Here is a 230,686-nt window from a genome sequence, read left to right on the forward strand (position 1 = left end):
ATGAGCAAAACTGCGGAATCGGTTTGGAATAATTGTTTGGCTTTTATCGAAGATAACATCACTTCGCAAGCATACAAAACTTGGTTCGAACCCATTAAAGCAGTAAAGCTTACAGATAATGCGCTTAGCATTCAAGTTCCGAGCAAGTTTTTTTATGAATGGCTTGAGGAACACTATGTTAAAATTTTGAAAGTTGCTCTTACAAAAGAACTGGGCGCTACTGCAAAATTGGTTTACATCATCAAGATGGAAAACACTTACGGCAACAAACAGCCCTTTACTGAAAAAATCCCTAGTGCCAACAGAAGCAACCTTCAATCTCAAGAGGTTGATGTACCGTTGAAAAATAAAAGCCCGGAGCTTAAAAATCCTTTTGTTATTCCAGGCATTCGCAATGTAAAAATTGAGTCGCAACTAAACCCAAATTATAATTTTGAAAGTTTTCTTGAAGGTGAATCAAACCGCTTGGCGCGTTCGGCTGGTTTAGCTGTGGCCAACAAACCCGGTGGAACTTCCTTTAACCCCTTGCTTATTTTTGGCGGGGTTGGTTTGGGAAAAACCCACTTGGGCCATGCAATTGGTGTTGATATAAAGGATAAATATCCAGAAAAAACCGTGCTGTATATTTCTGCGGAAAAGTTTACGCAACAATATATTGAATCAGTAAAAAAGAATAATCGCAACGATTTTATTCACTTCTATCAAATTATAGATGTATTGATTGTTGATGACATTCAACTACTTTCCGGAAAGGCTGGAACACAGGATGTTTTCTTCCATATTTTTAACCATTTGCACCAAAACGGAAAACAGGTTATTTTGACCAGTGATAAAGCACCTGTTGATATGATTGACATTGAACAGCGTTTGCTTTCACGTTTCAAATGGGGACTTTCGGCTGAGTTGAACCATCCAGATTACGATACCCGAGTTGCGATCATAAAAAACAAACTGTACCGAGATGGTGTTGAAATGCCTGAGGATATAGTGGAATTTTTGGCAAACAATATCAAAACAAACATTCGTGAATTGGAAGGTGCTATTATTTCGTTGATCGCCCATTCCTCTTTCAATAAAAAAGAGATAACAATTGATCTTGCCCGCAAGATTGTTGACAATTATGTAAAGCATACCAAACGTGAAGTTTCCATTGACTACATCCAAAAAGTGGTGAGTGATTATTTCCAAATGGATGTAGATACCCTTCAGTCAAAAACTCGAAAGCGCCATATTGTGCAAGCGAGACAATTGGCTATGTTTTTTGCGAAAAAATTCACTAAGGCATCGCTTGCTTCCATAGGTTCGCAAATTGGGCAGCGTGACCATGCTACTGTGCTTCACGCTTGCAAAACGGTTGATAATCTTTCAACGACCGATAAGCAATTTCGCAAGTATGTGGAAGACCTTAACAAAAAGTTGACGCTTTAGTCATTTTGGATTCCTTATTTTTATTCGGAATAAAACATTTACTTTTCCAAAAATGCAAACTAAAATCTTAATGGTGTGCCTCGGCAATATTTGTCGTTCTCCTTTGGCAGAAGGTATTTTAAAATCTAAAATTGATTCCTCAAAAGTATTTGTTGATTCTGCAGGGACGGGACACTGGCATGTGGGCGATGAACCTGACCAACGAAGCATTGCCGTTGGAAAAAAATATAATATAGATATTACCCATCAGCGCGGAAGACAATTTAGTACGAAGGATTTTGAGGATTTCGATTTGATTTATGTTATGGACAACAGCAACAAAGAAAATGTATTGGCTCTGGCCCAAAACGATTCACATAGAGAAAAAGTAAAATTGATTCTCGATGAAATCTTTCCTGGGGAAAATGTAGATGTGCCCGACCCCTACTTTGGTGGAAATGCAGGTTTTGAAAATGTTTTTCAAATGCTGGATAAAGCCTGTGATGAAATAGCAAAGCGGCTTTAACAAATATATCCGGCTGATTTTCTTATTTTAGTGCTTTCGCTAAAAAAATCACTATGAAAAAATTACTCCTCTTTTCACTCATTCTCTCTAGTTCTTTTTTTTCATTTGCACAAAATGTGGAAATAGAATTTTTTAAGGGAAATTTTTCAGATCCGCTAAGCCTGCAACACGCAAATGATGACAGGCTTTTTGTTGTAGAACAGGGCGGAAGAATTAAAATAATTCAACCAAATGGTACCGTAAATTCCACGCCCTTTTTAGATATTTCTGGACAAATTTCCAATGGTGGTGAGCAAGGATTACTTGGGCTTGCCTTTCATCCGGATTACGTTAATAACGGTTATTTTTATGTTAATTACACATTAGCAAATGGGAATACCCAGGTTTCACGATTTTCTGTAGATCCAAATAACGCAGATATAGCCAATCCCAATTCTGAAATTCGTATAATTGGATATACTCAGCCTTTTTCAAACCATAATGGGGGGTGCATTGCCTTTGGCCCGGATGGTTATTTATATATTGCCTCTGGAGATGGGGGCAGTGGTGGCGACCCCGGTAATCGCGCACAAAATACACTTTTACTATTGGGAAAATTGCTTCGATTGGATGTTGACAATCCAAGTGGCAATAATAATTATGGAATTCCTCCCGACAACCCATTTGTTGGCAACCCCGATGGATTGGATGAAATTTGGGCTTACGGTTTACGCAACCCATGGCGCTTTTCTTTTGATTTTACTGAAAATAATATTTGGATAGGTGATGTAGGCCAAGGTGAGGTTGAAGAGATAAATCGTGAACCAGCTACTGAAGGTGGAATAAATTACGGTTGGAGGTGCTATGAGGGGTCAATGCCTTATAATACCACAGATTGCCCTCCGGCTAATGAACTTACGTTTCCCATTGCTGAATATTCTTCGGGTTCGGGTTCCGGAAATTGCTCCGTTACCGGAGGACATGTTTATCGAGGTTCAGTTTATACAGATATTGCCGGACTTTACTTTTTTGCTGATTACTGCAGCGGTTTAATAGGGACTGTTGATGCTGCTGGCAATATGGTGGAATATGGAAACTTTTCCGGAAACTGGGTTTCTTTTGGGGAAGATGTAAACAAAGAGTTGTACATTGTGGATATTGGCGGTGATATTTACAAAATCAAGGGTGGTGAAATTGCCAGTATCGAAGATTTCTCCTTAAAAAACGTACTAAGCGTACTGCCAAATCCCGCTTCAAAAGATGTTATTTTCAGCTTAAAGAATGATATGCTTCAAACAATCCAGCTTTTTGATGTAAGAGGCAGCTTGGTCTATTCCGAGGAAAATATTTCCAGCAGTGAAAAAACAATTTCCATTGAAAATTTAAACACCGGAATTTATTTTGCGAAAGTCATTTCCGACAAAGGACAATCTGCCGTAAAAAAACTCATTGTCCAATAAACCCTACATGACCACTAAAAAAGGAAATTTATATTTAATTCCCTGCCCAATGGGAGATGTTCCCCCATTGGCCGTGCTTCCGGTTTCCGTAAAAGAAGTGATCGAAGAGATTGATTATTATATTGTGGAACACGAAAAAAACATGAGACGTTTTATAAAAAGCATCGTTCCCGAAAAGCAGCAATCTGTTTTAAAAATTCAGGAAATAAACAAATTCACGAAATCTGAAGAAATACCCTCCATGCTCAATCCATGTTTGGAAGGGTATCACGTTGGGGTAGTAAGTGATGCGGGTTGTCCCGGAATTGCAGACCCAGGAGCCCACGCAGTTCATTATGCGCATGAGATGGGAATAAAAGTAGTTCCGCTTGTGGGGCCTTCTTCAATATTAATGGCTATGATGGCAAGTGGGTTTAACGGACAGAATTTCGCCTTTAATGGCTATTTGCCCATTGATAAAAATAAAAGGAAATCGGAACTTAAACGTTTGGAAAAGATTTCAAAAGATTTTGGCCAATCGCAATTATTTATTGAAACCCCCTACCGCAATAACCAAATGCTACAGAGTGTGATCGAAAATTTGAATCCTCAAACAAGAGTTTGTGTAGCTTGTGACATTACCTTGCCTTCAGAATATATTAAAACGGCTCCCGTGAATTTATGGAAAAAAAAAAAGGTGGATCTTCATAAAAGACCCACCTTATTCATTATTCAAGGATAAACTTTTAGATTACCCTAGGTTTTTTATTTGGTACTATGTGCGAAGTGTCGTACCCTGAAAATTTACGTAAGTAATACCGAATAGAAGCACCATTGGCATCTTCAAAACGATTTTCACCAGCACTTCTAAGGAACTTCTTTACATTGCCTGCCCCGGCTAAGTGCGCGGCTGCCAAAATCCCTGATTCCGTTATTTTCACCCCCCCAATGGTTTTTCCTGCATAACGTTTTATATCATTGCGCAGCACCCACTTATTTAGAGAGGTATATGCTAAAAATGCGGCTTCTTGCTGGCGCGTATCATACAAAAAGTTATCTGTATTCTTAAAACCAATCATTCTTAGGGTTGCGTGAGAAAATTGATATTTTCCCATGTAACCATAATCGTTGACGATGTTGTAATTTCCTCTTGATTCTTTAAATCCAAGGGCTTCTTTAAATCCTACATAGGATTTTCCCAAAAACAAATAAAATTTTGGGGTCACAGGAGCTACTATTGGAATAAGCTCAGCTTCTGTGGGAACGTTATAATTTAACTCTAATCCTTCCGTGCTAAACATGGAAAAATCGTAGCTATCTTTTGAAATGAAACCTGTCCCTACTATTACGGTAACAACAAGTAATACTGCAATTAGATATATTCTTTTTTTCATTAAGTTTAAAATTCAGGCATATAATTACACCTTCGTTTCAGCGCGCAAAGATACAGCTTTTTTTAAAAATCTGATTTTTAGGCTGTTAAATATATATTAAATAAAAAAGCCAGGCTTGTCAACCTGGCTTTTTTCAATAATTATAATGTCGCCCTGGCATTGTTGTCGGGGAGTATTTCAGATACATCGTAATCTACGAAGCGCTTCATGTACTTTGTGATAGGTACACGGTTTGCATCTTCAAAAACGATTTCTCCATTACTGTCCAGAAATTTTATAACATTTCCGGCGCCTCCCAAATGTGCTGCGGCCAAAAGGCCCGATTCAGTTATCTTTACACCATTGATAGACTGGCCATCGAATTTATCAATATACTCCCGAAGCACCCATTTGTTTTTGGAGATTAAAGCCTCAAAAGCTTTTTCCTGCAACAAAGGGGAGTTTAAAAATCGGGATGTATTGTAAATTCCAACCCAATTAAGGGTAGACCGGCCAAACTGGTATTTGCCTAAATAACCCAATCTGTTCACAGCTCTGTAATTGCCACTGCTTTCGCTAAAGCCGAGGTCATAACAGAAACCAAGGAACGACTTCCCAAGAAAAGGAACACTATCTTGAGAATTCAAATTCACTTCATATTCATAAGGAACATAGGCAACGTCCCCTATGATATCTGTAGCGAATATGGAACTGCTGTAATCTTCTCTTTTTGAAGAGAATGCCGTTGCAACGAATATTGCAACAACCAGCAGCACAGACAATTTCATAAAACGTTTTGTCATGTTTTACTTAGTTTTAAAAGTTATAATTATTGCGCCTCCGCTTTGTGCGGGACGAAATAAAATTTTTAAAAAACAAACACAGCTTACAGCTAACGAGTGTGCTCCGCGCAGTATGAAATTATTGTGCCAAAGAACGTTTGACTATCATTTTTTTTGATTGACAGTCAATGTTTTATGTAATATGAAGATAAAAGAAATTAGACAAATAGGTATTTGCTTAACACTATTTAACCCTGTTTCTTAAGTAGTTTTAACAACTTAAAAAACAACAAAGAATTTTAAGTTTATGAATAAAACTTGAAAAAAGGTTTTGAAAAAACCGTGGACCATATGTAGGAAGAAAATAAAAAAGCCCCTCTAAAAAGAGGAGCTTTAAGTTTTGGGTGGAAGACCGGGTTCGAACCGGCGACCTCTTGAACCACAATCAAGCGCTCTAACCAGCTGAGCTACAACCACCATTTATTGTGCATTAAAGCACAACTTCGCTAAGCGGACGCAAATATAAATCAATTATAACGGTTGCGCAATACTCTTTTTAAAGAAAATTAAATTAAATCGAAAATTGAATCTACAGCAGGATAACGTTCCGTTGTAAAACCTTCACCATAATCAACGCCTATCAACCTGCCTAAATCTTGTGCTCTATAGGTAATACTATCGCGGAAGTTAGTGGAAGAGATAGGTGTTTCCGGCTCAGCTGCTTCCTTTTGGTGAAACTGGCTCTTGTATGCAAAAACAGCTTCCAGCTTTTTCTCCAAATATCCCGTTACATCTACTACAAAATCGGGTTCAATGTTTTTCCACTGGATGTAATGATAAACATATTTTGGCCTCCATGCTTTTTGGTGATTTCCTTCGTAAATACTTTCAATTTTTTGCAACCCGCTTAAAAAACAAGCATCACTGGCCATTTTACTCGCTTTAGCGTGGTCTATGTGCCTATCATCAATAGCATTGCAAAGAACGATTTCTGGTTGGTATTTTCTAATTATTTTAATGATTTCCAACTGTGATGCAGCATTATTTACCAAAAATCCGTCGGAGAATTCAAGATTATGCCGAAACTTTACGCCTAAAATTTCAGCGGCATTTGCAGCTTCTTCATCACGTATTTCAGCAGTTCCGCGCGTTCCAAGTTCGCCGCGTGTAAGGTCTAAAATACCAACTTTCTTTCCGTTGGCAATTTCTTTGGCCAATGTTGCCGAACAGCCCAATTCCACATCATCTGGGTGCGCACCTATGGCAAGTATATCAATTTTCATAATTTTACTTTAAACTTTTTGCATTTTTGAAACTTTTTGAAAAGCCTCTTCCAAGTCGGCAATTATATCTTCCGTTTCCTCAATTCCCACAGAAAAACGCAGCAAACCATCACTTATATTTTGGCGTTTTCGCTCTTCAGCGGAAAGCAAAGCGTGTGAAGTTTTTGCAGGCGAAAGAATAGTAGATTCAACCCCAGCCAAACTCATTGATGGTTTTATTATTTTTAATGCTTTTAAAAAATCGCCTACACTTAATGATTGGTTTATTTCAAAAGAAAGCATTCCTGTGTAACCGTTCATTTGCTTTTTTGCAAGCTCGTGATCGGGATGGCTTTTTAGGCCTGGATAGTAAACGTTTTCAACCAAAGGATGTTTTTCGAGCCATTTCGCCATTTTTTTGGCGTTCTTGTTTTGGGCTTTAACGCGCAGCACCATTGTTTTCATACTGCGTTCTAAAAGCCAAACTGTATAATCACTCAAACTTCCACCAAGGTTTTTGGCAAGGTTCCAAATCTTTTTTATATGCTCATCAGATGCAGCTACCGCTCCTGCACATATATCACTGTGGCCACCCATGTATTTTGTGGCACTGTGAATTATAATATCAATTCCGAAATCAGCAGGGGTTTGGTTTACTGGGGAAGCAAAGGTATTGTCTATCATTGTTACAATGCCTCGTTGTTTTGCTATGCGCGAAATCATTTCCAAATCCGTAATGCGCATCAGCGGATTGGAAGGTGTTTCTACAAAAATTACTTTGGTATTCTTCTGAATTTTTTCAGAAAAATCCGCTTCAGAAAAACCTTCGGCAAAAGAATACTCTATTCCGAATTTATGAAATTCCTCTACTACAAAATTATAGGTGCCACCGTACAAAGTCTGCGGAAGTACAACGTGATCTCCTTTGTGCAAAAAAGCCAGCATTGAAGTGCTCACGGCCGCCATTCCGCTTCCGAAAATTAGCGCGGATTCACATTTTTCAAGCATTGCAATTTTTTTGCAAAGTGCCTCTTGGTTTGGCGTGTTAAAATAACGTGGGTATCGCTTTACATCAACATCTTCATATGCATAGCTGCTAGACATATACAAAGGCGAAATAGCGCCTTTAAACTGTTTGTCTTCCACTTCGCCAACGTGTGTACAGATAGTGTTAATTCCTATATTTTTTGATTTCATTCTATAAAATTTTTCAAGGTGCTTAAAGGTATAAATAACTGGGAAGAAAATCCCAAATTTCAAAAATCAAATCCCAAATAAATCTCAGATTGGAAATTTTAAAGCAATCATTTTCGATATTGTTTTTTTAGGATTTACTTTTTAATTGGAATTTGGGATTTCATTATTGGGATTTACTTTTCCTATCTTTATAAAAAAATTTTGCTCTTAAATTATTACAATGAAATTACTGTTAACTCACATAAAAGAATTGCTTCAAGTCCGTGAAAACTGCCCCACAAAACTCAGCGGAAAAGAAATGAAAGAACTCCCAACAATAAAAAACGCTTGGGTTTTTATAAACCATGGCGTGATTGAAGATTATGGAACTATGGACAAAATGGGGCCGCACCAAGGTTTTAAAACTTTGGATTGTAGTGGGAAAATTGTATTGCCAGCTTGGTGCGACAGCCACTCACACATTGTTTACGCTGGAAATCGGGAACAGGAATTTGTAGACCGCATTAATGGGCTTAGCTATCAAGAAATCGCAGAAAAAGGCGGTGGAATCGTGAACAGCGCCAAAAAATTACAAGAAACTTCGGAAGAAGATTTATATCATCAATCCGCCGCACGCTTGGAAGAAGTGATGCGCCTAGGTACTGGCTCCATAGAAATAAAAAGCGGTTACGGACTTACAACAGACGCGGAATTGAAGATGCTACGCGTTGCCAAAAAACTTTCGGAAGAATATCCCATTACAATCAAAACTACATTTCTGGGAGCGCATGCAATCCCGACGGAATATAAAGGCAATAAAGATGGTTATCTGGATTTGTTGTGCAACGAAATGCTTCCAAAAATTGCCGAAGAAAAACTAGCCGAATATGTGGATATTTTCTGTGAAGAAGGTTATTTTTCGGTTGCAGATATGGAACGGATTCTTTCCGAAGGAAAAAAACACAACCTCATTCCTAAAGTTCATGTAAACCAATTCAACAGTATCGGCGGAATTGCAGCTGCAGTAAAACACAATGCTTTAAGTGTGGATCATCTGGAAGTATTGACCGATGATGATTTGGAAGCATTAAAAAACAGTGAAACAATGCCCGTGGCACTTCCCTCCTGCTCTTACTTTTTGAGTATTCCATACACACCGGGCAGAAAAATAATTGATGCAGGATTGCCGTTAGCACTTGCAACAGATTACAACCCGGGTTCCACGCCAAGTGGAAATATGAATTTTGTGGTTGCAACGGCTTGTATTAAAATGCGTTTAACCCCCGAAGAAGCAATAAATGCCGCAACGGTAAACGGTGCATACGCAATGGGCTTGAGCAAAACCCACGGCAGCATCACAAGGGGTAAAAAGGCCAACTTCATCATTACAAAACCAGTGCCGTCCTATGGCTATTTGCCTTATGCTTTCGGAAGTAATTTGATTGATACGGTAATCATTAATGGTCAAGAAGTAAAATGAGTCTTGTGAAAATTTATTCCGAAAAAGATATTTTTTCTTTTCTTAAAAAAAGAGCTGGAGAAACCAAGTTTGGCGAAAAAGTAAACTTTGTTGAAACGCTCGAAGATTTAAAAAATCATTCAGCCAAATATGTGATTTTAGGAATTCCCGAGGATATTGGCGTTCGTGCAAATTATGGAAATCCTGGAACAGCTAAAGCTTGGGAAGCCTCTTTGGGAAGCCTTTTAAATATTCAACACAATCATTTAATCAATGCTGAAAACGTTATCCTTTTGGGCGAAATTGATTGTGAAACCCAAATGAAACAAGCAGCAACTATTTCTAAAGAAGAAAGCCATTATGCCGAAGCACTAGGCGAATTGGTTACCCAAATTGACCATAAAGTTTCCGAAATCATAAAAGCAATTGTCGAAACTGGTAAGTTTCCAATAATCATTGGCGGCGGCCACAACAATAGTTATGGAAATTTAAAAGGCACCTCCGAGGCACTGAAAAACCCAATTAACTGTATCAATTTTGATGCGCATACAGATTTTCGAGCCTTGGAACATAGGCATAGCGGCAACGGGTTTTCGTATGCCTTTGCGGATGGTTTTTTGGATAAATATTTCATCTTCGGGCTTCATAGAAATTATACTTCGGGAGCAGTTTTTAATTCTATCGAAAAAAATTCAGAAAGGGTAAAATTCAATCTTTTTGAGGATATTTCGGTGAAACAAAAATTGTCTTTTTCAGAAGCAATGAAAGAAGCAGAGAATTTCTGCTGCAATGAAACTTTTGGAATTGAGCTGGATACGGACGCTATAGAATTTATGGGAAGCAGTGCCATTTCACCCAGCGGATTTACGTTGACCGAAGCACGACAATTTGTTGCGCATTTCTCAAAAAATACAAATGCTACATACCTTCATATTTGTGAAGGATTGCCATCTGTTGGCATTTTTCCGAATCAAATTGGTAAAACTATTTCTTATTTGGTGAGCGACGTTTTATCTTAAAAATTTGCAAAATAAGACCACACATACTTCATTATGAGTATCTTCATAAAAAAAATTCCCTATGAAAAAAACTGTCTTTATTTTACTAATTTCAATCTCATTTGTTGCCTGCAAAAACACTTCAGAAAAAACCGAAACCGAAGCAACCATCGATAGACCACTGGAAAAAGTTGATGGCGGAGAAGCCGCTACTGAAAAGGGTTTTACCATTAATCCAATAGAGCATGCCAGTATGGTTCTCAATTGGGACGGAACCATAATCTATGTAGATCCCGTGGGCGGAAAAGAAGCATTTTCTGATTACACAGAGCCAGATATGGTTTTGGTTACGGATATTCACGGCGACCATATGGATATTCCTACTCTTGAGGCTATTACTAGTCTTAAAACTGTAATCTTTGCCCCAAAAGCAGTTTTTGAAAAAATGCCTGAAAACCTTCAAAATAAAACTCAAATATTGAACAATGGCGATGTGACCAACGATTTTGAAATGAAAATTGAGGCCATTCCAATGTACAATCTTCGTTCCGAGGCCTTAAAATTTCACGAAAAAGGCAGAGGAAATGGTTACGTACTTGAAAGAAACGGCAAACGAGTTTATATGTCCGGGGACACCGAAGATATCCCTGAAATGCGCAATCTTAAAAATATTGATATTGCCTTTGTTTGCATGAATTTTCCCTATACAATGACCGTTGAAAAAGCAGCCGAAGCCGTGCTGGCATTCAAACCAAAAACCGTTTATCCCTATCATTATAGAGGTACGGAAGGTCTGAGCGATGTTTCAAAATTCAAATCTTTGGTCGAAGCTGGAAAACAGGACATTAAGGTTACTCAATTGAATTGGTATCCCAAGAAATAATTACGATATTTACTTACTTTGAATTTTAAGATTCTTTTTATAAATCCATTATGCTAAATTTCTATTGATGAAAAACTACAAAAGTTGCCCAAGTTTTATTGCATTGACCTTTCTTTTTTCAATTTTCCTTTTCAGTTGTAAAAATAATTCCAAAGAAAATGTAATTGAAGAAGAAACCGGAAAAATGGAGTATCCAGCGGAGTGGATGTACAACCAACGTGCTTATCCAAATAACTACATTAATAAAGAAGCTTATAAAGAAGCAGTGCTTCAATCCAAAGAGATTTTCGCAAATCGTTCACCAGAACAGGCGGGGGAATGGACATTTGTCGGCCCATTAAATACTGGAGGCCGGGTTACCGATGTCGCCATTTCACCAGATAATGACGACCATCTTTATGTAGCAACTGCCACTGGTGGTATTTTTAGAAGTTACGATGCCGGAGCAAACTGGACACCAATTTTTGATGAAGTAACAAAACCTTCTATCGGCGATATTGCAATAGCACCTTCAAATCCGCAACGAATTTATGCCGGAACCGGCGAAGCCAATGGAAGCGCTACTGACGGTGCCTATTTTGGCGATGGAATCTACCGAAGTGATAATGGCGGTGATACTTGGACCAATGTTGGTTTACCTGAAAGTAATCACATAGGTCGCATTGTAGTTGATCCAACAAATCCAGACCGCGTTTTTGTTGCTGCTACAGGAGAATTATATGGAAAAAATGATGAACGTGGTATTTATAGAACAACCAATGGCGGAACAAATTGGGAAAAAGTATTATTTGTAACAGATTCAACCGCGGCGATTGATGTTGCTATGAATGTTGCCAATACAAACATTATTTACGCAGCAATGTGGGAGCGTACTCGTAAACCTTGGCAACGTGATTATGGCGGAGTAACCTCAGCAATTCATAGATCGATGGATGGGGGAACAACTTGGACCGAGCTTGGCGCGGCCAACGGTCTTCCTGCTCCAAATGCACAGACGGGGCGTATTGGTATTGCTGTTTCGGAATCTGATCCCGCTACGGTTTACGCACGTTATACAACCAATGAAATTACCAATGAATTTGATGGCCTTTATAAATCAACTGACAATGGTAACAATTGGACACTCGTTACTTCTGCAGTAGCATTGAGCGGAATTGACGCTAATTTTGGATGGTATTTCGGAAATGTGCGAGTTAATCCCACTAATTCTTCCGAAGTGTATGTTATAGGTTTTGAACTCGCAAAATCTACCAACAGCGGTTCTTCATGGAGTACCTTGCCTGGAATGCACGTAGATCATCACGCACTGGACTTTTCACGCACAAACAGCAGTTTCATGCTCGCCGGAAACGATGGCGGAGCCTATTTTTCGAATAACGGCGGAAATAGTTGGACTAAGTTTTTAAATCTTTCATTAACCCAGTTTTATAATATTGAAGTAGATTATTCACAGCCAGAGAGGCTTTACGGAGGCACACAGGACAACAATACAATTAGGACACTCACAGGAGGCTTAAGTGATTGGAGTTCGATCATTGGAGGTGACGGTTTTCACGTAAATGTGGATCCAAACGATAATAGTTATGTTTATGGAGAATCCCAATACGGCAACCTTCGTCGCTCAACAAATGGCGGAAGCTCTTTTCAAAATGGCACTAATGGAATAAGTGGCAGTGACCGGACCAATTGGAATACACCAGTAATTCTTTCACCTTTTGATTCCTCAATAATGTATTATGGCTCAAATAAGCTTTATACCTCTACACGTGCGGTTACTTGGACTGCCATTAGCCCAGATTTAACTGATGGATTGCATCCAAGTGGTTCTTTGGCTTTCGGAACACTTACAGCAATTGCTGCATCGTACAATAATCTTGATGTTATTTATACAGGAAGCGATGACGGAAATGTAAACGTAACTTTTGACGGCGGAACAACTTGGACAAATGTAAGTGCTGGTCTTCCCGATCAATATATTACATCCATCGCAATGGTGCCGAGTGATGATTTGATTGCGTATGTTACTGTTTCCGGGTTTAAATATTTGGATTACACGCCGCGTGTATTCAAAACCACTGACGGAGGACAGAATTGGACTGATATTTCTTCCAATCTCCCAAATATTCCGGTGAATGATATTATCGTATATCCTGCAGAAAACATACTTTTTGTGGCAACCGATCTAAACGTTTGGTATTCCAAAGATGATGGCGCCAATTGGACTATTTTGGGAAACAATCTTCCGCTTACGGTGGTTATGGATTTAAAATTTCATGAACCAACCAAAACGCTGTATGCCGGAACCTTCGGAAGGGGAATGCACAGTTATGACGTGAGTGATATTTTAAATGTGGGTGAAAATGAATTGGCTTCAAATTCCATCAAAATTTATCCAAATCCTGCGACTTCAGAATTTACCATTTCACAAAACCTTTCTTCGGAAGGAACGGTTCAGCTTTACGATATTTCTGGGAAAAAGATAAAAAGTTTGTTCAATGGAAATTTTGGGGCAAACAAAAACATAACAGTAAAAACCGATGGCCTTGCAGCGGGAATTTATTTGGTGAAAGTGAATAGTGGAAAGCAATCCGTTACTAAAAAGCTGATTATCAATAAATAATTTTAAAGTTTTAAAACAAAAAGCCCGATTCAAAAACTGAATCGGGCTTTTTTGCTTTTTATATACTTCTATTGTTTCTCGCAAACAACGCCCCAAATGGGCAAAGCATTTTTTGCAGTATTTATCTTCACGTTTTCTTTGTCAATTACCTTAAAATCTGCAGACCCTGAATAGTTGGCTTCAAAAATTGCAGCCAGTGAAAACTTGGGTTTTTTAAAATTTAAGATTTTCCAATTTCCATCAGAAGTATAGGTTCCCTTTTCTGAAATAGTGATTGTTTTTTCGTCAGTGTCAGGCTGCGGAATACTTTTAAAGTCGAATTTGAAAGTATTGTTTTCAAAAAGTTGCAATGAAATTGAAGCTACCCCATTTCCTAAACTTTTATAAGAAACAGCCTCACTTTTTCCCAAAACAACTTCTTTGGAATCCTTTGAAGATTTCACAGCAGTTTTCTTACTTCCGCAGGAAGAAATGGTTATTAACAATGCAATCAGCAATATATTTTTCCACATAACTTAGCGTATCAATTTTTTGTATTTGATTCGTTTCGGCATTAAATCGCCACCCAAACGTTTCTTTTTATTTTCTTCGTATTCGCTGAAACCGCCTTCAAAGTAATATACTTGGCTGTTTCCTTCAAAGGAAAGGATGTGCGTACAGATTCTATCCAAAAACCAACGGTCGTGACTGATAACCACCGCACAACCCGCAAAATTTTCGAGTCCTTCCTCCAAAGCGCGAAGTGTGTTTACGTCCAAATCGTTTGTTGGCTCATCCAATAAAAGCACGTTTCCTTCTTCTTTTAAAGTCATCGCCAAATGAAGCCTGTTTCGTTCCCCACCAGAAAGCATCGAAACTTTTTTGTTTTGTTCGCTTCCGCTGAAATTGAAACGGCTCAAATAAGCTCGTGAATTAACTTGCCGCCCGCCCATCATAATTAATTCCTGACTATCGCTGAAATTTTCCCAAATGGTTTTATCTGGGTTTATATTGGAATGCGCTTGGTCAACATAAGCGATTTTTGCAGTCTCGCCAACTTCAAAAGTGCCTTTGTCCGGAGTTTCCTCGCCCATAATCATTTTGAAAATAGTGGTTTTACCAGCACCGTTAGGACCGATAATTCCAACAATTCCTGCTTGGGGAAGCTTGAAATTCAAATCCTCGTAAAGTAATTTATCGCCAAATGCTTTTGAAACACCCTTCGCTTCAATAACATTTGTTCCCAAACGCGGTCCGTTCGGGATGTATATTTCCAGTTTTTCGTCCAATTGTTTTTGATCTTGGCTCAATAGTTTATCGTAATTCTGCAAACGTGCCTTTTGCTTTGTTTGGCGGCCTTTCGCCCCTTGACGAACCCATTCCAACTCTCGTTCCAGGGTTTTTTGGCGTTTTCCGGCCTGCTTTTGCTCCTGTGCCAATCGCTTCGATTTTTGATCCAACCAAGACGAATAATTTCCTTTCCAAGGAATGCCTTCTCCCCTGTCCAATTCCAAAATCCAACCTGCAACGTTGTCCAAGAAATATCTATCGTGGGTTACGGCAATCACCGTACCTTTGTATTCTGAAAGGTGATGTTCCAGCCAATGTACGCTTTCGGCATCCAAGTGGTTTGTTGGCTCATCGAGCAAAAGCACATCCGGTTCTTTAAGCAGCAATCTGCAAAGCGCAACCCTTCTTCGCTCCCCTCCCGAAAGTACACTGATTGGTTTATCTGGTTCAGGCGTGCGCAGTGCATCCATAGCAATTTCAAGCTTAGTGTCAAGTTCCCAGGCATTTGTAGCATCAATTTTATCTTGAAGTTTTGCCTGTTTTTCCATCAGTTCGTCCATCTTCGCAGGATTTTCATAAACTTCCGGAAGCCCAAACATGTCATTTATTTTGTTGTATTCGTCAAGAATATCAACTACTTCCTGCACGCCTTCCTTTACTACTTCCAAAACGGTTTTGGATTCGTCAAGTTTCGGTTCCTGTTCCAGATAGCCTACGGTATAGCCGGGTGCAAAAACTACATCGCCTTGGTAGTTTTTTTCTTCGCCTGCGATGATTCGAAGCAAGGTAGATTTACCGCTTCCATTTAGACCGAGGATACCAATTTTGGCACCGTAAAAGAAGCTTAAATATATATTTTTAAGGACTGGAGTCTGGGCACTTTGATAGGTTTTGGTCAACCCAGACATTGAGAAAATTACTTTTTTATCGTCGGACATTTCGAGTATTAATTAAGGTTTTTGTAAAAAATTTTATTTTGTAGCATTGGTTTTTATACCCTTCCTTTTAAAGCATTAAAAACCCAAGCAATGGCGAAGAAGCCAATACCTACGGCAGCAAATCCCCATCCAGCAACATCGTCATAGCGAAAAGCACCCATTCCTATCAATACCACCCCGACAACAATCATTATAAAAGTTGCCCAAGCAAGTACAGTATTTTTATTCATTCCCATAATCTATTTATTTGGTTGATTTTTCTTTTTCAGTTTGCAAATTTACGTGTAAAAACAAATATCGGTATTATAAAACAGATTTTCGTTAACAAAATGTCATAGTTTTCGCGTGATTGGGGAAAAAAGAAAGAGCAATCAAAAACTTTAATTTTTAAACTTTGAACTTAAAACTTTCCAGCATTTTGTATTTTAGCGCAAACATACTTTTTCAATGGATTTAAACTTCAACAAAAACGAAGATCACAATAAATTGTTGGTTTCAGAATTAAAAAACAAACTGGCAAAAGTAAAACTCGGCGGCGGCCAAAAACGTATTGACAAACAGCACTCGCAGGGTAAACTCACCGCTCGTGAGCGTATTGCCTATTTACTGGACGAAAAAAAACCGAGTATTGAAATAGGAGCTTTTGCCGGAGATGGTATGTATGAAGACCATGGCGGCGCACCCGGTGGCGGTGTTGTGGTAAAAATTGGATATGTGAAGGGCAAGCAATGTATTGTTGTGGCAAACGATGCTACTGTAAAAGCAGGCGCTTGGTTTCCGATTACTGCAAAAAAAAATCTTCGCGCACAGGAAATTTCCATTGAAAACCGTTTACCTATAATTTATCTTGTGGATAGTGCAGGCGTTTATCTGCCTATGCAGGATGAGATTTTTCCCGATAAAGAGCACTTTGGAAGAATTTTCAGAAACAATGCGGTTATGAGCAGCATGGGCATTACGCAAATTGCGGCCGTGATGGGAAGTTGTGTTGCCGGTGGTGCGTATCTTCCTATTATGAGTGACGAGGCTTTGATTGTTGACAAAACCGGAAGCATCTTTCTTGCGGGAAGTTATTTGGTAAAAGCCGCCATTGGCGAAAGCATCGATAATGAAGAACTTGGCGGTGCAACAACGCATTGTGAAGTAAGCGGCGTAACCGATTACAAAGCAAAAGACGACAAAGATGCCTTGGACAAAATAAAAAACATAGTCTCCAAAATTGGCGATTTTGACAAAGCGGGTTTCAACAGGGAAAAAGCTTTGAAACCAAAAGAAAAGCAAGAAGATATATACGGAATTCTGCCAAAATCGCGCGCTGAGCAATACGATATGCGCGAAATTATAAAACGCCTCGTGGACAATAGTGATTTTGAAGGATACAAAGAAGGCTACGGTCAAACAATCCTTACAGGTTATGCTCGTATTGACGGTTGGGCCGTTGGAATTGTTGCAAACCAAAGAACCTTGGTAAAAACCACAAAAGCCAAAACCAAACCCAGTGAAATGCAATTTGGTGGCGTAATTTATAGTGACAGTGCCGATAAAGCCACGCGTTTTATTGCGAATTGCAACCAAAAGAAAATTCCGTTGGTTTTTCTTCAAGACGTAACCGGATTTATGGTGGGAAGTAAAAGCGAGCACGGCGGAATTATAAAAGATGGCGCAAAGATGGTGAATGCCGTTAGCAATAGCGTTGTTCCAAAATTTACGATTGTGATTGGCAACAGTTACGGTGCTGGAAATTATGCTATGTGCGGAAAAGCTTATGATCCGCGATTGATCGTTGCTTGGCCAAGTGCCGAACTTGCGGTTATGAGCGGAAACAGTGCAGCAAAAGTGTTGCTTCAAATTGAAACCGCTTCACTTAAAAAACAGGGAAAGGAAATTTCCAAAGAGGAAGAAACTGAGCTTTACAACAAAATTAAAGCTAGATACGACAGACAGATTTCTCCATATTACGCAGCATCAAGAATTTGGACAGATGCAGTGATTGATCCTTTGGACACCCGAAAATGGATTTCTATCGGCATTGAAGCGGCCAACCATGCCCCTATTGAAAAACCTTTTAATCTCGGAGTTATTCAGGTTTGAGCAATTTTAAAACCTTAGTCCGTTTCACTTTTCCGGTTTCTGTATAAATCAATTGAGGCGTTGTATAAATTTTTTTGGGTTTTTCATATACTGAAAGCGTTTGGAGAGCCTGGGAAAAATCTTCCAATTGCAATTGCTTTTCACTCTCAATTATCAAAATAACCCGTTCCCCAAGAGCGTCGTCCTTTTCGGAAGCGATAAAAAATGGCTGGTTTATGTGAATTGAAAGTTTTTCTTCCACAATTTCAGGATGTACTTTGGCGCCGCCTGTATTAATAACGTTGTCGATTCTTCCCAAAAATTTAAAAGAAGTTGGTGAAATAAGTTCCACAACATCATTAGTCACAACAATTTCCTTTGAAATTTCTGGGGCGTGAATTTGAAGGCAATTGCTTTCGTTTTGTGAAAAATTCACCTTCGGAAGCGCTGAAAAAATCAGTGATTTATCTTTTCCATTAATAGGCCGAATCGCAATATGACTAATGGTTTCCGTCATTCCATAAGTTGCAAAAACTTGAGTATTTACCGTTTGTAATTGTTGCTCCAATTCTGAAGAAACCGCGCCGCCACCAACAATTAGTTTTTTCACTCTGTGCAAATGAGCCAATGAATGGAAAACCTGGTAAGGCACCATAGCCGTAAAGTCAAAATTTTCATCACTATTTTCTAGAGGTCTTTTTTCGGGGAAAATTGTATATAAATTCCAACCTGCAATCATTGCCCGCACAAGCATCATTTTTCCTGCTATATATTCCGAAGAAAGGCAGAGTAACGCTTTCGTGTTTTCCTTTAAATCAAAATAATTCACAGTAGCTTCGGCACTGTTGTAAACATGGTTTTTTTGAAGTTTTATTTCCTTTGGAATACCCGTGGAACCAGAGGTTTTTACGGTAATAAAATCATTTTCATCCAGCCATTCCAGAATAAATTTTCCAATTGCAACTTCATCATTCTTTCCATTTTCACTTACACGATTTGCGTACAATTTTAAACCTTCCGCCGAAGGAAATACTTTGCCGTTTAATTTGAATTTGGGATGAAGCAATGCTTTCACTTTTCTACAAAAGTTGAATTTGGAGTATTTTCTTCTGACAAAACAATGGGTTCTTCCACTTTCCCAAAAAGCTTTCCACCCCAATCGCGCCATTTATAGCGCCATGCCATAATCAATAGAAAAATAGGGTAGAGAATCAAAACAGGTGCAATTACATCAAAACCGGCGGATGGTTCAGAAATATCCTTTAAAATAGAATTTGTTTTGAATACCGTCCAATCTGCCGTTACCAAAAGAGCTGTTATTAAATTATTCCCTGCGTGGAATCCCAATGCGAGCTCCATGCCTTCGTCCATTAAGGTCATTATTCCCAAAAAGAAACCAGTACCTATGTAATATATCATTATAACATTGCCTAGCTTTTCAACTTCGGGGTTTGCCAAATGGAGTCCTCCAAAAACTACCGAAGTAATAATCAAAGGCAGCCATTTGTTTTTTGCTAAAACACCAATGCCTTGCATTAAATAACCGCGGAACAGGTATTCCTCAAAACTGGTCTGCAACGGGATCATAATTACCGCAATTGCTGCAAGAATTAAAAATGGCACCAAATCAAACTGTAAAACATAACCTTCTGGATTACTATAAAAGTCTAATATAGTAACCACCAAAGTGGTAACCGTTATAAGTCCAAATCCAAAAAGCACACGGCCCCAATCGGTTTTTTTTCTTGAAGTTGTAAGCGTAACAAAAGGCTGTTTATGAAAAAATTTTACTACAAGATACACTGCCAATAAACCCACGGCAAAGCTGAGCAGCATTAAAAAAAGCGTGAGATTTGAACTGAGGGTTGTAAGAATTTCATTTTCGTCTATGGAATATACACTTTCACCATCAGACACTTTCTTAAACATTACGGCAATCAACAATGGAATGGATCCTAACTGACTGGCGACAAAAATAATTATGAAACCTACCAAATAGCGCCACCATTCGTGCAGGGATTTAAAGGCTTGTTGAATATACATATTGAGGCTTTAGATTTAAGATATGAGATATAAATTTTTGACTTTTAAAATTGAAAAATCCAATCGGCGGATGGATTGTAATGCAATGCTCCATCTTTAACTTCCAGTGGACTGTCAATATTATTTGTGTAAAGGCTGCCCGTGCCCAAACCTTGTGGCAATTTACTGTTTTTTGTGAAGGTATATTGTGAAATTGCGTTTAAACCCACATTGCTTTCCAAGGCCGAAGTAATCCACCAGCCAATATTTTGTTTTTCAGCTAGGTTAATCCACGTATCGCTTCCACAAAAACCGCCTATTAATGAGGGTTTTAAAATTATAAATTGTGGTTTTATGGTGTCCAAGAGTTTGTTCTTTTCTTCTTCGGAAAAAATACCGATGAGTTCCTCGTCCAATGCAATAGGTAACGGAGTTTCTTCACAAAGGCGTGCCATTTCCTGCCATTGCCCTTGTTTTATGGGTTGCTCTATGGAGTGCAATTGCAAATCTGAAAGTATTTTTAGCTTTTCCAAAGCCTCTGAGGATGAAAAAGCACCGTTGGCATCCACCCGCAATTCCACTTCGGAAGCGGAAAATTCCTTCCGTATTGATTTTAAAAGCTCCAATTCGGTTTTGAAATCAATGGCGCCAATCTTCATTTTGATACACGTGAAACCTCCTTTCAATTTTTCTGAAATCTGCTGTTTCATAAAAATTTTATCCCCCATCCAAACCAAACCGTTTATGGGGATTGCAGCTTCACCATGCGTAAATTCCGAAGGAAATAATACAAAAGGATTTTTGGAATGCAACGATTTAAAAGCAGTTTCAACCCCAAATTGTATCGACGGAAATTCCTCCAAGGCTTCGTATAAATCTGCTTCACTCACCCCCAATTCTATGTTTTCACATACGCCTGCAAGCTCTTCTTCGTAATCGGGACGGTCGTCAATACTCAAACCGCGAAGCAAACCGCACTCGCCCACGCCAAAACCATCGTCAGTTTTCAGAATAAGAAAATAGGTTTCTTTGGTACTCAATACGCCACGGGAAGTGCCGCTGGGACGTTTGAAGTTTAGGTCGTGCTTTTGAAAAGTGGCTATCAATTTGGATTATTGGATTGTTAGATGGTTGGATTGTTTGATTTTTTGATGATTGGATTATTTTAGGGTGGATTTAAATTTGGAAGTCATTTTGATAATAGCTTCTAATTTTTTAAGTAAAGGATTTAAATCTTCTTGCTTTAGAAATTTTAAATCATTTGCAATTAGCAACTGTGTTTCGATTTCGTAACAGGAGCCGATAGTTATTTCTAAAAATCTGGCAAAATCCTTATTTGATATTCTTGATGCGCCTTCTGCTATATTTGAAGGTATTGATATACTTGCTCGTCTTAATTGACTAGTAAGTCCAAACTTTTCAGCTTCGGGAAATAAGGAAGTAATTTCATAAATATCTTTCCAAAACAATCTACTCAGTTTCCAAATTTCCAAATCCTTAAATCTGTGCATTTCTATACATCCAAAAATCCAACCATCTAATAATCCATAATTTATAATTCTATCGACTCCCCAATTTCCAGCAACATCAAATCCTTATTGGCATCATAAAACTTGCGTTTTGCTTCTTCGTGATCAATTTCAATGTATCCGAAAGTATCGTAATGCACTCCCAAAACTTTGTCGCACTGAACAAAATCACTTGCAATAATTGCATCGTCAATTCCCATTGTGAAATTATCACCTATTGGGAGAATTGCTAAATCCAATTTGGTTTGCATCGGGATCAATTTCATATCCATTGTTAGCGCGGTGTCCCCCGCTATGTAAATGTTTTTGTGTTCGCCCTCAATCACAAACCCGCCGGGTTGGCCGCCGTAACTTCCATCGGGAAAACTACTTGTGTGGTGGGCAATGACATATTTTACTTTCCCAAATTCAAATTTCCAGCTTCCGCCGTGGTTCATTGGGTGTACTTCGATGCCCTTTTTCTCATAATGGTTTGCAATCTCAAAATTGCTAACGATTATTGCTCCCGTATTTTTCGCAATTGCTTCCGCGTCAAGCGTATGATCCTGATGCGCATGGGTTAAAAGAATATAATCTGCTTTTAAAGTGTTGATATCAATTTTGTCTTTTGCAAGGTCATTTCCTGAAATAAATGGGTCCACCAAAATGTGTTTTCCCTTTATTTCAATTCCCAAAGAATTTTGTCCGTAGAATGTAATCTTCATAATTTATTTTTTTATCACATAAATATACTAAACAAGATTGCAAACAAAAAAGTGCTGAGCGCGACCTTCTTCAGTTCGCCATCGAGTAGCATTGGCGATTTATTTTTAAAAACGGTTTTTATGTTTAAAAGGAAAGGAATAAAAGCGATTAAGTACACAAATTGAGAGGGCTCCGAATAATTGATTATAGTGTAGAGTATTGCGCAAAACATTCCGAAAAGCAATAAAAAAGCATGATATTTTTTTGCTTTACGTATTCCCAATTTCACAACTAATGTGTTTTTCCCAGCTGCAGTATCGCTTTCAATATCGCGCATGTTGTTCAAATTAAGGACCGCTGTACTAAAACACCCTATCGCAATGGCTGGCAACAAAAGTTCCCAATATAGCTTATGGGTGAATAAATAATAACTTCCCAAAACACTTAACAATCCAAAAAACAGAAATACAAAAACATCGCCCAAGCCTGAATAGCCGTAGGCTTTTTTACCAACGGTATATTTAACCGCCGCGATGATGGAAACTATTGTTAAGTTGAAAAATATAAATGAAATGATGAAGTTTTCATTGCCAAAAGCCATAAAAATTAAAAAGGTGGCGAGAAAAAACGTTAGAACGCCCGTAATAATCATCCCAATTTTCATCTGTTTGGGTGAAATAATACCCGAAGCTACCATGCGCTTTTCGCCCTGTCTTTTAGCATCTGTGCCGCGCACGCCATCGCCGTAATCATTGGCGAAATTTGATAAAACTTGGAAACCAATTGTAACCAATATTGCAAGCCAGAATAAACCAGATTGCCAAACCGGCGGACATCCAAAACAACAGGACAAAGTTGATTCAAGAAGCGAATGTTGGTTTCCGAATGAAGCCCCCACAATAATTCCCGAAACCGAAAGCGGCAACGTTCGCAATCTTGCCGCAGCAACCCAAGCTTTAATTTTTGTCATTCTCTTTTTTTGGAAGCACAAAAATACATTTTAAAAGTAAAAACCGCTTCTTTAAAAGAAGCGGTTTTCAAGCTTAACAATTCAACATTAAAAAAACTAAACAATTATTTAACAATCAATTTTTGTGAAATTCCTTTCGTATTTTTAACAATATAGGTCCCTGGGGCAAAAGTTGATATATTCAAGGAAACTGTTTCCTTTTGGCTGCTAACGGAACGACCCAGCATATCAAAAACTTCATAGGAATCTGGCTTACTGAAGAAAACGATATCTTTCGCAGGATTTGGGTAAATCTTAAAGGTTGTAGCGGTCAATTCATTTTCAGGAACAGACAAAACATTATCTAATGAATAGATGCTCAAAGTAGCACTAACTTCATTTGAAAGAATAACAAGTGCTTTTCCGGTAGGACTATCTGCTGCATCCACATACACGACACCTTCCGGACCTAAATCACCACTTTCGGGTTCACCGGGCACGGTTCCACGGCTATTTACATACTGAAGATATATTGGGTTCACTGGATCGGTAATGTTATAAACCATCATTCCTCCAATACGCTCTAAAAGTACAAAAGCATAAAATTGATCGCCTATTTGCTTCACAAGTACACCTTCAGGCTCCGGTCCTTTATTATCACTTCTGTTTTTGAAATTATTGTTATCATTGCTGGCATTAAAGATTCCACCCAAGTTTGGATCGGCTGCGGTAATTATTTCAAAATCATTTCCGCTATCGTAAACCAAATTGCCTGTGGCAGCTTCAAAAATACTGAAGGAACGCCCGCCAAACACGTGAATTTCCTCATACAGCCCATCGTTGTTCTCGTCACCCGAAGCAGCAGTAACATTGATATCACCAAGGTTTGTCTCCAAACTTAGAATGTCAATGTTCGAAAATATGTTTGGATCCAAAATATAATCTGAATCTCCTAACTTTTTCTCTTCTTCATAACCTGAATAATCTCTGGCATCTCCTTCATTTGCAGTAACAATATAATCTACACCGTTCACTGAATAGAATGAAACTGCATCTGGCATATACAATCCTTTGATAGGCCAAGAGGCATTGAAGATAAAATCAGTTTCATCTGAAGTATCCAATGAATTTTGTGGTAGGCTGTGGTCCTTTTTTCCAAAGGAAATAATATCTGTGATTTCCAAAGCGGAAAGATCTATGATTGCATAAGCATTATTCTCTTGAAGCGTTACATATGCCATCTGAGAATCATCGGAAACAGTTATGTACTCAGGCTCCAAATCTTGCGATACGGAAGCTCCTGGTCCAAAAATTCGAACGCCAGCTGCTTTAAGTGCTACTTCTTGCGAATCAAATGCATTGAAATTAAGCGTTGTTACATCAGCTTGTGTTATTGCACCCAAACCAGCAGTTACATCTATCACAGAAACCGAACCCTCGGGGTCAACAGTGTAATCGTTGCTTGGTTGTCCCTCATTGGCAACCAAAAGTTTTGTTCCATCAGGTGAAAATGTAAGCATATCTGGTAAAGAACCTACCTCCAAAACCGTTGGGTTGTTTCCATCGGTATCTGCCAAAACCACAAAACCATTATCTAAAGGATCATTTGCTGATATAGCTGCAGCTACAATTCCATTGCTAACAGCAACACTTTGTACGGAACTTCCAAATGCAGTAATATCAACTGTAGCCAAAGAAGTAATGTTTTCTGGATCTGAAAAATCCAATGCTTCGATAGCGCCTACTGTAGTTACAAACAAACGCTGTGTTGCGGAGTCATACGCGGTGATTTCGGCAGTTCCGCCAGCATCAACCAAGTAACTCGTAAGGTAATTTACGTCTAGTTCGCTTGCATTACCAGTAGGTACTAATGTATCATCATCCAGAATATATACTGAAAATAGATTTGTATTTCCAACTATAACACTCGAAGGGTTTGTTAGCGAAAGCACGAAGAACAAATCACTTCCATCCTCTGTATTATTTATTATAGGAATAGTAACAGATTGTGAAGCCGTACTACCTGCTGCAAAATTTAAAGTTTCCGAAGCAGCAAAAGAAAAATCAGTGCCTTCTACCGCCGTACCGCCAGCAATTAAACTTACCTCTACAGATCCATTTACTGTTGGAGCCTGCGAAACCTCTACAGTAATGGTTATAGAATTACCATCTTCAGATACTGATGCATAAGGAGTATCAAACTGTACGCTTGTTACAGTTACTGGCAATCCATTACCGGGAGAACCAATGTTGGGCACGTCCATATTGTCCCCGCCCATATCAATTGTTTCAACGGCTCCATTGGCATTTCCTACTACACTAAAAGTGGCTAAATCTACATCGTATGATTGTCCATCGTTTGACGACGTATCTGGATAAGTAGCTGAATCTACTGGTGAAGTAGTGTTGGGATCACCTTGCCAAATTGTAACGGCATCGCCACCGGCACCAAGCCCAGCACCATCCGTAAATCCAACTTGCACGTCGGTTAAATCAATTACTTGGCCCCAAACATTTGTAAATGTTGTAACATCGTTTGCGTCTCCAATCAAAACAATTGCAAAGCCACCAGGCTGAATTTCAGAAATACCTTGGATAATATCAGCAGTTGTTGGATCCGCAGATTCATCATCATAATATAAATCGCTATCTACGCCGGAAACCCAAGCTCCTGTCCCCACGTTTTCAATTTCGAACCAATCTGCAGTTAAATCTGTTCCAGCTTGACCTGAGAATATTTCAGTTATAATTAAATCTGAAGTCGAAGTTACCGCTGGCTGAAAACTGCCCAAGGCAACGATGGTGCTTAGAGCAGGGCCACTGTTACAGGTTCCTTGACCATCCAAAACTTGGAGTGCACCAAATGTCCAATTTACAGGATCAAAATTTCCTCCATTTGCGTTGGAAAAATCATTCCTTAAATAGTAAGAATCTTCGTGTTCCCAAGCGGTGCCCGTACCGTCAACACCATCTTCACCAAAACGGTCAATCACCATACTATTATTATCAATAATTTGGAAGGCATCATCACCATTTGAATTGATATTTGAATTTTCTAGAATATTAGTAGAAATTCCAAACTCACCGGTAAAAATTGCTTCATTATTGGTGATGTAAATAAAAGCGTCTGAAATAGTGGCAAAGGAAGAAAGGTCAATATTTGTAGTAAAACCATTTCCATTGGATTGTCTTTGAACGGCCCACCCGGTAAAATCTATAGTACCATCAACGTAAATTTCGAGAACACGGCCATTTGCGCTGGGGCAAGGTGAGTCTACATACCCCGTTATCAATGCCTGTTGAGCAAATACAAACGTGCTGAATACCAATGCGATAAATAATGTAATTTGTTTCATTTAAATAGTGTTTAAAATTTTTGCTAAAGTAGCTTTTGGGTTCAGCAATCATTTTAAATCAACTTTAACAAAAGAAGAAGAATTACTAAAATTTAGGATAAATTTTGAGCGTAACTTTAAGTCAATGTAAATTGAAGGTTATTAAATTTTTTGATAAAAAAATAGCTATTTTTAGATGGTAAAAACTAACATACATTTTTATGAATAATACAACCAGTTATAATTTAGGCTTGCTACTACTGCGCGTAGGCTTTGGCGCACTAATGCTAACCCATGGAATTCCAAAGCTTTTAAAAATGCTTTCGGGTGATTTTTCCTTTGGAGACCCCATTGGTATTGGTGAAACAGCAACCTTGATTTTGGCTGTACTGTGTGAAGTTCTTTTTCCTTTACTTGTAATTATTGGTTTCAAAACTAGATTGTCCGTGATTCCTGTTATTATTACAATGGCGGTTGCTGCTTTTATTGTTCACGCCGCTGATCCTTTTGGAACAAAGGAGATGGCGATACTATATTTAATCGGATTTACTGCTATTGCACTTCTGGGAGCTGGAAAATATTCAATTGATAGGAAATAGGCGGTGTAATTTTAATTAAAAATCTTCACCAACAATTCCTTCAACAAATCACCCTGCGAAAGATTTGCAGCACCCACACCTTTACTTTTCATATCCACCTCACGGATTGCGGCTATGATGGCACTTACCTTTTTCATAGGGTAATTTCGTGCAGCAGTTTGATAATCTTTTATAAAGTACGGGTTTACACCCAAAGCCTTTGCCGCATCGCCTTTATTGGTAAGCGCATGGTATTTCAACAATTTTGAAAAAAAGCTGTACAGTAATGCCACCGTCATAACCAACGGATTGTTTTTTGGGTTTTGTGAAAAATATTGAATGATTGCAAAAGCCTTTTTTATATCTTTTTCTCCAATGGCATTCTGAAGCTCAAAGTTGTTGAAATCCTTGCTAATCCCGATGTTTTCCTCAATAATTTGAGGTGTAATCTGCTCTCCGGGTTTTAAGATGAGTTGCAGTTTTTCAAGCTCGTTATTTACTTTGCTCAAATCATTTCCAAGAAATTCAACCAGCATCTGTGCGGCCTTTGGTGTAATAGTGTATCCTTTTGCGGCTAAAACACGTTTTATCCAATCGGGAACCTGATTTTCATAGAGCTTTTTGCTCTCAAAAACAACGCCTGTTTTTGCAATTTCCTTTGCCAGTTTTTTGCGTTTGTCCAATGTTTTATACTTGTAGCAAAGCACTAAAACGGTTGTGGGCTGCGGATCTTTGGCATAGGGCACCAAGTTTTCTATAGTTCGCGAAAGATCCTGTGCCTCTTTTACAATTACCACCTGTTTTTCAGCCATCATCGGGTAGCGTTTGGCATTGCTGATAATATCGTCCACAGTAACATCCCGTCCGTAAAGGACCATTTGATTAAACCCTTTTTCCTCTTCGCTTAAAACGTTTTCCTCAATATATTTTGAAATACCATCAATATAATAGGGCTCCTCACCCATCAAAAAATAGATAGGCTTTGTGTTTCCGTTTTTAATATCAGCGATGATGGATTTTACTTTGTCGAGCGGCATTGGGCAATTAACGATTAATAATTGAAGATTTTAGATTGAAGGCACTTAATTTTGAATAATAAATTTTCAATATTTGTAAATGCAAAAACTGAACTTTCCCGAATATTCCTTTCGCTTCAAAAGTAGCGAAAATAAAACGTTGGTTTTTGATGAAATCAGAAAAAAATTCGTGGTGCTTACCCCGGAGGAATGGGTTCGGTTGCACGCTGTCCAATTTCTTCTAAAAGAAAAAAACTATCCCAAAAGTCTTATAAACGTTGAAAAACAATTGAAACTCAACAATACCGTAAAACGATACGACATTGTGGTTTTCAACAATGACGGAAGCATTTTTTTGATTGTGGAATGCAAAGCGCCATCAATAGTCATCAGCCAGCAAACATTTGATCAAATTGCCCGCTATAACTTAGCGCTGAAAGCTGAATATTTAGTGGTTACCAATGGTTTGGAACATTATTTCTGCCAAATGGACTTTGAAAATGAACGCTATATTTTTTTAAAGGAAATTCCCAATTATAAATAACTCCTCAAAAAACACTTCAAAAATCTATCTTTACACCCGTGAAAGTAGCCGTAGTAATCTTAAATTGGAACGGAAAGGATTTGTTGGAAAAATTTCTGCCTTCGGTGGTGAGGTTTTCTTCCGGAGCAACTGTATATGTTGCAGACAATGCTTCTACGGATAATTCTGTGTCATTTGTTTCAGAATTTTTTCCAACGGTAAAAATCATTCAAAACAAAATGAATGGTGGGTATGCAAAAGGGTATAATGATGCTTTAAAAAACCTTTCGGAAGATATTTTCGTTTTGTTGAATAGTGATGTAGAATTGACCGAAAATTGGTTACCACCCATAATTTCTGAGTTTGAAAAAGACGCTTCCGTGGTGGCGGCCCAACCAAAAATTCTGGATTACAAAAACAAAGATTATTTTGAATATGCCGGTGCGGCGGGCGGTTTTATTGACAAATACGGCTACCCTTACTGCCGCGGGCGTATCTTCAACACTTTGGAAAAAGATATGGGTCAGTATAACGATGTTTCAGAGATTTTCTGGGCTTCGGGTGCTTGCCTTTTCGTGAAATCCGAAGCTTTTTGGAAAGCAGGTGGACTTGATGAAGATTACTTTGCGCACCAAGAAGAAATTGATCTTTGCTGGCGGTTACAGGCAAAGGGCGGAAAAATACTTTACGTGGGCGCTTCGGAAGTTTATCATGTGGGCGGGGCAACGCTGGCAACATTAAATCCCAAAAAGACATTCTATAATTTTCGTAATTCCCTTTTAAACCTTCTCAAAAATGCAGCAGGCACAAAAGCTATTACTGCATTATTTGTACGAATGCTTCTGGACGGTTTGGCCGCTTTTCAATTTTTATTTCAAGGAAAACCAAAACATTTCTTCGCAATATTAAAAGCACATTATAGCTTTTATAGTATGGTGTCAAAGTTTATACAAAAAAGAAAAGCCTTTTCTTCAACTTTAAAATACTACACGATTAAATCTATTGTCTTTCAATACTTTATAAATAATAAAAAAGTTTTTACCCAACTATAGTTTATTTTACTTAAAGTATTGTTAATCGTTTCTTGAAGCATCACTATTTTGATAATTTTGGTTTATAATTTGATACAAGCAACAATACAATATTAAATACTTAAACAACTTAAAAATTATGAAGAAACTATTGATTCTAGCAGTATGTTCAAGTTTAGCTATTACTTCTTGCGTTTCCAAGAAAAAATATGCAGAACTTGAAGCAAAACAACAAAACACACAGGATTTGCTGAATACGGCAACTGTTAAACTTAACGACTGCCTTACCGAAAGAGCGGCGGCCACAGCACGTGCTAAACAACTGGAGGAACGCTTGGCAGATATGAAAAAGACCAACGAAGACCTTATCCAAAGTTCAAAAGAACTTACTATGTTGACCTCTAAAGGTGCTACCAACCTGGAAAAATCTTTGGAAAGTCTAAAAGAAAAAGACTTGAAAATTACACGTTTGCAGGATGCACTTAACAAAAAAGATAGTGTAACGCTTGCACTTGTTACTAGTCTTAAAAGAGAAGTGGGTATAAATGATCCAGACATTGAAATAAATGTTGAAAAAGGTGTGGTTTACATTTCACTTTCAGATAAGGTTTTATTTAAGTCAGGAAGCTACCAGATTTCTTCAAGAGCTAATGAAATTTTAGGAAAAGTTGCCAAAGTAATCAATGGCAAACCTGACTTTGAGGCAATGGTTGAAGGACACACAGATAACGTACCATATAAAAGCGGGGTGTTGTTAGACAACTGGGACTTGAGTGTAAAGCGTGCTACAGCTATAGTAAGAGCCTTGCAGGATTTAGGCATTGCACCAGAAAGATTGGTTGCTGCAGGTCGCGGGGAGTACGATCCATTAGTACCAAATACCACTGCTGAAAACAGAGCTACCAACAGACGTACACGTATTTTAGTACTTCCAAAAATCGATCAATTTTATGATATGATCGAAAAGGAAATGAAAAACCTTGAAGCTGGCGGAAAATAATTTTCAAAAGCTGTAAAGAATCTAAAACCCGGCCCTATATGGCCGGGTTTTTTTATTTGTGCATCAAAACAATCTTTTGAAAGGTTTTTGTATCTTAGATAGTAAATAAAATCTTTTAAATAATTAATTAGAAATGGATGAATTCAAAACCAATTGGACGCGCGAAGAACTTAAGGCCTATATTTTACTTTACTGTGCGTATGCCAATTTTATAGAAACAAAAGCTGAGAAAGAATTCATAAAAACAAAAGTGGGTGAAGAAAAATACCGACAGGTCCATAAAGAGTTTGACCATGATAATGATTACCAACGTATTCAAAAAATACAGCACACCATAACCCGCTACGATTATTCTAAAAGTGAAATAGACCGTCTTTTTGAAAATATAAAAAAAATGTTTTTGGCGGATGGTTCTATGGATATCCTGGAGGAAAATATTTATCGGGGGCTGCAACATTTATTGAAATAATTTTTTAATTCAGTAATTAGCAGCAAAACTGAGCTAAATATCATTAAAAATGCTACAAATCCTTTGCTGACATAGAAGCAGAGCGTATGTTTGAATGGTATCATAACGAGGTTACCTTTAAAGATCTGCGTTTGGAGTTTTAAAAGGAGAAGAAGCCAAAAACATGTGGCGCATGCTCTCCCAAACTCAATAGGGAAAAGATTTTAAAGTGACAACCTCAAACATAGAATATATTCCTGAAGAGGGAAAAGTCCGTTGATGGGCTGGACGGATTTTTTCAGAAAAAAACTCAATCACCAAATAGGAATTTTGTTTTCAGAATTTCAGAAAAAACAATCCACTAAAAATTAAATTTCCAAACTTCCTTTCCCTTCCCTAACTACCACTGGTTCTGGCCCCGTAAGATCAATTACCGTAGAAGCAATATTGCCACCATACCCTCCATCAATAACCAAATCTACCAAATTGTCCCATTTCTCTAGAATAAGTTCAGGGTCGGTAGTGTACTCAATTACCTCATCCTCATCCTTAATAGAGGTTGAAATTATAGGGTTGCCCAATTGTTGCACAATGGCACGAGTTATGGAATTATCAGGCACCCGGATACCCACTTCCTTTTTCTTTTTAAAAACCGTGGGAAGATTATTATTCCCCGGAAGAATAAAGGTGTAGGGTCCGGGAAGATTTCTTTTCAATATTTTAAAAGTAGGCGTGTCTATTTGCTTTACATAATCGCTGAGATTACTCAGATTCTCACATACGAAAGAGAAATTAGCTTTTTCCAGCTTCACTCCCCGAAGTTGTGCTACTCTTTCCATTGCACGGTTGTTATTTATATCGCAGCCCAGCGCATATACCGTATCGCTAGGATAAATTATTACTCCACCATCGCGAAGAATTTTCACAACCCGTTTAATCTCTTTCGGGTTTGGGTTATCCTCATAAATCTTGATAAATTCAGCCATTTTTAAATTTTATTTTTTTACTTCACTTTCAAGTTTTAAAACTTTATCTCCATCTGTTTGCTCAATGTAGAGTGCTTTGTTTCCTTTTTCGCCTTTTCGTGTAATTTTATTTCCCTTTATGGTTTTGGTAATTTCTTCGGAAAAAGTTTCGATTACTTTTCCTTCGGCCTCACCGTTGCCCCATTTCCACCTTACTTTTGAACCTTTTCGAATCATTTTTTTATTTAAAGTTACTTACAATTTTTTAAATGGAAGATTTCTTTAAAATTCTTAACATAAATATACATTTGACACGTTATTGAAAAAACAAAAATTTTATATGAAAAAGCTCTTAGTTCTAATTCTCCTTTTCGGAATACATATCAATTTCATTTCCTGTTCCAAAGATAGCGACACTACTACTACAGATTCTTTAGCTGAGAAAACCATACTAAATGTTTCCTACGGAAATAATCCACAACAAAAATATGACCTTTATCTGCCCGCAAATCGATCTTCCACTAAAACCAAAATTATCATGCTGGTTCATGGCGGCGGCTGGACCGGTGGCGATAAGGCCGATATGGACTTCTTTATTTCCTATATAAAACAGAGGCATCCAGACCACGCAATAGTAAACGTAAACTATGTACTTGCTGATTTGGAGACGCCGGCATTTCCCAACCAATTTTTGGATGTTGATGCGATAATCAATAAATTGACTTCCGAAAAAAACGAACTCCAAATCCTACCAGAATTTGCCATGATCGGTGCTAGTGCGGGTGCGCACATTTCATTAATGTACGATTATGTTTATGATACGGACGACCAAGTAAAAATAGTTGGCGATATTGTTGGTCCCACAGATTTTACAGATCCATTTTATAGTGAAAATCCAAATTTCTCCTTGTTGATGACTGCTTTGGTGGACGAGGGTGCTTATCCTCAGGGAACAAATTATGCAGAAATTTTGAGTCCAGCAATGCGTGTTTCTAATGCCAGCAGTCCCACCCTGCTTTTCTATGGAAATGCAGATCCCTTGGTCCCACTTACCAATGGAAACACTTTAAATGTAGCGCTAAACAATTCGCTGATAGACCACAATTTCACGGTCTATGAAGGTGGCCATGGCGATTGGGGCCAAAACGATATTGAAAATATGAAAGAGCAAATAAGTATCGCTATTGATACTTATTTGGAAATTATGAATTGAGGTTTTTAATCCAGAACTTTCAGTTTAGCAAAGCGAAGCAACAGTTTTTTTAATCCACCGTTTTCAAAATCAATCTCTGCCTTTGTATCGGCACCCACTCCTTCTATTTTAAGGATTTTTCCTTTTCCGAAGCGAACATGCTCAACCATCGTTCCCACGTTGAGATGGGCGTCTGCTGCACTAAAATTTTTATCGGTATCGCTGGCCACGGGCTTCAATCTCCGCAATTTTCGAAGCTGAGCTTCTGTGGGTCCCGTTGGGGCTTTACCAGAAACAGGCTTTCGCAATCGCAGCTTGCTGTGGTCAACCTCATCAAAAATATCGGCATCCAAAAGAGGTTTGTAGCGATTTTCGGTAATAGGGGTTAGATATTCCAAAAAGCTTTCATCAATTTCCTCGATAAAACGACTCGGCTCGGCATCAATCAATTTTCCCCAACGGTAGCGCGATTGGGTATAAGTCAAATATGCCTGTTTCTCGGCTCGGGTTAGGGCCACGTAAAAAAGTCTTCGCTCTTCTTCTAACTCACTGCGGGAATTCATATTCATCCCGCTGGGGAAAAGATCTTCTTCCATACCCACAATGTATACGTAGGGAAATTCCAAACCTTTCGCCAAATGTACCGTCATCAGTGCGACACGGTCGTTATCACCTTTGTCATTATCCAAATCGGTGGCGAGCGCAACATCTTCCATAAATTCCGAAAGCGAACCTGTGGCATCGGCAATTTCCTTTTGTTCTTCCACAAAATCGCGCATCCCGTTCAGTAATTCCTCAATGTTTTCGATACGTGCAATACCTTCGGGGGTGCCGTCTTTCTTTAATTCCTGCAACAAACCTGTTTTTTTGGCAACATGTTCCGTTATTGTGAAAGCATCATAACCTTGGTTCAAAACCTGAAAGCTTTCAATCATCGTAACAAAATCCTGCAATTTGCTTTTGGTGCCAGCATTTATCTTTAAATCAATTTTATCGATGTTTTTCATTACCTCAAAAATCGAACGGTTGTAATGGTTTGCGGCAACTATTAAACGTTCCGTAGTGGTATCACCAATGCCGCGTGATGGATAATTTATGACACGTTTCAGCGCCTCTTCATCTTTCGGATTTAATACCAACCGCAAATAAGCTAGTACATCTTTTATTTCTTTTCGCTGATAAAAACTAAGCCCTCCGTAAATTCTGTACGGAATGTCCTTTTTCCTAAGCGCATCCTCAATAGCACGGCTCTGTGCGTTTGTTCGGTATAAAACTGCAAAATCACCATCATTCAATTGATGGTTCATTTTATTTTCAAAAATGGAGCTGGCCACAAAGCGTCCTTCGTCCCCATCGGTCATGGTCCGGTTTACGAGAATTTTATTGCCTTCGTCATTTGCCGTCCAAACCACTTTTTCGAGTCGTGTTTTGTTCTTTTCAATAATATTGTTTGCGGCATTTACGATATTTTTGGTAGAACGGTAATTTTGTTCCAAACGGAAAACCTTCACATTGTCATAGTCCTTTTGGAAATTCAAAATATTGTTGATGTTCGCACCGCGGAATGCGTAGATACTCTGTGCATCATCACCTACTACACATATATTTTGAAACCTGTCAGAAAGTGCACGAACAATCAAATACTGACTGTGGTTGGTATCCTGGTACTCATCTACCAAAATATAGCGGAAACGGTTTTGATACTTTGCCAAAACATCTGGAAAACGCGTTAGCAGTTCGTTGGTTTTCAGTAAAAGATCATCAAAATCCATTGCGCCAGCTTTGAAGCATTTGTCAACGTAAGCTTTATAAATATCGCCGAGGCGCGGCATTTTCGCCATCGCGTCGGCTTCCATCAATTCCGGATTGTTGAAATATGCTTTTACGGTAATTAAACTGTTTTTATAGGAAGATATGCGCGAATAAACCTGCTTGTATTTATACACATCTTTATCTAGGTTCATTTCCTTTATCACTGCGCGAATTACACTGTGTGAGTCTTGGGTGTCATAAATGGTGAAGTTGGAAGGGTAGCCCAATTTATCGGCTTCAAAACGAAGGATTTTTGCAAAAATACTGTGGAAGGTGCCCATCCAAAGATTTTTTGCTTCGCTAGCGCCAACAATTTTTGAGATACGCCCTTTCATTTCCCTTGCGGCCTTATTGGTAAACGTAAGCGCCAAAATATTGAACGGATCCACGCCCTGACTCATCAAATATGCAATGCGAAAAGTTAGCACGCGCGTCTTGCCCGAACCAGCCCCGGCAATCACGATCATTGCGCCGTCTTTTTGCAGCACTGGCGCAAGCTGGGCCTCGTTGAGTTGTTTTAAATACTGTTCCAAAACTTCATTTTCTTCAAGCTGTGAAAATAACTATTATCAAACTTTTATAAGAAGTGTTTTTGGGGAAATTATAAACAAAAAATTGCTTTGGAAAGTAATTTTTAAAATCAAAGTAATTTCAAAACTATTTAAATTTAAATATCTTTATAAAAAAACTTCTATGGATACCTTTATATCTTTTGTAAGTCAAATTCCTTGGTGGGCTTGGGTTCTTCTTTTTCTTTTAATCATTGCCATTCGGGATGTTTTCTTCAATAAACATCATACTATCAGCCATAACTTTCCTATAATAGGCCACATTCGCTATATGCTTGAGGGTATTGGGCCTGAGCTTAGGCAGTACATAGTAGCGAACAACCGCGAAGAACTTCCTTTCAATAGAATTGAACGCGGTTGGATTTACGCTTCCGCGAAAAACGAAAATAATTATGAAGGCTTCGGGACAGACCGTGATATTTATGAACCGAATTATATTTTTATAAACAATTCCCTACTTCCATTTAAAGTGGAAAAAGATAACCCCAACTATAAAAACCCCTATTTTTTACCATGTGCGAAGGTTATGGGGAGTTTTCATAAACGTCGCCGCCCCTATCGTCCGGCTTCGGTAATCAACGTTTCGGCTATGAGTTTTGGATCGCTTTCAGCGCGAGCGGTAGAGTCTTTGAATAAAGGCTGCGCCCTCGCTTATTGTTATCACAACACGGGCGAAGGAGGACTGTCACCCTATCATAAAACCGGAGCTGATGTGGTTTTTCATTTCGGAACGGGTTACTTTGGCGTACGCGATGAAAACGGAAATTTTTCCATGGAAAAAATTGTGAAGCTCGTTAATGAAAACCCGCAAGTAAGGGCCATTGAGGTAAAACTTTCTCAAGGCGCAAAACCTGGAAAGGGAGGTGTTTTGCCAGGTTCAAAAATTACAAAGGAAATTGCTGAGATTAGACATGTACCCTTAGGGAAAGATGTGCTATCGCCCCCCACCCATTCAGCTTTTAGCGGTGTAAAGGGGTTGGTAGAATTTGTGGAAGACATTGCAGAGGCCACAGGGTTGCCCGTTGGGATTAAATCTGCCGTGGGCCGTTTGGGAGAGTGGGAACAACTTGCCAAAATAATGAAAGAAACCGGCAAAGGGCCGGATTTTATAACAATTGATGGCGGTGAAGGGGGCACCGGCGCATCGCCTCCTAGTTTTGCAGATCATGTTTCCTTACCGTGGCTTTTCGGGTTTGCTGAAGTTTACAAAATTTTTAAAAAACTAGATCTTTGCGATCAAATTGTTTTTATAGGAAGTGGGAAATTAGGTTTTCCAGCTAGAGCCGCAATGGCCTTTTCCATGGGAGCCGATTTAATAAACGTGGCGCGAGAAGCAATGATGAGCATTGGCTGTATTCAAGCCCAACAGTGCCATACCAATAAATGCCCCAGTGGAGTGGCTACACAAAACAAATGGCTACAGAACGGAATAAATATTGAAGATAAGTCAGTTCGCGCACATTTTTATTTCAAGAATTTCAGAAAAGAACTTTTAGAAATGACCCACGCCTGTGGATATGAACATCCGTGCCAATTCACAATGGATGATGTTGACCTGACTGTTGGTGATAAAAATCTCATTAAAACTTTGGCGCAATCCTTTATGTACCACAAATGCGAGGTACCGTTTGAAAGTATGAAGGCAATATCAAGTTGTAATCACCTAGGTGGCAATTACCATGAAAAACAAGCGAAAAAAGAAGTGAAGGCGATGAAAAGAGAAAATAAGGTGCGCTACTGATAATTTAGCATAATAAAAAAGTAACTATTGCCAAAATTCTAAAAACACATTAAGTTTGCCAATATTTTAATCTCAGATGGAAGAAACAACCCAAATTATTAGTTATGCAGCCTATCTATTGCCCGCAATTGTTGTGGGAATAGTCGCTTATTTTTTCTTTAAAGGCCACACGGCCAATGAAGAGGGCCGCCGAAGGTACTTAGTCCAAAAGGAAGCGCAAAAACAGGTTTTGCCCCTTCGTTTACAGGCTTATGAGCGCATTACGCTTTTTTTGGAGCGCATAGACCCCAATAAACTTTTGGTTCGTGTAAAACCCTTTTCAGATTCCAAAGACGATTATGAAACCTTGTTAGTGAAAAATATTGAACAGGAATATGATCATAACTTAACACAGCAAATTTACGTAACCCCTGAATGTTGGAACCTCGTAAATGCCGCTAAAAATGCTACTATACATGCAATACGCCAAGGAGCAATGCACGAAAAGGATGGAAATGTAGACAAAATGCGGGAAGTATTATTACAGAATTTTATGGAAGAGGTTACTCCATCACAAAAGGCTATGGCATACGTAAAAAAAGAGGTTGGCGAGCTTTTTTAAGGTGTGAAAAGATTGTGATGTATAGCAAAGAGTACAAGCCCGATTCTGCTTTTAATTTTTAGCTTTTTGTGAACAGAATCTCTATAGCCTTCCACGGTTTTATAGCTGCAGGACATGGCTTCAGCAATTTCTTTGTAGCTGAGATCGGTACAAGCAAGTTTTATGAATTCAATTTCCTTTTCTTTTAAATCTGTGTCTATTTCATTTTCCAAAGATTCAATAAGAATTTGTGAAACAGTATTTGTGTAATAGTACCCCTTTTGCATTACTTCACTTAAGGCTTTTTCAAGAATATCTTTTTTTGTATCCTTCATTAAATACCCGCTAGCTCCGGCCCTTAGCATTTTCAGGATGGTATATTCATCTTCCTCTATGGAAAGGGCCAGTACTTTTACTTTCGGATATTTTTTCTTGAGAATCTCAGTTGTTTCAATTCCGTTTAAAATAGGCATCTTTATATCCATAAGAACCAAATCTGGAATGTTTTTTGGAGTAGCAAGTTTATCAAGCAGTTCCTTGCCGTTTTTGCATAAAAAAAGCACATTAAAATTTTTAAATTCTTGAACCAATCCACCTATGGCTTGGGAGAGCAAGAAATGATCGTCTACTACTACTACGGAATAACTCATTTTGCAACAGGTATTTCTTATATGTAAATTGATTCAAAATTCACACAAAATTATATTTAAGGTGCAGTGCTGTGCCTTGGTCTTTTACAGAATTGATTTTCAATGTTGAATTGATCAATTGGGCACGCGTTTTCATGTTTTTAAGTCCAATTCCCATAAAATCATCAGTTTTATCAAAACCCACTCCATTATCTTCTGCAGAAATAATCAAATATTTATCAGCATAATTCAGAACTACCTTTAATGTCGAAGCTCTGGAATGCTTTATCGTATTTGAAAAAAATTCCTGCAATATTCTAAAAAGAATAATCTGTGTATTACTCTCAATGGGCCTTACAGTTCCTTGAACCTTTAATTCAGCAGCAATAAATTTAAGCCTGTTGAATCGCTCTATTTCCAGGCTTACAGCTTCTTGTAGGCTAAGGCTTTTTAGTGCTTCCGGGTTTATCAATTTTGAAAGCGCCCGCAATTCATCAATGCCATTGCCTATTGTTTCAGAAACTTCATTTAGCATTTCGGGTCTTTCTTGTGCCATTTGGGCTTGTATTTTGGCCAAGGTCATCAACTGCCCAATATTATCGTGCAGTTCCCAACTAATATTTCGCAAAGTTTCCTCGCGAATCTCTATTTGTGATTCTGCCAATTCGCGGTCGAATGCTTTTTTTGCTTTTTCCTGCTCCTGCAACAAACGGTTTTTTCTACGCGAAAAAACACTGAAGAGTACGATAACAATAATTACTAAAGTTATCGGAATGGCTATTGCCGCAATTATTATGATTTCTTTTTCATCCATAGAAATCCTGTCAAAAAAAACAAATACATAATGATTATGAGCGAAAACTGTATTACAAGTAAAATCTCAAAGAAACTATCGGGTTTATAAAACCAAGTTCTAATGATTTTTATGGGAATATAGCCAATATAAAACAAAAATAGGCCCACACTTACCCAAAACAGTAAATCGTTTTTTATAACAAGCACTCGGGATGACTGTAAAATATTTACGTAATAGAGAATAATGCAAAAAACCAAAATTCCTGCACCGGCCATATAGGAAATAATAAAACCTCTATTTATAAAATCTGTTAAAATCCAATCTCCTGCATAAAACAACCAATATACTGCTATACCCAATTTAATAAGTGTTTTAAATTTTCTCTCATCAATTATCTTTAAAAAAATATAATAGAAAAACGAAAAATAAAAGAAGTAATATATATTATAAATTATGGCGTTTGGAGGGCCAAATATATACTTTATATACATTCCCAAAGCTTCTGCCAAAAGGGTAAACAGTAATATAATAGGCAATACCCTTAAAGCAGAATCTTTATAAAGCGGAAATTTAACAATTGAAATAATAAACACGATGGCATAAAGTGCCATGTGGGCATATTGCATACTTTCTAAAAATGAATTCAAAGTTCAAGAATGTTTTAATTATCATCTCCAAAATCATTTGCGCCTGCTGGAGGAGGAGTGATATTGCCTTCGTTAAAAATAATACTAGTTGTTCCACCTCCTTGGAGGGTTGGGGCGGCGGAAATAAAAAATCCAGCCTCATTCACATTACCCTGGGGTTCATCACGCATTTTATTTTCGTCTTTCCCTCGTAAACCATTCCTATTTATAGGCAGGGCAGTATAAACACCGTCAATATCTTCAAGGTAAAAGCCAACATTTTTTCCTTCATAAGCCATAGTGGGCACTACAAAAAAACTATTTCTTTTTGGAAATTTAACGACATCCCCATTGGGAAATTTATCACTAGCGGGATAGTTTGAAAGATAGAACCGCAATGTTTGTATTTCCACATTAGCTTCTTTAGCCTCATGTTCAATATAAGCGATGTACTGTTTTATAGTTTTTAAGTCATATTCAGCATAACGGGTAGGAGTAAATTTTGAACCATCTGCTGCAATACTATCTTCGTATTTTTGAAGTATCGGCACGCGTCTTTGTGAATAGGCATCGTACATTTCTTGGGCGCGATCTACAGAAATGATGTGATCTTTCGGTGGACCTTCATACGGGGATTCGTTGTGGGTAGATATATCTTGACAGCTAAAAAGCATTAAATTGATACAAATTAATAAAAGTACAGTTTGAATGGTTTGTGTTTTCATATTGAATTGGTTTTAGAGTTGTAGTATACAAATAATCACAATAAGATGAACTTAAAAATGTCCTCCTCTTAAAAGCAAAGTGAAGATAAAGTAAAAGAGTTGATTATTAACAATCTACACGTGCCTTACATCAAAAATACAGGGAAAACCTGAATATTTGGGGGAAATCCCTCTTAGTAAAGTAGGAAAATCAATCGTCTTTTGTGCGAATTTCGTTTAATGCATTATTTTTCTGGTCAGCATATCGAAAGCCGAGTTCCCACCACTTTGTCATCATTTTCTTATCAAATATCAAAGAATTTGTAGTCAAAACCGTTGGGGTATAATAAAGATTGATAATAACATCTTTATTGGTGGCGACAAATTTTCCTATACGGATGTTCTGTTTCTCAATACGGTCCGCCATATAATTATGCATATTGATAAGCAACGAAAAAACATTTTTTGATGGAAGCCGGTTGTAATAGGTAATCTCGGTCTCCAAGACAATTATATCAATATGGGTTGCGCCACGGTTAATCGCCTCTTCAATGGGAACCATGCTTCCAAAACCGCCATCGGCATACTCACAGCCGTCCTTTTTTACAAGACTCATAAAAGGGGTAAAATTTGAAGAAATCCAGATCCAGTCCAAAAAATCCTGATACTCAAAATCATTCACACTTTTATATTCCACTTGGTTCAGTGAAAGGTTTGAAACTGTTACAACCACTTCCTTTTTCGAAGCTTTCAGGTTATTGAATTCGATTTCGGTAAAAGTATTTTCAATTAGCTTTCGTAAATTTAAGCTTTCGCCAAAGGTTTTCTTTCCTTTCAAAAAATTTCGCAGTACCGTAAAATGGTCGATGGCAATCTGCTTGCCGCCAAACTTATCTTCCTTTATCACAAAGGGGCAACTATTAAAAATACTTTTTTGGTTAACCGAAGTATAAACTTCCTTAATTTTTTCCACCTTGTCCAGCGCCAAATGGGAAATGAGCAAACTGCCAGTTGAGGTACCTACAAAAAGATCGTAATTGTGGTGCAGTTTCTCCATTAAATACTGTGCCACGCCGCCCGCAAAAGCACCTTTGCTACCTCCCCCAGATATTACCAACGCCCTCATTCCTTTATGGTTGAATTTAAATAATTGGCCGCCTTTTCTGAAACCTGCCGACCCAAAACCCGCAACTGTTCATGATACTTTTCATTTTGAAGCAAACTATTCATTAATGCCTTTGATGATTTTGCAAAACGCCAAGTTGGGTGAACCGTTGCTTCCACAAGATTTTTAAGTGTTTCCAAATCCCAAAGCTGAAGTTCGTTTACATACTCAAAAGCCTTTTCGCGAATTTCAAAACTGTAATCTGTGGAAGTATAATTCTTCAATTCCTTTAAATAATTCTCTTTTTCAGACATTTCATAGTTATCCGTAAGTAATGCCAAAGCGAGCCACAACTGCCGAATATTTTTATTCTGAAAACCCTCAATTCCTTTTGTTTTGTTGAGATATTCGGTTCTTTTCTCTGGAAATTGCATCCACAATTGATACAGCGCGGTTTCTATTGTAACATAGGAAGCATCGTTTAGCAGATTCTCATATTCCGATTGAAGTTCTTTTGGAATGGTTTGCAACGAAAGCGCAACAGCTTGACGAACATACAAATTGTTACTTTCAAAAGCTATCTTGTAAAGCGGAAGTGTTTCAGAAAGCGGCTCCTCCGCCAATTGATAAACCGCTTCCTGGCCAATAAAATCATTCGGAAAGGTGAGCGCAGCTTTTAGCTGGATTTTTTTATCTGCCAAAGGCGTTGCGCGAAGCGCAGCATTTTCAAAATATTTTTTGATAAATGAAGATTTCAGTAATGATTGATAAGCTTCTTCTGCTTTAAAAGCGGCCTGTTGTAACCAATCCTTCTCAAAATCTGAAATATCAGTTTGTGAGACAGCTTTCACTTCATTCAAAAAATCATCGGTAGAAACATTTTTGAATTTATATTTTTCAAGATAGTTTTTGATTGCTGTTTTAAAAGCCTCGTCCCCTATCCTTTCCCGCAAAATATGAAGCGCCCACGCTCCTTTTTGGTAAAAAGTTAGCGAACTTGCTTTGGGATTTAAAAGCGATTCGCCCTTGCCCTCATCGCTCATTGCCTTTAGCTGCTCGGCGGATTGGTACAATTGCCAGTAATAATAGTCTTCCCCAAATATATCTCTCTCGGCCAAAAGTGCGTAATAGGTCGCAAAACCTTCCTGCAGCCAATGGTCTTCATTTGCGGTTTCGGTAACCATATCGCCAAACCATTGGTGGGCAAGCTCGTGAGCGTTTACGTTTACGTAATTTCTATCGTTAAACCCTATGGAATCCACCACAAAGGCTTCGGAAAAGAAGGTGGCGGTGGTGTTTTCCATTCCGGCATACAGAAAATCGCGCAAGGGCACCTGTTTGTAATTTTGCCAAGGATAAGCAACGCCGATCTCCCTTTCCAAAAAATCGAAAATCTGTTTGCTGTAGCGATAGGTTGGTTCTACTTTTAGTGAATCTTGAGGTTTGTAATACAATTCAATAGGGATTCCGGAATTTGAAACGAGCTCTTTTTTATTGAAATCACCAATTGCGAAGGCTACCAAATAGCTGGACATGGGGTTTTTCATATCGAAATGTCGTGCCTCAGGAATCTCACCTAAATCCATTAATTTACCATTTGCAATTATAGCATTATCAGCTTGAGCAAATAGAACTAAATCAAACTCAATTTTATCATTAACATCATCAATACTTGGCAACCAATGTGAAGTATATTTTCCCTGTCCTTGTGTCCAAATCTCATCACCAAAAAAGTAAAGGGTTTGCTTTGGTTTCATCTCATAATAAAAATCTGCTACGTAAGTTTTCTCTTTTTCAAATTTACCAACAAACCAAATCTTCTTTTCATCAGCAGATATTTTGAATACTTTACTCTTAATTTCGTCGATTTTAATATTTACTGCATCCATAAAAATGGAATCGGTTTCTTTCAGCACTTCAAATGTGGCCACAAATCGACCTGCTATTTTTTTTTCCACAACATCGGGCCTAATTAAAGCCTCAATCCTCAAAAAATCCACAACATCGGTCTGCTGTGCAAAAGCTGTTACACTTGAAAAGAAAAGCGCAAAAAGAAATTTATTCATTTTAAGAAGAGTAATATTTTTGAGTTAGCAAATTACAAATTTTAAAGCAATGAGATTCCCGCCTTCGCGGGAATTAGTATTTTCGTTTTATGAATGCCAATTTCCTGCAAACTCCTATCGACTATCTTAAAGGCGTCGGCCCCAACCGGGCTGATTTGCTTAAAAAGGAGCTTGGCATCCACACCTTTCAGGATTTGCTGAATCTTTTTCCCAATCGTTATCTCGATAGAACGCAGTATTACAAAATAGCGCAATTACAGCAAACAAATGCCGAAGTTCAGATTATTGGAAAAATCACACATATAAAAACGGTTGAACAAAAACGTGGAAAACGTTTGGTCGCTACTTTTATTGATGAAACCGGCAGTATTGAACTTGTTTGGTTTCGTGGGCAAAAGTGGATTCGGGAGAATTTAAAGTTGAACGTTCCCTACGTAATCTTCGGAAAAACGAATTATTTCAACAATAGTTTCTCCATGCCGCACCCCGAAATGGAATTGCTGGAGGCACATGAAAAAAGTATCCGTTCTGCCATGCAACCTGTCTATCCTTCCACCGAAAAATTGGGGAACAGCGGCATCACAAATCGAGTGATAAATGGGCTAATGCAACAGCTTTTTTTGGAGAGCAAAAATGCCTTCGCCGAGACCCTCTCAAAACCCCTTTTGGAACAGTTGAAATTAGCCTCAAAAAAGGAGGCACTTTTTAACATACATTTTCCGAAAAGTCAAGCGCATTTGGCACGTGCCCAGTACCGATTAAAATTTGAGGAATTGTTCTATATCCAACTGCAATTAATTCGGAAAAACCTCATCCATAAATCGAAAATTAAGGGTTACACTTTTGATAAAATTGGGCACAATTTCAACACGTTTTTTTCGGAACATTTGCCCTTTGAATTGACCGAAGCGCAGAAGCGGGTGATCAAAGAAATCCGCAACGATTTAGGAAGCAATGCACAAATGAACCGACTTTTACAGGGCGATGTGGGTTCTGGGAAGACCATAGTAGCGCTAATGTCAATGTTAATAGCTATTGACAATGGTTTTCAAGCTTGTTTAATGGCCCCAACTGAAATTTTGTCAGTCCAGCATTATAACGGTTTAATTGAAATGTGCAATAATCTGAATACCAGTATTGAATTGCTTACTGGTTCAACTAAAACTTCAAAAAGGAAGGAAATTCATGAAAAACTCGAAAACGGCGCATTAAACATCCTAATTGGCACCCATGCACTGCTCGAAGATAAGGTAAAATTCAAAAATCTGGGGCTTGCAATTGTGGACGAACAACATCGTTTTGGAGTGGAACAACGCAGCAAATTATGGCACAAAAACGAATATCCGCCACACGTACTTGTTATGACCGCCACCCCCATCCCCCGCACCCTCGCCATGAGCATTTATGGCGACCTCGATATTAGCGTAATTGATGAACTTCCACCGGGCAGAAAAGACATCAAAACCGTGCACCGTTTTGATGCGAATAGACTGAAGGTTTTTAGGTTTATAAGAGACGAAATTTCCAAGGGCCGACAGGTGTATATTGTTTACCCATTGATACAGGAAAGTGAAACGATGGACTATAAAGATTTGATGGATGGATATGAAAGTATTGTGCGCGAATTTCCACAACCAAAATATCAGGTTTCTATTCTTCACGGACAGATGAAACCAGCCGATAAGGATTATGAGATGAACCGTTTTGTAAAAGGCGAAACACAAATTATGGTTGCCACAACCGTTATTGAGGTTGGCGTAAATGTGCCAAACGCCAGCGTGATGATTATTGAAAGTGCCGAACGCTTCGGCTTATCACAGCTGCACCAATTACGTGGCCGTGTGGGACGTGGTGCGGAACAGAGTTATTGTATTTTAATGACCAGCCATAAACTTTCAGCAGATGCCAAAACCCGTTTGGAAACCATGGTGCGCACAAGCGATGGCTTTGAAATTGCCGAAGTGGATTTAAAACTACGTGGCCCTGGTGATATGATGGGTACACAACAGAGCGGTGTGCTAAACCTTCGCATTGCAGACATAGTAAAGGATAGCGAGATATTGAAGATTGCCCGAAGTTATGCTGCCCAAACCCTCAAGGGAGACCCTAATCTTACTTCCGAAGAAAATATTCCTATAAAAAACACCTATGCCCAACTCGTGAAGTATCGGAATATCTGGAATTATATTTCGTGAAAAATTATAAAATTCTCATAAAAAAATGGTTTTTAGCGGTGTTTATTTTACCATTTATAACCACTCCTATATTTTTGTTTCAAGCTGAATATTAAGATTTGCTATAATGAAGAACTATCTTTTTTTATTGATGTTACTATTGCCTTTTTCTTCTATTGCTCAGGACAGTAATTTTGGAAACTGGATTATTTATTTCGGAAACAAGAAAATAGATAATAAATGGAATTGGCACCATGAAGTTCAATACCGAAACTACAATGCTATAGGAGACTTGGAACAGTTGTTATTGAGAACGGGCTTTGGCTATAACCTTACCGAAAACAATAACAATCTATTGTTGGGGTATGGATATATTTTGAGCGAAAATTATATAGCAAACACAGACGAGAAAAATTCAATAAACGAACACAGAATTTACCAACAGTTTATTACCCGCCAAAAGATAGCCCGTGTGGGAGTACAGCACCGATATAGGTTTGAGCAGCGCTTTGTGGAAGATGATTTTAAACTTCGCTTTCGCTATTTTTTGGGACTGAATGTACCATTGAATAATGCCGAATTGATTGAAAAAACCATTTACCTATCTGCCTACAATGAAATTTTTCTTAACACTAAAAATACAGTTTTTGACAGAAACAGACTATACTCTGGCTTGGGCTATAAGCTGAATAACTCATTAAAGTTTGAAATTGGTTATATGAACCAGTTTTTAGCAGGCGGAAATAACAGAGATCAGCTTAACCTAATCACCTCTTTTAATTTTTAAATACTATATCAAAAAGAAATTACAAGCAAACCCTCTTCTAGATTTAAAAACCTTAGAAAACGTTTTTTTTTAATTAACAATTAACACACGTCCACTAAGGCCTTATTGCACTTGCCCATTAAAATACTTTTCAATACTTTTAGGTTTATGACAGAAGCCGCATTAGAAGAAGAGAAAAAGGAGCTCGCAAAGCAGTATAAGCAGTTGCTGAAGATCAGTTATCGCACCCTCACAAAAGACGATAAAAAACTGATTCGCAGCGCGTTTGATCTTGCTGTTGATGCTCACAAAGAGCAACGTCGCAAAAGTGGCGAAGCCTATATTTTTCACCCTATTGCAGTCGCAAAAATTGTAGCCTCAGAGATTGGCCTCGATGCCACAAGCATAGCCGCAGCGCTTTTGCACGATGTTGTGGAAGATACCGAATATAAATTGGATGATATTGAGCGCCTGTTCGGTACCGCCGTAGCCCGGATTGTGGACGGTCTCACTAAGATCGCACACATCTCCATGTCTGAAGACGTTTCCATGCAGGCCGAAAACTTCCGAAAGATGCTATTAACGCTTAATGAGGATATTCGAGTAATCATCATAAAAATTGCTGACAGACTGCACAATATGCAAACCATGGACAGCATGCCCCCAGACAAGCAGCGGAAAATCGCTTCGGAAACTCTTTACATATACGCCCCACTTGCCCACCGGATCGGACTTTATAATATAAAAACCGAACTGGAGGATCTGGGCTTGAAATTCACTGAGCCTGACGTTTACGCTGATATTTTAAGCCGAATAAAGGAAAGCAAGGAAGAACAGGATGCTTATATTGAAGCCTTCAACAAGGTGATAAAAAATTCACTGGATTCCGAGAACCTGGAATACGAAATAAAGGGGCGGCCAAAATCCATTTTCTCCATACGAAGGAAAATGCTTGCACAAAACGTGAGCTTTGATGAAGTTTATGACAAATTTGCCGTGCGAATTATTTACAAAAGCACGCCCGAAAACGAAAAATTCTTCGCCTGGAAGATTTATTCTATTGTTACAGATCATTTCCGCCCCAACCCAATACGGTTGCGCGACTGGATCTCCTCACCAAAATCAACAGGTTACGAAGCACTTCACATTACCGTAATGGGCCCTAAAGGCCGTTGGGTAGAAGTACAAATTCGCAGCGAACGCATGAACGAAATTGCTGAAAAAGGGTTTGCTGCGCACTACAAATACAAAAACAAGGAAAAGGACGACGGCGGACTTGAAAACTGGTTGAACAAACTGCAAGACACGCTGGAAAATTCGGAAATAAGCGCCGTAGATTTTGTAGAAGAATTCAAGCTGAATCTATACGCCAAGGAAATTTTCGTCTTTACGCCAAAAGGAGACCTGTATTCATTACCTAAAGGCGCAACGGCATTGGATTTCGCGTTTCATATTCACACGGAAATTGGGATGCACACCCGCGGTACAAAGGTTAACGGAAAATTGGTTCCATTGAGCCACGAACTAAAAAGTGGCGACCAGGTAGAGGTTATTACTTCAGAAAATGCGAAGCCTACCGCCAACTGGCTAAATTACGCAACAACGGGCCGCGCACGTTCCAAGATAAAATCTTCATTAAAAGATGAAAAGAAACAACTTGCCGAAGAAGGAAAGGTTGTTCTGGCAAGAAAATTAAAGTCTTTAAAAATAAACCTGGACGATACTACGATCAATCAGCTTGTGGTTTTCTTTAAAGTGAAAACGAGTCTGGATTTGTACTACCGCGTGGGCGCAGGAATTATTGACAACCAAAAACTGAAGGATTTTGCCGCGTCGCGAAGCAATGCATTTATTAGCTTCTTCAAAAATAGAATCCGAAAGCCAGACAAGCCCGAGGACGTAAACAAGGAAGAGATTACAGAAAAGTTTGACCAACTTGTATTCGGCAAAAACGAAGACAAATTGGATTATAAAATGGCAAACTGCTGCAACCCCATCCCAGGCGATGATGTCTTTGGTTTTGTAACCGTAAACGAAGGTATAAAGGTCCATAAAACCAACTGTCCAAACGCCCTGCAGCTTCAGAGCAATTATAGTTACCGCATTATGCCCGCCAAATGGATTGATAGTACGCAACGCGAATTTAAAGCCGTGCTGAACATTTCGGGAATTGACACAATAGGTTTAGTAAACGAAGTGACAAAAGTGATCTCAAACAACCTTCACATAGATATGAAAAGCGTCCATTTCGATAGTAACGACGGGGTTTTTACGGGCAAGATTGTAGTTGTGGTAAAAAACAAGTCTATTCTTAATAATCTTGTGGAAAACATCAAAAAAATAAACGGAATTGATAAAGTTACTAGAGCATAAATTTTAAGTAACTTTGCAACCTTAATTATGAGTTCAAAAACAGATATAAACAATCAAGCTATTGTAAAGAACGTTTTCACAGGTTTTCTTGAAGAAAAAGGACACCGTAAAACGCCGGAACGCTATGCCATTCTCCAGGAAATTTATGATCACGACGACCATTTTGATATAGAGTCGCTATACATAAATATGAAGAATAAAAATTACCGCGTAAGCCGTGCCACGCTTTATAATACCATTGAATTGCTTTTGGAGTGCGGTTTGGTACGCAAACACCAGTTTGGCCAGAATCAGGCGCATTACGAAAAATCATACTTTGATCGCAACCACGACCACGTTATTCTTTCAAACGGAGAGGTGATAGAGTTTTGCGACCCAAGAATACACAGTATCAAAAAAACCATCGAAGAGGTTTTTAATATAGAAATAACCAACCATTCACTTTATTTCTACGGAAATAAAAAAACACCCGCCACAAACGATGACGGGAACAATCAATAAAAATTATGGCAGTAGACTTACTACTTGGATTGCAATGGGGCGACGAAGGCAAAGGAAAAATTGTCGATGTCCTAACAAAAAACTATGATATAATCGCACGTTTTCAAGGCGGGCCAAACGCGGGCCATACCTTGGAATTTGACGGCCACAAGCATGTGCTTCATACTATTCCCAGTGGAATTTTTCATGACGGAACCATTAATTTAGTGGGTAACGGGGTTGTTATTGATCCCGTAATTTTCAAAAGAGAATTAGACAACCTTGTAAAATTCAACCTAGATCTTAAAAAAAGCTTATTAATTTCACGTAAGGCGCATCTTATCTTACCAACACACCGCTTGCTTGATGCTGCTTCCGAAGCTTCTAAGGGTAAAGCAAAAATTGGTTCAACCCTTAAGGGCATTGGCCCAACTTATATGGATAAAACAGGTCGCAATGGTATTCGCGTCGGCGATTTGGAATTGGACAACTGGCAGGAAAAATACCGCGCTTTGGCAGATAAGCACGAAGCAATGATTGATTTTTACAATGTGGATGTACAGTACGATTTGGCAGACCTTGAAGCGGAATTTTTTAAAGCGGTTGAAGTATTAAAATCCCTTTCTTTTATTGATAGTGAGGAATACTTACACCAAGCCCAGCAAGACGGAAAAACCATTCTTGCCGAAGGCGCGCAGGGTTCTTTGCTGGATATAGATTTTGGAACATATCCGTTTGTAACCTCATCAAACACTACGGCTGCGGGAGCATGTACCGGTTTGGGCGTGGCTCCCGGAAAAATCAAGGAAGTTTTCGGAATATTTAAAGCCTACACCACCAGAGTGGGCAGCGGCCCCTTCCCTACCGAGCTTTTTGACGAAGCTGGCGAGACCATGGGTCGTGTGGGTAATGAATTTGGTGCAACCACAGGCCGTCCGCGCCGTTGCGGCTGGCTGGACTTGGTAGCACTTCGCTATGCAGTTCAAGTGAATGGAGTTACCCAATTGATTATGATGAAAGGCGACGTTTTAAGTGGTTTTGAAACACTTAAAGTGTGTACCGCCTATAATTATAAAGGAAAAACAATCCATCATTTTCCTTATAATATTGAAGCCGAAAATGTAACGCCCGTTTATACAGAAATGAAAGGCTGGCAGGCAGATTTAACCAAAATGACTGAAGCTTCACAAATGCCTCAAGCCTTGAATGATTATATCGATTTCTTGGAAAAGGAACTGGAAGTTCCTATTAAAATTGTTTCCGTAGGACCAGACAGAAAACAAACCATCCATCGGTAATCAAATTTTTTGTTGATATTTTCGTTGCTAATGAAAAATAATTCTTTTTTGAAAATATCATCCTCTATATTTTTCATGTTGCTTTTTTTCTTCGGAATAAATCTTTCCGCGCAAGAAAAGCAAAAGGTTGACATACAATCCGGTTACCTTGAATTACGACCCGAATTTCCTGATGCCGCCATTTACACCAAAGACGAAACCGGACAAGTTTACATTGTTCACGAAGGCGTGGAAATGTGGTGTGACCAAGCTTTTGTTTATCTAAAAAATAATTTCGTCAAAGCCTATGGCGATGTACGGATTACGCAAGGCGACACCGTCTCGATGAACAGCAAATACGCTGAATATAACGGCAACACCCAATTTGCATTTGCAAGCGGCGATGTAGTTTTAACAGAGCCAAAAACCACCCTTAAAACAGACACTCTTTATTTCGACAGGATAAAACAACAGGCCTATTACAGGACTGACGGCACAGTGCAGGACACTTCCAGCGTCTTAACAAGCCGTACTGGAAGGTATTTCGCCGAAAGCAAAAAGTATCAATTTCTTCAAAATGTAAAAATTGTAAACCCAAAATATACCGTTAATAGCAACCAACTCGATTTTTTTTCAGAGACGGGAGATGCATACCTCTACGGCCCTTCCACGATTGTAAGTGAAACCAGTACGGTATACTGTGAACGTGGTTATTACGATACCCGCGGCGATACTGGATATTTCGTAAAAAATTCAAAAGTAGATTACGAAAACCGCACGCTTTACGGCGATAGTATCTATTTTGACCGAAATAAAAGTTTTGCCTCTGCCACCAACAATATTCGCGTTTTGGACACCATCAATAAAAGTGTTATCCGCGGACATTATGCAGAAGTTTTCCGCGAAAAGGATTCGGTTTTTATTACGAAAAGAGCTGTGGCAATCACTGTTCGCGATGGCGATTCTATTTATGTGCACGCAGACACCTTGCGGGTAACCGGAAAACCTGAGAATAGAATTGTAAAAGGATTTTATCGCGCCCGGCTTTTTAAACCCGGAAAAGTTGGCGACGATCCTACCAGTGGAAAATGTGACAGTATCTACGTCAACGAAAAAAGGGGAATTACAAAATTATTGCGAAACCCTGTTTTGTGGAGCGGCGAGAACCAAATGATTGGCGATACCATTCACATTCTTTCAGACACGATTACAGACAAACTGGATACGCTTAAAGTATTCAATCATGCATTCCTTGTTCAAAAAGACAGCATGGGCTTCAACCAAGTCAAGGGCGAACGGCTTATCGGACTTTTTACAAATAATGAATTGGACACGGTAAACATCAATAAAAATGCACAGGTAATTTATTATTCACGAGATGATAATGAGAAGTTGGTAGGCATAAACAATACGGTTTCAAGTTCCATTCAAATGTACTTGGAAGAACAGCAGATTACCGGAATCCGGTTTATTAAAAAGGCTGATGGAAAAGTATATCCTCCCTCAATGTTGCCTGAAAACGCTAGAATTCTCCCAGGGTTTCAATGGCGGGGCGATGAACGGTTATATTCAGTGGAAGATCTATTCAAAGGAAAACCGGCACCGGTGCTTCCTAAAATAACCGGAATTCCACTACCCAAGAATGAAGGAGAATTTTTTGAGGATATTCCCGAAGACGAAATTGAACTTCCCGAAGAGTCCAAACTTTCCCCGAAAGATTTACAAAACCGGCCAGACGATCCCAAACCCGAAACTTTGGAAAGCGAGGCGAAACGGGACTCAATTCAGCAGAAAATGAACGATTCCATTCAACAGGGAAACTAATGATAGAAGATTTTTTTAAATACCAAGCGCAAACAACTTCGCATCCGTTAGCGTTGGAAATATCGCATGCTAAAGGAAGTTATATTTATGACACTTCTGGTAAAAAACACTTGGATTTTGTGGCGGGAGTTTCTGCATGCACCCTTGGACATTGCCATCCGCGCGTGGTTTCCGCAATAAAAGATCAGGTTGAGAAATATTTGCACGTAATGGTTTATGGCGAATATATTCAAGAATCTGCTGTGGAACTTGCAAAATTGCTTTCAGAAAATCTTCCCAAAAGCTTAAACACAACTTATTTAGTAAACAGCGGCACCGAAGCCATTGAAGGCGCCTTAAAACTGGCCCGACGCGCAACGGGAAGAACGCAAATTCTGTATGCAAATAACGCATACCACGGCAACACCATGGGCTCTATGAGTGTGATGGGCTATGAAGAGCGCAAAAACGCTTTCAAACCGCTAGTGCCGGATTGCTTTCCCGTGAATTTTAATAGCGAAGCAGATCTTCAAAAGATAACTTCGGAAACTGCGGCTATAATTTTGGAAACGATTCAAGGTGGTGCGGGCTTCATTCACCCTGAGAATGATTATCTTAAAAAAGTCCGCCAACGTTGTGATGAATCTGGAACGCTATTAATTTTAGACGAAATACAACCAGGATTTGGAAGAACTGGGAAGCTCTTTGCATTTGAACATTTCGGCATCGTGCCAGATATTTTGGTGATGGGAAAAGGAATGGGCGGCGGAATGCCAATTGGCGCGTTTACCGCTTCCCACGAAGTTATGGCGCTGCTTCAGGACAACCCAAAGCTTGGACATATTACCACTTTTGGCGGAAATCCCGTGATTGCAGCTGCCGCTTTAGCAACCCTTCAGGAATTGACAGAAACTGATATTATTGAGCAAACATTTCAGAAGGAAAAACTTTTCAGAAAATTACTAGAACATCCACTAATAAAGGAAGTACGCGGTCGGGGACTGATGCTTGCGGCAATGGTGGAAACCCCAGAAATTGCTACCGAAGTAATCCTAGCCTGCAAAGAATTGGGACTGGTACTTTTTTGGCTGCTTTTTGAAGGTCGTGCCATCCGCATTACGCCGCCACTGACAATCAGCAATGACGAAATTGCAGAAGGATGCAAATTGATTCAAATCGCATTAAATCGAGTCAAATCAAGTCAAAATTAATCAATTTGCACCAACCCCTTTATTTATAGGGTTTTATGTATTATCTTTCTGTTGATAAGTTCGTTAACAATAAACACGGCATAACTATTGAACTTGTCATTACATTATTATCTTTAAAATAGAAGAAACCGTTAAACCGTGCGTATGCAATTAAGTTCAAACGAGCATAACAACTTCTCGCTAGAAAAATTTGAATCTATGCTGAAAACCAACAGCGTTCTATTTTTCGACTCAGAGGAATTTGAAGAAATAGTGCACCACTACCTTGAAAACGGAAAGATTGCACTCGCTAAGAAAGCGACCAAGTTGGGACTGGAACAACATCCTTCCTCTACAAACCTGAAGCTTTTCCAAATAGAAATGTACATTTTTGAAAACCAACTGGACATCGCCGATGAACTTTTGGACGAGTTGTACCAATTGGAACAAAGCAATGAGGAAATTTATATTCAAAAAGCAAATATTTTCTCTCGTCGCGATATGCACAAAGAGGCAATTTCACTTTTGGAAAAGGCATTAGAAATAACCGCCGATGAGGCCGATGTGCTTTCATTGCTTGGAATGGAGTATTTATTTCTTGAAGATTATGAAAATGCCAAACATTACTTTATGAGATGTTTGGAAGAGGACGAAGAAGATTATTCCGCACTTTACAATATTATATACTGCTTTGAATATTTGGAAGAATACGAAGCAGCAATTGATTATTTAAACGATTTTCTGAACAAAAACCCCTATTGCGAAGTTGCTTGGCACCAAGTGGGCAAACAGTATTATGAACTTAAAGATTACAAAAAGGCACTGGCTGCCTTTGACTTCGCAATAATAAGCGATGACCGCTTTATTGGCGCATATCTTGAAAAAGGAAAGGTACTGGAAAAACTAAAAAAATACGAGGAAGCAATCGAAAGCTACTCCATAACCTTAGGGTTGGACGATCCAACTTCTTATGCATTATTGCGAATAGGAAAATGTTACGAAAAGCTTGGCAACGCCGAAATGGCAATCCATTTTTACTCAAAGTGTGTGGAAGAGGATTCTTTACTTGACAAAGGCTGGATAGCTATCACAGATTTCTACACAAAAAGCAAGCAATTTCAGAAAGCCCTTTATTATATAGAAAAAGCTATCAATATTGACAGCGAAAATGTGCTCTATTGGAAGCGCTACGCAAAAATAAATAATAAGCTAAACCATTTTGAGGAAGCAGAGATAGGTTTTCGGAAAGCTTTGGAATTGGGCAATTACGAAATTGAATCTTGGCTGACTCGCGGTGACATTCTAATAAATCTTGGTGAATTTGAGGCTGCAATAAACAACTTCAACCAAGCCTTGGAATTTTATCCTGAGCATGCTGAGATAGAGTACCGTCTTTCGGGCTTATATTTCACACAAAGCGAAAATGACAAAGGCACATTTCACCTTAAAAACGCACTAAAATCTGAACCTGATTATTTGATGATAATTGAAGAACTTTTTCCTCAAGTTTATCAAATGGATACCGTGGTGGAAATAATCAAGCAACACAAAAATCCTTCGCTTTAATTTCTGTATTTTTGGGGTTTTAGCAACATAGACCTATGCCTCAAAGAAATTTTCTTCAGTATTTGACAGTAACCGCAAAAGGACTCGCCATGGGCGCTGCCGATGTAGTGCCAGGAGTTTCTGGCGGAACAATTGCCTTTATTTCCGGCATCTATGAAGAGCTGATAGAAACCATTCACAATTTGGATCTCGGCTTTTTCAAAATTTGGAAAAAGGAAGGTTTTTTAAAGGCTTGGAAGCACTACAACCTTGGATTTCTTTTAGCGCTGTTTTCAGGGGTTTTAATAAGTATTATTTCGTTGGCAAAATTGATTACTTGGCTATTGGAGGTTTATCCAGTGATGGTCTGGTCGTTTTTCTTCGGATTGGTAATTGCCAGTATTGTGTATGTAGGCAAACAAATTACCCATTGGAGATTGGCTGTCATTTTTGCGATGATTGTAGCTTCATTGGGGTCTTATTTAATAACCATTGCAGACCCTGTGGGCTCTCCAGACAGTAGCTGGTTTCTATTTTTCGCTGGCTTTATAGCAATTATTGCAATGATACTTCCTGGTATTTCAGGCGCATTTATTCTTTTGCTTCTTGGAGCATATACAACGGTAATAGGCATTGTAACACAATTGGGTGAGGGCATCACAACTTTAAACAGCTCCCTAGTTCTGGGCGCCTTAGGTAAACTTTTAATTTTTGCCATTGGTGCTGTTATTGGTTTAAAAGTTTTTTCCAGAGCGTTAAACTGGATGTTCAAACATCACAAAAATTTAATACTTGCTGTGCTTACAGGTTTTATGGTTGGCGCTCTAAATAAGATTTGGCCCTGGAAAGACGTTTTGCAATACAGAATGAATCATGCCGGGGAACAAGTTCCTTTTATTGAAAGAAGCATACTTCCGCAAAATTATGACGGCAACCCACAGATTTTATACGCTATTCTCTTTGCAATAATTGGTTTTTTAACGATTTTCCTTTTGGAAAGAATTGCTGGGAGAAAATTAGTCAGCAGTTAGTAGTCAAAATAACTTAAAAACCAATAACTCAATATAAGCCAACTCCGTGTACGAAAACCGTTCCTTCTCAGATAAAACTTGGCTGGTCTTAAAAGGACTTGGGATGGGTGCCGCCAATAAGGTACCTGGAGTATCCGGGGGTGTGGTAGCTTTTGTGGCAGGTTTTTATGAAGAATTCATTTATTCGCTTCAAAAAGTAAACAGAAAAGCGTTCAAACTTTTAATTAATGGGCGTTTTAAGAGTTTTTACACATACACAAACGGGCAGTTTTTAAGCCTGTTGATACTTGGCATGGTCATTAGTTATTTCAGTGTTTCCAAGCTTTTGGATTATTTGATTGAACATTATGAACTATTCGTGTGGAGTGCTTTTTTCGGAATGATTATCGGTTCCATCTATTTTATTGCAAAGGATTTTGGCGATTGGAACCGCAAATATGTTGGCTATTTGCTCTGCGGGGTCGCTGCCGGAATTGCCATTAGTTTTTTAGAACCCGCAAAAGAAAACAGCAACCTGCTTTTTGTATTTTTCTGCGGCATCATAAGCGTTTCGGGGATGACCTTACCCGGACTTTCAGGATCCTTTATACTCATGCTTTTGGGAAATTATGTTCTGCTTTTAGTAGATTCAGTTAATTCACTATTTGATACGTTTGCTGATGTTTTTCAGGGAGATTTCAGCTGGATTTATGATACAGAACGTATAGAACTTTTAAAGGTTCTGGCTGTTTTTTCGTTAGGCTCATTGGTAGGCTTGGTCTCACTATCGCACCTTTTGGCATACGTTTTAAAAAGATTCAAAAAAGCTACCTATGCCGTAATAATTGGTTTTATTGCTGGTTCGCTCGGGGTGGTATGGCCTTGGAAAGAAAAAAAATATGAATTGGATGCCCTGGGCCAAATTCAATTTGATGCCAACGGCAGAGAAATCATACGAGGTTACAATCGATTTTTTCCTTCCGAAATGAGCTCTGAAACTATACTTGCAATTGTATTTATATTAATAGGAATCGGTATTGTACTTAGCTTAGACTGGTATGATAACCATAAAAAGAAACAACGTGTCTAAATTTGGATTGATAGGAAAAAACATTGATTATTCCTTCTCGAAAAAATTCTTTTCTGAAAAATTTAAAAGAGAGAATCTGCCGTTTACCTATGAAAATTTCGATATACCATCCATCGAAAAATTTCCTGAGATAATTTCCAATACACCAAATTTAAAAGGGTTAAACGTTACTATTCCCTATAAGGAAAAAGTCATTCCGTTTCTAGATAGCTTGGCTTCTGATGCCGAAAAAATTGGTGCTGTAAATACAATTAAATTCTCTGAAAATGGAAAACTCACTGGCTACAACACCGACCATTTTGGGTTTCAGAAAGCACTTGAACCATTTTTGCCACTTCAAAAAAAAACGGCTTTAATTTTGGGCACAGGGGGTGCATCAAAAGCAGTAGCGTTTGCCCTTCAGCATTTAGGATTCGATTTTAAATTTGTCAGCCGAAACAAAGGAAACAGGATTTTGGAGTATTCCGCTTTAAGCAAGACAGTGATTGAAAACAACCTGTTAATAATCAACTGCACGCCTTTGGGCACGTTTCCAAATATTGCTGATTGTCCGCCCCTTCCCTATCAGTTTCTTACTGAAAATCATTTGCTTTTCGATTTAATCTACAATCCCGTAGAGACAGAATTTCTGAAACGCGGAAAATTGCAAGGTGCCAAAACCACTAATGGACTGATTATGCTGGAGCTACAGGCTGTGAAAGCCTGGACAATCTGGAATTCATAAATTTCATATAAAAAATTTCAAAAAAACGCTGGGTGCTTTGCCAATTGCACAGTTGTTAGTATCTTGACCGTCCAAGAAAAATGAACTTTAACATTGAAACAAATGTCTGACGAAAAATTGCCTCAGGAAGAAAACGAAAAAGAAATTCCGGCTACCGAAGCTACGGAAGGAACAAATGCTGCATCTATAAACCCTGAAGAATCGGCCCAAGAGAATACAGCTGCGCCTGAAACTGGAGAAGTTCAACAGGAGAAAAGCACTTCTGAAGAAAATTCAGAGAGCAAGGGTGCTGCTGATAAAAAAGCTGTGGAAGAAAACATTGTGGAGGAAGCCATGGTCGCCGAAAAAGAAGCAGTTAAACAAAAAGAAACGATTGAGGCCACTTCAAACGAGAAGATTGAAGCTTCCGATGACGATGAAAATGGAGAAGATGAAGAAGAAATAGCTTCCTCTGAAGATGAGGAAGATGAAGAAGACCACGAAGAAAAAGCCCAAAAGGATTACAGCACCCTTTCAGAAAAAGAATTGGTCGCTGAACTTGACAAGCTTTTAAAAACTAAGAAAATACAGGAATTAAAACACGATGTTGAGGAAATTCGGTCTGAGTTCAACAGTAAATTTAATGAAGAACTGGAACATAAAAAGGAAGAGTTTCTTGCCGAAGGCGGAAATATAATCGACTTCCACTACACTACCCCGCTAAAAAAAGAATTCAACTCCCTCTATTTTGATTACAAAGAAAAACGCAACAATCACTATAAAAATCTAAAAAAAGACCTACAATCAAATCTAGATAAGCGCTGGGAATTGATAGAAGAGCTTAAAGGTCTTTTGGGGGCAGAGGAAAATATAAATACTACCTATAAACACTTTAAGGAAATTCAGGAAAAATGGCACGTTGCAGGAGCTATTCCGCGCGATAAATACAATACCGTTTGGAATACCTACCACCACCACGTTGAGAATTTCTATGATTTTCTGCATTTGAACCGTGAGTTCCGTGATCTGGATTTTAAGCACAATCTTGACGCCAAATTAAAACTTATTACCCGTGCCGAAGAATTGGGGCAGGAAGAAGACATCAATAAAGCCTTCAGGGAATTACAGATGCTTCACAAAATGTGGAAAGAAGATGTGGGGCCCGTGGCGAAAGAATATCGTGATGAAGTGTGGGATAAATTCAGTGAGGCCACAAAAGTAATCCACGATAAGCGCCAAGCACAATTGGCAGAAATGGAAAAAGATTTTGAGGCCAATCTTGAAAAGAAGAAAGAAATAATTGAAGCTATAAAGAAAGCCACCGAAGAGGCCAAACCAACCCACCAAGGTTGGCAAAATGCAATTAAGAAAGTACAAGAGCTTAGAGATGCTTTTTTCAACACTGGAAGAGTACCACGGAACAACAACAAAGAAACCTGGAAGGCTTTCAAAGATGCTACGGGTAACTTTAACCATGAGAAAAACAGTTTCTATAAAAATCAAAAAAAGGAACAATACCACAATTTGGAAAAGAAGCGTGACCTTATCAAAATTGCTGAAGAGAATAAAGACAGCGAAGATTTTGATGCCACAACGCCATTAATGAAAAAAATCCAAAACGATTGGAAAAACATTGGACACGTGCCGAGAAAGGACAGCGACAAAATCTGGAAAAAGTTCAAAAAAGCTTGTAACCATTATTTTGACCGGCTCCACGCACAGAAAAACGAAGCAAATAAAGAAGAAATGGTACATTTTGAAGCCAAGCAACAAATGCTTGAAAAACTTTCTTCTTTTGAATTGAGCGGCGACCACAAGGTAGATGTGAAAAAGATAAAGGAATATATTACCGCTTGGAAGGAAATAGGTCGTGTGCCTTATAACAAGCGTAATATTGAGCAGAAATTCAATAAAATTTTAGACGGTCTTTTTGGCAAGTTAGACTTAAGCAAAAAAGAAACCGAACTTATCAAATTTGACAATAAACTGAATACGCTTGTAAACCGCGAAGATGAGAGGAAGCTGCAGAATGAGCATTTCTTTATTTCAAAAAAGATTGATGAAACCAAAGATGAAATTCGCCAACTGGAAAACAATTTAGGTTTTTTCCACCATGTGGATGAAAATAATCCTTTGGTAAAGGAAGTGCACAAAAACATTGCGCGCCACAAAGAGCAACTTGAAGTTTGGAAAGCAAAACTTTTGAAAATCAAGGAAGTTCGCGAAGACTAAAGTGATATTTTTGTCCCTTTGAGCGCAGTCTAAACCTAATATTTGACTTTTAGTTTTTGACTGCGCTCAAAGTAAAATATATCGGAATGCTAACTACTGTAACTTGGCTTCTTCCCAAAAAACATCCATCTCAGCCAAAGTCATATCTTTCAGGGATTTGTTCATTTCCTTGGCTTTGCCTTCTAAATATTGAAAGCGTTTTATAAACTTTTTATTGGTACGTTCCAGTGCATTTTCTGGGTTCACCTTTAAGAATCTTGCGTAGTTTATCATAGAGAACAACACATCACCAAACTCCGATTCTATTTTTTCTTGATTGTTTTCATTTACTTCGTGTTGTAGCTCGCCAAGTTCTTCCTGCAGTTTTTCAAAAACCTGTTGCGGCTCTTCCCAGTCAAAACCTACTCCAGCCACCTTATCCTGTATCCTGCTAGCTTTAACTAAAGCTGGCAATGATTTGGGAACGCCTTCCAAAACGCTATTTTTACCTTCTTTTAGCTTTAGGTTTTCCCAGTTGCGCTTTACTTCTTCTTCGTCGGCAACATTCACATCGCCATAGATATGGGGATGGCGGGAAATTAATTTATCACAAATATCATTGCACACATCTGCAATGTCAAAACTATCGGTCTCACTGCCAATTTTTGCATAAAAAACAATGTGCAACAACACATCGCCCAGTTCCTTTTTCACTTCCTGTAAATCATTGTCCAAAATGGCATCACCCAATTCATAAGTTTCCTCAATGGTCAGATGCCGCAGTGTTTCCATTGTTTGCTTTTTATCCCACGGGCACTGTTGGCGCAGCTCGTCCATTATAGACAGCAATCTATCGAAAGCTTTTAGTTGTTCTTTTCGGGAGTTCATTTTTGATATTGATTTCAGGTTTCAGGTTAAAAGTAGAAAAATTAACCACGAATTCAGGATTATATTCATTTTGTATTTCAAAAAAATAAAAAATCCCAAAACCCGTGAAGGATTGAGGGATTTGTTTACTAATCTATAACTATACAACTTAAAATTCCGGACTATGTTTTACGAGAAGCAGCGCTCTTGGTGGCCCCGCCTTTCTTGGCAGAAGAAGCTTTCGGTGTTGTTGATTTTTGTGCAACAGCTTTCTTATCGGATAGTTTCTTTGCTTCTTTAGGTTTATCGTTTGAATCCTTTTCAGTTTTTTGGGTCTCTTCTTTGGCTTCTGAAAAATCGTTAATACCGTTTTTGATTAGCATATTGTACCATTGCACTATTTTCTTGATATCACTTGCATATACGCGGTCTTCATCATAATCTGGCATGACGCCGAAGAAAAACTCTTCCAACTCCTCTTTTGAAGCTTTATGGTTTATGGTTTCCTTTCCGCCTTCTTTTTCAGAAATCTTTTTGAAAACTTCACGCAGTGGAACTTCTTCTGTTAAAGTATAAACGGCAATTTCCGAAAGCAAACTCACATTGTGGCGACCGCTTACGTTTATTGTTTTTCCGTCCAGAAGCGATTCTGCTAGAAAGCCCGTACGGGTTTGGGTTTTTAATTTATAAAGTCCAGGTTTACCTGAAATGGAAAGCACTTTTTCTAAGCTCATAAAATACTTTTAAAATGTTTTATTGAATGCAAATATCTTTGGTTTGGTTTATATAAACAAGCGTGTTAACGTTTCTTTTTTGCATTGGGGAATTTCATCCGGTAATCAACGCCTACTTTACCTTTTGAAATGTTTGCCAATTTACTTTTTATCAATCGTTTTTTTAAGGGGGAAAGCTTGTCGGTAAAGAGAATCCCTTCAATATGATCGTATTCATGTTGAATGATTCGCGCTACAATTCCGCTGAAAGATTCTTTGTGTTTTTTGAAATTTTCATCCTCATACTCCATCACGATATTTGGCTTGCGGAAAACATCCTCGCGCACATCAGGAATACTCAAACAACCTTCGTTAAAAGCCCATTCATCACCAGATTCCTCAAGAATTCGCGCATTGATGAAAACTTTCTTAAAGGTGGAAACAAATTTTTGTTCTTCTTCACTTAAATCTTCATCGTCCTCAAAGGGGGTTGCATCCACAATAAAAAGACGTAGGGGTAGATTTACCTGTGGCGCAGCTAGACCAATGCCACGGGCTTCGTACATGGTTTCAAACATGTTTTCGAGAACTTCCTCCAGATTTGGATAATCTTTCGTTATTTCTGTGGTTTCTTTTCTCAATACGGGATCTCCGTAAGCTACAATCGGTAGTATCATTAAATTATCTATTATATAAAAATTCCTGTAAAATTATTGTCGCGCTAATTTCATCAACAAGCGCTTTGTTTTGACGCTGTTTTTTCTTTAAGCCGCTGTCAATCATGGTTTGAAAAGCCATTTTGCTTGTGTACCGTTCATCTATGCGCTTCACAGATAAGTCGGGAAATACTTCTGAAAATTTCTTTAAAAACAACTGAATCTGTTCTTCAATAGTGGAAGGGGTTCCATCTTTCTGCTTCGGCTCGCCTACCAAAACCAGTTCCACCTTTTCGGTGTGAATGTATTTTTTCAGAAAATCCATCAAATCAGAAGTAGCAACTGTTGTTAAACCTGAGGCAATCAACTGCAACTCGTCCGTAATGGCGATGCCCGTTCGCTTGCTGCCGTAATCCAATGCTAAAATTCTTCCCATAACGACTGCAAAAATAAGAGTTTCGGAAATAGTATGCTATAAATGGGCATTTAATTGAATGTGAGGTTTTATATTTGTAAAAAGAATTTACTCACATGACCGAACTACAACAAACCATAGAAAAAGCTTGGGAAGACCGTTCCTTACTCACTGAAACCGAAACCATTGTCTCCATTCGCGAAGTTGTCAATCTTTGTGATGAAGGCAAATTACGCTGTGCTGAGCCAACAGCAGATGGTTGGAAAGTAAATGAGTGGGTGAAAAAGGCCATTGTACTCTATTTCCCTATCCAAAAAATGCGCACTTTGGAAGCAGGGATTTTTGAATATCACGATAAAATTCCATTAAAATCAGGGTACGAAGCTAAAGGAATTCGCGTAGTACCGCACGCGGTTGCGCGCCACGGAGCTTATATCTCAAAAGGCGTAATCCTCATGCCTAGTTATGTAAATATTGGTGCGTATGTTGATGAAGGCACAATGGTAGATACTTGGGCCACGGTGGGCAGCTGCGCACAAATCGGGAAGGGTGTTCATCTTAGTGGCGGCGTAGGTATTGGCGGTGTTTTGGAACCGCTGCAGGCCGCTCCCGTAATAATTGAGGATGGTGCCTTTATAGGCTCACGCTGTATTGTGGTAGAAGGTGTTCGCGTTGGTAAGGAGGCGGTTTTGGGTGCCAATGTTGTGCTTACGGCTTCCACGAAAATTATTGATGTTACCGGTGAAACGCCAGTGGAGACCAAAGGTTCTGTCCCCGAACGTTCCGTAGTGATTCCCGGAAGTTATACCAAAAAATTTCCTGCTGGGGAATACCAAGTTCCATGCGCATTGATAATTGGAAAACGTAAGCAGAGCACCAACTTAAAAACTTCATTAAATGATGCGTTGCGCGAATACGGAGTGGCGGTTTAAGATTTTCTCCGCCTCTTTCTGATTTTTTTGCTGTTCTTCGCTTTTTGAAATTTCCTACTGTACTTGCTCATTAATGCGTGGGTTTCCACGTAGGTTTTTCCATAAAGTTCTGCATATTGTTGCGCGATAATTTTCACCATTGTTTTTGAAAGCCAAAGTCTTCTAAAATTGTGCATTCTTTTTTCAAAAGTCATATTTTCAAAGCGCATGCGGTTCAGATCAATCAAATAGAAATCATATTTGTCCTTTTGACGCTCTACGATTAATGTATTTCCAGGGGAATGATCTAGAAAATTCACATTGTTTTCGTGAAGTTGGAATGTAAATTCGGTAAACTGCCTAAGTACTTCATTTCTTTTTTTAAACCGCGGGTTGTGGATCAATTCCCTGAAATCAAAATCATAATCTATGTGTTCGCTTACGTAAAAACTCTCTCGCAGACCACCGGAAAAATTTTCAAGATATCCTACCGGAAATGGCGTTTTTATATCTAAAGCAATTAATTTGGAGGCATATTCAAAAGAGCGTTTTGCCTTGCTTTTCCTAAGAAATTGATAAACTACGGATTGAAAACGGTTCGGCGTTTTAAACTTTTTAATGTTCAATGAAATACCGTCAATTTTTATTTTCTTTATTACATTTCGTTCCCCCTTGGTTACGTAATCCTGATTTTTGGAAAAGTTATGCAGGGCGTCACTTAGCTTGGTAGCTATCTGGGCATATTTTGGGTGAATAACAAAATTCTCTTTCATTTTTAAAAAAGATAAAACCAAAAAAGGTATTTTGCGAAGGTAATCTTTATGAAGAAAATACTAGTAATACAGAATAAAAGAATTGGTGACGTGCTGTTAAGCTCTGTTATTGCCAATAATATCAAAAAAGTATTCCCCAACAGCGAAATCACATTTTTTGCATACAATTATACTGTTGGTGTACTTGAAAACAATCCAAACATTGACCGTATAATTGCCGTAGATGAAAAGAAACTGAAGCAACTGCCCCATCTTTTCAAAACCATCTTAGAGATGCGCCGTGAAAAATTTGATATAATTTTTGATCCTTACGCAAAGTTTCAAAGTAGGATGATCTGTCTGGGCAGCAATGCCAAATATAGAATAGGGTTTAAGCGTGAGCATAAAAAACTGAAACTTCCATTCTACACGCACCCCGTTAATTTTAAAAAGAAAGCCACTTTGCCGTGTGGCCGCGGAATTGAAGATAGGATTAATTTGATACAGTCCGTTTTTCAACTTGAAAATGCAGATTATGAACCAAAAATCTTTCTAACCGAAAAAGAACAAAGTTCAAATGATGTTGTAGCAATACAGCGCCCTATAATCATGCTCGGCGTACTGGGAAGCACCCCTCAAAAATCCATGCCGTATGAATATATAGCAAAAATCATAGATTTTATTACCGAAAAATATAATGTTACTATTCTTTTCAACTATGCGCCGCAACAAAAAATGGAGGCCATGAAAATTTATGAAATGTGCTCCTGTAAGGAACAAATAAACCTAGATATTTATGCGGCTTCCATCCGCGGTTTCGCAGTGCTAATGAACCAATGCAACCTTTTGGTAAGCAATGAGGGAGGAAGCGTCCATATTGCAAAAGCCCTTGAAAAGCCCACATTTACCATCTATTCCCCGTATATTGACAAAGATGCTTGGAACAGTTTCGAGGATGGAAAATTTCATCAATCCATTCACCTTTTGGAAGAAAGTCCAAACCTATTCAGCAGTTTTACACCCGAAGAAAGAAAAAGGATTGAGGCAAATCCAGATTCGCTCTATTTAAAGTTAACTCCAGAAATGATTCTCCCAAAACTAAAGCCCTTTTTAGCACATCACTTAATGGGTTTTGAAAAAACAACTATTTAGAAAAGCTTTGTGAGGCCTCTACCAAATTTGGGGATTTCTCCTTTTTTATTCCATACTCGGTCCAAACTCTTTTCTCCTTTTTGGTGATTTTTCTAATGGCTTTATTTTTTACAAACATTTCTTTTTTCACATAACCGCGCTCGTGGTCCAAATGTAGCGTTACGGTACTGTATCTAATTTGAAGTGGTTTTATTCCGTAATTCATAAGGCGTTCACCCATTTCGCGGTCTTCACCACCATACTGCATCCGCTCGTCAAATCCATTTACCGCCAAAATGTCTTTTTTCCAACCCGAAGCGTTGTTTCCATCCCAGGTGGCACTTGTGGGCGTGAATGTATTTAGAATATCTTCTTTTAAGCCGTAGGAGGTAAGTTTATTTAACTTAAAGGTTTTTTTAAGGCCGTGTTTCAAAAGCCATTTTGCGTTAAAACAGCGTTGGGCAGCAATATCCTCGCGGGTAATCTGCTTTGAAATCTTCATCGAAAGCTTAAAATATCCTGCAGAAAGAAAACAGCCTGGACGGCTGAGGCCAAGATGGGTAGCGACCAGATCGTTCCTTGGAATGCAGTCGCCATCGGTAAAAATCAAATACGTTCCCCTTGAAGCTTGAATTGCCTTATTTAGAATTTTGGTCTTTTGAAATCCGTGGTCTTCCTGCCAAACGTGTGTTATTTTTAACGGTGAATTTTCCCTAAAGGAATCTATCAAAAATTTGGTTTCCGCTGTAGAACCATCATCTGCTATAATTATTTCGAAATTTTTTTCCAGTTGCTCCTCAAAACCCCAAAGTGATTTTTGAAGCCATTCTGGCTGATTATAGGTACTCACAATTACAGAAACATACGGTGCTGAACCAATATTCTTTATAATACCATAGGGTGTCCATTTCTTTTTTTGGTCGCGGGTTTGCTTACGTATTGTAAGGTTTTTACTAATGGATTCCTGGTTTTTATACCCGCGTGGATGGTCTAAATGAAGTACTACTGCATTATAACGTATCTGTTTGCTCTTTATGCCCAGATTTATCAATCGCTCCCCCAGCTCCCTGTCCTGTCCGCCGTATTGCATCCGCTCATCAAAACCATTTATGGCGAGTATATCCTTCTTCCAGCCAGATGCATTATGCCCGTTCCAACTTGCGTTTGTGGGAGTAAATGAATTGAGCAGAAATGCTTTTAATGGCCCCGAATAGAGTTTATTATTTTTAAAAGACGCCTGCAAGCCGTGCTCTTTAAGCCACGAAACATCAAAACATTTTTCTGAATATATATCTTCTTTGGTAATTTGTTCTGAAATATCCATCGGCAGCATAAAATACCCGCCCGAAAGGAAATAGCCTTCTTCACGGTATTTAACGTGCTGTTCCACAAAATCCTTCCGCGGAATACAGTCGCCATCGCTCATAATAATATAATCTGTACTGCACTGAAGAATGGCTTTATTGAGAATTTGCGATTTTTGGAAACCTTTGTCCTCGTGCCAAACGTGAACAATGGGGTAAAACACTTCGGCTTCCAGTTTTTTGAGTAACTGTCTTGTTTTATCATCAGAGCCATCATCGGCAATTACAACTTCAAACTGCCTATAGGTTTGGTTGTTATAACCATACAACACTTTTTCGAGCCATTCGCGGCTATTGTAGGTGCTAATAATAATGGAAGTATCCAATTGTTTCATCTACGCAAAGATAAAGTTATTTACTAATTTTGTGGGAATGGCACGTCTTTCTGTTATCGTACCCACTTTTAATGAAGAAGCATATCTTGAAGATGCGCTTTTTTCAGTTGCCTTTGCCGATGAAATTATCGTGATTGATTCCTACAGTACCGATAAAACCACGGAAATAGCAAAAAAATATGCCACAAAATTACTGCAACGAAAATTCGATAATTTTTCAAACCAGAAAAATTTCGCGCTTAAAGAAGCCACCGGCGATTGGGTTTTGTTTTTGGATGCAGATGAACGGGTAACCCATTCTTTGGAAGCAGAAATAAAAGAAACCCTCCAAAACCCAAAACATGGTGGCTATAAAATAAATTTCCCCCATTATTACATGAACCGTTTTCTGTATCACCACAGCGATAATGTGCTTCGGCTGGTGAAACGTGAAGACGCGGAATATGTGGGAGCCGTGCACGAAAGGCTTATTTGTAAGGGAAGTATTGGGAAGCTGAAAAACAAGATGCTTCATTTTACTTACAAAGGTTTTGAAAATTATATTTCAAAAAAAGAATCATACGCATGGTTTCAAGCCCAGCAACAGTTTGAAAAGGGAAAAAAAACTACTTGGTTCCACCTGTTTTTTAAACCCACCTATCGTTTTTTTCGTTCCTTTATTCTTAAGGGCGGTTTTCGCGACGGTGTTCCAGGGCTAACCGTTGCCGCTGTAAATGCCTATGGCGTTTTTGAACGTTATGTAAAATTACGTTTGCTGAACAAAGGCTTTGAAGAAAATAAATAAACGTAGTTCTTAAAATCATTACTTTTACACAAACCTTTGTCCGCTGTTGGAAAACCCTGCTAAAATCACCGCCCTTGCCATTACGCTCAACGAAGCCCACAACATTGAAGCTTATATTAAAAGCCTTTGGTTTGCGGATGAAATTATAATCGTAGACTCTTTCAGCAATGACAGCACCGTACCATTAGCATCCTCACACGAAAAAGTTACGGTTTACCAACGCGCTTTCGATAATTTTTCGGCACAGAAAAATTTTGCCATTACAAAAGCCACAAACGATTGGGTCACTTTTTTTGATTTGGATGAAGAAGTAACCCCAGCACTCGCACAAGAAATTTTGGAAAAATTCAAAAACCCTTCCGCGATAGCCTATTTTGTAAAGCGCGACTTCTATTTTATGGGAAAGCGCATTAAATACAGTGGTTTACAGAATGATTATATAATTCGTTTTTTCAATAAAAACCAGTGCCGGTATAACGCAAATTTGGTGCACGAAACCTTGGAAGCCGACGGCAAGACCGAAAACTTAAAAAACAGTCTGCCACACCACACCTACAAAACATTTGATGATTATACTGCAAAAATGCACCAGTACAGCGCCCTGCAGGCAAAAATGCTTTATAAAAAAGGAAAGAAACCTAATTATTATCATTTTCTGTTCAGGCCTTTTTACCGGTTTTGGAACCAGTTTATATTCCGGTTGGGAATTTTGGACGGAAAGGAAGGTTTTATTTTGGCCTACGTTAGTGCGTTTTCCGTTTTTAAAAGATATATAAACCTGTGGCTTTTGTACCGAAAAATTGATTAGTAAATGGATAGGAAGCATAAAATAGCATTTATCTTTTTGGATGAAATACACCACATCTATCATTTTGTGAGCATAGCCGTGGAACTTTCAAAACAAAACGAGGTTCAAATTCTTACCTATCCAGGAAAGCACGACCTGCTCCATAAAGCACTGGAAAAACTAAACGGAACTAATGTAATTGTAGAAAAATTGCAGACCTCCCTTTTTCGGGCTTTCACAGATAAACTGAAAAATAGAAAGCTGCCCCGAAAGGGTTTTTGGATAAAAAAACATCAAAATTATATTCTCACTAATTTTGATGCAGTTGTTTTTTCAGATTATTATCACCATTACCTTTTAAGGGCGCGGGGAGAGAATTCAAGACCCAAATTTATAAAATTATTTCATGGCCCTCCGGGAAGAGGCTATAGCTATAATAAAGAATTATTGGATTTTGATTTTCAAATTTTATACAGCCAATTTCATAGTGAACAATTAAAAGAAAAAAAAGTATTAGTAAAAAATTGGACAATTTCTGGGTACCCAAAATTGGATGTGATAAAATTTAAAGATGTCAAACCCCTCTTTTCAAATGAAAGAACAACGGTTCTTTACAACCCCCATTTTGAACCCGCGCTATCATCTTGGCATTCCATGGGACTGGAAATTCTTGAGTTTTTCTTCAATTCAAAAAAGTACAACCTCATCTTTGCCCCACACATAAACCTGTTCAATAAATTGGGGGGTGATGATGCTTCGCGAATTCCAGAAAAATTTTTCAATGCAGAAAACATCCATATAGACCTGGGCAGCGAAAAAAGTGTGGATATGACTTATGTAAATGAGGCAGATATGTATCTTGGCGATGTTTCCAGCCAGGTTTTTGAATTTATCATCAATCCTAGGCCTTGTGTCTTTCTAAATTCGCACAAAATAAAGTTTAAGAAAGATATAAATTACAGGTTTTGGCACTGTGGCAAGGTTGTAAATAATGCGGAAAAATTGCCCAAAGCGTTAAAAAAGGCTCCAAAACGTTTTGATAAAAAACACAGAAAAATTCAGGAAATCATGAATTTAGAGAATTTTTATTTTGAAAAGGGCTCCACGGCATCGCAGCGCGCAGCTGTAGCCATCACTGAATATCTGGACAAAAATCTATAAATATTTTTCGATTCCGTTTTTACACCATTTGCTCTTTTCGGCAATGGCCTTTTCCTGTAAGGAATCATTCATCTTAAAGCGGCTTTGGTCTTTCACTTTATGCCAAATATGATAAACAATGCCCCGATAGCGAAGTCTTTTTCCCAAAACACCATTGTTCATCATCCTAATAATAAGTTCGGAATCTTCCCTCCCCCAGCCTTCAAATTCTTCATTATAACCATTTACTGCAACCACATCTTTCTTCCAAAAGGAAACATTGCATCCCCGCATTTTTTTTGAAATACTATTTTTTGTTCCATAAAGTCTGCTAAAAAGTGGAATCCGCAGATTTCGGGTACGCTTTTTTATCCCCTCAGCAAAAAAGCTGAAAGCAATTTTTTTCTCCCTAAATAAAGTGGGCAAATAATGTTCCTGAATATTTTCCCGGCTGCCGTACAAATAGGCATTTTCCTGTGCCATTGCTTTGTGGTCCTTTACAAAATCACGGTGCATAATGCAGTCGCCGTCAATTTGAATAATATATTCGCCGGTGGCTTTCGCAATGGCCTTGTTCAAAATAATTGCTTTTCTGAAACCTTTGTCTTCGTGCCAAAAATGCTTTATTGCATACGGAGTTTTCTTTCTGAATCCATCAATCAAAGTTTTTGTTTCTTCCGTTGAACCGTCATCCGCAATCAAAATTTCATCGGGCTTTTCACTTTGCACTTGAGCACTTAATAGTACCAATTCCAAAGCCTGTGGCCAATTATAGGTTGAAATCAAGAGCGATGTTTTCATCGGTTATCAGAATTTTCCTCAAATATAACCATTTAATGCAAGTGATATTTAGGCTTCAAAGTTAAACGGAATTCTCTATGGATTTTACGTGTTTTTTGAAGTACTTTGCATTCTAAAATTTGAAAATCCGATGAACCAAGCAGATGAAATAAACAACGCATTGACTGTTTTAAAAAAAGGAGGGATTATCCTCTACCCTACTGATACGGTTTGGGGAATAGGTTGCGATGCCACCAATGCCCAAGCCATTGAAAAAGTATTCAAACTTAAAAACAGAAGCGATAAAAAATCGTTGATCTGTTTGGTAAGCGATTTTAAAATGCTGAACGAATACGTTGAAAACGTACCCGAAGTGGCCTATGATATTTTGAAATACGCCAAAAAGCCCACCACAATAATTTATGACAACCCCATTCGCGTAGCAGAAAATATTATTGCGGAAGATAACTCACTTGCCATACGCGTGCCCAAAGATGAATTCTGTAAAAAACTCATTCAAAAAATGCGGCGCCCGCTTGTTTCCACCTCCGCAAATGTGAGCGGTGAAAAAACCCCACAAAGTTTTAAGGAAATAGACCCAGTAATTTTGGAAGGCGTGGACTATGTTGTAAATTTGCATCACGAAAAAAAATCTGGAAAACCCTCAGCAATTATTAAGCTGAAAAATGATGGTTCCGTGAAGGTAATCAGACAATAAATATTGCCACTAATTCACGAATGTTTATACTTATCATAACTAAAAATAATGGCTCACATTACCTATAAAGAAGAAAGTTATGCTATAGTTGGCTGTTTATTTGATGTTTATAATAATTTGGGAAGCGGGTTTTCTGAAATTGTTTACAAAGATGCTATCGAATATGAATTTAAATAAAAAGATATTCCCTTCGAAAGGGAAAAGCAATATTCCGTAAAATATAAAGACATTACTTTGCCACATAAATTTTATGCTGATTTTGTGGTTATGGACAAAATAATCTTGGAAATAAAATCTATTGAGATGTTAAGCGATAAACATTTGGCACAATGTATTAATTATCTGAAAGTTTCAGGATGTAAATTTGCGCTTTTGGTTAATTTTCATAAAGACTTCTTGGATTACCAAAGAATTGTTCTATAAATAATAATCCACTAAAAATATTAATGCATTCGTGGTAAAAAAATAATATTGGAGTAGTAATCAATACTCTCAAAAAAAATAAATAAAAAATATTCGTGTATACGTGGCTAAAAAAACCTACACATCTGCATTAAATAACCCAGTCTTTAGAACCATTTCCAAAGCTTCCAAAAATTTAAATTTAGAAAGCTACGCAATTGGCGGCTACGTGCGTGATTTTCTTTTAAAGCGTGGCGAAGCAAAAGACATTGATATAGTTGCGGTTGGCAGCGGTATTGAACTGGCACAGGAGGTTTCAAGATTGCTTCCGGGGAAACCAAAAGTTTCGGTTTTTAAAACCTATGGCACCGCAATGTTGAAAAGTGGCGGAATAGAACTTGAATTCGTAGGTGCCCGTAAAGAATCCTATAACGAGGAAAGTAGAAATCCCGCCGTGGAAAACGGAACATTGGAAGACGATCAGAATCGTAGGGATTTTACCATAAATGCTTTGGCGCTAAGCCTTAATGATGAAAACTATGGCGAGTTGCTGGACCCCTTTAATGGGGTTGAAGATCTTCAGAAAAAAATAATACGAACTCCTTTAGATCCCGATGTTACCTATAGTGATGATCCGTTACGAATGCTTCGTGCCATTCGTTTTGCGACCCAATTGGATTTTTCGATTGAGAATGATTCCTTGGAAGCCATTACGAGAAATGCAAAACGCCTAAAAATCATTTCAAAGGAACGGATTGTGGACGAAATCAATAAAATCCTTCTTTCCGAAGTACCTTCCAAAGGTTTTGCCCTTTTGCACAAAACCGGCTTGTTACCCTTTATTTTACCGGAATTGGTTGCATTGCAGGGTATTGATGAAAAGGAAGGCCAAACCCATAAAGACAACTTTTGGCATACGTTAGAAGTTGTTGACAATATTTCAAAAACCACTGACGATCTTTGGTTGCGCTGGGCCGCGTTGCTTCACGATATTGGAAAAGCGCCCACCAAAAAGTTTGATAAAAAGTTGGGCTGGACCTTTCATGCACATGAATTTGTGGGCGCAAAAATGGTTTACAAACTGTTCAAACGACTAAAAATGCCCCTGAACGAAAAGATGAAGTTTGTTCAAAAAATGGTTTTAATGAGCTCCCGCCCCATAGTTTTGGCAAGCGAGGTTACCGATAGTGCCGTGCGACGTTTAATTTTTGACGCCGGTGAGAATGTTGATGATTTAATGACGCTTTGCGAAGCAGACATAACAACAAAAAACCCTAAAAAGTTTAAAAAATACCACGCCAATTTTCAGTTGGTGCGCAATAAAATAGTGGAAGTTGAAGAGCGTGATCACGTTAGAAATTTTCAACCACCCGTTTCTGGCGAGGAAATTATGGTAACTTTTAACCTAAGACCTTCTCGGGAAATAGGAATAATTAAAGATGCCATAAAAGAGGCTATTCTGGAAGGAGAAATTCCAAATGAATACAGTGCGGCACGTGATTTTATGTTGAAAAAAGGACAGGAAATTGGCTTAAAAGCTGTAATAAAGTAGGCAGTCGTAGTGGCAGTTTTCAGTAATAATCTAGCCATTTACGGAAAAAAATAAAAATATAATAGTGGCAAACAAAGACAACAAAAAAGTAATCTACTGGCTCTTAACAGGATGTTTCCTGATTTTTGTAATGGTAGTTGTGGGCGGAATAACACGGCTCACACATTCGGGGCTTTCCATTTCCAGTTATAAACTTATCTCAGGCACTTTGCCGCCCATGAACGAGGCAGAGTGGATTGCGGAATTTGACCATTACAAGCAATTTCCCGAATACCAAAAGTTGAACAATCATTTTACTCTAGCAGATTTTAAGGATATTTATTTCTGGGAATGGCTGCACCGTTTGTTGGGTAGATTATTGGGAGTGGTTTTTATTATCCCGTTTCTTTATTTTCTTCTGAAAAAACAACTTACCAAACCAACTATCGGAAAGGCAATCATTTTAATGTGTTTGGGCGCATTTCAAGGATTTTTGGGTTGGTATATGGTAAAAAGCGGTTTGGTTGATAGGCCGGACGTAAGCCATTATCGGCTTGCAATGCACTTAACAACAGCATTTATTACGTTTGCTTATACTTTTTGGGTGGCGATGGATCTTTGGTATCCCGTGAAGAAGGAAATCAATTCCCAACTTCGAAACATTATCCGCTTTGGGATGGCAATCTTACTTATCCAAATCATTTGGGGCGCATTCGTAGCTGGGCTAGATGCGGGCTGGATACACAACCATTGGCCGTTGATGAACGAGGGTGAGTGGATGCACGAAACAGTTTATATTGAACAAGTTCCCCTTTGGAAAAATTTTGTAGAAGGAAAGAGCGGAGTACAATTTGTGCATCGCTATATGGCTTATGCCGTGGTGGGCATTATTTTTGTTATTTGGTATAAAGCCCGAAAATTGCAATTAACCGTTCCGCAGAGAAATGGAATAAACCTATTGCTCCTTTTGGTTTTGGTGCAGTTCATTTTGGGTGTTTTTACACTTATACTTCAAGTTCCAGTAGTGTTAGGAGTTCTGCATCAAGTAACGGCTTTTTTCCTATTGGCAGCAATGACCTTTGTGCTCCACAGGTTCTCAAAATAAATACACAACCAAAACTGCAAACCGCAACTGAATACTGCCTACTTTTTGATAACTTTGCAGTCCAAAAAAAATAAATAATGATTTACCGTTTCAGAATAATCCTCGATACACACGAAGACGTTTTCCGCGACATCGAAATAGAAGCTTCGGCCACCCTGGAAGACTTCCACAATGCAATTACACAATCCTTTGGCTTTGACGGGCAAGAAATGGCCTCGTTTTATACCAGCAACGATCTTTGGGAAGAAGGTGAGGAGATTTCCCTTTTCGACGTAAGTGACGAGCCGGGCGGCCTTCGGATTATGGGTGAGACCGCCTTGGAAGATGTTGTTGATGAAGAAAAAACACGCCTGCTATATGTTTATGATTTTTTGAATATGTGGACTTTTATGGTGGAACTTGCAGATATTGCAGATGCGGAGGCAGGAACTATCTATCCAAATTTGATGTACTCCCACGGACAAATACCCGAGGAAGCTCCCGAAAAGGAATTTATTGCCGAAGAAATTGAAGAAGAAGATTTCGATGAAGAATTTGACCTAGACCCAGAAGATTACGACAACCTCGATTTTGACGAAAACTGGAATTAGGCTGTAAGCTGTAAGCTGTAAGCTGTAAGCTGTAAGCTGTAAGCTGTAAGCTGTAAGCAAAAATAATTCCCATAACTCATAACTTAAATAAATGATAAACCTTTTCAGTACCCACATCGCATCGCTTTCCATCCACAGAGTGGGTAACAAAAGTAGAAATGAAGCCATCTTTCTCTCTGCGGAACCGTATAAAATGGACGATGAAATTACGCCATTGCTCAAAGAATTTTTTCTGAAACCTTTCCGGGACAAAGAAGAAAACTACTTCCAATTTTCCCACGAGGCAGATTTGGAATTTCACGAATTATACAATAGTGCCAATAAAATTTTTGACAATCCACAAAACATTCATGAAGAAAGCCGAAAGATTGCAACCTACCTTTACAATCAGTCTGAGCATCCACATATAAAAAGTGGCGAAGTTTATGTGGCCTATCTTGAAAATGTGCAATTGGACAATGTAAAAATGGATGCCATCGGTATTTTTAAAAGTGAACTGAAACAGGATTTTCTTCAGTTTGCCGAAGAGGGAAACCAGTTGGAAGCTATGCTGCAACACGGGGTTAGCCTGAACAAATTGGACAAGGGCTGTATCATTTTTAATTCAAAAAAAGAAGAGGGTTACAAAATTCTCGCCGTAGATAGCAACCGTTACGATGCGCGTTATTGGTTGGAAAGCTTCTTAGGAGTAGAGGCCCTTGCAGATGATAATTTCTACACCAAAAAATATTTAAAGTTCTGCCAGGATTTTGCGAAAGATGTAGTTTTACCCGCCGAAGACAAAAAACAGGAAGTGATGTTTATGAGCCGCGCGGTAAACCATTTTGCCAAAAACGACAATTTTGAGGAAACTGCCTTTATGAACGAGGTAATAGACAATCCAGATTTGTTACCGGAATTCCGCCATTACAAAACTGAAAAGGCACCAAAGTACAGCATTGAGGATTTAACAACTTTTCCTATTGCCAATACGGCCGTTACCGCTGCCCGTAAAAAAATAAAAAACATAATAAACCTAGATACAAACATCCAGATTAAACTGGATTTTATTAATCCCGAAAGTGCCGAAAAGTTTGTAGAAAAAGGCTGGGACGAAGAAAAGCAAATGTATTATTATTTAGTATATTTCAACAAAGAACAGAAGAGTTAGTAAAGGGCAATCAAAAGTTTTTATGAAGTTGAAAGGTTTTATTTTGTTGGTTATCGCAACTATTGCCATAACATCCTGTAGTGTAGACAAGTGTGATATTCTCTGTAATTCTGGGCCATTGGGTTTAAATTTTGAACTTTTGGATCAAGCTACAGGTGAAAATCTATTTACCAACGGCACTTTTGATCCCGCTGATATTGAAGTTTTAGATTTAAACGACGCCAATAATAGCGTACCATTTACCTTCATTTCTGAAAATGACATAAACATTATAAGATTAGGGCCTTTTGGTTGGGGCACCAATATCGTAAATTATACATTGAAGGTAGGCGAAGTTGAAATTTTCAACCTCATTCTTGACGCTGAGGAAAAAACGGAGAATTGCTGCTCTTTTGTGCAAATTAATACTTTGGAAATTAATAATGCTGACTTCGAACAAAATACAGAAACAGGCATCTATGAAATTATGGTAAAACTGTAAGTTTAGGTTCAAAAAAACTGCAGGACATATTGGGGTGTTAATACTAATTCCCAACTTCACTGATAAATTTAATTCGGTACAAGCGCAATTCCTCTTCGTCATAATCCCCATCAAATTCGTCTAAAGCCTCTTCTATTTTATCGGTTTTAGCCTCTAAGAAATATTCATGGATTTCTTCCTGTTGGTCTTCATCAAGCACCTCGTCAATCCAATAATCTATATTCAGCTTGGTACCGCTGTAAACGATGGCTTCCATTTCCTTTATAAACTCCGGCATTTCAAGGCCCTTGGCGTTGGCAATATCTGGCAAGGCAAGCTTGCGATCCACGTTTTGAATAATATATAGTTTCAAAGAACTATTGCTTCCGGTAGACTTTACCACGAAATCTTCTGGCCTAATTATATCGTTTTCCTCTACGTAGTTTTGTATTATTTTTATAAATGGTTTGCCGTATTTTTTGGCTTTACCCTCCCCTACACCGTGCACATTTGAGAGTTCCTCCAAGGTAATTGGGTATTTAAGCGCCATATCTTCCAGAGAAGGCTCCTGAAAAATAACAAAAGGTGGCAAGTCTAAATCGTGAGCAACTTTTTTGAGTTCTGCCTTCAGAATTTTGAAAAGATTTTCATCTACAACTTCGCCTCCTTTTTGAACACCAACTATCACATCATCATTTGCATCTTTAAAGGAATGGTCTTCGGTCATCATAAAGGAAGTGGGCGATTTTATAAATTTCTTTCCTTCTTCGGTTAAATGGATCACGCCATAGGTTTCAATATCTTTTTTCAGATATCCAGCAACCAAAAGTTGACGAAGCAGTGCCATCCAATAAGCAGGTTCATGATTTGCTCCAGAACCAAAATATGCCTGGGCATCGGTTCTGTGCGATTTTATAAGCGCATTGACCTTACCAACCAGGACATTTACAATTTCCTTGCTTTTGTATTGTTCATTGGTTTTTGAAACTACTTCAAGAAGTTGTTTGGCATCTTCTTTTGCCTCGTGCTTTTTTTTGGGGTGGCGCATATTGTCGTCCATCATTCCGCCTTCGCCTGTTTCATTGTCAAATTCTTCCCCAAAATAATGTAGGATGAACTTTCTGCGGGAAATGGAAGTTTCCGCAAAAGCGACTACTTCCTGCAAAAGCGCTTGACCTATTTCCTGTTCGGCAACAGGCTTTCCGCTCATAAACTTTTCCAATTTTTCTATGTCTTTATAACTATAGAAAGCAAGGCAATGCCCTTCGCCCCCATCGCGGCCTGCACGTCCGGTTTCTTGGTAATAGCTTTCAATGCTTTTTGGAATATCGTTATGGATAACAAAGCGAACATCCGGTTTGTCTATGCCCATTCCGAAGGCGATTGTGGCAACTACCACATCTACGTCTTCCATCAAAAACATGTCTTGGTGCTTTACCCGTGTTTTACCGTCGAGACCTGCGTGATAGGGTACAGCTTTTATACCATTGACTTGCAATGCCTGAGCCAGTTCTTCCACTCTTTTTCTACTTAAACAGTACACAATACCGCTTTTGCCCTCGTTCTGTTTTACAAAACGAATGATATCTGAATCTACATTTTTGGTTTTTGGGCGTATTTCGTAATATAAGTTTGGACGGTTGAAAGATGCTTTAAAGGTATTTGCATCCTGCATATTGAGGTTTTTCAATATATCTTCCTGTACTTTTGGAGTTGCAGTGGCGGTAAGCCCTATAATAGGTATATCATTTCCTATCCGCTGTATAATACTTTTTAGGTTTCGGTATTCTGGCCGAAAATCATGCCCCCACTCGCTGATGCAATGGGCCTCGTCAATAGCCATAAAAGAAATTTTCTGGGTTTGCAGAAAATCTACATACTCTTCTTTTGTTAAAGATTCGGGGGCAACGTAGAGTAATTTTGTTACTCCACTGGAAATATCGTTTTTCACTCTCTTTACCTCAGTTTTATTGAGGGAAGAATTTAAAACGTGTGCTATCCCTTCTTCCGCAGAAAGAGAACGCAGCGCATCCACTTGGTTTTTCATAAGTGCAATGAGTGGGGAAACTACTATAGCTGTACCATCCTGCATAAGTGCCGGAAGTTGGTAACACAGTGATTTTCCTCCGCCAGTAGGCATGACCACAAAGGTATTATGGCCATTGAGGATGCTTTTGACTACTTCCTCCTGCAAGCCTTTAAATCTTGTAAATCCAAAATATTTTTTCAGGGCTGCGTAAATATCAAATTCTGCCACGCTGCTTAAGTTTTTTATTGTCAATTCAGTTTTAGCCAACAATACATTGTTTTACAGATTAACAATTGTAATTTTGCAACCGTATTATGTTGACTGCATCTTAAAAGAAAGGTTTCTATATTAAGATTTCTGAATTGTGTTAAATTCTATTCTAAATATACTAATTTCTGAAACAGTTACAAACATTCAAAAGCATTAAAATTTTGAACAAGCAAGAGAGAATCATTTCCGTAGCAAAAAACACCATAGAAACTGAAAGTAAAGCCATTGCAAATCTGGCCCATTTGGTAAATGAGGAATTTGCTGGGGCAGTGGATTATATATACAACTCCAAAGGAAGGGTAATCATTACCGGAATCGGCAAAAGTGCCAATATTGCGACCAAAATTGTAGCTACTTTAAACTCTACGGGGACCCCTGCCATTTTTATGCACGCGGCAGATGCCATTCACGGTGACCTTGGAACTATTCAGCAGAACGATACCGTAATATGCATTTCAAAAAGTGGCAATACGCCCGAAATAAAAGTACTTGTTCCTTTAATAAAAGCTATTGATAATAAATTGATTGCCATTACAGGTAACGGCGAATCCTTTCTGGGGCAACAAGCTGATTTTGTGTTGAATGCTTATGTTGAGAAGGAAGCCTGCCCCAACAATCTTGCACCTACTACCAGTACCACCGCACAATTGGTTATAGGAGATGCATTGGCAATGTGCCTTTTGGACCTCCGCGGATTCTCGAGCAAGGATTTCGCAAAATTCCATCCGGGCGGTTCCTTGGGGAAAAAACTTTATTTACGGGTAAGCAATCTTACTTCGCTGAACGAAAAACCGCAAGTGAGCCCTGATACTGATGTGAAAAAAGTAATCGTTGAGATTTCAGAAAAAATGCTGGGCGTAACCGCCGTTGTTGAAAATGATGAAATTATAGGAATTATTACAGATGGAGATTTACGTCGGATGTTGACAAAAACCGATAGCTTTGCAGGACTGACCGCAAAAGACATTATGACCCAAAATCCAAAAAAAATTGCCAACAATGCGATGGCAGTAGAAGCCATGGAAATGATGGACAAATACGGTATTACCCAGATTCTTGCAGAGGAGAAAGGCAAATACAGCGGTGTGGTGCACATTCATAACCTTACCAAAGAGGGAATAATATAATGAAGAAAATAGGTTCCCCAGAAAAAGAAATGTCCTTTTTGGACCATTTGGAAGAATTGCGCTGGCACCTTATACGTTCCACCATTGCAGTGGTTGTTTTGGCATTGGGGGCATTTATATTAAAGGATTTTATATTTGACACCCTTATTTTTGGGCCAAAGCGTCCAGATTTTCCTACCTATAGAATGTTCTGCAACATTTCGCGTTCACTTGGAATGGATACTTTCTGTTTTCAGGAAATGCCATTCCGTATTCAAAGTAGAACTATGGCCGGGCAGTTTTCCGCACATATGTGGACTTCCATTTATGCAGGAATCATTATAGCTTTCCCATATATACTATATGAATTTTGGCGATTTATTAGCCCGGGACTAAAAGAAAAAGAACGCAAGAGCAGCCGTGGTTTTATCGTTATTGCGTCTATACTTTTCTTTTTGGGCGTATTGTTTGGGTATTATCTTATCACTCCCCTATCCATCAACTTTTTGGGCAATTATCAAGTGAGCAAGGAAGTATTTAACGACTTTGATTTGGACAGTTATATTTCGCTGGTGCGTACTTCAGTATTGGCCTGCGGAATTGTTTTTGAATTGCCAATCATTATGTACATCCTTACAAAGATTGGATTGGTTACCCCTGAAATCCTTCGGAAATACCGCAAATTTGCTTTAATTATCGTTTTAATTCTTTCGGCAGTAATCACCCCGCCGGATATTGTAAGCCAAATAATTGTTGCCATCCCGATACTTATTCTTTATGAGGTGAGTATTTATATATCGAGGATTGTGATAAGGAATCAGAAAAGAGAGGAAAGAAGAAGGAAAAAAGAGGGTAATATTTAGGCTTTTGGCTTTTGGCTTTTGGCTTTTGGCTTTTGAAAAAATAAAAATTATGAAAGAAAATATTGTAGAAGAATTCAATGCCTATCGCGCAAAGATGAACGAGAAGATGCTGGAAGATAACAACAAGATTATCAAGCGCATCTTTAATCTGGATACCAACGCCTATATGGAAGGTGTGCTTCCCAAGAAAACAAAGGAACTTTTGGGCTTGGGCAATTCACTGGTGTTGCGTTGTGATGATTGTGTGCGCTACCATTTGGAAGAATGCCACAAACTGGGCTTGACCAAGGAAGAAGTGGTTGAAGGGATGAGCATTTCACTTTTAATTGGCGGAACAATTGTAATTCCCCATTTGCGCAGGGCTTTTGAATATTGGGAAGCTTTGGAGGCGCAACAAGTTTAATTTTATTTAAATACGTGAATTATTGATATATTCGTGATTGAAGAATTGTAAGCTACGAGCTACGAGCTACGAGCTACGAGCTACGAGCTACGAGTGACGAGCTACGAGCGACGAATGATGAATGATGAATTAAATAATTTTATAGTATAGCTGCGTTACAGATTAAATAAATATTCGTGTATTTGTGGCTAAACTAAACCCGCACTCTAGAGAAACTTAGAAACATTTGAGGCAAAAACATATAAAATGAAGCTAAAAGCCGAAAACTTAATGAAATCCTATAAAGGCCGAAAGGTCGTTAAGGGCATCACAGTGGAAGTAAACCAAGGAGAAATCGTGGGTTTGCTCGGACCAAATGGAGCTGGCAAAACCACTTCCTTTTATATGATTGTGGGATTGATAAAACCCAACGGCGGGAATATTTTTTTAGAAGGCACCGAAATAACAAAGTACCCTATGTACAAACGCGCACAGAACGGCATTGGTTATTTGGCACAGGAAGCATCGGTTTTTAGGAAGTTGAGCGTTGAAGACAATATTTTGAGCGTTTTGCAGCTTACCAAGCTTTCAAAGAAAGAACAGCGCGCAAAAATGGAATCGCTTATCGAAGAATTTGGTTTAGGCCATATCCGCAAAAACCGCGGTGATCTTTTAAGTGGAGGAGAAAGACGAAGAACTGAGATTGCGCGCGCATTGGCAACCGACCCACATTTTATTCTTTTGGACGAACCTTTTGCTGGAGTTGACCCTGTTGCGGTGGAAGACATTCAGCGTATCGTAGCCCAACTTAAAAACAAAAATATCGGGATTCTTATTACCGATCACAACGTACAGGAAACACTGGCAATTACGGATAGGACTTATTTAATGTTTGAAGGAAGCATTCTAAAACACGGAGTGCCAGAGGAACTTGCCGCAGATGAAATGGTTAGAAAGGTATATCTTGGACAAAATTTTGAGCTTCGGAAGAAGAAGTTGGAGTTTTAAACAGTCCTTTTTTTAACCACAGAGGACACAATGTTTGCACAGAGTTCGCGGAGGATACTTTTTATTCTTGTCGACTTTTTGGTATCCTTGGTATCTTTTCGATCACAGAGATTACAATGTTTGCATAATGTTTGTACAGAGTTCACGGAGCCTTGATAAATTTACAATTCTCCGTTAATAACTCTTTTAACACCCTGCTTTAACAGATTTACATTAAAATTAATTAGAAGACCCAGTTTAAAACCACCAAGACGCATATAGGTAAGGGTCTGTGCTAAATGGACATCGTTTAACGCCTCTACACTTTTTATCTCAATAACAACCTTATTTTCGACCAATATATCTATTCGATATCCAACCTCCAATTTCACCTCATCAAATATGAGTGACATTGGTTTTTGTTTCTCAACAGCTAAACCCTCTAACTTTAATTTATAAAATAAACATTCCTGATAGGCCGATTCCAATAATCCCGGACCTAGTGCCTTATGGACTTCTAGTGCACATCCAATAATCTTAGTGGCTATTTGGTTTTCATTCATTGTGTTTGCATTTTACTATAATTTTTTAATCACAAAGAGCACAATGGTTTCACAGCGTTCAGAGAGATTTCTTTGTGTGCTTTGTGCCTTCTTGGTGTTCTTTGTGGTTAACCAACGAAAGCAATATATAAAGTAGAATTATAAATGGTATCGCCAAAAACTTCAGCAGTACCAACAGCACTCCACAAATTATCAGAAACACATAACGTACAGCGTTGCTTTTAAAATCCCAGGTCTTGAATTTGAGGGCGAAAAGTGGGATTTCGGCATTTAAAAGAATACAGCTCAGCAAGGTCATTCCTATCAAAAACCAACGGTTTAAAATAATGGTTTCTGCCAGTTCAGAATATTGAAACTGTAAGATTAGGGGCAGGCTTAAAATCAAAAGTGCGTTTGCTGGCGTGGGTAATCCAATAAAGCCTGAAGTTTGCCGTGTATCTACGTTGAATTTTGCCAATCGGTAGGCTGAGGCAATCACGATTAACAAACCAATAAGCGGCAGATAATTTTTAAAACTTACATTCCATCCCTCCAATGAAAATGTTTCAGTCAGCGTCTGCATTTGATGGAAATAAGACAGATTCAACATTTGGTACATTACAACTCCGGGCGCAACACCGCTGGTAATAACATCTGCCAAGGAATCCAACTGGAGGCCAACCTCGCTCTGCGCTTTTAGCAATCGGGCTGCCAGCCCATCAAAAAAGTCGAAGAAAATTCCGAGGAAAACAAAGAAAGAAGCGGTTATCAAATCACCGGAAATTGCAAAAAGAATTGCAACGCATCCGCATAGGATGTTTAGGGAGGTGATAATATTTGGGATTTGTTTTGATATATTCATATTCTTTATAGCGCAATTTGGATTTTATGATTTAGGCAAAACATCCCCTCCCAGCCTCCCCTTCAAAGGGGAGGAGCCTAATAGGGGTTGATTTTTTAATATCTATTAAGATTATGTGTAAAAATAACAAAGTATTTCCGTCCAATGGCATTCAAACACAATATGTGCATAAATTTAAAGTTTAGTATTCTGTAAAATAGTGCCATATTTGTCCTAAAATTTTAAGCTTGAAAGAGAAATTATTCCTCCTTATAGTACTTATTTCAGCTACGCTGGGTGCGCAGACCGTACGCAAATATTCCAATGAATTTATGAATATCGGTGTTGATGCCGCAGCATTCGGGATGAGCAATGCTGTAGTGGCTTCCTCGGGTGATGTAAACTCTGGGTACTGGAATCCCGCAGGTATGGTAAATCTTGAGGATAAACAGATTTCATTGATGCACGCCTCCTATTTTGCAAATATTGCGAATTATGATTATGCGGCCTTTGCAATGCCTTTGGACGACAGAAGCGCCGTAGGGCTATCGGTTATCCGTTTCGGGGTGGACGATATTTTAAACACCACCCAATTGATTGACAGCGAGGGCAACATAGATTACAACCGTATAAGCCTTTTTTCCACCGCAGATTATGGGGTTACTTTTTCCTATGCACGAAGACTTCCCTTGGACGGATTGAATTATGGTGTAAATGCCAAGGTGATCCGCCGTATTATTGGTGACTTTGCCTCTTCGTGGGGTTTTGGGCTAGATGCGGCGGTGCAATTCAGGACAGACAAATGGATGTTTGGAATTATGGCTCGTGACATTACTACCACTTTCAATGCTTGGAGCATAGACGAAGAAAAATTTGCTGAAATTCAGGGTGCCGTTGAGGGACAAAACCAAGACCTGCCCGAAACTACAGAAATAACTATCCCCAAACTTCAATTGGGGATGGCCCGTAAGTTTGTGTACCGCTATGATTTTTCGTTATTGGCCGAAGTAGATCTCAATTTTCGTTTTGCTGAAACTAATGATGTAATTTCTACTTCTTTCGCAAGTATCACACCTTCCTTAGGACTTGAATTCGCATATATTGATATGGTTTATGTGCGTGGTGGGGTTGGAAATTTTCAGAATATAAAACAGCTGGACGGGAGTGATTCCGTGGGCTTTCAACCCAACATCGGTGTTGGATTTAGGTATAAGGGTATTCAAGTGGATTATGCATTAACTGATATTGGCGACCAAAGCGCTGCTTTGTATTCCAATGTTTTTTCGTTGAAATTGGATTGGGAAATTTTTAGGTAGAATATTAGTGAAGAGCCAAGAGCCAAGAGCCAAGAGCCAAGATGAAAATTAAAATTGCGTGAAGAAATATTACATACTTTTTCTACTATCTATAATAAGTGTTTCTGTAAAAGCACAGTTTGTTCCACTTTCTGAAGCTTCAGAAATAAGTATTTTAACCATAGGCCCAGGTGCTGAGCTTTACGACAAGTTTGGGCATAGCGCTTTTAGAATAAACGATCCCGCCACAGGGCAGGATGTGGTTTTTAATTATGGGGTTTACGACTTTGACACACCCAATTTTTACACAAAATTTGCACAAGGCAAACTGCTCTATCAGTTAGGGGTAAGTTATTACGATTCTTTTTATGAAAGTTATGTAGCCCAAAACCGCTGGATAAAGGAACAAACCTTAAACCTTACCCAATCGGAAAAACAGGCGGTTTCAAATTTTCTTTGGAACAATGCTAGGCCCGAGAACAAAAAATATAAATACGATTTCTTTTTTGACAATTGCGCTACCAAGATTCGTGACGTAACCCAAGAGGTATTGGGCAATAAACTGGAATTTAAGGATGATCATATAACAGAAACCTATACGTTTAGGGAACTCATTCAGCAAAATCTCAATGCCAACAGCTGGGGAAGTTTGGGGATAGATATAGCTTTGGGTGCTGTAATTGATAGAGCCGCAAAACCCATTGAATACCAGTTTTTGCCGGATTATGTTTTTAAAGGTGCTGCCAACGCAGTGATACATAGAAATGGGAAAACCGAGCCATTGGTGAAAAACACAAAGGTTCTTTTTGAAAATAAACCGCAGCCTCCTAGAAGCAATTTCTTTTTAAGTCCGATTTTTATATTGGGAGTTTTGGGTTTATTGATTGTACTTGTGACGTATCGAAATTATAAAAATAATAGGCGAAGCCGCTATTTGGATGCCCTTATTTTCTTTTTTACGGGGCTTATTGGTATTTTTCTTTTGTTGCTTTGGTTTGCAACAGACCATACCGCAACTGCAAACAACTACAATCTGTTATGGGCTTTTCCTATTTCGATTTTGGTGTTTTGGGTCATTGGTAAAAAGAAGCCTTCGCCAAAAATTAAACGATATACCCTTTTGTTATTACTTCTTTTAATTCTTTTGGCAATCCATTGGATTACCGGCGTACAGGTATTTGCAATTGGATTATTGCCCTTATTGATTGCCTTGGCAATACGTTATGTTTATTTGATTTACGTTATTGGGAAGGAATGACATCCCTCCCCAGCCCTCTACTTCGACAGCGCTAAGTACATTGCCTTCAAAGGGAGGGAGTTTGATTGCGTTTGCAAGAAACCTTTTTTTAAAGAATCAACCCAGAGGTTACTAGGGAAAAATATCAAATGAAAAAGGTCAAATGTCCAATTAAAAAATATACCTCTCCATCCTTCTAATTCGAAAGGCTCAACACAGCGCCTTCAAAGGGAAGGCTTGATTTGGGTTAGAAAAATTTCTCAAAAAAGATTCAACCACTTCGGCATTAAACGTAAAATTTAGAAAATGACGGGTGAAGATTTACTAGTATACAGTGAATATAATATGTATATGATACGCTTTATACATACTATATATATACTATAAACATACTATAGACATACTATAAAGATACTATAATCATACTATAAAGATACTATAATCATACTATAAATAAATTTTAAATATAATTAGAGATATACGAATGAGTGAAAAGCGAAAAGCGAAAAGCGAATGGAAAGTAAAAAGGAAGTACAAGGGAAGAAATTATATATGTTTATCATAATTATATTTTTATCCACAGATGTACAGAGCTCAAGGAGTAACCCCATGGCCCCCTTAAAGGGGGAAGTAAGCACGAAGTATGAGTATGACCCATTCAAAACCCATAACTTATAACGCATAACTGAAACCTGGAACTTGAAATGAAACCTGCAACTCATAACCATCACTGTCCCCTAAAGAATATGATAGTGCTCAGGGTTTTTATAATGATGGTAACATCCAGAAAAAGACTCCGGTGCTTGATGTAGTATAGGTCGTATTGCAGTTTTTCAAGCGAATCCTCTTCGGTAGAGCCGTATTTGGCATTTACCTGTGCCCAGCCTGTTACGCCGGGTTTCACAAGGTGCCTTACTTCGTAAAAAGGTATTTTTTCTATTAGTCCTTCCACAAACTCGGGACGTTCTGGCCGGGGGCCAATAACGCTCATTTCACCCTTAATAACATTAATGAATTGGGGGATTTCATCAAAACGTGATTTTCTTAAAAACCTACCAAACTTTGTAACCCTTGTATCTTTTACCAAGGCGAACTGCGCGCCATCCTTTTCGGCATTTTTAACCATACTGCGCAATTTGTATATTTTGAAGTGATTGCCGTTCTTCCCCACTCTAGTCTGGCTGTAGAACAAGGGCCCGCGATTTGCAAGTAAATTTCCTATCAATAAAAAAGGAAGCAAAATGATGCCGAAGGTTAGGCCCAAAACCGAAAAAAACAAATCCAAGATTCTATTGAAGAAAAGGTAAAGTTTGTTTTGGTTGCTACGGCTAAAAGGGAAGTAACGATAGAAATCCTTCTCCACGTGCTGTACCGGAATACGATGTGTCAACTCTTCGTAAACCTGGGTATATTCGCGAATGGGGATTCCGTTTTCCAATAACTTTATCAAATGGTTGTTCAATTCCACAGTCATTCCTTCTGAAAGCGGTGTACCCACGACTATCTCAGAAATAGTCATTTCTTGCGTCAATAAAGAAATATCGGCAATAGTGATGGAGTCAATTTCAAGAGCGTTAATGATGGTGCCGTCATTGGGGCCAGTATTAAAATAACCGATAACACGATAATTAGGGTCGGATTTTTGGAGGGAGGCTACTATGGTTTCCACGTCGCTTGCGTGGGCAATCAAAAGTACCCTTTTGTAAAAACGGGGCGCAGAAATAAGGATGATGTAGGCATAACGCCACGCCAACATTGCAATATTTATAGCCAAAAAGAAATAGACTATCTGCAAACGGTTGGAAGGCAACATAGGGGTATAAAATGGTGTAAGCAGGTAAAAAAGAACTGTTACCGAAGAGGTTATAATCACATTTTTTACCACCACATCAAACTTACTCGCTTTCTGAAGATTATAAAGCTCAAAAATTGTTGCGAAAACGCTTAGATAAATTGCCAACACAATGGACCATACCCAATGTTGGGAGTTTATTTTGAAGTAATCAAAATTGAAGACAATACCAACGAAATACAACAATGACAGCACACTAACAATATCCAAAATTCGCAGCAAAATTTTGCGTTCTGAGATGTCGAAATGTATGCTGTTTTTTTTTGACATAAGTAATCGTTTCCAGTTTCGTTATGGACTTCTTTTAACCACAAAGGACACAATGTTTTCACAAAGGACACAAAGACCTACTCCGTGAACTTGGTGTCTGCGCTGTTTTATTTGCGGTTATCGCCAACACTCCAAATTTACTGAAATTTCATTCCCCTAAAAGATTTATCCATTTATGTTTTACTTTCCCCCAATCAAGGTTTTCCATTTTTGCTCGGGCATTTTTTGTGATATTTTGAACTCTTAAAGGGTCGGTACATAATTCTTCAATGGCTTGCACAAAAGATTCCGGGGAGTTTGCAGGTACCAAGATACCATCAGTACCATTTTCAATCAAACAAGGCATACCGCCTACATTTGTTGAGATTACCGGCAACCCGAGTGCCATGGCTTCCATAACACTTACTGGCATATTGTCGAAATTGGTGGTGCTAATAAAGATGTCAAAATCTTTGGAAAGCGCCATCCATTCCTCTTTTCGCATCATACCTGTGAAATTTATGGGGAGTTTAAGTTCTTCGGCAATCTTTTTACAGCGTTGCATGGAACCGTCTTTGTCAGGCCCCACCATACAGAGGGAAGCATCAATCCCTTTCTTTTTAAGGATTTCAACTATTTCCAAAGCCAATAAGGGGTTGTATATTTCCGAAAAGGAACGCACCCACAGTAGCTTTGGGGTTAGGGATGTTCTAATTTGAAATGGATAATTTTCAATTTTGAGGGTATTTGGTATGTATGTTATATTTTGAAAGCCGGCATTTTGAAATTGGCCCATCATAAACTTTGAGGGGGCTATATTCATCAAAGCCTTACCAAAAAGCGCTTTGCTGAGGCGCTTACTTTTTTTTAAACGGCTGGGAAGGTTGCCGCCGTGCAAGATTGGCATATAGGGCAGTTTAAAAAAGCGGCATAAAGCAGCCACAATAACCGCATAATAAAAATTCTGTGTGCTGTAGGTGTCTATCAAGACTAGGTTGACACGATTTCTATTTTGGACAGTTGCGAACGCCATATCCAACAGTCGAAAGGTTTTATTTTGTTTAGAAGATGCTGTTATAACTGCATATCCCTCTGCTTCCAGTTTAATTGGAAGTTCGTCGATAGCCGTAGGATTCTTGCCGTGGACTGCGAGTTTATTTCCTATGTAAAGCAGGTTTTTTCTTGGGTGCATAATCTATATTCAACAAACATAAGGCATATATAAAGGCTGGGGCGGCGATGCGCATTGATGTGGTGACGATTGTAAGACCCCAGAATAATAAAAATGGATAGAAATAGATGTTCTTTCGGCCTTTCATTTTTGTTAACATAGGAGCGATTAAAAGAATTAATAATGCTAAAATACCCAGTAAACCATGTTCAGATAACATGCGTGATATTTCATTATGGGATGCGGAAATAATTCCCATTTCTTCCCTAAATTGAAACTTGCCCTGTCCAATTCCAATTCCAAAAATCGGATTCTCCTTGAAGGCATCAATCTCTACGGCCAATAAATCGACACGACCGGTCGTAACATCTTCCTTTTCCCTTCCCAATGCATCCTCATTGGCATAACGATTTCCAATAAGGCCCCCTGTTTGTACCAATGTATATGACCAAACCATCAGGGCTACACCTAATAAAGATAATACTTTAACAGTTATTTTTGCTTTGCTTTTTATATTACTGCTTACGTATATAAAAACTATAAAAACTACCGAAATAATCAGTGAGATCAGAACCCCTCCCCTAGAGAATGTAAGCAATGCACGATATGTCATTACAATCATTAAAAACATCATACACCATTGAACAATTATATTTCTATAGGGAATCAATAATCGGGAAAATAAAATAAACATTCCCAATCCTAATACAGTAGCTACTTGGTTTGGTCCATACCCACCTGACAAAGCAGCATTTGAAGCAGTGCCAGTTACAACTTCTTGAATATCGGGAGTATATAATATTATATACACTACTGTACTTATTAAAGGATAAACTATAAAATCTAAAACCTTAAGAAAATTTTTTAATGATATTGTTCTGCCATAACAGAAAATAGCAGCAAAACTTAAACATAAAGGCCCGCTGAGATTGAAAAGTACTGTAGTTCTAAAATTCGCATCGTAAGAAATCGCATCCAATGATACCAAAACACCAGGCAATAATAATAAAATGTAACCTATATAAGAAATTGCGTTTCTTTTAAAACCCAAATACAATATTCCCAATAAAACAAAAAACATAACAGCATACTTTCCCGTTTCATAGAAAACAAAAGCTTTGGTCATACGAAGAAAAACCTCCACTCCAGTAATGTAAGCTGCAGCAAGAAGAACATAAAGAGCTTTATTCTTTTTTAGTATTATAGAATAAATAAAATAAACTAAAATACCAAGCATATAAAACACCATCAATGAACGATCTACATACGCCAATAAACCTATCAAAATATGAAAGATTATTGCATATAGGGGTTTTATGTTTTTAAGGGCTAGCAGTTTAATAATTATATATGTTTACATTTAATTTAGCTATAGATTTCCGAAAAAACCCGATTGTTATAGTTTTGATATGTAAAACGTTTGGCGATCTTATAATTATATTTTGTGATATTTGTGAAATCGTCTTCTGTAACCTCAAAGCTCTTATTTATTGAATTAACAATTCCACTAATGCTTATAGCATTTATTAAAATTCCGTTTTTTTCGTCCTGCACATATTGGTTGATGCATGAGATGTTAGAAACGATAGGAATACACCCAAAATTCATTGCCTCACCCAATACCTTTGGAAATCCCTCACTTTTAGAAGGAAGCACCAAAAAATGGCATTTTTCATAAATACTTACCACCTTTTGCTTTGGCAAGGAACCATAAAATAGTACCTCTATTGATAGCTTTTTTGCCAATAACTCCAATTCCTGTTTTAGATGACCATCCCCCACTATATGCAAACTACCAAAATTTGCAGGAAGGTTCATGTTTTTAAGCGCTTCCAAGAGTAACATACAACCTTTGTTTTCGTTCAATCCGCCTACAAAACAATAATCTATTTTATCCTTTATGTTTTTAGAATCAATAAATGATTTTCCTTTTAATCTGTCCAATGAGTCCAAACAAGGATTTTCAAAACTAAGTATGTTTTTAGGCTGATTAATCCAGGCACCATTAACAGTTACCTTTGAATTTTTTCCTAAGTTTTTTAACCACTTACGCTGGATGTTATAGAAAAAAGGGGCATTGCCCTGCCAGTCGCCCGCATATTTAAACCAAAATTGTTTTTTGGGAAAAAAATATGAGACAATCATGGCAGCAACCGCGGGGTTTGATGGAGCACGAACGTGTATATATTTAGATTTAAAAATTTCGCGAAATATTCTCAAAAAATATACTGGATAATTAAGGATAATAAAGAATTTAGAAACTACTGTTTTGCCTCCGGTATTTTGAAGTCCAATAGTATGGATACGTTCATCTGTTATTTCAAGAAAAGATTTGTTGCCAGCCAATTGTTTTTTATTAAAACCGATCCAAATAATGTTATTAAAAAAATTAAGCTCACCCAACTCCTTTACCACAGGACCGAATGCATACGTATTTCCGTTCTTTTGGAACATACCCGTATCTGATACTACTAAGAGTTTTATATGACTTGGTATATTTTCAGGCATTTCTCAAAATAGGTTTTTTCAGAAAAAAAATTCTGATGTATCATTTTTAGTTGTGTTGCCAAATTTGACTGAAGGGATGGATTATTTAAAATCTCATTTACTTTCATAGTCCATTCTCTTTCATCAAATATATCCATTATAAAACCATATCCATTTTCCTTCAGTACTTTTGCCACCGACCCAGTATTGAACATAATGAGTGGCAACCCTTTGCTCATAAACTCGATTGCTGCCAATGGTCCTGTTTCCGATGCGGCACAGTGAATTGCCAGACTATAATTAGGCAATATTTCAGCTACACTTTTTTCAGAGGTAATAATGTGAATTCTATGGGTTATTCCTAATGATTTTGTCAAAGCCCTAAAGTCATTGTAGTATTTATTATCTACCACTACTCCATATAAATCAATTTGTATATGCTCGGGCAGATTTTTCAAAACAGCTAACAAAAACTCATAATTTTTCTGCTTCCTAAAATTACCAACTGCTACAATCTTACTCTCCGTAGCTATTTTTTTGAAAAACCTATTTTCCCTGACAATATTTTCAAGAAGAAAAATTTTGTTGTTGAGCTTATTTTCTCTTGCCCAATGAACTAATGATGGGCTAACTCCTATGTAGGCATCGCAGTTATTTATACATTTTTTCAAATACGGTGAAATTGAATTATCGTTATCTATTTCGCCATAATGATCATGAAATACAACCTTAAAATTTCTAAAAAATTTTGGGAGAAAGAATGTTATTCCGACATATCGCAATACGTGGCGCGAATGCACGTGGACTATGGTGTAGCGGTTTAATAAAAACAACATTTTCAATAAATAAATAGGATTGTATTTATTTCTTCTATTTAAATATTGCACCTTAATGCCCTTTTGGATAAGTTCTTCATCTAATTTTGCAGGCTGTAAAAGATTCAAAAAACTTACCTCAATCTTATTTTCAAATAATAGAGAGCACAGGTTGACAGCAACCCTTTCAGCACCGCCCACGTCCAATTTATCGATAACTTGCAGTACTTTCATCAATCCAGATTTTTTATTAGGGCCCCTTCCTTTAATTTATCTGTTGCTAAATTCCAGGATTTTATAATTTGGAATACTATTACTGGAGCAATGATTATTGAAAAAATAAAACCCATCACCATGCCCAGTTTGCTTTTTTTAAATTGGTAAGGTATAACCGAAGGTGGTACAAACTTGAGCAAGGCCAAAATTGCCCTTTTTCCTCCATAATATTTACGAAATTGATATAATACACTTGGGACCGGCCGTGCCCCAAACCACTTTTTTGGTCTATACCCATCCCAACTTCCCATTTCACGCAAGCCTCCAGAGCCAACTTTTAAATGCAGCCTCTCGGCATAGGGGTTTGAAATATTTTTATAGCCATTCAAATAACATCTCAGTCCAAATTCGCCATCGCCCATACGTTGTTTTTCATACTGTCTATCAAAAAGTCCGATAGTACGGAAAATTTGTTTTTTCAACAGTACATTTCCCGTATCCAATTGGTCCGAAATTCTAAAGAAAGAATAGTTTTGGGGTACTTGTGCTCCTACGGCAGAAATAGATACCCCTGCGGAAATGTCGGCATTAAAAAAATCGAGACATTTAAGGTGATTTGTAATCCAATCAGGTTCTACCCGACTGTCATCATCAAAAAGTAGAATGTATTCCCCTTTTGATAGTTCAATGGCACGGTTTCTTGCAAGCCAAAGCGCACGCTCAGATTGCTGGACCACTCGAAGGTCCAGATGAAAGCCCTTATAAAATTCTTCCTGAAAAGGATTGGATTGGTCTACAATTATTACTTCAAAATTTTTATAATATTGCTTTTCCAAATCTTCGAGCACATCCTTTAGATACTCATAGCGATTTAATGTGGGTATCATAACGCTTACCATTGGATTTTGGGAAAGCAAGGATGATTGATACTGCGTCCAATCCTGATAGGCTATTGGATTTTTCAAATAATCGCTTCTTTTCACATCACTGCTTTTTTTCCAGGCAGATAGCTCCCTAATCGGATTGTGAAAACTACCAATACGCAATAAAAGTACATACAGCACCCAAACTTTATGAAAGTACTTTCGCAAGAAACGGTACTCATCAATAACTGGCACTTTTTTAAAATTAGTATAGGTCTCAATATCGCCAATATACCCTTTTTGAATTGCCTGCCAGGAAAGATCGTATGTTCGAGCGCTTTTGCTGGAAAATTTAGTTTCTGCTTTTAGCTGAGTGATAACTTCCTGCGGTAATAACTCCACAATTGGAAATATGGAGCTGCCATCCCTGCGATAAAGCTGGAAATAATGAGTAGGCTGCAAATATTTTAGGAATGTGAATAGCATAGTTTATTGCAATACCTGCTTAAAGGCCTGGTAGGTTTTTTCCTTGCCAAAATTAGCAGTATACAATTCTTTAAAATAATTTGACGGTATTTTCTTACCGCATAAATATTCTTCTATTTTTAAAGTGAGTTCATTTTGGTCGGTGGGGTTAAATTCAAAAAAACTGTTCCCTTCTTTATTTTTTATAAACTGTAGAGCACCAAACCTATTTGAAACCAGTACTGGAGCATCAAGGCAAATTGCTTCAATAAAAACAAATCCAAAGGCTTCATGCAAACTTGGCAATACGATCAAGTCCATCTTTTTATAAAAAGTGGGAAGTGTATCTATTTCTAGATTTCCCAAAAATATAATTTCATCCTCCATTTCCTTGGACTGTACATAGGCCTTTAAGCTTTTTTCCCTTTCTCCTGACCCTGCAATGTACAATATAAAGGTACTACCGTATTTCTGCTTAAGGGAAAACAATGAATCTATAAGAAGTTTATGGTTTTTGCCTTTTACCAAACGTCCCGGGCAACCTATTTTAAATTTTGGCGTGTCAATTATTTCTATACTCTGTGTAGGCTTAAATTTTGTTATATTGGTATAGAATGGCACGGTAACTATTTTAGCTTCAGGAACCAAAAAGTTTATCACGAGGTCGTTTTTTAAGAGAGAGGAATTTACGATTACTTTATTGGCAAGTTTTACAACATTTTTTTTTAAAATAAAGTTAAAGAAACCGGGACGGGTATGTGCACTTTCTGTGTGAAACCAAGCTATATTCTTTTTTACACCCAGCAATCGGCCCATTAACAAAGATGGATAAACGTAGTTGAAATTTGAAATTATAAGATCTGGTTTTTCCCCTTTAATGATCTTAAAAAGGTTTTTGTAATTGGCAAAATGTCCTCCTTGTTTTGCGATTACTACTTTAATTGCACCTACATTCTTTTCAGTTCTTATTTTTTTTAGTGAAAAAACGGTAACCTCATTGCCTTCTTCAACCATTCTTTTGGCTAATTCCAAAAAAACATTCGCCAAAAAACTTTTATTGTATGTAAAGCAGAAAAGGATTTTCATGGATTCTTATTGCAAATAAATAGTATTTATAACATTTTAATTACTGGAAAAAATTATTTGTTGCGAATGAAGGAGCTTATAATAGAATTAACCGCTTCTTGTTTTTTTATTAAATAGTCTTTAGAATATCTAAGCTTACAATTATTTATTATTTCATTAACAGTCATTCCTGCTTTATAATCTATATGTTCTCCTTTAGCTTCCATTCCTTGATAGTAATCTTCAAACTTGTGCAAGCCGCCAATTACATTGTCACTAAATTTTAAATGAATATTAGGCACCCTGAATGCATCTGCGAATATTAGTCCATGCAAAGAAGAGGAAGCGATATGTTCACAATTCGTAATATCCTTTGCTACTGCCGCGGGTTTTCTTCTTGGATGAATAAACTTTATGTTTTCATCAAATTGTAACTTCTTAAAAATTGATACATCTCTGGAATGCGGAATTATTCCTAGCTTATATTTTTTTGAACCAGAATTTGAATAAATTTGAGAGGCCAAGATACCCGGATCGGCAAAAACTACATTTTCGGTAACCCCACATTGCTTAGCGCTTAACGGACCACGTATGATTTTAACCTTCCAGTTATTCTCTCTTCGGTTGTATCGGTCCACAATGAAACCTGCTCCTAAAACATAACCTGTAAAATCTCTTAAATAGGTTCCTAATATAGATCCTGTTAAAGCCGCTTCACTTTTCTTATAGGTGGGAACAAAGATTAATTGTGCACCAAACGAACGAATTAGATCCTTATTAAACATATCCCCAAAATTATTTACACGTGCGTAATGGGAATAAACGATTTTTCTATTAGTTATTTTGGCGTATAAAAATTCCCGATTGTTAATGATATTCAGATAAAATGCCACAATTTCTACGTGTGCTCTTTTTAGAAATATAATCAATCCATTCATTTAGCTTTCTTTTGTATGTAATCTAAGAGAATCTTAAAAAAATATTTTAAGCGTAAGTTTTGCTCCCAAAGTTTTCGGTTAGCACGTTGTAAATTTATTAATTCCGTTTGCGATAAGGCGCTGTGAAATTCTTTTATTTTTTGTGCCACCTTATCGCGGTCTTTATATTCTATCCAAACCACATGGTTTTTCCAATCAATGAGGTCGTCAAGCGGTAGGGAACAATCGGTATCTATAAAAACAGGTATCCTTCCCATTGCTAGTGTTTCATAAAAACGGACTGAAAAATTGCCTGCCCCCCTTACACAGACTACATAGTCAGATTCACGTATATTGCTGTAAAATTCAAGGGTTGTATGGTGGGCATCCTTTTCGGCAATAATTCCAGCTCTGTATTTTTTTCGGAATATAAAATTGGCTTCAACAATTTTCGATTTTTTCAATGTATTAAGTACAGAGGCCCTTAGAAATGAAGTTGAAAGCACTTGCTGAACCTCATTTTTTGATTTTCCAATATAGTTTTTAAAATTACGCAAACCAGTGTTGATAATTTCTTTTGCGGCATTTAAAATCGATGGATTTGCCTGCCCACAAAATCCGATTACAGGTTTTGGAAGATATGGTCTTTGAACTATCTCTTCGGTATAAAAATATTTCTTTAATGGATCTTCAATAAAAACCGGCAATGTATATTCATTATCGGTATATTTTGTTTTATAACCACTAAACCTAAGTACAATCAAATTTTTAAAATAGGGAATTTTAATTCCAAAATCACCATCGTTTAAAGCAATTACTTTTTTATTTAAACCGGCACACTTCTTTACCAATGCAATGGCTATGTTTTCTTGCATTGTCTTTACGTAATAATTCCATGCCATTGTGAGTATAACCACATCCGCTTCTTCCAAATGCTCAGTAAACGCAAAATCCTTTTCGGAAACCCCATAGGAAACAATGCGTTGTGAATCCGTAAACCCTTCTGCTTTGATGAAAGGTTTCAGCAAAGGAAAGAGCAGGCCGCGGTGGGCTTTGCTGTAGTGGGATTTTGGGTAGTAGAGTTTCACGTAGGTAAATATACTGTTTATGGAAGTTATAATTTAAATCGGAAGGGGTTCTCGATACATTTTTTATTTTCCGCTTTCGCTCCAAATAAAAAACACTCGAACTAACAACTTTTAAACCACTGAATAGGGCTTATGTCAGGTCGAGTGAATTTGAGGGAGGCGGGAGCCGAACTCAAATTTGTATCGAGACCAGTTTGCAGAGAAAAACAACTTTTGCAGATAAAGGGTTCTCGATACATTTTTTATTTTCCACTATCGTTCCAAATAAAAAACACTCGAACTGACAATTGTTAAACAACTGATTAGGGAGTATGTCAGGTCGAGTGAATTTGTTGAGCCGCAGGGGAAACAAATTAGTATCGAGACCCTTTATTTATTGAATTTCTTTTTAGCTAGGTTTGGCAATTTATTATATTCTTCATTGATCAGAGCCTCTTTTTTAGCCTTTGACCATTTTTTGATTTGCTTTTCCGTCGATATAGCCATGGTTATCTCCGTAAAAGTGCAATAGAATACCAGTTCTACGGGCAGTCTGGAAGAAGTATAACTGTTTAAATGTTTTCGGTGTTGATGGTCTTCCAATCGCTGGGTCAGATTGGAAGTTACCCCAGTGTAATAAGTACCGTCTGAACAGGAAAGAATATATACGTAATAGGTTTTCATAAAATTAAATTAAGAAAAAATTAGACATTTTTTCTCATAAAGGGTTCTCGATACATTTTTTATTTTCCACTATCGTTCCAAATAAAAACACTCGAACTGACAAAAGTAGGTCGAAAGTCAGGTCGAGTGAATTTTAAGGAGGCGAGAGCCGAGTTAAAATTTTATCGAGACCCTTTTGTCTTGGCTAACACCATTTGCAAATGACCGGTTCCGGTTTCGACAAGCTCAACAAAGGCATTTTTTACTTTCCACTACCCTTCCACATGAAAAACACTCAAGCTGACATTTATCTTAATTATAAAAATCCAAGAATTCCTTTTGCTGTTTTTCAATATTGAATTCTTCCCTCACTCTTTTTTGCGCGATTTGGGTAATGGTATTTCTTTCGTCACTTCTTAAGCCCAATACCTTCTTTATTGTCTCGGCCAGTGCTTGGGGATTGTTTTTTGGAACTACCCACCCAGTTTTTTCGTGCAGGACGTTTTCAGATAGACCCTCGGCATTACTTACTATGCAAAGTTTGCCCATGGCCTGGGCCTCTAATACGGCATTGCAAAAACCCTCCTGTATGCTATATTGGATATATATACTTGTACTCTCCAATTCTTTCTTTACTTGATGATGGGGCAGTTTCCCCAAAAACAGAATTTCATTCTTCAAACCCAATTGATAGGCCGCAAAGGCAATACGTTCGTATTCGGGCCCCTCTCCTATAATTTTATAAGTAAACTTCAAGCCTTGTGCTTTTAAAATCGCCAAAACTTCAATAGTCTGTACAAAGCCTTTTTTCCAATGCAAGCGACCGGTAGTCACAAAAACTAACTCCTCAGCATTCACAATCTTGGAATTGGGTTTAAATAAATTGACATCAATGGCAGGGGTAATTTTTTCAATAGGAATACCGTCTGGCAGCCCGTGCTTTTTTGCCAGTACCAGTAGATCATTGGATATGGTATGTATCTTATCAACATATTCCCAAAGTATGGTATAACAGCCGGGATATTTTACCGGATAGACTGCAATATCAAACCCCCGAAAACTTACCGCCATTTTTGCTCCTATTGCTTTTGCAACCGTTTCGCTGCCGAGTGCCATGGTGGCAAACCCAAAATGAAGCCAGTCCAAATTGGCCTTTAGGAGATGGGCGTTTAAGTAAATTTTTTTTAAAAGCTGAAGAAATTCCGTACCCTCTGTCCGTTCTAGGTTTATATAACGGATTATGGCGGGTAGATGTGGTAACAGTAAAACAAATTCCTTTAAAAAATACCATGATTGCAACAGCGGATTGCGGCTTACCTTTGGGCTAAGTATTACGGGACAATGGTTAAAGTCGTCTTTTTTGCTTTGGCAATACAAACGGACGTCCATTCCCTGCTCCCGAAGCCCCTTAATCTTGGAACGAAAAAAGGTTTCAGAATAACTGGGAGTAGTTGACAAAACAAGTCCTATTTGCATCTTAGCTTTTAATATTATCAAAGATTTTTTTAAAGCTCAATTTTAAGTTTTGTATATTCACTTTTAACTTTATATATATCCTCTAATTCTTCCTTAGTGAGGTTATTTCTCCATTTGTCTTTTGAATTAATATTAAATTTCTCAGGATGGAAGATATTGTCAATTTGAAGGAATTTACTTATTTTTTCTAACCACACCTCTGAATCATCAATAAAATCGTCATAATTAACAGCTAGTACGTTATCAGGATATTTAAATTGAACCTCATTAAGCCTATTTATATGGGAAAACCACCTTAGAGCGCATTTTTTTTCTAATGAAAAATTTTTAAATTCTTTCATGTTTTCCTTGGTAATTCCTAAAAATCGGTTGGGTTTGTCTTGTGGTAATTTTTTATACCAGTTTAAAACACCACTGTGGTTTAACATACTATTTACCGTAGGCTCAATATCTCGATATACTCCTATAAATTTGGAGTTAGAAAAATTTTTCAATAAATCTTCAACAAACCAAAGAGATGGATGGGATTTTTCAAGTATATGAAGCTCTTGGTTTTTGCTTATTTTCTTAAGCCGATAAAAAAGTAATTTTTTTAATATGTAATTGACCATTGGCGAATTGTAATCCTGTGTTGTGGCTATTCTGGTAAATAACGGAAAGGTATAGGAATCCTCAATTCTTCCCTCAATCATTGGATGACTGGAAATTGTTCTTCCAATTAAGTGGGTACCTGATCTACCCGTACCCGAGACGAATATGAAGCTTTTGATTTTGCTCATTGCCCTAATTTAAGTTGCTATTAATAAACATTGTCGTCACCACTTTAATAATGTTTTGGAATAACGCAAGATGTTGGAAAGAATAGTTCCTTTGCACATAGAATTTCTTTTTAGGCTATTATCCGTTTATACAACCTTTGGTGCTCGGTAATAAAGATATTATAATTGAAATTTTCAATTACATATTTTCTCAGCTTATTTCCAAGATTTATTCTTTCCTGAGAAGATAAAGATCTAATCTTAAGAATCTCATTAGCCAAATTTGATTCACTGTCCGCTTGAAAAAGTAGGGTCTTAAAATCCTTCAACACAAATTTAATCCCAGAAATATTAGATCCCAACACCGGAATCCCCATACTCATTGCCTCTACCAAGGCCATGGGCATGCCTTCTTTTCTGCCTTCGTTCAAGGTAGGGATCACGTACAAATCTGATCCCGCAATATAGGGACGCACATCTGGCTTTTTTCCCAAAAAGTTTACTTGTTGCTTAATATGCAACTCTTTGCACAAAGATGTCAAGTATGTGCCATAATCATTAGCATTATCACCCAATACCGTCAATTTAATAGTGGGGTCATCAAGCTTTTTGATAGTCTTTATCAAAACCTCAACGCCTTTGACGGGCACCAAATTGGCCACGGTAATTATTTTGAATATTCCATTTTCACAATTCTTTTCCGGAAAGATTGCGGGACTATAAAAGTCGGTATCTATTCCCAGGGGAATAAGTGTTTGGTTTTTCTTCTTCGGAAAATAACTGCGCATCTCATCATTGATTGTAATAATGAAATCTGCGAGGAAACTGCGTATTTTCCAATGCTTATTGCCCCAGCTCATCGCCTTTTTGGTATAGATCCATTTTGCCCCAGCCCACCGCGCCGCAATAGTTTCTGTCCAATCGCTACTCCAGTGCCAGGAATGGACGATGTCATATTTATTCTTCCGAAAAAAGTTTTTGATAGTTTTAATACGTGAAAACAAGGTGCTATATGGACGGTAGTTTGTTGTGGTTTCAATAATATGTATTGGAATGCCAAGGCTTTCAATTTCCTTAAAAAAAGAACCACGGTTACTGGAACAGGCCACTTCCACTTCAAATATTCCTTTATCCAATCCATTTATAAGGTCATAAACAACCTTTCCGCTGCCTGCGGTATCGAAGTTGGGGATTGTGTATAGGATTTTTATTTTAATGTCTTGTTCCAATCATGGAAGTTTTGAAGGTTCATATAAAATTTCTTGTTTTTTAAATGAGAATTAAATTCGAAGTATGGGTTTCCCATAGGTAACTCTAAATTATTGAACCCCGCATATTTTGTTTTAGAAATTACCCCAACCCCCCAATCTGTATCGAAACATATTGAATATAAAAGTTTTTCATGTCGGAATTTATAAAATGCCTTCCACGTTGTACCATTCCAAAAATTTCTAGCTGGGGAGTTCAGAAAATCATAAGATTCTCGCGCATGAAATTGAGAGGGCGGATTGCAATCGTGAAGAATTATAAAACCTGTCTTCGAGATGAAATCTAATGAATTTACGATATCTCTTTCCACTTGATTTGCTAAATGAAGACCATCAATAAAAATAATATCAAATTTTATTTTTTTATCTATCTCTATATTTCCTTTTCTAATTTTTCGAAAAAAATCATCTGAAGTCATTTTATAATCTACGGGGTTTTCTTCGTATTCAATACCTGGGTCTACAGAAATTTTATTTTTGCAGTTTATCCTATTGAAATTTTTTTCGGGATTTCTAACACCTATTTCCAAATAATTTTGTGCAGGTGTCAATGACAGAAGATAATTTATAACAACAGTCCGCCTTGGACCTTTTTCAATTTCAATACGCGTTTCAACACTTGTTTTTTTAAAATAAGGATCGTGATTAATCCTTTTCCCTATAGTGTAAGAATTTTTTATATTAATTATATATTGTTTTAAAGAATTCACTTTTTAAATATATTATATAATTTCCCTTTTACCTTTTGAAAAAATCTTTTATCCCTAAAAAACCATAAACTAAGTAAAAAACCTTTAACGACAAATTGAAACCTGGAAGTATGTCCTAATTCCAATAATAATTGTGTTCTATATGCATATTGATAATCCGCCATAGAAACGATTGCTGGGTGCTCATAAGCAAAACTTCGCAACAACTCCCTTGTAGCCGCAAATTGTTTCTTCTTATTTGAAGTTACTGAGGTACGCTCCGTTCTTCTATCCAAACGCACCAAAACCTCATGCAATCCATGAATTTTTGAAACCAAAGAAAACCGCAAAATATACGTCCAATCTATACTTATACTAGGATAATGTTGGGTAAAATACAAACCGTTATCAATATGTACCCCTTTTTTGAACATAATACAACTATTTACAACCTTAATTTGATTGCGATAGTTTAAAAGGAATAATTCCTTTCCTTCGGGATATTGCTCTCCATGTACCAAAATTCCGGGAAAATGGGACGTCACTTTTTCTCCATTCCAAAATTCAGCAATTCCCGAAACCAAACCAATATCACTTTTTGCATCAAGTAAATCAGCCTGCAATTGCAAACGGTTGGGGTAATAATAATCATCCTGTTCAGCTATTGCAACATATTCCCCAATTGTGTTGGCCACCAATCGATTCATAGTAGGGCCTAAACCACGATTAATCTCGTTTTTTATAATAGTCATTTTTGAAAAGGCACTGTTGAAGTTTTTCAAAATTTCTTCCGATCCATCGTTGGTCCCATCAATGCAAGCTATTAGTTCAAAATCCTGAAATGTCTGTGCGGCCAGACTCTTTAGTGTTGCTTCCAAAGTACGTTCGCCATTATAAATGGGTAGTATTACAGATACTTTCATATACTAATCAATAATTCTTTTCCACACCGCCAAAGTAAGCAACATACTCAAAGGATGTGAATATTTAACTGCATCAACCGCCTTAAAATTATTATAAAAACGTGCAATTAGCGGTTTTGATAAAAAAGGGTGGAGATTTTCTTCAAAAAGCCATTGCTGTAATTTTTCATCATTTTCCATTCCTAAAAATTGTAGTTCCCAATTGCGCTGTATGTACGGTTTGCCCATTTTGCTTCTTAGCACCCGCTTTAACTTATTCGCTATTCTGTATGGTAAATTGTTTGGAGAGGTGTTTTTTTCAAATGTATATAAATTATAGGGCCTATGATCTTGCCATGTAATTTTTGCCAAAGCCGGATTTTGTTGTTTAATATAAGCTATTTGTAGCTTTCTATCTGCCAGATATTCCTCTGGGACAGTACAAATAAACTTACACATCCTATCGTCATAATAGGGTACCGTTATTGGGTGTGCGGCCTCAAAGACGGAAAGATTGACTGAGGTCCAGCGCGGCGCCCAATACAGACTTTTAAAAGCCCGCAGTTTAGCACTTGGGTTTTTAATGTGAATTTTTTTAAGCAATCCAGTAATCCTTTCGCTTAAATAGCTTTCAAAGTCGCCTTCCAAATTCCATTCCTGCCATAAGGCGGTCGCAAGTTCCATCCCTCCTTTTTTTACAATTTTCTTTATAATAATTTCCAAAAGATCTTCTTCATTTGTCCCTTCGGGAGCTCCCCGGTTGAACAAGACATCGCCCCAATGCCCCAAGGAAAACACTCCTTCCATATTTTTGAATTCTTCCAAAACTGCCATTTGACGGGGATGGGTAAAATCGGAATAACATTGGTTTATGGAGGCCAGATCTTCCAGTTTTGGCCACAAATATCCTGATTCTATTGTAAATTCCTTAAAGTCAAAGCCACATACCTTCGCAATTTCCCTCCCAATTGCACTTTCTGAATAACCACCCTTAAAGGAATAGCTATACGCTGTAACGGGCTTCTTAAGTTTTGCCAGAGCAACGGCCTGTGTCCGGCTGTCCAAGCCGCCCGATAATGGAAGAATTACCTTGTTTTCCTTTGCTTGTTCACCTACGATTTGTTCAAAAAGCGAGGTAAATTCCTCCAAAGCTGTTTCAAAGCTTATGTCCCGTGGGCTATAATGCCATTGGAACCACGGTTTACTTTCAATTAAAAAACCGTTTTCATCAAGTGTATTTTCGGACGCGGCGGGCAGCACTTTTTTGTTTTTCCAATAGGTATCCGTATCGAGAAAGAAACCTGTGGCAGCAAAGATGCAAATTGCCTGATGATCCAACTCTTGGGGAGCAGCTACCTTTACGAATTGTTGGTGGGGTGGGATTATTGGGGTTTTGATATCCATTTACGAGGTACGAAGTTGGAAGTACGAAGTTGGAAGTACAATATACGAAGTACGAAGTTGTAAGTATAACGTTCGAAGTTGGAAATACAACATGCGAAGTATGAAGCTGGAAGTACAATGTACGAAATTGGAAGTATGAAGTAGGGAGTAAGAATTTTTAAATACAACGTACGAAACACAAAGATGGGAGTTTATTTTAAAAATCATAATGAATGTTTCATTTAGCTTTTTGATTCCTACGAGTTGTTTTTATAGATGCCACTACAATTGATAAAATCTCTGTTCCTTCTTTATGCAAATCTGTGATTTCAGGTTTCAAACTTGGATTTATTTCGGATAAAAGTTCTAAAAAATATAAAGTTTCATCTGCTTCTTCTTCAACAATTTTTAATTTATTTAAAAAATCCGCGGTAGATTTTGCTCTTTGCGATACACGATAATTAGCGCCAACTGAACTTGAGCACCTAATAAGTTGATTAATATATGCATTATATTCTCTCGTCTTTGGAATTTTTTCACAAAACTTCCACACATCAATTGCATATTGGCGTGTCCTTTTAAGTAAAGAATTTTCCATTGCTATTAGAAAAAGTACTTATGATTTTTAAAAATACAAATTAAATAAAAGTTCAATATCCTACCTCGTACTTCAAACTTTTAACTTCGTAATTCATAATACAACTCCTCCATCCCTTTAACCATTTGTTCCTCATTATGCTGTTGTTCCACTTTCTTCCGAGCAGCCAATCGTACTTCTTCAATCTTTAGTAATGGTAGATTTACAAAAGCTTCAATTGCTTCTGCCATAGCCTGTGGTTCGCGGATGGGAACAATCCATCCTTCTTTTTCTGTTGAAATCAAATCCACTACCCCTCCACAATTGGTACTAATAACCGGCAAGCCAATAGCCATAGCCTCCACCACCACATTCGGGATACCCTCTTCCAAACTGGGCATCAAAAGCAGCGAAGTTTCCTGCATTAGGCTGAATACTTCCGATTGCGGCTTTTGTTTTTCCAAGTACACATAATTCTTTAACCCAAGATTGTCCACTAAAAACTGTAGCTCCTCATCGCCTGCACCGCCAATAATGGTATATTGGAATGGAACACCTTTCTCCAGCAAAATTTTACAGCTCTGTAAGGCATAATCATAGCCCTTAATCCAATGCGCCCTACCAATAGAGAGTATTTTTAATGGATTGGAACGATTATAGTTTTTTGAAAATGGAATTTCATCCAAATTGAGTCCTGTGTAAATGATATGATCTATCTTCTTTGGAGCGTTCCAAATTCTATTGCCATTGGCTGCAATGGCTTTGGAAACGGAATGAAAGCCAGCTATTTTGGGATACCATTTATTTAAATATTCAAAATTTGCTTCATCAACAAAAGGACGGACGTTGCTATGAAATCCGCGTTGGCTCAAAACAACCGGTATTTTTTGTTCCATAAGAACTTCTTCAAACCACGGAATTACGGAGGGCCATTGTAAATGAATAATATCAGGATTTATTTTATGTAGTACTAGGTTTAGATTCTCTTGTTGCAATTCTTGTTTTTTCCCTTTCAATAGTTTCTTAAAAGCGGAAATGATATTCTTCAAATTTCCAGAAAGCAACCGCAACTTTAAAGTTGTAATTACAAAATTGAATTTGTTTTGGTTACTTCCCAAGGAGACATAGTGTACCCCAGCAATGGGCGTTGCCAGTTTTTCGTTGAACCCCAAAATAAAAACCTCATGCTTTAAAACCAGTCCCTTTACCAGACGATTGATAAATGGGGTGGTTTTAAAACTACCATCGAAGATTATTATTTTTAAAGATTTAGACATCCCATTTTTCAATTTAGTTTTTTATAAAACCCTTGCACATCCTTTGCTATATTTGACCATTCGAGCTCTAACGCTTTTTTTCGGGAAGTCTTACCTATTGCTTCCAAACGTGACTCAACTTGTAATAATGCTACAGTTTCATCAATAAATTTCCCAACATTTCCACTTTCACATAAAACATTTGAAGTGTCCTTCAAATAGATTTCATTCCCTCCTACCTTACTGGTAATAATGGGAAGACCGCAAGCCATGGCTTCCAATAGGGAATTACAGGCAGTACTATCCAACATAGGTAAGTATAGCAATGATGCCTCTTGGTAAAGCAGGCGCAACTGTTCATCTTTTACACCCGTCAAAATATTTACACAGCTATGGGGAAGTATTTTATCTTTATAAGCCGGATGTATAACTACATTTACTTTTAAATCCTTTACTTTCTCGGCAAGCGTTGGAACCGTTTTATTAAAAGTCTCAAAATCACGCAAATGCTGCCCCACGAATAATAAGGTATTCCTTTTCTTATTATAAATATCCGGGACAAAAAATTGTGTATCTACTCCGTGTGGTATATACGCTATATCATCAATCTGCAACCAATCCTTTAAAAAATCCACTTGATTTATACCTACGGCAATGGCAGCATCCAATTTTTGTAAAGCTGCCGGATTGGGGATGGTTTGCTTTAAGATCTCTGGCGGTTTGTGAAAGGAGGCACAAAACCTTGTGTTGGGAAAGCTTCTTTTAAAAAACCCTAAATGACGTATATCCCTTTCTCCATTTAAAAAGTGGACTACGTTATTTTGTCCTTTGTTTTCTTTAAGTTGTTTGTACAGTTCAATCGCTTTTAAGGTACTTCCCGTAGTATAATTGCCCTTGGCTTGAGTTTGAAATCCCGCAAAAATTTTAGCAAGGCGATATGGAAATTTGGTAGAGCCGTAAATAACCTCAGCGTCCAAATAATCCATCAATCTGCCATAGCCAGAATTACTAGCGTGATGTTGAGAGCGATGATGGATCAAAAATTTATTCAAAATCAGTATTTAAAAGGTTATAGAAAAAAATTGAAGGCGTAATATATTTTTCGTAATACTGACGTGCGTTATTTCCTAAAAAATCTCTTTTCTTATTATCAGCAAGTAACTCTTTACAAATCTCAATAAGTTCTTCCTCATTTGAAAAGTAAACCAAATGCACTTCATTAATTAATGGATAGGGTATTTCATTGGTCAATTTTTCAGCTACAATACATTTTCCTTGAGATAAATATTCTGGTAAGGTCCACCCCGGGGAATCCATCAATCCTTTAGTATAAATGCATATGCCACATTTTTTCATTGCTTTTAAAAAAGAATGTTGATCTCCTGCCACATTTGATATTAATTCTGGATATTCAAGCTCTGACAATTTATTTCTTTGAAGACCGCCATAAAAGTGATTTGGAAAGTTACTCTTCAATACTTTGATAACACTCACCCTTTGTTGGTTTACTTTTTTGGTATCTTGAGTAACTGTATCATCAAATAAACGTTTTTGATAAAAAATATTTTCAGAGACAATAGATTCAAAATTTTTAAAATCCGATATTTTTCGAGTATTCAAAAAACCCTTGAAATTAAGAACTGCCTTTGTTTTATAAAGCTTCCCCCTTTTAAAAAGTAAACTATCAAATTTGAAAATTTCATAGGCCTTAAACTTATAGAATAAGAACTTCAATTTATTTTTATTTCTAAGTTTATTGGGTCTTACCATAAAGGGCAAACCCATTGGTTTTATTTTAGAGATATGTTCAGTAGAAAGAAATTTTATTATAGATTCTTGAAAACACCTCTTATAATAAATATCTGCATTTTTTAGTGCATACGCTCCAAAATGATTGGGGTTGTCATTCAAATCAAAAGCAATATTTTTTTTTGCTCCATTATAAAACTTAATCTGTACCCAATTAATTTTTGTATTAACGTGGTTAGATGATTTTTCAATATCATTCTCAATGGAGACCCTACCTTTATAATTTAAGTTTTTAGAGGCTATTTTGAAGTTTATTTTTTCTAATCTACAATATTCTATAATAGAAGTATAAATATAACTTGAGTGGTTAAGTTCAAGAGGAACAAACCATTTTACTTCCTTAACAGAATTGGTTTTCTTAGTTTTCACTTTTAGATATCATATTTATAGAATTACTTAAAGCATTTTCCGTTTGGGAAAGGCTCCATTTTTGTTCCACTACCAACCTTGCATTTTCGCTTAAGCGAAAAGCAAGTGCTTCCGACTGTACAAAATCCAAGACCTTAGCTGCATACGTATCTTTAGTGGTTAATATACCATTAACTCCATTCTCAACAATCTCATCTGGGCCTCCCGACCCTTTAATGGCTGCCACGGGAGTCCCACAGGCCATTGCCTCTACCATTACCATCCCAAAGGACTCATGAGTACTGGGCAATAATAAAAGATTGGCTTTTTGGTAATAAGGAATTAATTTTACCTGTTCAACACTTCCTATGAACTTTAAGTGTTCTACAATTTGCAATTTAATTGCCAATTGTTTTAATTCAGAAAAATAAGTTTCATCACTTATAGGTCCCACAATAGTCAGATTCACAGGCTTATCTTGCTTCTCTAAAAGATAGTGTAGTGCATTTAGACAAAGCTCTATTTGTTTCAAGCGCGATATGCGGCCTACAAAAAGCAACTCAATAGTACTGGATGGCTTTTCTTTTGGAATAAAAACAGCAGTATCAATCCCCAAGGGCATTACACGAATATTTAGGTCTTTAAAAACACTGTTTTGTAACAATGCTCTCTTTTGGATTTCTGTGTGAACTATTAAATGATGTGCTTTTTGATAGTATTTTTTGGCCGTAAGGTCATCAGAAATGTGAATTCCTCCCAACATAGTCACATATGGTTTTTGTTTCTTTACTAACATGTCTGCTAGCTTAAAGCAATAGGCACTGCCATGGCCAGACATATTGATGATGGTTAAATCAGGGGTGTTAAAAAAAGCGTTCCAATAATGAAAAAAGGAATGCTGCTTGCGCCAAGCGTGGCGTTTTTTGAGAACAGGTTTGGATATAGGCCAAAACCTTTTGGTCATTCCATTTATTTTTTTGGAAAAAGGAAAAACACTCCCTGTAAAGTAATCCATGGTAACTTCGTAGCCTTCTCCCTGCAACTTTAGCAATGCCTTTTCATGAGGCTTACTATGTGAATAAAAAAGATCTTGTTCACTTAAACCTACGGCTTTCGCAGAGAAGGGATGAAGTATGGAGATTTTTTTAGGTTTCATATTAAATGGCTTTTATCACCAAAAAATCTATCTATAAAAGATTTTCGCTTAAACCTTCTAGTCTTAATTGCAGAATAAAGTTCTAAATCATATTTAATCATGTTGTTTAAAAGGTTCTCATCAATTTCAAAATCTGTATTAATTATACTTGACTGATTTCTTATTCGATAATTTATATTTTTCCAACCATATTGTTTTTTCATATAAAGTAATGCTTCATCAAAATGTTCCAATTCAAAAAAAAGAATAGAATTACAATTTTCTTTTGCGCGTTCTAATAATGCTTTATCAGTAGGTCTTCTTTCGTTTAAAAAAAAATCAAATGGCCCTGCCAATTGTCTGGTAAGGATATTATCTAAACCATCCTTTTTAACTTGTTTTAAGTATGCATTGAATTCAAAATTATTTTCACGCAAATCTTCATAAAAATATCTGCCTTTTTTACAATGTTCTTTGTAATCTGAAAACAATCGTTCTCTTGGATGTCTAACAAATGAAATATATTGGATTTCTTCACTGTAGTTTTCATGAAAACCATAACCTACATGCCCACCAATAAATGCAATTTTCTTTAAAACACCAGAGGAAAGTTTTTCAATAATTCGAAGTGTTTGAGGTGCCGAGTTGTACCCCCCGGGCAAACGTATAGCTGTATTATTATACACAAGATTAGTGTTTAAATAATTTACAGGCGATTCATCTATTTTTGGTTTCAATAATTGTACGTGATTATTTTTTACTACATCGTAAAAAGTAGTGCCAGCTGTTTTTGGAATATGTAAAAAGAAAATCATTATTATTTTTTAAGCTCCTGCTTTTTTAATTTTCGTTTATAAGCGTCAATATTTTTATCAATAAGGTGTACAATAAAAAAACAGAAAAGTAATAATACTAAGGAATATGGAATTATTGCCGTCATTTTTAATTTAAAACTTCCTTCAATTAATCCATATCCTATGATCCCCGAATAAAAAATCGCAATCAAGTAATGAGATAAATAAATGGGATAGCTATAATAACCTAAATAAGAATCAATTTTTTTAATCCTTTGATTTATCTTAAAAGTATATAATAGATAGACCAAAACAAAAGCTATAAGCATATTAAAGTAGATAGCAAGTTCTTTTAAAAAAAAACCATATCTATGGCCAAATAAGGCATTTAAAACAAATAAAATATAAACTAAAAGTATAGTAAAAAGCCTTACATTTATTAAAGTTCTTGTTTTAGTTATCCAATAAAGAGAAGCCCCCATAGCAAAAGGCAGACTAGATGCAAAAATTGCACTGTATCTATAAGTCGCTATATTATAAAAATAATATGTGCCAATAAAATATAAAACACTTAGTGTTAACCAAATAAAAGTTCTTTTAAAAGTTTTTGAAATTCCAAAAGAAATTAAACAATAAAAGAATAGTTCATTAGTTAAGGCCCATGAAGGTGGCACTAATCTGGGTTCTATTCTATGTGGTACAACATTTGGATATATCATTGTAATATTGGCAATCCATTCTATTCCTCCCTTTGGCATGAATAAATCGGGATGTCTAATTAGCTGAGGGAAAATAATTATAGCTATAATAGTAACAACTAAAATAATTAAATATGTAGGGTATAATCTTAGAATTCTATTAAGCCAAAAAAAATTAAACCCTTTAAAAGAATAGCCATACGTTTCATGCATTATCAATGTCATCAAAAAACCCGAAAGCAGAAAAAAGAAAGAAACAGAATAATTGCCCAAAGTGGGCACATTAAAAATGTGAAGCAATACTACATTAATGGCCAATAAGGTTCTTAAAATTCCGAACATACATTAAAACCGTTTAATTATTTTTCTTTTTAACTTGCTTAATTTTTTATTAATTTTTTTTTTGTTTAATCTCATATAATACCCATCAAATAAATTCTTTAATCCATTTAATGCAATGGTCATTCTTGAGTGCGCTTTATAATGCATCCCTGAATAGCTTATATAAAACTTATGTGGATTGTCGTGATATTTTATCTCGCTAAACCTCATTGTCCGTTTCCAATTGATAAAATGAAGATACATTACTTCATTAACAGGTTTTCCGTTTTTAAACTCCAACATTTTGCCATCCTTCCAAAGCCATTTGTCAAGATAGTATTCTTGGTGGGAGTCGCGATCGTTTTCTTGGTTGCAGAGAATAGTGTCCCATTTTATCCTTAAGCTAGATTCTGAATCTAATTTATTCCATAAAAAATCGGTAAAAACATCCTCATCCATACGTTGCAGCTTAACCATAGCAAGTTTGTCTTTGAATTCCGGAATAGACTTATAAAGTGAGTTTACTTCACAATTATTTTTGAAAATAGTAAAGTGCCCCGAAGTATTGTTTATTCTACTTGAAATAATATCATATTTTTTTAAGTCATCTTGAGTTATAAAAGCCCGAATATTGCCCCAAACAATATCCATATCACAATAGCCCCAAAAATCACAATCCATTAAATACTCCGAAAATAAATCTCCAAAAGCAGGCCGCAAATCGCATATTTTTCTAGGGGCAAGTGGAATTGTAGTTTTAAAAAATGTATCTATTTTTCTATTAAATTCTTCTTGAGTAGTTTTTATAAAACTTGCATTTTCTGGGTATTCAATAGGTATTTTACAATCGGTTATAAACAACCAATTAATTGTGGGATTCTTGGCAATGGTAACTAAATAGGCATCAATCCAAAATGGCCATTTGCCCAAATATGGAACTATCATTATTATTTTACCCATCATTCTTCGGTTTCATTTTATCAAATCCTCTTTTGGTTATTGTATTGTACGCAATGTAAAGCATAAATACCATTGTAGATTTATGGTAACATTCCTTAAAGAATTTAAAATCACTTAAAATCCAATTAAGCTTATTTGCTTTTATTAAGGTTTTATAGGTTTTTCTTCCCTGCCTTTTTGCTTTTGCTACAATAAGTGGATTTTCAAAATGTCTTTTCTGTAATATCTTTGAAAGATAAATTAATGATTCTGACTGCTTTGGCGATATTGAAATAGAGTCTGGCGAAATACGATAACAAGTTAGCGCAACATCTAAAAAACAATAGGTAAGTTTTTGTTGAAATATCCTTCCAAAAAATTCAAATTCCTCCCCTTTCCATAAATGCTCATCAAACCGCTCCTCATTTATAATTGCTCTTTTAAGCATCACATCATTGGTAATTACCGGTTTTTTCCCAAGGATAAAATCAATATAAAATTCCGCTGAAGTAAAACATTCCGTATTTATAATTTGGGGAGCTTGGAAAATATCACTTTCCGAATGGTCGTCAATAATAACCTCTGCTTCTTTCTTTAAAGCAAACTCCAGTTTTACTTTAAGTTTTTCAGGGTGCATCAAATCATCACTATCAAACCACTGTATATACTCTCCTTTACTATGTTCATATCCATAGTTTCTACACGCACTAGGGCCTTTAGGCCTACTAGTCGGTCTATGGATATATTGAAATCTTGGGTCACGTTGCAAAAAGCTATTTACAAGGCTTGCGGTTCCGTCTGTACTTCCATCATCTACAACAATGCATTCCCATAACCGATAGGTTTGGTTTTCAATGGATTTTAAGGTAGCATCGAGCACATGGGCCCTATTATAGGTTGGGATTATTACAGATATAAGGGAATTGGATTCCATATTAATTAACAGCGGTTATGCCCTCTTTTTCATTTGCTTTTGCTAGAACCCTCCTAAAATAATATCCTTTGCCAAAATTTCTATTAAAAAATTTCATGCAAAGAAAACTGATACCGGGCCAGGCTCCAAACTCCTTAAAAATAGCCTTTGCCAACGCAGATGTGTATGAAAATTCTGATTTTGGGCATTTATAACGTATCTCAACACAGCGCATTAGGAGTCCTTTTCTTATTTGTGAACTTGCTTCCTTTTTTATATCCTCATACGTTAGCCAACAGGAGGTATAGGCACTTACCATCACGGAATCCCTACTAGGTAGGGTAGCACGGATGGAATCCTCATGAACTCTTCTAAGCGTTACGTATTCCTCAATAAAAATTGCATTAATGGATTTTAAAACCAATTTTGAAAAATAATTGAATTCTTGTCCAGATGTTATATCTTCTTTAAAACAAACTGATTTTGCAAGTTCGATTTTAATACAAGCATCTGGGGTAAGCCAACTTTGTTGTTGCATTATAAAACCCTCTGCAGTTATTCCTTTCCTTACACCATCATACATACGCTCTGCCCATGGATCTAAGGAATCAAAAAACTTAGTTTTCGCAATTACATAATCGCAGGTTGAATTAAGTAGGGCATTTATCTTTACAGTCAGGTGGTTTGGAGTCATTAGATCGTCACTGTCAAAAAAAATAATGTAATCACCTTCAGCCTTTTTTAGTCCAAAATTACGAGCCCCATTTCCTCCGGGAAGATGTTCTGCTGGACGGGGATAGTATCTAAAGCGATTATCTCCATAAGAATAATCTTCAATTACATTTTCAATATTATCAGTAGAGCCATCATCAACTATAACACACTCCCAATTTTGATACGTCTGTGCCAAAACCGAATCCAAGGTCTCGCCAATAAGGTGGGCGCGATTGTAGGTTGGGATTATTATGGAAACTAATGGTTGCTCCTTCACGGGGGTCTGTTTGGTCTGCTAATTTAAGGAAAAGATTTGGGTTGTTTGATTTCGGTTCTCAGTTCTCGGTTGTCGGTTCTCGGTTGTGGGTTGTCTGATATGAATTTGAGCTTGCCTGATTAAGGTCGCTCTTTTTCTAATTAATTTGTTTGTTTTAGACAGTATTTTTTCATAGTCAGGGGCTAAAAATATAAAGATGTCAATAATTTATGTGATATAGACTAAAAATTAATCGGTTGACATTTACTATTTCTCAACTTTTTATTGTTAATAACTTTATAAATATTCTGACATTCAATGCATTAACAATATATTGTTAACAACTGAAAAATATATGTTAGATAAAACAATAAATAATCTTCTTAAATTAGCAATGTCCGCAGGAATAGTCCCAAGGACCGCCTGAATAAAAGGGCGCCATTAATTCTATAAAAGCCATGATAAACATCAAGGCCATCCCGAGAGGGAACCCGCAGGACGTGAATGCGCCTGCCAAGTTTTATGCCCATGCCATTGCTACGGGCGAAGTCAGCCTGGAACGGTTGGCGTATTTAGTGTCCAACCAATGTACCGTGCGCGAAAGCGACTGCTATGCAGTCTTGCTTGCCATGATGCACAATGTAGCCGACGAGCTTAGCCAAGGCCGCATTGTGGATATGGGCGTACTGGGCCGCTTTCAAGTGGGCGTACGTTCGGAAGGACTGGATGCGGCTGCAGATGTAAGTACTGCTGCTGTAAGAAGTGCCCACCTTAATTTTAGACCGGGCAAAAGGCTACGCAAAACGCTAGCCACCCTAGAATACAAACTGATAGACGGATAGCACCCGAAGTTTGTTTAATTCAAATTCCCGGATAGTTCTAGCTGTCCGGGTTTTTTTTTGCTTGTATTTCAATAAAAATAAACCGCTCTATGTTACAAAATCGCTTAGCAAGTTGGGAGAACTGATAGGCTATTCATAAAAATCCCTTAGCTATTTTAAAAGTTGACCGCTTGGTTTAGACCCCTCCCTATCAATCCCATATTTTATACTAAATATCTTTTTTCTTGGATTAATAAACTTTCTTGCAGGTGCTGGTGGAATCTAGTTTACGGACAATTTATCAACAAAAGGTTTAAAACCGGGCGGGACAAATAGCCATAAAAAAAGCTCAAAAATTCGCGACGGATAGCACCACTTGCTTCATTTTGAGCTGTTTGAGTAATTCAAATTCCCGAAGAGTTCTAGCTAATCGAAAACGTGTTATAAAATTACAAGGATTCCCTTAAGGAGAAAAATTTTGATGTTAAATTTTTGTCTTGTCTTAAAATTATTACCTTAAACATGCTTCCAGCACGTTTTGGAGTGCTGAAATATGACGTTCCATACTAAAGTTATCCTGAATATTCATTTTTCCAGCAGTACCCAATTCTTTAGCAAAAGAATGATTATCCAACAGCGAAATCATATATGCCGCCATACTATCCACATCATGCTCATTACAAAGTAAACCCGTTTTACGATCTATAATCACATCAGGAATGCCAGCGTGATATGTTGAAATAACTGGCAATCCCGCTGCACTAGCTTCCAAAACTGCCAAAGGAGTGCCTTCCATATCACCATTTTCTGCGGTTATGGAGTGCTGTACAAAACCTAACGACTCCGATAAAAGTTCTCTATACCTTTCAGGGGTAATAACCCCCGGAAATTCCACTTGGGCTTCAATGCCAAGATGTTTAACCAAATTTTTACAGGTATTTAACAATTGTCCATCACCAGCCATAATCAATTTTGCATCAGGGTGATTCTCAATCGATTTCTTAAAGGCGAGTATGGTATAATAAGGCGCTTTTTTATCGGTAAATCTCCCAATACCTACAAACTGTTTTTTAGTAAACATTGGCTTAACTTTAATAAACTCTGGTTGTGGACCGTAAACATTATACACTAATTTTTCCTGTGGACAGCCCAAATCCAAAAGCATCTGTTCCATTTTTTTTGAAACGGCGATTACCTTAGATGCGTATTGAAAAACCTCCGTATAATTATTGTGCTTTTCAGTTACATCCATTCTGCTAGCATCAAAACCATGGAAATGCACCACCATCGGGACACCTGCTTTTTTTATTAAAGGAAGTATGTAATCTGCGTGTGTTCCGTACTCGGCAAGTACTACGTCTATTTTGTTTTTGTTTAGGGAGTTTATAATAACAGTGTCCCTGACAAACGATTGCTGTTTTTTTAACAATCTTCTTGTAAAATTTAAAAACCTTCGTTCCCAAGGCGTGGATAAATGGGAAGTACCCTCCAATTGAATATTTCTTGTTCCGTAATAATAAAAAATCTTCCCTTTTAAATAGTTCTTATGCGCCTGAATAAAGGTTTCGGAATAGGGATTTTTATTGGGTGTGAAGATGGCTATGTTCATGCTTTACCTTTTTGCGATTCCGTAAAGCCCTGTTATCATTTGCCCATCCTTAAAGGCTATCTGATGTAAAGTGTCTTTTCTTATTAAATAACCAATAATCGGTTTTAATATTTTTGAAAGATACTTTCTTTTATTCTTTGGCATGGGGCTTCTCATTACCCATAAGCCAAGCATTTGCGCCATAGCCGCATGCCACCCACCTGTTGCGTTAATTTCTATATTGCCAAAGCCGCTGTTTTTTAAATGTCGTTCTAAGGAAAAAGGAGTATATCTATATTCATCATGAGGCACTTCGTGAAGATTCCATAAAAAAGGAACCGTAAAAAAGAATACGCCACCTGGTTTCAAAACACGGAAAACTTCTTTTAGTACAATTTCGGGTTCTGGGCAATGCTCCAATACCTCTGTGGCCATTGCACATTCAAAGCTCTCATTTTCAAACGGCATCTTTATTCCATTCCAAAAAAAATCTGGCTTTACTTTAGGGTCATAGATCAAAGCATTTTCAATATCCAATCCTACATACTTCGTAACCTCAGAGTTTTCCAGTATGTAGTTTCTGTATGGCATTTTACCACAGCCTACATCCAGAAATTGTCCGTGGAAACTCGGCAAGGTTTTTTTTAAAGAATTTAAAATGGATGTTCTTACATAATAAAGATCCAAATTTTCCGAAGTAAGTGAAATATCGATGAATTTATTGTCCATATTACATTTTGAATATTTGTTTGAGCTTACTTTTTAAAGAAGTTTTCTTTAGTTTCTTTAATTGCCCTTTGTGATAATCACTCACTATTTTAAGCTGTTCATTTTCCCTACCGTCTAAGAAAGCTTTAAAATATTCAAAAAGTTTGATTCTATTGGCATGGTATTCAATGTGTTTTATGCTATTGGTTATTCCGGTTTCATTTCTTCTATAGACGCTCATGTTTTCATCTATACGGTAGAGCGGGCCTTGAGAGGCAATTATTATAAATAATGCCATATCGCCACTTTGAACCTTTTTAAACCATGATGGAATCTTTAAAGCGTTTGTTTTAAACACAAAAGAACTGGTGTGAAATAAGGATGTGACTGATAATGTATCCTTTAATGTAAAATCGTGTTTTGTAAAAGTACGCCAAGGTTTTAACTCTGGATTTGCTTCCATTTCATTTATTACATTTGTATTATGGAAGCATCCGGAATACTCAGAATTAGCCTCCATAAAATCCACTTGCTTTTGGAGTTTTAAGGGGTCTGTCCAGTAGTCGTCGCCCTCGCAGAGAGCTATGTATTTGCCTGTGCAAGCCTTCAGATTTTCAATAAAATTATAACGACCAGTTGGGTTGCCATTAATGTAGATAACATCTTTCCGGCTACGGAGAAACAGCTTTATTTTATCAGGGTATTCCTCTGAATAGGCTTGGCAAATATCGCGGGTGCCATCACTGCTTTCGTCCTCACCCAGGATTATTTCAAAAGGGAAAGTGGTTTGCTGCATCAAGATACTGTCCAAGCATTCTTTGATATATGCTTCGTGATTGTAGGTTTGTATGCAGACTGAGACGGTTGGTTTCAATTCTTTTTATTTTAGAATATCAATTATTTGAAAGCCTTATTAATTCCTCTCTTAAAAATTTTACTTCAGAATCTGAAAGCTTAATATCTTTTCTTTCATCAAATGGCTTTAATAAATCTTGATCAACATTTTTTGATTCAATATTACCGCCCAATTTATTGAACTTATATACCAAAGCATCTAAAAATTTCTTTGGATTTGAGCAAAAGTCAGTGTATTCTATATTTATTATATTCTCCATTGGTATTTGGGATAGTCCTTCAGATACAGCCTTTCTTGTATATATTACTTGACCCACTACTTGTGTAATAGGACTTTCATCTTTAAGCTCCTTATATTCTGAAGGTTTAAAAGAATACCACTTGTTTCTATCTCCAAAAAACTTTTCCCTAGCCATTAACAAGGATTGTGCATTTAAAAGTGGATCTCTGTTTACATTAATGAATATAAACTTCTGATTTAAACTATATAAATACGGTATATGCCAATTTAACAGCATACCTTTCAATGCTAAAGGCTTATTCGTTAATTGCTCAAAAGCCAATAACTGATCAATAAATTTTTTTCCATCCACCTTAGCTAACTGGTTCTGGGAAAGTATTTGAGAGTCATTTTCGAATTTAAAAAAGGTGCGCCAATAATACCAATATTCACTTGGCCCCAAAGCTCCGTAAGTTTTTCCTAATGAAGAAGAAAAATCAAGTTTTGTTTCCTTAAATCCAAGTTGATTTAGCGGATCAAACTCTAAAAGAGCTTGCTGAGTGCGGATGCCCAAATAAGGGTTTTTGTAAAATCTGGCTATTAAGTTTGAAGGGTAGGAAAACAAACCCGATGCTGCCAACCATTGAAGCAAAAGCGTGGAACCAGAACGCGGGCACCCCATAATTAATATAATTGGGCTTTGTGATTCATTAGTGTCTATAGGACATTCTATACCATCAATTAATTCATTGAGGTCCGATAATGCAGTTTCTAAACTCACGTCTTTTTTAAAAAAAGAAGTCCGTTTGGAATTGTCGTACATTTCATCCATACTTATTCTAGAATTAACTGTGCTATAAATTCCATTTCCTTCTTTCCATAGCGTTGGTCTATTGGTAAAGGTAAGATGTTTTTTGCAAAATTATATTCCAGTGAATCTATACTACAATCTTTAAACACATTTGGCCAATATGTGGCTACAAAAACTTCATTATCGATTAATTTTGCTCTCAGATATTCCTTATTAGAAACATAAGGATAGACCATTGGCGATAGATTTAATTCAAAATCCAATTTAAGATTATTGGAAGCTCCTAATTTCTCATGAAGAAACCTGTAATTATCATTTCTTATTTTGGCAGCCTTTTCATAATTTATGGACTGAAGCATGCCACTTGTTAACTTTGACATAGCTTTTAGTCCTTCATTATTCAAGTCTACTTCATGATTTTGAAAATTTTTAAAAGCTTTTTGAGGACCGTATTCAATCCTTTCGGTCAAGTGTTTTAGCCTATCTGACGAAACATCACGTTTTAAAACTTTTGTGTAAATTTTTTCTGTAACCAAATAAGCACCATCTGGAACACCAAAAAATTTTCTTGGTGAATAAAAGCTATTTACATTTTCAATAGGTTTCGAAAAAAAAGCTTGACAATTATCTATTATCAAATTTTTTATCATTTCTGAAATGGCAGCAATGTATTTATCCTTTAAACCAAAGTAATTGGTATACATAAAAAGAGTATCTCCCTTTATTTGCTTCAAATTTAAATCTATTTCCAATCTTTCATTTAAATGATAGCGCTCCACAATAATATCTAAAGTTGCCAACCTATCGAATAACACACTACATGTATAGTGAGGCACATAAATAGTTTTATACTTTGTACTTCTAACAATATATTCTAAACAGCTTCTGCCTAAATTTAGGTTAACAGCATCTATATGATAATGTTTAACCTTGCTAAGTTCAAGTTCAAAAAAGCCACCTATGGGGTTTCGTTTAGATGAGTTCATATCTATTTAACATTATTTGAATTTGCTCTTTTGAATTAAACATCATTACATCTATTATTGATAAGTTGGGGACAAATTCGTTTGAATATTGAGTGTATTCAATCTCGCCGGTTTTAATAAATTCAAGCTTAATTCCTTCTTTATTAAAATCTTCATTCCTATATAATTTCTTACCCCCAATTGCATTAATATATGTATCTGCTTCCAACAATTTTGCAATATATATTAAACGTTCGGTTCTACCCTTATTTTGGCTTGCAGCAAATCGCTCAGAACTAAAAAACAATTGATTTTTAATTTCCAAATACTCACATACCTCCATGACACTTCTTGCTGCAATTTTTCCAATATTGGCGGATATGTGATTTTTAAGAACTCTTTCAATTAGTGGTAATACCTCGTTATAGTAAGGCGCTTTTGAATAGGATTGTTGAAGCGTTTTAAAAAAGTTGTGCCTCCAAGAAATATATATTTTTGGATTTATTTCTATCTCAGTTAATTTTCTAAAGGAGCTGGGTTTCAGCAAAGGAACTGTAAAGAGATATTCTGAATTATTTACTAAAAGTTTATTTCGATGAATCCAACCTCCTTTAATAAAGTTTACATCATCATAAAAAATAAAAACATCAACAGCATTAATCAGCTGAAAATAACCTATGTAAGGAAATACATATGGTTGCATAATTGCCAATTTCATCCTTTTGCATTTTTTATTGTCTTAACTATAAGTTCAATGGAGCTTTGCTTTAAACCAGAATACAAAGGCAGGCAGAGTATTTGGGAAGCGATATTTCTTGATACTTTTAAATTTGTCTTTTTCAAATAGGGTAAGCTTTCCAAACTTGGATAAAAATACCTTCGGGGAACAATATCGTTTTCCAAAAGTGCTTTTTGAACCTTTAGAAGAATTTCTTCATCTTCAAAGATAACTGGGAAATATGAAAAGTTCCATTGTGTTTCTTCCCTTATTTTTAACTGTTGTAGCTCTTTAAATTGTTCTAAATAAACACTCACTACTCTTTCCCTGTCTTTTTTTATTTCATCAATATATGGCAATATAGTCAATCCCATTGCTGCTTGCATTTCACTCATTTTGGCATTAATGCCCAGACCTTGAAAATCTTCTTTTCCCTTATGTCCAAAATTGTGATGATAGAACATTTTTTGATGCAACATTTCATCTTGGGTAAATAGTGCCCCCCCTTCCCCAGTATGGAACAGTTTGGTAGCGTGAAAACTACAAGTACTTACATCGCCATACTCAAAAATGCTTTTGCCTTTATAGGTTACCCCAAAACAATGGGCAGCATCGTAAATTACTTTTAGGTTGTGCTTTTTTGCAATAGCCTCAATTTCTTCAACGGCACATGGGTTTCCAAATACATGTGTTGCCAAAATGCCTGTAGTCTTTGAGGTAATGGCAGTCTCAATTTTGGTTTCGTCTATTGTTAAGTATTCAGGATGTATATCAACAAATACTGGAATACACCCCTCCCAAACAATACTGCTGGTGGTGGCAACGTAACTAAAGGGCGTGGTAATAATTTCATCCGATAAACCCATGGCTTTAATGGCTATTTGTAATGGTAACGTGCCATTAGTTGTGGCAATTATATTGGGTACCTTAAGATATTCTTTTAAACTTTCTTCCAATTCTTTGACCAAAATCCCTCTATTGGTTATCCATCCAATATCCCAAGCCCTTTTTAAAATAGCGTTGTATTCTTCTTGGGGGGGAAGGAATGTTTTTGTGACGTTGATCATTTATTAATTGCTTCAGTTTTGTTTTCCCAGGGCATCACTTCGTATTTGGGTTGAATATTTATAAAATCAGCCAGTTTTTGGATAGCTTCAGGTTGGGATAAATTTACTACTAAAAAATTAGTTTTGTTTTTAAAGTAATGTTTCACCTTTTTATTGTGCTCTTCATACACTGAAATTAGATGTTCCTTTTTGTATATATCACCTTTAACTTCACCATATTTTTCAAAAAAAGACTTCCATACAAACCCTTTATAGCGATAATTGGCATTTTGCAAATCTTCTTTGTTAGGCACTTGCCCATCTTTACCAAATAGCTTTGTATGGAAATTTGTTATAGAGTTGTACCATTGTTCGGGATTATCACGTTCAGAGAGAATAAATTTAGCGTTGGGGAAATGATGGTCTAAAACCACGTAAAGAAAATCATTACTAAAGGGCACATCCTGAAATACTTCAGCACTTTCACAGTATTTTAAAATTGGTTTCCATCTTCGTGCTATATAATCATCCATTAACAATTCGGCAGTAGGTTGGTTCCCTACTTTAAATTCATGGTCTTCAAAAAACTTTTGCAAGGAGGTAGTACCTGTTTTGTTTTGACCGATGCAGAATATTTTGGGTTTGTGTTTTTTAAAAAGCATATCTTTAATTCAAATTATCAAATGAAGCTTCCAATAAAAAAGGAGGCCAGGTTTCCTCTTTATGTATTAACTGAAAGCTTAATATACTATTCATTCTTAATAATGGATCAGTACCTAATTTGTTGTTAACGGATATATTTACATTATAAATTCCTTTTGACAATTGAACCTTATGATGTGTTACATGAAATTCCAAACGCTCACCATTTAAATTCAAATCACATTTATTTGTATTGGCTTCCAACAAGGCTACGGGACGTTGTTCTTTATCAAATATGGAAATCGAAAAATGTGGAACACATTCAAAATGTTTTTTCAACTTAAACTTAAAATACAATTTTAAATCAGCCCCCCAGTCCAATTTATCGATGGTGGCATTTGTTACGGAATCAAGCAATTGTACTTCTTCCAAGCTTATACTCCCATCATCAAACACCACATTACTTTCGTTATTAATAAATCTGGTATAATACAAGTCAATCCCTTTAGCCACATTTCCCCCTTGAAACTTTGCAATTCCATTTTCCATCAAAATAATGGAAGTACAAATACGCGAAACCATCGGCATATTGTGCGATACAAAAACAATGGCAGTTTTAGGCAAAATAGTATCAATCTGTTTAAAACATTTTAATACAAAACCCAAATCCCCTACTGCCAGAACCTCATCAATAATCAACACATCCGGTTGCATCTGTGCCGCCACGGCAAAGCCCAAGCGTACCTTCATCCCGCTGCTATAATTCTGTACGGGCATATCAATAAACTCGCGTATTTCGGCAAAGTCTATAATCTCTTCTATTTTTTCGTTTATCTCTTTTCTGGTAAACCCGAGGATGGCACCGTTGTTATAAATGTTTTCGCGACCACTCAGAATGGGGTTAAAACCCGCGCCCAGCTCTATCAAGGCGCCTACCCTGCCCTTGATGGTTACCTTGCCGGCATCGGGATTTATTAGGCCGTTCAGTATTTTTAAGAGTGTAGATTTCCCGGCGCCGTTATGGCCTATGAGGCCCAAACACTCGCCGCGGCGTAGCTCAAAGCTAATATCCTTCACCGCCCAAAACTCCTTGGGCCGCAGTTCCCTATCGTTGCGGTTGCCGCTTAATCCACTGGCCAAGTCCTTCACCCCATACCACAGGCTGGTCTTAAGGTCTTTGCAGAACTTTTTGGAGAGGTTTTCGACGGTTATTAGTACTTCGTTCATTTTTTTCGTTGTGAGCCGTGAGGCGTGAGGCGTGAGGCGTGAGCTGTGAGCTGTGAGCCGTGAGCTGTCACCCTTCACCCTTTCCTGTTTAAATAATTCCTATATCCTATTAATAATTTCCTGACTTTAACTAATAATTCCTGTAAGGTGCTATTCTTTTTAATAAATTGCAAACGTACTGCAATCATATATTGAGTTTCCAATTCGGCTATAGAACCTACTGCTATCGCTATAAACTGAATAAGTTCTTTATCCCCTTTCCTTCCCGAACCTTCTGCTATATTGGAAGGTATGGAAACTGCAGCACGACGCATTTGACTTGTTAATCCATATCGTTCTTCTTTCGGAAATTTAGCTGTTTCTTGATAAACCAACTCAACTAAATCCATACTAAACTTCCAGACATCTAAATCTTTATGATTCATAACCGTTAATTATTAATCATTTCACTTTACCGAACTATTCACGCTTCACGTCTCACCCTTCACGCTTACGCACTCATCCTTTCAACTAAAATAGGAATCGAAATTCTATAGAACAACAAAGCAATAAAAAACAGGGGGATGCAACAAGCAATTACGATTAAAAAATAGGTGAGATGTGCTGGAGGCATGCCTACTGCCAAATCGCGGGCTGTCAAAATGATGGGGGTAAATGGGTTTAGTTCCATTACGGTTTTCATGATACCGCTTTTGGGAATGGCATATACTACTGGCGTTACATACATTAAAAATTGCAATCCAAAGCCTATCATACGGCCAATGTCTTTATAGAGCATTCCTAAAGGGGTAATAAATAACCCGAGGGTTGTTCCAAAAAGTATTCCGCCTAAAACAGCCACAGGAAACAAGAAAAGGCTCCAGTTAAAGCCTACCCCGAAAAAAAATATGAAAAACAAGAGCAACAGTATTTTTATGGAACTGTTAAACAGCAGTTTGTAGATACCAGAAATAACTAGAGCCTCCTTCGGAAAGTTAATTTTTGATAAAATACCCTTAGCACTATTAGTACTGCCTATAGGCGAATTGATAGCCTCGGTTATAATGGACCACAACAAGGTACCCGAAAAGGCAAATACGGGATAGGGAATACCGGTATCGGTAACCCGTACCGTTCCTGAATTGTTAAGAAATATCCAAACAAAAGCGGTGGCTAATGGCGTTACAAAGGCCCAAATAATGCCTAGATAACTTTGGCGGTATTGTGCCTGTATGTCGCGCTTAGCTAACTGAAACGATAAAAACCGTGACCGGGCAATATCTGCCAAACTCTCTTTGAGCAGTTTACCAAGGCGTAGGTTACTTTCCTTTTGATAGACTTTTGTTTCCAGTTCCATGGGGTTGGGGAGAAGTGGTTTTTTCTTGACGGCTAAGATAGGGAATTTGGTTTAACTGGTGTCGGTTCTCGGTTCTGTGTTGTCGGTTGTCCGTTGTCCGTTGTCGGTTGTGGGTTGTGAAGCGTGAATCGTGAATCGTGAATCGTGAATGGTGAATTGTGGAATCGGTTCATTGGGATTCGGGATTCGTTAATTCGGGATTCGGGGTTCGTTAATTCGGGATTTGTTAATTCGGGATTTGTTGATTCGGGATTCGTTAATTCGGGATTTGTTGATTTGGGATTCGTTGATTTGGGATTTGGGATTTGGAATTTGGAATTTGGAATTTGTTAATATGACCCTGAATTTTCTAAATAAACTGTCAACTTCGCACAATCTGCAGTAAGTGTTTCCACCTCATTCAAGTTGGCGCCTTTGGACAGATTTGAGTGGAACAAATATTAGTGTTCGTAATTTGTTGGCTCAATGTGAATAAGCACATGGCCTAAATTGGGAATTTCTTTGCGCAGATGGTCCTTCAGCCTATGCGATAATTCATGGCCTTCCCGAACCGGAATCTCCCCATCCACAATCGCGTGCAGATCCACATGATATTCCATTCCTGCTTTTCTAATAAAACACTTCTCGGTTCCTTTTATCCCTTTCACCTTCATGGATTCTTCCCGTATCTCTTCCAAGAGATCGTCATAAATATGTTCGTCCATAATCTCTCCCAAGGCCGGTCTGAAGATAAGGTAGCTATTATAAAGAATAAAGCCCGAGGCCAGGAGTGCAGCCCAATCATCGGCCGTTTCATAGCCTTTTCCAAAAATTAAGGCGATTGAAATGCCCAGAAAGGCCATAACGGAAGTAATAGCATCGCTTCTGTGGTGCCAGGCATCTGCCTTTAGGGAGGAGCTGTTGGTAAGTTTGCTCTTGTTCAGTACATATCGATAGGAGCCTTCCTTCCACAAAATGATAAGTCCGAGTACAATAAGGGTCCAAGTTTCCGGAATTTTGTGTGGGGTTCGGATGTTAATAATACTTTCATAGGCGATTACAGTAGCCGAAGTAACCAAAAAAGCTACAACCACAAAGGTAATCAAGGGCTCTATGCGGGAATGACCGTAGGGATGGTTTTCATCTGGGGGGCGCTGGGCATATTTGATACCAAAAAGTACAAACAAAGAGGAAAATACATCGGTGGTAGATTCAATGCCATCTGCTATCAATGCATAGGAATTGCCCAAAAAGCCTGAGACCAATTTAATTGCCGCCAAGAGTACATTGCCCACTATACTGAAATAGGATGCCTTAATTGCCGATTTGACTGTTGCAGACTCCACTGCTATTTATTTAACAAATTCAGCACAATCCGCTGAAGGTTTATAAGTACCCGCACCCTGTTGATAGACTAAACTTGCGCCTAAGTGGCCAGTATAGATTAAGCCTCCCAGAGCCGCGGTAAGTAAAATAAGCACTCCAAATTTTATAAATTTTGAAAAAGTACTTGGGGAAAAAAATTTAACCATAATTAAACCCAAAGCGCCAGAATAAGCAAAGAGGGTGGCATATGCCCACCATGAATGCTCCTGCAGCACTTTTGGATCACATATTTTTCTTACCTCAACCGAATATGCAATTTCCCCTGTATAGATAGCGACCCAACCGGATATAACCCCAATGGTCAATAGTACCATAACGAGTTTTCCGAGAAACAAACGATGGGTGGAACTACATACCCCATAAACCATGGCCGTAAGAGAGGCCAGAAACAAGGTAGCTATGGGTAAGTGTACCGATAGCGCATGCCAAACTTCCTCTCTCCAGATAGAGGGAATTTCCGGAGCCATTAACATCATCGGTAATTAATCCAGTATCTTGACCGAAACGGGAACGTTTTTATTTCCTTCCTTTGTTACCGTAACCTCTACTTTTCCATTTTCTTTTAAGGATTCAAAATTAGTAGTTTGGCCATCGGAAGTCATTAGTTGAGTTGCGTCAGTGAAATAAAGCTCAATAAGTTTATCGTCTGCCGTTCTAACATAGATTTCCTTTTCACCCGGCTCTACTTCTTCTGCTACACCTTGGTAGATTCCTGCTTCAACCACATCAGTGTTCTTGTTTTCTCCGCAGGATGTAAATAAGAAGGTTAATCCAAGGAAAAGGCCTAAAATAAGTTTTTTCATAATGTAATACTTTTGGTTTTTTTCAAAAATAAACATAAGAAGTGGAAGGCGTAGGAGATTTATAGTAAAATTAAGATATTTTGGAGAGGGAGACGGGTGACGGAGATCTGCTAGTTAAGGGTTTTGGAATTTGGGATTTGGGATTTGTTAATTCGGGATTTGGGATTGGGGATTTGTTAATTTGTTAATTCGGGATTCGTTATTCGGGATTTGTTGATTCGGGATTTGTTAATTCGGGATTTGTTGATTCGGGATTCGTTGATTCGGGACCTGCCTGCCAGAGGCACGACAGGCGGATTTGGGATTTGGGATTTGGGATTTGTTAATTTGTTAATTCGGGATTTGTTAATTTGTTAATTCCGGATTTGGGACCTGCCTGCCAGAGGCACGACAGGCGGGTTTGGGGTTTGGGATTTGGAACCTCGTACTTCGTCGTTCGTACTTCGTTGTTCGTACCTCGTCGTTCGTACCTCGTACTTCCACTGTGAGGTCGAGTAAATTTTAATGAAGCGCCAGCCTTATTAAAATTTTTATTGAGACTTATTTGGGGTTGTGATACTGAAGCCGTTCTCGATATACTTCGACAAGCTATCACAGGCTTTTTTATTGCGCTACATTCCACAGAAAAACTTGAAATAACATTGTGATAGATTTCTACTCTACTAGGTAAGTAAATTCAATATTACACGGTAATCCAACGCCAACATACGCTCTACCATCACCTGAATTGCCTCCATTTTCAAAATTAGAAGAAACAAAAAGATCAATTTCAAAACGATATGTAAAGGGTACGCCTGCAACTAAATCTACATAGACAATAAGGGAAGAATCATGTCTAAATTGATCAAAATAAGTTCCCCCAGCTATATCATGATTATGGATGGAGTAGGCATGGGTATAAATTAAATATTGATCGGGACCCAGTGTTATTCTAAAGTATCCTTCTTGTGTTGCCATAGCTGTAGCGAAACCTGGTTCTGGCACAATTTTACCCGCACCAAAATTCACATTCGCCTTTATTCTATACGTACCTGAATATTTAGGAGTAAATGACGAACCGGATCCTAAACCTGCAATGTCAACATAACTCCCGGAATCGGTAATCCTTTGTGCCAAAGTTGTTTGTTGCTTGATTTCTGAATCCTCTCTAATATACTGGGTGGTCCATCTGCTTCCATCCCAAGCATATAATCCAGGATATACATCATTTGTTCCAGTAGTGGTTGTGTTTGTATTATAAACCACGGTACCAGCAACTAAATTGCCACCGCTGGGATTTTGAACGGGTGCGGCAATTTCAGTAGAGGTTAATGCAAAACGTGGGTAGGCAATACCTGCTGTACTATTTTGCATATCTACCAATCCTTTGGGGTTGTTGGTAGGAGTTCCATTACTAATGGAGACTTGTCCTAGGGCAGAAATTGCAATTAAAGAAAAAATTGCAAAAAATATAATTTTGTGTAGGGTAGGTTTTTTCATGATTTGGGTAGGGTTTTAAAGTAGGTAAAAACACTGTTTTATTCTCCTATATAGGTAAATTCTATTTGGCAGTCCACTTCGTTTCCAATATAACCGCGACCCTCATTGCTAATTGGACCCGAAACCTCAGTAACTTTTACATTATCGACCGATGCGGAAAGACCTCTGCTGGAATTAACATACTCAAAACGAAGGGTATAAGTGGTGCCAGCCACCACCGCAAGTGAGCCATAATACGAGGTATTTCCAGAAGTATTTACAAGATTTACTAAATCTGCTCCAACTTGGGCGGTTCCGTCATGCAGATATACTCTAAATCTATCATAATTACTACTTTTCTCCCTAAATCTATAATCAAAACTAATATTTACTGAATTTACCGTTGGTGTAAAACTCATTTTTGCAGTAGCATTTTGTTGACAATTGGTATTATCATTCGCATTAATATTTAGTGTTTTTCCAGTACAGAAACTACATTGGTTCGCTGCTGAAGATGCCACCCAACCTGCTGTTGGACATTCGGGGTCTGGTGTATAAGTTTGAACTACCGTATAGCTTTCAAAATTTTCATTGATTAAATTCACTTTGGTTGGTCCTGTAGAACCGTTACCAATAAAACCCGGGGCATCATAAGCATCAAAACTTAATGAAAAAGGATAGGTAGTACCGGCAGTAAGTGTAACATAATTAGTTTCATAGGACTCTTTCCAAATTCCCTCATAATACTTTCCTGAGTTGATATAATTTGAATAAGCAGAAAAAGCCGTAGTTTCAAAAAAGTATGGAGTACCTCCAAAAAAAAATCTAAATTGTCCCTTTGCCTGGCTTACAAAAATACTGCTATTGGATTCGGTTTTACCGCCCGCAAAATTAGTTTTTACTTCTATTCTATACAGTCCTGAATACTTTGCCGTAAAAGTTTTGGCATCACTAATTCCCAAGCCGGGAATATCTTGATAACCTCCTGAAAAATTTGCCTCTGTTCTGAGCATCGTGGTTTGATTGTGCAATTCAGATTGTCTCTTTTTATAATGTACGACCCACTCTGATCCGTTCCACACATATATACCGGGATAAATATCAGTTATAAGACCATTGTTTGTGGTATTGGTATTATACACTACGGTACCCTCTGCGATAGGGCCACCCTGTGGATTCACTACGGTTGTAGCATCATCTGTTCCCAAAAGGGCCACATTGGGATATACCACCCCTAGGGTAGAACTGTTGAAATCTATAATTCCTTTGGGATCAGTTGTATTAATACCAACTTGGGAATAACCAATACTCTGTAATAACACTATTGTAACAAAATTTATACAATAGAAAAAGGTAGTTTTTTTCATAACTAATATGATTCAGTTGATTTTTAATCGAGAAAAACAAATTCAACGGTACAGGGAATATCTCCACCCAGCCAGCCTCTTCCAGTGCCAGAATCACCATTGCTTACAAATCCATCTGCAACAGTTTGATCAAACCCCAAAGTAAAAGTATACGGGGTACCGGCAACAAGGTCTTTATAAATTACTACAGTAGATTGCTCCCAAATATCGTAATACTGCGTGCCCCCTCCATGACGGCCCGACCAAGTATGTGCGGGAATCAATTTATCTACGCCATCCAAGGTAAACTTGAAATTTCCGGACATTACGGCAACGTCCGTTCCTGAACCCAAATTATCCACATAACCCCCACCCCAATTCACACTTACTTCAATTTTGTAAGTACCTGTGTAGGCAGGAGTAAAAGTTCGGTTTATTAAGCCCGGAATGTCCTGATAAGTTCCAGCAGTAACCGTTCTTAATGCACCGCTACTATTATCCTGTTTAAAAATTTGCGCATTTTTTTTGGGGAATTCATTAATCCAATCTACACCATCCCACATATAAATGCCCGGATAAACACTTTCACTGCCAAAATTTGTAGTTACCGTATTATATACAACGGTACCGATAGCAGGATTTCCTCCTTGCGGATTTAATACAGGAGCAGCCACATCAGTTCTTGTGAGTGCTACTCTTGGTAAAACAAGACCATACTTATTAGTACCAGAATCATTATTTAAATCCAAGACCCCATCAGGTGTTACCGTACCCACCCCTACTTGGGCCATACCTGCTGCTTGCGAAAGAACCAAGACAAGACAAGTTATAAGTATTCTACAGATGTAATTTTTTACCATATTCAGAGGTATTTAAATTTTCACATTTAGTGAGCAATATTAAACATTTTATCGATATAATGCAAATTTTGTCTGTAAAATGCATTTTATTCTGATTAATCAAGTTAATTATTGTTAACTTTTTATGAATTTTACAATAAAATGTAAGATTTTTCCTAAATCTTTCAATTGCGAATCTGTAGTTTGGATATATTAAAAACATCCGATTTGTATAAGCTTGTTTATAAATACATTAAGTCAACTTAGTATTGCTTGAAATTGTAACTCAGCAATTGACTCTAAAGAATTTCGCTAATGCAAGAAGATTTTTTAAAGATTTTTTTTTTGGGGGGGGTATTGCGCAGGAATGCAAGAATGTATTTTTAAAATAGCTATTTCTTCTATCTTCTGAGTTCTGGGTTCTTGACCTTCTTAGCCCTTGGCTTTACAATAATGGGGATTTTGTGGTTGTTAATTTAAGATTAAGAAACTGTAGCTTAGAATGGAACTTTAAAGAAAACAACGAATGCTCTAAGGATATAATGTTGACAGCCCCTTTTTCCTGTTTTATCTCGGTAAGTAAATATATGCATTCACTCAAACTGACATTAGGTTTTATTTTCATGTAGAGAGGGGAGTTTGTTGAATAGTTTAATGGGGATTTGGAGCTGGGGCTCTAATGCGTTCTCGATACATTCACCTCGTGGCTCGGTGAATACTCGAACGGACATTTGAAAAAAATGAGTATTAAAAAATCTGTAAAGGTTTTATAAGGATTTTGATTTAACTAATAAAATATTTTAATTATTCCAAATAATTAAAGAAGGAATAGTTAGAGAAGCGTTAACTTCCTGATGTGTTGTGATATTAAATTTTTCATTTTCACTTTCTTTTTGATTATTCTCATCAATTGAGAGATAACTAACACTTTCTGAGAAAAAGACTTCAGATGCTATCATTAAAGAATGTACTATTATTCTAGAACTATTTCTTGATCTCTGAATATTTTTATTATCAATTGTATTTTTCTGACTTATATCATCAGGATAACCAATATTATACTCATATTTAATAGTCTGTATAGAATTACCAACATGAATAGGCGGATATTGTGAAACATTATTTTCTTGAGCTTGAAGTAACAAACTCATCATTAAGAAAACAAACAAATAAATGATTTTTGATGATTCCATAATTTTAAATTTTATTTATACCTAATGCTACAGCGCCATTGGTTACCAACCCACCATAATTATATATTCTTAATACTATAACATCAGGGCGAGCCTCCACATTTTCAACAGATAAGTTATTTGCAATTGCAGCAGGAACTGGGCCGACTAAATTTGCACTTACAGTAGAAGATGCTGTAACACCTGTCACATTAAAGGTATAGACATTTAGACCATTTGCAATAAATGGCAATGGACCATAAAATGTTTCAATATGATTTACTTCATTTAGGACTACCCATCGGTTATAATTTGTATTATATTGCAAGGTAACCGAGGCATATTGTCCCCTTAAGATTAGATCAGTTGCTCCTGGCACATTAATTCTATTTGCCCCACTTCCACCACTGTTATGACTTAAAGTCATTAATTGGTTGGTATTGTTTATAAGTGTTATTAATTGACCATCAGAATTATTAATTGGAACAATGCTATTAATAGTAAATGCACTAGTAGGACCATTTATTCTATATATTGAATGGGGAGTTGTTCCTAACGAAATATTGGTATTATTGCCATTTGATAGAGTAATAATAGCCCCTTCCCTTAAAGATAGAGCACCCTCAATATCTAAACTTGTTCTAGGATTATTAACTCCAATACCTACATTACCATTACTCAACACACGCATCCGTTCAGCACCATCAGTTGCAATCACTAAATCTTGAGAATTACTTGTCCCTAAATAATTCTGTCCGGCTCCTGTCCCCGGGATAGTCCCAGTATTCCCTGTCCGACCCCAAGCATCCGTACCATTGCCATCACCTACGGGAGTCCAAGAAGAACCATTCCAAAATACAAAACCTGGCCCTGTGGAGGTATTTGTATTATACACCAACATACCCTCCGCACCACTAGTTAAGGGCGAAAGGCTGTTTAAATTAGCTATATCTATACGGGGCAATAACACCCCCTTATTCGTACTGCTAATATCCAGTATAGAACCAGAATCTGGACTCGTAGTTCCAATACCAACCTGTGCAAATGTATTAAATGAAAGCATTAAAAAGAGAGAACAAATACTTAAAGCAAGCCCCTGGGGAGTGTACAAATTTTTCATAAAAAAATGTTTTAGATTAAAACGAAATTGTTATGATAAGGGGCGAAACAATGATATGGAAGTAGTTAAAAAAAAGCAAATTTTTTAAACTATACTTGATGTTGTGGTCTTTTTATTACAAAATACTCAAAATCTTCGTTAAGAAGTTTTTGATTTTCGACAAAAGGCTAAAATATGTAGGAAAATTACTTGCGCTGTAAGTGCATTAATTGTAGGAATTTAAACTTTAACATTTTGAAATTGTTAAAATTGGGGGAAATTCTGCTGAAAGCAGTATTTGGGGTGGGTTTTTTAAGAAGTGAGATGTGAATAGTGAGACGTGAAAAGTGAAGCGTGAAGTGTGAAGTGTAGTTGTGGGTTAAAATGAGAACAGACACTAGACACTAGACACAAGACACAAGACAACAAATCAGAACTGCTCCCAGGTAAGTCTCAAACCATCTTTTACTGAAAACAAAGGGTCGTAGCCCAAAAGTTTTCGTGCTTTATCAATATTTGCCAATGAATCGCGAACATCGCCTTTGCGGGGAGGGCCGTAATTGGCTTTAACTTCTTTGCCAGAAATATTTTTTAAGTTTTCCCATAGCATGTTTAAACTTATTCTTTCGCCAAAAGCCACATTGAAAACCTCATTTATGGCTTCCTCATTTGCAAAAAATGCACGCACATTTGCCTGCACGGCATTCTGGACAAAGGTGAAATCGCGGGTCTGTTCGCCATCGCCATTGATGGTTGGTGCTTTTTCGTCTTTTAAAGCCTGCATAAATAGCGGAATAACAGCTGCATAAGCACCCGTGGGACTTTGGTTGGGGCCGAACACATTGAAGTAGCGCAGCCCGATGGTCTGGGTGCCGTAGGTTTTGAAAAACACATCGGCATACAACTCATTCACCAATTTGGTAACCGCATAAGGTGATAGTGGCTTTCCAATGGTATCTTCCACTTTTGGGAGGTTTTTGCTATCGCCATAAGTAGAACTGGAAGCTGCATACACCATACGCTTTACTGTTTTGCTTTCGTTTTGTGCCACCAGCATATTTAAAAAACCTGTCACGTTTACCTCATTGGAAGTAAGCGGATCGTTGATGGAGCGTGGCACAGAACCCAAGGCGGCTTGGTGGGAAACAAAATCCATGCCCTCCATTGCTTTTTTGCAGGTTTTCAAATTGCGAATATCTCCTTCCAGAAATTCAAAACGGGGGTTATTCTGAAATGGCTCCAGATTCTTCATAAAACCTGTAGCCAGATTATCCAGCACACGAACTTTTTTGGCATTGTTTTCCAATAAATAAGCTACAAGATTTGAGCCTATAAAGCCTGCGCCGCCAGTTATTAGGAAAGCATGTTTTGAGAGGTCTGTGGTAGGGTATTTTGGAGTTTGCAAAGCGTTGATTGTTAATTATGGATTTATCTTTTAACCACAGAGGACACTGAGTTTTTCACAAAGATCACAAATATTTTCGCAGTTTCCCCTTGTGCCTTCTTGTGTTCTTTGTGGTTTACTTTTTATGGAATTCGTAAAATTTTATTTATTAATACAAAAGTCGTCAACAACCGCATAATTAGACAGCAGAAAGCTGAAAACCGAGAACCCAGAACCGAAAACTACAAACATCCATCGACCAAATTTTTTGGGAAAAACGATTTTACGTCAAATACTACCGACGGGGATGCCTTGTGTTTTTCTACATTAAAATCTGAAAACTCCCTATGGCCTACTGCCAATATAATGGCTTCATAATTTGCTTTTAGTTGGGATTCTTCGGTCAGCAATCGCAGTCCAAATTCATTGGATACTTCGCTAGCTTTTGCCCAAGGATCATAAACATCTATATTGAGGTTGTATTTACGCAACTCTTCTATAACATCAATTACCTTACTGTTACGTATATCGGGGCAGTTTTCCTTAAAGGTAATACCCATAACGAGTACATGGCCGCCCTTAACCTTGCATTCCTTTTGGATCATTAATCGAACTACTTCTTGGGCTACGTAATTGCCCATTCCATCGTTCATACGTCTTCCTGCCAAGATTATCTCCGGATTGTATCCCTCTTCCTGTGCTTTCTGTGCCAAATAATATGGATCTACGCCAATGCAATGCCCGCCCACTAGACCGGGAGTAAACTTTAAAAAGTTCCATTTGGTGCCCGCAGCTTCCAAAACATCTTGGGTGTCAATATTCAAAAGGCGAAAGATTTTAGAAAGTTCATTTACAAAAGCAATATTGATGTCGCGCTGTGAATTCTCAATCACTTTTGCCGCTTCCGCTACTTTTATAGAAGGTGCCAAATGGGTTCCGGCCGTTATTATTGAGGCATAAAGTTGGTCTACATATTCAGCAGCTTCGGGCGTAGAACCGGAGGTTACTTTTAAGATCTTGGTAACAGTATGTTGCTTATCGCCTGGGTTGATTCTCTCTGGAGAATATCCTGCATAGAAATCTTTATTGAATTTTAAATTGGAATATTCCTCCAGGATAGGAACACAAATATCCTCAGTAACTCCAGGATATACAGTAGATTCATAAATAACCACATCGTCTTTTTTCAAAAGCTTTCCAACAGTTTCACTAGCTTTTTGAAGCGGTATCAAAACAGGCTGGTTGTACTTATTGGTTGGGGTAGGAACCGTAACAATAAAAACCGTTGCCTGGGCCATTTTAGAAGCATCGTCCGTAACAATAAGACCAATAGTTTCGGATTGCTGCAATGCTTTCTTTAATTCTTCAGAAGAAAGTTCCAGGGTATTGTCGATCCCTTTTTGCAATTGACTGATACGTTCAGAATTGATATCGAAACCTATAACTTTATATTTTTCAGCAAATGCTGCGGCAAGCGGCAGACCTACATAACCAAGGCCTATTATTGCAATTGTGGGGTTTTGTTTCATCTGTGGATGTTTGGTAATATTTTTTGGGGCTTTTTCGATAATCGGCCACTTTAGTCGGCAAAATTAAGGGTTTTCATGGAATTTGGAGCGTTAAAATTTGAATACATACCTCCCCCTCCTTCATTCAAAGGGTGGAGCCAGTTTCGGAAATAACTTATGTTTTGTTATAAGCTTAAAAAGCCTCCTCTTAGAAGAGGGGTTTGGAGGAGATGTTACTTTCTTTTAAAAATCTTCTTCACCCTATCCAATAGCGTAGGGGGCTTTATATGCTCGTGATAGCCATTTCCGTAATTGCCATAACTACCATAACCGTAACCATAACCATAGCCGTAACCGTAGCCATAGCCTTTTCCGGTTTTTTCTAAATAGTCGTTCAGAACGATACTAATATGTTTTACTTCGCCAGTCTTGTATTTTTCGTTGACGAAAGTGAACATATTCTTATGGGTATAATTGAAACGGGCCATATAGAGCGTGGCGTCTACGTGTTTCATAAGTTCCAAAGAATCGGAAACGAGACCCAATGGGGGGGAGTCCAGAATAATATAATCATAGCGCTCCTTGAGCGCACCAATCAAATCATCCAGTTTTTCGCTGATCAATAATTCGGAAGGGTTTGGGGGTATGGGTCCTGAAGGGATAACATCCAAATGTGCTATTTCGGTTTTTTGAATTACGGTGTCAATATCTGCTTCATCTATAAGAAAATTTACTACCCCCATATCATTATTGATATTGAAATCGCCAAAAATCTTAGGCTTCCGAAGGTCGAGCCCTACCAAGACTGTCTTTTTTTCACTTAATGCAAATACCGAGGCAAGGTTTATGGAACAAAACGTTTTTCCTTCCCCACTGACGGAACTGGTTACCAATACAGTCTTAGCACCTTTAATGCCCTGCTTTTTATAAATGAATTGCAAGCTTGAGCGCAGTGCCCTGAAAGCCTCCGCGATTGCCGATTTAGGCTTGGTAAGCACCACCAGGTTACTTTCAATAGGACTTTTACCTATAATCCCCAACAACGGGATGGAGGTTATACGTTCCAGTTCCTTTACGTTGCTTATTTTGGTGTCGAAAAAAACACGCAGAAACACAAATACAAAGGGTATAAAAAGGCCAAGAAGACCTGCCATCATATAATTTAACTGGGTATTGGGGCCAATCTGTCCGCCTCCGGTATCCTTTGCGGAATCAATCACCATTACATCGCTAACATTGGCTGCTTTTACCAGACCAGCCTCACTGCGCTTTGCCAAAAACAGGTTGTAGGTGCCTTGGCTCAGGTTATAGCGGCGCTCAATGTTCAGTAAATCTTGCTGCTCCTTTGGAAGTTTTCGTATTTCGCCTTCATAACGGCCAATATCGCGGTTGATGGAAGTAAGTTCCTGATTTTTTAAACTTTTTGAGGAACGGATATTCTCCAGCAATACAGTTTTCACTGCATCAATCTGCCTATCAATATCGTTAAAAATCGGCGCGCCTTCCTTGAAGGAATATTGAAGCTTGTTGCGCTCTTCAGCAAGGGCAACGATTTTCCCTACCCCTGTTACTACACTAGCTTCTGAAATACCAGCAACAGAGGGAGCGGGCACATCCCTATAGTCGGAACGGTTTATAAGATAATCCTGAAGGGTGTTATAATAATTGAGCTCACGATTAACGGATTCTTTTCGCAAATCCAATTCATTCAATTTTGCATTTATCTCAGAGCCTTCGCTCTCCAAATTAAAGATGGCATTTTTGTTTTTGAATTGGTTTAGTTCGTCTTCCACCGTAGAGAGTTCGGCGGATTTTATGGCAAGGCTGCTATCGATAAACTTGATGGTTTTAGTAGCGAAAAGGTTTTTTCGCTCCAGCATATCTTCGCTTAACACTTCAACTGAAGTATTTAAGTAATCCACCAACTGCGCTTTGTTATTGCCCGTAAGCCGCATTTTTAGTACGGAAGAACCTTTACTTTCTGGACTAACCCGCACCCCGAGATATCTTCTTACGATGCCATCGTAATTTCGAAATACAATGTAGTAGGGAGTTCCCGGTTTTGAAATCATTTCGGGATTGGGCATTAAAACCCCACTGAAAAAGGGAAGCCGTATGGGTTCACCGATTTTGAAATCCTGTGAAAACTCGCCAGCATCCACAAACCTTGAACTTCTTTCTTTGGTACTATAATTTTGAAGATTGATGTTTCCTGCTTCCTCAAAGGCTACACTTAGGTTAAAATTAACCGAATCCTTAAAAACAATCTTGATTTGTTTGTTAAGCATTTGTGCTTTGGAGGTATCTACTTCCACAAAGAAAGGAGTCTGCTTATAAGCGTTCACCTGTTGGTATTTACCATCGCGCAGGTAATCCATATAGTATTGTAAACGCTCCACCACTTTTTCATTATGTGAGCGGGACTGTAAGGTTATAACGGCTGTGTTCACCTTATCTGTAGTACCTCCCCAATTAAAGGTTAGACTGGTATTGGAAGTAAAAAAGGGGTTTTGGTCGTCCTTAATGGAAACCATATTTTCCATTTGGTAAATAGGCAGTTTACGGACGTTTATATAATAAGCTATGGAAAAAGCAATAACTAGCGAAACCAAGAACAGCGGCCAATGGTGTAAAAGCCTAAATAGAAAACCTTTAAAATCAAAGGTGGTATGGGTTTCGTTTATTTCTAATTCCTCGCTCATATTTTTTTATAATCGGGTAAACAACAAAATGGTAGTAACCAAGGCTGTTGTAATGGAAATAATAGTGGTAAATGACTGCAGCCCCGTGGTACCCGTACCCAAGGATTTTTGTGGCAGTGGGTTAATCAAAATTAGGTCGTTCGGTTTTATGTAGTAGTAGGGTGAATTCATTGCGTCAAGTTTAGTAAGGTCTATGTGGTGCACCTTCTGGCCTGCCGGGTATTGGCGAATAATGACCACATCGCTCCTATCGCCCGTAAGTGTAATATCGCCGCTATTTGCAATGGCTTCCATAATGCTTACCTGGTCGCGATAAATAATTTTTGACCCCGGGCTGCCTATTTCACCATTGATGGTATAACGGATTCCCGCCAATTTTACAGTTACAAATACATTTGCCTCAGCCTTAAAATAATCACGAAGAAGAATTTCTTCCAAGCGTTCGCGAACCTCATCCACGGTATAGCCCAAAACATTCATCTCTCCCAGACTGGGAATGCGGATATTACCGTGATCGTCTACCACAAAACCATCGTAATACAGTCTTTCTTCTCCTGTGGCATTGGGATTGGCATCGCTTATCGGGTTAAAGATTCCTACAGTTTCTTGGTCCAATGCCTTTACCCTGATACTCAAAAGATCGTTTATTTGAAGTCTGTAAGGTTCTTGCCTTTTTCGCAATAGTGCCAATGTATCGGTACTACTTGTATTTTCCTGCAAATAGGTAAGCTGCTTGGTGGTTACGCAAGATGTGGCACACAGGGCAACAATCAAAAACAGCAACAGATAGGTAAACTTCATAAAGTGCAGGGTTGTTAATGGACAAATATAAAGTAACGCATTTAATAATGAAACATTTTTTCAGAAAGGAACATTTTCAGAAAGTTGTTGTTAAAATTAAAAAGCTCAGCGTAAAAAAACCATCAATAATTCCCTTTAGCAATTGAACCCTTGAGCCTACTTTTTAAATAAATAACTTACTTTTGAATAGCTCACTATATAAATTACAATTATGAAATATTCCGTATCAATCACCATAGACAAACCCGTGGATGAGGTTATTGCGCTTTTTGACAATGTCGATAATATGAAAAAGTGGATGGAGGGTCTTGAAAGTTTTGAACATATAAGCGGAACGCCCGGCGAAGTAGGCGCAAAATCGCGATTGGAATTTAAGATGGGTAAGCGTGAAATTGAAATGATAGAAACCATAACCGCCAAAAATCTGCCCGAAGAATTTACAGGCACCTATGAGGCCAAAGGAGTTTTCAATATAGTAAAAAACAGTTTTGAACCCTTGCCAGATAATAAAACCAAGTACAGCACCGAACAGGAGTTTCAGTTTAAGGGTTTTATGAAAATAATCGGTCTTTTGATGCCCGGGGCTTTTAAGAAGCAATCGATGAAATATTTGAGGGATTTTAAAACCTTTGCGGAAAGTCAATAACTAATTAGCATGGGCAAAGAAAAGTTGATTAAAAGACTGCGCTGGTATTATCCTTTAGAGAAGCTCCACACTTTTTTTACATTTCCCCTTTTGGCAATCTATTTTCTTACCCAACATCCATTTGTAAAAAGTATTTGGTTTCTCTATGGAATGATGGTGTGTATTTTTATTCTTTACCAAGGTCAAAAGTATTGGCAGCTCAAGTTATGGCGGCTAGTGGGAAAGCCGTTTTCACAAGTAAAAAACTTAAAGTTTTTCAAGAAGGCCAAACGCATTAATTTCCTTTTGATAATGGGGATGCCTGTTATTTTAGTTGTTCAGTTATTAATTGTTAACTGGAGTGTAGCAGATTTTGAGATACTGCTTTGGTCGTTTGCCGCAAACCTTTTTGCCATTTTGGAGCACATCAATTATTACCACACGCAATTGATGATTGACAACACTTCGGATATAGCATTTATTTTTAGGAATAAAAAATTGAAAACCGCCAGTTTGGCGAAGGATTTAAAGGAGAATCGTTTTTAAAAATTGTTATCCAACAAATTCTTCATTACACATTATTCATTAAACATTTACAGTACTTTTGCCGAAAATATAAACCGTGAATTACCTTTCAGTAGAAAATATCTCCAAGTCCTTCGGGATGCGGGTTTTGTTTGAAAATATTTCCTTCGGAATAAACGAAGGGCAAAAAATAGGTTTTGTGGCCAAAAACGGAACCGGAAAAACATCGCTTCTCAATATAATTGCGGGGAACGATAAAGCCGATACCGGCAATGTTGTTTTCAGAAAAGGGCTGAAGATAGCCTATCTACCCCAAGAACCGGATTTGGATCCAAAATTAACGGTAGAACAAACCATTTTTTCTTCAGATAATCCGATTCTCAAAATAATTGAGAATTACGAGCACGCAATCGAAAACCCTGACGATTCCGAAGCATACCAAAAAGCCTTTGACGCAATGGATGCGCATCACGCTTGGGATTTTGAAACGCGTTATAAGCAGATTCTTTTTAAACTGAAATTGGAAGATTTACAGGCAAAAGTTGGCAATTTGAGCGGCGGACAGAAAAAGCGACTCGCACTGGCGAATGCACTGCTTACTACACCGGATTTGCTGATAATGGATGAGCCCACCAACCACTTAGACTTGGAAATGATAGAATGGCTGGAAAATCTATTTGCGAAGGAAAATTTCACGCTGTTTATGGTTACGCACGACCGTTATTTTTTGGAGCGCGTTTGCAATGAAATTGTGGAATTGGACGAAGGCACACTTTACAGTTATAAAGGAAATTACAGTTATTACCTCGAAAAACGTGAAGCTAGAATAGAAAACGAAGCCACCGAAACCGGAAAGGCGAAGCAACTTTTTAAAAAGGAATTGGAATGGATGCGCCGCCAACCCAAAGCGCGAACTACCAAAAGCAAAAGCCGGATTGATGATTTCCACGAAATAAAGGACCGCGCCAGCAAACGCCGCAACGACCACCAAGTGCAACTGGAATTGAACATGGAACGCATGGGCACCAAGGTGGTGGAGCTTCATAAGATATCAAAATCATTTGGGGATAAAGTATTGTTGGACAAGTTTGAATATAACTTCAACCGTGGCGAACGCGTTGGAATTATAGGAAAGAATGGAACTGGGAAATCTACCTTTTTAAATATTCTCACAGGAGCATTAAAACCCGATTCGGGGAAAGTGGTTGTGGGTGAAACGGTACAATTCGGTTATTATACCCAAGCTGGAATCAACATAAAAGAAGGCCAAAAAGTAATTGATGTAATCCGTGAATACGGCGATTATATTCCCCTGAAAAAAGGACGGCAGATTTCGGCATCGCAACTGTTGGAGCGGTTTCTTTTTGATCCCAAAAAACAATACGATTTTGTGGAAAAATTGAGCGGTGGTGAACGCAAGCGACTTTATTTATGTACCGTTCTCATCAAAAACCCAAACTTTTTGATTCTCGATGAGCCTACGAACGATCTTGATATTGTGACGCTGAATGTTTTGGAAAGTTTTCTTTTGGATTTTCCCGGATGCCTTTTGGTAGTGAGCCACGACCGGTATTTTATGGATAAAATTGTAGATCATCTTTTTGTTTTCAGAGGAAATGCCGAGGTGGAGGATTTCCCTGGAAATTATACAGATTTTAGAGTTTACGAAGACAGTAATATACAGGAAAAACGCGAGGCCAGTGAGGCAGCACCAAAGGTAAAAAAAGACTGGAAGCAGGATAATACTCCCGCAAAACTGAGCTATAACGAGCAGAAGGAATACCAAAAACTGGAAAAGGAAATTGCCAATCTGGAAAAGGAGCGCGAAGAACTTCAAAATAAATTTGCCACGGAAAACTGGGACGGCGAAGAAATTGATAAGCAATCCATAAAACTACAGGAGATTATAGATACCATTGAAGCAAAGGAAGAACGCTGGTTTGAGCTTTCAGCGAAAATGGAGTAAAAATGCTATAGGCTATAAGCTATAAGCCGTAAGCAACTATTTATGAAATATGTATTTTAGCCTACAGCATAAAGCCTAAAGCTTATAGCCCTAAAAAATGATCCATCAATCAAAAAGTTACATAAAATTTATTCGGCTTGCCAAAAACAGACACGGCGTGCACTCCCCTTTTGTATATGATTTGGTGACAAATTGTTTTAACGACAAAACGAAATATCCCGAATACGAAACTCTTAAATCGCACCGTAAAGCTCTGCGAAGTGATACTTCCATGGTAGAAATGAAAGATTTTGGCCAAGGCTCAAGGGTGTTTAAAGGCAATGCCCGCAAGGTTTCCGCAGTGGTAAAAAATTCCGGGATGAAAAAGAAACGCCAAAAACTGCTCTTCCGTTTGGCGAAATATTTTAAAAGTGAAACTGTTTTGGAATTGGGTACCTCTCTGGGTTTGGGGACGGTTGCGCTTTCGCTTTCCAATGAGTTTTCTGCAATCCATACGGTGGAAGGCTGCCCAAATACCTTGCAAAAAGCGCAGGAATATTTTGAAAAATTCAACTTGCACAATATTCAAATCCATCAAAAAATATTCAATGAATTTCTTGCTGAAAATACTTCAGAAAAATACGACCTCATTTTTATAGACGGCGACCACAATGGCGAAAGGACATTGGGCTATTTCTATTCCCTATTAAAAAACGTACATAACAATTCCGTAATTATTTTCGACGATATTTACTGGAGCAAGGATATGACGGCGGCATGGCAGCAAATAATTGCTAATGATAAAGTAACGGTGAGCATAGATACTTTTCAATGGGGATTGGTTTTCTTTAGAAAAGAGCAGGCAAAGCAGCATTTTATTATTCGGGTTGGTTGATGGTTGATAAAATAGAGTTTTCTCTCTATTCTCTATTCTCTTCTCTATTTTCTTTTCTCTTTTACCTTTCCGCAAATTCCTTTCCCACATAACTTTAAACTTTTAACTTTGAACTTTTAACTAACACTGTAACAACCCACCTACCTTTGCGTCCTATAAAACAAATTGAAATACGCCCATGAGCTTAGTAATTAAAATTCGAAATATCACGCGCGACTTCCCACTGGGGAATGAAGTGGTTAAAGTTTTAAAGGGAATAGATCTGGACATTGAGCGCGGCGAATACGTAGCGCTGATGGGCCCTTCCGGTTCGGGAAAATCTACTTTGATGAACCTCTTGGGATGTTTGGACACGCCAACTTCGGGCAGCTACGAACTCAACGGAAAGGACGTCAGCAATATGACGGATGACGAATTGGCTGAAATTCGCAATAAGGAAATTGGCTTCGTTTTTCAAACTTTCAATCTCTTGCCCCGTACCACCGCACTTGAAAATGTGGCGCTACCGATGGTTTATGCAGGTGCTTCAAAAAGCGAACGCACTGAACGCGCCAAAGAAGTTTTAACAAATGTGGGGCTAGCTGACCGAATGGACCATAAACCAAACCAACTTTCCGGTGGGCAGCGCCAGCGGGTAGCAGTAGGAAGAGCTTTGGTGAATAAGCCTTCCATTATTTTGGCAGATGAGCCTACGGGAAATTTGGACTCAAAGACCTCGGAAGAAATAATGAATCTTTTTAACGAAATCCACAAAGCTGGCAATACAGTAATTCTAGTTACCCACGAAGAGGATATTGCTGAAAACGCCCATAGAATTATTCGCTTGCGGGATGGAATTGTGGAAAGTGATACTAAGAAGGAAGTAGTGAGTAGTGAGTAGTGAGTAGTGAGTAGTGAGTAGTGAGTAAAAATATTATAACCCATTTCGCATTTCCTCTTTCCTGTTTTATCTTTGGAATATGAATCTTGACCTTTCAAACCCCATCGTTTTAATTATTGGTGGAATTCTGCTACTTGCAATTCTCTATTTTTGGAACAAACGCAATGCTTCAAACCAAAAGGCGCGTCGTAATAGAAATTTCCGCAGTAGTTATTACGAGCGGAAAAAGGAACGGGAAAAAGAAAGTTAGCAGCTAGCAGTTACAGATGGCAGTTATTACCTTGTATTATTCTTAGGGTAATTTGTAACTTTGGAAGTTCACAAACTACAAAAATAAAATGAAAATATATACCAAAACCGGCGATACAGGCACCACTGCCCTTTTCGGCGGTACACGTGTTCCCAAGCACAACATCCGTATTGAGAGTTACGGTACGGTTGATGAACTTAACTCATACCTCGGTCTGATCAGGACACAGGAAATTGACCCACGTAGCAAAGAAATATTGACCCAAATTCAAGATAGACTTTTCACCTTGGGCGCCATTTTGGCCACAGACCCTGAAAAGGCAACTTTAAAAAGTGGAAAGGAACGCCTAAACATTCCGAAAATTGAGGAAGAAGACATCACGCTTTTAGAAAATGAAATGGACCGTATGAACGATGCCCTACCACCAATGACACATTTTATATTGCCTGGCGGAAATACTACCGTGTCATATTGTCACATAGCCCGTACTGTCTGCCGCCGTGCAGAGCGGCGTACCACACTTTTGAATGAAAATGAGCCTATTGATGAACGGGTGCTGATCTATTTAAACCGACTATCTGACTACCTATTTGTGCTGGCACGAAAGTTGTCTAAAGACACAAACGCAGAAGAGACGCAATGGATTCCGAAGAAGTTGTGAGTTGTCGGTTGTCGGTTGTCGGTTGTCGGTTGTCGGTTGTCGGTTGTCGGTTGTCGGTTGTGAAAAATGAGAAAATGTATTGATTTTCAATATTTTCGTTAAAAAACCGAGCTATAAGTAAATATGTAATTCACTTACAATCAATCATTTAAAAACGTTCTTTAAAATATAGCAGAAATAATTTGGATTTTTCTTGACTTTTTAATCTAAAAAATTACTTTTGCAGAAATTATAAAACCTAAAGTGCTATGTACTGGACATTAGAATTGGCATCCTATTTAAGCGATGCGCCCTGGCCCGCAACCAAAGACGAATTGATTGATTACGCGATCAGGACCGGTGCTCCACTGGAAGTAGTGGAAAACCTTCAGGCTATTGAAGACGAGGGAGACTCCTATGACTCTATTGAAGAGATATGGGCAGACTACCCAACCGACGATGATTATCTTTGGAACGAGGATGAATATTAATCCCAAAGGTTTGGGAAACAATTAAAATAATATAAAAAGTCTCTTTTACGAGGCTTTTTTTTATTTAAAAAGTCGCCACTAAGACACTATTAAAATATAATCAATCGTGAATTTGTGGCTAAAAAACAAAATTGACAAAAGAGTGCTGCGCTGCAACACTTCAAAATAAATACACATCATGGGAATATTAGATAACGTACTAAAAGTTTTTGTAGGCGATAAATCAAAAAAAGACATCAGCCAAATACAGCCACTTGTAAATGAAATAAAAAAACACGAAGCAGCCATAGAAAAACTCTCCCACGATGAGCTAAGGGCGAAGTCAGATTTTTTCAGAAAAGAAATAAAAGCAGCACAAAAAGATGTTCAGGACCAAATTGACAGCCTTGAAAAACAATCTGAGGAAGAGCAGGACATCAACAAAAAAGAAGAATACTACAACCAGATAGACAAACTAAAGGACGATCGCTACGAAATTGAAAAAGCGACCCTTACCAAAATACTTCCCGAAGCTTTTGCCGTGATGAAAGAAACCGCAAAACGCTTTAAAGACAACGAAACCATTACCGTTACGGCGAGTCCTTTTGACCGGGAAATTTCTGCAGACAAAGACTATGTAACCCTTGAAGATGACAAAGCCATTTGGAAAAACTCTTGGGATGCCGCCGGAAAACCCATTACTTGGGATATGGTGCACTACGATGTTCAGTTAATTGGTGGTGTGGCACTTCACGAAGGGAAAGTAGCCGAAATGCAAACGGGTGAAGGTAAAACCTTGGTTGCTACGCTACCCATGTATCTCAACGCCCTTGCCGGTAACGGGGTTCACCTTGTTACGGTGAATGACTACCTTGCAAGACGTGATAGCGCGTGGATGGCTCCGTTATTTGAATTCCACGGAATGACAGTAGATTGTATTGACAACCACCGCCCCAATTCCGCAGCACGAAGAAAGGCTTATCTCTCTGATATAACTTATGGAACCAATAATGAATTTGGTTTTGATTACCTGCGCGATAATATGGCGCATGCCCCAAACGATCTTGTACAGCGTCCGCACCACTATGCTATTGTGGATGAGGTGGATTCGGTATTGATTGACGATGCACGTACGCCGCTTATTATTTCAGGGCCCGTGCCAGAAGGCGACCGTCATGAATTCAACGAGTTGAAGCCAAAAATCAGCAATATTGTTGACGTTCAGAAAAAATACTTGACCGGCGTTTTGGCCGAAGCCAAAAGGCTTATAAAGGAAGGTGATGAAAAAGAAGGCGGGTTCCAGTTATTGCGAGTATACCGCGGTTTGCCAAAGAACAAAGCATTGATTAAATACCTTTCCGAAGAAGGCGTAAAACAAATTCTACAGAAAACCGAAAACCACTATATGAGCGACAACAACCGCGAAATGCCAAAGGTTGATGCTGAGCTCTATTTTGTAATTGACGAAAAAAACAACCAGATAGAACTTACCGACAAAGGTGTAGATTTCCTTTCTGGGGAAGGTGATCCCGATTTCTTCGTAATGCCAGAAATAGGTACCGAAATAGCCAAGATAGAAAACATGGGACTGCCAAAAGAAGAAGAAGTTGCCAAAAAAGAAGAGCTTTTCCGTGATTTTTCGGTAAAAAGTGAACGTATTCACACGATGAACCAACTCTTGAAAGCCTATACGCTTTTTGAAAAGGACGACCAATATGTGGTGATGGACAACAAGGTTTTGATCGTGGATGAGCAAACGGGCCGTATTATGGACGGTCGCCGTTACAGCGACGGACTTCACCAAGCTATTGAGGCTAAGGAGGATGTGAAGATTGAGGCCATGACCCAAACCTTCGCGACCATTACGCTTCAGAATTACTTTAGAATGTACCGCAAGCTTTCAGGGATGACAGGTACTGCAGTTACAGAGGCTGGCGAACTTTGGGAAATCTACAAACTTGATGTGGTAGAAATTCCTACCAACCGCCCCATTGCCCGTCAAGACCGTGAGGATAAAATTTACAAAACCAAACGTGAAAAATACAACGCCGTAGCGGAGGAAGTTACAGCGCTTTCCCAAGCAGGCAGACCCGTTTTGATTGGTACAACATCAGTAGAGATTTCAGAATTGTTGAGCCGTATGTTGAGTATTCGCAATATTCCCCACAACGTTTTAAACGCAAAACTCCACAAACGCGAGGCAGACATTGTAGCCGAAGCGGGAAAAAGTGGTATCGTAACTATAGCCACCAACATGGCCGGTCGTGGTACAGATATTAAACTGAGCAAGGAAGTAAAAGAAGCTGGCGGACTTGCGATTGTAGGTACCGAAAGGCACGATAGCCGTCGCGTGGACAGACAGTTGCGCGGACGTAGTGGCCGTCAGGGAGATCCGGGAAGCTCGCAGTTCTATGTTTCCCTGGAAGACAACTTGATGCGTCTTTTCGGAAGTGAGCGAATTGCTAAAATGATGGACCGTATGGGCTTGAAGGAAGGCGAGGTTATTCAGCACAGTATGATTTCAAAATCCATTGAACGCGCACAGAAAAAAGTTGAGGAAAACAACTTCGGAATCCGTAAACGTTTGCTTGAATATGATGACGTGATGAACGCCCAACGTGAGGTGGTTTACAAACGTAGATACCACGCATTGTTTGGTGACAGGCTTCGTGTGGACATTGCAAACATGATTTACGACACTGCCGAAGTAATTGCAGAAAGCAATAAATTGGCACAGGACTATAAGAATTTTGAATTTGAATTGATTCGTTTCTTCTCCATGAGCTCCCCTATTTCCGAAAAGGAATTTGAGAAAATGGATGCCCGAGAAATTGCCGGTAAAATTTACAAAGCCGCCTACGTTCATTATCAGGATAAAATGGCCCGCAATGCCGAAATGGCCTTCCCGGTAATTAAAAATGTTTACGAGACACAAAAAGATAAATACAAACGTATTCTTGTGCCGTTTACAGATGGCGTAAAAACCTTAAACGTTGCTACAGATCTTGAAAAAGCCTACGAAACCGAAGGAAAGCAATTGGTGAACGATTTTGAAAAGAATATTACCCTCGCCATTATTGATGATGCATGGAAAACACACCTTCGCAAGATGGACGAATTGAAACAATCCGTACAGCTGGCAGTTCACGAGCAAAAAGATCCTTTGTTGATTTATAAGTTTGAAGCTTTTGAACTTTTTAAGGCGATGATTGAGAAAGTGAACAAGGATGTTATTTCGTTCCTTTTCAAAGGAGAATTGCCACAGGAAAACCAACAGCAAATTCAGGAAGCACGCGAAGTAAAACGCAAGGAAAACCTGAGCGAGCAGAAAGATGAAATTCCGAATATGGATGAGCGTGCCGCCCAATCTCGAGCTGCAGGAAATACCCAACCCCAGCGCCAACAAGTAACTGAAACCATTACTCGTGAGCGTCCTAAAATAAACCGCAACGATAAGGTGACCATTAAGCACGTGATGAGCGGTGAGAATAAAGAGATGAAGTTTAAGCAAGCCATTCCTCTGCTCGATAAGGGAGATTGGGTGCTTGTGGATGATTAATTTTTAGACCTAGGACGAAAAGACTTAGGACATAAGATTATTTGCTTTAAATTTTTTAAATATTTTATATCCCGAAGAATTACTTCGGGATTTTTTATGACTTATATTTTAAAGCTTTAGTTCATTAAACCTTCTTTCTGTTTAAAAATCACTTATTTATAAAGATAAAATTAATAAAATCAGGAAGTTTTTCATAATTTTATATATCAAAATCAACCTTTTAAAACCAAATATTATGAAAAAAGTACTATTCACACTCGCCTGCTTATCGTTGGCATTTATCTCCTGCAACGATAGTGCAAAAGAAAAAATGGAAACCGAAGACACTACTATAGTAGCAGATACCACTGCCACTGAAGAAGCCGAAATGATGGAAGAACCCATGGATTCCATAGCGATGCAAAAAGCTTGGGAAGCATACATGACACCTGGGGAACCCCACAAAAGAATGGCTGCCGATGTAGGCACCTGGAATGACGAACTTACTTTTTGGATGGGCCCCGATGCGCCACCAGAAAAGGCTACCGCCACCGATGAAGTAAAAATGATTATGGGAGGGCGCTACCAAGAAAGCACAACCACTGGTGAAATGATGGGTATGCCCTTTGAAGGTAGATCAACCTTAGCTTATGATAACGCCACCAATGAATATATTTCTACATGGATAGACAATATGGGCACAGGTCTGGCCGTAATGCGAGGAAAATATGATGATGCCAGCAAAACAACAACCCTTACGGGCACAATGGTAGACCCAATGAGTGGAAAAGAAAAGCAGGTGAAACAAGTATATACTTTTGTAGATGAAAATACCCGAAAGATTGAAATGTATGAGGTAGGTGCTGAAGGAAAGGAAAACAAAACTATGGAAATTATTATGAAGCGAGCATAATTATTGCACACTTTAATGTATTACAAATCCCGAGGCATATACTCGGGATTTTTAATGGGAAAATAAAGTATCTTTAAACTCAAAAACGAGATTAAATATGAAAAAGATTTTCATCGAGTTTAAATGGGCAATAATTTTCACCATTACCCTGCTCGCGTGGATGCTGCTGGAGAAAACACTTGGCTGGCATGAAGAGCAGATTGCAGATCATCAATGGCTAACGCTTCTATTTGCTCCTTTTGCCATATTGATGTATTTGTTGGAAATGCGCGAAAAAAGAAGGCGGGTTTACGGCGGAAAAATCACTTGGCTTCAGGGTTTTATTTCAGGAATTATTCTTAGTGTTTTTGTGGCATTGCTTTCGCCTTTGGGGCAATACATTACCCATAATTATATAACCCCCCAATATTTCAACAATGTGATTGAATATTCCGTAACTAATGATCTGATGACCCGTGAAAAAGCTAACGACTATTTCAACATAAATAGCTATATGTGGCAATCTGCCATTGGGGCTTTTGGTTTTGGAGTAATTACAGCAGCTGTGGTTGCAATCTTTGTGAGGAAAAAGTAAATTAGATAGTGAAGATTTGATTTTTTAAAACCATTTAAAATAATTGCTATACCAGTATTTGAAAAAACTTTTGTGGTCAATATGATTCGAAAAATGAATGGCGTTTTTCGATAAAAGTTTCCCAAAATGGAAATATTGATGACCTAAAAATTGTAAAGCAATAAGCAGATTCACTTTTTTTTTCACTTTAGCTGCAAGCCCTTTTCATTTGGAAAGTAATTTCAAATCATACACGGCTATTGAAGTGAAACATTACTGTAAGTTGAATTTATAGTGATGGTTTTGTTAGAACCATTATTTTGGTTAAACCCTTTCACTAAAACCCGATCGGCACTTTTGGATTCTTTTAGTTGAAGTGATTTAGGATACTTCAACGTAGATTTTTTACCCGTAAAGTAAAATGAAAATGCACCGCTAGGTATTTTCACTTTGGCATCAGTATTCTCTAAACGTATATCAAGCGTTTCAAATCCATCAGAGACCTTATCAATTTTTAAGTTCCCAAAAGAACCCGATAGGAATGCCTGATTGGATATGTTACCAATACGTACGTCGCTGGAATTCGCTTGAAGATTTATGTTCTGAACATTATCAATCTTACAATTATCTACATATTTTACATTCAAGCCGCCTTGTTTCCATACATTCACTATAACCGGCGCATAAGATGCATTGATGAGGGTTTGCCCCCCATCAATGCTATTTGCCGTAAATGGCGTGTAATTTAAATTGGCTTTTATATTATTGGCATCTGCCATTTTGAGATCGCCGTGGCGCACATTAACTTCAGTCTTGGTATTTTTTGGAAGGCGAATTATAAGGGTTTTCTTTCCCTTAGCGCTGTTCCCACTATTGTTACGGTTTCCCTGAATAACAATAGCGGTTCCGTGTGGGCTTTTGGTAACGGTTTTGGTGTAATTGCCTCCCTCATCGTCGTACTCCTTTTCAATCTCGTTTGCCCAAGCTTCCATTTTTTTACCGTATTCTTCGCCCCAGGCTTCCATCCGTTTTCCAAAATCTTCGCCCCAAGCTTCCATTCTTTTTCCATAGGCTTCGCCTATGCTGTCTGCTCGTTTTTCATCCCAGGACTCCTCGAAGCGTTTGCCCCATTCCTCCATTCGTTTTTCAAAATCCTTCCCAAAATTTTTGTCCATTTGGGCTTCAAACTTTTTCATATAGCCCTCTTCGTCTTTTTTAAACTCTTCATAATCAAACTGAATGTCACCTATGCTTTCCAATAAATCTGCAGGTAGCGGCGGCACTTTTATATTTTGTATCATAGGCATAACCATATCTTCCATTAGCGGGCCAATAAATTCAAGGTTAGGCATATCGCTCATTGGAAAAGGTTGGTTGCCGGCATTGGATGTTACAGTTATTTTTTTACTGTTTCCGGTCACCTCCAGATCCCAATTTTTCATCAGTTGTTCCTTTTGACTCTCAGAAAGGTTATCCCCTTCAATAAAGGCTTCAACTTCTACCTTGTTTTTGTTCCAGGTTTCAAAAACTACATTTGTAAAAGATGTATTTACAGAAATTTCTACATTGTCAGAGACATTGAAGCTCTCCACATATTTTGTTTGTGAGTAGCCAAAAGTTGTGGCAAATGTTAGTACTACAAGGGTACTACGTTTGAATAGCTTTAAATTCTTCATTGTTTTGATTTTTAAGTTCTTTTAATTTGTTTTTAAGTTTGAACAGCAAATCCAAACGAAGTTTCAAATTGTCAATCAATGCGGTTACGGTCGCTTCGGTAGGGCCCACTTTGCTCAGTTCGGCATTTAACGAGTTATATTCCATATCCAATTCGGCAAGTCGTTTCATGTAGCCATCAACCAAGTCTTTATTGTCATCGGTTATCTTAAGCGAAGCCAATTGTACATTTATCCCCGCCATATAATATTCCTCCACTTTTTTTAAGTCTGGCGAAATATCTGCGAGGGTAAGTTTTGGTGCCTCACTGCTTTCTCTAGTCTCAGTAGCGTTGTCTACAACAGCCTTATTTGAATCGATAATTGTATTGTTTTTTGACAATTGCTGATATCCAAAAAAACTTACCGCCAAAAGCACCACTACCATTGCGGCTATTTTAAGCCAGGGGATGGAAGTATTTTTCTCTTCAGAAATATTCTCTGAAAAAGCTTTGTCCAGTTTGGCCTCAAAGCGAGCCTGATGCCCTTCCCTAAGTTTAGGAGTTTTAGGGTCATCATAATTTTCAAACATTTTTTTAATATCCTGTGCCATAGCGCAAGTGTTTTAGTGTTTCTTTTAATTTTGTTTTTCCACGGTGCAGGTAGGTTCTCGATGCATTTTCAGAAATCTGCAGTATTTCTGAAATTTCCTGATGGTCATATCCTTCAATCAAAAACAATTTTACAGTTGCCTTATAATTTTCCGGTAGTTCTTCAATTGCTGAAATCACTTCAGAAATAGAGTTTTCATCAGAAATTGACCAGTCCGAATCATCCTCCACCATTGTAAAGACCTCTTCGTTCAACGATTGCAATTCCATTTTTTTTGCCTTTATGGTATCAAGACAAGTATTTATTACAATCCGTTTTAGCCAAGCTCCAAAAGTGACGTCTCCCTTAAATTGGCTTAGCTTTTTAAAAGCCTTGATAAATGCTTCCTGCATCGCGTCTTCCGCGGCCGCGGTGTCCTTTAGATACCTATTGGCAATGGCATACATTCCGTCACAATATTTGCCATAAAGCGCCATTTGTGCCTTTCGATTGTTTTGTTTACACTGCTCGATAAGTAATAAATCGGACAAACTTGATGGTTTTTTTGGTTGCTGTTCACTTAAAAGACGACAAATTAATTTAGATGTTGCAGTTTTTAGTTTTTTTCTTATGTTTTTATACACTTCAATTTAAATGTTAGGTTATGAGACCTATTAAATCACTCCAAATCTTTATGTGTACGACCAATTAAATCTTGATAAAAAATTTTGTATATTATCCCCATACGCACCATTATAGAATATAATTTTTACCCTAATTTTCTTCCCTGAGAATTTTTGGCACACATTATGCCTAAGTAATTAAAAATTAGCTTATAAATTACTGTTAACTAATCATAAAAAATTGTTCATTTTTTATAAAACAGTAGTTTTTTGTGGTAAATTTGATAAAACCATCTACCTATGAAAAAGAAATACGCAGATTTTGATAAATTAAACCGTTTACTCGTAGCCTGTTTTGAAGCTGAAAAACTGTATTACAATGCAGCACAGGATGCACAGACTACCGATTTAAAGAGGTTTTTGAATTATATGGCCGTGGAACGCAACCGGATGAGCCACGATATTTCAAACGAACTTCATTCCCGTGACATTGAACCTTTAAAACAAGATTCAGAAAAAGGGAATATTGACCGTACTTGGCAAGAAATTAAAGAAGCCTTGGAGTATTTCGATGCCGAAGCCATTGTAAGGTCCTGTATAAACCGTGACCGTAACAACATTAAAAGATATGATGAACTTTTAGAGCGTCGGGAATTACCGGACAGTATTTTGGAACTTCTAGAAAAACAAAAATATCAATTGGAGTGGTATATTAAGCAAGCCGCCCAACAGCCTAAGAAAAGTCCATTTGTTGAGGAAAAAAAAGAAGAAAAGAAGGAAGAGCCCCAAAAAGAGGAAGAAGGGGGAAAAGTGATAAATCTAAAAGCAATGTAAAATAAAAAGCCCCGAAAATTCGGGGCTTTTTATTTATGTTATCTTGAACTATTCGTCCAATAAAAGGTTTAGGGTTACCGTAATGTTATCTCGTGTAGCACGGGAATAGGGGCATACTTCGTGAGCTTTATTAACCAGATCCTCTCCAGTTTTCACATCAACACCAGGTAGATAACAATCCAATGTTGCACGCAATTGTAAATCTCCATCCTTTGTTTTTCCAATTTCGATATTTGCTGTTACGCTCATATCATCGCCCAATTTAATTTTTTTGTTTTCGGCTATCATTTGCACAGCACTACCAAAACAAGCCGCATAAGCACTGCCAAAAAGTTGTTCAGGATTTGTGCCTTTACCCCCATCGCCGCCAAGTCCTTTAGGTACGGAAAGTTCCATGTCAATTTTGCCATCCTCGGTAGTTACGTGTCCTTTTCTTCCGCCGACAGCTGTAGATGAAGCTTCATATAAGATTTTCATTTTTTTCTGAATTTTAAAATTATTAAATTTCAAGATACTACCTAAAACTCATTTCTAAAAGAACATATTCATAAAATTGTCCTAAATTCACGCTGTGGCAGAGAAGGTAAAAAAAATAAGCGCACTCAAAGAAAAGGAAGGAATTTCGCAACCTGAAACTTTAAACAGGGAAGTTGTGAAACAACTCCAATCTTCCAAAAAGAAAGAGTTATCAATCGATGAATTGGTCTCTGGAATCTTAGATCAAAATCAGGCCACACTTAGTCGAGCCATAACCATTATTGAAAGCACCGCCCAAAAACACCAACAACAAGCAAAATCAATTATAGACAACTGCTTACCCCACGCCAATCGCTCCATCCGTATCGGGATTACGGGTGTTCCCGGCGTGGGCAAAAGTACTTTTATTGAAAGTTTTGGAAAGCTGCTCATTTCTGAAGGGAAAAAAGTAGCTGTTTTAACCGTTGATCCGAGCAGTAGTATAAGCAAGGGGAGCATTCTTGGTGACAAAACCCGAATGGAGAAATTGGTTAAGGAAAAAAATGCTTTCATACGTCCTTCCGCCAGTGGTGACACTTTGGGCGGGGTTGCCCGTAAAACCCGAGAAACCATCATTCTGTGCGAAGCCGCAGGTTTTGATGTAATCTTGATTGAAACCGTGGGCGTAGGCCAAAGCGAAACCGCCGTACATTCCATGACCGATTTCTTTTTATTGCTGAAGCTTGCCGGTGCCGGGGATGAACTGCAAGGCATAAAACGCGGCATTATGGAAATGGCAGACTCCATTGTTATCAACAAAGCAGATGGTGAAAATCTAAAAGCAGCAAAAATCGCCAAAAATGAATTTAACCGCGCACTACACCTCTATCCCGCAAAAGAAAGTGGGTGGGCGCCCAAAACAATTTTATGTAGCGCCCTTAAAAATGAAGGCATTGCTGAAATTTGGGAAGTGGTTTCAGATTATTTTGAAACTGTAAAAAGCAACGGCTATTTTCAGCATAAACGAAAAGAACAGAACAAATTTTGGCTGATGCAAACGATAGAAAGCCGTTTGAAAAGTGAATTTTATGCTAACCCTTTAGTTAAAGTAGAACTGGAAAAGCAGTTGCTCGCCTTAGACAAAAACAAAACTACTCCTTTTGAGGCTGCGGAGAAATTGCTTTCCATGAAAAATTAACCCCCTATTTCAACCGTTTCATAATATCCTCCATCATTTCCACCTGCACCTGCTGAATATTTAAAAGCTCTTGCTGTTGATGGATAATTAAATGGTCAAGTTTTTCGTGGAGCATCCGTATTTCTAGTTCAGATTTCAGGTTTATCATATAATCCTGTTTGGCGCGCTCCCTGTCTTTTTCTTCCTGTCGGTTTTGGCTCATCATAATCACCGGAGCTTGTAATGCCGCCAAACATGAAAGTATTAAATTCAGAAGTATAAAAGGATACGGATCAAAGGGTTTGCTGGTCAAGAAAATGATGTTGATACACATCCATACAAATATGAAAGCGGCAAAAAGGATTATGAATTTCCAACTGCCTCCAAAACTTGCTATTTTATCTGCCAGTTTTTGCCCGTAAGTAAATTTGGCGGAGGCTTCATCCAGAATAATTTTAGAGGAAATTGCTTCTTGGTTTTGGATGGTTTCCAACACATCCTTTTCCAGTTCGCCCAATTCGCCAACCTCGTCCAACAAATATTCTGAAATGTATTTTTGGCGGTATTGATTTAGCTCTGAGATGGATAAGAAACTGTTGTGATTAAAAGAAGGATGCTCTTTTTCTATTAAATCAAAAATAGCTTTGCGAATGGCCTTGGCGTGCATTTTTTCGCTTTCGGGAAATTCCTTCCCGGAAACATTGCTTACAAATGTCTTCATAACTACAAAATTTCTAGTAAAAATAGACTATTATAAAACACATACATTCAAGTTCTTTGGACGAATTGCTAATTTGATTATTGGTTCTTTGGGAACAAAAAATTCGCCGTCCTTTTGGGCCTTTAAGGTTGTATTTTCCAAACTTTTAATTTCCAAAGCCGTAAGTTGTTGAAACCGAACTTCCTTTAACCAATGATGTTTTTTGAAAAGAAATAGCATGGTAAAAAGCCCGAGTTTGAAACGTGAAAGTTTCGGAACAATCACCACATCCAATAATCCGTCCTGCAATGAAGCGCGGGGTGTCAAACTCATTTTATAACCCATTTCGTTGGAATTGGAAATGAAAAGCAAAAAAGGCGAAACCAGTTCTGTGGTTCCATTGTATTTTATTTGTAGCTGAGTTTGATAGCTATATTTTTTAAGTGTTCGCAATGTCGATTTTAAATAACTAAAAAGTTGTCGTGTGGTATTTTCCTCAAAATCTGAGATAACGTGCGCATCAAAACCAACGCCTGTATTGCTAAAAAATGGTTCGCCATTAATAGTTCCAGTATCTATTGTTACCACATTTTGGATTTTGATTACGGAAAGGGCTTTTTTTAGGTTTTTCGGAATTTTTAAATTGGAAGCCAAGCCATTTCCCGACCCCATCGGTAAAATCCCCAACAAAATAGAAGTATTTACCAAGCAGGAAGCTACCTCGTTAATAGTGCCATCGCCACCGCAGGCTACAATTATTTCAGCTCCTTCAGCAATAGACGCTTGTGTGAGCGCTGTGGCGTGCAGCACAAAGGCTGTTTTCTTTATTGAAATGGAATATTCAGTTTCCGGGAAGTAGGTTTTCAACAAAGCTTCAGAAAGTCCGTTATTACCTTTTCCGGCGATGGGGTTTACAATAAAATGGATTTTAGTTTTCAATTTCCAAAGTGCTTAACTTCAACCCATCATTTGTAAATAAATAGTCAGCAGTTTGATAGTTTGAAATAATTTCTTTTAAAAAAGCTTCATTTTCCTTTAATGGCAAAAGCTCGTTGCTTTCACGATCCCATTGATAGAAATTTGAAACTTTTTGGTCGCCCAAAACCATTACTTTATCGTCGCCTTTTAAGAGTCCAAGTTTTCTGTAAGTGCCCACAAAAGCACGCTCTTCCTCAGGTTTCATGTTTAAAATATCTGTACCGTAAAGATTTGTATCATAGTTCCAATTGAGCAATGAAAACAGCGTCGGGAAAATATCAATCTGTGAAGCCATTTTATTAACCTTTTGGGACGAAGTGTTTGGTACATTCAACATTAATCCTGGGATGTGATAGTTTTTTACGTCCAGTTCCTGCCGTCCTGCGCTGGAGGCACAATGGTCAGCCATAATTATGATTACCGTGTTTTTGTACCATTCTTTCGTCTGTGCTTTTTTTAAGAATGCACAAATGGCATAATCGGTATATTCTACGGCACCGCTTCTGCCGCTGCCCGAGGGAATGTCTATTTTTCCTTCCGGGTAGGTATAGGGACGGTGGTTGCTGGTAGTCATTACAAAATCGAAGAACGGTTTCCCAGTATTGTGGGCATCATCGGCAACTTTTATTACTTTGTTATAAATATCTTCATCTGCAATTCCCCAAGCATTTTCAAAAGTTACCTCATCATCTTCAATATTTGTGCGGGTTGTGTTTATACTTGCATCCATCAAAAAACCTCGACCGCGATCTACGATATCAAAACCGTTTCCGCCAAAAAAACTGTTCATATTGTCAAAATAACCATCGCCTCCATAAAAGAAATTCCGCGTGTAGCCTTTCTTTTTAAACACCTCGCCAATAGTAAATAGTTGCTGATTATTTTGTCTTTTTACAATGCTGCGACCAGGGGTGGGCGGAATGGACAAGGTGATGGCTTCCATCCCCCGAACGGTACGGGTTCCCGTGGCAAAAAGGTTGGTGAAAAACAGACTGTGGTTTGAAAGGGAATCCAAGGTTGGTGTAATATTTTCTGTATTTCCGAAGCTTCCGAGAAATTTCGCACTAAGGCTTTCCACACAAATAAAAATTACATTCGGCTTGAGTTCGGGCAGGGAATCTGTATTTGGAACATTTCTGTAAATTAATTCCTTCTCGGGAAAAAGCAGACTGTGGCCACGTTTTCTGAATTTATTTTTTACTTCTGCAAAAGCTTCATTTACAGGGAGGGTTTTGTAAAAATCGGTAAAGGAAAGCTCGTTGTTCTGAAAGGCTGCAAAAAAGGAATAGATGCCGGTTTTTGCAATTTCATTATTGTAACGGTTTTCAAATTGTTCGGCATCCTTATTTTTTACAAAAAGTGCAAAAATTATAACTGTTCCCAAGACAAGCAGTGTGGGGAACAATTTGTCCATAAAAGTACTTTCACTTGTAAATGTTTTTTGGAAAATTCCTTTTCGCTTGGTAATAAAAAGAAGCAAAGCCGTAATAAGCAGAATTCCACTCAACAGTAATGGAATGGGGTAAGATTCGTTGATGTTTTTTACAACTTCGTAAGTGTAAATAAGGTAGTCTACCGCAATAAAGTTGAAACGGTTTTTGAATTCTTCCCAAAAGGTTATTTCTGCAAAAAAGGAAAAGAGAAATATTACCAGCCCCAACGAATATGCAAACCAAGTAACAATTCTATCAAAAACGGACCCATGCCATCGCTGCGGAATAAGCAACAAATACAAGGCATACGGAAGTGCAAAAAATGAAACCGTACCCACATCAAACAATAGGCCTATTAGGAATGTATTTGCTATTTTGAAAAAAGAGGTATCAACTTCTTTAAAAACCCAAAACACAAAAATGAGCCGGATTAATGTTGATAATATTATATACGTTTTTACAAAGTAAAAAAGCAATTTGAACCGGGAGGGAAAAAGTTTGGACACAGAAAATTAATTTAGGCACGAAATTAAAACCTAAACTGACAGGCGCGTGTTTACAGTGCCTTGAAGATGTCCTATATGTTTATAATGGACGTTTTTAGCACCTATTTTAATGATTTTCGGTACTCGGTTGGCGTGATGCCTTTGTGCTTTTTGAAAGTAGCGTAAAAATTGGATTTTGAACTAAACCCAACATCGTTGGCTATTCCAAGCAGTGAATAGTTTGAATATTTTGGGTCGTTCAGTCTTTCCAAAAAAGCATTAATGCGATATCCATTTACAAAGTCCTGAAAATTTGTATCCATATGGATATTCAAAATTTCTGAAATATACTGTTTGGGAATTTCCAGTTTTTCCGCTAAGGAAGTCAGTGAGAGTTTACTGTCCATAAAACCTTTCTCTTCTTCCATAAAGGTGGTAATCTTTTTTGAATAGCCTTCAATTAAATCTTCCTTTAAACCAGAGGTTCGGTATTTTTTTATTTCGGAAAAACGAACAATTTCAGCGGGAGCAACAACGAGTTTCCAAGCCATAAAATAGAAAAGAAAAGCAATGACCAAAAGTGTGGAAGTATTGTTTTCTGGGTCGCTGAAATAAGGTATTTGCAAAATGCCCAACCAGTTTAAAATTTCATTTACCAAGGCAAAAATCATAATAATGGCAAGTGGAATTATAAAATACGCCATCCATTGCTGGCTTTTTGATTTTATGATTGTCCAGACCGCAAATAAGAGATATGTTAAGAAAGAAATCTCCACCAATAATTCTAACAGTTCAATTAAAAAAACATCTTCGGCAGGATAATACTTTTCATAGATTTCAATAATAAAATAAAACAGGTTAGGGGTAAAAAAGGCTACATGCTTTAAATTGAAAGTTTCTCGACTTGAAACAAAATACATTACAAATAATAGGAAAAACGTAATAAACAATGAAGAGTCAAAAAAGAACCAATCTCTGTGTTCTACAAAAAAACCATTCTCATCATCGCCCAGAACGTAAAACAAAATGGAAAGAATACTTCCTATCAACAACCAAAATGTAGGCTGTTGGTATTTTTTTCTATTGGCCATAAGTGCCACAATGAGAAAAAGCCCTTGCAGCAAGGTAATTATTTGAAGTATTTTAAGCATTTACGAATGAAAAGAATGAAGCCCGAAGTTAAAAATTATTTTTAAACCATTCAGTCTGTGCCTCCAAACCCTCTTTTAGCGTAGTCTGTGGGTTGTAGTTCAATAGTTTTCTCGCTTTGTCAATATTCGCCTTGGTTCGCGATTGGTCGCCGGCGCGGGGCGGTTTCATTTCGGTTGTAATTTTTGTTTGAAGAATTTCCTCCACCGTCGCAATGCCCTGTGCTGTGGTACTCTCAGTTTCGGTTCCGAGGTTGAAGATTTCACCGTTACAGATTTCTTCTTTACCAAAAACACTTACAATACCGTCCACAATATCCTGCACATAGGTAAAGCTGCGCAAGTGTTTTTCACTGCCGTCAAAAAGCGGGAAAGGTTTGTTGTTTAAACCGCAATCAATCAATCGAGTATAAAGTTTGTCAGGCCTTTCGCGCGGACCGTAAACGGAAAACAGACGAAAAGATGTTGCTTGCAATTTCTTTTCCCGAGTTTTTGCCAAAACCAATTGTTCTGCGGCAAGTTTTGTAACGCCATACCACGAAGCAGGTTTGGGCGCAACATTTTCCGGAAACGTAGCTTCCAATCCATAAATGGAAGATGTTGCAATATTTATAAAATAAGGTTTTTTAGGCAGGCTTTCAGCAAATGTTATCAAACATTGCGTGCCGAGAATATTATTACTGAAATAATCCTCAAAAGTACAAGCGCTCGAAATACCAGGTTGCGCGGCAAAGTGGAAAATATATTCCAAATCATTCGGAAGCCTTTCAGCTAAATCAGCTGTCCGTAAATCTAAATTAAGAACTTCTATATTTTTTTCGGCAAGTGCTTCAGCATTCAATTTTTTCAGGGCTATATCGTAATAGGGCGAAAAGTTGTCAATGCCAATCACTTCGTGGCCCAATTCCCTTAACCTTTCCGCAGTATGTGAACCGATAAATCCAGCCGCACCCGTAACAAGTAACTTCATAAAATTAATTTCACTTGCAAAATAACATCTTTTTTAACGTTCTGCCGTATTCTTCAAAAAAGAAATACTTTTGCAGAAACCTTTTCAAAAATATAGATGTACGAATTCACCATAATTGTACCTGTTTACAACGAAGAAGAAAACCTGCAACGGGTAGAAAAGGAACTACTAGCCTATACACAGATTGCTACCAAAAAAACTTCCATCCTTTTTGTAAACGATGGCTCCAAGGACAACAGTCAAGCTTTAATTGAAGCTATTTGCAACCGTAACGAAGCTTTCCATTTTATTTCCTTTAAGGAAAACCGTGGCCTCAGCGCTGCGATAAAAGCTGGTTTTGATTATGCTGAAAGCCCCTTAGTTGGTTATATTGACAGCGATCTACAAACGGATCCAAAAGATTTCAATCTACTGTTGGAGCATATAGGTGAATACGATTTGGTAACGGGCGTTCGGGCCGATAGAAAGGATAAATTCGTTAAAAATATGTCGTCCAAAATTGCAAACGGCATCCGTCGCGCCTTTACCCACGATGGGATGGACGATACCGGTTGCCCGTTAAAAGTGATTAAGACGGATTACGCCAAGCGCATCCCAATGTTCAAAGGGCTTCACAGGTTTTTACCAGCTATGATTCTTTTGCAAAATGGAAAAATAATACAGGTTCCCGTAAAGCATTTTCCGCGTATTGCAGGTACGGCAAAGTTTGGACTTTGGAACCGTCTGTTGGGGCCATTGATGGATTGCTTCGCTTACCTTTGGATGAAGAAAAAGTACATCAACTACGAAATTAAGAGCAAGGGATGAGCAGTTGGATTGTGTACAGCATTGGTTTTTTGGCACAAATCCTCTTTAGCGGAAGGCTGATTATACAATGGATTCTTTCTGAAAAAAGCAAGCGCATCATTACTCCTTCCGCATTTTGGAAACTTAGTTTATTCGCTTCATTTCTGCTTTTTGTGTACGGTTATTTGCGCGATGATTTCGCAATTATGTTAGGGCAAGCATTAACGTATTACATCTATATCCGAAATCTGCAATTGCAAGGCGAATGGCAAAAATCGCCAAAATGGCTGCGCGTTTTTCTTTTTGTCTTCCCTATTTTGATAGTAATTTATGCGTATAACAATGGCGAATACGATATAGACAAACTTTTCAGAAATGACGCCATCCCCCTTTGGCTCTTGCTTTTGGGTATTGTTTCCCAAATACTTTTTACGTTGCGGTTTGTGTACCAATGGATCGTTTCCGAAAAAACAAAAACCTCGCAGTTGCCCGTGGGCTTTTGGCGGATGAGCGTTTTGGGCGCCTCTTTAATATTGACCTATGGAATTTTCAGGCAAGACCCGGTTTTGTTGGTAGGGCACGGCGCAGGCTTAATTATTTATGTTAGAAATATTTTCATTTGGAAAAAACAAGTTAGCCATGAAATTTGAAAGGAATTACATACTACTGTTGTTGCTAATCTGTGCGGCTATTTTCTTCGTAAACCTAAACGCGCTGCCAGTAAATATCATGGAAGCCCGAAACTTCATAACGGCACGAGAAATGCTAAACGACGGCAATTGGCTACTCACTACCATCAACGGCGAACCGCGCTACCAAAAACCTCCGCTACCCACGTGGCTCACTGCTTTCTCGGCAGCAATCTTTGGAATAAAAAGCGTTTGGGCGCTGCGGCTTCCGGCAGCAATAATGACGCTTTTTCTTGTACTTTTTTCATATAAACTTGCCAAAAAGCTTACTTCAGAAAAGATATATGCTTTCATCAGTGCGCTGGTGATGGCCACTTCTTTTTATATTGTAGCCTCTGCCCGCGATGGACAGTGGGATATTTACACCCACGGCTTTATGGTGGTTTGTATTTATCTGCTTTATTTATTTTTTACGGAAGAACCCCACAAATATCGCAATGCCATTCTTGCGGGACTTTTCTTTGGTTGTTCGTTTTTAAGTAAAGGCCCTGTTTCGCTCTATGCCCTGCTCCTGCCCTTTTTAATTGCTTTTGGAATTGTTTACAAATACAGAAATTTTAAATCGCGCTGGTTACCGCTTGTTACATTTTTGGCAGTAAGCTTTGTCGTTTCGGCTTGGTGGCATTGGTACACCTTAACCTTTGATCCAGCCGCAGCTGAAATCACCAAAAAAGAAACCACCAATTGGATAAGCTACGAGATTAAACCATTTTACTATTACTGGAGTTTCTTCACCCAAAGTGGGGTTTGGACCATTCCGGCATTTATCGGCTTGCTTTACCCCTATTTAAAAAATCGTGTTTTTAACAAAAAAGCATATCTGTTCACCTTTCTATGGATCATGCTTTCGGTAGTATTGCTTTCCTTAATTCCCGAAAAAAAATCGCGCTATTTGTTGCCAGTTTTAATTCCAATGGCACTGAATACGGGGTTTTATATTGAATATCTCTTCCGAAGGTTTACGGAACTAAAGGATAAGCGAGAAACCATTCCCGTCTATTTCAATTTTGGACTGATTGCCTTTATAGGAATTGTCTTCCCCGTTGGCGGCTATATTTTTCTGAAAGATGGAATTGCGGGAAACTGGCTTTGGTTCGTGCTACTTTCCCTTGCTTTGTTAACCATCGGAATTTTGATGTTCCGAAATCTTTTCCGCAGAAAAATTGCAAGCGTTTTCTATTTAACCATTGCCTTTATAGTTGCGGTAATTTGGTTTGGGCTTCCGCTGAGCAAAGCCATCACGATAAATCCCGACTATAAACCGTTTTCGGAATTGCACGCTTTTGAGGAAAAAGAAAACATAAAGGTTTATGAGTTTTCAGATATGACGCCCGAACTCATTTGGGATTACGGGGAAAAAATGGAAATTTTGAACCAAGACGATACATTTATAACGCCCACCGAAAACCGTTTTGGGGTATTGGTTTCAGAGGAAAGCCTCCAGCATTTTAAGGAAACCTTCCCGAACTTTAGAAGGGAACGCGTGGCTCGTTATGATATGAACCCAAAGGGACCGGACAGCCGAACGCATAAAACAAGGCTATACCGGGATTTGTTCATCGTAACTAAAAAGTGATTTAAGACTATTGGGGTTTTTGGGTATTAAATTTTTTCTGCCCCCACTTTTGTAAAAGATAAAACAACCAACCGGTCAATCCGCCAAAGGCCATTCCGCTAATTACATCCAACGGATAATGAACGCCTAGATAAATTCGGCTATAGCCTGTAATTACTGCCCATAGCAACAGCAGAAAGGGTAAATAGCTATACCATTTTTGAAGACTCAACCCCAAGAATACGGCAGCGGCCATAGAACTTGCAGCATGGGCCGAGAAATAGCCATAGCGGCCACAACCATCGGCTACAAAACGCATTATTGCTTTTAGGTCTTCTACTTGGCAGGGCCTGGGGCGTTTCACACCATATTTAAAAAGGTTGGCTATTTGATCGGTAGCAGTAATCATTAAGGCAACACAAACTATAATAACCAAAGTACCCTTCCACCCATAATTTTTGAAAATCAAATAAAGGAGAATTGCATATATTGGGATTGAGGACCATTTTTCGGTAACAAATCGCCAAAACCCATCCCAAGAGGTATTCCCCAAATTGTTTAAAAAAAGGAAAAGTTCAGTATCGTATTTTAAAAGTTCTTCAATCATTCTTTCTAATTAATAGAATCTGCAAAATCACCTACTCACCTATTCACCTATTCACCTATTCACCTATTCACCTATTCACCTATTCACCTATTCACCTAAAAAAAATCATTCCTCATCATATCGCGCAATCTCCCGATCATAAAAATCATTTGCGCCCTGAATTAAATTTTCGGCTTCGGTTTCCAGTTCCTTTTGGTCCTGGGCGTCAAAATCCTCAAGCCATTCCACCTCATCGTTTTCAAGGTTAATGATAAACCGTGGAAATTCGGTATGTATCACAAATATCGCCGTGGGATAATCGCTGTTGTCGCCTAGTAAATATTTTGGAAAGTCCATAATTGGAATTTGTTTATTGCTAATTGTTAATTGTTAATTGTTCCCGTATCAATTTCTTCGAAAGATAATTAAATCTAATGAATAACATAATGCCACTAGCCGAAAGCCCTGCCAACAGGCCATACCAAATACCCATACTTTCCAGCGAGGTGTGCATGCTTAAATAGTATGAAATTGGGAAGCCAATGATCCAATACGCGATAAAGCAGATTACGGTTGGTATCTTTACATCCTGCATGCCGCGCAAGGCTCCAAGTGCCACAACTTGAAGCGCATCGGTAAATTGAAAGATGGCAGCAATAATCAAGAGTTGTGCGGCAATGGTAACCACCTCCACGTTATCGGCAAAGTCGGCCACACTATTATAATCGAGGAATATTTTCGGCAATTCGCCATTAAATAGAATAAAGAAAACCGCAAAAATCAATGCCAAAATAGAAGTTAGCAATCCAATAGATATCGCAACCCGGCGCAATTCTCTAAAATTTTTAAGTCCTTTTTGATTGCCCACACGTATCATCGCCGCCACGCTAAAACCCATCGCAACCATAAAGGTCATAGAAGCTAGATTCAGCGCAATTTGATTGGCTGCCTGTGGATTCTTCCCAAGAATTCCGGAAAGCCATACTGCGGAAGTAAAAATAGCCACCTCAAAAAACATCTGCATTGCCGAGGGAAAACCAAGGTTCAGCAGTTTTTTCAGCATCTTTTTACTGAGGGTAAAGATTTTGATATTTGTCACAAAATATCGCGACTTCTCCTTTCGGCTCAATAAATACCACAAATAGCCAACCATCACCACACGTGAGACCAAAGTACCGATGGCAGCCCCCACAACGCCCAATTCCGGTGCTCCAAATTTTCCAAAGATGAATATATAATTGAGCACCACATTCGCAAGGTTTGCTGCAATTGTAGCATACATGGGGAAACGCGTCATGGACATACCATCGCTAAACTGCTTAAATCCCTGAAAGATAATCAGCGGAACTAGCGAAGCCGCAACTAAAGTAAGATAAGGCATCGCCAGATCTACCACCTCTGGGGGTTGTTTCATCACGTACATCAGGGGTTTGGCAAACATTACCATTGCAAAGAGCGCAATTCCCAAAACAATACATAAAAACAGGCCGTGCTTAAAGGAAGACTTTCCTTTTTCGCGGTTACCTTCCCCGTCAGCTTCGGCAACCAAAGGGGTGATCGCGGTAGAAAAACCAACGCCCAAACTCATTGCAATAAACATAAAACTGTTCCCAAGCGAAACAGCGGCAAGTTCGGCACTGCCCAACTGCCCCACCATAATATTATCAACCAGCGCCACCACTTGGTGCCCCAACATTCCCAAAATAACGGGCGTCGCCAGTTTGGTGTTGTATTTGAATTCTTTGGTGTAATCGGAAAGGGCCAAGACGTTAAAAATTTTGCGCAAAGATAGTTGTTGCATTTTTTAAAATGCCATTTGAAAAAAAACTGTTACTTTAAATTATTCATAAAAGTAACAATGAAAAGTAACCAACACTTGGCAGACCGCTTTCGGGAAGTACTTCTTAACGGTACTTTTATAGCCAATACAAATTATAAAGACCAACTGGAAAACCTACCGTTGAAAATAGCGCAAACAAAAGTAGGTGATTTAAACACCATTGCCATTTTGGCGCAGCACATACACTATTACATAAAAGGAGTTGCCAATGTCTTTAAGGGCGGGCCCTTGGAGATTAGGGACGCGTACAGTTTTGATTTTCCAGCGTTTGCTTCGGAAGCCGAATGGCAATCCTTTTTAAAAACCTTTTTCAACGATGCCGAGGAATTCGCAACGCTGGTATCCCAAATTCCAGAAAACACCTTAAACGATGTCTTTATCGATAAAAAATACGGAACTTTCCAACGGAATATTGAGGGTATGATAGAACACTGCTATTACCACCTTGGACAGTTAGTTCTTATAAAAAAAATGATCTTAAATACTTAGAACAATAGTGTAGCTTTTGAATGCAAATACCCACAAAATTTATCCTACTAAACCACCGATTTAATAAAAAGTAAATACATAATGAATCACATTGAAAAAATTGAGATTGAGCTTCTTCCATTACGCAACCAACTAAAAAATCACAGACTTTACAATAACCTATCATCCATTGCAGATATCAAAACTTTTATGGAGCAGCATGTATATGCCGTTTGGGATTTTATGTCACTTTTAAAAGCACTCCAACGCGATCTTACAACCGTTACATTGCCTTGGGTGCCCGCGCCCAATGCTAGCTTGGCCCGATTTATAAACGAAATTGTTCACGGGGAGGAAAGTGATGTTAACGAACTTGGCCAAGCACGAAGCCATTACGAAATGTACTTGGAAGCAATGGAACAAGTGGGTGCAGATACCGAAGCGGCAAATCAATTTATTTCAAAAATAAAACAGGGAAATACGGTTGCCGAAACTTTAAAAAATACCAACCTACCCCAGCGCACCAAGGATTTTGTAAACTTTACCTTTAAAACCATACAATCCGGAAAAACCCACGCCATTGCCAGTGCATTTACCTTTGGTAGGGAAGACTTAATTCCAGATATGTTTATAGAAATTCTAAAAAGTGCCGACGCAAAAAACCAGCAATACAACAAACTGAAATATTACCTAGACCGCCACATTGAACTGGACGGCGACGAACACGGTCAGCTCTCCTTACAAATGATAACCGAACTCTGTGGAAATGACGAACAAAAATGGAATGAATCCCTAGCAATCGCCAAACAAGCCTTACAGCACAGAATCGCACTTTGGGACTGCATTGCGAATAGAATTGACAATAGAAATTAGCAAATAGCAAATAAATAATTTTAAAAGACACCTTCAACATTTAAAATTCAAAATTCATCATAGTTTAAAACAATGCCACGGCCCATCCCGAAATCAATAACCGACAAAGATAAAACCAGCCTACGCGATTCGTTTAAGGCGCTAAAAACCATTCCGCGTTTTTTTAGGGAAATTTACCGAAGCAGCCCAAAACTGTTTTTCGTAAATACGTTTAGCAGGCTCATCAACGCCTTCACCCCCGTTGTAATCCTGTGGGTTGGGAAAATGATTATTGATGAAATCATCCTACAAGTTTCCCTCGAAAACCAAGATTTCACACAACTGTGGAACCTCGTCATCATCGAGTTTTGCGTGGCGGTGCTTTCCGACCTTTTGGGACGCTTGATAAATCTTACCGACGGCCTTTTGGGCGATCTGTACTCCAATATGTCTTCGGAAAAAATAATCCGCAAGACCGCAGAGCTCACCATCGCACAATTGGAAGACCCCGAATTTTACGACAAATTGGAACGCGCCCGAACCCAAACCAACAGTCGGGTAGATTTAATGACCAATGCGCTGGGGCAAGCAGAAAGCCTGATTTCTATGGTTTCGTTGATTGCGGGCTTGATTTATTTTGAACCTATATTAATACTGATTCTTATTCTCAGCATTATTCCTTCGTTTATAAACGAGGCCAAATTCAGCAGCACGCGCTATTCGTTGGCGCGCAGTTGGACCGCCGAGCGCCGCGAACTGGATTACCTCCGCTTTATTGGCGCCAACAACCAAACCGCCAAGGAAATAAAACTCTTCGGCCTGACCGATTTTATTGCGGAACGCTTTAAAAAACTTTCGAACGATTATTACCTCATCAACAAAAAGCTGTCGCTCAAGCAGAGCCTCTACGGCTCGCTGTTCAATATCTTGGGCGTGCTCAGCTATTACGGCGCCTATGTGTATATCATTATGCGGGTGCTGGCGGGAGCCATTTCCATTGGCGAGCTCACCTTCCTTTCCGGGTCCTTCAACCGTTTGCGCAACAACCTGCAGGGCTTCTTTTCGCGCTTTACCCGTATTTCGGAAAGTGCGCTCTACCTTCAGGACTACTTTGACTTTATCGACCTAACCGTGGAGCAGACTGCCGAAGCAAAAACCCCGATACCCAAAACAATCAAGGAAGGTTTTCAGGTAAACGACCTGCACTTTGCCTACCCCGGCAGCGAGGGCGAGGTGCTAAAGGGCGTAAACTTTACGCTAAAGGCGGGCGAAAAGATGGCCTTTGTGGGGCAGAACGGTGCGGGCAAGACCACGCTCATCAAACTCTTCCTGCGCTTTTACGAACCCACCCAGGGCGAGATCCTTTTGGACGGCATCAACATAAACCAGTTTGATGTGGATGAATACCGAAAACGTTTTGGCGTGATCTTTCAGGACTTTTTTAAATATGAATTTACCCTGCGCGAAAACATAGCCGTGGGCAATATAGACCAAGTGCAGAACGACGAGATAATAAACTACGCCGCCAGCAAAAGCCTCGCGGAACAAGTGGTGACCGAAATGGCAGATGGGCTGGAACAACGCCTGGGCAGAAGGTTTTACAAAGGCACCGAACTAAGCGGTGGGCAGTGGCAAAAGGTGGCCCTGGCCCGTGCCTATATGAAGGACGCCGATGTGATGGTGCTGGACGAGCCCACCAGCGCACTGGATGCGCAGGCGGAGTACGATGTTTTTGAACGCTTTATAGCCCTTACCAAAGGCAAGACCAGCATTATTATTAGCCACCGCTTTAGCACCGTACGGATGGCAGACCGTATTTTGGTATTGCAGCACGGCCAAGTGGTGGAACTGGGCACCCACGAGGAGTTAATGGCGCACCCAAAATTGTACTCGGAGTTGTTTAAGTTGCAGGCGGCGGGGTATCAATGATTATATTAAAAGAAGTTATTAACAGGAACATGTGTTGAAAATTATCATACATTCCTATAATTACTAAGTTTGATTTTGTTATTTTGTGGCTTAACCATAAATACCTAAATGAAAAAGAATAAACTAGTAGCTCCATTTGTAAAATGGGTTGGTGGCAAACGACAATTAATGCCTGCTATTAAGGAGATTCTACCCAATAATTTTTCTACATATTATGAGCCCTTTATCGGTGGAGGAGCAGTTTTATTTGAAATTCAGCCTAAAAAAGCATTTATTAATGATTCCAATGAAGAATTAGTTAATACCTATAAGGTTATTAAGAATTATCCTGAGGAATTGATTTCAGATTTAAAAACACATATAAATACTTCGGATTATTTTTACAAAATTAGATCACTTGATAGAGAAAGTAATTTTGATAAAATGTCTGATATTAAAAGAGCCTCAAGAGTCATCTACCTTAATAAAACTTGCTACAATGGTTTGTATAGAGTAAATAACTCGGGCGAATTTAATTCCCCGTTTGGAAGATATAAAAATCCCAATATAGTAAATGAAGTTACAATACGTGCAGTAAGTAAATATCTAAGAAACAATGATATCACTATCATAAACGGAGATTTTGAAAATGCTTTAAATAATATTAGAAAAGGAAGTTTTGTTTACTTTGATCCACCTTACGATCCTGTTTCTAAAAGCTCAAATTTCACAGGTTATGTACAAGGTGGATTTAATATTTTTGACCAAGTTCGACTAAGAGATTTATGTGATAAGCTTGATAAAAAAGGTGTTAGTTTTTTAGTTTCAAATTCTGCAACTCAGTTTATTATGGATTTATATTCAAGATATAATATCACTCTAGTAAAAGCAAACAGACCCATAAATTCAGATGCTACTAAAAGGGGGGAAATTGATGAAGTTCTTATCAGAAATTATGAGTGATACTAAGAATGACATAGCTTGGGCTCAATTATTTTCTAAATATAAAATTGTAGAAGAGGTTAGTAAGAAAGGCTTTTATGAAATCTCATCAACGGTAATAAACAAGTTTAGAGAAGCCCGTCTTATGACCAAATTTGATTATCGCTCTCAATTACCAGAAATTTTCTCTAAAAATAATCTTTCCATTCTTCCTATTACACGGGGAAAATATGTTATTTCGGACTTTGAAACATATAACGACTTTGAAAGCTCAAACCCAATACCAAAAAAAATAGATTTTCCGAATTATTTGGAAAGTATAAAATACGATAATATAACTAGCGAATCGACTGCTTTAAACTGTGCTTTCGTTACAGGTATTATTGAAGATTTTATCCAAGACGATCAAATAATGCCAACAGTAAGTGGTAGAATGAGTTCTTCAAATTTTGATTTTAGTATTGAAACACCATCACGAGTATTAAACATTAGTGTCAATAATAGTCAGGTAGAAATTGACGGAGGATATGAAGGAGTTAAATCTTTAAATTTAATCGAAGCAAAAAATTCTATTTCCAAAGATTTCCTAATCCGTCAACTCTACTATCCTTTTAAATTGTGGAGCGGAAAAATAAATAAAGAAATACGCCCTATCTTTTTAACCTATTCAAATGGTATTTTTCATTTTCGGGAATATTTCTTCGAAGATCCTAATCACTATAATTCATTAATTTTAAAACAAGAAAAAAAATATATAATTAGGGATGGTGCTATTAATATAGAACTAATTCAAAGAATTGCTCACGAAATAAAAACCGTTAAAGAACCTGAAATACCATTTCCGCAAGCTGATTCATTTGAAAGAGTAATTAATATTTGTGAATTACTTAATGAAAATGGTACTTTAACTAGAGAATATGTTACCGTAAACTATGATTTTGATGTTCGACAAACTAACTATTATACAGATGCTGGAAGATATCTGGGTCTTATAGATAAATCAAAAGAGAATAATGAGATCGTGTATTACCTCACAGATTTGGGTAAAAGAATTTTTAATCTACCCTTGACTGAAAGACAAGTTGAATTTATCCGGCTTATCTTATCTCACGAGGTTTTTAATAAAGTGATTAATTCTTATTTTGAAAATGCTGAATCTCCCACCAGCCATCAAACCGTTTCTTTAATGAAAACATCTAATTTATATAATGTTAACTCAGAAAGTACATTTTATAGAAGATCTTCTACTATTTTAAGTTGGGTTAATTGGATAATTGATCAGATTGAAGAATAATGGCTTGTAAAAAAAATCATATTGATACTGATCAAATCATAAAAGATTTACCAATTAGCCAAGGGAACTTTGAACGACATAAGTGTGCTTCCTGCGCGTATGAAAAAGGCCTACAAAACGGCGCGAAAAAACTACTGAATTTCGATCTGGAAGACTTTATCACAAATCTAGAAAAGAGCCAAAAGGGCTTTAGGCGTCATAGAAGCGCTATTGAAGCATACACTTTAGGATTTTTTCATGGTCTGAATGGCGATAATAATCATTTAGCAATCAAAGATAAATCTAGAATTGCATCACAGATGAGAGATTTTGGATTATCGATGGTTGCAAAAGGGGTAGTTAATGCAACTTTTTCTGAAATGGGGGAACCTTATTCACACGCTATGGGTTTAGTTCAAGTTGCAAATGGATTTGAAATCTTAATTAAATCGAAAATAGTTGAAGAACATCCTCTTTTAGTGTTTACAAAAATTCCTAAAGAAGCGAATTTAGTAGATGGAAATATTAAAATGGAAGATTTATTAGAACACGGACAAACCATTATGTATTCGGAATTACCAGATAGACTGTGGGCAACAACTGGTTATAAAATTGAATCTTTAGACTTATATAATAAGTTTGGTAGAATAAGAAATCAAATTATTCATTTTGCCATTCCTCAAATTTCATTGGCTAATTTAACTTTAGAATATACATTTAAAATAATTGAAAAAGCTATTAATACTTGGTGGGATGTTACAATTCTTGATTATGCACAAGAATATGATGATGTTATTTTAGAGTATATTTTTGAAAGAATAGAAGATTTAGGTCTTAAAACAATTTATACAGTAGATAATAATTTTCATCTGAAAAAAAAGTAGTTCGCCCCCCCTAGCGCACGCCTGCCGGATGCAGGCAAGTTTGCCACGTGTGCCCGACAACTTCACAACCCCAATACACACCCCACAAAAAAAACAAAGCCACATTTCATATAAAACATGGCTTAGTTTAGGGTGAAACATAGCCATGTTTTGGGTAAAACATAGCTATGTTTTTGTAAAAAGAAGGCTATCTTTCGGCAACCTTCTTAAAACCTGCATTCTTCATGGCATCCAGGATACGCTTGCCCGCACGGTAGCGCACGCTTACTTTCTTGATCATACTGTTGGCCACAAAATCGTCCTGCGTATCGGCAGGGCCGCTGCTAATGGATGGGTATAGGCTACCCAATTTCTCCAAGCGCACTACCTTACTGTCCGACAGCGCTTTTTGGATTACGTTTTCCAGCGCAATGATTACGCCCTTAATATCGGGCTCGCTCAACGCACTGAACTTTTCAATTTCCGACACTAGGTCGTCAATGGTCATTTCGCCATCATTTACCATGCTGGCATACCACTTTCTGGTCCCCCCGCCCGCTACGCCGGGTTCCGCTCTTTGCACTACTTTATACTTAATAGGCATACTTAAAAAATTTAAAGATTAATAAAAAAATTAAATGGTCCTAAAATAAAAGCGTTAGCAAAACGGCAACTTCTACAGGGAAAGGCGCCAAGACGCCATACCGTATGTATGTTCCGCGAACCAACGCGTTCGCTACAAATAAACTGGGGAGAAAAGATTAAACCGTTTGGGTTTCAGTATTTTAAAAATAGGAAGGGAAGGCGAAAAAACAAAATGTTTTTTTGATTTATTGTGAAAATACCCCGCTAGCGCGAACATCCTACTTGTGCCCCCCCTGGCACGCTTTGCAAAAGCGCGCCAGATTAAACGCTTTATAAAAGTGCGCCAGAGTGAGTCTCCCTACTTACCTTCATTAAAGAATAATCCTACCAAATATGCCACACACGTATCAACAATATTCTTTACTTTTAACCCTACTAAAACAACTACAACCAAAACCCTGCGCTAGCTTAATGAAACTGTATAGCCTAACAAAAGTTACCTTCCTTTTTATTGCAATGAGTGCCCTGCTATCCTGCAACAATGACGAAAAAAATAACAACACAGATTCAACCAAAAGCTTACTTGGCGTATGGCAACGCAGCGACTTTAGCGAGGAATATGACTACAAACTGTATTTTAATACGGAAGGCAACGGCTACAGTACCGAATACATAGCCCAGCCGGGCGGCACCGCAATTTCAAACTTCAGGCCCTTTAACTGGAGCAGCAGCGAAACCACCCTTACCCTAGATTATGAGGACGGCGCTACCGATGCCACCCCCTTTACCATAAACGCCGCCGGACAATTGCTGGCTTCGGGTTTAGGCAATGTACCCTTCAATAAGCTATAGTGTTTTCTGCTATACTGGTTTAGCGCTGCTCGTGTGTGCACTCGTCTGTTACAAAACTCTTAAATCATCTTTAAAAAAATCAATTTAATGTAACTTGCCGCCCTATAAAAAAGTGAAAAATATGCAAGACGCCCAAATGCACAATTATATAAAAGACGTATTAAAAAATATGCCTTCAGACTGGCTAAACCTAACTACGCACAGGCTTGATATTTATGATGAAAGCTTGGCAAAAACGCAATTCCTAGATCAGTTTGAAAACTTATACCATGACAATAATGCCGAAACGGCGGCTCTAAAAAAACTGCCCACGGCCTATGATTATATCCGCTTGGGTCACCCGCTTTCCAGTGTTTTGGAATGGGCAATTGCCAAGGCGAACCACCTAAAGCCGGAAAACGTGATCAGTTTTGCTTCCAATACGGTTCCTATTTTGGCAATCCTGCGGAAGAATTTATTGGTGAATAAAAACACCCAAATCCTTTATACCGATACCCTGCCCTCTTTTTTCGATGCTGAAATAATACGAGATGTTTACAATTACGATTTTGAATTGAAACAGATTGATAACGCCTCAAACATCCCTGAATATAACGGTAGTACTGTTCTCATTTCACAAAAAGATGAAATCGGCGCGTTGGATCTCAACCCCAACGTAGATTTTTACATCAACCTGTACGGCTCGCTCGGGAGTATTTTAACGGTTTATGGCGAAAAGAACGAAACCTACGTTTCCGAAATTCAGCACGTACGAAGAAGGGAAACCATTGCCATGACGCCCGCCAATTGTGAAATTGCTCTACAAGCATTAGTAGCAAACACTGCTATTGACCTTCCCACAACCAATGTAGCAGAAGCCAAAAAGAACGTTTTAAAATCTATACAGAAAATCACGGGCTCCCCTACCACTCCACTTGTGGCTTCCAGCGGACTTTCCATTCAGTATGCCATTATGATGGGGCTCATTCACAATGCACAGGAAAACCATAAGGAAAAGGCTATCAAATTTCTTGTACCGCCCAACTGCTATGGCGGCACCAACGACCAAGCAAGACGTGTGGCCGCGTGCCTTAACAATGTTGAAATAGTTGATTTGCCGGTAGATGGTGATAACGATATGGTACAAAGCATTGATACCGTTTTAAATAAAGTAGCTGCCGAAGATGCCGTTGCTTACATCATTGCCGAAATTCCTACAAACCCACGAGTTGAAGTCCCAGATTTGCAGCAATTAAAGGCTGTGTTAAGCAAAGAGCGCAAAACCGAAAATGGCGAAACCGCAATCGACCCCGTATTTATTCTCGATCAAACCTTTTGCCCAAACTATCAGTTTTTGGGTGAAGGGGAAATACTATCCACGGTTCGGGCTATTTCTTATGCGAGTGGCTCCAAATTTCCGAGTGGCGGAAAATGTACCGCAGGCTACGTAGTGGGAAACACCAAGACCCGTGACCTAATGGAAAAAATAGCGTTGCACCTTACCCTTTGTGATAACGAGGCTACCGCACTTCAGTATGAAATATTGGCCGAACAACTGCCGTCTATGAACCAACGTATTATTGATGCTTATAAAAATACCCGTGAATTTGTAAACTTTATAAAAGAAACCCTGCCGGATGCAAAAATCAATTTTGTTTCAGATGAACTGGCAGCGCAAGGCTTTACCCCATCGGTATTTTCACTGGACCTTCCCACAAAAGGAAACACCGATGCTGAAAGAGAAGCCTATAAAAGAGCTCTGAACTTGAAGCTCATCAATTTAATGATTACGGAAATTCCGACAGAGAGTAAGTTTTGTGTGAGCTATGGGCAGTTAAAGGGGTGTTATTGGACTATTCCGGCAACCTCCACGCAGGGCACCACCAAGGAAGGCGACAAGGATTATATTGTACGTGCCTCCCTGTCGGGCGATATGGATCTGGAACGTCATAAAAAAGTGTTTTTAAAATTTGTTGATAATATTTGAGTAAATTAGGGTTTGAAAATGGCATATAAAAGTTTGCCAAAAAATAGCCTTAAATGAAAAACGAAAGAGTCTATAAAATGTCTTTTGCGGGTGTGTACCCACATTACATCACCAAAGCTGAAATAAAAGGCCGCACCAAAGAAGAGGTAGATATCATCATCCGTTGGTTAACGGGTTATACACAAGACCAACTTCAGCAAGTTTTGGACAACAAAACCAATTTTGAGGATTTCTTTGCCCAGGCCCCAGCGCTAAATCCCAACGTTTCCAAAATTACGGGCGTAATCTGCGGCTATCGCGTAGAAGAAATTGAGGAGCCGCTAATGCAAAAAATTCGTTATCTAGATAAGCTTATAGACGAGCTGGCAAAAGGCAAATCGATGGAAAAGATTTTAAGGGAATAGCTTTGCAATTAGCAATTAGCAATTAGCAATTAGCAATTAGCAATTAGCAATTAGCAAATTTCTAAAAATACAACTATCCAACAATCCAAACATCTATTTCCGTTTTCTAAAAATATAACTCATCCACACCGGGTCGTTATCTTCAGAAACTACAGACTGCCTGTCCAAAAACTCCCAGTCGCGGGAATTCATATAATTCAGTAAAGTAGAAGTTTCCTCAATATCCTCTATCTCATCAATAGAAATATTTTGACCTATGAGTGAAGTCTGCTCTTCCACTTTTATACGCTTCACCTTTCCGCGATTGTTTGCTTTTTGGACAACAATTATTTCAAGAAAGTCATATTTCGTTATTTCCTGCGAATACCCTTCTAGTGTAAAAAGTACAAATAAGGCAAGTAGGAACAGTGTTTTAAATAGTTTCATTGTTTTCAAATTTTAAGGGAATGTACAATTATATTTTCGCGCAACAAAAAAGCTACAACGAACACATTCAAAAAACTTCACTAAAATTCCTTTAACTTTGAACTTAAACTATTCAAATTTCAATCTATGCAATCAAAAGCCAGCACGCCCGACCAATATATAGCCGAACTTCCCGAAGACCGAAAGGAAGTAATGCAAAAGCTACGCGATACCGTAAATAAAAACCTTCCCAAAGGTTTTGAGGAAACCATGCAGTATGGCATGTTAGGCTATGTAGTGCCGCATAGCATTTATCCCGATGGCTATCATTGCAATCCGAAAGATGCGCTTCCATTTATGGCTTTGGCATCCCAGAAAAACCACATTGGCTTTTACCATATGGGAATTTATAGCGATCCAGCGTTGATGAAATGGTTTACGGAAGAATACCCCAAACACGCCACGGGTAAACTGGATATGGGCAAAAGTTGTATCCGCTTTAAAAACCCTAAAAAAATCCCTTTTGATTTGTTGGGAGAACTTACCACAAAAGTTTCGGTTGATGAATGGATTGCGAAATATGAAAGCATACTAAAGCGATAACTATTAAAACGACTGATCTTTTACAACTCTTTATTAATACACCTGAACTAAAAATACGTTCAGAGCACTATCCATTTAATCATTTTGAATTTATAGCGGAAGAGGTAAATGGAAACAATTTTGAGTTCCCAAAAAATACGGTACTCGGAATGCAGGCCGAAGCCTGTTTTGAGGCGTATTTAAAGCAATCATTAAACTTTGAATTGCTTGCAGCAAACCTTCAAATTCAAGGTGCAAAGGAAACCTTGGGTGAGTTGGATTATATAGTTAGAAATCTTCAAGCTGAAAAAGTGCTTCACATTGAATTGGCGTGTAAGTTTTATTTGTTCGATGAAAACGCAGGTGAGGTAGCGGAGCAAAAATGGATTGGCCCCAACCGAAAGGATAGTCTCTACGAAAAATTGGAGAAATTAAAACACAAACAGTTTCCGTTGCTACAAACTAGCGAAACCTCCAAAGTACTGGCATCCTTGGGAATTCCAAAACCTACCTCACAGGAATTGTGCTTAAAAGCATTTTTATTTCTTCCGAAGAAATTAGGCGCTGAAGCATTCCCAAAGCATATAAAAGATTGTATCGTGGGCCATTACCTTAAACTAGAAGAATTAGTTGAAGATGTAGCTGCGCACTATGCAATTCCTTCCAAAAAAGAGTGGCTGCTGCCCATAGATTCGATTACTAACTGGTACCATTTTTCAGAAGTAAAAGCATTGGTTGAGGAACAATTAAAAGTGAACAAATCGCCTTTGATCTATAAAAAAACGCCCCATAAAATGGAGCGCTTTTTTGTGGTTTGGTGGTAATTAATTGGTTCCGTATTTATCAAAAAGATAAACTAAACTCGCCATAGTTGCAGCTCCCAATTCCAGCTCACGCTTGTTAACCGCATCAAAAGTATCGTTAGCAGCGTGGTGGTAATCAAAATATCGTTGGCTGTCGGGGCGTAAACCTGCAAGCACATCAATATTTCCTTTCAAAGGACCAATATCTGCCCCTGCGTGTCCCTTTTCAAAGTAGTGAATTAAATACGGTTTAAAGAGCGGTTCCCAAGTTTGTACTTTTTTGAAATTAGCTACATTGCTGTCAAATGAAAATCCACGAGGGGTAAAGCCGCCAGCATCACTTTCCAAAGCAAAACGGTGGGTTTCGTTTTTTCTTTTGGCTTCTTCAGCATATTTATTTCCCCCGCGCAAACCGTTTTCCTCATTCATAAAAAGCACGACGCGAATGGTATGGTTTGGTTTGTAACCAACTTTTTTGAAAAGGCGCAGCACTTCCATACTTTGCACACAACCTGCGCCGTCATCGTGGGCGCCATCGGCAAGATCCCAACTGTCCAAATGGCCACCCACTACCATATATTCATTTGGTTTTGTACTGCCCGTAATTTCACCAATTACGTTATAAGATTGCACGTCGTCAAAGGTTTTGCAATTCTGCTTAAAGTAAAACAAAAGATTGGGCTGCAGTTTCAGCAAACTGCTTAAATATTCCGCGCCATTGGTACTAATTGCCGCAGCAGGAATGCGTTGGTTTACGGGCGTCTCGCCATAACTCATGGCCCCCGTATGAGGATAATCGTCCATTCGCAAGTTCATAGAACGTACAATTACCCCAAGCGCACCATATTTTCCCGCTTCGGCAGCCCCGGCATAGCGCTGATCCACACAGCCTCCATAGGCTTCAAAAGTTTGGATTAAATCTGGCTGCATGGGTCTGTTGTAAAAAACAATTTTACCTTCAATTTTTTCTTTTCCCAAAGCTGCCAGCTCGTCTAGGCCTTTTACCTCTATTACTTGGGCTTTTATTCCCAAGTTCGGGGTAGCCACCGATCCGCCCAGTGCACAAATATTGGTTACGGTTTTTTCGCCTGTGGGCGATTCTATATAGGCATACTCTTTAAAACCACGCGTCCACTTTGGAACCATCACAGGCTGTAGCCATACTTTGTCCAGTCCCAGAGCGTTTAATTCTGCCTCAGTATATTTTACAGCACTTTCTGCCTCAAATGATCCGGAAAGTCTGCCACCTATTTCATTGGAAAGATAATCCAGCCAATCATAGGCTTTTCCGTCGGTCAAAGCGGTGGTGTAAAGCTGTTTCAGCATAATCGAATCCTGTACGGCGTTCTGAGAAATGCTCATGAAAGAAGTTAATATCGTAAAAATGAGTGTGGGGAGGAGAGAAATTTTCATTTATAAATTTTTAAAAAAGAAATAAGGTGGAGAGTAAACAAATTAAGGGGCTAAATTAATCATTTTTAAGTCGGTCACGGTATTCGGAAATCTTGGCTTTTATATCGTCGTCCAGTTCCGGTTCCTTAATGTCTTTATATTTTTTAAGTTCTTGCAGCATAATTTCTGCCACAATTACCCGGGAAGTCTCTTTATCGTCCGAAGGAATAATGTACCAGGGGGCGTGTGGTTTTGAGGTACGGTTGATAGCTTCCTCATAGCATTTTCTATAGTCTTCCCACAATTCCCTTTCGTCCAAATCGCCCGGAGAGAACTTCCAGTTTTTTTCTGGTTTGTCCAATCTGCGTAATTGGCGGTTCTTTTGTTCATCTTTTGAAAGGTTCAAAAAGAATTTAAAAATAATAGTCCCGTTTTGGTGAATGGTTTTTTCAAAATCGTTTATCTGCTGGAAACGTTTGTCCCAAAAAGCATCATCTATATCTTCCAAACTATTCACGTTTGGTAAATTTTCACCTAAAATATATTCGGGATGTACCCTTGTGACCAAAACATTTTCATAATGGGTTCTGTTAAAAACACCAAACTTTCCACGTTCGGGAAGTGCTATGTAATGGCGCCAAAGATAATCGTGTCTTTTTTCGAGCACGGTAGGTGTTTTAAAACTGTGCACCACTACCCCACGTGCGTTAAAATCCTTAAAGACTTCACGAATCAAACTGTCCTTCCCGGCCGTGTCCATTCCTTGCAAGCAGACCAGCACTGCATACTTTCCGTGGGCATACAATGTATCTTGAAGTTTCCCCAGTTTTTTTCGGGTATCTTCAAGATGATCTTCCAATTCCTTTTCGGAAGCGTCCAAATCCCAATCGTTCTTAGTACCATCCAGTTTTATTGGCTTGGTTACTTTAAAGTCTTCGATTTTTACTTCTTTCATTTTTATAGATTATTTACTTGCAAAGAGTTTTACATCTTCCTCGCTAATCTCCTTTCCGCCAAGAATTATAAGGCGTTCCACAACATTACGAAGTTCGCGGATATTTCCGGTCCAGTCGTATTCCTGCAATAACTTGATGGCTTTTGAAGAAAATTTCTTTTTAGCGGTACCGTGTTCCGTTGAAATCTTTTCAGAAAAATAATCTACCAACAGCGGTATATCATCTCTTCTATCGTTCAACGACGGAACTTTTATTAAAATAACAGCTAAACGATGGTAGAGGTCCTCGCGGAAGTTGCCCTCCTCTATCTCTTTTTTAAGGTTTTTATTGGTTGCGGTAATCACTCGCACATCTACTTTTATATCCCTGTCGCTGCCCACACGTTGCACTTTGTTTTCCTGCAGGGCCCGCAATACTTTTGCTTGCGCGGAAAGGCTCATGTCGCCCACTTCGTCAAGAAAAATGGTGCCTCCATTTGCAGCTTCAAATTTTCCTGCGCGGTCCTTATTTGCTGAAGTAAAGGCTCCTTTTACGTGACCGAAAAGTTCGCTCTCAATCAACTCACTGGGAATGGCAGCGCAGTTTACTTCAATCATCGGGCCACTGCTTCGTTCACTTTTTTGGTGAAGCCAGTGTGCCACTAATTCTTTACCTGTTCCATTTGGTCCCGTTATCAAAACGCGGGCTTCGGTGGGTGCTACTTTCTCTATCATTTCCTTAATCTGAACAATGGCAGACGATTCGCCAACCATTTCATAATTTTTGGACACCTTCTTTTTAAGGCGTGAATTTTCAACCACCAATTCCTTTCTATCTAAAGCAATGCGCACGGTATTGAGCAAACGGTTTAAATCCGGCGGTTTTGAAATATAATCGAAAGCGCCCATCTTCATGGTATTTACAGCGGTTTCAAGATCTCCGTGCCCGGAAATCATGACCATTGGTATTTCGGGTTTTATTTTTTTTACGGCCTCCAAAACCTCAACACCGTCCATTTTTGGCATTTTTATATCGCAAAGTACCAAATCAAAATCTTCCTTTTTGATGGTTTCCATTCCCGCAAGGCCATCTTCGGCCTCAAAAACCTCGTAACCTTGGTTTTCTTCGGAAAGGATTTTTACCAAAACCCTTCTTATTGCTGCTTCGTCTTCTATTATAAGTATTCTCGCCATTAATATTTAAATTTAAATCCTGCCCTAAAATAAGGCGAATTTTCGGTATTGATTTTATAGATTTTATTTCCATCGCCATCTTCCAACCTAAAGTCGTTATAAACGGAATGCGCGGCATAGCCGTAAAAAAGTAGATGATCCGTAAAAAAGTGCTCATAGCCCAAACCAACAAGACCTATTGTCATCTGGATACTTTCGGCTAACTTATTATCAGCGTTTTGATTGGAAATGGGTAAAAAATTCTGCTGTATATTGGAATAAACGTTATCTAAAGTTAGGAATGCTTGGAGCGCATCTTTATGGTTATCATTCAGATAGTGTCGTATATTTGTTTTTGGCACACCCAATGTGTAGGTCCAGTTGGGGTGGAATTCTTTGTAATAATTTAAAATGGGCAATGGGTACCACCTACCGGGTGTAGTTGAATAGGTAAGACCTGCAATAAAACGATAAGGTTTTTTGCCTTCTTCAGGATTTTTCTTTTTATCCTTTATGGCGTAAGCTCCCACTTCATAAATAAAGTCATCGCTTACCAAACTGCCTTCAAAGTCACTTTGTATTTTAACGCCTCCCTTGACCCCAAAGCGCCAATCATCGTTTTGTTTCCAAACATAACCTAGATAGGCATCCATTTGTTGGGTGGAGGTCACTAAATTATTATTAAAAGCAAATACATCTTCCGTATCTTCAATATTAACATCTACATACCTATATTCCAGACCCACAACAAATATTTTTTTTCTTTCTTTATCCAAAGGAATTGGTACTTGCACCAAAGCGCGATAGCGATTGATGGAGTTGTCTGATTTTGAAAAAGGTAATGCTAAATATTCTACTCTGGCCAAATCTGTAGTTTGAGCCGTCATTGCACAAGCAAATAGCAATAGCAATGAGGTTACAACATTGTTTCTTTTCATAATTTTTCTTTTTTTTTAGAGTTACCGAATTCATAGCACTATCCGGCGTAAAACTTATTAATATTTGAGCCACTTAAAAATTTCTTTGTAAGTGGGCTTTTTTCCATACATTAAGATACCAACCCGATAGATTTTGGCGGCAAACCAAACCATTGCAATAAAAGTTCCAAATAGAATGACTACCGAAATAATTTGTTGCCAAAGCGGAACGCCAAATGGAATTCGCATCAACATAACCACCGGAGAAGTAAAGGGGATGTATGAAAACACTTGTGAAACCGTGCCGTGGGGATTATCGATTACCGTAAAAAAACCTACGTACACAGCCAAAATCAATGGCATCAAAATAGGCATCATGAATTGTTGGGTGTCGGTTTCACTATCAACAGCAGCACCCACAGAGGCGTATAATGAAGCATAAAGTAAATATCCGCCAATAAAAAATAGGATAAACATTACTATAAGGTTGGCTATGGGCAGATTGTTAATTTCAATCATAATATCCTGTAAAATTTCCTGCGTGCCCCCATTCACACTATTTTGCAAAACTTGTTGCGAAGGCGTAGCTGCCGCCGGGTCAATTCCAAATATAGAAGTCACCACAGTCATTAGCACCAAAATCAAAACTACCCAAACCACAAATTGCGTGATTCCGGCAAGGGTAGTACCGAAGATTTTTCCCAGCAGCAATAAGCGCGGCTTTACAGAGGAGATTATTACTTCAATTACACGGCTGGTTTTTTCCTCTATTACACTTCGCATTATCATATTTCCATAAATAATGATGAACATAAACAGCAAATAACCCGCGGCGCCACCAAAGATTAATTTCAAACCTGAGCCAAGTTTAGAGGTTTCTTTTCCTTTAAAAGTTTCTTGGTTGGCACTTATGTTTATGTGAAGGTTTTTGATTGTTTCAGACTCGATGCCAGCTTCTTTCAGTTTTAGGGTATTTACTTTGTTTTCTAACAATTCATTGATATCGCCCATTAATGAAAGTGAGGGCGAATCTTCGGAATAGAAGGTTATTTTTTTTGAAAGGTCTTCAAGTTTTTCTATTTTCGGAATATACAGCAGTCCATAAATTTCTTGGGTCTCAGCTTCTTTCTTTGCTTCCTGAATACTGGTTCCTTTTAGTAATTTATACTGTAAATGCGGTGTACTATTGAAGTCATCAATAAATAACCCACTTTCGTCCAAGACCGAAATTTTACGGACCGTGTCGCTATTTAGATTAGACAAATATGCTACCAACGCAAAGATACCCACAAATATTAACGGGCTTAAGAACGTCATAATAATGAACGATTTGTTGCGTACTTTGGTAAGGTATTCCCTTTTTATAATAAGTGGAAGATGGTTCATTGTTGCTTAGCTTTTTTGAATCGTTTCAATAAATATCTCACTTGCCGAAGGCACTACTTCTACAAAATGGGTCAATTGGCCGAGAGAGGTTAAATAATTCACAAAATCATTTGGCGATACCGAATCCGGAACTTTTACTTTGTACTGCAATTCATCGTTAATACTTTTGAAGTTTGCGGGAAAAATTTCAAATTTATCCTTTAACAATGCTGAAGTTGAAGCATGATCTTGCGTTACTAAACCAATTTCAAAGGTGTTGTTTTTATACTGGCGTTTTATATCAATTAATTTACCATCAAGTATTTTGTTTGATTTGTGGATTAATGCAATATGGTCACACATTTCCTCCACCGATTCCATTCTATGGGTTGAAAATATAACGGTAGCCCCATCATCGCGTAGTTTTAAAATTTCATCTTTGATAAGATTAGCATTTATAGGGTCGAAACCGCTGAAAGGCTCATCAAAAATCAATAGTTTGGGTTTATGAAGTACGGTAACCACAAACTGTATTTTTTGAGCCATCCCTTTAGAAAGCTCCTGTATTTTTTTGTCCCACCAATCACCAATTTGCAACCTATCAAACCAATATTTCAATCTTTCCTTTGCTTCCTGTTTTGAAAGACCTTTCAGCTGTGCCAGGTAAAGTGCCTGTTCCCCAACTTTCATTGTTTTATAGAGCCCACGCTCCTCGGGAAGATATCCAATGTATTTTATGTGGTTTGGCTGAAGCGGTTCCCCATCCAAAATTACCGATCCCGTGTCTGGCATCGTAATTTGATTAATAATCCTTATTAAAGTTGTCTTACCAGCTCCATTGGGACCCAATAAGCCAAATATGCTTCCTTTTTCTACCTCGATGGACACTTTATTAAGCGCTTTGTAATCTCCATAGGTTTTGGAAACATTGTTGACCACTAAAAGTTTTTCCATAAAATTTATTTGAAGAATGTAAATATATTGATTTGGCTGCGAAGCTTAGTAATTATTAAGAGTATTTTAAGTGATAGGCTCCAAAAATGGAGTAAGGGAAGGTTGCTAAAACAAAACCCACCCAAAAATAAATTCTTGGGTGGGAAAAAAAATTGCTATGAAAAAGAAAAATTATCACTTCAAAGACGAAGCGACCCTTCAAATATATACAAAAAAATTTATTTAACGTTTATTTAAGAGAACATATCTTTTACTTTCTCAAAAAAGGACTTGTCCTCTTTTTCCGGTTTGGGCTGAAAGTGTTCGTCATTGCTCATTTTCTCGAAAAATTCTCTTTGCTCTTTTGAAAGCGACTTTGGGGTCCACACATTTACATGTACCAGCAAATCTCCCGTACCATAGCCATTAATACTTGGAATTCCTTTATTGCGAAGCCTCAATATTTTTCCGCTCTGCGCACCATTATCAATCTTTATGCGAACCTTTCCGGTGACGGTCTCAATCTCCTTCGAGGTTCCCAAGGCTGCTTCAGAAAAGCTTATGTATAAATCATAGTGTAGGTTATCACCTTCGCGCTGCAATGTATCGTGTGGTTTTTCTTCAATGGCAACCAAAAGATCTCCGGCAATTCCGTTGCCCGGAGCATCATTACCCTTTCCAGATACTTTTAGCTGCATTCCATCTACAACCCCTGCAGGAATTTTAATGGAAACTGTTTCTTCGGTTACCAACATTCCCTCCGCATCTGCATTTGCGGGTTTTGAATCCACGATCTGGCCCAGACCTCCACATGTGCTACATGTAGCTGAAGTTTGCATGCGGCCCAAAATAGTGTTTTGGATTCGAGTTACCTGCCCTTGGCCATTACAGGTAGCACAGGTTTTATAAGTTGTACCTTTTGCAAGTTTTTTGCGTTTTACTTTTATCTTTTTTTCAACCCCATTGGCAATTTCTTCCAAAGTAAGCTGTACACGTATGCGCAAGTTACTTCCCTTAACGGTTCTGCGGCCACCGCCACCAAAGCCTCCGCCAAATGCCCCTCCGAAAATATCGCCAAACTGGCTGAAAATATCTTCCATATTCATGCCGCCGCCGCCAAAACCACCGCCGCCTTCAAAGGCACGATGGCCAAACTGGTCGTAACGCGAACGTTTGTTGGGGTCGCTGAGCACTTCATAAGCTTCGGCAGATTTTTTAAACATAGCCTCTGCTTCGTGGTCGCCCGGATTTTTATCGGGATGGTATTGTAGTGCTTTTTTTCGGTATGCTTTTTTAATTTCAGCAGCCGTAGCACCTTTTGAAATTCCTAAAACTTCGTAATAATCTTCCTTCATATTTATAATCCGAAATAACGGATAGCTTTTTTTATTGTCCTATAACCACTTTTGGAAAGCGGATTATCTTATCGCCCAAGGTATATCCTTTTTCCACTACATCTATAATTTTGCCTTTCAGTTTATCCTCGGGTGCGGGAACTTGGGTAATCGCTTCGTGTGCATCTGCATCAAATGCATCGCCCGGCTTTACATCCATTAAATGGAGGCCTTTAGACTTAAGGGTTTCGCGCAGTTTATTATTTATAAGCTCGACGCCCTTATAGAGGTTGTCGTCATCGCTTTTTTCTATTTCTTTCAAGGCGCGTTCAAAATCGTCCAAAACCGGTAATAAAGAACCAATTACATCGGCCCCTGCGGTTTTAAACATATCAACCCGTTCGCGGGCAGTACGTTTTTTAAAGTTTTCAAACTCAGCAAAAAGGCGCAAATAGCGATCTTTTTCACGCTGAAATTCTTCTTGTAATTCTGAAAGCGCATCGGTTACTTTTTCCTCTGCAATTTCCTGTTCATTTAATTCTTGATCGTCAAAACCCACTTCATCATCGTGGTGGGTTTCTTTCAATTTATCGTTTTTGCCCATAGTAGCGTTTCTTTCAATTTTTTCTGAAGGGAGCAAAAGTACTGCCATTTGTTTTAAAATGTCAAAATGTCACGGTAATTTAATTTAATATTACTTTAAGAAAATTTATTTTGTTTAACCATATTTTTGCAAATCAAAACAAAAACCAAGAAATATGAAATCTACATTTTTAAAAATTACATTAATGGCTTTTATTACAGTGGGATCTATCTCATGTAAAAACAATGAAAAAGAAGCCGAAATGCCAACTGAAGAAGCGGCCGAAGCTACAGAAATGGCTACTGAGTATACTGTTGATACTGCTGCTTCAACAATTATGTGGGAAGGTTCAAAACCCACTGGAAAGCACCATGGATCTATAAAGCTTTCTTCAGGAACAGTTCACCTAAACAACGGAAACGCAGAAGCGGGAGAGTTTGTGATTGACATGAACAGCATTAGCGTTGAGGACTTAGAAGGTGAGGAAAAAGCCAATCTAGAGGCTCACTTAAAAGGGACCGTTGAGGGCAAGGAAGGAGATTTCTTTAATGTAAAGGAATATCCAACTGCAAAATTTGAAATGACTGGCATTGAAAACAATATTGTAAAAGGAAATTTGACCATTAAAGACAAAACAAATGCCATTGAATTTCCTGCAACCGTAACTATGGACGGTGACAAAATGATGCTGAAAAGTGAAACTTTTGTTATAGACCGAACCAAGTGGGATGTTAACTACGGTTCAAAATCTATTTTTCCAAATTTGGGAGATAAATTTATTAGTGATGATATAAATATCACTGTTTCTTTGGTAGCTAACAAGGCCTAATAAAATAAACACTAACAAAAAAGAGAGGCTAAGTTGCCTCTCTTTTTTTTTATAATAAATCCTGCAGTGCATTATCAAGATTGTAATATTTAAAAGGGTAACCCAACTGCTCTATTTTTTTTGAACTTACAAGTTGCCCTTCCAAAACCAAAACAGACATTTCGCCCAAAAATAGCTTAATCGCAAAAGCGGGAATATTTGGAAGCCATAAGGGATTTTCAAGTTTTGATGCAATCATTTTAGTCATTTTTTTATTTTGCACTGGGTTTGGCGCTACGGCATTGTACTTTCCTTCCAACTGGTTTTTTAAGAGAAATAAATAAATTCCGGCAATATCTTCAAGGTGAATCCAAGAAAGCCATTGTTCACCATTTCCCAAGGGAGCCCCTACACCAAATTTAACGGGTTTGACCAATTGGGGAAATGCACCATCATCCTTTGCCAAAACAACACCAGTACGTACTTTGCTTACTTCCATACCCATGTTTTTGAACTGTGCTGCCGCGGCTTCCCAGGCAAGCACCACTTCACCCAAAAAGGTATCATCTACTTCTTCATCTTCTTCGGAATACAATTTTGTTTCAGAATTAGGATAGATACTAATGCCACTTGCAGATATAAAATGTACAATGGTGTGATCTATATTTTGAAGGGTGTCCCTCAATAAATTAATGGGTGCAATTCTACTATCCAAAATTACCTTTTTGTACTTTTTGGTCCATCGCTTAGAGATGGTAGCTCCAGCCAGATTTATGACCGCCGTGACTCCGTCAAAAGCACTTACGTCAATCTTGCCTTTTTTTGGGTTCCAATAAAAGCCTTTGTAGTTTTCGGAGTTTTCAATTTTTTCTTTGCTGGTAGTGAGGTAATTAACTGAAATTCCTTCCCTATGACATTGCCTTACCAGTTCAGTACCAATAAGTCCCGTAGCTCCTGTTATTAATACTTTTTTAATCATATTTTTAAATTTATAGATTCAAAAAGAAATAGCAAAGCGCCTTAACGGAAGATTGGGAATTTTTCAATTTGGATTTCAGGGTTTTGTCCCTCTTAACATCTCTTTTTTTCCGGGAGGACCTGCAAGGCGCTCTACCTTAAAGCCAACAGACTGCATTGCGCGGCGGGCATTTCCATTAGCTGCATAAGTAACCAAAACTCCATTGGACTTTAAGGCGAGAAACATTTTTTTAAAAATAGCTTCCGTCCAGAGTTCGGGTTGGACACGGATGCCGAAAGCATCAAAATAAATGAGGTTGAAACAATTTTCTGAGTGGATTTCTGAAAAGAGCTTCTGTTGTTTTGTGAGTTGAAATGTTTCTGAAATAGTGCTTTTTACTTCCCAAGGGGTTTGGTGCAGCTGCAGAAATTTTTCTTCGCCAGCTTTTAAGAGCGCGGCATAGTTCAAATTTCTAATTTCGTCAATCTTTAATGGATATGCTTCAATACCGGTATAGTTTACCGAAAATGCATTTTGTTCCGTTTCCAGAAAAGTAAGAAAAGCATTTAAGCCTGTTCCGAAACCAATTTCAAGTATCGAGGCTGAATCGGTTTCATTTTCTGAAATCCAATAATAAAGCCCATGCTTAATAAAAACGTGAAGAGCTTCGGCTATTGCACCATGCTTAGAGTGATATTGTTCATCCCACTCTGGGATATGCAGGGTGTAAGAGCCGTCGCCCGTTTTAAATAAAGTTCTTTTCAAAAATTAGTGGTTTTCCGTCTGCGGAATAAGTACACCATGTGCCTCAAAAGCAAGGGTGCGTTTAGGCTCGGTGATAGCTGCAATTTCTTCGGGCGTGGCGCCACCGTCCTCGGCATAATGGCGTTGGTCTTCTACGCTCATCTCTTCGACATATGCCTTTCCTTCTGCTATTATTTCCTTTCCGGCAATATCCTTCGGCATAAAAAAACCGTAGTCCTTAAAACGTACCATTGCTTCATTTTCACCCATATCCACTTTCATCCAGCACCCTTTCTTTTGGCAAACTTCCTTTACATTTGTGGTAAATTTGACATTGATCGTATCACCCGTTTTAAGGTCATTATATTTTTCAATAATTTCAGCCTTTGGCAAAACGTTATCGGCAGTTATTTCATCGCCAAAACTTTGGTAATTAACGGCTATTTCTTGCGATTCGGCAACAGTTTCAGCTTCTTTGTTTTCGTTTTTACAGCTGGCAGCAAAAATAATTAGGGCTAATAGGAAGAGCGTTTTTTTCATTTTAAAATTGTTAATAAATTATTGATTGGTAAGACATTGCAATTTTAATGATTTTTTGAATTTTATATGGCCTAAATTTTACCTATTTTTACAAAATAAATAATTCTTTTTCATGAATTCTTCCACCACTCAAAAAATTAACATACAAAAAGTTTCAACTTCCAGGATAGGAGATGTAGATTTTGACAACCTCAATTTTGGAAGCACTTTTAGCGACCATATGTTTGAATGTGATTATAAGGATGGTGAATGGCAGAATCCTACTATCAAACCTTATGGACCTTTAACTATTTCACCTGCGGCAAAGGTGTTTCATTACGGCCAGGCTGTCTTTGAGGGAATGAAAGCTTTTAAGGATGAAGAGGGTAAAGTATGGCTTTTTAGACCTGAAGAAAATTTTAACAGAATAAACAAATCATCCATAAGAATGGCTATACCAGAGTTTCCAAAAGATATTTTCTTTGAGGCCTTGACAACTTTGGTAAAAATGGACAAGGAATGGGTTAAGCCCGGCCTTGGAAACTCATTGTACATCCGCCCTTTTGTAATGGCAACCCAAGCAGGGGTTTCGGCCTCCCCATCTACAGAATATAAATTTATGATCTTGATGTCACCCGCCCAAGCATATTATACAGGGGATGTTAAGGTTGTAATTGCTGAACATTACAGTCGTTCTGCAAATGGTGGCGTAGGTGCTGCAAAAGCAGCCGGAAATTATGGCGCGCAATTTTTTCCAACAAATTTGGCACGAGAGAAAGGCTTTCAGCAAGTAATCTGGACAGATGCCAGCGACCATAAATATTTAGAAGAAGCGGGAACAATGAATGTCTTTTTTCGTGTGAACGACACCTTACTTACCGCACCAATTAGCGATCGAATTTTGGACGGCGTGACGCGAAAAAGTGTAATAGCCCTTGCAAAAAGAGACAATATTAAAGTTGAAGAAAGACCGGTTTTAGTTTCAGAAATTGTAGAAGCTGCAAAGAATGGAAGCCTTAAGGAAATTTTTGGAGCCGGAACCGCAGCAGTTATAAGCCCTGTAAGCGCCTTTAGCTATAAAGAAACTGTTTATGAACTTGAAAAGCAGGAGCATGGTTTTGCAACACAATTCAAAAAAGAATTAATGGACATACAGTACAACCGAAGTGAAGACCCATTTAATTGGAGATATGAGGTAGTTTAATGGCTGTTTGTAAAAAATTTTTAAAGAATCCAAAACCTTACGTTTTGGATTTTTTTTACTTATCGAGTATGGCTTGGATATTTGGTTTAAAATAATTTGGCCCTTTTAAAACTTTGCCGTCCTCACGATATATTGGTTTACCATCATTTCCAAGCTTGCTCATATTGCTTCGCTGTATTTCATTAAATACCTCTTCAATTTTGTGTTGCATACCGTGTTCGATAATAGTTCCACACAAAATATATAGCATATCGCCCAGCGCATCGGCAACCTCAACCAAATCATTATTATTGGCAGCTTCAAGATATTCCTCATTTTCCTCGCGCATAAGTTCGTATCGCAAAAGATTTTTTTTGATTCCAAGGTTTGCGGTTGGGGCTTCTTTCATTCCCAATCCAAAAGCATTATGAAATTCGGAAACTGCGGCAATTTTATTCTTCATATAATGGTTTTATGGTTGTAAATTTGTATTGTAAAATTACACAATTATGTTTACTACCAGCCAATTGGTTTTTGCTGTTTTATTTTTAGTAGTTTTTGTAATTATAATGGTTTATAGTTACCGTGGTGATAAAAAACTTCACAAAAAACAGTACAAGGGCAGTCTTTGGATTTTAGTCGGGTTCATTGCATTTATCGTTTTTCTTTTGTTGGTAAAAACGTATTTAAAAAATTAAATTTACTTTAGAACTGCTTTTTTTAAACTTTTTAGACTTATTTAATTCTTCCGCCCAAAACATTTGTTGAAAAGCCCTTATGAAAAATACCCTAAAGTAGGTATTTTTTAAAATCCTTCCCTAGCCTAATTTTGTCTCAATCTGTTTTAAGATTTTCTAACTAATCAATATTGAAATTACTTGAATTAGCAATTCATTTTTAAAATAAACCTTTAAGTGTCAGTAAGGAGAGAGTTGGAATATTTTTTTTGAGGAGAAAAAATATTACAAAATCAATACAATGCACTATTGGTTTTTTTTTTATTTTCGTCAGTTGATTTTAAAAAAGTAACCTAAAACCAAATTTAAATATGACCAAATTAAAATTACTTTTTCCGTTTCTATTAACTTTTTCATTATTTTTTATAAGCTGTGAAAAAGAAGAGGATTCCGATCCGGAGCCAGAATCTATTGAGATTAACGAAACCTCTATTATACCTTCTTCTTCTTTTGGAAGACCGAACAATTATTTAGGGTGTATTGAAATTTCCAGCAGAATTACAAATATTCGGGTTTGGGACCATGGAACCGTTGATGGCGATATCGTTTCAATTATTGCCAACGGCAACACCATTATTGATGAACAAACGCTTGATGGCCCTTCCAATCCAATTAGTGTTGATTACGATTTTGGATACAACGGGTTTAACTACATCACGCTTTATGCACACAATTTAGGAAGTATATCGCCCAATACCTGTACAATTTCAATAAATGGTGTTGAATTTGTACTTGAAGCAAACCTGGATGCAAATGGTTCTATCGATGTAATTGTTGGCGGATATGGGGTAGATTGTAGCGACGCCGGTGGCGGCACTGGCGGTGGCGGCGGTGGCGGAACCGGAGGCGGCGGAAGCGGCAAAGGCGATGTCAAGTTTTGGACCAACCAAGACTATGGCTGTGGTCCCATAACAGTAAACCTCAACGGTGTTGGTACGAGTAGTATTACTGGTTATTATTATGCAGGCACACCAGATTGTATTGTTGACGGCTACGGAGGAAATTTTAATGACTTACCGGAAGGCACCTATAGCTACACGGCAAGTTGCCAAGGATATTCGTGGGATGGCAATATAACAATCACTGAAGATTCCTGTTTACGTTTTCAGCTAACGCTTTAAGTGTTTTTTTGAATTGCTCAAAAACAAAAAAGCTCTTCGCAATCGCGAAGAGCTTTTTTATTACATTAAAATATCCAATTAATTTACTGGTGGCAAATTGCTGTAATTCTTAGAATAGAAGAACATTTGATCGGCAAAAGTTTCTGGCTGTTCTATAGTGAAACTTTCTATTTCACCACTATCGTTCATTTTCGGAACAAGCACAGGATTTACAAAACCGCTATATGGTGCAGAAGTAAACTGTTTGTTGCGCTCCAAAATTTCCTTGTGAAGGGTTTGATCTACTTTAACACCGTAGGTTTCAACTAAATTTTCTACCGCAGCGTAATCACCTTCGCTTTTAATTCGCTGTGTTTCACGAAGCAATTCACCGAATAAGTCGTGAAGTTTATCATAGTCATTAATGTTGTAATAAGTTTTTCCGTCGCGGGTAATTTTTTCAATTACGTTATCGGCTTTTCCTTTTTCATAAACCCAGGCAGATACCCACTGACGGTTACGCATGTGTGCTTCTTCCACATCATCGCCTAAATTTAAACGAATCAACTGCGTCATCAAACCGTTGCGAATGTATCCGTCATAAGCAGCCATTCCTACTTTTTTCCAATCATCAACCAAACCGAGCTCTTGTAACTTTGGGTTGTACAAATAATAAAGACCCACCAAATCTGCACGGCCTTCTTCTAAAGTAGAAGCATAGTTTTTTAATGTTTCCTTGGTTTCGCCAACGCCAGGATTTAATTGCCCTGAAGCGTGGCCTATTACCTCGTGAAGTGCTGTATGAAGTTTATCGGCTTGCTGCCCGTATTTTTCTTCCAGTTCAAGTTCTTCTTCGTCATTAACAAACTCTTTCAATCTGCCTGTGCTTCCTGCATTGTTGTAGGCTTCAATAATATTTCCGAGGGAAACGGACTTACTGCCCACTTCGGCACGGATCCAGTTTGCGTTTGGAAGGTTTACCCCAATTGGTGTACTCGGGGAAGCATCACCGGCTTCACCCGCAACGTTCACTACTTTATAGGTTACGCCTACCACATTTTTCTTTTTGTGCTCGTCCATCAATGGGGAATTATCTTCAAACCACTGTGCGTTTTCAGAAAGTACTGCCATTTTTTCAGACATATCAAAATCCTTTATTTGAACGATGGTTTCATAGGAACCTCTATACCCTAACGGATCGTTATAAACTTCAATAAAACTGTTTATGTAGTCTATGTTTCCTTCGGTGGCGGCGGTCCACGCTACATTGTAGTCATCCCATGTTTGAAGGTCTCCCGTTTTGTAATATTCAATTAAAAGACCAATGGCATCGCCCTGGGCTTTGTTTTCGGCAACTCCCTGTGCTTTTTCAAGCCAGCCAATAATTTTGTCTATCGCTGGGCCGTAAAGTCCGCCAGATTTGTACACCAATTCCTTAAGCTCTCCATTTTCCTTCACCAATTTTGAATTTAATCCAAATGAAAGCGGCTTTTCGGGATTGGGAGATTTCTTTTTTGCATAAAAACTTTCAACATCTTTATTGGTCACGTTTGGACCATAAAAGTTAACCGCACTTTGGGCTACGTTATCTACACCCTTTGCCTGGTTTACTTTTTTGGAATCTTTATCGTTAAAGATTACTTCAAAAGCTTCGCCTTCCAAAGTAGTATTGGTATCTGTTAAAAGTTGCTTTAAATATTCCGAAGAAAATTCAGGCTTCAGTTTATCGTTGGAATAATGGTGGTGTATACCATTACTGAACCAAACTCTTTTCAAGTAAGTTTCAAAATTTTTCCAGTCTTCGGTGTTTTTATCGCCTTTATAGTTTTCATACACATTTTCCAACGCTTTTCTAATGGTAAGGTTGTGGCGGTAGTTTTGGTCCCACATAATATCGCGTCCTTCCAAACCTGCTTGGGTAAGATAATACACAAGTTTTTGTTCTTTTAGGGTAAGTTTGTCCCACCCGGGAATTTGGTAACGCAATACTTTTACATCGCCAAAAGTTTCCACATTATAATCAAACGCCGTGGATTCTGTTTTTTCCACTTGGGCTACATCCTTTTCCGTTTTATTGTCATTACAGGAAAAAAATAGCAACCCACTCATTGCCAGTGCAATAAAAAAGGTTTTCTTCATTTTAAAATATTTTAGATTTCCGCAAATGTACTAAAATAATGTTGGTGATAGATAGATGTCAAAATTTGAAAAACCGAAACATTTCAATTTTAAAGGCATCAATGAAATTTCACTATCTTAGCAACACCAATCAACACCCCCGACCAAATGAAAATTTTAAAGTACTTATTTTTTCTCCTTCTCATCATTATTATTGGCAGTGCTATTTATTTTGGAACCAAAGATGGAACTTATGATATTCAGGATACAATGGTAATTAACGCACCGCCAGAGGTGGTTTTCAATAAAGTGAACGATTACAAAAGTTGGGAAGAATGGGGACCTTGGAAAAAAGAGGATTCCACAATTACATTTACATATGCCGAAAAGACTGTTGGTGAAGGTGCATCTTATTCTTGGGATGGCGAAATGAGTGGCTCCATGACCACTACGAAAGTAATTCCGAATAAAGAAATAGAGCAGGATTTGACACTAAATACTCCCGGCGGCGAAAGAAACCCGAAGGTTTATTGGACGTTTGAGGAAGTGGAAGGCGGAACCAAGGTTACCTGGGGAATGAAGGGAGAGCACACATTAATTGACAAAGCCTATTATTCATTGAGCGGAATGGACTTTGATGCCGAAATGCACAAAATGAACGAAGCAGGACTTGAAGGAATTGCTGAAGAAGTAGCTGAGGACATGAAACAATATTCCATAAATGTTGATGGCGTTACCCAGTACGGCGGCGGGTATTATATGTACACAACATCAGTTTCTAAAATGAGCGAGCTTGGTGAAAAAATGGCACCTATGATGGGAGAAGTAATGAATTTCATCACCAAGAACAACTTGAACATGGCCGGAATGCCTTTCACAATTTATAATGAAGTAGACAACGCAAACGGCACGGTAATATTTTCAACTGGTATACCAGTGAAAGAACAGGTTATAACTCCAGAAGGCAGCCCCGTAGTTTGTGGTTTTATGAATCCAGTTAAAGCAGTAAAAATTTCATTAAAAGGAAATTACACACATCTACCGGAAGCCTACACAAAAGGAAGACAGTATATTGATAAAAACGGACACCAGATAGACCCAGACAGAAAAATGTTTGAAGTTTACGTTACCGACCCTGAAGAAACGCCTAATCCCGCAGATTGGCTTACCGAAATTTACATTCCTATAATTACTGAAGCCGAACCCGTTCAAGATGGTATTTAAATGAAGCACTTGGCATTGGTTTTTATAGGTGGCGGATTGGGGAGCACACTTCGGTATGCGTTTTCAAAATGGCTGAATAGTTATGAAACAGGAATACCCTATGGAACTTTTGCAGCAAATATTTTAGGAAGTTTATTAATTGGAATTATTCTCGGCCTTGCATTAAAAAATGAAACCCTTTCCCAAAGCACAGTTTTATTTTTGGCCACGGGTTTTTGTGGCGGATTTACCACTTTTTCCACATTTGCTTATGAAAACCACGTTTTTTTAAAAAACGGTGATTTTATGTCTTTCGCCCTATATACCCTTGCCAGCTTGGTGATTGGTTTTGCAATGGTTTTCTTCGGAATGTGGTTGGTGAAGTATTTTTAGTGCTTGCCAAAGTCCTTTACCCCAGCTTCAATTCTGATTAATAAATCGTTCTCTTTTGGCGGAATGGGGCACGAAAAACGCGCACTGTAAGCACAGTAAGGATTGTACGCTTTATTGAAATCTATAATTATGGTATCGCCCTCGGGAATGCGCTGGTCCAGAAATCTCCCGCCTCCGTAAGAGCCATCGCCACTGGTTAAGTCGGTAAATGGGAGAAAAAGATAATCTTCATAGCCCGGTTCACTATAGGGCTGGGTACTTTTGAAGAGGTTCAACACAAAATCCTTTCCATCTATTGAAAAATGCGCTTCACCGTATTTTACATACTCAGGTGTTCGGGCAGTAGTTGTGGGCATCAAGAAAGGTTTTTCATCTGGAGTACGGACAAATTTTGCTTCAACAATAAACTTTGGATCAATTGGATAAAACTCCAATCCCTTAAAATTTTTAAAATCCTTCGGTTCCAAAATTGTGGTTTCGGGATTGCTGAATTCTTTGTTCAGTTCAATCTGCGCAGCCTTGCTTTCAGAAATAATGGCCTCTTCCTGCGCAGAAATGATTGTGCAGAACAGTAAAAAAATCACTTTAAGTAAATTCTTCATAATTTGTTTTCAGTAAAAGTAGAAAAGAATTTCAAACTTCATATTAATTTTTATTTTTGGCAAAAAAACACTTTATGATTAAAACTCTCCTCACTTCACTATTACTCTGTATCAGTTCGCAATTTCTAGTGGCACAGCATATTGATATTGACAAAAAGGCACTTTCATTTTTAGCTTCACAAGAAAAGGTGAATGTGGTTTTTACCTTCGACAGCTTAACTTTTGACGGAAAAAACATTCCCGAAGCAAAATTTCTTCAAATGCGATACGTGGAGGTTTCGGAATGGAAAGACAAAGAGGCCGCAAAAGAATGGCTGGAGCTATATGATGAACACAAAAACCAAAAGTGGCAAGAATTATTTTTAGCCACGCTTAACGAAAAAACAGCAGAGTATAAAAACGCTCCAGTATTCAATAAAAATGATAGTAGCGCAAAATACACTATGAAGGTAAACAGTGATTGGATGTATTTTGGATATAATGTAATTATTGGAAAGGAACCTTCCAAAGTATCGATGACCTTTGATTTTTATGAAACCAAAAATCCTTCTATTGTTTTGTTCAGCACAGAAATCAGCCGGGCAATGGGAGTAAATAATGAAAGCTATAACCTACGGGATTGGCCCAGTTTTAGAAGAATGGGCAAAGCTTACATAAGAGCGGGCTATAAACTCGGACAGGCATTTAAACGTGTTTTAAATTAACTTTTTGCTTGCCGAAAAATAATTTTTACTACATTTGAAAATCAATTTCACTAAAAAATGAAAAGTAACACATACACCTGCCGCAGAAACCAGGTCATTTCAAACCAGAAGTGCCGGCGATGTATGTATTGACTATATAACAATAAGTTTATACAATATAAAAACGTCCCGGCCAAAACCGGGACGTTTTACATTTATACCACCAACCAAAGATGAAAAAGATTTACACAAACTACCTGGCAAACTTTCGGGGTTTATCCCGAGAAATCTGGCTATTGTCTTTGGTTACCTTCGTCAATAGAGCTGGAGCCATGGTAATTCCCTTTTTATCATTGTACCTAATAAACGTGGAAGGTTTTGATTTGCCACAAGTGGGGTGGATAATGTCTTGTTTTGGTCTAGGTTCATTGGTGGGTACATATATTGGCGGGAGATTAACAGATTCGATAGGTTTTTATAAAGTGATTCTTTCAAGCCTTTTTTTGGGCGGAGTTGGTTTTATATTGCTTCAATATATCAATACATTTTACGGATTCTGCATAGGTATATTTTTATTGACTTTGATGGCAGATGCGGGTCGCCCTGCCATTTTTGTAGCTGCTGATGCATACAGCAAACCGGGAAATATTACCCGAAGTATTGCTTTAATTCGTTTGGCAATAAACTTAGGCTTTTCCATAGGCCCATTGATTGGCGGTTTAATAATCGCGCACATAAATTATACTTCACTTTTTTGGATTGATGGTTTAACCTGTATGCTCGCTTCCCTTGGTGTATTTCTTCTTTTGAAACCTAAAAAACTAATAAATACCACTGAGGAAAAAACTGTAGTTTTAAAAGAAGGGCTGCCCCCTTATTTGAACAAGCTTTTCCTTATTTTTTTCGTAATAATGGTAGCTAACAGTCTGGCATTTGTTCAATATTTTTCAGTGATGCCTGTTTATTATGAAAAGGTGCATTTCCTTTCCGAAGATGTTATTGGGTGGTTATTATTTATAAATGGCGCCACAATTGTAATTTTTGAAATGCCGCTGATTGCTTGGCTTGACCGAAAGAAAATTTCTAAAACCATGGCTACTTTCTGGGGAATTTTCTTTCTGGGGTTGAGTTTCTTGGTATTAAACCTGAGCACGTGGAGCGGTGTGCTAGTAATAGCTATGTTATTAATGACTTTGGGAGAAATGATTGGGTTTCCATTTTCAAACGCACTGGCATTGGAAATGTCACCAAAAGGGAGAAAGGGCAGTTATATGGCGCTATACAGTATGAGTTTTAGCGTTGCGCATTTAATTGGCCACAATGGTGGGATGAATTTGGTGAATAGTTTCGGCTATTTTAAAACTTGGACAATTTTTTCAATATTCCTGCTTTTTATAGCAGCGCTGACAATCTGGCTATACTTTTTACTTAAAAAATCACAAACAGGAAATATATAACCCAAATTTATAATTGAGGATTTTTTTTGGGGCGTCTTTGCTTACGCGAAACAATGACCGCATCCAAACACGAAATCATCAAGCCAATTCCCGCAAAGAGGCATATTAATCTAACAAAAAAATCACCGGGATATTCTAGGCCAGTAAAGCCCAGTAATGCCGTAATAATGGTTACGATTAAAAATTGGAAAGTATAATTTTTCATAACATTGTTTTTTGGAAAGTACTTGTAGCTAAAGTACATTGAAAGATGAGTTGTTTTTCTTAAAATGAAACCAATTATAACATTTTTAACACAACAGTATTTATTTTAAGGGTTTTATGTCATTGTTTTTAACCACATGGGAAAGAACAATTTGTGTTTTAGTTTCACCGTAAACTATCAATTGATCGATAAAACTTTCCAAATGTTTTTGATTTTTAAGTATTACCTCCATTACAATGTTTTCGTTTCCAGTAATTCGGTAGCAGTTTAAAACTTCTTCATACGTTTTTACCACTTCCAGAAAGGGTTTTAGTTTTCCCATAAATGCCCGCAGTGTAATAATTGCTTTAAATTGATACCCCGCCATAAATGGAGAAATATCTGTGTAATAGCCATTTATTATGCCTGTATCCTCCATTTTCTTTATCCTTTCAGAAACTGCCGGTGAACTTATGCCCACTTGTCTACCAATTTCAGTGTTGGGTTGGCGGGCATTTTTTTGAAGACAATTCAATATTTTCCAATTCAAAGAATCTATACTCATTTTAAAGTTTATTTATTAAATAAATTAATATTTAAAGCAAATATACGTTTTTACTTTAATATCAATTGCACAATAAATGATGTAGTGATTAAATTTGATTCGCTTTAAAAAAGAAATAATAAAATGTTGCCCCATCAATTCGGAAACGACTCAAAATCGGCTATTTATAACAAAGCGCTTGATATATTCTCCTTGGCGAGAAATATTTCAGCCTATATAGGCCATGATCTGGCGCACCTTCAAAAAAATGGCGCTGAAGACCCGAATATTTATTTTACAGGTGATATTGTGCAGCAATCAATTTCATTGGGGCCACAAATCCTGAAAGCAGAAAGTCAATCTTTTTCTGAAGAAAAGCATAAATACGCGGCTTCAGTAATGCGTCTTTCCAATCTTCTTTATAAAAATTGCGAACGTTTGGAAAGAGTGAACAGTAATGGAAAAGATTTTCTGCCATTACTCCGCAAAGAGCTCAAAAGATTTAGAAAACTCCAACATACCTGGAGGCTAACCCTTTAGGAAACTGAATTTGTTACATATTTCGTCTGTATTGCCCTCCTACCTCAAATAAAGCTTCCGTAATTTGCCCCAAGGAACAAACCTTTGTGGCTTCCATTAATTGTTCAAACATATTTTCATTATGTACTGCCGCAGCTTTTATTTTTTCAATAATATCTGTAGCGCTCTCGCCATACATTTCGTGAAGGTTTTTTAGGGTTTCAATCTGTACTTGTTTCTCTTCCTCTGTTGCGCGAATGACTTCTGCCGGCAGTACTGTTGGCGAGCCTTTGCTGCTTAAAAAGGTATTCACTCCAATTATTGGAAAATCTCCATTATGTTTTAGGGTTTCGTAATACAAACTCTCCTCTTGAATTTTACTCCGCTGATACATGGTTTCCATTGCGCCCAATACGCCACCACGTTCCGTAATACTGTCAAATTCTTTTAAAACAGCTTCTTCAACCAAATCTGTTAACTCTTCAATAATAAAAGAACCTTGTATTGGATTCTCGTTTTTAGCCAAGCCAAGTTCCTTATTTATGATAAGCTGAATCGCCATAGCTCGGCGAACGCTCTCTTCAGTAGGAGTAGTTATAGCTTCATCATACGCATTGGTGTGCAATGAGTTACAGTTATCATAAATAGCGTACAAAGCCTGTAATGTAGTACGAATATCGTTGAAATCAATTTCCTGGGCGTGTAATGAGCGACCCGAAGTCTGTATGTGGTATTTCAACATTTGAGCACGTGGGTTGGCTCCATATTTTTCTTTTAAGGCCTTTGCCCAAATTTTTCTAGCAACCCGGCCAATAACAGCATATTCCGCATCAATTCCGTTGCTAAAGAAAAACGAAAGATTAGGTCCAAACTCATTGATATCCATGCCGCGGCTCAAATAATATTCCACGTAAGTGAACCCATTTGCAAGCGTAAAAGCTAATTGGGTGATAGGGTTTGCGCCTGCTTCGGCAATGTGGTAGCCACTAATGGAAACTGAATAGAAATTTCGAACTTTTTTCTCAATAAAATATTCCTGCACATCGCCCATCAAGCGCAGTGCGAATTCAGTAGAAAAAATACAAGTGTTCTGCGCTTGGTCTTCTTTTAAAATATCTGCCTGAACCGTTCCGCGTACCTGCTGTAAAGTCTCGTATTTAATTTTGTTATAAACTTCAGTGTCCAAAACTTGATCACCAGTTACGCCCAAAAGCATAAGGCCCAACCCATTATTACCTTCGGGAAACTGGCCGTGATATTTGGGGCGGTCAATATTTTTCTTCTTATAGATAGTTTCAATTTTCTTTTCAACTTCTTCTTGTAAACCATTTTCCACAATGTATTTTTCACAGTTTTGATCAATGGCAGCATTCATGAAAAAACCTAGCAACATTGGTGCGGGCCCGTTAATCGTCATACTTACCGAGGTCATTGGGTGGCTTAAATCAAAACCGGAATAGAGCTTTTTAGCATCATCCAAACAGCAAATGGAAACACCTGCATTGCCTATCTTACCATAAATATCGGGCCGTAGGTCAGGGTCGTTTCCATATAATGTTACACTGTCAAACGCAGTGGAAAGTCTTTTGGCAGGCAAGCCCATACTTACATAGTGAAAACGCCTGTTGGTACGCTCCGGTCCACCTTCGCCCGCAAACATTCTGGCAGGGTCCTCCCCAGTTCTTTTAAAGGGATACAGCCCGGAAGTGTACGGAAATTCTCCAGGAACATTCTCTTGAAGCGTCCATTTCAAAATATCGCCCCAAGCTTGATATTTCGGCAAGGCTACTTTTGGAATCTGGGTATGTGAAAGGGATTCGGTATGGGTTTTTATATTTATTTCTTTATCACGAACTTTAAAACTATAAATTGGATTTTTGTATTTGTTTACTTTTTCGTTCCAACGGGTTATAATTTCCCAGTTGTACGGATCTAGATTTAATTTTTCACGGTCAAATTCAGCAAGTAGCAATTTTACCAAGTCTCTATTTTTTTCTGAATTCAAAATAGATTTGGATATAATACCAGCTTTGTCCAATCCTGGTGTTTCTCCACAAATTGTTTCAATGGTTTTAAAAATCCCATAGAGCTTTTGGGCAACTTCAGACTGTTCCACAGCTTTTTTATCATAAGCTCTGTTGTTTTCTGAAATTTCGGAAAGATAGCGTGTGCGTGAGGGCGGGATAACAAATACCTTTTCCTCCATTTCTTCGGAAACGTGGAAATCGCTTTTAAGATCGGATTCGGTTTTTTCTGCAATCTCCTGCATAACCGCCTTGTAAAGTTTGTTCATTCCCGGATCATTGAACTGTGAAGCAATTGTTCCATAAACGGGTAGTTCATCCTGCGGAGTTTCCCACAGTTGATGATTGCGAACGTATTGTTTTTTTACATCACGTAGGGCGTCAAGAGAGCCGCGTTTGTCAAATTTATTGATAGCAACTAAATCTGCAAAATCGAGCATATCAATTTTTTCAAGTTGCGTGGCTGCACCAAATTCAGGGGTCATAACATAGAGGGAAACATTGCTATGTTCCAGTATTTCGGTATCGCTTTGACCAATTCCGGAAGTTTCAAGAATAATAAGGTCATATTCAGCAGCTTTCAGGACTTCGATTGCTTCAGTCACATATTTTGAAAGTGCAAGGTTGCTTTGTCGGGTAGCCAAACTACGCATGTAAACCCGAGGCGAATTGATGGCATTCATTCGTATTCGATCTCCCAACAGTGCTCCGCCGGTTTTTCTTTTAGAAGGATCTACTGAAATAATCCCAATAGTCTTATTAGGAAAGTCAATTAAAAACCTTCGCACCAATTCATCAACAAGGGAAGATTTTCCCGCGCCCCCAGTCCCAGTAATACCCAGAACAGGGGTCTTGGCTTTTTTATTGTTAATATGGATTTTATCAAGTGTTTCTTTTGCTACATCTGGAAAGTTTTCAGCTGAAGAAATGATTCTTGCAATAGCGCCGATTTCCTTTTCGGGCAATTTGTTTATTTCCCCATTTAATTTATCGCCTATGGGAAAATCGGATTGTTGAACTAAATCGTTAATCATTCCTTGAAGTCCCATTTCACGACCATCGTCTGGTGCATAAATTCGAGTTATACCATAATCCATCAATTCTTTTATCTCGGAAGGAAGAATAACGCCGCCGCCGCCGCCAAAAATCTTTATATGTCCGGCACCCTTTTCTTGTAAAAGATCATACATATATTTAAAGTACTCGTTATGACCGCCTTGGTATGAAGTAAGCGCAATTGCATTAGCATCTTCCTGTATGGCAGTATTTACAACCTCTTTGACGCTTCTATCATGGCCCAGGTGAATTACCTCTACCCCTGTAGATTGTATTATACGACGCATAATATTGATAGCGGCATCGTGCCCATCGAACAGTGATGCAGCAGTAACAATTCGCACTTTATATTTTGGTTTATAGGGACTTACCTGTTTCATGATTTTTTATTTAGTAAAATAAGAGTTGCAAATTTAGTTAAAACCTAACGAACATAATACTTAAGACTTACTTGATACGATAAAATTTTACTAAAAAAGTTGCATTATTTCAATTATTTTGTATCTTGCAGCATCAATATTAAACAATTAAAAATTTAACATTATGAAAAAAATTTACTTATTGGCTCTTGCTATAGGAGCTTTTACACTTAGTGCGAATGCACAAATAATTGAAGATGACATCGAGAGCTATAGCTTAGGCCCTCTCTTTGAAGATCATTGGTCTAGCTGGTCTGGAGCTCCAGGTCCTGATAACGCTGTAGTAACTGATGCGTTTGCACAATCTGGAAGTCAATCAGTTTTTATCGGTGGTGATGGTGTTCAAGATGCACTTTTACTATTAGGAAATCAAACAATTGGTACATATGAATTAACATTCTTTATGTACATTCCTACTGACAAGACTGGCTACATTAACTTCCAAGGTGCTACAGAAAATGGTGGTGCAGGAGCAGGTGGAAATGGTGTTTTCAACTCAGGAAACATTACTTTTAACCTTGATGGTATGAATCCAGGTATCGTAGAAGATATAGATGCTGACGGAACAGTTTACAATACCTATTCTTATCCACAAAATTTCTGGTTTGAGGTTAAGTTCTTATTTGACTTAAGCGCTCTTACTTATACACTTTCTATTGATGGTGTAGATGGTGCGCCAGTTGCTTTTGGTGCTGACGCTACTGTAGGAGGAATTGATTTCTTCTCAATTGATGCAAACAACGAATATTATGTAGATGATGTACTTTTCGTGGATGCAGCTGCTGGAGTTGATGACTTTTCTGCTAGCAAATTCTCCGTATATCCTAACCCAGTTCAAGATGTATTGAACATTAAATCAGCTTCTTCAGTTGATAATGTGGTTGTGTATGACATCTTAGGCAAAGTTGTTCTTCAAGAGAATCCAGGAAAAATTTCACCTGCAATCAATATGAGCAATCTTCCATCAGGAGCATATATGGTTCAAGTAACTATTGACAATGCTACTAAAACTGTTAAAGTTATTAAATAAGACAAATTAAAGTCTTTTTTAAAAAAAAGCTCTTCAATATTGAAGGGCTTTTTTATTTTTGAGGAATAACAAAAAATTAAAAACCGATGTGGGCTAAAAAAATATTCCTGTGCTGCGCAATTCTTACCTTCTTTTCCTGCGCAGAATTACAGCAAGTGGTCAATACGCTTCCCAATCAAACAGGGAGTGATATGAACCCTACAATGATTGCAAATGGACTAAGACAAGCATTGGATCTTGGAATAGACAAACAAGTAACCAAGCTTACCAAAAAAGATGGGTTTTATAAAAATCCACTGGTAAAAATATTGTTGCCGCCAGAATTACAAAAAGTAGATCAGGGCTTAAGAGACATAGGACTAGGAAGTTTAGCAGACGAAGGTATAAAAGCTTTAAACAGAGCTGCTGAAGATGCCGTCAAAGAAGCCACTCCCATATTTGTATCTGCTGTAAAAGAAATAACTTTTGTAGATGCAAAAAATATTTTGTTGGGCCCCGATAATGCAGCTACCCATTATTTGGAACAACGCACAAGCACAGCTCTTTACTCTAAGTTTGAGCCAGTGATAAAAAATTCTTTTTCAAGAGTAGGTGCAGATCAAATCTGGACAAGCATAATTACCAAATACAATTCCATTCCATTTGTAACTAAGGCAAATCCAAATCTTACAGATTATGTTACAACTGAAGCGCTACAAGGCGTTTATAAAATGATAAGCGTTGAGGAAAAGGATATTCGAAATAATATTTCAGCAAGAACCACCGCACTTCTTCGCCAAGTATTTGCTTTACAGGATTAACGAAAGACTAATTCTATTTATGATACCATTAACCTCTTATTAATAGTATGTTACCAATACCGAAGTTATCTTTGTACTGTTAAATTATAGAGATATGAATAATTGGTTTAAGAAAAAATCAAGAATTGAAATTCTGAAAGAAAAATATAGGGTTTTAATGAAACGATCTTTTGAATTAGCGCCAAATGATCCTGAGAAAAGTGCCAAAGCACACCAACAAGCCGACAAAATTTTTCAAGAAATTAACTACCTATCCTTGAAACAAGCGGACAAATAATAATTCTTCAGCGAAGCGTTTTAAAATAATCAAAAGCGTACATTAAACGAGAGCCATACCAGCTAAAAAACTCCCCATCCACTAATTTTACTTCCGTTTCAAATTCCGCTGCAAGAGCTATAACATCTCCCTTATTAAAAGGATAAGGTTCTGTAGAAAGTAAAATCAAATCAGCCTTCAAAAAATCTTCTGGCTTCACCTTTGGATACCGGCTTGAAACTTCAGTGCAAATATTTTCAAAATTATTTTCAGTTAAAAGACAATCAATGAAAGTCCTCCTGCCCGCAGCCATATAGGGTTTTTTCCAAATTAAATACAGCACTTTCTTTGGCGGAAAATCTTTTATATACTCCTTAAAGTTTTCCCATTTGGACTTAATATTTGATACAATTTCCAAAGCTTTCTCAGCAACTTCAAAAACCTTCCCCAACTGGAATATCATCTGGATACTTTCCGAAATCGTAGCAATATCACTCACCCACACAGGCGCAATACTTTCTAGCTGAAGAACCATTTCCTCAGTATTCTCTTCTTTATTGCAAATGATAATATCTGGCTTAAGTGATTTTATTTTTTCGAAATTAACCTGCTTGGTCCCTCCAACAATCACTTTCTCTTCTCGCAAATCATTGGGATGGACACAGAATTTGGTAATTCCGATAATGTTTTTCTGCAAACCAAGGTCAACCAACAATTCGGTTTGTGAAGGCACCAAAGAAACAATTCGGGTAGGAGTTTTGGTAAAGGTTACAGTTCTATTTAATTGATCAACGAACTCCATCAAGTATGGCTTTCATTTCGAGCTGGATATTCTTTGCTTCAACAGCGGCAGCTTCTGCAAAATCAGTATTATTTGAAGCATAAATAATACCACGGGAAGAATTTACAAGCAACCCAACATTATCCGTCAATCCATATTTGCAGACTTCCTTCAAGTTTCCTCCCTGTGCCCCAATTCCTGGCACCAATATAAAACTGTTTGGTATGATTTTACGAATCTCAGCAAAGTATTCAGCCTTCGTCGCACCTACTACATACATCAAGTTTTCACTATTGCTCCATTCTTTTGAAGTTTTTAAGACCAATTTATACAATTCTTCCTCACCCGTTAGTTTAGTTTGAAAGTCGAAAGCCCCTCCATTGGAAGTCAATGCAAGCAAAATGGTGTGCTTATTTTCAAAAGCAAGAAAAGGCTCTATGGAATCCTTTCCCATATAGGGAGCAACGGTAACCGAATCAAAACCCAGATCCTTAAAAAAAGCTTTTGCATAGCGTGAGGAAGTATTGCCAATATCGCCGCGCTTAGCATCGGCGATAGTAAAAATCTGGGGATAATTTTCGTTTAAATATTTTATCGTCTTTTCCAAGGACTTCCAGCCCTTCAAACCATAAGCTTCATAAAAAGCAGTATTTGGCTTATAGGCCACGGCATATGGATGGGTGGCATCAATAATGGCTTTATTGAATGAAAATATAGGGTCTTCTTCCTTTAGAAGAAATTCGGGAATTTTATCTAAATCAACATCAAGCCCAACACAAAGAAAGGATTGCTTCTTTCTAATTTCTGAAATCAAATTTTCTGTAGTCATTACTTTTTATTTCAGAAGGTTATATAATTAAAAAGTTTCGCCAGTTTCCTTCAATTTCTCTGTATTACTCACCAATTGAAGTTCGTCAATTATTTCCTGAACGTCACCGTTCATTATATTTCCAAGATTGTATAAGGTAAGGTTGATACGATGGTCTGTAACCCGCCCCTGTGGATAGTTATAGGTTCTAATTTTTGCACTTCTGTCACCACTTGTAACCATCGAGCCACGCTTTAGGGCATCTTCCGCCTGCTTTTTGGCTAGTTCAAGGTCGTATAAACGTGAACGCAAAACCCTAAAGGCCTTCTCTTTGTTTTTGTGTTGCGATTTCTGGTCTTGGCACTGAGCCACAATGCCCGTGGGAACGTGCGTCAGCCTTACAGCAGAATAGGTTGTATTCACCGACTGTCCTCCAGGGCCCGAAGAACAAAAGAAATCTACACGAACATCCTTGGGGTTTATTTCAATATCAAATTCCTCAGCTTCCGGAAAAACCATTACCGTGGCGGCGCTTGTGTGCACACGCCCTTGGGTTTCGGTCTGTGGTACCCGCTGCACGCGGTGAACGCCAGCTTCAAATTTAAGAGTTCCGTAAACATCCTCTCCTTCTATTTCAAATTGAACTTCTTTGAAACCGCCACTGGTTCCTTCGTTAAAATCTATCACGTTTGTCTTCCAGCCTTTTCCCTCGCAATATTTGGTGTACATTCTGAAAAGATCGCCCGCAAAAATACTTGCCTCGTCTCCACCCGTTCCGGCTCTTATCTCCATTACTGCATTTTTGGCGTCTTCGGGGTCTTTTGGCACTAAAAGAAACTTGATCTCTTCTTCCAGCTTTGGTAAACGCGTTTTTGCTTCTTCCAGTTGTAGCTTCGCCATATCAACCATTTCGGCATCGCTTCCATCGGCTATAATTTCTTCGGCTTCGTTTATGTTGTCGGTAAGTTCTAAAAATTCTGCGCGTTTGTCCATCAAAATTCGGAGATCCTTATATTCTTTGTTCAACTGAATGTACCGCTTTTGGTCGCTGATTACATCGGGTTGTATTATGAGGTCGCTCACCTCGTCAAAACGTTGTTTTATTATTTGAAGCCTATCTAACATATACATTTTATAATGGCTGCAAATTTACAATTTTTTAGGGGAATGAAAACCATTGCCGGAGGTTTCAATATTGAAAAAAGTTTTAAGAATTACCCGCGTTTCACACCTTTCTCCATTTTAAATCTAAATAAGAAAAGTGTACCAGCGTATAGAGGCTACCTACAAATGAAATTCGTGCCAGATAAACAAAAATATAGCTATGCCCCAAATCATAGTATGCTATACCCCGAAATATTTCGGCAAAAATGATCAAAAAAACCAAAAGTGTAAAGCTCATGGAAAGCGTAGAATTGAAAAAATGATTGTAAAAAAGTGCCATAAAAGCCAATAAAATCCCACATGAGGCACTTAGAATCATAAAGAGGTATTGTATATGGTTTAAGGTCATATCCTTCATCAATTCAATCAAGTTAATGAACAGATAGCCATTCACCAGAACCATAAATACAAAAAGAAGGGTGAACTTTTTTGTTAAATTTTTTAAATTGATCTTAGGCACAATGTAACAAAGCAGCATTAAAAATGCCAAAAAATTTAATATCATAGAAATACTGGCCATCGTACTTTTTTCATACCAAACGGTTGCAATGCTGGATGCCCCATAAAAGAAAAGAAAACCCAGCAACCACTTTTGGATATTTCTTCCGTGGGCTATCAGTAAATAAGCCAATGCTGTGTAGCAAATAATTCCGCGCAGCAACCGGAATAAAAAATAATTATGCAAGGTGTGAATAAGAATACTTACGGCAATAAAAATAATTGCCAAAATCCCCAATCCAATTTTATGATTTTTAAAGAAAATTCTCTCTGGCATTTATTAAGAATAATGGAAACCTTACTGCAATCAACTCAAAATCAGTTGCGAATATAGCGGAAAATATCAATATAAAAATTCGCCCATTGCAGATTTAATAGTAAGCTTCTTAGACGCAGCAGCTTCCACCCTACCCACAATCTGTGCTTTTACATTAAACGATTCAGAAATTTGTATAATAGATGCCGCGATGTCCTCAGAAACGTAAAGTTCCATTCTATGACCCATATTGAATACTTGGTACATCTCTTTCCAATCAGTACCACTTTCAGCCTGAATAAGTTTAAACAGCGGGGGAATTTCAAACAGATTATCCTTTATTATATGAAGGTTTTCCACAAAGTGAAGAATCTTAGTTTGTGCCCCGCCACTGCAATGCACCATTCCGTGAATTTCCTTATTGTTGAATTTTGATAAAATTTCTTTTATTATAGGGGCATAGGTTCGAGTTGGCGAAAGAACTAGTTTTCCAGCATTTAATGGGCTTTCAGGAACAGAATCATTCAATTTTTTCGAACCTGAATAAACAAGCTCACTAGGCACTGATGAATCATAAGTTTCTGGATATTTTTTTGCCAAGTAACTTGCAAAAACATCGTGTCTCGCGGAAGTCAACCCATTGCTCCCCATACCGCCATTATATTCCTTTTCATAAGATGCTTGGCCAAAAGAAGCCAGACCAACAATAACATCGCCGGGTTTAATATTGGCATTGTCTACTACAGCACTGCGCTTCATACGTGCTGTAACTGTGGAATCTACAATTATAGTACGAACCAAATCACCCAAATCTGCCGTCTCCCCTCCCGTTGAATGGATGGTTACGCCGTATTGTTTCATTTCAGAAATCAATTCTTCGGTACCATTTATAATTGCTGAAATGACTTCACCGGGAATCAAGTTTTTATTTCTACCAATAGTTGAAGAGAGCATAATATTATCTACGGCGCCTACACAAAGTAGGTCGTCAATGTTCATTATAAGTGCATCCTGCGCAATTCCTTTCCAAACTGATAGATCGCCAGTTTCTTTCCAATACGCATAAGCAAGTGATGATTTTGTACCTGCGCCATCGGCGTGCATGATCAGGCAATAATCTGCATCGCCAGTTAAATAATCGGGAACAATCTTGCAGAAAGCCTTTGGATAAAGGCCTTTATCCACGTTCTTTATGGCTTTGTGGACATCTTCCTTTCCTGCCGAAACACCTCGTTGTGCGTAACGTTTTGAAATCTCTTTACTCATTGGGTCTAGTTAAGTTGCAAAAGTACGGATTAAAAAAAAGCCCACAAAGGTGGGCTTTTAAGGTTTTCGATTATTTATAGGTTTATTCCCAATCGGGCATATAGGAATTTGTGAATAGCAACTCATCATCCAGTGATTGTTGATCAAAAATAAAGGAATGAATCTCCGGTATTGCCCTAAAGTTATTTTTAACCCTGGTAAATATTACACCCCCTTCGGAAGGCGAAAATCTAGCGTCAAGTTCATTCTCTCCTTCCTGAACATCTGTTTCTAATAGTACTGGAGGATCCGGACTACCTATGGTGAAAAGAAAAATACGGCTGTTAAAAATTCTATAAGAAGAATTTTGAGCTTCATCAATATCCCAAGTATATAAAACCCTATCGGCGTTTGCAGTAATATCAATTCCACTCACTGCTCCATCTAAATTTTCGAAAATTACCGTTTCTTCAAGTCCAGTAGAGAGCCTTGCGGTGTAGATTCGCACGTTATAGCCACTGGAATTATTGGTTTTTAATAATACAAGGTCATCATCAAATTCCGGTACTGCAACTTCTGAGATAAAGGAACCATCGGTTGTGGTATATTCTAACCTATTGCCCGTCCCATCGGGATTTATGGAATATAATTTATCAAAATGCGGATAATATAGTTTGCTATCATTCAGTGCCCATGTAAAGTCTAGATGCTCCGTACGAAATCCAGCTACAGGACGTTGGCTAGTTACCTGTTGTACATCGGTACCATCAAAGTTCATAGTATAAATTTGTGTTGCGCCCCCAGAATTGCGCAGAAAAGCAATTCTATTAAGGATGACGCTTTTTCGAGGCCTAAAACTATTTGTATTTTCACTCGTAAGTTGAAACACACTAAAATCAGGCTCAGTATTTCCAACAGTGGCTGTGTCCTTAGCTCCGGAATATATCACCAAATTTCCATTATTTTCCTTAACAAAAGTATATGGGTTATCTGGAAAAGTGAGAGTTTTAAAATCACTAATTACAGAACTTACTGGATCATTGGAACCATCGGTAACTGTTACTTGCCAAAAATATTTGGTGGACAGTTGCAGGTTGCTTACCGTATATGTTGTGTCTTGGCCCACTTCAAATACCTGCATCTCGTCAGTTGTTCCGTTTCTTAAATCCAATGTATAAGAAAGATCGTCATTTTCAGGATCGGATGCTTGCCAAATAAATTGTACTTCAAGAGGTTGCTCTTCTGCGCCATCTTCCGGAGATACTAAAATTGGAACAGAGGGCGGATTGTTATCTGAATTGGCAAGCGAAAGTTCAAAGGCAACTACAGTGGTCATTGCCTCCGTAACCGTAGTAGATTCAAAACCTGTAGCATATCCATTTAATTCGGCTTGAACTGAATAATCATCTACAGCCACATCATTCAGTTTAAACCTACCAATGGAATCGGTGAAAACAGTGGTAGAGGCCGGATTTGTAGTTATTTTTACATTTTCTAGTGCTGCACCGGTTACTTTATCTGTAACTTTTCCAGAAATATTACCTGTACGCACTACATCTATAGTATCTTCACTGCAACCAATGAGTATTAAGAAGAAACTCACAAAAAACAAAGCTATATATTTTTTCATCATCAGTTTTATTTAAAAAATCATAACTTAAAATAATAATTTAAGCCGACCCCGATATTATAATAAAAATCGTTTCTTTTTCCCTGAACAGCTTTCTCGAGCTTATCCGTAAAAACAAGATTGTGTTCTCCAAAAAGTTTTAATCCAAATTTTTTAGAAATAAAATATTCGAACCCGACTCCATATTGAACTTTAAAAAAAGGTTCTCCAGTATCAAAAGCATTATCATTTCTAGGATCTAAAAGAGCTATTATAACTCCTGGACCCGCATAAATAAAGGGAGTAAATTTATCATTGGGCAACAAGGCAAATTCACCATTTAGATCTGCACTTGCAAAAACATTCCTATATTGTCGACCGTTATCAATGCGAAAGACGGAAGCCTTGAGGTTGGCATTAAAAAAACGGCCAAAATGCTTTTGATATTCCAACCGTGCCAAAAACCCTAAATCTTGGGTTACATAATCATTGTCCGGTAAATTTCCACCCAAGGATATTCCCAAAGAATTTCGCGCTTCTCTGCTAACTTTAAGCCTATCAAACAATAATGTAGATTCGTCTTTCTCTTTTTCGGCTAAATATTCCGCCACCAATTGATCGTTTACTTCCTTTCCCCCTTGTGTACTCCAAAATTGTTTTTGAATTCCTTCAATTATAAGATCGTGAACCGCTTTTTCTATGGCATCTTTCATTGCAAGCTGTACAGGTTCATTTTGCGTAACGCCGGTTTCTGCTTCTAACAATCTTTGAAATTTAACAAAGCGAAAAAAACTGGCATCAATTGCTTGCGAAAGAATGGTTTTTGAAACATATACCGTTTTCAAGATTTCCCCATTACTTGTAGATACTGCTCGCAAATAAACAGTTATTCTATCTTGTCTATATTTTGCAGAGCCTCCCAAACCAAAATATCGAGCACCAATACCGCCAGTGATGATATTAGTATCGTAGGAAATCACCCCACCCTCCAATAAAAGACCAGCATATAAAAGGGGGGGCAAAGGTGGCTCATCGGTATTTAAATTCTTTATATATTCCTGCTTTGTATTTCTAATAATATTTCTTTCTGTAGATAGATTGCTCAAATTTTCCCGTTCAATGGGAATAAACCATCCCGAATCTTCCAAAGCCTTTATCAATATTGTAGTTCCACCCTGCGAAATAGCCGTGCTGAAGGTACTACCGCTTTCAACAGCTTTATACTGTCCTGTTTGGTCACTAAAATTATAGACAGCGACTTCTACGGGTTGAGCGGCAGGTGGCAAATCTAAAAGGGGTTGTGTAGATTTAGAAAATTCTCCGGTACGCGATGCCTCTTGATATAATGGTGGATTAAAGTAAGCTCCACAGGAAGAAAATAATAAAACTCCTATCAAGGAAATTGTTCTGAAAAATATTTTCATGAAATTAGTTTAATTTGGGACAATAACTTGTGTTTCCTCTCCGGTGGCGGTATCTAATATATTTATTACCAATCCTTCGCCAGATTCAAAAATTTCAATATTTAAGCTACCAAAAGTATATGTTCCCTCCTGATTAAAATCAACTCCCCCAAATTGTTGCGAAAGTAGTGCTCGCGATATTTGGCTCAACAACTGCCTATTCAGCTGGTCTCCAAACTGTTCCAACTCAGAGCGCTGATCCGCTGGATTGGCGGGAGCAGTAAGTTTATTTTGGGCAGTGGCTGAACTTTGCAGCCAGTTATAATTAAATGTATCCCCGCCAAAAGCAGGGTTCAACGGTTTATAAGAAAACTGTTGGGCGAAACCCGCCGTTCCACTAAATAGCAATACAGTTATAGAAAGTAATTTAAATAGTTTCATCTCAATATCTTGTTATGGAATTCTCTTTTTGCTTTTGAAGTTGTTGAAGATACGCAATGCATCTGTCTAATGCCGTCTTAGCCATACTTTGTAAAAAAGATTTTTTAGGTTGCGAAAAAAATTGCCATAATAATTGGTCGTCTATTTTTACAGAAATCCTTGTGCTCCGCATTCTTCCTGGAACTTCATCAATCACTATGTTCTTTTTTGTCTGTATTCCACGGTTGTAGTATTCTGAATAAAAATATTTATAAAAATCACGTCCAGCTTTGGTCAAGGTGTTTTCCACCACTAATCCATTCATCATATAACCATCTTGAGGAGCTGCCTGATCTTGACTTACGGCCTCCTCCTGTGGAGATAGTTTGTCCTTAATTATTTCTTGATAACCTTTTTCTGAACTTAACTCAATACGGTCCTGCCCTACGGGTTTATCGTCACTGTCATATAGCATAAGCACCAGGGTAATTTTTCCTTCAGCGTTGTAGTTTACGGTTACTGTGGAGAGCACTTTTTTTTCATTTCCCTTTAAAAAGAAGCGATCGGATTGGTTGCTTCTAGTAACATTATTGTTGGCATCAGTCTGATAAAGGCTGAAATCATATTTAAGATTAACATCTGTCGGAGTAATATTTTCCGCGGTCGCGGTAAAGGTGAAGAATTCACTATCTTTTTTAACAAGAATCTTACCTACATACTCTTTATTGTAGAATTGCGCATTTACACCTACAGTTATTAAAAGGGTAAAAACGGCTACGAAATAATTTTTTATTTTACCAATATGTGCTTGTAAACAGCTCATTAATAAAAACTTCTCACTATTATTGTAGGCGAGGCTTCCGTTTGTCTGAATTTTAACGATTTGGTTAGCTCGTTAACACCTTCGCGCTCAAAGTTTAGATAACTCCCGTCCTGTACAAGATCTAAGGAAATATCCGCATTTGGATTATTTACAAAATCCCTAATACGATTGCTATTACCATTTTGTATAAGATCTGCCACAGCGGTGTTTGCTGTATAATCTAAATTAGTATCGTTATTATTTCCATTTTGGAGAAGGTTAATTTCACTGGCATTTGTGTTGGTTGCAATTCTGGCTGTATTGAAATCCCCTATTTGGCGAACGTATACTGAATTTCCTTCAATAAGTGTATTCTTAGCGTTGGGCGTAGTCACAATTCCGAGGTTTGCTAGCAATTCAGGTGAAACCTTTTCACCTTGTATAATACTTTTGCCACCATCGGCATTACTTCCTTCGGGTTTATAGGTTTGGCCAGAAACCATTGGTATATACAAAGCCGAGACTAAAATACCAAATATTATATTTTTTACTATTGTCTTCATCATTTGCATTTTTTAATTAACACTCCACATAACCGGATGTTCTATATTTTTTTAAAAAAAGTAACCTTTCCTGTGTGGCTGAAACAAATTAATACTAATAGGAGTTTACTCAAGCTTACCCTAAAGATATTAAATTAATTATAAAGGAGGGCAATTTATGCCCTCCTTTATTATTTTAAAAAAGTGTTTTAACCGAGAGCGGTTTAGCAACCTGGACATGGATCATTAATCACAACAGGTGGTAATGGATCTGGGCAGTTTAATGGAACTGGATCTGGGAAGATACAAAGTTCTCCATCAGTTGAGAAATTGCCATTTGGACCTAATTGTAACACATCTGCCATGTTACCAGTACCATTTTGGATAATTCCAGCATTATGACCTGCACCACCTTGAGATTTTTGAACTAACAAAGCATGGTTACTACTACCGGTTTGTGAAGTAGAACCAGTATTACCAATACCTCCTTGATATGTGGCAGCAAGGTTATTACTTCCGCTATATTGACCTGAAAAAATATCGTTATCATCGCCATTTTGTCTTTGGTAAATTTTATTACCAGTACCTGCAGCATATTGATTAACCGTTGCGTCGTTATCATCTCCATTTTGATCCTGACGCACATAACCGCCATTACCATCTTGATCTGAATATGCATAGTTATCATTACCAACTTGTCTTTGGTCAAGATAGTTGTTTACACCAGGACCTGTAACAGCATGCTGTATCCCTATAGCTTCATTTCCGTTTCCAGTCTGACGCTGTCTAGCTTGGTTTCCAGAAGACGATTGACTAACCGATGCATCGTTATCATCTCCAATTTGGTATTGATCAGCTTTGTTGTTAGAACCTGACTGTGTAGCTGATAATTCGTTGTCATTACCATCTTGCCATGCCCAACTTTTGTTATCATTACCTGACTGGGTGATATTAGCAAGATTATTAGAGGATGCATAAAAAGGTAGTTGGTACACCGCCGATTTGTTTGCAGTACCATCCTGATCAACGTTTATAGTACTACTATTATCATCTTGATGCGCATAAGCTTCGTTCAGATTTCCATCTTGATTCATATTAACAGTACTGCCTGTACCCCCATGCTGGTTTACCCTTGCTTTGTTGTCTGCACTAGCATTATTGGTTCCACCTTGAGTAATATTAGCAGTAGCATTTGTAGGAGGAGTAAATTGATTACCTTGTTCTACATAAGCCTCGTTACGCGACCCTCTCTGTCTAATATCAGAATCATTACCGGAGCCTCGTTGCAATACCATAGCACGTTGTGAACCCACACCAGCGCCATTGGCTTGCTGGATATCAGAGTTTAGACTAGTCCCTGCTTGTCTCACATACACTCTCTGGTCATTACCAGATTGAGAAGAATTTGATGTGTTTTGGGCAAATCCGATTGCCGCAAATAGTAGCGCCGCAGCGCCTAAAATTAATTTTTTCATAATTAAAAGATTTAAAGATTAATATTTGGTTAAAAAATATTCAGTTTTTAGCAAGGAATTGCTTCCTTGAATAAATAGTAAACCACAGCAAAGTGATTTATTGATATTAAGGGGATATGTTTTAAAATGTATTTAAAACACATTTTAGAATTAAGGGATACTTTAAGATGAATCAATATGATTTAAAACCTAAAAGATTCTTTTTACTAAGGGGATAGGTTTGTTATTTTAACAAATTTGAGGAGATGGGTTTGTGATATCGCTATCACTTAACCACAACCCAAAGATGCAATAAAAAATAATAATATACAACTAATTAACAGCCAGTTGCACTCAAAAGGGGGATTTCCCCCTTTAAGAAACAGGGTTTTTCCTTATACAAAATCTAATTTATCAGATAAAAAACGCAATATTATCGATGAAGCGCAAAAAAATCGATTTTAACAGATTATGTTAAATTTTTGTTAAAAAAATAAAAGCTACTAATTTGAAATTATTGAGACTTTTATGGAGTTACCTTTTCTAATTAAGCTAATTAAGAAATAAAATGAAAAAAAGTGCGGGAATGTCTTTAAAGACAACCGCACTTTATAAGTTAATACAGCAAACCGAAATTGCACATATTAAATTTAAGTGGAGCAATTACGGATTAATATTTAGAGGTCTATTTAGTAAATAACAACTCTCTGTATTTAGTTAATGGCCAGATTTCATCATCAACTAATAATTCAAGTTTGTCACAGTGATAACGAATTACTTGGAAAAATGGTTTAACATCATCACAATAGGCAACAGCTTTTTCTTCTACATTTTCAATTTTATTTGCTTTTTTACGAGCTTCAATCATATCGGTTATACCCTTGTTTATTTTCGCTATATGTTCGCTTATTTGTTCAATGAGCTGCAGTTGCTCACCTGCTAATTTCTTGAAATCGGTTCCATAGATGTTTTTTAGCCCCTGAACATTTTCAATCAAAATATTTTGATATCGGATTGCAGTAGGTATCACGTGATTTCTTGCTATATCGCCCAAAATACGCCCTTCTATCTGGATTCGCATGGTGTAGTCCTCCATTTCAATCTCGTAACGTGCCTCAAGTTCCACCTTGCTCATAATGCCAAGTTCCTCAAAAAGTGCAATTGCTTTTTTTGATACTTTGGCTTTCAGAGCTTCTGGAGTGGTTTTATGGTTGCTCAAACCTCGTTTTTTAGCTTCTTTCTCCCACGCTTCCCCATAACCATCTCCTTCAAAACGGATACGCTTGGAGTCTTTAATATATTCTTTTAAAACATTGAAGATGGCATCGTCCTTCTTCATTTTCTTCTCCTTAATAAGCTTATCAACCTCTTTCTTAAAATCTATGAGTTGCTTTGCTACAATTGCATTCAGAACAGTCATTGGATTTGCACAGTTGGCTGTAGAACCCACAGCGCGAAACTCGAATTTGTTTCCAGTGAACGCGAAGGGCGAAGTTCTGTTTCTATCAGTATTATCCAAAAGAATCTCGGGTATTTTACCCACAACGTTTAATTTTAAATCCGTTTTTTCTTGTGGAGAAAGCTTACCGCTAGTTACTTTTTCAAGTTCATCCAGTACTTCAGTTAATTGCGAACCAATAAATGCTGAAATGATTGCCGGTGGAGCTTCATTGGCGCCTAGGCGGTGATCATTACTTGCGCTGGCTATAGAGGCACGAAGCAATTCTTCATACTCATTTACCGCTTTTAAGGTATTAATGAAGAAAGTTAAAAACTGAAGGTTTTTCATAGGGGTGCTGCCCGGGCCCAAAAGGTTAACGCCGGTATCGGTAGCCAAAGACCAATTGTTGTGCTTTCCGCTTCCGTTCACGTTTGCAAAAGGCTTCTCGTGAAACAACACCTTAAAATTATGCTTATCAGCAACTTTGTGCATCAAGTCCATTAATAAAGAATTGTGATCCACAGCCAAGTTGGTTTCCTCAAAAATTGGTGCCAACTCAAATTGATTTGGCGCAACTTCATTGTGACGGGTTTTTACAGGAATACCCAAAAGCATACACTCGGTTTCCAAATGACGCATGAAGTTAAGAACGCGCGCAGGAATAGAGCCGAAATAATGGTCATCCAATTGCTGCCCCTTTGCAGAAGAATGTCCTAAAAGTGTTCTTCCCGCTAAAGAAATATCTGGCCTTGACGCCGCCAAAGCACTATCAATAAGAAAATATTCTTGTTCCCAACCTAAGGTGGCATTTACCTTAGTAACGTTTTTATCAAAATATTTTGCTACGGCAGTCGCTGCATTGTCGATAGTCTGCAACGCCCTCAACAAAGGAGTTTTATAATCCAATGCCTCACCGGTATATGCAACAAAAACAGTTGGAATACATAAAGTGGTACCATAAATGAAGGCTGGCGAAGTTGGGTCCCAAGCCGTATAACCACGAGCCTCAAAGGTATTTCTAATTCCGCCATTTGGAAAACTCGACGCATCGGGTTCCTGCTGTACTAATTGTCCACCTCCAAATTTTTCAATTGCCTGACCATTTTCCATCGTTTCAAAAAAGGCATCATGTTTTTCGGCAGTTGCTCCCGTTAATGGTTGAAACCAGTGTGTATAATGTGTGGCTCCTTTTGCAATTGCCCATTCTTTCATTCCTGTAGAAATATGGTCAGCAATATGTCGCTCAATTTTAGAGCCATTTTTAATGGCATCCATTACACTTTTAAAAGAATCTTTGGTAAGATACTGCCGCATGGCAGCTTCATTAAAAACGTTCTTTCCGAATATTTCGGAGCGCCTTGCTGGCTCTTCAACTGATACAGGAGTCCTTTTAAAGGTTTCCTTAATTGCTTCAAATCTCAATGTGGACATTTTGTTGTTTTTAGGGTTTGAAAGCGCAAATGTATTAAAATTGTAGCTATACCCCCTATTTTAAATAGGTAAAATTATCAAAATAAGGAATAAAGTTATAAACACCCCTAGTTTTTAAGCTCCAAATCAAAAAATCTAACTAGTAATAGTTAGACCAATAAAAATTATATATGCAAGAAAAAGGAAAAGTCCCCTTTTTCTACCCAATTCAAATTTCTTGGGCAGAAATGCTAATGGAACCAAAACGGCGGCAAAACCAATCATCCAAAAAATGTCATTGGTTAACACCTCAGGACTTTTTACAGCAATTGGTTGAATAATAGCCGTAAGCCCTAAAACTGAAGAGATATTGAATATGTTTGAACCAATCAGGTTTCCAAGCGAAATTGCTTTCTCCTTCTTTAAAGCAGCCATTACCGAAGCTGCAAGCTCTGGAATACTTGTACCCACTGCAATCATTGTAACAGCGATAACTCTTTCACTTACGCCAAAACCTTCGGCCAGTGATACAGCTCCGCTTACAAGCAGTTCGCTGCCGCCGTAGAGCGCTACACCCCCAATCAATAACCATATTCCAATCTTAAAATTTGAAGCTTTTGACAGGCCTTCGTCTATACTATCGTCTACAGCTTGGGTTCCACGTTGTTTTTTGGCTCTTATTATTAATATATATAGGTAGATAAAAAGAACGAGTAATAGTGCCACCCCTTCAGAACGGGAAATTTGCAAGCCACTCTGCAGAATAAAGTACAGTGCGATGGAAAGAACCATCATAACCGGCCAATTCAATTTATAAAAATCCTTATCGATGCCCAATGGTGAAATGATTGCCGTTATCCCCAACACCAACCCAATATTTGCAATGTTTGAGCCTATTACGTTTCCCAAGGAAATATCAGAAAAACCATTGAGCGCAGCCTGCAGGCTCACCAAAAGCTCCGGCGCAGAAGTAGCAAAAGATACCACGGTAAGCCCAATGACCATTTTTGAAAGGTGAAGTTTAAAAGAGAGTGCCACGGAAGATCGCACCAAAAACTCTCCCCCTACCACTAACAATACTAATCCGAAAAATACCAATAGATAATTCATAGAAAATATAAATGCCACGAAGATAGTAAATGCGAAAAAGAATTAGTTGTATATTTGCTACTATCCCCTCTTAATTACGCCTTACTTAGAAAATCCCCAATTCTAAATTTTAAATTTTAAATTAATTTTTAATAATTATAATTATGGAAACCAATATTAAGAGAGCTGTTCAAAAAATTTCTCTTTTCTCTGTTTTGATATTTTTCACTTTTGTATTTTTTTCGTTCAGTGGGAACAATACAATTTCGCAAACCTCTAAGGAAGATTTAGTTAAGGGCTCACAAAAAACCATTAAAATCACCAAAGACACAACTCTTGAAGAGCTTGAAAAAATCAAAAAACAAATGGCGGATGAAGGCTTGGGCTTTGAGTATTCAAATGTAGAATACAATGATAATTCTGAGATTATTTCTATCACAATTGGCTATAAAGACAAAAACAATAATTCTGGGAAATACAGCGTAAGCAGCAAGAACCCCATAAATGATATAATTATCGTTTCAGAAGATAGTAGCATTTCAGTTAAAAGTGCTGGCAGTTCAAATCAAGCATTTATAAACCAAGGTAGCAGTGGGCAAGATTCAAACAAAAATGAAACCCCCCATGATATTCAACGCGAAGCTATGGAACGAAAGATGGCCCAAATGGAAAAGGAAATGGAAGAAAGAAGGGTCAAAATGAAACTGCGCATGCAGCATCAAAGAGACAGCCTACGAGCTTTAAAAAATCAGTCGACGGGAAAAAGCACCTATACCGGAACATCACATTTGATAACTAAAAATACCACAAATTCAGAATTGCTGGAACTTACAAAAATTTATGATAAGGAAGATATTTCATTTAGTTATAAAGAATTGGAACGGAATGAAAAAAACGAAATAACACAGATTTACATTACCATAGACAATCGAAACGGTTCTATTTCCACTTCATCATTTGGGAATGGCAAAGTTGCTATAAAAGATATTACCGTAGCTGTAGACAAACAGGATACCGTTATTAAAAATGCCGACTAGGTTTTAACATCACTTTAAAAACATTTAATTATTTATTGCCTACATTCATATAACATTTAGATATGTTATGAAGAAGAAGTTTTTCAAATTTCTATCAAAAGTTAATAGCAAACTGCTTCCGAGCTACACAAAAAAAGGTGTAGAATTGGAAAAGGCTTCAAAATTTCAAATGGCGATATTCGCCTATAAATTGTGGGTCACAAAAAACGCTTTGGACTAATATTTTAAAAGTGATTTTACGGGATGACTTCTTAATTTTTTAATTCCATTTAAAAATTCAAGTTCGAGCAGAAAATTGCATTGTACAATTTCTCCACCCAACTGTTCGATTAAATTACAAGCAGCTCGTGCCGTCCCCCCGGTTGCCAAAACATCGTCGTGCAAAAGCACACGCTCCCCGCTTTTAATTGCGTCTTCATGAATTTCGAGGGCATCAAGACCATATTCTAATTGATATGGTTCTTTTAAGGTTTTATAGGGAAGCTTTCCTGGTTTCCTGATGGGCACGAAACCCGCATTGAGTTTTTGGGCTAAAAGGGTTCCGAAGAAAAATCCGCGGGATTCAATAGCCGCAACTTTGTCAATTTTTTGATGATCTATTAATACCAATAATTGTTGAACACAATGTTCAACCGCATCACTGCTTGCAAGTAGTGGAGTTATGTCCTTAAAATTAACTCCAGCTTTTGGAAAATTTTCAATATTTCGAATATATTCAGATAAATTCATTTTTTACAGCATTAATTTGCCTTGCAATTTAAAAAGAAATATATTTGCACCCGCTTAAAGCAAAATATATTACGGCCTCGTGGCGCAACTGAATAGCGCATCTGATTACGGCTCAGAAGGTTCCAGGTTTGAATCCTGGCGAGGTCACAAGTAAAAAAACCACGTTTTTGAAAACGTGGTTTTTTTATGGCTTAATTTTCACAAAAACTTCAGAATTTTTAAGTATTTTGGTTTCCCTAAAAACCACCAAAATGACTAAAATAGTAAAAGACTCCGACAACGAAAAAGAAAGAGACTATATACTTCAGGACAATAAAAAAACCCGCTTTGGCGCAGGTTTCATAATTACCGTATTGATTATTTTAGTAATAGCCGTTATTATTTCCGGGTTTTACTTTGAGTGGTTTTAAATAATCTCCGCGCTCAATCCAGCTTCCAATAGCATAGTGCAGCGCGGTTTTAATTCGTTGAACTCACCTGTTTTTACCGTACATTTTCCTTTATAATGCACAATGATGGAACACTGCTCAGCCTGTTCTGGGGTGTGCTCACAAGCAAAAATCAAACTGTTTATTACATGATCAAAAGTGTTTACATCATCATTGTAAAGCACAATTTCATTGAGGTTGCTCTCCTTTTCTACAACCTCTACATCTTCTTGGATTTTTTCTCTGGTACTCATAATATCTTTGTAAAATTCCTAAAACCAATGAAATTTACTAAATTTTAAACTTAGCCGCAACCCATTTGTTTTTCTCCTTGTTTTCAACGAAAGTAAACCCCAGATTATTGCAAGTTTCTTTAATAATTGGCAAATCTTCTTCGTAAAATCCGCTTAGGTAAAGTTCTCCGCCTTTAGCCAAACATTTTCTGTAAGCCTCCATATCGTTCAAAAGAATGTTTCTGTTGATGTTGGCGATAATGATATCGTATTTTTTTTCAACCAATAAAGAAGCATCCCCTAGAAATACTGAAATATTATCGCAATTGTTTCTTTGAATATTTTCCAAGGAATTCTCAAAACACCACTGGTCAATATCAATGGCATCCAATTTTGAAGCGCCGCGCATTTCGGCCAAAATTGCCAAAACAGCAGTTCCGCAACCCATATCAAGCACAGATTTTCCTTCAAAATTGTTTTCCAAAATAAACTGGAGCATCATAAAAGTAGTCTCGTGGTGGCCCGTTCCAAAAGACATTTTGGGTTCAATTACTATTTCGTACTCAAAATTTTTATTTGGGTGAAATGGCGCGAGGACGGTACATTTTCCGTCAACTTCAATGGGGTTAAAGTTTTTTTCCCATTCAGAATTCCAGTTGATCTGTTCTATTTCTGAAAAAGTATATTCTATTTTGAATTCCTCAGATTTCAAAATATGAATAGCATCCAAAATATTTTGGTTCCATTCTTCCTTTTGAATATAGGCCGTAACGCCTTCCTCGGTTTCAACAAAACTTTCAAAACCTGCATACCCCAATTCGGCAATCAAAATTTCGGTACCGGGTTGGAGCGGCCTCACTTTAAAATCATAACCTATATAAACTTGCGACATTAAAATGAATTTACAATTTTCATAAAACTTTCAACCTTTAGGGAAGCCCCACCAATTAAGCCTCCGTCAACATCATCTTGCCCAAAGATTTCCGAAGCATTGTCCGGTTTTACACTTCCGCCGTAAAGTATTGAAACCTCATCGGCTATTGTTTTTGAATAATTCTCAGCCATGGTCTTTCTTATGAATTCGTGCATTTCCTGAGCCTGTTCGGGACTTGCGGTTTCACCAGTACCAATGGCCCAAACGGGTTCGTAAGCAATAATAATATTTTCCCAAGCTTCGTCAGCAATATGGAAAAGACCCTCGGAAAGTTGCGTTTTTATTAATTCGAAATGGTTTCCATTCTTTCGGTCGTCCAATTCCTCACCGATACAGAAAATAATGGTCATTTGGTTTTCTAGCGCCGTATTTACTTTTTCGGCAAGTATCGCGTTGTCTTCATTAAAATACGCACGTCGCTCGCTGTGGCCCAAAATAACGGTGCTTGCTCCTACACTTTTCAACATTTTTGCGGAAATTTCACCCGTAAACGCGCCTTCGTTGCTCTGGTGCATATTCTGTGCGGCAAGCGCTACAGGATGCTCGCGCAAGGACCGGAAGGTATGGTTCAAACTCGTAAACGGCGGCGCTATCATAATTACTACATCGTCTGGAAATACCTGCTTTTTCAATTCCACCAAAAACATTTCTGTTTCAGCCAAATCGTTGTTCATTTTCCAATTTCCAGCTACTATTTTTTTTCTCATTTCAATGCTTTTAAAAGATTTTCATCATTAGTTTCAATGGCTTTATAAAGGCTGATTTCGCCTTCGGGATTCACAACCATATATCTGGGAATCCAGTCTAAGTCTATGGAAGAACAAAAATCGCCCTTCCATCCTGCTGGGATAAAGTAGTTTTCGCCCACAACGCCGTATTTTTCAATGCCGTGTTTCCAGCTTTCGATTTCTTTGTCCAAGGAAAGGAAAAGAAAAACAACTTCCGGGTTTTCCTCGCGAAGCTTTTGCACCTTCGGCATTCCCACGATACAGTCCTTGCACCAACTGGCCCAAATGTCTATAAAGACGGTTTTCCCTTTGTACTGTTGAAGTATTTCTGAAAAATTTATTTCAACATTATTTTCTGAAAGAAATTTTTCGTTCAAGGCAGCTTCGGAAAAGGATTTTTGCTGTGTCTGCGCGAAAGAAATAAACAATAGGAATATAATTAGTGATTTCATATGGTGAAAATTGATACTGTTGCTACTGTTATAAATTTACTGATTACTGATAATTGATAATTGATAACTGAATTACTGTCTACTGATTTTCGGATCGAGCCAGCCGTAAATTATATCCACAAAAATATTGATTAAAATAAACAATGTGGCAATAACTATAACTGCGCCCATAATTACGGGTAAATCGAGGGTGTTTAATGCATTTACAATTTCCTTTCCCAGTCCGTTCCAACCGAAAATGTATTCTACGAAAACGGCTCCCGCAAGCATTGAGGCAAACCAGCCTGAAATTGCTGTAACTACAGGATTTAAAGAATTTTTTAATGCATGTCTTTTTATAATTTGATAAAAAGAAAGCCCTTTTGCTTTTGCCGTGCGAATGTAATCCTGGTTCAAAACCTCGAGCAATGAATTGCGCATCAATTGGCTCACAACCGCCAACGGCCGGATGCCCAAAACAAGGGCCGGGAGTATTAAATTTTTCCATTGAATGTATTTGCCGTTCCCAAAATCGTCAACTTCGTAAAGGCTTCCTGTCATATTCAAATTTGTGTATTCGTGAAGCAAAAAACCGAAAATCCACGCAAAGATAATCGCACTGAAAAATGAGGGAACGCTCATCCCCAGAGTGCTTACCAATTGAATGGCTTTATCAATAAACCCATCCTTAAAAAGCACGGAAATAATTCCGAGGAAAACCCCAATAATCATTGCAATTACAATTGCTGAAACCGCAAGAATAAAGGTATTGGGAAGTGTTTCAGAAATAACTTCGCTCACCTCTTTTCCGTTTTTTTGAAAGGATTCGCGCAAATAGGGCGTTTTTAAAACCACGTTTGTATTTCCGACAGAGAATAATTTTGCCGCATTGTATTTTCCCTCGGCAAGAAAAGTGTAATCGTCCGGAATTTTACTGTGAAAGGATATGGGCGACAAATCATTTAAATATCTTATATATTGCACCGAAACGGGCTGGTCAAAACCGTATTTCTTTTTTACAACGGCAAGTTGTTCCGCGGTTTCGTTTTGGCCGAGCATCATGCGCGCGGGGTCGCCGGGAAGGATTGTAAACAGCAGAAAAATCACGGTCACAACCCCAAACAATGTAAGTAATGCATAACCTAATTTTTGAAGTATGTAACTCCCCACTTTTCTATTCTTTATTGTTTATTATTATTTTTTATTGCTCGTGGTTTTGGCTATTGCTTAACCTGCTCTATAGTAAGAGGTTTGTATTCAAAATCTTGGCCGAAAAGTATTTTGGCATATTCCTCAACAGTTTCTTCAAAACCTGCTTCTTTTCTTCTTTGGTTTACCGTTTCAGGATTTTCAATGGGCCAGATAAATTTTTCGCCATCTCTTTCCATTCTTCCTTGTGTTCCGTAAATTTGGGGTTTGCCTTCATCCATTAAATATCTATCTTCCATCATTGCTACCAATTTCATAGGAATTTCTCCTTCTTTGCCAGCCTTCTTAATTAAATGTATATACTCACCAATTTTAGTTGAATGTTGCAATACATACCATGCTGCAGTATTCGTGGGCTCACCGACCATAGATTTGCCTGGGTATCCCACAGTGTTAAATATTTTTTCTACATAATTTAAATTCGCACTATCAATAACCACTTGCATTTTCCATAAGTCCCCGCTGTATTCAGCTTCGGAAAGACCCATACTTTCACCCAATTTCTTTCTTTCTACCAAAGATTTTGTCTGCATCAGCGTGCGGTATTTTTGGTCCAGCACTGCAATGCTGTCCAAACGCTGTTTTAAGGAAAGGTCCAATTTGGGTTTTGCGTTTTCGACTACTGGAAGTTGCAATTTTTGGGCATCGTTCCAGTGAAGCTTTTGTTTTATGGTTCCGTTGTCAAGTTCCAAAATCCCCGGATTACTGCGGACGATGGTTTTCAGCGTAGTTTCATCGCAGAAGTAAAATTTGAAATTCAATTTATATTCCTCCGTCAAAGCTTCGGTCATTTCCTGCGAGGATGCCGAAAGGCCAATCACGCTATAACCATTTTTTAAGGCTTTATCGGTCACCTCTTTTATAGGAATGTAACCGTCCTTTTCGGTATTTCCCAAACTATAAGCAATCACAACCACCAGATTTTCTTCATTTAAAAATTGTTCAGTGTAATCCTCGCCATCCCTTTCCATCGTAAAATCATGGATTGGCGGGGTGTAGCCCTCCTGTATCATTTCGGTTTCGGTACTTATCAATTCCCCATCCACCTGCGGATATTCGCCGTTTGTAGTGATAACTTTTTCTTCGCCATTAACGTTGAATTTCCACTTATATTCATAAATAGGGCCTGGTGCACCTTCAGGAACCGTCATTCCTTCCTTAATATTCGCACCTATTTTATACGGACGGAAATCGATTATCGGTAGATGCAACAAAACATAATAAGTAATTCCGAGACAGAAAACGAAGGATGCAAAAATGAGGATGCTCCGTATTCCTTTTGTGAAAAATGGCTGAATATATTTTTGTCCCACAAAAAGTATCAAAATCAAAACCAGTAATACGATATCTTTTGTGAAAGATTCCCAAGGCGTGAGTTTTATGGCATCGCCAAAGCAGCCGCAATCGGTCACCTTGTTGAAATATGCCGAATAAAATGTGAGAAATGTGAAAAACACGATCATCAGCAACAAGGCCCAAAGTGTAAATTTTTTCAGATAACCCAAAAGCAAAGCAACGCCCAGCAGCACTTCAAAAATGACGACGAATATTGCAATCAGCAACGCATAAGGCACCAAAAACCCAAGATCCAAAACTTCGGGGGCGAAATAATCCTTCAGCTTAAATGAAAAACCAACGGGGTCGTTCAGTTTTATCAATCCGCTGATTATAAAAAGTACTCCAACAATTATTCGTGATATTCCTACTAGTATTTTCATCCCTTATAAGTCTTTTTTCTTTATTCTATTTTCTTTCCTTTAAATGAATCAGCGCAAAAACCGCATAATTTATCATATCCTGATAATTCGCATCAATTCCTTCAGAAACCAAGGTTTTCCCGCTATTGTTTTCAATTTGCTTTACGCGCAGTAATTTCTGAAGAATCAAATCCGTCAGCGAACTTACCCGCATATCGCGCCACGCCTCGCCGTAATCGTGGTTTTTGTCCATCATCAACTGTTTGGTTTTCGCCACTTGCTCATCGTAAAGTTGGGTGGCCTCTTCCAAGGACAGGTCGGGCTGCTCCACTACGCCTTTATCCAGTTGGATAAGCGCCATTATGGAATAATTTACAATCCCGATAAACTCGCTGGTTTCGTCC

The 230,686-nt window shown here is 38.0% G+C and carries 223 protein-coding genes, 2 tRNA genes and 2 pseudogenes (1 of these 227 cut by a window edge); 90 read left to right on the forward strand and 137 right to left on the reverse strand.

The features are described from left to right. Genes dnaA through JK629_RS00020 form a run of 4 tightly spaced genes read left to right on the forward strand, consistent with a single transcriptional unit; the run spans position 1 to position 4,093 of the window. The gene (dnaA, locus tag JK629_RS00005; RefSeq protein ID WP_202336491.1) at positions 1-1,428 is read left to right on the forward strand and encodes a chromosomal replication initiator protein DnaA; all 1,428 of its coding nucleotides are present in this window, start codon (positions 1-3) and stop codon (positions 1,426-1,428) included. Positions 1,429-1,480: 52 nt separating this feature from the next. Next, positions 1,481-1,933 carry a low molecular weight protein-tyrosine-phosphatase gene (locus JK629_RS00010; RefSeq protein WP_202336492.1) on the forward strand — a complete coding sequence of 151 codons (453 nt, stop codon included), beginning with the start codon at positions 1,481-1,483 and terminating at the stop codon, positions 1,931-1,933. Positions 1,934-1,986: 53 nt separating this feature from the next. Beyond that, entirely contained in the window at positions 1,987-3,372 is a 1,386-nt protein-coding gene (locus JK629_RS00015; protein WP_202336493.1) for a PQQ-dependent sugar dehydrogenase, read from the forward strand. Positions 3,373-3,379: 7 nt separating this feature from the next. Beyond that, positions 3,380-4,093, forward strand: a complete 714-nt coding sequence (locus tag JK629_RS00020) for an SAM-dependent methyltransferase (RefSeq protein ID WP_202336494.1) — start codon at positions 3,380-3,382, stop codon at positions 4,091-4,093. Between the two features lie 4 nt (positions 4,094-4,097). On the opposite strand, the gene JK629_RS00025 is transcribed toward JK629_RS00020, so the two are convergent. The 5 genes from JK629_RS00025 to JK629_RS00045 all read right to left on the reverse strand — a co-directional run bounded on the left by JK629_RS00025 (position 4,098) and on the right by JK629_RS00045 (position 7,965). Further along, complete coding sequence (locus JK629_RS00025; RefSeq protein ID WP_202336495.1) at positions 4,098-4,745, reverse strand: peptidoglycan-binding protein LysM; 648 nt, start codon at positions 4,743-4,745, stop codon at positions 4,098-4,100. Positions 4,746-4,885: 140 nt separating this feature from the next. Continuing rightward, positions 4,886-5,527 (reverse strand): hypothetical protein, encoded by a 642-nt coding sequence (locus JK629_RS00030; RefSeq protein ID WP_202336496.1) that lies wholly within the window; start codon positions 5,525-5,527, stop codon positions 4,886-4,888. Positions 5,528-5,908: 381 nt separating this feature from the next. After that, positions 5,909-5,984 (reverse strand) — tRNA-His (locus JK629_RS00035). Between the two features lie 88 nt (positions 5,985-6,072). Next, positions 6,073-6,789, reverse strand: a complete 717-nt coding sequence (gene bshB1 / locus JK629_RS00040) for a bacillithiol biosynthesis deacetylase BshB1 (protein ID WP_202336497.1) — start codon at positions 6,787-6,789, stop codon at positions 6,073-6,075. Positions 6,790-6,798: 9 nt separating this feature from the next. Further along, a complete protein-coding gene (locus JK629_RS00045) occupies positions 6,799-7,965 on the reverse strand; it encodes a trans-sulfuration enzyme family protein (protein ID WP_202336498.1) in 1,167 nt (388 codons plus the stop codon). 220 nt (positions 7,966-8,185) lie between these two features. Here JK629_RS00045 and hutI point away from each other — a divergent pair, with 220 nt between their 5' ends. The 4 genes from hutI to JK629_RS00065 all read left to right on the forward strand — a co-directional run bounded on the left by hutI (position 8,186) and on the right by JK629_RS00065 (position 13,904). After that, positions 8,186-9,424 (forward strand): imidazolonepropionase, encoded by a 1,239-nt coding sequence (hutI, locus tag JK629_RS00050; RefSeq protein ID WP_202336499.1) that lies wholly within the window; start codon positions 8,186-8,188, stop codon positions 9,422-9,424. Then, complete coding sequence (locus JK629_RS00055; protein ID WP_202336500.1) at positions 9,421-10,422, forward strand: formimidoylglutamase; 1,002 nt, start codon at positions 9,421-9,423, stop codon at positions 10,420-10,422. The genes hutI and JK629_RS00055 overlap by 4 nt, the downstream gene beginning before the upstream one ends. Before the next feature lie 61 nt (positions 10,423-10,483). Beyond that, positions 10,484-11,284: an MBL fold metallo-hydrolase gene (locus tag JK629_RS00060; RefSeq protein ID WP_202336501.1), complete on the forward strand. Its 801-nt coding sequence runs from the start codon at positions 10,484-10,486 to the stop codon at positions 11,282-11,284. A gap of 67 nt (positions 11,285-11,351) precedes the next feature. Then, entirely contained in the window at positions 11,352-13,904 is a 2,553-nt protein-coding gene (locus tag JK629_RS00065) for a T9SS type A sorting domain-containing protein (protein ID WP_202336502.1), read from the forward strand. 68 nt (positions 13,905-13,972) lie between these two features. Here the strand turns inward: JK629_RS00065 and JK629_RS00070 are convergent, their stop codons facing one another. The 3 genes from JK629_RS00070 to JK629_RS00080 are packed head-to-tail and all read right to left on the reverse strand — an operon-like array spanning position 13,973 to position 16,347. After that, complete coding sequence (locus tag JK629_RS00070; RefSeq protein ID WP_202336503.1) at positions 13,973-14,416, reverse strand: hypothetical protein; 444 nt, start codon at positions 14,414-14,416, stop codon at positions 13,973-13,975. 3 nt (positions 14,417-14,419) lie between these two features. Further along, a complete protein-coding gene (gene ettA / locus JK629_RS00075) occupies positions 14,420-16,111 on the reverse strand; it encodes an energy-dependent translational throttle protein EttA (RefSeq protein ID WP_202336504.1) in 1,692 nt (563 codons plus the stop codon). A 53-nt stretch (positions 16,112-16,164) separates the two neighbouring features. Then, positions 16,165-16,347 (reverse strand): CAL67264 family membrane protein, encoded by a 183-nt coding sequence (locus tag JK629_RS00080; protein ID WP_068761345.1) that lies wholly within the window; start codon positions 16,345-16,347, stop codon positions 16,165-16,167. 211 nt (positions 16,348-16,558) lie between these two features. Between JK629_RS00080 and JK629_RS00085 the strand changes: the two genes are divergently transcribed. After that, a complete protein-coding gene (locus JK629_RS00085) occupies positions 16,559-18,202 on the forward strand; it encodes an acyl-CoA carboxylase subunit beta (protein WP_202336505.1) in 1,644 nt (547 codons plus the stop codon). Here the strand turns inward: JK629_RS00085 and JK629_RS00090 are convergent. From JK629_RS00090 to JK629_RS00120, 7 genes are all read right to left on the reverse strand, one after another. Next, positions 18,189-19,256: an AMP-binding protein gene (locus JK629_RS00090; RefSeq protein ID WP_225626062.1), complete on the reverse strand. Its 1,068-nt coding sequence runs from the start codon at positions 19,254-19,256 to the stop codon at positions 18,189-18,191. The two genes, JK629_RS00085 and JK629_RS00090, sit on opposite strands and share 14 nt — an antisense overlap. Further along, the gene (locus JK629_RS00095) at positions 19,253-20,224 is read right to left on the reverse strand and encodes a CPBP family intramembrane glutamic endopeptidase (protein WP_202336508.1); all 972 of its coding nucleotides are present in this window, start codon (positions 20,222-20,224) and stop codon (positions 19,253-19,255) included. The genes JK629_RS00090 and JK629_RS00095 overlap by 4 nt, the downstream gene beginning before the upstream one ends. Before the next feature lie 44 nt (positions 20,225-20,268). Then, complete coding sequence (locus JK629_RS00100) at positions 20,269-21,309, reverse strand: o-succinylbenzoate synthase (protein ID WP_202336509.1); 1,041 nt, start codon at positions 21,307-21,309, stop codon at positions 20,269-20,271. Between the two features lie 54 nt (positions 21,310-21,363). Next, entirely contained in the window at positions 21,364-21,714 is a 351-nt protein-coding gene (locus JK629_RS00105) for a four helix bundle protein (RefSeq protein WP_202336511.1), read from the reverse strand. Positions 21,715-21,755: 41 nt separating this feature from the next. Next, the gene (locus JK629_RS00110) at positions 21,756-22,436 is read right to left on the reverse strand and encodes a metal-dependent hydrolase (RefSeq protein ID WP_202336513.1); all 681 of its coding nucleotides are present in this window, start codon (positions 22,434-22,436) and stop codon (positions 21,756-21,758) included. A gap of 14 nt (positions 22,437-22,450) precedes the next feature. Further along, a complete protein-coding gene (gene menA / locus JK629_RS00115) occupies positions 22,451-23,386 on the reverse strand; it encodes a 1,4-dihydroxy-2-naphthoate octaprenyltransferase (RefSeq protein ID WP_202336515.1) in 936 nt (311 codons plus the stop codon). 104 nt (positions 23,387-23,490) lie between these two features. Then, on the reverse strand, positions 23,491-26,721 hold the full coding sequence (locus tag JK629_RS00120) for a choice-of-anchor I family protein (RefSeq protein WP_202336517.1): 3,231 nt from the start codon (positions 26,719-26,721) through the stop codon (positions 23,491-23,493). 200 nt (positions 26,722-26,921) lie between these two features. On the opposite strand from JK629_RS00120, the gene JK629_RS00125 reads away from it, so the two are divergent. Continuing rightward, complete coding sequence (locus JK629_RS00125) at positions 26,922-27,299, forward strand: DoxX family protein (protein WP_202336519.1); 378 nt, start codon at positions 26,922-26,924, stop codon at positions 27,297-27,299. 11 nt (positions 27,300-27,310) lie between these two features. On the opposite strand, the gene holA is transcribed toward JK629_RS00125, so the two are convergent. Continuing rightward, entirely contained in the window at positions 27,311-28,315 is a 1,005-nt protein-coding gene (holA, locus tag JK629_RS00130) for a DNA polymerase III subunit delta (RefSeq protein WP_202336521.1), read from the reverse strand. Between the two features lie 79 nt (positions 28,316-28,394). Between holA and JK629_RS00135 the strand changes: the two genes are divergently transcribed. The 4 genes from JK629_RS00135 to JK629_RS00150 all read left to right on the forward strand — a co-directional run bounded on the left by JK629_RS00135 (position 28,395) and on the right by JK629_RS00150 (position 31,317). Then, entirely contained in the window at positions 28,395-28,838 is a 444-nt protein-coding gene (locus JK629_RS00135) for a type I restriction enzyme HsdR N-terminal domain-containing protein (protein WP_202336523.1), read from the forward strand. A 38-nt stretch (positions 28,839-28,876) separates the two neighbouring features. Then, positions 28,877-29,869 carry a glycosyltransferase family 2 protein gene (locus JK629_RS00140; RefSeq protein WP_202336525.1) on the forward strand — a complete coding sequence of 331 codons (993 nt, stop codon included), beginning with the start codon at positions 28,877-28,879 and terminating at the stop codon, positions 29,867-29,869. 118 nt (positions 29,870-29,987) lie between these two features. Continuing rightward, on the forward strand, positions 29,988-30,848 hold the full coding sequence (locus JK629_RS00145; RefSeq protein WP_202336527.1) for an OmpA/MotB family protein: 861 nt from the start codon (positions 29,988-29,990) through the stop codon (positions 30,846-30,848). A 133-nt stretch (positions 30,849-30,981) separates the two neighbouring features. After that, a complete protein-coding gene (locus JK629_RS00150) occupies positions 30,982-31,317 on the forward strand; it encodes a hypothetical protein (RefSeq protein WP_202336529.1) in 336 nt (111 codons plus the stop codon). A gap of 347 nt (positions 31,318-31,664) precedes the next feature. Here the strand turns inward: JK629_RS00150 and JK629_RS00155 are convergent, their stop codons facing one another. Both JK629_RS00155 and JK629_RS00160 read right to left on the reverse strand, forming a co-directional pair. Further along, positions 31,665-32,282, reverse strand: coding sequence for an L-threonylcarbamoyladenylate synthase (locus JK629_RS00155; protein ID WP_202336532.1), 618 nt, complete (start codon positions 32,280-32,282; stop codon positions 31,665-31,667). A gap of 9 nt (positions 32,283-32,291) precedes the next feature. After that, positions 32,292-32,498, reverse strand: a complete 207-nt coding sequence (locus JK629_RS00160; protein ID WP_202336534.1) for a hypervirulence associated TUDOR domain-containing protein — start codon at positions 32,496-32,498, stop codon at positions 32,292-32,294. Between the two features lie 103 nt (positions 32,499-32,601). Between JK629_RS00160 and JK629_RS00165 the strand changes: the two genes are divergently transcribed. After that, complete coding sequence (locus tag JK629_RS00165; RefSeq protein ID WP_202336536.1) at positions 32,602-33,474, forward strand: alpha/beta hydrolase; 873 nt, start codon at positions 32,602-32,604, stop codon at positions 33,472-33,474. Positions 33,475-33,479: 5 nt separating this feature from the next. Here JK629_RS00165 and JK629_RS00170 read toward each other — a convergent pair whose 3' ends face one another. Next, positions 33,480-35,798 carry an ATP-dependent helicase gene (locus JK629_RS00170; RefSeq protein WP_202336542.1) on the reverse strand — a complete coding sequence of 773 codons (2,319 nt, stop codon included), beginning with the start codon at positions 35,796-35,798 and terminating at the stop codon, positions 33,480-33,482. 160 nt (positions 35,799-35,958) lie between these two features. Between JK629_RS00170 and JK629_RS00175 the strand changes: the two genes are divergently transcribed. Together JK629_RS00175 and JK629_RS00180 are read left to right on the forward strand one after the other, a co-directional pair. Further along, on the forward strand, positions 35,959-37,575 hold the full coding sequence (locus JK629_RS00175) for an FMN-binding glutamate synthase family protein (protein ID WP_202336543.1): 1,617 nt from the start codon (positions 35,959-35,961) through the stop codon (positions 37,573-37,575). 76 nt (positions 37,576-37,651) lie between these two features. Next, a complete protein-coding gene (locus tag JK629_RS00180; protein WP_202336544.1) occupies positions 37,652-38,176 on the forward strand; it encodes a DUF7935 family protein in 525 nt (174 codons plus the stop codon). Here the strand turns inward: JK629_RS00180 and JK629_RS00185 are convergent. From JK629_RS00185 to JK629_RS00210, 6 genes are all read right to left on the reverse strand, one after another. Continuing rightward, complete coding sequence (locus tag JK629_RS00185) at positions 38,173-38,805, reverse strand: response regulator transcription factor (RefSeq protein ID WP_202336545.1); 633 nt, start codon at positions 38,803-38,805, stop codon at positions 38,173-38,175. The two genes, JK629_RS00180 and JK629_RS00185, sit on opposite strands and share 4 nt — an antisense overlap. 40 nt (positions 38,806-38,845) lie before the next feature. Continuing rightward, positions 38,846-39,598, reverse strand: coding sequence for a sensor histidine kinase (locus JK629_RS00190; RefSeq protein ID WP_202336546.1), 753 nt, complete (start codon positions 39,596-39,598; stop codon positions 38,846-38,848). Beyond that, on the reverse strand, positions 39,577-40,227 hold the full coding sequence (locus tag JK629_RS00195) for a hypothetical protein (protein WP_202336548.1): 651 nt from the start codon (positions 40,225-40,227) through the stop codon (positions 39,577-39,579). The genes JK629_RS00190 and JK629_RS00195 overlap by 22 nt, the downstream gene beginning before the upstream one ends. A gap of 14 nt (positions 40,228-40,241) precedes the next feature. Continuing rightward, on the reverse strand, positions 40,242-40,931 hold the full coding sequence (locus JK629_RS00200) for a hypothetical protein (RefSeq protein WP_202336550.1): 690 nt from the start codon (positions 40,929-40,931) through the stop codon (positions 40,242-40,244). A 190-nt stretch (positions 40,932-41,121) separates the two neighbouring features. Continuing rightward, positions 41,122-42,036 (reverse strand): patatin-like phospholipase family protein, encoded by a 915-nt coding sequence (locus tag JK629_RS00205; RefSeq protein ID WP_202336552.1) that lies wholly within the window; start codon positions 42,034-42,036, stop codon positions 41,122-41,124. Next, entirely contained in the window at positions 42,033-44,081 is a 2,049-nt protein-coding gene (locus tag JK629_RS00210) for a M1 family metallopeptidase (protein WP_202336554.1), read from the reverse strand. The genes JK629_RS00205 and JK629_RS00210 overlap by 4 nt, the downstream gene beginning before the upstream one ends. Before the next feature lie 89 nt (positions 44,082-44,170). Here JK629_RS00210 and recG point away from each other — a divergent pair, with 89 nt between their 5' ends. The 12 genes from recG to JK629_RS00270 all read left to right on the forward strand — a co-directional run bounded on the left by recG (position 44,171) and on the right by JK629_RS00270 (position 60,724). Then, the gene (recG, locus tag JK629_RS00215; protein WP_202336556.1) at positions 44,171-46,276 is read left to right on the forward strand and encodes an ATP-dependent DNA helicase RecG; all 2,106 of its coding nucleotides are present in this window, start codon (positions 44,171-44,173) and stop codon (positions 46,274-46,276) included. Between the two features lie 106 nt (positions 46,277-46,382). After that, a complete protein-coding gene (locus tag JK629_RS00220) occupies positions 46,383-47,042 on the forward strand; it encodes a DUF2490 domain-containing protein (protein WP_202336558.1) in 660 nt (219 codons plus the stop codon). A gap of 147 nt (positions 47,043-47,189) precedes the next feature. Then, positions 47,190-49,394 (forward strand): RelA/SpoT family protein, encoded by a 2,205-nt coding sequence (locus JK629_RS00225; RefSeq protein WP_202336560.1) that lies wholly within the window; start codon positions 47,190-47,192, stop codon positions 49,392-49,394. A gap of 27 nt (positions 49,395-49,421) precedes the next feature. Next, positions 49,422-49,895, forward strand: a complete 474-nt coding sequence (locus JK629_RS00230) for a Fur family transcriptional regulator (RefSeq protein WP_202336562.1) — start codon at positions 49,422-49,424, stop codon at positions 49,893-49,895. Positions 49,896-49,900: 5 nt separating this feature from the next. Then, positions 49,901-51,172, forward strand: a complete 1,272-nt coding sequence (locus tag JK629_RS00235; RefSeq protein ID WP_202336564.1) for an adenylosuccinate synthase — start codon at positions 49,901-49,903, stop codon at positions 51,170-51,172. Between the two features lie 75 nt (positions 51,173-51,247). Then, entirely contained in the window at positions 51,248-52,975 is a 1,728-nt protein-coding gene (locus JK629_RS00240) for an OstA-like protein (protein ID WP_202337949.1), read from the forward strand. After that, positions 52,975-54,165 carry an aspartate aminotransferase family protein gene (locus JK629_RS00245; RefSeq protein ID WP_202336569.1) on the forward strand — a complete coding sequence of 397 codons (1,191 nt, stop codon included), beginning with the start codon at positions 52,975-52,977 and terminating at the stop codon, positions 54,163-54,165. The genes JK629_RS00240 and JK629_RS00245 overlap by 1 nt, the downstream gene beginning before the upstream one ends. Positions 54,166-54,309: 144 nt before the next feature. Next, positions 54,310-55,710 (forward strand): tetratricopeptide repeat protein, encoded by a 1,401-nt coding sequence (locus tag JK629_RS00250; protein ID WP_202336571.1) that lies wholly within the window; start codon positions 54,310-54,312, stop codon positions 55,708-55,710. Between the two features lie 35 nt (positions 55,711-55,745). Next, positions 55,746-56,720 carry a DUF368 domain-containing protein gene (locus tag JK629_RS00255; protein WP_202336572.1) on the forward strand — a complete coding sequence of 325 codons (975 nt, stop codon included), beginning with the start codon at positions 55,746-55,748 and terminating at the stop codon, positions 56,718-56,720. A gap of 46 nt (positions 56,721-56,766) precedes the next feature. Beyond that, positions 56,767-57,789, forward strand: a complete 1,023-nt coding sequence (locus tag JK629_RS00260; RefSeq protein ID WP_202336573.1) for a DUF368 domain-containing protein — start codon at positions 56,767-56,769, stop codon at positions 57,787-57,789. After that, positions 57,758-58,513, forward strand: a complete 756-nt coding sequence (locus JK629_RS00265) for a shikimate dehydrogenase family protein (RefSeq protein ID WP_202336574.1) — start codon at positions 57,758-57,760, stop codon at positions 58,511-58,513. The genes JK629_RS00260 and JK629_RS00265 overlap by 32 nt, the downstream gene beginning before the upstream one ends. Positions 58,514-58,615: 102 nt before the next feature. Beyond that, a complete protein-coding gene (locus tag JK629_RS00270; RefSeq protein WP_202336576.1) occupies positions 58,616-60,724 on the forward strand; it encodes a DUF349 domain-containing protein in 2,109 nt (702 codons plus the stop codon). Between the two features lie 93 nt (positions 60,725-60,817). On the opposite strand, the gene mazG is transcribed toward JK629_RS00270, so the two are convergent. From mazG to ruvX, 4 genes are all read right to left on the reverse strand, one after another. Further along, the gene (mazG, locus tag JK629_RS00275) at positions 60,818-61,591 is read right to left on the reverse strand and encodes a nucleoside triphosphate pyrophosphohydrolase (RefSeq protein WP_202336583.1); all 774 of its coding nucleotides are present in this window, start codon (positions 61,589-61,591) and stop codon (positions 60,818-60,820) included. 161 nt (positions 61,592-61,752) lie between these two features. Beyond that, positions 61,753-62,304, reverse strand: coding sequence for a DUF5606 family protein (locus tag JK629_RS00280; RefSeq protein WP_202336585.1), 552 nt, complete (start codon positions 62,302-62,304; stop codon positions 61,753-61,755). A gap of 65 nt (positions 62,305-62,369) precedes the next feature. Then, the gene (gene def, locus JK629_RS00285; RefSeq protein ID WP_202336587.1) at positions 62,370-62,960 is read right to left on the reverse strand and encodes a peptide deformylase; all 591 of its coding nucleotides are present in this window, start codon (positions 62,958-62,960) and stop codon (positions 62,370-62,372) included. A 4-nt stretch (positions 62,961-62,964) separates the two neighbouring features. Further along, entirely contained in the window at positions 62,965-63,375 is a 411-nt protein-coding gene (ruvX, locus tag JK629_RS00290) for a Holliday junction resolvase RuvX (RefSeq protein ID WP_202336588.1), read from the reverse strand. A gap of 95 nt (positions 63,376-63,470) precedes the next feature. Here ruvX and JK629_RS00295 point away from each other — a divergent pair, with 95 nt between their 5' ends. Continuing rightward, positions 63,471-64,286: a 2,3,4,5-tetrahydropyridine-2,6-dicarboxylate N-succinyltransferase gene (locus tag JK629_RS00295; RefSeq protein WP_202336589.1), complete on the forward strand. Its 816-nt coding sequence runs from the start codon at positions 63,471-63,473 to the stop codon at positions 64,284-64,286. Here JK629_RS00295 and JK629_RS00300 read toward each other — a convergent pair. After that, on the reverse strand, positions 64,283-65,038 hold the full coding sequence (locus tag JK629_RS00300) for a lipopolysaccharide kinase InaA family protein (protein ID WP_202336590.1): 756 nt from the start codon (positions 65,036-65,038) through the stop codon (positions 64,283-64,285). The two genes, JK629_RS00295 and JK629_RS00300, sit on opposite strands and share 4 nt — an antisense overlap. Positions 65,039-65,086: 48 nt before the next feature. Between JK629_RS00300 and JK629_RS00305 the strand changes: the two genes are divergently transcribed. Then, positions 65,087-66,169, forward strand: coding sequence for a glycosyltransferase family 9 protein (locus JK629_RS00305; protein ID WP_202336591.1), 1,083 nt, complete (start codon positions 65,087-65,089; stop codon positions 66,167-66,169). On the opposite strand, the gene JK629_RS15430 is transcribed toward JK629_RS00305, so the two are convergent. Both JK629_RS15430 and JK629_RS15435 read right to left on the reverse strand, forming a co-directional pair. After that, entirely contained in the window at positions 66,162-66,998 is an 837-nt protein-coding gene (locus JK629_RS15430; RefSeq protein ID WP_317193699.1) for a glycosyltransferase family 2 protein, read from the reverse strand. The genes JK629_RS00305 and JK629_RS15430 overlap by 8 nt on opposite strands. 33 nt (positions 66,999-67,031) lie before the next feature. Further along, positions 67,032-67,847 (reverse strand): annotated as a pseudogene (locus JK629_RS15435) (glycosyltransferase family 2 protein); the annotation flags it as partial. A gap of 37 nt (positions 67,848-67,884) precedes the next feature. On the opposite strand from JK629_RS15435, the gene JK629_RS00315 reads away from it, so the two are divergent. The 3 genes from JK629_RS00315 to JK629_RS00325 are packed head-to-tail and all read left to right on the forward strand — an operon-like array spanning position 67,885 to position 70,579. Continuing rightward, entirely contained in the window at positions 67,885-68,631 is a 747-nt protein-coding gene (locus JK629_RS00315) for a glycosyltransferase family 2 protein (protein ID WP_202336594.1), read from the forward strand. A 46-nt stretch (positions 68,632-68,677) separates the two neighbouring features. Then, the gene (locus JK629_RS00320) at positions 68,678-69,439 is read left to right on the forward strand and encodes a glycosyltransferase family 2 protein (protein WP_202336595.1); all 762 of its coding nucleotides are present in this window, start codon (positions 68,678-68,680) and stop codon (positions 69,437-69,439) included. 3 nt (positions 69,440-69,442) lie between these two features. Continuing rightward, positions 69,443-70,579, forward strand: a complete 1,137-nt coding sequence (locus tag JK629_RS00325; protein ID WP_202336598.1) for a CDP-glycerol glycerophosphotransferase family protein — start codon at positions 69,443-69,445, stop codon at positions 70,577-70,579. On the opposite strand, the gene JK629_RS00330 is transcribed toward JK629_RS00325, so the two are convergent. Next, positions 70,574-71,359, reverse strand: a complete 786-nt coding sequence (locus JK629_RS00330) for a glycosyltransferase family 2 protein (protein WP_202336599.1) — start codon at positions 71,357-71,359, stop codon at positions 70,574-70,576. The genes JK629_RS00325 and JK629_RS00330 overlap by 6 nt on opposite strands. Positions 71,360-71,489: 130 nt before the next feature. Between JK629_RS00330 and JK629_RS00335 the strand changes: the two genes are divergently transcribed. From JK629_RS00335 to JK629_RS00365, 7 genes and pseudogenes are all read left to right on the forward strand, one after another. After that, positions 71,490-72,056 carry an L-threonylcarbamoyladenylate synthase gene (locus JK629_RS00335; protein ID WP_202336601.1) on the forward strand — a complete coding sequence of 189 codons (567 nt, stop codon included), beginning with the start codon at positions 71,490-71,492 and terminating at the stop codon, positions 72,054-72,056. A gap of 48 nt (positions 72,057-72,104) precedes the next feature. Then, positions 72,105-72,479: pseudogene (locus tag JK629_RS00340) on the forward strand (GxxExxY protein). A 103-nt stretch (positions 72,480-72,582) separates the two neighbouring features. Continuing rightward, a complete protein-coding gene (locus JK629_RS00345) occupies positions 72,583-74,010 on the forward strand; it encodes a CCA tRNA nucleotidyltransferase (RefSeq protein ID WP_202336602.1) in 1,428 nt (475 codons plus the stop codon). Between the two features lie 64 nt (positions 74,011-74,074). After that, positions 74,075-75,094 carry a COX15/CtaA family protein gene (locus tag JK629_RS00350; protein ID WP_202336603.1) on the forward strand — a complete coding sequence of 340 codons (1,020 nt, stop codon included), beginning with the start codon at positions 74,075-74,077 and terminating at the stop codon, positions 75,092-75,094. Positions 75,095-75,171: 77 nt separating this feature from the next. Further along, a complete protein-coding gene (locus JK629_RS00355) occupies positions 75,172-75,684 on the forward strand; it encodes an IS1096 element passenger TnpR family protein (RefSeq protein ID WP_202336604.1) in 513 nt (170 codons plus the stop codon). A gap of 91 nt (positions 75,685-75,775) precedes the next feature. Next, complete coding sequence (locus JK629_RS00360) at positions 75,776-76,834, forward strand: nucleoid-associated protein (protein ID WP_202336605.1); 1,059 nt, start codon at positions 75,776-75,778, stop codon at positions 76,832-76,834. Positions 76,835-76,856: 22 nt separating this feature from the next. Next, positions 76,857-77,315: a hypothetical protein gene (locus tag JK629_RS00365; RefSeq protein WP_202336606.1), complete on the forward strand. Its 459-nt coding sequence runs from the start codon at positions 76,857-76,859 to the stop codon at positions 77,313-77,315. Positions 77,316-77,358: 43 nt separating this feature from the next. Here the strand turns inward: JK629_RS00365 and recQ are convergent, their stop codons facing one another. Beyond that, positions 77,359-79,551, reverse strand: a complete 2,193-nt coding sequence (recQ, locus tag JK629_RS00370; protein ID WP_202337950.1) for a DNA helicase RecQ — start codon at positions 79,549-79,551, stop codon at positions 77,359-77,361. A 203-nt stretch (positions 79,552-79,754) separates the two neighbouring features. Between recQ and JK629_RS00375 the strand changes: the two genes are divergently transcribed. The 4 genes from JK629_RS00375 to lptB all read left to right on the forward strand — a co-directional run bounded on the left by JK629_RS00375 (position 79,755) and on the right by lptB (position 82,952). Next, entirely contained in the window at positions 79,755-80,720 is a 966-nt protein-coding gene (locus JK629_RS00375) for a KpsF/GutQ family sugar-phosphate isomerase (protein WP_202336608.1), read from the forward strand. Beyond that, entirely contained in the window at positions 80,720-81,562 is an 843-nt protein-coding gene (gene tatC / locus JK629_RS00380) for a twin-arginine translocase subunit TatC (RefSeq protein WP_202336612.1), read from the forward strand. Before JK629_RS00375 ends, tatC begins: the two co-directional genes overlap by 1 nt. A gap of 49 nt (positions 81,563-81,611) precedes the next feature. Beyond that, positions 81,612-81,965: a carboxymuconolactone decarboxylase family protein gene (locus JK629_RS00385; RefSeq protein ID WP_202336613.1), complete on the forward strand. Its 354-nt coding sequence runs from the start codon at positions 81,612-81,614 to the stop codon at positions 81,963-81,965. 246 nt (positions 81,966-82,211) lie between these two features. Then, complete coding sequence (lptB, locus tag JK629_RS00390) at positions 82,212-82,952, forward strand: LPS export ABC transporter ATP-binding protein (protein ID WP_068762006.1); 741 nt, start codon at positions 82,212-82,214, stop codon at positions 82,950-82,952. 161 nt (positions 82,953-83,113) lie between these two features. On the opposite strand, the gene JK629_RS00395 is transcribed toward lptB, so the two are convergent. Both JK629_RS00395 and JK629_RS00400 read right to left on the reverse strand, forming a co-directional pair. Next, positions 83,114-83,494 carry a GxxExxY protein gene (locus tag JK629_RS00395; protein ID WP_202336615.1) on the reverse strand — a complete coding sequence of 127 codons (381 nt, stop codon included), beginning with the start codon at positions 83,492-83,494 and terminating at the stop codon, positions 83,114-83,116. Between the two features lie 58 nt (positions 83,495-83,552). Beyond that, positions 83,553-84,335, reverse strand: a complete 783-nt coding sequence (locus tag JK629_RS00400) for a CDP-alcohol phosphatidyltransferase family protein (protein ID WP_202336623.1) — start codon at positions 84,333-84,335, stop codon at positions 83,553-83,555. 227 nt (positions 84,336-84,562) lie between these two features. On the opposite strand from JK629_RS00400, the gene JK629_RS00405 reads away from it, so the two are divergent. Both JK629_RS00405 and JK629_RS00410 read left to right on the forward strand, forming a co-directional pair. After that, complete coding sequence (locus JK629_RS00405) at positions 84,563-85,630, forward strand: putative type IX sorting system protein PorV2 (protein WP_202336626.1); 1,068 nt, start codon at positions 84,563-84,565, stop codon at positions 85,628-85,630. A 58-nt stretch (positions 85,631-85,688) separates the two neighbouring features. Beyond that, positions 85,689-86,867, forward strand: a complete 1,179-nt coding sequence (locus JK629_RS00410; protein WP_225626064.1) for a lipoprotein N-acyltransferase Lnb domain-containing protein — start codon at positions 85,689-85,691, stop codon at positions 86,865-86,867. A 706-nt stretch (positions 86,868-87,573) separates the two neighbouring features. On the opposite strand, the gene JK629_RS00415 is transcribed toward JK629_RS00410, so the two are convergent. From JK629_RS00415 to JK629_RS00540, 26 genes are all read right to left on the reverse strand, one after another. Further along, positions 87,574-88,968 carry a sugar transferase gene (locus JK629_RS00415; RefSeq protein ID WP_202336628.1) on the reverse strand — a complete coding sequence of 465 codons (1,395 nt, stop codon included), beginning with the start codon at positions 88,966-88,968 and terminating at the stop codon, positions 87,574-87,576. Between the two features lie 148 nt (positions 88,969-89,116). Next, positions 89,117-90,139: a glycosyltransferase family 4 protein gene (locus tag JK629_RS00420; RefSeq protein WP_202336629.1), complete on the reverse strand. Its 1,023-nt coding sequence runs from the start codon at positions 90,137-90,139 to the stop codon at positions 89,117-89,119. Then, positions 90,102-91,403 (reverse strand): O-antigen ligase family protein, encoded by a 1,302-nt coding sequence (locus JK629_RS00425; RefSeq protein WP_202336630.1) that lies wholly within the window; start codon positions 91,401-91,403, stop codon positions 90,102-90,104. Before JK629_RS00425 ends, JK629_RS00420 begins: the two co-directional genes overlap by 38 nt. Before the next feature lie 80 nt (positions 91,404-91,483). Beyond that, complete coding sequence (locus JK629_RS00430) at positions 91,484-92,626, reverse strand: glycosyltransferase (RefSeq protein ID WP_202336631.1); 1,143 nt, start codon at positions 92,624-92,626, stop codon at positions 91,484-91,486. After that, positions 92,599-93,654, reverse strand: a complete 1,056-nt coding sequence (locus JK629_RS00435) for a glycosyltransferase family 4 protein (protein WP_202336633.1) — start codon at positions 93,652-93,654, stop codon at positions 92,599-92,601. Before JK629_RS00435 ends, JK629_RS00430 begins: the two co-directional genes overlap by 28 nt. Continuing rightward, entirely contained in the window at positions 93,654-94,985 is a 1,332-nt protein-coding gene (locus tag JK629_RS00440; protein ID WP_202336635.1) for a glycosyltransferase family 2 protein, read from the reverse strand. Before JK629_RS00440 ends, JK629_RS00435 begins: the two co-directional genes overlap by 1 nt. A gap of 3 nt (positions 94,986-94,988) precedes the next feature. Next, positions 94,989-96,050: a glycosyltransferase family 4 protein gene (locus JK629_RS00445; protein ID WP_202336636.1), complete on the reverse strand. Its 1,062-nt coding sequence runs from the start codon at positions 96,048-96,050 to the stop codon at positions 94,989-94,991. Between the two features lie 53 nt (positions 96,051-96,103). Continuing rightward, positions 96,104-96,967 carry a polysaccharide pyruvyl transferase family protein gene (locus JK629_RS00450; protein WP_202336638.1) on the reverse strand — a complete coding sequence of 288 codons (864 nt, stop codon included), beginning with the start codon at positions 96,965-96,967 and terminating at the stop codon, positions 96,104-96,106. Next, positions 96,964-98,034: an exostosin domain-containing protein gene (locus tag JK629_RS00455; protein ID WP_202336640.1), complete on the reverse strand. Its 1,071-nt coding sequence runs from the start codon at positions 98,032-98,034 to the stop codon at positions 96,964-96,966. The genes JK629_RS00450 and JK629_RS00455 overlap by 4 nt, the downstream gene beginning before the upstream one ends. Before the next feature lie 369 nt (positions 98,035-98,403). Continuing rightward, positions 98,404-98,697, reverse strand: a complete 294-nt coding sequence (locus JK629_RS00460; RefSeq protein WP_202336642.1) for a GIY-YIG nuclease family protein — start codon at positions 98,695-98,697, stop codon at positions 98,404-98,406. Between the two features lie 291 nt (positions 98,698-98,988). Further along, positions 98,989-100,152 (reverse strand): glycosyltransferase family 4 protein, encoded by a 1,164-nt coding sequence (locus tag JK629_RS00465; RefSeq protein WP_202336644.1) that lies wholly within the window; start codon positions 100,150-100,152, stop codon positions 98,989-98,991. A 29-nt stretch (positions 100,153-100,181) separates the two neighbouring features. Continuing rightward, positions 100,182-100,931: a sulfotransferase family protein gene (locus tag JK629_RS00470; RefSeq protein WP_202336645.1), complete on the reverse strand. Its 750-nt coding sequence runs from the start codon at positions 100,929-100,931 to the stop codon at positions 100,182-100,184. A gap of 110 nt (positions 100,932-101,041) precedes the next feature. Continuing rightward, positions 101,042-102,139 carry a glycosyltransferase family 4 protein gene (locus JK629_RS00475; RefSeq protein ID WP_202336646.1) on the reverse strand — a complete coding sequence of 366 codons (1,098 nt, stop codon included), beginning with the start codon at positions 102,137-102,139 and terminating at the stop codon, positions 101,042-101,044. Further along, positions 102,118-102,888, reverse strand: coding sequence for a class I SAM-dependent methyltransferase (locus JK629_RS00480; RefSeq protein ID WP_202336647.1), 771 nt, complete (start codon positions 102,886-102,888; stop codon positions 102,118-102,120). The genes JK629_RS00475 and JK629_RS00480 overlap by 22 nt, the downstream gene beginning before the upstream one ends. Then, complete coding sequence (locus JK629_RS00485) at positions 102,885-103,790, reverse strand: glycosyltransferase family 2 protein (protein ID WP_202336648.1); 906 nt, start codon at positions 103,788-103,790, stop codon at positions 102,885-102,887. Before JK629_RS00485 ends, JK629_RS00480 begins: the two co-directional genes overlap by 4 nt. A 3-nt stretch (positions 103,791-103,793) precedes the next feature. Continuing rightward, a complete protein-coding gene (locus JK629_RS00490; protein WP_202336649.1) occupies positions 103,794-105,173 on the reverse strand; it encodes an asparagine synthase-related protein in 1,380 nt (459 codons plus the stop codon). Positions 105,174-105,390: 217 nt separating this feature from the next. Then, positions 105,391-105,750: a four helix bundle protein gene (locus tag JK629_RS00495; RefSeq protein ID WP_202336650.1), complete on the reverse strand. Its 360-nt coding sequence runs from the start codon at positions 105,748-105,750 to the stop codon at positions 105,391-105,393. 80 nt (positions 105,751-105,830) lie between these two features. Further along, entirely contained in the window at positions 105,831-107,006 is a 1,176-nt protein-coding gene (locus JK629_RS00500; RefSeq protein ID WP_202336652.1) for a glycosyltransferase family 4 protein, read from the reverse strand. Between the two features lie 8 nt (positions 107,007-107,014). Next, positions 107,015-108,037 (reverse strand): glycosyltransferase family 4 protein, encoded by a 1,023-nt coding sequence (locus tag JK629_RS00505; RefSeq protein ID WP_202336654.1) that lies wholly within the window; start codon positions 108,035-108,037, stop codon positions 107,015-107,017. Further along, positions 108,030-109,163, reverse strand: a complete 1,134-nt coding sequence (locus JK629_RS00510) for a glycosyltransferase (RefSeq protein ID WP_202336655.1) — start codon at positions 109,161-109,163, stop codon at positions 108,030-108,032. The genes JK629_RS00505 and JK629_RS00510 overlap by 8 nt, the downstream gene beginning before the upstream one ends. Next, positions 109,153-110,298, reverse strand: coding sequence for a glycosyltransferase (locus JK629_RS00515; RefSeq protein WP_202336657.1), 1,146 nt, complete (start codon positions 110,296-110,298; stop codon positions 109,153-109,155). The genes JK629_RS00510 and JK629_RS00515 overlap by 11 nt, the downstream gene beginning before the upstream one ends. Continuing rightward, the gene (locus JK629_RS00520; RefSeq protein WP_202336659.1) at positions 110,295-111,092 is read right to left on the reverse strand and encodes a sulfotransferase family 2 domain-containing protein; all 798 of its coding nucleotides are present in this window, start codon (positions 111,090-111,092) and stop codon (positions 110,295-110,297) included. Before JK629_RS00520 ends, JK629_RS00515 begins: the two co-directional genes overlap by 4 nt. A gap of 2 nt (positions 111,093-111,094) precedes the next feature. Further along, positions 111,095-112,111, reverse strand: a complete 1,017-nt coding sequence (locus JK629_RS00525) for an acyltransferase family protein (protein ID WP_202336660.1) — start codon at positions 112,109-112,111, stop codon at positions 111,095-111,097. Between the two features lie 3 nt (positions 112,112-112,114). Further along, positions 112,115-113,053, reverse strand: coding sequence for a DUF6625 family protein (locus JK629_RS00530; protein ID WP_202336662.1), 939 nt, complete (start codon positions 113,051-113,053; stop codon positions 112,115-112,117). After that, complete coding sequence (locus tag JK629_RS00535; RefSeq protein ID WP_202336663.1) at positions 113,043-113,963, reverse strand: glycosyltransferase family 2 protein; 921 nt, start codon at positions 113,961-113,963, stop codon at positions 113,043-113,045. Before JK629_RS00535 ends, JK629_RS00530 begins: the two co-directional genes overlap by 11 nt. A gap of 1 nt (position 113,964) precedes the next feature. Then, the gene (locus JK629_RS00540) at positions 113,965-114,933 is read right to left on the reverse strand and encodes a glycosyltransferase family 2 protein (protein WP_202336664.1); all 969 of its coding nucleotides are present in this window, start codon (positions 114,931-114,933) and stop codon (positions 113,965-113,967) included. A 437-nt stretch (positions 114,934-115,370) separates the two neighbouring features. On the opposite strand from JK629_RS00540, the gene JK629_RS00545 reads away from it, so the two are divergent. Beyond that, a complete protein-coding gene (locus tag JK629_RS00545) occupies positions 115,371-115,754 on the forward strand; it encodes an HU family DNA-binding protein (protein ID WP_202336665.1) in 384 nt (127 codons plus the stop codon). Between the two features lie 490 nt (positions 115,755-116,244). On the opposite strand, the gene JK629_RS00550 is transcribed toward JK629_RS00545, so the two are convergent. The 11 genes from JK629_RS00550 to JK629_RS00600 form a co-directional block, all read right to left on the reverse strand. Continuing rightward, positions 116,245-117,342, reverse strand: coding sequence for a glycosyltransferase family 4 protein (locus JK629_RS00550; RefSeq protein ID WP_202336667.1), 1,098 nt, complete (start codon positions 117,340-117,342; stop codon positions 116,245-116,247). 3 nt (positions 117,343-117,345) lie between these two features. Next, positions 117,346-118,050 (reverse strand): class I SAM-dependent methyltransferase, encoded by a 705-nt coding sequence (locus tag JK629_RS00555; RefSeq protein WP_202336668.1) that lies wholly within the window; start codon positions 118,048-118,050, stop codon positions 117,346-117,348. 1 nt (position 118,051) lies between these two features. Further along, entirely contained in the window at positions 118,052-118,903 is an 852-nt protein-coding gene (locus tag JK629_RS00560) for a glycosyltransferase family 2 protein (RefSeq protein ID WP_202336669.1), read from the reverse strand. Positions 118,904-118,922: 19 nt separating this feature from the next. Next, positions 118,923-119,936, reverse strand: coding sequence for a sulfotransferase (locus tag JK629_RS00565; RefSeq protein WP_202336670.1), 1,014 nt, complete (start codon positions 119,934-119,936; stop codon positions 118,923-118,925). A gap of 2 nt (positions 119,937-119,938) precedes the next feature. Continuing rightward, positions 119,939-120,901, reverse strand: a complete 963-nt coding sequence (locus JK629_RS00570) for a hypothetical protein (RefSeq protein ID WP_202336671.1) — start codon at positions 120,899-120,901, stop codon at positions 119,939-119,941. Beyond that, a complete protein-coding gene (locus JK629_RS00575; protein ID WP_202336673.1) occupies positions 120,888-121,598 on the reverse strand; it encodes a WbqC family protein in 711 nt (236 codons plus the stop codon). The genes JK629_RS00570 and JK629_RS00575 overlap by 14 nt, the downstream gene beginning before the upstream one ends. Further along, positions 121,595-122,665, reverse strand: coding sequence for a DegT/DnrJ/EryC1/StrS family aminotransferase (locus JK629_RS00580; RefSeq protein WP_202336675.1), 1,071 nt, complete (start codon positions 122,663-122,665; stop codon positions 121,595-121,597). Before JK629_RS00580 ends, JK629_RS00575 begins: the two co-directional genes overlap by 4 nt. After that, positions 122,662-123,306, reverse strand: a complete 645-nt coding sequence (locus JK629_RS00585; protein ID WP_202336677.1) for a sulfotransferase — start codon at positions 123,304-123,306, stop codon at positions 122,662-122,664. The genes JK629_RS00580 and JK629_RS00585 overlap by 4 nt, the downstream gene beginning before the upstream one ends. 4 nt (positions 123,307-123,310) lie before the next feature. After that, positions 123,311-124,513 (reverse strand): ABC transporter ATP-binding protein, encoded by a 1,203-nt coding sequence (locus JK629_RS00590; protein ID WP_202336679.1) that lies wholly within the window; start codon positions 124,511-124,513, stop codon positions 123,311-123,313. A gap of 74 nt (positions 124,514-124,587) precedes the next feature. Further along, positions 124,588-124,938, reverse strand: a complete 351-nt coding sequence (locus JK629_RS00595; RefSeq protein WP_202336681.1) for a four helix bundle protein — start codon at positions 124,936-124,938, stop codon at positions 124,588-124,590. A 65-nt stretch (positions 124,939-125,003) separates the two neighbouring features. Next, positions 125,004-125,849 carry an ABC transporter permease gene (locus JK629_RS00600; protein WP_202336682.1) on the reverse strand — a complete coding sequence of 282 codons (846 nt, stop codon included), beginning with the start codon at positions 125,847-125,849 and terminating at the stop codon, positions 125,004-125,006. 144 nt (positions 125,850-125,993) lie between these two features. Here JK629_RS00600 and JK629_RS15640 point away from each other — a divergent pair, with 144 nt between their 5' ends. Continuing rightward, positions 125,994-126,182 (forward strand): hypothetical protein, encoded by a 189-nt coding sequence (locus tag JK629_RS15640; protein ID WP_202336684.1) that lies wholly within the window; start codon positions 125,994-125,996, stop codon positions 126,180-126,182. 107 nt (positions 126,183-126,289) lie between these two features. On the opposite strand, the gene JK629_RS00610 is transcribed toward JK629_RS15640, so the two are convergent. The 12 genes from JK629_RS00610 to JK629_RS00665 all read right to left on the reverse strand — a co-directional run bounded on the left by JK629_RS00610 (position 126,290) and on the right by JK629_RS00665 (position 140,326). Beyond that, positions 126,290-127,174, reverse strand: a complete 885-nt coding sequence (locus JK629_RS00610; protein WP_202336686.1) for a cation diffusion facilitator family transporter — start codon at positions 127,172-127,174, stop codon at positions 126,290-126,292. A gap of 6 nt (positions 127,175-127,180) precedes the next feature. Continuing rightward, complete coding sequence (locus JK629_RS00615; RefSeq protein WP_202336688.1) at positions 127,181-127,690, reverse strand: DUF2231 domain-containing protein; 510 nt, start codon at positions 127,688-127,690, stop codon at positions 127,181-127,183. A 6-nt stretch (positions 127,691-127,696) separates the two neighbouring features. Next, complete coding sequence (locus tag JK629_RS00620) at positions 127,697-128,017, reverse strand: hypothetical protein (protein WP_202336690.1); 321 nt, start codon at positions 128,015-128,017, stop codon at positions 127,697-127,699. Between the two features lie 654 nt (positions 128,018-128,671). Further along, the gene (locus tag JK629_RS00625; protein ID WP_202336692.1) at positions 128,672-129,496 is read right to left on the reverse strand and encodes a hypothetical protein; all 825 of its coding nucleotides are present in this window, start codon (positions 129,494-129,496) and stop codon (positions 128,672-128,674) included. A gap of 38 nt (positions 129,497-129,534) precedes the next feature. Continuing rightward, positions 129,535-130,842 (reverse strand): hypothetical protein, encoded by a 1,308-nt coding sequence (locus JK629_RS00630; protein ID WP_202336694.1) that lies wholly within the window; start codon positions 130,840-130,842, stop codon positions 129,535-129,537. A gap of 23 nt (positions 130,843-130,865) precedes the next feature. Then, positions 130,866-131,681, reverse strand: coding sequence for a hypothetical protein (locus JK629_RS00635; RefSeq protein WP_202336696.1), 816 nt, complete (start codon positions 131,679-131,681; stop codon positions 130,866-130,868). Between the two features lie 779 nt (positions 131,682-132,460). Next, positions 132,461-132,853 (reverse strand): hypothetical protein, encoded by a 393-nt coding sequence (locus JK629_RS00640; protein WP_202336697.1) that lies wholly within the window; start codon positions 132,851-132,853, stop codon positions 132,461-132,463. 4 nt (positions 132,854-132,857) lie between these two features. Continuing rightward, on the reverse strand, positions 132,858-133,952 hold the full coding sequence (locus tag JK629_RS00645) for a hypothetical protein (protein WP_202336699.1): 1,095 nt from the start codon (positions 133,950-133,952) through the stop codon (positions 132,858-132,860). 409 nt (positions 133,953-134,361) lie between these two features. After that, on the reverse strand, positions 134,362-135,336 hold the full coding sequence (locus JK629_RS00650; RefSeq protein ID WP_202336701.1) for an SDR family oxidoreductase: 975 nt from the start codon (positions 135,334-135,336) through the stop codon (positions 134,362-134,364). 221 nt (positions 135,337-135,557) lie between these two features. Next, the gene (locus JK629_RS00655) at positions 135,558-136,844 is read right to left on the reverse strand and encodes a nucleotide sugar dehydrogenase (RefSeq protein WP_202336704.1); all 1,287 of its coding nucleotides are present in this window, start codon (positions 136,842-136,844) and stop codon (positions 135,558-135,560) included. Between the two features lie 212 nt (positions 136,845-137,056). Next, a complete protein-coding gene (locus tag JK629_RS00660; protein WP_202336712.1) occupies positions 137,057-139,525 on the reverse strand; it encodes a polysaccharide biosynthesis tyrosine autokinase in 2,469 nt (822 codons plus the stop codon). 6 nt (positions 139,526-139,531) lie between these two features. Beyond that, entirely contained in the window at positions 139,532-140,326 is a 795-nt protein-coding gene (locus JK629_RS00665) for a polysaccharide biosynthesis/export family protein (protein ID WP_202336714.1), read from the reverse strand. Positions 140,327-140,537: 211 nt separating this feature from the next. Between JK629_RS00665 and JK629_RS00670 the strand changes: the two genes are divergently transcribed. The 11 genes from JK629_RS00670 (at position 140,538) to JK629_RS00720 (ending at position 151,581) form a co-directional block, all read left to right on the forward strand. Beyond that, positions 140,538-140,972 carry an SRPBCC family protein gene (locus JK629_RS00670; RefSeq protein WP_202336716.1) on the forward strand — a complete coding sequence of 145 codons (435 nt, stop codon included), beginning with the start codon at positions 140,538-140,540 and terminating at the stop codon, positions 140,970-140,972. A gap of 9 nt (positions 140,973-140,981) precedes the next feature. Next, positions 140,982-141,497, forward strand: a complete 516-nt coding sequence (locus JK629_RS00675) for a hypothetical protein (protein ID WP_202336717.1) — start codon at positions 140,982-140,984, stop codon at positions 141,495-141,497. A 76-nt stretch (positions 141,498-141,573) separates the two neighbouring features. Beyond that, positions 141,574-143,442, forward strand: a complete 1,869-nt coding sequence (locus JK629_RS00680) for an ABC-F family ATP-binding cassette domain-containing protein (RefSeq protein WP_202336719.1) — start codon at positions 141,574-141,576, stop codon at positions 143,440-143,442. 97 nt (positions 143,443-143,539) lie between these two features. After that, on the forward strand, positions 143,540-144,316 hold the full coding sequence (locus tag JK629_RS00685; RefSeq protein WP_202336721.1) for an O-methyltransferase: 777 nt from the start codon (positions 143,540-143,542) through the stop codon (positions 144,314-144,316). 178 nt (positions 144,317-144,494) lie between these two features. Next, positions 144,495-145,196: an ABC transporter ATP-binding protein gene (locus JK629_RS00690; protein WP_202336723.1), complete on the forward strand. Its 702-nt coding sequence runs from the start codon at positions 144,495-144,497 to the stop codon at positions 145,194-145,196. 79 nt (positions 145,197-145,275) lie between these two features. Next, positions 145,276-145,446, forward strand: coding sequence for a hypothetical protein (locus JK629_RS00695; RefSeq protein WP_202336725.1), 171 nt, complete (start codon positions 145,276-145,278; stop codon positions 145,444-145,446). Between the two features lie 88 nt (positions 145,447-145,534). Then, entirely contained in the window at positions 145,535-146,107 is a 573-nt protein-coding gene (locus tag JK629_RS00700; RefSeq protein WP_202336727.1) for a cob(I)yrinic acid a,c-diamide adenosyltransferase, read from the forward strand. A gap of 248 nt (positions 146,108-146,355) precedes the next feature. Next, complete coding sequence (locus JK629_RS00705; RefSeq protein ID WP_014782927.1) at positions 146,356-146,577, forward strand: DUF2795 domain-containing protein; 222 nt, start codon at positions 146,356-146,358, stop codon at positions 146,575-146,577. A 178-nt stretch (positions 146,578-146,755) separates the two neighbouring features. Further along, positions 146,756-150,115, forward strand: a complete 3,360-nt coding sequence (secA, locus tag JK629_RS00710) for a preprotein translocase subunit SecA (protein ID WP_202336729.1) — start codon at positions 146,756-146,758, stop codon at positions 150,113-150,115. 235 nt (positions 150,116-150,350) lie between these two features. Further along, entirely contained in the window at positions 150,351-151,007 is a 657-nt protein-coding gene (locus JK629_RS00715) for a DUF1579 domain-containing protein (RefSeq protein ID WP_202336731.1), read from the forward strand. A 97-nt stretch (positions 151,008-151,104) separates the two neighbouring features. Continuing rightward, complete coding sequence (locus JK629_RS00720; RefSeq protein WP_202336732.1) at positions 151,105-151,581, forward strand: DUF4199 domain-containing protein; 477 nt, start codon at positions 151,105-151,107, stop codon at positions 151,579-151,581. Positions 151,582-151,817: 236 nt separating this feature from the next. Here the strand turns inward: JK629_RS00720 and JK629_RS00725 are convergent, their stop codons facing one another. From JK629_RS00725 to JK629_RS00735, 3 genes are read right to left on the reverse strand one after another with little or no spacing between them, the layout of a single operon-like run. Further along, positions 151,818-153,236, reverse strand: coding sequence for a DUF4097 family beta strand repeat-containing protein (locus JK629_RS00725; protein WP_202336734.1), 1,419 nt, complete (start codon positions 153,234-153,236; stop codon positions 151,818-151,820). Then, positions 153,208-153,825 (reverse strand): hypothetical protein, encoded by a 618-nt coding sequence (locus tag JK629_RS00730; RefSeq protein WP_202336736.1) that lies wholly within the window; start codon positions 153,823-153,825, stop codon positions 153,208-153,210. The genes JK629_RS00725 and JK629_RS00730 overlap by 29 nt, the downstream gene beginning before the upstream one ends. Next, the gene (locus JK629_RS00735) at positions 153,809-154,354 is read right to left on the reverse strand and encodes an RNA polymerase sigma factor (RefSeq protein WP_202336737.1); all 546 of its coding nucleotides are present in this window, start codon (positions 154,352-154,354) and stop codon (positions 153,809-153,811) included. Before JK629_RS00735 ends, JK629_RS00730 begins: the two co-directional genes overlap by 17 nt. A 372-nt stretch (positions 154,355-154,726) precedes the next feature. On the opposite strand from JK629_RS00735, the gene JK629_RS00740 reads away from it, so the two are divergent. Beyond that, a complete protein-coding gene (locus JK629_RS00740; RefSeq protein WP_202336738.1) occupies positions 154,727-155,260 on the forward strand; it encodes a DUF2383 domain-containing protein in 534 nt (177 codons plus the stop codon). 48 nt (positions 155,261-155,308) lie between these two features. On the opposite strand, the gene JK629_RS00745 is transcribed toward JK629_RS00740, so the two are convergent. Then, positions 155,309-155,737, reverse strand: coding sequence for an Ohr family peroxiredoxin (locus tag JK629_RS00745; RefSeq protein WP_202336741.1), 429 nt, complete (start codon positions 155,735-155,737; stop codon positions 155,309-155,311). A 94-nt stretch (positions 155,738-155,831) separates the two neighbouring features. Between JK629_RS00745 and meaB the strand changes: the two genes are divergently transcribed. After that, positions 155,832-156,914 (forward strand): methylmalonyl Co-A mutase-associated GTPase MeaB, encoded by a 1,083-nt coding sequence (gene meaB / locus JK629_RS00750; RefSeq protein ID WP_202336743.1) that lies wholly within the window; start codon positions 155,832-155,834, stop codon positions 156,912-156,914. Positions 156,915-156,918: 4 nt separating this feature from the next. Here the strand turns inward: meaB and JK629_RS00755 are convergent, their stop codons facing one another. The 5 genes from JK629_RS00755 to JK629_RS00775 all read right to left on the reverse strand — a co-directional run bounded on the left by JK629_RS00755 (position 156,919) and on the right by JK629_RS00775 (position 162,607). Next, positions 156,919-157,614, reverse strand: coding sequence for a DUF1003 domain-containing protein (locus JK629_RS00755; RefSeq protein WP_202336745.1), 696 nt, complete (start codon positions 157,612-157,614; stop codon positions 156,919-156,921). A 30-nt stretch (positions 157,615-157,644) separates the two neighbouring features. Continuing rightward, entirely contained in the window at positions 157,645-158,532 is an 888-nt protein-coding gene (locus JK629_RS00760) for a diacylglycerol/lipid kinase family protein (RefSeq protein ID WP_202336746.1), read from the reverse strand. Further along, positions 158,522-160,510, reverse strand: coding sequence for an LTA synthase family protein (locus tag JK629_RS00765; protein ID WP_202336747.1), 1,989 nt, complete (start codon positions 160,508-160,510; stop codon positions 158,522-158,524). Before JK629_RS00765 ends, JK629_RS00760 begins: the two co-directional genes overlap by 11 nt. Positions 160,511-160,611: 101 nt before the next feature. Beyond that, the gene (locus JK629_RS00770; RefSeq protein WP_202336748.1) at positions 160,612-161,640 is read right to left on the reverse strand and encodes a helix-turn-helix domain-containing protein; all 1,029 of its coding nucleotides are present in this window, start codon (positions 161,638-161,640) and stop codon (positions 160,612-160,614) included. Between the two features lie 28 nt (positions 161,641-161,668). After that, positions 161,669-162,607 carry an NAD-dependent epimerase/dehydratase family protein gene (locus tag JK629_RS00775; RefSeq protein ID WP_202336749.1) on the reverse strand — a complete coding sequence of 313 codons (939 nt, stop codon included), beginning with the start codon at positions 162,605-162,607 and terminating at the stop codon, positions 161,669-161,671. Between the two features lie 96 nt (positions 162,608-162,703). Between JK629_RS00775 and JK629_RS00780 the strand changes: the two genes are divergently transcribed. From JK629_RS00780 to JK629_RS00790, 3 genes are read left to right on the forward strand one after another with little or no spacing between them, the layout of a single operon-like run. Further along, positions 162,704-163,414, forward strand: a complete 711-nt coding sequence (locus JK629_RS00780) for a glycosyltransferase family 2 protein (RefSeq protein WP_202336750.1) — start codon at positions 162,704-162,706, stop codon at positions 163,412-163,414. Continuing rightward, entirely contained in the window at positions 163,411-164,043 is a 633-nt protein-coding gene (locus JK629_RS00785) for a lipid-A-disaccharide synthase N-terminal domain-containing protein (protein WP_202336751.1), read from the forward strand. Before JK629_RS00780 ends, JK629_RS00785 begins: the two co-directional genes overlap by 4 nt. Next, entirely contained in the window at positions 164,033-165,658 is a 1,626-nt protein-coding gene (locus JK629_RS00790) for an ArnT family glycosyltransferase (RefSeq protein ID WP_202336752.1), read from the forward strand. The genes JK629_RS00785 and JK629_RS00790 overlap by 11 nt, the downstream gene beginning before the upstream one ends. A 7-nt stretch (positions 165,659-165,665) precedes the next feature. Here the strand turns inward: JK629_RS00790 and JK629_RS00795 are convergent, their stop codons facing one another. From JK629_RS00795 to JK629_RS00805, 3 genes are all read right to left on the reverse strand, one after another. Beyond that, entirely contained in the window at positions 165,666-166,244 is a 579-nt protein-coding gene (locus tag JK629_RS00795; RefSeq protein WP_202336753.1) for a phosphatase PAP2 family protein, read from the reverse strand. A gap of 105 nt (positions 166,245-166,349) precedes the next feature. Next, entirely contained in the window at positions 166,350-166,580 is a 231-nt protein-coding gene (locus tag JK629_RS00800) for a hypothetical protein (protein WP_202336754.1), read from the reverse strand. A 19-nt stretch (positions 166,581-166,599) separates the two neighbouring features. After that, positions 166,600-167,988, reverse strand: coding sequence for an MATE family efflux transporter (locus JK629_RS00805; RefSeq protein ID WP_202337952.1), 1,389 nt, complete (start codon positions 167,986-167,988; stop codon positions 166,600-166,602). Positions 167,989-168,081: 93 nt separating this feature from the next. Here JK629_RS00805 and JK629_RS00810 point away from each other — a divergent pair, with 93 nt between their 5' ends. The 6 genes from JK629_RS00810 to JK629_RS00835 all read left to right on the forward strand — a co-directional run bounded on the left by JK629_RS00810 (position 168,082) and on the right by JK629_RS00835 (position 174,390). Further along, positions 168,082-168,552 carry a DUF1572 family protein gene (locus JK629_RS00810; protein WP_202336755.1) on the forward strand — a complete coding sequence of 157 codons (471 nt, stop codon included), beginning with the start codon at positions 168,082-168,084 and terminating at the stop codon, positions 168,550-168,552. Between the two features lie 81 nt (positions 168,553-168,633). Further along, positions 168,634-169,404: a DUF3050 domain-containing protein gene (locus JK629_RS00815; protein ID WP_202336756.1), complete on the forward strand. Its 771-nt coding sequence runs from the start codon at positions 168,634-168,636 to the stop codon at positions 169,402-169,404. Between the two features lie 72 nt (positions 169,405-169,476). Then, on the forward strand, positions 169,477-171,312 hold the full coding sequence (locus JK629_RS00820) for an ABC transporter ATP-binding protein (RefSeq protein WP_202336757.1): 1,836 nt from the start codon (positions 169,477-169,479) through the stop codon (positions 171,310-171,312). 108 nt (positions 171,313-171,420) lie between these two features. Beyond that, entirely contained in the window at positions 171,421-172,254 is an 834-nt protein-coding gene (locus JK629_RS00825) for a DNA adenine methylase (RefSeq protein ID WP_202336758.1), read from the forward strand. Beyond that, positions 172,247-173,527 carry a type II restriction enzyme gene (locus JK629_RS00830; protein WP_202336759.1) on the forward strand — a complete coding sequence of 427 codons (1,281 nt, stop codon included), beginning with the start codon at positions 172,247-172,249 and terminating at the stop codon, positions 173,525-173,527. Before JK629_RS00825 ends, JK629_RS00830 begins: the two co-directional genes overlap by 8 nt. Further along, the gene (locus JK629_RS00835; protein ID WP_202336760.1) at positions 173,527-174,390 is read left to right on the forward strand and encodes a hypothetical protein; all 864 of its coding nucleotides are present in this window, start codon (positions 173,527-173,529) and stop codon (positions 174,388-174,390) included. Before JK629_RS00830 ends, JK629_RS00835 begins: the two co-directional genes overlap by 1 nt. Before the next feature lie 187 nt (positions 174,391-174,577). On the opposite strand, the gene JK629_RS00840 is transcribed toward JK629_RS00835, so the two are convergent. Then, positions 174,578-174,973: an HU family DNA-binding protein gene (locus JK629_RS00840; RefSeq protein ID WP_202336761.1), complete on the reverse strand. Its 396-nt coding sequence runs from the start codon at positions 174,971-174,973 to the stop codon at positions 174,578-174,580. 452 nt (positions 174,974-175,425) lie between these two features. Here JK629_RS00840 and JK629_RS00845 point away from each other — a divergent pair, with 452 nt between their 5' ends. From JK629_RS00845 to JK629_RS00855, 3 genes are all read left to right on the forward strand, one after another. Next, positions 175,426-175,806 carry a hypothetical protein gene (locus tag JK629_RS00845; protein ID WP_202336762.1) on the forward strand — a complete coding sequence of 127 codons (381 nt, stop codon included), beginning with the start codon at positions 175,426-175,428 and terminating at the stop codon, positions 175,804-175,806. Between the two features lie 121 nt (positions 175,807-175,927). After that, complete coding sequence (locus JK629_RS00850; protein ID WP_202336763.1) at positions 175,928-177,772, forward strand: PLP-dependent aminotransferase family protein; 1,845 nt, start codon at positions 175,928-175,930, stop codon at positions 177,770-177,772. A gap of 53 nt (positions 177,773-177,825) precedes the next feature. Beyond that, complete coding sequence (locus JK629_RS00855; protein ID WP_202336764.1) at positions 177,826-178,176, forward strand: DUF2200 domain-containing protein; 351 nt, start codon at positions 177,826-177,828, stop codon at positions 178,174-178,176. A gap of 93 nt (positions 178,177-178,269) precedes the next feature. On the opposite strand, the gene JK629_RS00860 is transcribed toward JK629_RS00855, so the two are convergent. Further along, a complete protein-coding gene (locus tag JK629_RS00860; RefSeq protein ID WP_202336765.1) occupies positions 178,270-178,602 on the reverse strand; it encodes a hypothetical protein in 333 nt (110 codons plus the stop codon). Positions 178,603-178,728: 126 nt separating this feature from the next. Here JK629_RS00860 and JK629_RS00865 point away from each other — a divergent pair, with 126 nt between their 5' ends. Further along, complete coding sequence (locus JK629_RS00865) at positions 178,729-179,184, forward strand: DUF1801 domain-containing protein (protein ID WP_202336766.1); 456 nt, start codon at positions 178,729-178,731, stop codon at positions 179,182-179,184. Positions 179,185-179,276: 92 nt separating this feature from the next. After that, on the forward strand, positions 179,277-179,987 hold the full coding sequence (locus JK629_RS00870) for a DUF1853 family protein (protein ID WP_225626211.1): 711 nt from the start codon (positions 179,277-179,279) through the stop codon (positions 179,985-179,987). Here JK629_RS00870 and JK629_RS00875 read toward each other — a convergent pair whose 3' ends face one another. From JK629_RS00875 to JK629_RS00910, 8 genes are all read right to left on the reverse strand, one after another. Then, positions 179,988-181,379, reverse strand: coding sequence for a M20/M25/M40 family metallo-hydrolase (locus JK629_RS00875; protein WP_202336768.1), 1,392 nt, complete (start codon positions 181,377-181,379; stop codon positions 179,988-179,990). 55 nt (positions 181,380-181,434) lie between these two features. Beyond that, a complete protein-coding gene (locus JK629_RS00880; RefSeq protein ID WP_202336769.1) occupies positions 181,435-182,313 on the reverse strand; it encodes a PPK2 family polyphosphate kinase in 879 nt (292 codons plus the stop codon). Positions 182,314-182,322: 9 nt separating this feature from the next. Continuing rightward, positions 182,323-183,486, reverse strand: coding sequence for a sigma-54-dependent transcriptional regulator (locus JK629_RS00885; protein ID WP_202336770.1), 1,164 nt, complete (start codon positions 183,484-183,486; stop codon positions 182,323-182,325). Next, positions 183,486-184,403 (reverse strand): DUF6268 family outer membrane beta-barrel protein, encoded by a 918-nt coding sequence (locus JK629_RS00890; RefSeq protein WP_202336771.1) that lies wholly within the window; start codon positions 184,401-184,403, stop codon positions 183,486-183,488. Before JK629_RS00890 ends, JK629_RS00885 begins: the two co-directional genes overlap by 1 nt. Before the next feature lie 57 nt (positions 184,404-184,460). Next, positions 184,461-185,768 carry an ABC transporter permease gene (locus JK629_RS00895; RefSeq protein ID WP_202336772.1) on the reverse strand — a complete coding sequence of 436 codons (1,308 nt, stop codon included), beginning with the start codon at positions 185,766-185,768 and terminating at the stop codon, positions 184,461-184,463. A 6-nt stretch (positions 185,769-185,774) separates the two neighbouring features. Beyond that, positions 185,775-186,701 (reverse strand): ABC transporter ATP-binding protein, encoded by a 927-nt coding sequence (locus tag JK629_RS00900; RefSeq protein ID WP_202336773.1) that lies wholly within the window; start codon positions 186,699-186,701, stop codon positions 185,775-185,777. A gap of 233 nt (positions 186,702-186,934) precedes the next feature. Continuing rightward, positions 186,935-188,035, reverse strand: a complete 1,101-nt coding sequence (gene dnaJ, locus JK629_RS00905) for a molecular chaperone DnaJ (protein ID WP_202336774.1) — start codon at positions 188,033-188,035, stop codon at positions 186,935-186,937. 31 nt (positions 188,036-188,066) lie between these two features. Next, entirely contained in the window at positions 188,067-188,666 is a 600-nt protein-coding gene (locus JK629_RS00910) for a nucleotide exchange factor GrpE (RefSeq protein ID WP_225626066.1), read from the reverse strand. Between the two features lie 106 nt (positions 188,667-188,772). On the opposite strand from JK629_RS00910, the gene JK629_RS00915 reads away from it, so the two are divergent. Beyond that, a complete protein-coding gene (locus tag JK629_RS00915) occupies positions 188,773-189,426 on the forward strand; it encodes a YceI family protein (protein WP_225626068.1) in 654 nt (217 codons plus the stop codon). A 49-nt stretch (positions 189,427-189,475) separates the two neighbouring features. On the opposite strand, the gene JK629_RS00920 is transcribed toward JK629_RS00915, so the two are convergent. The 3 genes from JK629_RS00920 to JK629_RS00930 form a co-directional block, all read right to left on the reverse strand. Next, positions 189,476-190,384, reverse strand: a complete 909-nt coding sequence (locus JK629_RS00920) for a TIGR01777 family oxidoreductase (RefSeq protein WP_202336775.1) — start codon at positions 190,382-190,384, stop codon at positions 189,476-189,478. Between the two features lie 75 nt (positions 190,385-190,459). Next, complete coding sequence (gene mnmD, locus JK629_RS00925) at positions 190,460-191,128, reverse strand: tRNA (5-methylaminomethyl-2-thiouridine)(34)-methyltransferase MnmD (RefSeq protein ID WP_202336776.1); 669 nt, start codon at positions 191,126-191,128, stop codon at positions 190,460-190,462. Between the two features lie 3 nt (positions 191,129-191,131). After that, positions 191,132-191,647, reverse strand: coding sequence for a DUF4920 domain-containing protein (locus JK629_RS00930; protein WP_202336777.1), 516 nt, complete (start codon positions 191,645-191,647; stop codon positions 191,132-191,134). Positions 191,648-191,759: 112 nt separating this feature from the next. Between JK629_RS00930 and JK629_RS00935 the strand changes: the two genes are divergently transcribed. Next, positions 191,760-192,830, forward strand: coding sequence for a branched-chain amino acid aminotransferase (locus JK629_RS00935; RefSeq protein ID WP_202336778.1), 1,071 nt, complete (start codon positions 191,760-191,762; stop codon positions 192,828-192,830). A 55-nt stretch (positions 192,831-192,885) separates the two neighbouring features. Here JK629_RS00935 and JK629_RS00940 read toward each other — a convergent pair whose 3' ends face one another. Continuing rightward, positions 192,886-193,272: a pyrophosphohydrolase domain-containing protein gene (locus JK629_RS00940; protein WP_202336779.1), complete on the reverse strand. Its 387-nt coding sequence runs from the start codon at positions 193,270-193,272 to the stop codon at positions 192,886-192,888. Between the two features lie 585 nt (positions 193,273-193,857). On the opposite strand from JK629_RS00940, the gene JK629_RS00945 reads away from it, so the two are divergent. Then, a complete protein-coding gene (locus tag JK629_RS00945) occupies positions 193,858-194,667 on the forward strand; it encodes a hypothetical protein (RefSeq protein WP_202336780.1) in 810 nt (269 codons plus the stop codon). Positions 194,668-194,745: 78 nt separating this feature from the next. On the opposite strand, the gene JK629_RS00950 is transcribed toward JK629_RS00945, so the two are convergent. Continuing rightward, on the reverse strand, positions 194,746-196,785 hold the full coding sequence (locus JK629_RS00950) for a dipeptidyl-peptidase 3 family protein (protein ID WP_202336781.1): 2,040 nt from the start codon (positions 196,783-196,785) through the stop codon (positions 194,746-194,748). Between the two features lie 147 nt (positions 196,786-196,932). Here JK629_RS00950 and JK629_RS00955 point away from each other — a divergent pair, with 147 nt between their 5' ends. Both JK629_RS00955 and crcB read left to right on the forward strand, forming a co-directional pair. Next, a complete protein-coding gene (locus JK629_RS00955; protein ID WP_202336782.1) occupies positions 196,933-197,988 on the forward strand; it encodes an SRPBCC family protein in 1,056 nt (351 codons plus the stop codon). Further along, on the forward strand, positions 197,989-198,360 hold the full coding sequence (gene crcB, locus JK629_RS00960; protein WP_202336783.1) for a fluoride efflux transporter CrcB: 372 nt from the start codon (positions 197,989-197,991) through the stop codon (positions 198,358-198,360). Here crcB and JK629_RS00965 read toward each other — a convergent pair. After that, a complete protein-coding gene (locus JK629_RS00965; RefSeq protein ID WP_202336784.1) occupies positions 198,357-198,962 on the reverse strand; it encodes a DUF1684 domain-containing protein in 606 nt (201 codons plus the stop codon). The two genes, crcB and JK629_RS00965, sit on opposite strands and share 4 nt — an antisense overlap. 74 nt (positions 198,963-199,036) lie before the next feature. Here JK629_RS00965 and JK629_RS00970 point away from each other — a divergent pair, with 74 nt between their 5' ends. Together JK629_RS00970 and JK629_RS00975 are read left to right on the forward strand one after the other, a co-directional pair. Beyond that, a complete protein-coding gene (locus JK629_RS00970) occupies positions 199,037-199,666 on the forward strand; it encodes a hypothetical protein (RefSeq protein WP_202336785.1) in 630 nt (209 codons plus the stop codon). Positions 199,667-199,878: 212 nt separating this feature from the next. Continuing rightward, positions 199,879-201,102, forward strand: a complete 1,224-nt coding sequence (locus JK629_RS00975; protein WP_202336786.1) for an MDR family MFS transporter — start codon at positions 199,879-199,881, stop codon at positions 201,100-201,102. A gap of 7 nt (positions 201,103-201,109) precedes the next feature. On the opposite strand, the gene JK629_RS00980 is transcribed toward JK629_RS00975, so the two are convergent. Both JK629_RS00980 and JK629_RS00985 read right to left on the reverse strand, forming a co-directional pair. After that, positions 201,110-201,307 carry a DUF1328 domain-containing protein gene (locus JK629_RS00980; protein ID WP_202336787.1) on the reverse strand — a complete coding sequence of 66 codons (198 nt, stop codon included), beginning with the start codon at positions 201,305-201,307 and terminating at the stop codon, positions 201,110-201,112. A gap of 100 nt (positions 201,308-201,407) precedes the next feature. After that, complete coding sequence (locus JK629_RS00985; protein ID WP_202336788.1) at positions 201,408-201,851, reverse strand: Lrp/AsnC family transcriptional regulator; 444 nt, start codon at positions 201,849-201,851, stop codon at positions 201,408-201,410. Positions 201,852-201,974: 123 nt separating this feature from the next. Between JK629_RS00985 and JK629_RS00990 the strand changes: the two genes are divergently transcribed. Next, positions 201,975-202,370 carry a hypothetical protein gene (locus JK629_RS00990; protein WP_202336789.1) on the forward strand — a complete coding sequence of 132 codons (396 nt, stop codon included), beginning with the start codon at positions 201,975-201,977 and terminating at the stop codon, positions 202,368-202,370. Between the two features lie 13 nt (positions 202,371-202,383). Here JK629_RS00990 and JK629_RS00995 read toward each other — a convergent pair whose 3' ends face one another. Continuing rightward, entirely contained in the window at positions 202,384-205,809 is a 3,426-nt protein-coding gene (locus JK629_RS00995; protein ID WP_202336790.1) for a methylmalonyl-CoA mutase family protein, read from the reverse strand. Positions 205,810-205,972: 163 nt separating this feature from the next. On the opposite strand from JK629_RS00995, the gene JK629_RS01000 reads away from it, so the two are divergent. The 3 genes from JK629_RS01000 to JK629_RS01010 all read left to right on the forward strand — a co-directional run bounded on the left by JK629_RS01000 (position 205,973) and on the right by JK629_RS01010 (position 207,955). Then, a complete protein-coding gene (locus tag JK629_RS01000; protein ID WP_202336791.1) occupies positions 205,973-206,878 on the forward strand; it encodes a T9SS type A sorting domain-containing protein in 906 nt (301 codons plus the stop codon). Between the two features lie 86 nt (positions 206,879-206,964). Then, complete coding sequence (locus tag JK629_RS01005) at positions 206,965-207,678, forward strand: DUF4197 domain-containing protein (protein WP_202336792.1); 714 nt, start codon at positions 206,965-206,967, stop codon at positions 207,676-207,678. A gap of 94 nt (positions 207,679-207,772) precedes the next feature. Then, on the forward strand, positions 207,773-207,955 hold the full coding sequence (locus tag JK629_RS01010; RefSeq protein WP_202336793.1) for a Lacal_2735 family protein: 183 nt from the start codon (positions 207,773-207,775) through the stop codon (positions 207,953-207,955). Between the two features lie 7 nt (positions 207,956-207,962). Here JK629_RS01010 and JK629_RS01015 read toward each other — a convergent pair whose 3' ends face one another. From JK629_RS01015 to JK629_RS01075, 13 genes are all read right to left on the reverse strand, one after another. Next, positions 207,963-208,736 (reverse strand): ABC transporter substrate-binding protein, encoded by a 774-nt coding sequence (locus tag JK629_RS01015; RefSeq protein ID WP_202336794.1) that lies wholly within the window; start codon positions 208,734-208,736, stop codon positions 207,963-207,965. Further along, entirely contained in the window at positions 208,723-209,544 is an 822-nt protein-coding gene (pyrF, locus tag JK629_RS01020) for an orotidine-5'-phosphate decarboxylase (protein ID WP_202336795.1), read from the reverse strand. The genes JK629_RS01015 and pyrF overlap by 14 nt, the downstream gene beginning before the upstream one ends. 27 nt (positions 209,545-209,571) lie before the next feature. Beyond that, positions 209,572-210,648, reverse strand: a complete 1,077-nt coding sequence (prfA, locus tag JK629_RS01025) for a peptide chain release factor 1 (RefSeq protein WP_202337955.1) — start codon at positions 210,646-210,648, stop codon at positions 209,572-209,574. 100 nt (positions 210,649-210,748) lie between these two features. Then, positions 210,749-211,462, reverse strand: a complete 714-nt coding sequence (locus JK629_RS01030) for a hypothetical protein (RefSeq protein WP_202336796.1) — start codon at positions 211,460-211,462, stop codon at positions 210,749-210,751. A 66-nt stretch (positions 211,463-211,528) separates the two neighbouring features. Next, positions 211,529-212,707: an AIR synthase related protein gene (locus tag JK629_RS01035; protein WP_202336797.1), complete on the reverse strand. Its 1,179-nt coding sequence runs from the start codon at positions 212,705-212,707 to the stop codon at positions 211,529-211,531. Between the two features lie 82 nt (positions 212,708-212,789). Further along, positions 212,790-214,319, reverse strand: coding sequence for a carboxypeptidase-like regulatory domain-containing protein (locus tag JK629_RS01040; RefSeq protein ID WP_225626071.1), 1,530 nt, complete (start codon positions 214,317-214,319; stop codon positions 212,790-212,792). A 17-nt stretch (positions 214,320-214,336) separates the two neighbouring features. Next, positions 214,337-215,719 (reverse strand): CsgG/HfaB family protein, encoded by a 1,383-nt coding sequence (locus JK629_RS01045; RefSeq protein ID WP_202336798.1) that lies wholly within the window; start codon positions 215,717-215,719, stop codon positions 214,337-214,339. A 9-nt stretch (positions 215,720-215,728) separates the two neighbouring features. Then, positions 215,729-216,139: a curli production assembly/transport component CsgF gene (locus JK629_RS01050; RefSeq protein ID WP_202336799.1), complete on the reverse strand. Its 411-nt coding sequence runs from the start codon at positions 216,137-216,139 to the stop codon at positions 215,729-215,731. A 1-nt stretch (position 216,140) separates the two neighbouring features. Continuing rightward, positions 216,141-216,941 carry a CsgE family curli-type amyloid fiber assembly protein gene (locus JK629_RS01055; protein ID WP_202336800.1) on the reverse strand — a complete coding sequence of 267 codons (801 nt, stop codon included), beginning with the start codon at positions 216,939-216,941 and terminating at the stop codon, positions 216,141-216,143. Further along, the gene (locus JK629_RS01060) at positions 216,941-217,486 is read right to left on the reverse strand and encodes a hypothetical protein (RefSeq protein ID WP_202336801.1); all 546 of its coding nucleotides are present in this window, start codon (positions 217,484-217,486) and stop codon (positions 216,941-216,943) included. Before JK629_RS01060 ends, JK629_RS01055 begins: the two co-directional genes overlap by 1 nt. 200 nt (positions 217,487-217,686) lie before the next feature. Continuing rightward, a complete protein-coding gene (locus tag JK629_RS01065; protein WP_202336802.1) occupies positions 217,687-218,937 on the reverse strand; it encodes a hypothetical protein in 1,251 nt (416 codons plus the stop codon). 664 nt (positions 218,938-219,601) lie between these two features. After that, positions 219,602-221,788, reverse strand: coding sequence for a glutamine synthetase III family protein (locus JK629_RS01070; RefSeq protein ID WP_202336803.1), 2,187 nt, complete (start codon positions 221,786-221,788; stop codon positions 219,602-219,604). A gap of 135 nt (positions 221,789-221,923) precedes the next feature. Beyond that, positions 221,924-222,877 carry a calcium/sodium antiporter gene (locus JK629_RS01075; RefSeq protein WP_202336804.1) on the reverse strand — a complete coding sequence of 318 codons (954 nt, stop codon included), beginning with the start codon at positions 222,875-222,877 and terminating at the stop codon, positions 221,924-221,926. Between the two features lie 143 nt (positions 222,878-223,020). Between JK629_RS01075 and JK629_RS01080 the strand changes: the two genes are divergently transcribed. Beyond that, positions 223,021-223,893, forward strand: coding sequence for a hypothetical protein (locus tag JK629_RS01080; protein WP_202336805.1), 873 nt, complete (start codon positions 223,021-223,023; stop codon positions 223,891-223,893). Positions 223,894-224,109: 216 nt separating this feature from the next. On the opposite strand, the gene JK629_RS01085 is transcribed toward JK629_RS01080, so the two are convergent. Next, entirely contained in the window at positions 224,110-224,622 is a 513-nt protein-coding gene (locus JK629_RS01085; protein ID WP_202336806.1) for an adenine phosphoribosyltransferase, read from the reverse strand. A 73-nt stretch (positions 224,623-224,695) separates the two neighbouring features. On the opposite strand from JK629_RS01085, the gene JK629_RS01090 reads away from it, so the two are divergent. Together JK629_RS01090 and JK629_RS01095 are read left to right on the forward strand one after the other, a co-directional pair. Further along, positions 224,696-224,769 (forward strand) — tRNA-Arg (locus tag JK629_RS01090). 104 nt (positions 224,770-224,873) lie between these two features. After that, positions 224,874-225,032 (forward strand): hypothetical protein, encoded by a 159-nt coding sequence (locus tag JK629_RS01095; RefSeq protein ID WP_202336807.1) that lies wholly within the window; start codon positions 224,874-224,876, stop codon positions 225,030-225,032. Here the strand turns inward: JK629_RS01095 and JK629_RS01100 are convergent. The 7 genes from JK629_RS01100 to JK629_RS01130 all read right to left on the reverse strand — a co-directional run. Further along, positions 225,029-225,304 carry an ATP-dependent Clp protease adaptor ClpS gene (locus tag JK629_RS01100; RefSeq protein WP_202336808.1) on the reverse strand — a complete coding sequence of 92 codons (276 nt, stop codon included), beginning with the start codon at positions 225,302-225,304 and terminating at the stop codon, positions 225,029-225,031. The two genes, JK629_RS01095 and JK629_RS01100, sit on opposite strands and share 4 nt — an antisense overlap. Before the next feature lie 37 nt (positions 225,305-225,341). Beyond that, positions 225,342-226,175, reverse strand: a complete 834-nt coding sequence (prmA, locus tag JK629_RS01105; protein ID WP_202336809.1) for a 50S ribosomal protein L11 methyltransferase — start codon at positions 226,173-226,175, stop codon at positions 225,342-225,344. Beyond that, the gene (tpiA, locus tag JK629_RS01110) at positions 226,175-226,924 is read right to left on the reverse strand and encodes a triose-phosphate isomerase (RefSeq protein WP_202336810.1); all 750 of its coding nucleotides are present in this window, start codon (positions 226,922-226,924) and stop codon (positions 226,175-226,177) included. The genes prmA and tpiA overlap by 1 nt, the downstream gene beginning before the upstream one ends. Beyond that, positions 226,921-227,397 (reverse strand): TlpA family protein disulfide reductase, encoded by a 477-nt coding sequence (locus JK629_RS01115; protein ID WP_202336811.1) that lies wholly within the window; start codon positions 227,395-227,397, stop codon positions 226,921-226,923. Before JK629_RS01115 ends, tpiA begins: the two co-directional genes overlap by 4 nt. A 72-nt stretch (positions 227,398-227,469) precedes the next feature. Further along, positions 227,470-228,546: an ABC transporter permease gene (locus JK629_RS01120; protein WP_202336812.1), complete on the reverse strand. Its 1,077-nt coding sequence runs from the start codon at positions 228,544-228,546 to the stop codon at positions 227,470-227,472. Between the two features lie 50 nt (positions 228,547-228,596). Further along, a complete protein-coding gene (locus JK629_RS01125) occupies positions 228,597-230,303 on the reverse strand; it encodes a BT_3928 family protein (protein WP_202336813.1) in 1,707 nt (568 codons plus the stop codon). Positions 230,304-230,328: 25 nt separating this feature from the next. Continuing rightward, positions 230,329-230,686, reverse strand: partial view of a DUF1599 domain-containing protein gene (locus tag JK629_RS01130; protein ID WP_202336814.1) — the 3' portion only. It continues 185 nt past the right edge of the window; the window shows 358 of its 543 coding nt (coding positions 186-543); its start codon lies beyond the right edge, outside the window; it ends in the stop codon at positions 230,329-230,331.

Origin of the sequence: Aequorivita iocasae, from assembly GCF_016757735.1 — a bacterium.
Taxonomy (GTDB): domain Bacteria; phylum Bacteroidota; class Bacteroidia; order Flavobacteriales; family Flavobacteriaceae; genus Aequorivita; species Aequorivita iocasae.

Excerpts from the sequence above, each read along its gene's own strand:
- dnaA (WP_202336491.1), top strand. The coding sequence starts at position 1 with ATGAGCAAAACTGCGGAATCGGTTTGGAATAATTGTTTGGCTTTTATC.
- JK629_RS00010 (WP_202336492.1), top strand. The coding sequence starts at position 1,481 with ATGCAAACTAAAATCTTAATGGTGTGCCTCGGCAATATTTGTCGTTCT.
- JK629_RS00015 (WP_202336493.1), top strand. The coding sequence starts at position 1,987 with ATGAAAAAATTACTCCTCTTTTCACTCATTCTCTCTAGTTCTTTTTTT.
- JK629_RS00020 (WP_202336494.1), top strand. The coding sequence starts at position 3,380 with ATGACCACTAAAAAAGGAAATTTATATTTAATTCCCTGCCCAATGGGA.
- JK629_RS00025 (WP_202336495.1), bottom strand. The coding sequence starts at position 4,745 with ATGAAAAAAAGAATATATCTAATTGCAGTATTACTTGTTGTTACCGTA.
- JK629_RS00030 (WP_202336496.1), bottom strand. The coding sequence starts at position 5,527 with ATGACAAAACGTTTTATGAAATTGTCTGTGCTGCTGGTTGTTGCAATA.
- bshB1 (WP_202336497.1), bottom strand. The coding sequence starts at position 6,789 with ATGAAAATTGATATACTTGCCATAGGTGCGCACCCAGATGATGTGGAA.
- JK629_RS00045 (WP_202336498.1), bottom strand. The coding sequence starts at position 7,965 with ATGAAATCAAAAAATATAGGAATTAACACTATCTGTACACACGTTGGC.
- hutI (WP_202336499.1), top strand. The coding sequence starts at position 8,186 with ATGAAATTACTGTTAACTCACATAAAAGAATTGCTTCAAGTCCGTGAA.
- JK629_RS00055 (WP_202336500.1), top strand. The coding sequence starts at position 9,421 with ATGAGTCTTGTGAAAATTTATTCCGAAAAAGATATTTTTTCTTTTCTT.
- JK629_RS00060 (WP_202336501.1), top strand. The coding sequence starts at position 10,484 with ATGAAAAAAACTGTCTTTATTTTACTAATTTCAATCTCATTTGTTGCC.
- JK629_RS00065 (WP_202336502.1), top strand. The coding sequence starts at position 11,352 with ATGAAAAACTACAAAAGTTGCCCAAGTTTTATTGCATTGACCTTTCTT.
- JK629_RS00070 (WP_202336503.1), bottom strand. The coding sequence starts at position 14,416 with ATGTGGAAAAATATATTGCTGATTGCATTGTTAATAACCATTTCTTCC.
- ettA (WP_202336504.1), bottom strand. The coding sequence starts at position 16,111 with ATGTCCGACGATAAAAAAGTAATTTTCTCAATGTCTGGGTTGACCAAA.
- JK629_RS00080 (WP_068761345.1), bottom strand. The coding sequence starts at position 16,347 with ATGGGAATGAATAAAAATACTGTACTTGCTTGGGCAACTTTTATAATG.
- JK629_RS00085 (WP_202336505.1), top strand. The coding sequence starts at position 16,559 with ATGGATTTAAACTTCAACAAAAACGAAGATCACAATAAATTGTTGGTT.
- JK629_RS00095 (WP_202336508.1), bottom strand. The coding sequence starts at position 20,224 with ATGTATATTCAACAAGCCTTTAAATCCCTGCACGAATGGTGGCGCTAT.
- JK629_RS00105 (WP_202336511.1), bottom strand. The coding sequence starts at position 21,714 with ATGCACAGATTTAAGGATTTGGAAATTTGGAAACTGAGTAGATTGTTT.
- JK629_RS00110 (WP_202336513.1), bottom strand. The coding sequence starts at position 22,436 with ATGAAGATTACATTCTACGGACAAAATTCTTTGGGAATTGAAATAAAG.
- menA (WP_202336515.1), bottom strand. The coding sequence starts at position 23,386 with ATGACAAAAATTAAAGCTTGGGTTGCTGCGGCAAGATTGCGAACGTTG.
- JK629_RS00120 (WP_202336517.1), bottom strand. The coding sequence starts at position 26,721 with ATGAAACAAATTACATTATTTATCGCATTGGTATTCAGCACGTTTGTA.
- JK629_RS00125 (WP_202336519.1), top strand. The coding sequence starts at position 26,922 with ATGAATAATACAACCAGTTATAATTTAGGCTTGCTACTACTGCGCGTA.
- holA (WP_202336521.1), bottom strand. The coding sequence starts at position 28,315 with ATGCCGCTCGACAAAGTAAAATCCATCATCGCTGATATTAAAAACGGA.
- JK629_RS00135 (WP_202336523.1), top strand. The coding sequence starts at position 28,395 with ATGCAAAAACTGAACTTTCCCGAATATTCCTTTCGCTTCAAAAGTAGC.
- JK629_RS00145 (WP_202336527.1), top strand. The coding sequence starts at position 29,988 with ATGAAGAAACTATTGATTCTAGCAGTATGTTCAAGTTTAGCTATTACT.
- JK629_RS00150 (WP_202336529.1), top strand. The coding sequence starts at position 30,982 with ATGGATGAATTCAAAACCAATTGGACGCGCGAAGAACTTAAGGCCTAT.
- JK629_RS00155 (WP_202336532.1), bottom strand. The coding sequence starts at position 32,282 with ATGGCTGAATTTATCAAGATTTATGAGGATAACCCAAACCCGAAAGAG.
- JK629_RS00160 (WP_202336534.1), bottom strand. The coding sequence starts at position 32,498 with ATGATTCGAAAAGGTTCAAAAGTAAGGTGGAAATGGGGCAACGGTGAG.
- JK629_RS00165 (WP_202336536.1), top strand. The coding sequence starts at position 32,602 with ATGAAAAAGCTCTTAGTTCTAATTCTCCTTTTCGGAATACATATCAAT.
- JK629_RS00175 (WP_202336543.1), top strand. The coding sequence starts at position 35,959 with ATGGATACCTTTATATCTTTTGTAAGTCAAATTCCTTGGTGGGCTTGG.
- JK629_RS00180 (WP_202336544.1), top strand. The coding sequence starts at position 37,652 with ATGGAAGAAACAACCCAAATTATTAGTTATGCAGCCTATCTATTGCCC.
- JK629_RS00185 (WP_202336545.1), bottom strand. The coding sequence starts at position 38,805 with ATGAGTTATTCCGTAGTAGTAGTAGACGATCATTTCTTGCTCTCCCAA.
- JK629_RS00190 (WP_202336546.1), bottom strand. The coding sequence starts at position 39,598 with ATGGATGAAAAAGAAATCATAATAATTGCGGCAATAGCCATTCCGATA.
- JK629_RS00200 (WP_202336550.1), bottom strand. The coding sequence starts at position 40,931 with ATGAAAACACAAACCATTCAAACTGTACTTTTATTAATTTGTATCAAT.
- JK629_RS00205 (WP_202336552.1), bottom strand. The coding sequence starts at position 42,036 with ATGAGGGCGTTGGTAATATCTGGGGGAGGTAGCAAAGGTGCTTTTGCG.
- JK629_RS00210 (WP_202336554.1), bottom strand. The coding sequence starts at position 44,081 with ATGAATAAATTTCTTTTTGCGCTTTTCTTTTCAAGTGTAACAGCTTTT.
- recG (WP_202336556.1), top strand. The coding sequence starts at position 44,171 with ATGAATGCCAATTTCCTGCAAACTCCTATCGACTATCTTAAAGGCGTC.
- JK629_RS00220 (WP_202336558.1), top strand. The coding sequence starts at position 46,383 with ATGAAGAACTATCTTTTTTTATTGATGTTACTATTGCCTTTTTCTTCT.
- JK629_RS00225 (WP_202336560.1), top strand. The coding sequence starts at position 47,190 with ATGACAGAAGCCGCATTAGAAGAAGAGAAAAAGGAGCTCGCAAAGCAG.
- JK629_RS00230 (WP_202336562.1), top strand. The coding sequence starts at position 49,422 with ATGAGTTCAAAAACAGATATAAACAATCAAGCTATTGTAAAGAACGTT.
- JK629_RS00235 (WP_202336564.1), top strand. The coding sequence starts at position 49,901 with ATGGCAGTAGACTTACTACTTGGATTGCAATGGGGCGACGAAGGCAAA.
- JK629_RS00240 (WP_202337949.1), top strand. The coding sequence starts at position 51,248 with ATGTTGCTTTTTTTCTTCGGAATAAATCTTTCCGCGCAAGAAAAGCAA.
- JK629_RS00245 (WP_202336569.1), top strand. The coding sequence starts at position 52,975 with ATGATAGAAGATTTTTTTAAATACCAAGCGCAAACAACTTCGCATCCG.
- JK629_RS00250 (WP_202336571.1), top strand. The coding sequence starts at position 54,310 with ATGCAATTAAGTTCAAACGAGCATAACAACTTCTCGCTAGAAAAATTT.
- JK629_RS00255 (WP_202336572.1), top strand. The coding sequence starts at position 55,746 with ATGCCTCAAAGAAATTTTCTTCAGTATTTGACAGTAACCGCAAAAGGA.
- JK629_RS00265 (WP_202336574.1), top strand. The coding sequence starts at position 57,758 with ATGATAACCATAAAAAGAAACAACGTGTCTAAATTTGGATTGATAGGA.
- JK629_RS00270 (WP_202336576.1), top strand. The coding sequence starts at position 58,616 with ATGTCTGACGAAAAATTGCCTCAGGAAGAAAACGAAAAAGAAATTCCG.
- mazG (WP_202336583.1), bottom strand. The coding sequence starts at position 61,591 with ATGAACTCCCGAAAAGAACAACTAAAAGCTTTCGATAGATTGCTGTCT.
- JK629_RS00280 (WP_202336585.1), bottom strand. The coding sequence starts at position 62,304 with ATGAGCTTAGAAAAAGTGCTTTCCATTTCAGGTAAACCTGGACTTTAT.
- def (WP_202336587.1), bottom strand. The coding sequence starts at position 62,960 with ATGATACTACCGATTGTAGCTTACGGAGATCCCGTATTGAGAAAAGAA.
- ruvX (WP_202336588.1), bottom strand. The coding sequence starts at position 63,375 with ATGGGAAGAATTTTAGCATTGGATTACGGCAGCAAGCGAACGGGCATC.
- JK629_RS00295 (WP_202336589.1), top strand. The coding sequence starts at position 63,471 with ATGACCGAACTACAACAAACCATAGAAAAAGCTTGGGAAGACCGTTCC.
- JK629_RS00300 (WP_202336590.1), bottom strand. The coding sequence starts at position 65,038 with ATGAAAGAGAATTTTGTTATTCACCCAAAATATGCCCAGATAGCTACC.
- JK629_RS00305 (WP_202336591.1), top strand. The coding sequence starts at position 65,087 with ATGAAGAAAATACTAGTAATACAGAATAAAAGAATTGGTGACGTGCTG.
- JK629_RS00315 (WP_202336594.1), top strand. The coding sequence starts at position 67,885 with ATGGCACGTCTTTCTGTTATCGTACCCACTTTTAATGAAGAAGCATAT.
- JK629_RS00325 (WP_202336598.1), top strand. The coding sequence starts at position 69,443 with ATGGATAGGAAGCATAAAATAGCATTTATCTTTTTGGATGAAATACAC.
- JK629_RS00330 (WP_202336599.1), bottom strand. The coding sequence starts at position 71,359 with ATGAAAACATCGCTCTTGATTTCAACCTATAATTGGCCACAGGCTTTG.
- JK629_RS00335 (WP_202336601.1), top strand. The coding sequence starts at position 71,490 with ATGAACCAAGCAGATGAAATAAACAACGCATTGACTGTTTTAAAAAAA.
- JK629_RS00355 (WP_202336604.1), top strand. The coding sequence starts at position 75,172 with ATGATTTACCGTTTCAGAATAATCCTCGATACACACGAAGACGTTTTC.
- JK629_RS00360 (WP_202336605.1), top strand. The coding sequence starts at position 75,776 with ATGATAAACCTTTTCAGTACCCACATCGCATCGCTTTCCATCCACAGA.
- JK629_RS00365 (WP_202336606.1), top strand. The coding sequence starts at position 76,857 with ATGAAGTTGAAAGGTTTTATTTTGTTGGTTATCGCAACTATTGCCATA.
- tatC (WP_202336612.1), top strand. The coding sequence starts at position 80,720 with ATGAAGAAAATAGGTTCCCCAGAAAAAGAAATGTCCTTTTTGGACCAT.
- JK629_RS00385 (WP_202336613.1), top strand. The coding sequence starts at position 81,612 with ATGAAAGAAAATATTGTAGAAGAATTCAATGCCTATCGCGCAAAGATG.
- lptB (WP_068762006.1), top strand. The coding sequence starts at position 82,212 with ATGAAGCTAAAAGCCGAAAACTTAATGAAATCCTATAAAGGCCGAAAG.
- JK629_RS00395 (WP_202336615.1), bottom strand. The coding sequence starts at position 83,494 with ATGAATGAAAACCAAATAGCCACTAAGATTATTGGATGTGCACTAGAA.
- JK629_RS00400 (WP_202336623.1), bottom strand. The coding sequence starts at position 84,335 with ATGAATATATCAAAACAAATCCCAAATATTATCACCTCCCTAAACATC.
- JK629_RS00415 (WP_202336628.1), bottom strand. The coding sequence starts at position 88,968 with ATGTCAAAAAAAAACAGCATACATTTCGACATCTCAGAACGCAAAATT.
- JK629_RS00420 (WP_202336629.1), bottom strand. The coding sequence starts at position 90,139 with ATGCACCCAAGAAAAAACCTGCTTTACATAGGAAATAAACTCGCAGTC.
- JK629_RS00430 (WP_202336631.1), bottom strand. The coding sequence starts at position 92,626 with ATGCCTGAAAATATACCAAGTCATATAAAACTCTTAGTAGTATCAGAT.
- JK629_RS00435 (WP_202336633.1), bottom strand. The coding sequence starts at position 93,654 with ATGAAAGTACTGCAAGTTATCGATAAATTGGACGTGGGCGGTGCTGAA.
- JK629_RS00440 (WP_202336635.1), bottom strand. The coding sequence starts at position 94,985 with ATGCTATTCACATTCCTAAAATATTTGCAGCCTACTCATTATTTCCAG.
- JK629_RS00445 (WP_202336636.1), bottom strand. The coding sequence starts at position 96,050 with ATGAAAATCCTTTTCTGCTTTACATACAATAAAAGTTTTTTGGCGAAT.
- JK629_RS00450 (WP_202336638.1), bottom strand. The coding sequence starts at position 96,967 with ATGAATGGATTGATTATATTTCTAAAAAGAGCACACGTAGAAATTGTG.
- JK629_RS00460 (WP_202336642.1), bottom strand. The coding sequence starts at position 98,697 with ATGAAAACCTATTACGTATATATTCTTTCCTGTTCAGACGGTACTTAT.
- JK629_RS00465 (WP_202336644.1), bottom strand. The coding sequence starts at position 100,152 with ATGCAAATAGGACTTGTTTTGTCAACTACTCCCAGTTATTCTGAAACC.
- JK629_RS00470 (WP_202336645.1), bottom strand. The coding sequence starts at position 100,931 with ATGAGCAAAATCAAAAGCTTCATATTCGTCTCGGGTACGGGTAGATCA.
- JK629_RS00485 (WP_202336648.1), bottom strand. The coding sequence starts at position 103,790 with ATGAAAGTATCTGTAATACTACCCATTTATAATGGCGAACGTACTTTG.
- JK629_RS00490 (WP_202336649.1), bottom strand. The coding sequence starts at position 105,173 with ATGGATATCAAAACCCCAATAATCCCACCCCACCAACAATTCGTAAAG.
- JK629_RS00495 (WP_202336650.1), bottom strand. The coding sequence starts at position 105,750 with ATGGAAAATTCTTTACTTAAAAGGACACGCCAATATGCAATTGATGTG.
- JK629_RS00500 (WP_202336652.1), bottom strand. The coding sequence starts at position 107,006 with ATGTCTAAATCTTTAAAAATAATAATCTTCGATGGTAGTTTTAAAACC.
- JK629_RS00515 (WP_202336657.1), bottom strand. The coding sequence starts at position 110,298 with ATGAAACCTAAAAAAATCTCCATACTTCATCCCTTCTCTGCGAAAGCC.
- JK629_RS00520 (WP_202336659.1), bottom strand. The coding sequence starts at position 111,092 with ATGATTTTCTTTTTACATATTCCAAAAACAGCTGGCACTACTTTTTAC.
- JK629_RS00525 (WP_202336660.1), bottom strand. The coding sequence starts at position 112,111 with ATGTTCGGAATTTTAAGAACCTTATTGGCCATTAATGTAGTATTGCTT.
- JK629_RS00530 (WP_202336662.1), bottom strand. The coding sequence starts at position 113,053 with ATGATGGGTAAAATAATAATGATAGTTCCATATTTGGGCAAATGGCCA.
- JK629_RS00535 (WP_202336663.1), bottom strand. The coding sequence starts at position 113,963 with ATGGAATCCAATTCCCTTATATCTGTAATAATCCCAACCTATAATAGG.
- JK629_RS00545 (WP_202336665.1), top strand. The coding sequence starts at position 115,371 with ATGATAAACATCAAGGCCATCCCGAGAGGGAACCCGCAGGACGTGAAT.
- JK629_RS00550 (WP_202336667.1), bottom strand. The coding sequence starts at position 117,342 with ATGAACATAGCCATCTTCACACCCAATAAAAATCCCTATTCCGAAACC.
- JK629_RS00555 (WP_202336668.1), bottom strand. The coding sequence starts at position 118,050 with ATGGACAATAAATTCATCGATATTTCACTTACTTCGGAAAATTTGGAT.
- JK629_RS00565 (WP_202336670.1), bottom strand. The coding sequence starts at position 119,936 with ATGGATGAAATGTACGACAATTCCAAACGGACTTCTTTTTTTAAAAAA.
- JK629_RS00570 (WP_202336671.1), bottom strand. The coding sequence starts at position 120,901 with ATGAACTCATCTAAACGAAACCCCATAGGTGGCTTTTTTGAACTTGAA.
- JK629_RS00575 (WP_202336673.1), bottom strand. The coding sequence starts at position 121,598 with ATGAAATTGGCAATTATGCAACCATATGTATTTCCTTACATAGGTTAT.
- JK629_RS00580 (WP_202336675.1), bottom strand. The coding sequence starts at position 122,665 with ATGATCAACGTCACAAAAACATTCCTTCCCCCCCAAGAAGAATACAAC.
- JK629_RS00585 (WP_202336677.1), bottom strand. The coding sequence starts at position 123,306 with ATGCTTTTTAAAAAACACAAACCCAAAATATTCTGCATCGGTCAAAAC.
- JK629_RS00590 (WP_202336679.1), bottom strand. The coding sequence starts at position 124,513 with ATGAACGAAGTACTAATAACCGTCGAAAACCTCTCCAAAAAGTTCTGC.
- JK629_RS00595 (WP_202336681.1), bottom strand. The coding sequence starts at position 124,938 with ATGAATCATAAAGATTTAGATGTCTGGAAGTTTAGTATGGATTTAGTT.
- JK629_RS00600 (WP_202336682.1), bottom strand. The coding sequence starts at position 125,849 with ATGGAACTGGAAACAAAAGTCTATCAAAAGGAAAGTAACCTACGCCTT.
- JK629_RS00615 (WP_202336688.1), bottom strand. The coding sequence starts at position 127,690 with ATGATGTTAATGGCTCCGGAAATTCCCTCTATCTGGAGAGAGGAAGTT.
- JK629_RS00620 (WP_202336690.1), bottom strand. The coding sequence starts at position 128,017 with ATGAAAAAACTTATTTTAGGCCTTTTCCTTGGATTAACCTTCTTATTT.
- JK629_RS00625 (WP_202336692.1), bottom strand. The coding sequence starts at position 129,496 with ATGAAAAAACCTACCCTACACAAAATTATATTTTTTGCAATTTTTTCT.
- JK629_RS00630 (WP_202336694.1), bottom strand. The coding sequence starts at position 130,842 with ATGAAAAAAACTACCTTTTTCTATTGTATAAATTTTGTTACAATAGTG.
- JK629_RS00635 (WP_202336696.1), bottom strand. The coding sequence starts at position 131,681 with ATGGTAAAAAATTACATCTGTAGAATACTTATAACTTGTCTTGTCTTG.
- JK629_RS00640 (WP_202336697.1), bottom strand. The coding sequence starts at position 132,853 with ATGGAATCATCAAAAATCATTTATTTGTTTGTTTTCTTAATGATGAGT.
- JK629_RS00645 (WP_202336699.1), bottom strand. The coding sequence starts at position 133,952 with ATGAAAAATTTGTACACTCCCCAGGGGCTTGCTTTAAGTATTTGTTCT.
- JK629_RS00655 (WP_202336704.1), bottom strand. The coding sequence starts at position 136,844 with ATGAAACAAAACCCCACAATTGCAATAATAGGCCTTGGTTATGTAGGT.
- JK629_RS00660 (WP_202336712.1), bottom strand. The coding sequence starts at position 139,525 with ATGAGCGAGGAATTAGAAATAAACGAAACCCATACCACCTTTGATTTT.
- JK629_RS00665 (WP_202336714.1), bottom strand. The coding sequence starts at position 140,326 with ATGAAGTTTACCTATCTGTTGCTGTTTTTGATTGTTGCCCTGTGTGCC.
- JK629_RS00670 (WP_202336716.1), top strand. The coding sequence starts at position 140,538 with ATGAAATATTCCGTATCAATCACCATAGACAAACCCGTGGATGAGGTT.
- JK629_RS00675 (WP_202336717.1), top strand. The coding sequence starts at position 140,982 with ATGGGCAAAGAAAAGTTGATTAAAAGACTGCGCTGGTATTATCCTTTA.
- JK629_RS00685 (WP_202336721.1), top strand. The coding sequence starts at position 143,540 with ATGATCCATCAATCAAAAAGTTACATAAAATTTATTCGGCTTGCCAAA.
- JK629_RS00690 (WP_202336723.1), top strand. The coding sequence starts at position 144,495 with ATGAGCTTAGTAATTAAAATTCGAAATATCACGCGCGACTTCCCACTG.
- JK629_RS00695 (WP_202336725.1), top strand. The coding sequence starts at position 145,276 with ATGAATCTTGACCTTTCAAACCCCATCGTTTTAATTATTGGTGGAATT.
- JK629_RS00700 (WP_202336727.1), top strand. The coding sequence starts at position 145,535 with ATGAAAATATATACCAAAACCGGCGATACAGGCACCACTGCCCTTTTC.
- JK629_RS00705 (WP_014782927.1), top strand. The coding sequence starts at position 146,356 with ATGTACTGGACATTAGAATTGGCATCCTATTTAAGCGATGCGCCCTGG.
- secA (WP_202336729.1), top strand. The coding sequence starts at position 146,756 with ATGGGAATATTAGATAACGTACTAAAAGTTTTTGTAGGCGATAAATCA.
- JK629_RS00715 (WP_202336731.1), top strand. The coding sequence starts at position 150,351 with ATGAAAAAAGTACTATTCACACTCGCCTGCTTATCGTTGGCATTTATC.
- JK629_RS00720 (WP_202336732.1), top strand. The coding sequence starts at position 151,105 with ATGAAAAAGATTTTCATCGAGTTTAAATGGGCAATAATTTTCACCATT.
- JK629_RS00725 (WP_202336734.1), bottom strand. The coding sequence starts at position 153,236 with ATGAAGAATTTAAAGCTATTCAAACGTAGTACCCTTGTAGTACTAACA.
- JK629_RS00730 (WP_202336736.1), bottom strand. The coding sequence starts at position 153,825 with ATGGCACAGGATATTAAAAAAATGTTTGAAAATTATGATGACCCTAAA.
- JK629_RS00740 (WP_202336738.1), top strand. The coding sequence starts at position 154,727 with ATGAAAAAGAAATACGCAGATTTTGATAAATTAAACCGTTTACTCGTA.
- JK629_RS00745 (WP_202336741.1), bottom strand. The coding sequence starts at position 155,737 with ATGAAAATCTTATATGAAGCTTCATCTACAGCTGTCGGCGGAAGAAAA.
- JK629_RS00755 (WP_202336745.1), bottom strand. The coding sequence starts at position 157,614 with ATGAAGACATTTGTAAGCAATGTTTCCGGGAAGGAATTTCCCGAAAGC.
- JK629_RS00770 (WP_202336748.1), bottom strand. The coding sequence starts at position 161,640 with ATGCTTAAAATACTTCAAATAATTACCTTGCTGCAAGGGCTTTTTCTC.
- JK629_RS00775 (WP_202336749.1), bottom strand. The coding sequence starts at position 162,607 with ATGAAGTTACTTGTTACGGGTGCGGCTGGATTTATCGGTTCACATACT.
- JK629_RS00780 (WP_202336750.1), top strand. The coding sequence starts at position 162,704 with ATGTACGAATTCACCATAATTGTACCTGTTTACAACGAAGAAGAAAAC.
- JK629_RS00785 (WP_202336751.1), top strand. The coding sequence starts at position 163,411 with ATGAGCAGTTGGATTGTGTACAGCATTGGTTTTTTGGCACAAATCCTC.
- JK629_RS00790 (WP_202336752.1), top strand. The coding sequence starts at position 164,033 with ATGAAATTTGAAAGGAATTACATACTACTGTTGTTGCTAATCTGTGCG.
- JK629_RS00795 (WP_202336753.1), bottom strand. The coding sequence starts at position 166,244 with ATGATTGAAGAACTTTTAAAATACGATACTGAACTTTTCCTTTTTTTA.
- JK629_RS00800 (WP_202336754.1), bottom strand. The coding sequence starts at position 166,580 with ATGGACTTTCCAAAATATTTACTAGGCGACAACAGCGATTATCCCACG.
- JK629_RS00810 (WP_202336755.1), top strand. The coding sequence starts at position 168,082 with ATGAAAAGTAACCAACACTTGGCAGACCGCTTTCGGGAAGTACTTCTT.
- JK629_RS00815 (WP_202336756.1), top strand. The coding sequence starts at position 168,634 with ATGAATCACATTGAAAAAATTGAGATTGAGCTTCTTCCATTACGCAAC.
- JK629_RS00820 (WP_202336757.1), top strand. The coding sequence starts at position 169,477 with ATGCCACGGCCCATCCCGAAATCAATAACCGACAAAGATAAAACCAGC.
- JK629_RS00825 (WP_202336758.1), top strand. The coding sequence starts at position 171,421 with ATGAAAAAGAATAAACTAGTAGCTCCATTTGTAAAATGGGTTGGTGGC.
- JK629_RS00830 (WP_202336759.1), top strand. The coding sequence starts at position 172,247 with ATGAGTGATACTAAGAATGACATAGCTTGGGCTCAATTATTTTCTAAA.
- JK629_RS00835 (WP_202336760.1), top strand. The coding sequence starts at position 173,527 with ATGGCTTGTAAAAAAAATCATATTGATACTGATCAAATCATAAAAGAT.
- JK629_RS00840 (WP_202336761.1), bottom strand. The coding sequence starts at position 174,973 with ATGCCTATTAAGTATAAAGTAGTGCAAAGAGCGGAACCCGGCGTAGCG.
- JK629_RS00845 (WP_202336762.1), top strand. The coding sequence starts at position 175,426 with ATGAAACTGTATAGCCTAACAAAAGTTACCTTCCTTTTTATTGCAATG.
- JK629_RS00850 (WP_202336763.1), top strand. The coding sequence starts at position 175,928 with ATGCAAGACGCCCAAATGCACAATTATATAAAAGACGTATTAAAAAAT.
- JK629_RS00855 (WP_202336764.1), top strand. The coding sequence starts at position 177,826 with ATGAAAAACGAAAGAGTCTATAAAATGTCTTTTGCGGGTGTGTACCCA.
- JK629_RS00860 (WP_202336765.1), bottom strand. The coding sequence starts at position 178,602 with ATGAAACTATTTAAAACACTGTTCCTACTTGCCTTATTTGTACTTTTT.
- JK629_RS00865 (WP_202336766.1), top strand. The coding sequence starts at position 178,729 with ATGCAATCAAAAGCCAGCACGCCCGACCAATATATAGCCGAACTTCCC.
- JK629_RS00875 (WP_202336768.1), bottom strand. The coding sequence starts at position 181,379 with ATGAAAATTTCTCTCCTCCCCACACTCATTTTTACGATATTAACTTCT.
- JK629_RS00880 (WP_202336769.1), bottom strand. The coding sequence starts at position 182,313 with ATGAAAGAAGTAAAAATCGAAGACTTTAAAGTAACCAAGCCAATAAAA.
- JK629_RS00885 (WP_202336770.1), bottom strand. The coding sequence starts at position 183,486 with ATGGCGAGAATACTTATAATAGAAGACGAAGCAGCAATAAGAAGGGTT.
- JK629_RS00890 (WP_202336771.1), bottom strand. The coding sequence starts at position 184,403 with ATGAAAAGAAACAATGTTGTAACCTCATTGCTATTGCTATTTGCTTGT.
- JK629_RS00895 (WP_202336772.1), bottom strand. The coding sequence starts at position 185,768 with ATGAACCATCTTCCACTTATTATAAAAAGGGAATACCTTACCAAAGTA.
- JK629_RS00900 (WP_202336773.1), bottom strand. The coding sequence starts at position 186,701 with ATGGAAAAACTTTTAGTGGTCAACAATGTTTCCAAAACCTATGGAGAT.
- dnaJ (WP_202336774.1), bottom strand. The coding sequence starts at position 188,035 with ATGAAGGAAGATTATTACGAAGTTTTAGGAATTTCAAAAGGTGCTACG.
- JK629_RS00910 (WP_225626066.1), bottom strand. The coding sequence starts at position 188,666 with ATGGCAGTACTTTTGCTCCCTTCAGAAAAAATTGAAAGAAACGCTACT.
- JK629_RS00915 (WP_225626068.1), top strand. The coding sequence starts at position 188,773 with ATGAAATCTACATTTTTAAAAATTACATTAATGGCTTTTATTACAGTG.
- JK629_RS00920 (WP_202336775.1), bottom strand. The coding sequence starts at position 190,384 with ATGATTAAAAAAGTATTAATAACAGGAGCTACGGGACTTATTGGTACT.
- JK629_RS00930 (WP_202336777.1), bottom strand. The coding sequence starts at position 191,647 with ATGAAAAAAACGCTCTTCCTATTAGCCCTAATTATTTTTGCTGCCAGC.
- JK629_RS00935 (WP_202336778.1), top strand. The coding sequence starts at position 191,760 with ATGAATTCTTCCACCACTCAAAAAATTAACATACAAAAAGTTTCAACT.
- JK629_RS00940 (WP_202336779.1), bottom strand. The coding sequence starts at position 193,272 with ATGAAGAATAAAATTGCCGCAGTTTCCGAATTTCATAATGCTTTTGGA.
- JK629_RS00945 (WP_202336780.1), top strand. The coding sequence starts at position 193,858 with ATGACCAAATTAAAATTACTTTTTCCGTTTCTATTAACTTTTTCATTA.
- JK629_RS00950 (WP_202336781.1), bottom strand. The coding sequence starts at position 196,785 with ATGAAGAAAACCTTTTTTATTGCACTGGCAATGAGTGGGTTGCTATTT.
- JK629_RS00955 (WP_202336782.1), top strand. The coding sequence starts at position 196,933 with ATGAAAATTTTAAAGTACTTATTTTTTCTCCTTCTCATCATTATTATT.
- crcB (WP_202336783.1), top strand. The coding sequence starts at position 197,989 with ATGAAGCACTTGGCATTGGTTTTTATAGGTGGCGGATTGGGGAGCACA.
- JK629_RS00965 (WP_202336784.1), bottom strand. The coding sequence starts at position 198,962 with ATGAAGAATTTACTTAAAGTGATTTTTTTACTGTTCTGCACAATCATT.
- JK629_RS00970 (WP_202336785.1), top strand. The coding sequence starts at position 199,037 with ATGATTAAAACTCTCCTCACTTCACTATTACTCTGTATCAGTTCGCAA.
- JK629_RS00975 (WP_202336786.1), top strand. The coding sequence starts at position 199,879 with ATGAAAAAGATTTACACAAACTACCTGGCAAACTTTCGGGGTTTATCC.
- JK629_RS00980 (WP_202336787.1), bottom strand. The coding sequence starts at position 201,307 with ATGAAAAATTATACTTTCCAATTTTTAATCGTAACCATTATTACGGCA.
- JK629_RS00985 (WP_202336788.1), bottom strand. The coding sequence starts at position 201,851 with ATGAGTATAGATTCTTTGAATTGGAAAATATTGAATTGTCTTCAAAAA.
- JK629_RS00990 (WP_202336789.1), top strand. The coding sequence starts at position 201,975 with ATGTTGCCCCATCAATTCGGAAACGACTCAAAATCGGCTATTTATAAC.
- JK629_RS00995 (WP_202336790.1), bottom strand. The coding sequence starts at position 205,809 with ATGAAACAGGTAAGTCCCTATAAACCAAAATATAAAGTGCGAATTGTT.
- JK629_RS01000 (WP_202336791.1), top strand. The coding sequence starts at position 205,973 with ATGAAAAAAATTTACTTATTGGCTCTTGCTATAGGAGCTTTTACACTT.
- JK629_RS01005 (WP_202336792.1), top strand. The coding sequence starts at position 206,965 with ATGTGGGCTAAAAAAATATTCCTGTGCTGCGCAATTCTTACCTTCTTT.
- JK629_RS01010 (WP_202336793.1), top strand. The coding sequence starts at position 207,773 with ATGAATAATTGGTTTAAGAAAAAATCAAGAATTGAAATTCTGAAAGAA.
- JK629_RS01015 (WP_202336794.1), bottom strand. The coding sequence starts at position 208,736 with ATGGAGTTCGTTGATCAATTAAATAGAACTGTAACCTTTACCAAAACT.
- pyrF (WP_202336795.1), bottom strand. The coding sequence starts at position 209,544 with ATGACTACAGAAAATTTGATTTCAGAAATTAGAAAGAAGCAATCCTTT.
- prfA (WP_202337955.1), bottom strand. The coding sequence starts at position 210,648 with ATGTTAGATAGGCTTCAAATAATAAAACAACGTTTTGACGAGGTGAGC.
- JK629_RS01030 (WP_202336796.1), bottom strand. The coding sequence starts at position 211,462 with ATGCCAGAGAGAATTTTCTTTAAAAATCATAAAATTGGATTGGGGATT.
- JK629_RS01035 (WP_202336797.1), bottom strand. The coding sequence starts at position 212,707 with ATGAGTAAAGAGATTTCAAAACGTTACGCACAACGAGGTGTTTCGGCA.
- JK629_RS01040 (WP_225626071.1), bottom strand. The coding sequence starts at position 214,319 with ATGATGAAAAAATATATAGCTTTGTTTTTTGTGAGTTTCTTCTTAATA.
- JK629_RS01045 (WP_202336798.1), bottom strand. The coding sequence starts at position 215,719 with ATGAAAATATTTTTCAGAACAATTTCCTTGATAGGAGTTTTATTATTT.
- JK629_RS01050 (WP_202336799.1), bottom strand. The coding sequence starts at position 216,139 with ATGAAACTATTTAAATTACTTTCTATAACTGTATTGCTATTTAGTGGA.
- JK629_RS01055 (WP_202336800.1), bottom strand. The coding sequence starts at position 216,941 with ATGAGCTGTTTACAAGCACATATTGGTAAAATAAAAAATTATTTCGTA.
- JK629_RS01060 (WP_202336801.1), bottom strand. The coding sequence starts at position 217,486 with ATGATGAAGACAATAGTAAAAAATATAATATTTGGTATTTTAGTCTCG.
- JK629_RS01065 (WP_202336802.1), bottom strand. The coding sequence starts at position 218,937 with ATGAAAAAATTAATTTTAGGCGCTGCGGCGCTACTATTTGCGGCAATC.
- JK629_RS01070 (WP_202336803.1), bottom strand. The coding sequence starts at position 221,788 with ATGTCCACATTGAGATTTGAAGCAATTAAGGAAACCTTTAAAAGGACT.
- JK629_RS01075 (WP_202336804.1), bottom strand. The coding sequence starts at position 222,877 with ATGAATTATCTATTGGTATTTTTCGGATTAGTATTGTTAGTGGTAGGG.
- JK629_RS01080 (WP_202336805.1), top strand. The coding sequence starts at position 223,021 with ATGGAAACCAATATTAAGAGAGCTGTTCAAAAAATTTCTCTTTTCTCT.
- JK629_RS01085 (WP_202336806.1), bottom strand. The coding sequence starts at position 224,622 with ATGAATTTATCTGAATATATTCGAAATATTGAAAATTTTCCAAAAGCT.
- JK629_RS01095 (WP_202336807.1), top strand. The coding sequence starts at position 224,874 with ATGACTAAAATAGTAAAAGACTCCGACAACGAAAAAGAAAGAGACTAT.
- JK629_RS01100 (WP_202336808.1), bottom strand. The coding sequence starts at position 225,304 with ATGAGTACCAGAGAAAAAATCCAAGAAGATGTAGAGGTTGTAGAAAAG.
- prmA (WP_202336809.1), bottom strand. The coding sequence starts at position 226,175 with ATGTCGCAAGTTTATATAGGTTATGATTTTAAAGTGAGGCCGCTCCAA.
- tpiA (WP_202336810.1), bottom strand. The coding sequence starts at position 226,924 with ATGAGAAAAAAAATAGTAGCTGGAAATTGGAAAATGAACAACGATTTG.
- JK629_RS01115 (WP_202336811.1), bottom strand. The coding sequence starts at position 227,397 with ATGAAATCACTAATTATATTCCTATTGTTTATTTCTTTCGCGCAGACA.
- JK629_RS01125 (WP_202336813.1), bottom strand. The coding sequence starts at position 230,303 with ATGAAAATACTAGTAGGAATATCACGAATAATTGTTGGAGTACTTTTT.